Origin of the sequence: Stenotrophomonas sp. CFBP 13725, assembly GCF_014841935.1 — a bacterium.
Taxonomy (GTDB): Bacteria; Pseudomonadota; Gammaproteobacteria; order Xanthomonadales; family Xanthomonadaceae; genus Stenotrophomonas.
In genome coordinates this window covers 1-230,686 of the sequence record NZ_JACYUV010000004.1, presented here as the reverse complement: position 1 = coordinate 230,686, position 230,686 = coordinate 1, and the positions used below count along the sequence as shown (strand labels likewise).

At 66.1% G+C, this 230,686-nt stretch carries 192 protein-coding genes, 1 other RNA gene, 1 pseudogene and 3 riboswitches (1 of these 197 cut by a window edge); of the genes and pseudogenes, 75 read left to right on the top strand and 119 right to left on the bottom strand.

The genetic code is table 11. The features are described 5' to 3' along the window. Both ppc and IFT65_RS09160 read right to left on the bottom strand, forming a co-directional pair. Positions 1 to 306: the 5' portion of a phosphoenolpyruvate carboxylase gene (gene ppc / locus IFT65_RS09165; RefSeq protein WP_192081204.1), read on the bottom strand. The gene continues 2,406 nt to the left of window position 1, outside the view; 306 of the gene's 2,712 nt are visible here — the first part of the coding sequence; the start codon lies at positions 304 to 306; its stop codon lies off the left edge, out of view. A gap of 159 nt (positions 307 to 465) precedes the next feature. Beyond that, a complete protein-coding gene (locus IFT65_RS09160; RefSeq protein ID WP_192081203.1) occupies positions 466 to 2,970 on the bottom strand; it encodes a prolyl oligopeptidase family serine peptidase in 2,505 nt (834 codons plus the stop codon). A gap of 109 nt (positions 2,971 to 3,079) precedes the next feature. Continuing rightward, a riboswitch (S-adenosyl-L-homocysteine riboswitch) is annotated at positions 3,080 to 3,154 on the top strand. 35 nt (positions 3,155 to 3,189) lie between these two features. Here IFT65_RS09160 and ahcY point away from each other — a divergent pair. After that, entirely contained in the window at positions 3,190 to 4,635 is a 1,446-nt protein-coding gene (gene ahcY / locus IFT65_RS09155) for an adenosylhomocysteinase (protein WP_188326091.1), read from the top strand. A gap of 138 nt (positions 4,636 to 4,773) precedes the next feature. On the opposite strand, the gene ybaK is transcribed toward ahcY, so the two are convergent. From ybaK to IFT65_RS09140, 3 genes are all read right to left on the bottom strand, one after another. Further along, positions 4,774 to 5,241, bottom strand: coding sequence for a Cys-tRNA(Pro) deacylase (gene ybaK / locus IFT65_RS09150; protein ID WP_192081202.1), 468 nt, complete (start codon positions 5,239 to 5,241; stop codon positions 4,774 to 4,776). A 247-nt stretch (positions 5,242 to 5,488) separates the two neighbouring features. Beyond that, the gene (locus tag IFT65_RS09145; protein ID WP_192081201.1) at positions 5,489 to 6,046 is read right to left on the bottom strand and encodes a DUF3228 family protein; all 558 of its coding nucleotides are present in this window, start codon (positions 6,044 to 6,046) and stop codon (positions 5,489 to 5,491) included. A 30-nt stretch (positions 6,047 to 6,076) separates the two neighbouring features. Beyond that, positions 6,077 to 6,499, bottom strand: a complete 423-nt coding sequence (locus tag IFT65_RS09140) for a hypothetical protein (protein ID WP_192081200.1) — start codon at positions 6,497 to 6,499, stop codon at positions 6,077 to 6,079. A 382-nt stretch (positions 6,500 to 6,881) separates the two neighbouring features. On the opposite strand from IFT65_RS09140, the gene metF reads away from it, so the two are divergent. Both metF and IFT65_RS09130 read left to right on the top strand, forming a co-directional pair. Continuing rightward, positions 6,882 to 7,709, top strand: a complete 828-nt coding sequence (gene metF / locus IFT65_RS09135) for a methylenetetrahydrofolate reductase [NAD(P)H] (protein WP_192081199.1) — start codon at positions 6,882 to 6,884, stop codon at positions 7,707 to 7,709. A 46-nt stretch (positions 7,710 to 7,755) separates the two neighbouring features. Continuing rightward, a complete protein-coding gene (locus IFT65_RS09130) occupies positions 7,756 to 8,331 on the top strand; it encodes a DUF4124 domain-containing protein (RefSeq protein ID WP_192081198.1) in 576 nt (191 codons plus the stop codon). 152 nt (positions 8,332 to 8,483) lie between these two features. On the opposite strand, the gene IFT65_RS09125 is transcribed toward IFT65_RS09130, so the two are convergent. The 4 genes from IFT65_RS09125 to IFT65_RS09110 all read right to left on the bottom strand — a co-directional run bounded on the left by IFT65_RS09125 (position 8,484) and on the right by IFT65_RS09110 (position 18,164). Then, on the bottom strand, positions 8,484 to 9,440 hold the full coding sequence (locus IFT65_RS09125) for a Nudix family hydrolase (protein WP_192081197.1): 957 nt from the start codon (positions 9,438 to 9,440) through the stop codon (positions 8,484 to 8,486). A 117-nt stretch (positions 9,441 to 9,557) separates the two neighbouring features. After that, positions 9,558 to 13,232, bottom strand: coding sequence for an autotransporter outer membrane beta-barrel domain-containing protein (locus IFT65_RS09120; RefSeq protein WP_192081196.1), 3,675 nt, complete (start codon positions 13,230 to 13,232; stop codon positions 9,558 to 9,560). Positions 13,233 to 14,219: 987 nt separating this feature from the next. Continuing rightward, on the bottom strand, positions 14,220 to 16,946 hold the full coding sequence (secA, locus tag IFT65_RS09115; protein WP_192081195.1) for a preprotein translocase subunit SecA: 2,727 nt from the start codon (positions 16,944 to 16,946) through the stop codon (positions 14,220 to 14,222). A gap of 264 nt (positions 16,947 to 17,210) precedes the next feature. Next, complete coding sequence (locus IFT65_RS09110; RefSeq protein WP_188326082.1) at positions 17,211 to 18,164, bottom strand: M23 family metallopeptidase; 954 nt, start codon at positions 18,162 to 18,164, stop codon at positions 17,211 to 17,213. Between the two features lie 12 nt (positions 18,165 to 18,176). Between IFT65_RS09110 and IFT65_RS09105 the strand changes: the two genes are divergently transcribed. Next, positions 18,177 to 18,617, top strand: coding sequence for a DUF721 domain-containing protein (locus IFT65_RS09105; RefSeq protein WP_192081194.1), 441 nt, complete (start codon positions 18,177 to 18,179; stop codon positions 18,615 to 18,617). Positions 18,618 to 18,890: 273 nt separating this feature from the next. Here IFT65_RS09105 and lpxC read toward each other — a convergent pair whose 3' ends face one another. The 15 genes from lpxC to mraZ all read right to left on the bottom strand — a co-directional run bounded on the left by lpxC (position 18,891) and on the right by mraZ (position 35,805). After that, the gene (gene lpxC, locus IFT65_RS09100) at positions 18,891 to 19,802 is read right to left on the bottom strand and encodes a UDP-3-O-acyl-N-acetylglucosamine deacetylase (protein ID WP_192081193.1); all 912 of its coding nucleotides are present in this window, start codon (positions 19,800 to 19,802) and stop codon (positions 18,891 to 18,893) included. Between the two features lie 220 nt (positions 19,803 to 20,022). Then, complete coding sequence (gene ftsZ / locus IFT65_RS09095; RefSeq protein WP_188326079.1) at positions 20,023 to 21,288, bottom strand: cell division protein FtsZ; 1,266 nt, start codon at positions 21,286 to 21,288, stop codon at positions 20,023 to 20,025. 164 nt (positions 21,289 to 21,452) lie between these two features. Next, complete coding sequence (gene ftsA / locus IFT65_RS09090) at positions 21,453 to 22,688, bottom strand: cell division protein FtsA (protein WP_042613652.1); 1,236 nt, start codon at positions 22,686 to 22,688, stop codon at positions 21,453 to 21,455. Continuing rightward, a complete protein-coding gene (locus tag IFT65_RS09085) occupies positions 22,685 to 23,416 on the bottom strand; it encodes a cell division protein FtsQ/DivIB (protein ID WP_188326078.1) in 732 nt (243 codons plus the stop codon). Before IFT65_RS09085 ends, ftsA begins: the two co-directional genes overlap by 4 nt. Next, positions 23,413 to 24,390 carry a D-alanine--D-alanine ligase gene (locus IFT65_RS09080; RefSeq protein ID WP_192081192.1) on the bottom strand — a complete coding sequence of 326 codons (978 nt, stop codon included), beginning with the start codon at positions 24,388 to 24,390 and terminating at the stop codon, positions 23,413 to 23,415. The genes IFT65_RS09085 and IFT65_RS09080 overlap by 4 nt, the downstream gene beginning before the upstream one ends. Further along, complete coding sequence (murC, locus tag IFT65_RS09075) at positions 24,387 to 25,823, bottom strand: UDP-N-acetylmuramate--L-alanine ligase (RefSeq protein WP_188326076.1); 1,437 nt, start codon at positions 25,821 to 25,823, stop codon at positions 24,387 to 24,389. The genes IFT65_RS09080 and murC overlap by 4 nt, the downstream gene beginning before the upstream one ends. A 43-nt stretch (positions 25,824 to 25,866) precedes the next feature. Further along, on the bottom strand, positions 25,867 to 26,958 hold the full coding sequence (murG, locus tag IFT65_RS09070; protein WP_192081191.1) for an undecaprenyldiphospho-muramoylpentapeptide beta-N-acetylglucosaminyltransferase: 1,092 nt from the start codon (positions 26,956 to 26,958) through the stop codon (positions 25,867 to 25,869). Next, positions 26,955 to 28,316 carry a putative lipid II flippase FtsW gene (gene ftsW / locus IFT65_RS09065; RefSeq protein WP_188326074.1) on the bottom strand — a complete coding sequence of 454 codons (1,362 nt, stop codon included), beginning with the start codon at positions 28,314 to 28,316 and terminating at the stop codon, positions 26,955 to 26,957. The genes murG and ftsW overlap by 4 nt, the downstream gene beginning before the upstream one ends. Continuing rightward, a complete protein-coding gene (gene mraY / locus IFT65_RS09060; protein ID WP_188326073.1) occupies positions 28,316 to 29,401 on the bottom strand; it encodes a phospho-N-acetylmuramoyl-pentapeptide-transferase in 1,086 nt (361 codons plus the stop codon). Before mraY ends, ftsW begins: the two co-directional genes overlap by 1 nt. Beyond that, positions 29,391 to 30,785, bottom strand: a complete 1,395-nt coding sequence (murF, locus tag IFT65_RS09055; protein WP_192081190.1) for a UDP-N-acetylmuramoyl-tripeptide--D-alanyl-D-alanine ligase — start codon at positions 30,783 to 30,785, stop codon at positions 29,391 to 29,393. The genes mraY and murF overlap by 11 nt, the downstream gene beginning before the upstream one ends. Next, a complete protein-coding gene (locus tag IFT65_RS09050; protein ID WP_192081189.1) occupies positions 30,782 to 32,269 on the bottom strand; it encodes a UDP-N-acetylmuramoyl-L-alanyl-D-glutamate--2,6-diaminopimelate ligase in 1,488 nt (495 codons plus the stop codon). Before IFT65_RS09050 ends, murF begins: the two co-directional genes overlap by 4 nt. Continuing rightward, complete coding sequence (locus tag IFT65_RS09045) at positions 32,266 to 34,119, bottom strand: penicillin-binding protein 2 (RefSeq protein ID WP_192081188.1); 1,854 nt, start codon at positions 34,117 to 34,119, stop codon at positions 32,266 to 32,268. The genes IFT65_RS09050 and IFT65_RS09045 overlap by 4 nt, the downstream gene beginning before the upstream one ends. Continuing rightward, positions 34,116 to 34,379: a cell division protein FtsL gene (gene ftsL / locus IFT65_RS09040; RefSeq protein WP_188326069.1), complete on the bottom strand. Its 264-nt coding sequence runs from the start codon at positions 34,377 to 34,379 to the stop codon at positions 34,116 to 34,118. Before ftsL ends, IFT65_RS09045 begins: the two co-directional genes overlap by 4 nt. Then, positions 34,376 to 35,344: a 16S rRNA (cytosine(1402)-N(4))-methyltransferase RsmH gene (gene rsmH, locus IFT65_RS09035; protein WP_192081350.1), complete on the bottom strand. Its 969-nt coding sequence runs from the start codon at positions 35,342 to 35,344 to the stop codon at positions 34,376 to 34,378. The genes ftsL and rsmH overlap by 4 nt, the downstream gene beginning before the upstream one ends. A gap of 14 nt (positions 35,345 to 35,358) precedes the next feature. Further along, positions 35,359 to 35,805, bottom strand: coding sequence for a division/cell wall cluster transcriptional repressor MraZ (gene mraZ, locus IFT65_RS09030; RefSeq protein ID WP_042613641.1), 447 nt, complete (start codon positions 35,803 to 35,805; stop codon positions 35,359 to 35,361). Between the two features lie 324 nt (positions 35,806 to 36,129). On the opposite strand from mraZ, the gene IFT65_RS09025 reads away from it, so the two are divergent. Together IFT65_RS09025 and IFT65_RS09020 are read left to right on the top strand one after the other, a co-directional pair. Beyond that, on the top strand, positions 36,130 to 36,882 hold the full coding sequence (locus tag IFT65_RS09025) for an NRDE family protein (protein ID WP_192081187.1): 753 nt from the start codon (positions 36,130 to 36,132) through the stop codon (positions 36,880 to 36,882). 145 nt (positions 36,883 to 37,027) lie between these two features. Next, positions 37,028 to 37,513, top strand: a complete 486-nt coding sequence (locus tag IFT65_RS09020; protein WP_192081186.1) for a DM13 domain-containing protein — start codon at positions 37,028 to 37,030, stop codon at positions 37,511 to 37,513. A gap of 74 nt (positions 37,514 to 37,587) precedes the next feature. Here IFT65_RS09020 and rnpB read toward each other — a convergent pair. After that, positions 37,588 to 37,938: RNase P RNA component class A (rnpB, locus tag IFT65_RS09015), an RNA gene on the bottom strand. A gap of 150 nt (positions 37,939 to 38,088) precedes the next feature. Between rnpB and IFT65_RS09010 the strand changes: the two genes are divergently transcribed. From IFT65_RS09010 to IFT65_RS09000, 3 genes are read left to right on the top strand one after another with little or no spacing between them, the layout of a single operon-like run. Continuing rightward, positions 38,089 to 39,813, top strand: a complete 1,725-nt coding sequence (locus IFT65_RS09010) for a penicillin-binding protein activator (protein ID WP_192081185.1) — start codon at positions 38,089 to 38,091, stop codon at positions 39,811 to 39,813. After that, complete coding sequence (locus tag IFT65_RS09005) at positions 39,803 to 40,168, top strand: YraN family protein (RefSeq protein ID WP_192081184.1); 366 nt, start codon at positions 39,803 to 39,805, stop codon at positions 40,166 to 40,168. The genes IFT65_RS09010 and IFT65_RS09005 overlap by 11 nt, the downstream gene beginning before the upstream one ends. A 33-nt stretch (positions 40,169 to 40,201) precedes the next feature. After that, a complete protein-coding gene (locus IFT65_RS09000; RefSeq protein WP_192081183.1) occupies positions 40,202 to 41,590 on the top strand; it encodes an FAD-linked oxidase C-terminal domain-containing protein in 1,389 nt (462 codons plus the stop codon). 23 nt (positions 41,591 to 41,613) lie between these two features. Here the strand turns inward: IFT65_RS09000 and IFT65_RS08995 are convergent, their stop codons facing one another. Both IFT65_RS08995 and IFT65_RS08990 read right to left on the bottom strand, forming a co-directional pair. After that, positions 41,614 to 42,198 carry a fimbrial protein gene (locus tag IFT65_RS08995; RefSeq protein ID WP_192081182.1) on the bottom strand — a complete coding sequence of 195 codons (585 nt, stop codon included), beginning with the start codon at positions 42,196 to 42,198 and terminating at the stop codon, positions 41,614 to 41,616. After that, entirely contained in the window at positions 42,195 to 44,777 is a 2,583-nt protein-coding gene (locus IFT65_RS08990; RefSeq protein WP_192081181.1) for a fimbria/pilus outer membrane usher protein, read from the bottom strand. Before IFT65_RS08990 ends, IFT65_RS08995 begins: the two co-directional genes overlap by 4 nt. Before the next feature lie 196 nt (positions 44,778 to 44,973). Between IFT65_RS08990 and IFT65_RS08985 the strand changes: the two genes are divergently transcribed. From IFT65_RS08985 to IFT65_RS08975, 3 genes are read left to right on the top strand one after another with little or no spacing between them, the layout of a single operon-like run. After that, positions 44,974 to 45,525, top strand: coding sequence for a fimbrial protein (locus IFT65_RS08985; protein WP_192081180.1), 552 nt, complete (start codon positions 44,974 to 44,976; stop codon positions 45,523 to 45,525). A gap of 36 nt (positions 45,526 to 45,561) precedes the next feature. Further along, the gene (locus IFT65_RS08980) at positions 45,562 to 46,326 is read left to right on the top strand and encodes a fimbria/pilus periplasmic chaperone (RefSeq protein ID WP_192081179.1); all 765 of its coding nucleotides are present in this window, start codon (positions 45,562 to 45,564) and stop codon (positions 46,324 to 46,326) included. A 43-nt stretch (positions 46,327 to 46,369) separates the two neighbouring features. Continuing rightward, entirely contained in the window at positions 46,370 to 47,374 is a 1,005-nt protein-coding gene (locus tag IFT65_RS08975; RefSeq protein ID WP_192081178.1) for a fimbrial protein, read from the top strand. A 25-nt stretch (positions 47,375 to 47,399) separates the two neighbouring features. On the opposite strand, the gene thiL is transcribed toward IFT65_RS08975, so the two are convergent. The 5 genes from thiL to IFT65_RS08950 form a co-directional block, all read right to left on the bottom strand. Continuing rightward, the gene (gene thiL / locus IFT65_RS08970) at positions 47,400 to 48,362 is read right to left on the bottom strand and encodes a thiamine-phosphate kinase (protein WP_192081177.1); all 963 of its coding nucleotides are present in this window, start codon (positions 48,360 to 48,362) and stop codon (positions 47,400 to 47,402) included. A 91-nt stretch (positions 48,363 to 48,453) separates the two neighbouring features. Beyond that, entirely contained in the window at positions 48,454 to 48,933 is a 480-nt protein-coding gene (gene nusB / locus IFT65_RS08965) for a transcription antitermination factor NusB (protein ID WP_188326059.1), read from the bottom strand. Continuing rightward, complete coding sequence (ribH, locus tag IFT65_RS08960; RefSeq protein WP_192081176.1) at positions 48,930 to 49,397, bottom strand: 6,7-dimethyl-8-ribityllumazine synthase; 468 nt, start codon at positions 49,395 to 49,397, stop codon at positions 48,930 to 48,932. Before ribH ends, nusB begins: the two co-directional genes overlap by 4 nt. A gap of 80 nt (positions 49,398 to 49,477) precedes the next feature. Beyond that, positions 49,478 to 50,578: a 3,4-dihydroxy-2-butanone-4-phosphate synthase gene (gene ribB / locus IFT65_RS08955; protein ID WP_188326057.1), complete on the bottom strand. Its 1,101-nt coding sequence runs from the start codon at positions 50,576 to 50,578 to the stop codon at positions 49,478 to 49,480. Then, positions 50,575 to 51,177 (bottom strand): riboflavin synthase, encoded by a 603-nt coding sequence (locus IFT65_RS08950; RefSeq protein ID WP_192081175.1) that lies wholly within the window; start codon positions 51,175 to 51,177, stop codon positions 50,575 to 50,577. Before IFT65_RS08950 ends, ribB begins: the two co-directional genes overlap by 4 nt. A 74-nt stretch (positions 51,178 to 51,251) precedes the next feature. Beyond that, positions 51,252 to 51,403: riboswitch (FMN riboswitch) on the bottom strand. A gap of 158 nt (positions 51,404 to 51,561) precedes the next feature. Here IFT65_RS08950 and IFT65_RS08945 point away from each other — a divergent pair. Beyond that, positions 51,562 to 52,185, top strand: a complete 624-nt coding sequence (locus tag IFT65_RS08945) for a hypothetical protein (protein WP_192081174.1) — start codon at positions 51,562 to 51,564, stop codon at positions 52,183 to 52,185. A gap of 106 nt (positions 52,186 to 52,291) precedes the next feature. On the opposite strand, the gene ribD is transcribed toward IFT65_RS08945, so the two are convergent. The 5 genes from ribD to IFT65_RS08920 all read right to left on the bottom strand — a co-directional run bounded on the left by ribD (position 52,292) and on the right by IFT65_RS08920 (position 57,145). Next, the gene (gene ribD / locus IFT65_RS08940; protein WP_192081173.1) at positions 52,292 to 53,380 is read right to left on the bottom strand and encodes a bifunctional diaminohydroxyphosphoribosylaminopyrimidine deaminase/5-amino-6-(5-phosphoribosylamino)uracil reductase RibD; all 1,089 of its coding nucleotides are present in this window, start codon (positions 53,378 to 53,380) and stop codon (positions 52,292 to 52,294) included. 16 nt (positions 53,381 to 53,396) lie between these two features. Then, the gene (nrdR, locus tag IFT65_RS08935) at positions 53,397 to 53,918 is read right to left on the bottom strand and encodes a transcriptional regulator NrdR (protein WP_188326053.1); all 522 of its coding nucleotides are present in this window, start codon (positions 53,916 to 53,918) and stop codon (positions 53,397 to 53,399) included. A gap of 142 nt (positions 53,919 to 54,060) precedes the next feature. Beyond that, positions 54,061 to 55,314 carry a serine hydroxymethyltransferase gene (gene glyA, locus IFT65_RS08930; protein ID WP_192081172.1) on the bottom strand — a complete coding sequence of 418 codons (1,254 nt, stop codon included), beginning with the start codon at positions 55,312 to 55,314 and terminating at the stop codon, positions 54,061 to 54,063. Positions 55,315 to 55,584: 270 nt separating this feature from the next. Further along, positions 55,585 to 56,148 (bottom strand): RcnB family protein, encoded by a 564-nt coding sequence (locus IFT65_RS08925; protein ID WP_192081171.1) that lies wholly within the window; start codon positions 56,146 to 56,148, stop codon positions 55,585 to 55,587. Between the two features lie 124 nt (positions 56,149 to 56,272). Beyond that, on the bottom strand, positions 56,273 to 57,145 hold the full coding sequence (locus IFT65_RS08920) for a hypothetical protein (protein ID WP_192081170.1): 873 nt from the start codon (positions 57,143 to 57,145) through the stop codon (positions 56,273 to 56,275). Positions 57,146 to 57,244: 99 nt separating this feature from the next. Between IFT65_RS08920 and ettA the strand changes: the two genes are divergently transcribed. Together ettA and IFT65_RS08910 are read left to right on the top strand one after the other, a co-directional pair. Beyond that, entirely contained in the window at positions 57,245 to 58,909 is a 1,665-nt protein-coding gene (ettA, locus tag IFT65_RS08915; RefSeq protein WP_188326049.1) for an energy-dependent translational throttle protein EttA, read from the top strand. An 88-nt stretch (positions 58,910 to 58,997) separates the two neighbouring features. Next, positions 58,998 to 60,314: an NCS2 family permease gene (locus IFT65_RS08910; RefSeq protein WP_188326048.1), complete on the top strand. Its 1,317-nt coding sequence runs from the start codon at positions 58,998 to 59,000 to the stop codon at positions 60,312 to 60,314. Positions 60,315 to 60,952: 638 nt separating this feature from the next. Here the strand turns inward: IFT65_RS08910 and pncB are convergent. The 17 genes from pncB to purL form a co-directional block, all read right to left on the bottom strand. Continuing rightward, on the bottom strand, positions 60,953 to 62,131 hold the full coding sequence (gene pncB / locus IFT65_RS08905) for a nicotinate phosphoribosyltransferase (protein ID WP_192081169.1): 1,179 nt from the start codon (positions 62,129 to 62,131) through the stop codon (positions 60,953 to 60,955). A 510-nt stretch (positions 62,132 to 62,641) separates the two neighbouring features. Then, positions 62,642 to 63,478: a glycosyltransferase family 2 protein gene (locus tag IFT65_RS08900; protein WP_192081168.1), complete on the bottom strand. Its 837-nt coding sequence runs from the start codon at positions 63,476 to 63,478 to the stop codon at positions 62,642 to 62,644. Next, positions 63,475 to 64,332, bottom strand: coding sequence for a glycosyltransferase (locus tag IFT65_RS08895; RefSeq protein ID WP_192081167.1), 858 nt, complete (start codon positions 64,330 to 64,332; stop codon positions 63,475 to 63,477). The genes IFT65_RS08900 and IFT65_RS08895 overlap by 4 nt, the downstream gene beginning before the upstream one ends. Before the next feature lie 102 nt (positions 64,333 to 64,434). Continuing rightward, positions 64,435 to 66,630, bottom strand: a complete 2,196-nt coding sequence (gspD, locus tag IFT65_RS08890) for a type II secretion system secretin GspD (protein ID WP_192081166.1) — start codon at positions 66,628 to 66,630, stop codon at positions 64,435 to 64,437. A 9-nt stretch (positions 66,631 to 66,639) separates the two neighbouring features. Then, complete coding sequence (locus IFT65_RS08885; RefSeq protein ID WP_192081165.1) at positions 66,640 to 67,425, bottom strand: general secretion pathway protein GspN; 786 nt, start codon at positions 67,423 to 67,425, stop codon at positions 66,640 to 66,642. Further along, complete coding sequence (gspM, locus tag IFT65_RS08880; protein WP_192081164.1) at positions 67,415 to 68,182, bottom strand: type II secretion system protein GspM; 768 nt, start codon at positions 68,180 to 68,182, stop codon at positions 67,415 to 67,417. Before gspM ends, IFT65_RS08885 begins: the two co-directional genes overlap by 11 nt. After that, on the bottom strand, positions 68,157 to 69,308 hold the full coding sequence (locus tag IFT65_RS08875) for a PilN domain-containing protein (protein ID WP_192081163.1): 1,152 nt from the start codon (positions 69,306 to 69,308) through the stop codon (positions 68,157 to 68,159). The genes gspM and IFT65_RS08875 overlap by 26 nt, the downstream gene beginning before the upstream one ends. After that, positions 69,305 to 70,168 carry a type II secretion system protein GspK gene (locus IFT65_RS08870; RefSeq protein WP_192081162.1) on the bottom strand — a complete coding sequence of 288 codons (864 nt, stop codon included), beginning with the start codon at positions 70,166 to 70,168 and terminating at the stop codon, positions 69,305 to 69,307. Before IFT65_RS08870 ends, IFT65_RS08875 begins: the two co-directional genes overlap by 4 nt. Further along, on the bottom strand, positions 70,165 to 70,797 hold the full coding sequence (locus IFT65_RS08865; protein ID WP_192081161.1) for a prepilin-type N-terminal cleavage/methylation domain-containing protein: 633 nt from the start codon (positions 70,795 to 70,797) through the stop codon (positions 70,165 to 70,167). Before IFT65_RS08865 ends, IFT65_RS08870 begins: the two co-directional genes overlap by 4 nt. Continuing rightward, positions 70,794 to 71,237 (bottom strand): prepilin-type N-terminal cleavage/methylation domain-containing protein, encoded by a 444-nt coding sequence (locus tag IFT65_RS08860; protein WP_192081160.1) that lies wholly within the window; start codon positions 71,235 to 71,237, stop codon positions 70,794 to 70,796. Before IFT65_RS08860 ends, IFT65_RS08865 begins: the two co-directional genes overlap by 4 nt. After that, the gene (locus tag IFT65_RS08855) at positions 71,234 to 71,719 is read right to left on the bottom strand and encodes a GspH/FimT family pseudopilin (protein WP_192081349.1); all 486 of its coding nucleotides are present in this window, start codon (positions 71,717 to 71,719) and stop codon (positions 71,234 to 71,236) included. The genes IFT65_RS08860 and IFT65_RS08855 overlap by 4 nt, the downstream gene beginning before the upstream one ends. Positions 71,720 to 71,748: 29 nt before the next feature. After that, positions 71,749 to 72,183 (bottom strand): type II secretion system major pseudopilin GspG, encoded by a 435-nt coding sequence (gspG, locus tag IFT65_RS08850; protein WP_188326036.1) that lies wholly within the window; start codon positions 72,181 to 72,183, stop codon positions 71,749 to 71,751. 48 nt (positions 72,184 to 72,231) lie between these two features. Beyond that, positions 72,232 to 73,452 carry a type II secretion system F family protein gene (locus IFT65_RS08845; RefSeq protein ID WP_192081159.1) on the bottom strand — a complete coding sequence of 407 codons (1,221 nt, stop codon included), beginning with the start codon at positions 73,450 to 73,452 and terminating at the stop codon, positions 72,232 to 72,234. A gap of 2 nt (positions 73,453 to 73,454) precedes the next feature. Further along, positions 73,455 to 75,179, bottom strand: a complete 1,725-nt coding sequence (gene gspE, locus IFT65_RS08840) for a type II secretion system ATPase GspE (RefSeq protein WP_192081348.1) — start codon at positions 75,177 to 75,179, stop codon at positions 73,455 to 73,457. A 138-nt stretch (positions 75,180 to 75,317) separates the two neighbouring features. Then, entirely contained in the window at positions 75,318 to 77,216 is a 1,899-nt protein-coding gene (locus IFT65_RS08835) for a S8 family serine peptidase (protein WP_192081158.1), read from the bottom strand. A 159-nt stretch (positions 77,217 to 77,375) separates the two neighbouring features. Beyond that, positions 77,376 to 85,019, bottom strand: coding sequence for an ESPR-type extended signal peptide-containing protein (locus IFT65_RS08830; protein WP_192081157.1), 7,644 nt, complete (start codon positions 85,017 to 85,019; stop codon positions 77,376 to 77,378). 450 nt (positions 85,020 to 85,469) lie between these two features. After that, entirely contained in the window at positions 85,470 to 89,354 is a 3,885-nt protein-coding gene (gene purL / locus IFT65_RS08825) for a phosphoribosylformylglycinamidine synthase (protein ID WP_192081156.1), read from the bottom strand. 147 nt (positions 89,355 to 89,501) lie between these two features. On the opposite strand from purL, the gene IFT65_RS08820 reads away from it, so the two are divergent. From IFT65_RS08820 to IFT65_RS18695, 4 genes are all read left to right on the top strand, one after another. Next, the gene (locus IFT65_RS08820; RefSeq protein WP_192081155.1) at positions 89,502 to 90,314 is read left to right on the top strand and encodes a hypothetical protein; all 813 of its coding nucleotides are present in this window, start codon (positions 89,502 to 89,504) and stop codon (positions 90,312 to 90,314) included. Between the two features lie 81 nt (positions 90,315 to 90,395). Further along, the gene (locus tag IFT65_RS08815) at positions 90,396 to 91,019 is read left to right on the top strand and encodes a hypothetical protein (RefSeq protein WP_192081154.1); all 624 of its coding nucleotides are present in this window, start codon (positions 90,396 to 90,398) and stop codon (positions 91,017 to 91,019) included. Positions 91,020 to 91,181: 162 nt separating this feature from the next. Next, complete coding sequence (locus IFT65_RS08810; protein WP_192081153.1) at positions 91,182 to 92,660, top strand: hypothetical protein; 1,479 nt, start codon at positions 91,182 to 91,184, stop codon at positions 92,658 to 92,660. 237 nt (positions 92,661 to 92,897) lie between these two features. Continuing rightward, the gene (locus IFT65_RS18695; RefSeq protein WP_249405107.1) at positions 92,898 to 94,991 is read left to right on the top strand and encodes a glycosyl hydrolase family 18 protein; all 2,094 of its coding nucleotides are present in this window, start codon (positions 92,898 to 92,900) and stop codon (positions 94,989 to 94,991) included. A gap of 244 nt (positions 94,992 to 95,235) precedes the next feature. Here IFT65_RS18695 and IFT65_RS08795 read toward each other — a convergent pair whose 3' ends face one another. Beyond that, positions 95,236 to 96,009, bottom strand: coding sequence for a thioredoxin fold domain-containing protein (locus IFT65_RS08795; RefSeq protein WP_192081152.1), 774 nt, complete (start codon positions 96,007 to 96,009; stop codon positions 95,236 to 95,238). 177 nt (positions 96,010 to 96,186) lie between these two features. Between IFT65_RS08795 and IFT65_RS08790 the strand changes: the two genes are divergently transcribed. After that, positions 96,187 to 97,422: a hypothetical protein gene (locus IFT65_RS08790; RefSeq protein ID WP_192081151.1), complete on the top strand. Its 1,236-nt coding sequence runs from the start codon at positions 96,187 to 96,189 to the stop codon at positions 97,420 to 97,422. Here IFT65_RS08790 and xerD read toward each other — a convergent pair. After that, a complete protein-coding gene (gene xerD / locus IFT65_RS08785) occupies positions 97,419 to 98,396 on the bottom strand; it encodes a site-specific tyrosine recombinase XerD (RefSeq protein WP_188326026.1) in 978 nt (325 codons plus the stop codon). The two genes, IFT65_RS08790 and xerD, sit on opposite strands and share 4 nt — an antisense overlap. A gap of 57 nt (positions 98,397 to 98,453) precedes the next feature. Here xerD and IFT65_RS08780 point away from each other — a divergent pair, with 57 nt between their 5' ends. Together IFT65_RS08780 and IFT65_RS08775 are read left to right on the top strand one after the other, a co-directional pair. Continuing rightward, entirely contained in the window at positions 98,454 to 98,942 is a 489-nt protein-coding gene (locus tag IFT65_RS08780) for an RDD family protein (RefSeq protein ID WP_192081150.1), read from the top strand. Positions 98,943 to 99,066: 124 nt separating this feature from the next. Further along, entirely contained in the window at positions 99,067 to 100,191 is a 1,125-nt protein-coding gene (locus tag IFT65_RS08775) for an alpha/beta fold hydrolase (protein ID WP_192081347.1), read from the top strand. A 494-nt stretch (positions 100,192 to 100,685) separates the two neighbouring features. On the opposite strand, the gene lptG is transcribed toward IFT65_RS08775, so the two are convergent. Next, on the bottom strand, positions 100,686 to 101,792 hold the full coding sequence (gene lptG, locus IFT65_RS08770) for an LPS export ABC transporter permease LptG (protein WP_192081149.1): 1,107 nt from the start codon (positions 101,790 to 101,792) through the stop codon (positions 100,686 to 100,688). After that, positions 101,789 to 102,871, bottom strand: a complete 1,083-nt coding sequence (gene lptF / locus IFT65_RS08765) for an LPS export ABC transporter permease LptF (protein WP_192081148.1) — start codon at positions 102,869 to 102,871, stop codon at positions 101,789 to 101,791. The genes lptG and lptF overlap by 4 nt, the downstream gene beginning before the upstream one ends. 103 nt (positions 102,872 to 102,974) lie before the next feature. On the opposite strand from lptF, the gene IFT65_RS08760 reads away from it, so the two are divergent. The 3 genes from IFT65_RS08760 to IFT65_RS08750 all read left to right on the top strand — a co-directional run bounded on the left by IFT65_RS08760 (position 102,975) and on the right by IFT65_RS08750 (position 107,873). Next, positions 102,975 to 104,453, top strand: coding sequence for a leucyl aminopeptidase (locus IFT65_RS08760; protein WP_192081147.1), 1,479 nt, complete (start codon positions 102,975 to 102,977; stop codon positions 104,451 to 104,453). Positions 104,454 to 104,540: 87 nt separating this feature from the next. After that, positions 104,541 to 104,966 carry a DNA polymerase III subunit chi gene (locus IFT65_RS08755; RefSeq protein ID WP_188326020.1) on the top strand — a complete coding sequence of 142 codons (426 nt, stop codon included), beginning with the start codon at positions 104,541 to 104,543 and terminating at the stop codon, positions 104,964 to 104,966. Between the two features lie 81 nt (positions 104,967 to 105,047). Next, positions 105,048 to 107,873 (top strand): valine--tRNA ligase, encoded by a 2,826-nt coding sequence (locus IFT65_RS08750; RefSeq protein WP_192081146.1) that lies wholly within the window; start codon positions 105,048 to 105,050, stop codon positions 107,871 to 107,873. Positions 107,874 to 108,063: 190 nt separating this feature from the next. On the opposite strand, the gene rimI is transcribed toward IFT65_RS08750, so the two are convergent. Genes rimI through pssA form a run of 3 tightly spaced genes read right to left on the bottom strand, consistent with a single transcriptional unit; the run spans position 108,064 to position 109,864 of the window. Then, a complete protein-coding gene (gene rimI / locus IFT65_RS08745; RefSeq protein WP_192081145.1) occupies positions 108,064 to 108,561 on the bottom strand; it encodes a ribosomal protein S18-alanine N-acetyltransferase in 498 nt (165 codons plus the stop codon). Then, positions 108,558 to 109,034, bottom strand: coding sequence for a hypothetical protein (locus IFT65_RS08740; RefSeq protein ID WP_192081346.1), 477 nt, complete (start codon positions 109,032 to 109,034; stop codon positions 108,558 to 108,560). Before IFT65_RS08740 ends, rimI begins: the two co-directional genes overlap by 4 nt. A 53-nt stretch (positions 109,035 to 109,087) precedes the next feature. Further along, complete coding sequence (gene pssA, locus IFT65_RS08735) at positions 109,088 to 109,864, bottom strand: CDP-diacylglycerol--serine O-phosphatidyltransferase (RefSeq protein WP_188326016.1); 777 nt, start codon at positions 109,862 to 109,864, stop codon at positions 109,088 to 109,090. 80 nt (positions 109,865 to 109,944) lie between these two features. On the opposite strand from pssA, the gene IFT65_RS08730 reads away from it, so the two are divergent. The 3 genes and pseudogenes from IFT65_RS08730 to IFT65_RS08720 form a co-directional block, all read left to right on the top strand. After that, complete coding sequence (locus IFT65_RS08730) at positions 109,945 to 110,322, top strand: DUF4124 domain-containing protein (protein WP_188326015.1); 378 nt, start codon at positions 109,945 to 109,947, stop codon at positions 110,320 to 110,322. A gap of 71 nt (positions 110,323 to 110,393) precedes the next feature. Then, the gene (locus IFT65_RS08725; protein ID WP_192081144.1) at positions 110,394 to 112,085 is read left to right on the top strand and encodes a proline--tRNA ligase; all 1,692 of its coding nucleotides are present in this window, start codon (positions 110,394 to 110,396) and stop codon (positions 112,083 to 112,085) included. Positions 112,086 to 112,232: 147 nt separating this feature from the next. Beyond that, positions 112,233 to 112,601: pseudogene (locus IFT65_RS08720) on the top strand (H-NS histone family protein); the annotation flags it as partial. 270 nt (positions 112,602 to 112,871) lie between these two features. On the opposite strand, the gene IFT65_RS08715 reads toward IFT65_RS08720, so the two are convergent. Continuing rightward, positions 112,872 to 114,131, bottom strand: a complete 1,260-nt coding sequence (locus IFT65_RS08715) for a threonine/serine exporter family protein (RefSeq protein ID WP_188326012.1) — start codon at positions 114,129 to 114,131, stop codon at positions 112,872 to 112,874. Between the two features lie 94 nt (positions 114,132 to 114,225). Between IFT65_RS08715 and IFT65_RS08710 the strand changes: the two genes are divergently transcribed. The 4 genes from IFT65_RS08710 to IFT65_RS08695 are packed head-to-tail and all read left to right on the top strand — an operon-like array spanning position 114,226 to position 117,787. Beyond that, entirely contained in the window at positions 114,226 to 115,347 is a 1,122-nt protein-coding gene (locus IFT65_RS08710) for an MlaE family lipid ABC transporter permease subunit (protein WP_188326011.1), read from the top strand. A gap of 11 nt (positions 115,348 to 115,358) precedes the next feature. Beyond that, positions 115,359 to 116,183: an ABC transporter ATP-binding protein gene (locus tag IFT65_RS08705; protein ID WP_192081345.1), complete on the top strand. Its 825-nt coding sequence runs from the start codon at positions 115,359 to 115,361 to the stop codon at positions 116,181 to 116,183. A 3-nt stretch (positions 116,184 to 116,186) separates the two neighbouring features. Continuing rightward, positions 116,187 to 117,113, top strand: a complete 927-nt coding sequence (locus tag IFT65_RS08700; RefSeq protein ID WP_188326010.1) for an MlaD family protein — start codon at positions 116,187 to 116,189, stop codon at positions 117,111 to 117,113. Positions 117,114 to 117,118: 5 nt separating this feature from the next. Continuing rightward, entirely contained in the window at positions 117,119 to 117,787 is a 669-nt protein-coding gene (locus IFT65_RS08695) for an ABC-type transport auxiliary lipoprotein family protein (protein WP_192081143.1), read from the top strand. On the opposite strand, the gene IFT65_RS08690 is transcribed toward IFT65_RS08695, so the two are convergent. Genes IFT65_RS08690 through IFT65_RS08680 form a run of 3 tightly spaced genes read right to left on the bottom strand, consistent with a single transcriptional unit; the run spans position 117,756 to position 119,732 of the window. Then, positions 117,756 to 118,361, bottom strand: a complete 606-nt coding sequence (locus IFT65_RS08690; protein ID WP_192081142.1) for an alpha-ketoglutarate-dependent dioxygenase AlkB — start codon at positions 118,359 to 118,361, stop codon at positions 117,756 to 117,758. The two genes, IFT65_RS08695 and IFT65_RS08690, sit on opposite strands and share 32 nt — an antisense overlap. A gap of 5 nt (positions 118,362 to 118,366) precedes the next feature. Next, positions 118,367 to 118,999 (bottom strand): CoA transferase subunit B, encoded by a 633-nt coding sequence (locus tag IFT65_RS08685; protein WP_192081141.1) that lies wholly within the window; start codon positions 118,997 to 118,999, stop codon positions 118,367 to 118,369. A gap of 1 nt (position 119,000) precedes the next feature. Continuing rightward, positions 119,001 to 119,732 (bottom strand): CoA transferase subunit A, encoded by a 732-nt coding sequence (locus tag IFT65_RS08680; RefSeq protein ID WP_192081140.1) that lies wholly within the window; start codon positions 119,730 to 119,732, stop codon positions 119,001 to 119,003. Here IFT65_RS08680 and IFT65_RS08675 point away from each other — a divergent pair. The 5 genes from IFT65_RS08675 (at position 119,731) to IFT65_RS08660 (ending at position 125,563) form a co-directional block, all read left to right on the top strand. Beyond that, complete coding sequence (locus IFT65_RS08675) at positions 119,731 to 119,922, top strand: hypothetical protein (RefSeq protein WP_192081139.1); 192 nt, start codon at positions 119,731 to 119,733, stop codon at positions 119,920 to 119,922. The genes IFT65_RS08680 and IFT65_RS08675 overlap by 2 nt on opposite strands. After that, a complete protein-coding gene (locus tag IFT65_RS18690; protein WP_249405106.1) occupies positions 119,903 to 120,382 on the top strand; it encodes an SWIM zinc finger family protein in 480 nt (159 codons plus the stop codon). The genes IFT65_RS08675 and IFT65_RS18690 overlap by 20 nt, the downstream gene beginning before the upstream one ends. 28 nt (positions 120,383 to 120,410) lie before the next feature. Further along, a complete protein-coding gene (locus tag IFT65_RS08670) occupies positions 120,411 to 122,696 on the top strand; it encodes a DEAD/DEAH box helicase (protein WP_249405105.1) in 2,286 nt (761 codons plus the stop codon). 95 nt (positions 122,697 to 122,791) lie between these two features. After that, a complete protein-coding gene (locus IFT65_RS08665) occupies positions 122,792 to 124,138 on the top strand; it encodes a phosphomannomutase (protein WP_192081138.1) in 1,347 nt (448 codons plus the stop codon). Between the two features lie 21 nt (positions 124,139 to 124,159). Further along, the gene (locus IFT65_RS08660) at positions 124,160 to 125,563 is read left to right on the top strand and encodes a mannose-1-phosphate guanylyltransferase/mannose-6-phosphate isomerase (protein WP_192081137.1); all 1,404 of its coding nucleotides are present in this window, start codon (positions 124,160 to 124,162) and stop codon (positions 125,561 to 125,563) included. Between the two features lie 56 nt (positions 125,564 to 125,619). Here the strand turns inward: IFT65_RS08660 and rfbD are convergent, their stop codons facing one another. Genes rfbD through rfbB form a run of 4 tightly spaced genes read right to left on the bottom strand, consistent with a single transcriptional unit; the run spans position 125,620 to position 129,034 of the window. Continuing rightward, a complete protein-coding gene (gene rfbD / locus IFT65_RS08655; protein WP_192081136.1) occupies positions 125,620 to 126,513 on the bottom strand; it encodes a dTDP-4-dehydrorhamnose reductase in 894 nt (297 codons plus the stop codon). Further along, entirely contained in the window at positions 126,510 to 127,067 is a 558-nt protein-coding gene (rfbC, locus tag IFT65_RS08650; protein WP_192081135.1) for a dTDP-4-dehydrorhamnose 3,5-epimerase, read from the bottom strand. Before rfbC ends, rfbD begins: the two co-directional genes overlap by 4 nt. Beyond that, positions 127,064 to 127,957, bottom strand: a complete 894-nt coding sequence (rfbA, locus tag IFT65_RS08645; RefSeq protein ID WP_192081134.1) for a glucose-1-phosphate thymidylyltransferase RfbA — start codon at positions 127,955 to 127,957, stop codon at positions 127,064 to 127,066. The genes rfbC and rfbA overlap by 4 nt, the downstream gene beginning before the upstream one ends. 21 nt (positions 127,958 to 127,978) lie before the next feature. Continuing rightward, positions 127,979 to 129,034, bottom strand: coding sequence for a dTDP-glucose 4,6-dehydratase (gene rfbB, locus IFT65_RS08640; RefSeq protein ID WP_192081133.1), 1,056 nt, complete (start codon positions 129,032 to 129,034; stop codon positions 127,979 to 127,981). A gap of 292 nt (positions 129,035 to 129,326) precedes the next feature. On the opposite strand from rfbB, the gene IFT65_RS08635 reads away from it, so the two are divergent. The 4 genes from IFT65_RS08635 to IFT65_RS08620 all read left to right on the top strand — a co-directional run bounded on the left by IFT65_RS08635 (position 129,327) and on the right by IFT65_RS08620 (position 132,834). Continuing rightward, entirely contained in the window at positions 129,327 to 130,073 is a 747-nt protein-coding gene (locus IFT65_RS08635) for an electron transfer flavoprotein subunit beta/FixA family protein (RefSeq protein ID WP_192081132.1), read from the top strand. Then, entirely contained in the window at positions 130,073 to 131,014 is a 942-nt protein-coding gene (locus IFT65_RS08630) for an electron transfer flavoprotein subunit alpha/FixB family protein (RefSeq protein WP_192081131.1), read from the top strand. Before IFT65_RS08635 ends, IFT65_RS08630 begins: the two co-directional genes overlap by 1 nt. A 172-nt stretch (positions 131,015 to 131,186) precedes the next feature. Further along, positions 131,187 to 131,879, top strand: a complete 693-nt coding sequence (locus IFT65_RS08625) for an NAD(P)-dependent oxidoreductase (RefSeq protein ID WP_192081130.1) — start codon at positions 131,187 to 131,189, stop codon at positions 131,877 to 131,879. Beyond that, positions 131,869 to 132,834 (top strand): glycosyltransferase family 2 protein, encoded by a 966-nt coding sequence (locus IFT65_RS08620; RefSeq protein WP_192081129.1) that lies wholly within the window; start codon positions 131,869 to 131,871, stop codon positions 132,832 to 132,834. Before IFT65_RS08625 ends, IFT65_RS08620 begins: the two co-directional genes overlap by 11 nt. A gap of 21 nt (positions 132,835 to 132,855) precedes the next feature. Here the strand turns inward: IFT65_RS08620 and IFT65_RS08615 are convergent, their stop codons facing one another. The 11 genes from IFT65_RS08615 to IFT65_RS08565 all read right to left on the bottom strand — a co-directional run bounded on the left by IFT65_RS08615 (position 132,856) and on the right by IFT65_RS08565 (position 146,437). Next, entirely contained in the window at positions 132,856 to 133,695 is an 840-nt protein-coding gene (locus IFT65_RS08615; protein ID WP_192081128.1) for a glycosyltransferase family A protein, read from the bottom strand. After that, on the bottom strand, positions 133,692 to 134,168 hold the full coding sequence (locus tag IFT65_RS08610; protein ID WP_197974059.1) for a GtrA family protein: 477 nt from the start codon (positions 134,166 to 134,168) through the stop codon (positions 133,692 to 133,694). The genes IFT65_RS08615 and IFT65_RS08610 overlap by 4 nt, the downstream gene beginning before the upstream one ends. Before the next feature lie 2 nt (positions 134,169 to 134,170). Then, entirely contained in the window at positions 134,171 to 135,955 is a 1,785-nt protein-coding gene (locus tag IFT65_RS08605; protein WP_192081126.1) for a hypothetical protein, read from the bottom strand. 8 nt (positions 135,956 to 135,963) lie between these two features. Further along, positions 135,964 to 139,596, bottom strand: coding sequence for a glycosyltransferase (locus tag IFT65_RS08600; RefSeq protein ID WP_192081125.1), 3,633 nt, complete (start codon positions 139,594 to 139,596; stop codon positions 135,964 to 135,966). After that, a complete protein-coding gene (locus tag IFT65_RS08595; protein WP_192081344.1) occupies positions 139,596 to 140,951 on the bottom strand; it encodes an ABC transporter ATP-binding protein in 1,356 nt (451 codons plus the stop codon). The genes IFT65_RS08600 and IFT65_RS08595 overlap by 1 nt, the downstream gene beginning before the upstream one ends. After that, a complete protein-coding gene (locus tag IFT65_RS08590) occupies positions 140,941 to 141,735 on the bottom strand; it encodes an ABC transporter permease (RefSeq protein ID WP_192081124.1) in 795 nt (264 codons plus the stop codon). The genes IFT65_RS08595 and IFT65_RS08590 overlap by 11 nt, the downstream gene beginning before the upstream one ends. Then, positions 141,735 to 142,925, bottom strand: a complete 1,191-nt coding sequence (locus IFT65_RS08585) for a cystathionine gamma-synthase (RefSeq protein ID WP_192081123.1) — start codon at positions 142,923 to 142,925, stop codon at positions 141,735 to 141,737. Before IFT65_RS08585 ends, IFT65_RS08590 begins: the two co-directional genes overlap by 1 nt. Before the next feature lie 126 nt (positions 142,926 to 143,051). Beyond that, positions 143,052 to 144,422 carry a pyridoxal-phosphate dependent enzyme gene (locus tag IFT65_RS08580; RefSeq protein ID WP_188325979.1) on the bottom strand — a complete coding sequence of 457 codons (1,371 nt, stop codon included), beginning with the start codon at positions 144,420 to 144,422 and terminating at the stop codon, positions 143,052 to 143,054. Between the two features lie 199 nt (positions 144,423 to 144,621). Next, positions 144,622 to 144,861 (bottom strand): YdcH family protein, encoded by a 240-nt coding sequence (locus IFT65_RS08575; protein ID WP_188325978.1) that lies wholly within the window; start codon positions 144,859 to 144,861, stop codon positions 144,622 to 144,624. Positions 144,862 to 145,184: 323 nt separating this feature from the next. After that, complete coding sequence (locus IFT65_RS08570) at positions 145,185 to 146,069, bottom strand: OmpA family protein (RefSeq protein WP_192081122.1); 885 nt, start codon at positions 146,067 to 146,069, stop codon at positions 145,185 to 145,187. After that, positions 146,069 to 146,437 carry a DUF4398 domain-containing protein gene (locus IFT65_RS08565; RefSeq protein WP_192081121.1) on the bottom strand — a complete coding sequence of 123 codons (369 nt, stop codon included), beginning with the start codon at positions 146,435 to 146,437 and terminating at the stop codon, positions 146,069 to 146,071. Before IFT65_RS08565 ends, IFT65_RS08570 begins: the two co-directional genes overlap by 1 nt. A gap of 126 nt (positions 146,438 to 146,563) precedes the next feature. On the opposite strand from IFT65_RS08565, the gene IFT65_RS08560 reads away from it, so the two are divergent. Continuing rightward, the gene (locus IFT65_RS08560; protein ID WP_188325975.1) at positions 146,564 to 147,691 is read left to right on the top strand and encodes a PilT/PilU family type 4a pilus ATPase; all 1,128 of its coding nucleotides are present in this window, start codon (positions 146,564 to 146,566) and stop codon (positions 147,689 to 147,691) included. A 78-nt stretch (positions 147,692 to 147,769) separates the two neighbouring features. Here the strand turns inward: IFT65_RS08560 and maiA are convergent, their stop codons facing one another. After that, positions 147,770 to 148,456, bottom strand: coding sequence for a maleylacetoacetate isomerase (maiA, locus tag IFT65_RS08555; protein WP_342365876.1), 687 nt, complete (start codon positions 148,454 to 148,456; stop codon positions 147,770 to 147,772). Then, on the bottom strand, positions 148,453 to 149,442 hold the full coding sequence (locus IFT65_RS08550; protein WP_192081120.1) for a fumarylacetoacetate hydrolase family protein: 990 nt from the start codon (positions 149,440 to 149,442) through the stop codon (positions 148,453 to 148,455). The genes maiA and IFT65_RS08550 overlap by 4 nt, the downstream gene beginning before the upstream one ends. 641 nt (positions 149,443 to 150,083) lie before the next feature. Here IFT65_RS08550 and IFT65_RS08545 point away from each other — a divergent pair. Next, positions 150,084 to 151,517, top strand: a complete 1,434-nt coding sequence (locus IFT65_RS08545) for a DEAD/DEAH box helicase (RefSeq protein ID WP_192081119.1) — start codon at positions 150,084 to 150,086, stop codon at positions 151,515 to 151,517. A gap of 151 nt (positions 151,518 to 151,668) precedes the next feature. On the opposite strand, the gene IFT65_RS08540 is transcribed toward IFT65_RS08545, so the two are convergent. The 5 genes from IFT65_RS08540 to IFT65_RS08520 all read right to left on the bottom strand — a co-directional run bounded on the left by IFT65_RS08540 (position 151,669) and on the right by IFT65_RS08520 (position 161,633). Continuing rightward, positions 151,669 to 153,978, bottom strand: a complete 2,310-nt coding sequence (locus tag IFT65_RS08540) for a TonB-dependent hemoglobin/transferrin/lactoferrin family receptor (RefSeq protein ID WP_192081118.1) — start codon at positions 153,976 to 153,978, stop codon at positions 151,669 to 151,671. Between the two features lie 133 nt (positions 153,979 to 154,111). After that, complete coding sequence (locus IFT65_RS08535; RefSeq protein WP_192081117.1) at positions 154,112 to 154,939, bottom strand: EF-hand domain-containing protein; 828 nt, start codon at positions 154,937 to 154,939, stop codon at positions 154,112 to 154,114. A gap of 26 nt (positions 154,940 to 154,965) precedes the next feature. Next, positions 154,966 to 155,760, bottom strand: coding sequence for a DUF4198 domain-containing protein (locus IFT65_RS08530; protein WP_192081116.1), 795 nt, complete (start codon positions 155,758 to 155,760; stop codon positions 154,966 to 154,968). Positions 155,761 to 156,296: 536 nt separating this feature from the next. Beyond that, a complete protein-coding gene (locus tag IFT65_RS08525) occupies positions 156,297 to 158,888 on the bottom strand; it encodes a M14 family zinc carboxypeptidase (protein WP_192081115.1) in 2,592 nt (863 codons plus the stop codon). Positions 158,889 to 158,987: 99 nt separating this feature from the next. After that, positions 158,988 to 161,633: a TonB-dependent receptor gene (locus IFT65_RS08520; RefSeq protein WP_192081114.1), complete on the bottom strand. Its 2,646-nt coding sequence runs from the start codon at positions 161,631 to 161,633 to the stop codon at positions 158,988 to 158,990. Positions 161,634 to 161,808: 175 nt separating this feature from the next. Between IFT65_RS08520 and queD the strand changes: the two genes are divergently transcribed. Continuing rightward, complete coding sequence (queD, locus tag IFT65_RS08515) at positions 161,809 to 162,174, top strand: 6-carboxytetrahydropterin synthase QueD (protein WP_188325967.1); 366 nt, start codon at positions 161,809 to 161,811, stop codon at positions 162,172 to 162,174. Between the two features lie 475 nt (positions 162,175 to 162,649). Continuing rightward, a complete protein-coding gene (locus tag IFT65_RS08510; protein WP_192081113.1) occupies positions 162,650 to 163,093 on the top strand; it encodes a calmodulin-binding protein in 444 nt (147 codons plus the stop codon). A gap of 128 nt (positions 163,094 to 163,221) precedes the next feature. Here IFT65_RS08510 and IFT65_RS08505 read toward each other — a convergent pair whose 3' ends face one another. Both IFT65_RS08505 and IFT65_RS08500 read right to left on the bottom strand, forming a co-directional pair. Further along, positions 163,222 to 164,694: an ATP-binding protein gene (locus IFT65_RS08505; protein ID WP_342365875.1), complete on the bottom strand. Its 1,473-nt coding sequence runs from the start codon at positions 164,692 to 164,694 to the stop codon at positions 163,222 to 163,224. After that, the gene (locus tag IFT65_RS08500; RefSeq protein WP_192081112.1) at positions 164,691 to 165,413 is read right to left on the bottom strand and encodes a response regulator transcription factor; all 723 of its coding nucleotides are present in this window, start codon (positions 165,411 to 165,413) and stop codon (positions 164,691 to 164,693) included. Before IFT65_RS08500 ends, IFT65_RS08505 begins: the two co-directional genes overlap by 4 nt. Positions 165,414 to 165,558: 145 nt before the next feature. Between IFT65_RS08500 and msrB (IFT65_RS08495) the strand changes: the two genes are divergently transcribed. From msrB (IFT65_RS08495) to IFT65_RS08470, 6 genes are all read left to right on the top strand, one after another. Then, positions 165,559 to 166,116 (top strand): peptide-methionine (R)-S-oxide reductase MsrB, encoded by a 558-nt coding sequence (gene msrB / locus IFT65_RS08495; RefSeq protein WP_188325965.1) that lies wholly within the window; start codon positions 165,559 to 165,561, stop codon positions 166,114 to 166,116. A gap of 37 nt (positions 166,117 to 166,153) precedes the next feature. Next, positions 166,154 to 167,923 (top strand): cytochrome c biogenesis protein DipZ, encoded by a 1,770-nt coding sequence (locus tag IFT65_RS08490; protein WP_192081111.1) that lies wholly within the window; start codon positions 166,154 to 166,156, stop codon positions 167,921 to 167,923. A gap of 9 nt (positions 167,924 to 167,932) precedes the next feature. Beyond that, complete coding sequence (gene msrA, locus IFT65_RS08485; RefSeq protein ID WP_188325963.1) at positions 167,933 to 168,670, top strand: peptide-methionine (S)-S-oxide reductase MsrA; 738 nt, start codon at positions 167,933 to 167,935, stop codon at positions 168,668 to 168,670. A gap of 146 nt (positions 168,671 to 168,816) precedes the next feature. After that, positions 168,817 to 170,262 (top strand): PLP-dependent aminotransferase family protein, encoded by a 1,446-nt coding sequence (locus IFT65_RS08480; RefSeq protein ID WP_192081110.1) that lies wholly within the window; start codon positions 168,817 to 168,819, stop codon positions 170,260 to 170,262. A 9-nt stretch (positions 170,263 to 170,271) separates the two neighbouring features. Beyond that, positions 170,272 to 170,754: a GAF domain-containing protein gene (locus IFT65_RS08475; protein WP_192081109.1), complete on the top strand. Its 483-nt coding sequence runs from the start codon at positions 170,272 to 170,274 to the stop codon at positions 170,752 to 170,754. Continuing rightward, on the top strand, positions 170,751 to 171,083 hold the full coding sequence (locus tag IFT65_RS08470) for a TfoX/Sxy family protein (RefSeq protein WP_192081108.1): 333 nt from the start codon (positions 170,751 to 170,753) through the stop codon (positions 171,081 to 171,083). The genes IFT65_RS08475 and IFT65_RS08470 overlap by 4 nt, the downstream gene beginning before the upstream one ends. A 178-nt stretch (positions 171,084 to 171,261) precedes the next feature. Here IFT65_RS08470 and IFT65_RS08465 read toward each other — a convergent pair whose 3' ends face one another. Continuing rightward, on the bottom strand, positions 171,262 to 171,849 hold the full coding sequence (locus tag IFT65_RS08465; protein WP_192081107.1) for a histidine phosphatase family protein: 588 nt from the start codon (positions 171,847 to 171,849) through the stop codon (positions 171,262 to 171,264). Between the two features lie 165 nt (positions 171,850 to 172,014). Continuing rightward, a riboswitch (cobalamin riboswitch) is annotated at positions 172,015 to 172,231 on the top strand. Positions 172,232 to 172,347: 116 nt separating this feature from the next. On the opposite strand from IFT65_RS08465, the gene btuB reads away from it, so the two are divergent. Further along, positions 172,348 to 174,186 carry a TonB-dependent vitamin B12 receptor gene (gene btuB / locus IFT65_RS08460; RefSeq protein ID WP_192081106.1) on the top strand — a complete coding sequence of 613 codons (1,839 nt, stop codon included), beginning with the start codon at positions 172,348 to 172,350 and terminating at the stop codon, positions 174,184 to 174,186. A gap of 438 nt (positions 174,187 to 174,624) precedes the next feature. Here the strand turns inward: btuB and gph are convergent, their stop codons facing one another. Further along, on the bottom strand, positions 174,625 to 175,299 hold the full coding sequence (gene gph, locus IFT65_RS08455) for a phosphoglycolate phosphatase (protein WP_192081105.1): 675 nt from the start codon (positions 175,297 to 175,299) through the stop codon (positions 174,625 to 174,627). Positions 175,300 to 175,397: 98 nt separating this feature from the next. Continuing rightward, complete coding sequence (locus IFT65_RS08450) at positions 175,398 to 176,300, bottom strand: LysR substrate-binding domain-containing protein (protein WP_192081104.1); 903 nt, start codon at positions 176,298 to 176,300, stop codon at positions 175,398 to 175,400. A 98-nt stretch (positions 176,301 to 176,398) separates the two neighbouring features. Here IFT65_RS08450 and IFT65_RS08445 point away from each other — a divergent pair, with 98 nt between their 5' ends. Then, positions 176,399 to 177,037: an NAD(P)H-binding protein gene (locus IFT65_RS08445; RefSeq protein WP_192081103.1), complete on the top strand. Its 639-nt coding sequence runs from the start codon at positions 176,399 to 176,401 to the stop codon at positions 177,035 to 177,037. Positions 177,038 to 177,068: 31 nt separating this feature from the next. Here the strand turns inward: IFT65_RS08445 and dinB are convergent, their stop codons facing one another. Beyond that, entirely contained in the window at positions 177,069 to 178,154 is a 1,086-nt protein-coding gene (dinB, locus tag IFT65_RS08440; protein WP_188325955.1) for a DNA polymerase IV, read from the bottom strand. Positions 178,155 to 178,347: 193 nt separating this feature from the next. Between dinB and fabA the strand changes: the two genes are divergently transcribed. Together fabA and fabB are read left to right on the top strand one after the other, a co-directional pair. After that, positions 178,348 to 178,863 (top strand): 3-hydroxyacyl-[acyl-carrier-protein] dehydratase FabA, encoded by a 516-nt coding sequence (gene fabA / locus IFT65_RS08435; RefSeq protein WP_188325954.1) that lies wholly within the window; start codon positions 178,348 to 178,350, stop codon positions 178,861 to 178,863. After that, on the top strand, positions 178,863 to 180,071 hold the full coding sequence (gene fabB / locus IFT65_RS08430) for a beta-ketoacyl-ACP synthase I (RefSeq protein WP_192081102.1): 1,209 nt from the start codon (positions 178,863 to 178,865) through the stop codon (positions 180,069 to 180,071). The genes fabA and fabB overlap by 1 nt, the downstream gene beginning before the upstream one ends. 96 nt (positions 180,072 to 180,167) lie before the next feature. Here fabB and IFT65_RS08425 read toward each other — a convergent pair whose 3' ends face one another. Genes IFT65_RS08425 through IFT65_RS08415 form a run of 3 tightly spaced genes read right to left on the bottom strand, consistent with a single transcriptional unit; the run spans position 180,168 to position 182,607 of the window. Further along, on the bottom strand, positions 180,168 to 180,854 hold the full coding sequence (locus tag IFT65_RS08425) for an HAD-IA family hydrolase (protein ID WP_192081101.1): 687 nt from the start codon (positions 180,852 to 180,854) through the stop codon (positions 180,168 to 180,170). After that, positions 180,851 to 181,552, bottom strand: a complete 702-nt coding sequence (locus tag IFT65_RS08420; protein ID WP_192081100.1) for a pseudouridine synthase — start codon at positions 181,550 to 181,552, stop codon at positions 180,851 to 180,853. The genes IFT65_RS08425 and IFT65_RS08420 overlap by 4 nt, the downstream gene beginning before the upstream one ends. Next, positions 181,549 to 182,607: a class I SAM-dependent methyltransferase gene (locus IFT65_RS08415; RefSeq protein ID WP_192081099.1), complete on the bottom strand. Its 1,059-nt coding sequence runs from the start codon at positions 182,605 to 182,607 to the stop codon at positions 181,549 to 181,551. Before IFT65_RS08415 ends, IFT65_RS08420 begins: the two co-directional genes overlap by 4 nt. Positions 182,608 to 182,770: 163 nt before the next feature. On the opposite strand from IFT65_RS08415, the gene IFT65_RS08410 reads away from it, so the two are divergent. After that, the gene (locus tag IFT65_RS08410) at positions 182,771 to 183,034 is read left to right on the top strand and encodes a hypothetical protein (protein WP_188325949.1); all 264 of its coding nucleotides are present in this window, start codon (positions 182,771 to 182,773) and stop codon (positions 183,032 to 183,034) included. A gap of 48 nt (positions 183,035 to 183,082) precedes the next feature. Here IFT65_RS08410 and IFT65_RS08405 read toward each other — a convergent pair whose 3' ends face one another. Together IFT65_RS08405 and IFT65_RS08400 are read right to left on the bottom strand one after the other, a co-directional pair. Then, positions 183,083 to 183,379 (bottom strand): DUF3247 family protein, encoded by a 297-nt coding sequence (locus IFT65_RS08405; RefSeq protein ID WP_188325948.1) that lies wholly within the window; start codon positions 183,377 to 183,379, stop codon positions 183,083 to 183,085. A gap of 46 nt (positions 183,380 to 183,425) precedes the next feature. Further along, a complete protein-coding gene (locus IFT65_RS08400; RefSeq protein WP_249405117.1) occupies positions 183,426 to 185,363 on the bottom strand; it encodes an ATP-binding protein in 1,938 nt (645 codons plus the stop codon). Positions 185,364 to 185,653: 290 nt separating this feature from the next. Between IFT65_RS08400 and IFT65_RS08395 the strand changes: the two genes are divergently transcribed. Beyond that, entirely contained in the window at positions 185,654 to 186,226 is a 573-nt protein-coding gene (locus IFT65_RS08395) for a DUF3016 domain-containing protein (protein ID WP_188325946.1), read from the top strand. A 60-nt stretch (positions 186,227 to 186,286) separates the two neighbouring features. Here the strand turns inward: IFT65_RS08395 and alr are convergent, their stop codons facing one another. Continuing rightward, positions 186,287 to 187,357 (bottom strand): alanine racemase, encoded by a 1,071-nt coding sequence (alr, locus tag IFT65_RS08390; RefSeq protein ID WP_192081097.1) that lies wholly within the window; start codon positions 187,355 to 187,357, stop codon positions 186,287 to 186,289. Further along, positions 187,336 to 188,643 (bottom strand): D-amino acid dehydrogenase, encoded by a 1,308-nt coding sequence (locus tag IFT65_RS08385; RefSeq protein ID WP_192081096.1) that lies wholly within the window; start codon positions 188,641 to 188,643, stop codon positions 187,336 to 187,338. The genes alr and IFT65_RS08385 overlap by 22 nt, the downstream gene beginning before the upstream one ends. Before the next feature lie 148 nt (positions 188,644 to 188,791). On the opposite strand from IFT65_RS08385, the gene IFT65_RS08380 reads away from it, so the two are divergent. Continuing rightward, positions 188,792 to 189,271 carry an Lrp/AsnC ligand binding domain-containing protein gene (locus tag IFT65_RS08380; protein ID WP_188325943.1) on the top strand — a complete coding sequence of 160 codons (480 nt, stop codon included), beginning with the start codon at positions 188,792 to 188,794 and terminating at the stop codon, positions 189,269 to 189,271. Positions 189,272 to 189,330: 59 nt separating this feature from the next. On the opposite strand, the gene IFT65_RS08375 is transcribed toward IFT65_RS08380, so the two are convergent. Next, positions 189,331 to 189,474, bottom strand: a complete 144-nt coding sequence (locus IFT65_RS08375; protein WP_192081095.1) for a lana protein — start codon at positions 189,472 to 189,474, stop codon at positions 189,331 to 189,333. A 620-nt stretch (positions 189,475 to 190,094) separates the two neighbouring features. Next, positions 190,095 to 190,508, bottom strand: coding sequence for a classical arabinogalactan protein 4 (locus IFT65_RS08370; protein ID WP_192081094.1), 414 nt, complete (start codon positions 190,506 to 190,508; stop codon positions 190,095 to 190,097). Positions 190,509 to 190,651: 143 nt separating this feature from the next. Between IFT65_RS08370 and msrB (IFT65_RS08365) the strand changes: the two genes are divergently transcribed. The 5 genes from msrB (IFT65_RS08365) to IFT65_RS08345 all read left to right on the top strand — a co-directional run bounded on the left by msrB (IFT65_RS08365) (position 190,652) and on the right by IFT65_RS08345 (position 193,928). Next, on the top strand, positions 190,652 to 191,119 hold the full coding sequence (msrB, locus tag IFT65_RS08365; protein WP_192081093.1) for a peptide-methionine (R)-S-oxide reductase MsrB: 468 nt from the start codon (positions 190,652 to 190,654) through the stop codon (positions 191,117 to 191,119). Between the two features lie 102 nt (positions 191,120 to 191,221). Continuing rightward, the gene (gene motA / locus IFT65_RS08360) at positions 191,222 to 192,076 is read left to right on the top strand and encodes a flagellar motor stator protein MotA (protein ID WP_192081092.1); all 855 of its coding nucleotides are present in this window, start codon (positions 191,222 to 191,224) and stop codon (positions 192,074 to 192,076) included. 3 nt (positions 192,077 to 192,079) lie between these two features. Beyond that, the gene (gene motB, locus IFT65_RS08355; protein WP_188325938.1) at positions 192,080 to 193,036 is read left to right on the top strand and encodes a flagellar motor protein MotB; all 957 of its coding nucleotides are present in this window, start codon (positions 192,080 to 192,082) and stop codon (positions 193,034 to 193,036) included. 77 nt (positions 193,037 to 193,113) lie between these two features. Further along, complete coding sequence (locus tag IFT65_RS08350; protein WP_192081091.1) at positions 193,114 to 193,632, top strand: hypothetical protein; 519 nt, start codon at positions 193,114 to 193,116, stop codon at positions 193,630 to 193,632. A gap of 17 nt (positions 193,633 to 193,649) precedes the next feature. Beyond that, positions 193,650 to 193,928 (top strand): DUF4031 domain-containing protein, encoded by a 279-nt coding sequence (locus IFT65_RS08345; protein WP_192081090.1) that lies wholly within the window; start codon positions 193,650 to 193,652, stop codon positions 193,926 to 193,928. 6 nt (positions 193,929 to 193,934) lie between these two features. Here the strand turns inward: IFT65_RS08345 and IFT65_RS08340 are convergent, their stop codons facing one another. Further along, on the bottom strand, positions 193,935 to 194,477 hold the full coding sequence (locus IFT65_RS08340) for a hypothetical protein (protein WP_188325935.1): 543 nt from the start codon (positions 194,475 to 194,477) through the stop codon (positions 193,935 to 193,937). Between the two features lie 148 nt (positions 194,478 to 194,625). Here IFT65_RS08340 and IFT65_RS08335 point away from each other — a divergent pair, with 148 nt between their 5' ends. Next, positions 194,626 to 194,877 (top strand): DUF3297 family protein, encoded by a 252-nt coding sequence (locus IFT65_RS08335; RefSeq protein ID WP_188325934.1) that lies wholly within the window; start codon positions 194,626 to 194,628, stop codon positions 194,875 to 194,877. A 335-nt stretch (positions 194,878 to 195,212) separates the two neighbouring features. On the opposite strand, the gene IFT65_RS08330 is transcribed toward IFT65_RS08335, so the two are convergent. The 3 genes from IFT65_RS08330 to IFT65_RS08320 form a co-directional block, all read right to left on the bottom strand. Next, on the bottom strand, positions 195,213 to 196,859 hold the full coding sequence (locus IFT65_RS08330; protein ID WP_192081089.1) for a Na+/H+ antiporter: 1,647 nt from the start codon (positions 196,857 to 196,859) through the stop codon (positions 195,213 to 195,215). A 152-nt stretch (positions 196,860 to 197,011) separates the two neighbouring features. Further along, a complete protein-coding gene (locus IFT65_RS08325; protein WP_192081088.1) occupies positions 197,012 to 197,806 on the bottom strand; it encodes a class III extradiol ring-cleavage dioxygenase in 795 nt (264 codons plus the stop codon). A gap of 243 nt (positions 197,807 to 198,049) precedes the next feature. After that, entirely contained in the window at positions 198,050 to 201,001 is a 2,952-nt protein-coding gene (locus tag IFT65_RS08320; RefSeq protein WP_192081087.1) for an EAL domain-containing protein, read from the bottom strand. A gap of 304 nt (positions 201,002 to 201,305) precedes the next feature. Between IFT65_RS08320 and IFT65_RS08315 the strand changes: the two genes are divergently transcribed. Continuing rightward, positions 201,306 to 203,423, top strand: coding sequence for a M13 family metallopeptidase (locus IFT65_RS08315; protein ID WP_192081086.1), 2,118 nt, complete (start codon positions 201,306 to 201,308; stop codon positions 203,421 to 203,423). Between the two features lie 46 nt (positions 203,424 to 203,469). Here the strand turns inward: IFT65_RS08315 and IFT65_RS08310 are convergent, their stop codons facing one another. Further along, positions 203,470 to 204,381, bottom strand: a complete 912-nt coding sequence (locus tag IFT65_RS08310; protein ID WP_192081085.1) for an oxygenase MpaB family protein — start codon at positions 204,379 to 204,381, stop codon at positions 203,470 to 203,472. 317 nt (positions 204,382 to 204,698) lie between these two features. Between IFT65_RS08310 and IFT65_RS08305 the strand changes: the two genes are divergently transcribed. Then, positions 204,699 to 205,313 (top strand): hypothetical protein, encoded by a 615-nt coding sequence (locus tag IFT65_RS08305; RefSeq protein WP_188325928.1) that lies wholly within the window; start codon positions 204,699 to 204,701, stop codon positions 205,311 to 205,313. Between the two features lie 88 nt (positions 205,314 to 205,401). Here the strand turns inward: IFT65_RS08305 and IFT65_RS08300 are convergent, their stop codons facing one another. The 7 genes from IFT65_RS08300 to IFT65_RS08270 form a co-directional block, all read right to left on the bottom strand. Then, complete coding sequence (locus IFT65_RS08300) at positions 205,402 to 205,746, bottom strand: hypothetical protein (protein ID WP_192081084.1); 345 nt, start codon at positions 205,744 to 205,746, stop codon at positions 205,402 to 205,404. A 32-nt stretch (positions 205,747 to 205,778) separates the two neighbouring features. Continuing rightward, on the bottom strand, positions 205,779 to 206,549 hold the full coding sequence (locus IFT65_RS08295; protein ID WP_192081083.1) for a LytTR family DNA-binding domain-containing protein: 771 nt from the start codon (positions 206,547 to 206,549) through the stop codon (positions 205,779 to 205,781). Next, positions 206,539 to 207,798, bottom strand: a complete 1,260-nt coding sequence (locus tag IFT65_RS08290; RefSeq protein WP_192081082.1) for a histidine kinase — start codon at positions 207,796 to 207,798, stop codon at positions 206,539 to 206,541. Before IFT65_RS08290 ends, IFT65_RS08295 begins: the two co-directional genes overlap by 11 nt. A 185-nt stretch (positions 207,799 to 207,983) precedes the next feature. Then, positions 207,984 to 209,633 carry a M28 family metallopeptidase gene (locus IFT65_RS08285; RefSeq protein WP_192081081.1) on the bottom strand — a complete coding sequence of 550 codons (1,650 nt, stop codon included), beginning with the start codon at positions 209,631 to 209,633 and terminating at the stop codon, positions 207,984 to 207,986. 212 nt (positions 209,634 to 209,845) lie between these two features. Beyond that, positions 209,846 to 211,099, bottom strand: coding sequence for a sigma-70 family RNA polymerase sigma factor (locus IFT65_RS08280; RefSeq protein WP_192081341.1), 1,254 nt, complete (start codon positions 211,097 to 211,099; stop codon positions 209,846 to 209,848). After that, positions 211,096 to 211,524 carry a VOC family protein gene (locus tag IFT65_RS08275; protein ID WP_192081080.1) on the bottom strand — a complete coding sequence of 143 codons (429 nt, stop codon included), beginning with the start codon at positions 211,522 to 211,524 and terminating at the stop codon, positions 211,096 to 211,098. Before IFT65_RS08275 ends, IFT65_RS08280 begins: the two co-directional genes overlap by 4 nt. Positions 211,525 to 211,541: 17 nt before the next feature. Next, on the bottom strand, positions 211,542 to 211,958 hold the full coding sequence (locus tag IFT65_RS08270; RefSeq protein WP_192081079.1) for a YciI family protein: 417 nt from the start codon (positions 211,956 to 211,958) through the stop codon (positions 211,542 to 211,544). 184 nt (positions 211,959 to 212,142) lie between these two features. Between IFT65_RS08270 and IFT65_RS08265 the strand changes: the two genes are divergently transcribed. Continuing rightward, positions 212,143 to 212,523, top strand: coding sequence for a YciI family protein (locus tag IFT65_RS08265; RefSeq protein ID WP_192081078.1), 381 nt, complete (start codon positions 212,143 to 212,145; stop codon positions 212,521 to 212,523). Positions 212,524 to 212,695: 172 nt separating this feature from the next. On the opposite strand, the gene IFT65_RS08260 is transcribed toward IFT65_RS08265, so the two are convergent. After that, positions 212,696 to 214,768, bottom strand: a complete 2,073-nt coding sequence (locus tag IFT65_RS08260; RefSeq protein ID WP_192081077.1) for a gluconolaconase — start codon at positions 214,766 to 214,768, stop codon at positions 212,696 to 212,698. Positions 214,769 to 214,840: 72 nt separating this feature from the next. Beyond that, positions 214,841 to 215,611: a lytic transglycosylase domain-containing protein gene (locus IFT65_RS08255; protein WP_192081076.1), complete on the bottom strand. Its 771-nt coding sequence runs from the start codon at positions 215,609 to 215,611 to the stop codon at positions 214,841 to 214,843. Between the two features lie 239 nt (positions 215,612 to 215,850). Between IFT65_RS08255 and IFT65_RS08250 the strand changes: the two genes are divergently transcribed. The 6 genes from IFT65_RS08250 (at position 215,851) to IFT65_RS08225 (ending at position 222,086) form a co-directional block, all read left to right on the top strand. After that, positions 215,851 to 217,440: an EAL domain-containing protein gene (locus IFT65_RS08250; protein WP_192081075.1), complete on the top strand. Its 1,590-nt coding sequence runs from the start codon at positions 215,851 to 215,853 to the stop codon at positions 217,438 to 217,440. Between the two features lie 191 nt (positions 217,441 to 217,631). After that, a complete protein-coding gene (locus tag IFT65_RS08245) occupies positions 217,632 to 219,275 on the top strand; it encodes an ATP-binding cassette domain-containing protein (RefSeq protein ID WP_192081074.1) in 1,644 nt (547 codons plus the stop codon). 27 nt (positions 219,276 to 219,302) lie between these two features. Next, positions 219,303 to 219,677 (top strand): MerC domain-containing protein, encoded by a 375-nt coding sequence (locus IFT65_RS08240; protein WP_188325917.1) that lies wholly within the window; start codon positions 219,303 to 219,305, stop codon positions 219,675 to 219,677. Positions 219,678 to 219,770: 93 nt separating this feature from the next. Beyond that, a complete protein-coding gene (locus IFT65_RS08235; RefSeq protein WP_192081362.1) occupies positions 219,771 to 220,058 on the top strand; it encodes a hypothetical protein in 288 nt (95 codons plus the stop codon). A 77-nt stretch (positions 220,059 to 220,135) separates the two neighbouring features. Next, positions 220,136 to 220,981, top strand: coding sequence for an MnmC family methyltransferase (locus tag IFT65_RS08230; protein ID WP_192081073.1), 846 nt, complete (start codon positions 220,136 to 220,138; stop codon positions 220,979 to 220,981). Positions 220,982 to 221,144: 163 nt separating this feature from the next. Then, a complete protein-coding gene (locus IFT65_RS08225; RefSeq protein ID WP_192081072.1) occupies positions 221,145 to 222,086 on the top strand; it encodes a GAF domain-containing protein in 942 nt (313 codons plus the stop codon). A gap of 281 nt (positions 222,087 to 222,367) precedes the next feature. Here IFT65_RS08225 and IFT65_RS08220 read toward each other — a convergent pair whose 3' ends face one another. From IFT65_RS08220 to IFT65_RS08210, 3 genes are all read right to left on the bottom strand, one after another. Then, positions 222,368 to 223,336: a polysaccharide deacetylase family protein gene (locus IFT65_RS08220; RefSeq protein WP_192081071.1), complete on the bottom strand. Its 969-nt coding sequence runs from the start codon at positions 223,334 to 223,336 to the stop codon at positions 222,368 to 222,370. A 43-nt stretch (positions 223,337 to 223,379) separates the two neighbouring features. Further along, on the bottom strand, positions 223,380 to 223,544 hold the full coding sequence (locus IFT65_RS08215) for a hypothetical protein (protein ID WP_188325913.1): 165 nt from the start codon (positions 223,542 to 223,544) through the stop codon (positions 223,380 to 223,382). Between the two features lie 80 nt (positions 223,545 to 223,624). Next, on the bottom strand, positions 223,625 to 224,437 hold the full coding sequence (locus tag IFT65_RS08210) for an alpha/beta hydrolase (protein ID WP_192081070.1): 813 nt from the start codon (positions 224,435 to 224,437) through the stop codon (positions 223,625 to 223,627). A 564-nt stretch (positions 224,438 to 225,001) separates the two neighbouring features. Here IFT65_RS08210 and IFT65_RS08205 point away from each other — a divergent pair. Together IFT65_RS08205 and IFT65_RS08200 are read left to right on the top strand one after the other, a co-directional pair. Then, positions 225,002 to 227,716, top strand: a complete 2,715-nt coding sequence (locus IFT65_RS08205) for a UvrD-helicase domain-containing protein (protein WP_192081069.1) — start codon at positions 225,002 to 225,004, stop codon at positions 227,714 to 227,716. 339 nt (positions 227,717 to 228,055) lie between these two features. Next, positions 228,056 to 230,686, top strand: a 2,631-nt coding sequence (locus tag IFT65_RS08200) for a DUF6531 domain-containing protein (RefSeq protein WP_192081068.1), incomplete at its 3' end; no start/stop codon positions are given.

Below are 230,686 nucleotides of genomic sequence, written 5' to 3'. Positions count from 1 at the left end.
GCGTCGGCGGATGCGATGCACACGCTCGGCGATGTTGACCACCTGGAAGTACGTGCTGAAGGCCCGGACCATCGCCTCGGCCTGCTGCGGCGAGCGGCCCGCCAGGCCGTCGGCCAGGTCGGACAGCGGCGACGCGTTCTCGCGGCGGGCAATGGCCCGCGTGCGCACACTTTCCACGTCGTCGAAGAACGCCTCTGATACCTGCTCCACCAGCAGGTCGCCCACAAGGGCGCCAAGCCGGCGCACATCGTCGCGAAGCGGGATATCGGGGGTGGCGAACATGATGCTGCTGCGGAACTCGTTCATCGGCGACGCACGAACCTCAAGCCAGGAGCCTGTACCAAGCGTAGCGCAGTTCAATTGCGTGCCGACGGTTGGTTTCAACGGTGACGGCCGCGGCCTCGATACAGACGGCCGCCGCGTCGGTAGTGACGGCCGCTGGCCGTCGGATGCATCCCGCTCCTGTCACCGGCCGATGCGCTCGCCCTTGCCGATGGTCTGTTCCAGCCAGCGCTCACTCTCGGCCAGCATGGTCATGATCGACTCGCGTGCGCGGTACGCGTGCGATTCGTTGGGCAGCATCACCAGCCGCGAGGTCCCACCCAGCCCCTTCACTGCCGCGAACATGCGCTCGCTCTGCATCGGGAAGGTGCCGGAGTTGTTGTCGTCCACGCCGTGGATGAAGAGGATCGGGTCCTTGATGTTGCCCGCGTAGTTGAAGGGCGACATCTTCAGATAGGTGTCCTGCGCCTGCCAGTAATTGCGCTCCTCGGCCTGGAAGCCGAAAGGTGTCAGCGTACGGTTGTAGGCACCGCTACGAGCGATGCCGGCTTTGAACAGGCGGCTGTGGGCCAACAGGTTGGCGGTCATGAAGGCACCATAGGAGTGCCCGCCGATGGCGATGTGGTCGCGGTCGGTAACGCCGCGCCGTACCACTTCATCCACCGCGGCCTGTGCGTTGGAAACCAGCTGCTCCAGATACGTATCGTTGGGCTCCTTGTCGCCCTCGCCGATGATCGGCATGGTCGGGCTGGCCAGCACCACGTAGCCCTTCGCAAGGAACGCCTGCGGACCCCAGTAGCTGATGGCGTTGAACAGATAGGGCGAGCCGGTGACCTGACTTGCGGCTGCCGCACTCTTGTACTCGCCCGGGTAGGCCCACATCAGCAGCGGCCGCGGGCCATCGCGCTTGGGGTCATACCCCGGTGGCAGTAGCAACGTTGCAGTGAGGTCAACGCCATCCTTCCGCTTGTAGCGGATCTGTTCCTTGCTGACAGCCCGCAGTGCCGGCAAGGGATGGGCGAAGGTGGTCAGCGCGCGCGGTGCCACGCCAACGGCAGCGTCACCCAGCGGCTGCACGTAGAAATTCGCGGGCTGCTCCGGGCTCTCGCGGGTGAACAACAGCGACGATGCATCAGCACCCAGCAGGGCGATGGGCACCGAGTACGTCGGCGCCTGCGAATGGAAGAGCCGCGTGGTCTTGCCGCTGGCCAGCTCATAGCGGTCAAGGAACGGCCGGTCGCCTTCCGGCGATGCACCGGCTCCGTAGAAGTAAATACTGTTGCCATCGGCGCTGGTCTGCAGCAGCGCGCGGCCGTTGTCATCACGCAGCGTGCCCGGCTTGCCCGGATCGCTGTAACGGTCCTGTGCATCGCGGTCGAACAGCAGCCTCGGATCCGTCGCTGCCTCATCCGGGGCGATCAGCCAGGTCTTGCTGCGGCGCGTCTTCCACCACGCTTCGTTGAGCAGGGCCAGGTCACCGCGCGCCCAGGTGATGCCGGCATAGCGGCTACCCAGTTGCGCCAGCGTCACCGGCGGTTTGTCGAACGGTGCGGCCTGCATCAGCACCGCATCGCGGATCGCCGCCTCGCGGTTCGGGTCGCCGCCGTCCTGCGCCTCGGCCCATACCAGGGTTGCCGGCACATCCGCGCGCCAGCTGATGTCCCGCACGCCGGTCACCTCCGCGTCGTTGCCGGTCGGCAGGCCTTCCACCAGCGGCCGCACGGCGACGGTGTGGACCAGCTTGCCGCCGCGGTCGAGCACCTCGATGCGGCGCGGGAAGCTGCTCACCGGCACCACGTAGGAATAGGGCCGCTGCGCACGTTGGCTGAGCAGGTAGCTGCCATCAGGCGACAGGCTCAGGCCGAGGTATACACCGGCCATCCCCACCGCCTTGGCCTGTCCGTCCAGACCGATCTCGGTCGGTTGGCTGGTGGCGTAGTAATCGAACAACCGGGCGTCGGCCTCGTTCTTCAGCAGGTCCTGATAGGTGCGGATGGACACCACACCGGCGCCCGCACTGGTCTGCTGCACGGCCGGGCCGGTGGGGGCGACATCGCTGGACGGTGGCGCCCCTGCGTTTGCAAGGCGGCTCATCACCAGCAGGCCGCGACTGTCCGGCAGCCATTGGTAGCCATCGCCGAGCACGGTATTCAGGTCACCGCGCAGGCGTCGTGCACTGGCATTGGCCACGTCCACCAGCCACAGCTCATTGGCGCCACTCGCCGGATCGACCTGGTTGAAGGCCAGCCACTTCTGATCCGGTGACCACGCCAGGCTGGCAACAGACAGCACGGGCGGCAGCCCGCTGATCTGCCGGTCCTTGCCGTCCCCGATGCCCATCAGCCACAGTTTCGCACCGTAACTGAAGCGGCTGTCAGAGAACGTGCGCGGATTGATGCGGCGGCCGGCGAGCTTCAGTTCGGGCTGCGCCACCACGCCAATGGAGGGCAGCGGCGGCATCTGCAGCATGGCGGCCAGATCACGCTGCGGCGACAGGAACAAGCCGGGTGCGCGCGGCTGGTCGACGACCGCCTGCAACGCGGCGGAGGGAAGCTGGTAGCCGGCGACCTCGGTACTCGCCGTTGTCACCTGCGGGGTCGCGGCCCACGCGGTCGGCACGACCGCCAGCAACGCCATCGACAGCACCGCCCCCTTCCATCGGCCCGTACGCCGCACACGCTTGCTCATGTCCACCCCTTCAGTTGCTTGTTGAACCCCGACCTTAACAGCCGCCGCGCCGTTCACACCCTGCCGATGGTTGGGGGCCCCCCGGGCCGCGATATAATGGGCCTCTTCCCCTGCCGAGGGGCGCTGCGACCGGACAACCCGGCCAGGCTCGGAGGGTGGCAATGTAAAACGGCGCCCGGCTAGATACGAGCAACCGCTCGTCCACAACCGGAGCAATGAATGAACGCTGTTGCCAAGACCTTCTCCACCGAAGGTGATTACAAGATTGCCGATATCTCGCTGGCCGACTGGGGCCGCAAGGAACTGGACATCGCCGAGCACGAGATGCCGGGCCTGATGTCGATCCGCCGCAAGCACCAAGCCGACCTGCCGCTGAAGGGCGTGCGCGTGACCGGCTCGCTGCATATGACCATCCAGACCGCCGTGCTGATCGAAACGCTGAAGGACATCGGCGCGGACGTGCGTTGGGCGTCGTGCAACATCTTCTCCACCCAGGACCATGCTGCCGCTGCGATCGCCGCGACCGGCACCCCGGTGTTCGCCTGGAAGGGCGAGACGCTGGAAGAGTATTGGGACTGCACCCTGGACGCGCTGACCTTCACCCTGGCCGATGGCACGCTGACCGGTCCGGAACTGGTGGTCGATGACGGCGGCGACGTCACCCTGCTGATCCACAAGGGTTACGAGCTGGAAAACGGCAGCACGTGGGTGAACGAGCCGGCCGCATCGCACGAAGAACAGGTCATCAAGAACCTGCTCAAGCGCGTGGCCACCGAGCGCCCGGGTTACTGGGGCCGCGTCGTCCAGGATTGGAAGGGTGTCTCTGAAGAGACCACCACCGGCGTGCACCGCCTGTACCAGCTGGCCCAGGCCGGCACGCTGCTGATCCCGGCGATCAACGTCAACGACTCGGTCACCAAGAGCAAGTTCGACAACCTGTACGGTTGCCGCGAGTCGCTGGCCGACGGCCTGAAGCGCGCGATGGACGTGATGCTGGCCGGCAAGGTCGCCGTGGTCTGCGGCTACGGTGACGTGGGCAAGGGCTGCGCGGCCTCGCTGCGTGCCTACGGCGCGCGCGTGGTGGTTACCGAAATCGACCCGATCTGCGCCCTGCAGGCGGCGATGGAAGGCTTCGAGGTCAACACCCTTGAGTCCACCTTGGGCCGTGGCGACATCTATGTCACCACCACCGGCAACAAGGACATCATCCGCATCGAGCACCTGAGCAAGATGAAGGACCAGGCCATCGTCTGCAACATCGGCCACTTCGACAACGAGATCCAGGTCGATGCCCTGAACGCCCTTGCCGGCGTGCAGAAGATCAACATCAAGCCGCAGGTCGACAAGTACGTGTTCGACAACGGCAACGCGATCTTCCTGCTGGCCGACGGCCGCCTGGTGAATCTGGGCTGCGCCACCGGCCACCCGAGCTTCGTGATGTCCAACTCGTTCGCCAACCAGACGCTCGCGCAGATCGACCTGTGGGCGAACAAGGACAGCTACGAGAAGAAGGTGTACCTGCTGCCGAAGAAGCTGGACGAGGAAGTGGCGCGTCTGCACCTGGAAAAGATCGGCGTGAAGCTGACCACGCTGAGCAAGGAACAGGCCGATTACATCGGCGTGCCGGTGGAAGGTCCGTTCAAGCCGGATCACTACCGCTACTGATCCAGCGGTTCACCGCGATGATCCATGGACGGGCGCCTTCGGGCGCCCGTTTCTGTTTGAGCATTGCCGTTGTACCTGTCGAACACGCTAGCGCCGAAGGCAGCGGCAGGAGCCGCTGCCAACGTGCACCGCTCGGCATTACCGTCCGATCGCGCAGAACACCGCACGGGTGAGCCGCGCCAGATCACCCGGCGCCAGCTCCACTTCCAGGCCGCGCCGTCCCGCACTGACATTCAGTGTTGCCAGCGACTCGGCGCTGATATCGATGAACGTGCGCAGCCGCTTCTTCTGCGCCAGCGGACTGATGCCACCGACCAGATACCCTGTCGCGCGCTGCGCGGCGTCGACATGGGCGAGCTCGCACTTACGGCAACCTGCGCTGTGCGCCAATGCTTTCAGATCAAGCTGCCCGGACACGGGCACGAGGGCGACCAGCAGCTCGTTGCCGTCGGTAGTGACCACCAACGTCTTGAACACCTGTTCCGGCATCAGTCCCAGCTTTTCCACCGCCTCGTGACCGAAGGAATCCGCGTGCGTGTCATGGACGTAGCTGCGCACGGTGTGATCGATCTTTTCGCGCTTGAGCAGGTTGATGGCGGGCGTCATCGCGCCATGGTAGCGCCGAGCCGTGCTCGGCGAGCGCAGCGGCGGCTCCTACACGGCCAGCCGGCAGGGCGCAGAGCACCGCGCGGGGCGCTCGCCGAGCGTGGCTCGGCGCTACCAGGGCCGCTGATCGGCCGACACGTATCCCGCCTGCGCGCATCGTTGGTGGCGCCGCTGATCGGCACGCACGCATACCGCCTGCGCGCATTGTTGGTAGCGCCGAGCCGTGCTCGGCGAGCGCAGCGGCGGGTTATGGGCGCCAGTTGGCGTTGCTGTCCCAGAACGCGACCGCTCGCGCGTAGGCATCGCGGTCCAGCGGCACGCCGGATCCGCCCTCTTCCACGCCCAAGGCGTTGCGCATCATGGTGATCGGTGCCATCGGGACTTCTTCCGGCTCGGCGGTGTAGATGCAGCCGACGATGCCCCACTCCGCATCGATCGGTGAGCCTTCCTTTGCCAGCTGCTCGGCGCTGTACAGAATCACCACCAGATAGTTCGCCACCGGCGACTCCACGCCTTCGAACCAGCGGACCAGCACCGGCAACTCGTCACGATTGCGCGCTTCATAGCCGCTGCGCAGCAGGTGCTGGTTCTGCGCGGTGATGGGCACGGTCAGGCAGCGGGTGCTTGTCCAGTTTTCATACACGAAGAGTTTGCAGAACGGCGCGTAGCCCTCGAGCACCGTCAAGGGTGCGTGGCCGTTGAGGTGCTGCACGAACTGCTCGGCCGTGCAGTCCTGGATGGTGTTGGCGCGGGGCTTGCGCGGGAACAGGCGGGGACGGGCGAACTCGGTCAGGACGATGGACATGGCAGGCACGGCGGGGCGGGAAACGTAGGCCTAGGGTACAGGCGCGCCGACGCTGACGCGCAGCTCCACACCCAGCGCGCGCAGGGCGCCCAGCACCGTGCTGAAGGTCAGCGTGCGGCGGCCGGACAGCTGCCGCTGCAGCACATCGAAGGAGAGCCCACAGGCCTGTGCGATGCGGCGCAGGTCGCCGGGATCGGTCACATCCCGCAAAGCCTCGGCCAAGGTTCCGGGATCACCGCCGCTTTCAAAGATGCAGGCATCCAGATGATTGGCGATGTCCAAGGGGGTGCGCGGCCTTTCCTGCTCTACAGCGGCGCGCAGGCCCGTGGGATCGCGCATGCCGTTGCGTTCCAGAAGGCGTTCAAGGTGCTGGGCCACCTCGGTGGCAAGTTCGCGCACGTCATCACCGATCAGCGAACGCAGGCGCGCAACAGGGAGAGCGGGATCCGTCATGGGGTTGAGCCTCGCTAACGTGGAGGCCGCCTGCGCCAAGGCGCGAGGCGGCGGACGATGCGGGTTGGAGTACCGGACCTAACGAAAAAACCGGCGGATATGATCCCCACGCATCGCCCGCCAGAGAGCTGGCGCGGTGATGCATTCTCCGCCGTGCCCAAGGGGCAAAACAGAGCCAATTTCGAAAGGTAACAGGACTCCAATCCCGGCCGGTGCTTCTACGTCACCGGCCTGCACATCCTGCCCATTACGCCCCGAGCCGGTCCATCAGGAAACCTGCAATGCCTCGAGACGGCTGCCACGCGCTGCCCCGACCCTGATGACTTGCATATCCATCGCGATGGAGAGATATAATGAGCTCAAGCCCGCTGCCGCTACCGCCATGACCTCTCTCAGCTTCGAGTTCTATCCTCCCAAGACCGACGAACAGCGCGGCCAGCTGGACCGTACGGCGGCCAAACTGCGCAGCTTCGCGCCCGAGTACGTGTCGTGTACGTTCGGTGCAGGCGGGTCCACCTTGAGCTATACCTCCGAGACCGTACGCCACCTCAAGCAGCACCACCGTTTCGAGTCCGCACCGCATCTGTCCTGCGTGGGCGGCAGCCGGCAGGAAATACGCGAGCTGCTCAAGCTGTACCGCGCCATCGGCTGCACCCGCATCGTCGCCCTGCGCGGCGACCTTCCCTCCGGCATGGGCCATCCCGGCGACCTGCGCTATGCGGCCGAGCTGATCGATTTCATCCGCGCCGAGCACGGCGACGCTTTCCGCATCGAAGTGGGCGCCTATCCGGAAACGCATCCACAGGCGGCCGACGCGCTGACCGACCTGAAGCACTTCAAGGCGAAGGTGGATGCGGGCGCCGATGCGGCCATCACCCAGTATTTCTACAACGCCGACGCCTACTTCCACTTCGTCGATGCCGTACGCCGTCTTGGCGTCACGGTACCGATCGTGCCCGGCATCATGCCGATCTCCAACTTCAGCCAGCTGCGCCGCTTCTCTGAGCAGTGCGGTGCGGAGATCCCGCGCTGGATCAGCCGCAAGATGCAGGCTTACGGTGACGACAGCACGGCCGTTCGGGCGTTCGGTTCGGAGGTGGTGGCCCAGTTGTGCCAGCGCCTGCTGGACGGCGGCGCGCCGGGCCTGCATTTCTACACGTTGAACCTGGCCAAGCCCACAACGTCGGTGTTGAAGCTGCTGCGCAGCTGAGGCGGCACACCACCACGGCAGGCTGTGACCCGCTACTCTGCAGGCAATGAACATCTTCGCCGCCAGCCTGCCCCTGCTACTGTTGGTTTGCGCCGTGCCGTCGGCCCATGCGCAACCGCAGCGCCTCAACCGCTGCACCGACGCAGGCGGGCAGAGCGTTTACACCGACCGCCCGTGTGAGGCCGTGGGTGCCCGTGCACGCTTACCCGAAGCCACCGCGCCGGCAGCAGGGAACACGCAGGAGCGCAATACGCTGGGCGCAAGCTGTCCGCGTCGGCTGAGCGAGCTGGTTGGTGCGTTGCGCGGTGCAGTCGCTGCCAACGACGTCAATCGACTCTCGACGCTGTACTTGTGGAGCGCGGTGTCCGACGTCGGTGCACAACGCATCCTCGGCCAGCTGGAATCCATTGCGCGGCGCCCGCTGGTCGATATCGTGCCGGTGTATCCGACGGACGAGCCCGATCCGGGCACGCCGCTGGCCGAGTCGACCGGCGATGTAGCGCTGCCGCGCGCGAACCCGATCGGCCTGCGTCTGCACCAGGTGTTGCCGGGTACGGCAACGCCCTCGAGCACCGTGCTGGGCCTGCGGCGGCAGTACGGGTGTTTCTGGATCACGCTGTGAGGTAACGTCGCGCCGGGCTCGGCGGGGGCCGGACGCGCCGCCGCGCTCGCCGAGCGTGGCTATGCCGGTCGTCCTGACCGGCACCCTACGGGCCGTCGCAAGCGACGTTGGCAGCGGCTCCTGCCGCTGCCTTCGGCGCTACCACGGCACGGTCAGTCGGTCGGCCAGAGGCCGCGGATCGCGGCGATGCCCTGTGCGCCATGTCGGCGCGCGGTGGTGATGTCCTGCACGCCCAGGCCACCCAGCGCATAGATCGGCAGGGCGACCTGTGCGCGCAGCGCGGCGAAGCGCTCCCAGCCCATCGGTGCGGCGTCGGGGTGGCTGGCGGTAGGCTGCACCGGCCCCAGTACTACGAAATCGCAGCCCAGGGACTGCGCTGCCTGCAGCTGCTGCAGGTCATGGCAGGATGCCGCGACGGGCTGTTCGGCAGGCAGGGGGCGCTCGCGTAATGCCGTCAACTGCTCTGCGCCAAGGTGCACCCCGGTCCCAAGATGACGGGCCAGTTCGATGTCCCGGTTGACCAGCCATTGGCTGACGCCCCGGTGACGCCGCACGGCGGACTCGCACAGCTGCGCACGCTGTGGATGATCGGCTGGCAACCGCAACTGGATGCGCTGATGACCTGCGTCGACAGCGCGCCACAGTTGCTCGTGCCAGCGCTCGTTGTCGATGTCGTCCTCGAGGGGCGCGGGCGTGATCAGATAGCGATCCGGCTCGCGCAGCGCAGCCACTACCGGCAAGTCGGCCGGGGGCATGGAGTAGCGGCCCAGTTTGTCCGGCGCGACCCAAGTGATGGCCTGGCCTTCACGACCGCGCGGTGTGCCCTTCCAGCTGCGTACATGGCGCACTTCCAGCACCAGGTCTTTGTCCGGGTAGCACTGGGGTACGTCCATCAGCCAGTCACCGATGTCCGCTTCGATGCCCAGCTCTTCGTGCAGTTCGCGGGCAAGCGCCTGTTCGGAGGTTTCGCCGGGCTCGCGCTTCCCGCCGGGGAACTCCCACAGACCGGCCAGATCGCTGTGTTCAGTACGCCGGTTGAGCAGCACGCGGCCGCGGGCGTCGGTGATGACGCCGGCCACCACGTGTATCGATCGTTTGGGGGAGGACATGGAAGCAGCATGCCCAAAACGAGTGAGGTGACGCAAGATGCCTGTACGCCGTAAGCGACCAGACGACAACGGGCCCCCGAAGGAGCCCGTTGCCGTGTCCACATGCTCAGCCGTGACTCAGAACGCGACGTTCCAGTTCAGCTGCGCACCCACTTCCCGCTGACCTTCACCTGCACGGCCCTGGGCGGCCAGCGACAGGCGGCTGCGGCTGGAGGTGTTGACCGACACGCCCAGCTCGGCGATGCCCACGTTGCGGGCCAGCGGCAGGCCGACGACGGTGAACGGGCTGCTGCCGGCCACGAACTGGTGGCGGGAATCCGCGCGCAGTTCGCCGGCCGCATTCTGCCACGCCAGCCCAGCTTCCAGCCGTGCGCCGTCCTGCTGACCGCCGCTGATGTCCCATGCGGCCCGCACGCCGGCGGTGGTCGTCCACACCTCGTCCTTGCTGGAGGCGATCGCCAAGGCGGCATTGCCACCGGATTCGACGCCGCCCTCGGTGGACAGGCGCGTGTAAGCCAGTGCCACGTACGGGGTCAGCGTCAACGCATCGTCGACCTGGAAATCCCAACCGCCTTCCACGAAGCCCGATATCGCGTGCGCGTCACGGCGGCTGGACAGCGACTGTCCCCATGCCGTGCCCGCGCCCACGGTGCGACGCGTATCCAGCGTGTAGTCCGCATAGCTGGCGCCCCCGTTGACGTACAGCGCATCGCCACGGAATCCGCCATACAGACCGCCGTGCACGGCATCGACTTCCGTCGTTGCGTTGCGCGCATCGACCTGCTGGCGCAGCGACTCGGGGCCACCGGCCACACCGACCGTCCAGCGCTCGCCGATGCTCCAGTCCGCACCGGCCATCAGGCCTTCACGGTGGTCGCGGGTGCGGGCTGCCGTGCCATCGCCATCGCGGCGGCTGGACGCGCCACTGCCCCCGATCCAGGCGGACGGGCCACCCTCACTGGCCGGCATGCCGCTACGCAGGCGCTGGCCGATGCCATCGCGCAGGAAACGGTCTTCCAGCAACAACGCACGACTGCTGGCGTGAATTTCGCCGGACAGGTCATCGAACGCCAGGCGTGCGCTGTCCGCATCCAGCATCAGCAGGCGGTTGTACAGCGCCAGGGCGTCACCGGACTGCTGCAGCGTATCCAGCGCAGCGGCCGTGGCGAGCTGGTTGCCGGTGGCGGCGACGGTGACAAACACGCGCGGCGGTGGCGGCGGGGTAACCGGATCCACCGGCGGGGTGATCGGGTCCACCGGCGGATCGACCGGCGGGTCCACCGGCGGATCAACAGGGGGATCCACCGGGCCGGTGTCCTTCACCGCGATGTTCAGCCGCACGTCGTTGGCGGTATAGCTCAGCGATGTATCCAGGAAGGCCGAGCGGGAGATCACGTCGTCGAAGGTGCCGACGACCCCGCCTGCTGCGGTCAGGATGGTGTAGGTCTGTCCGTCCTGGTAGCTGGTCGCAGGATCCAGTGCGGTGACGCGCACGCCGGTGTCGCCGGAGTTGGCGAGGTTCGCGCCGCGGCCGATGTTCGCCTTGCCGGTCACCGTCAGCAGGTCGGCCTGCCCGTTGCCCAGCACGTCCACGTCAAAGAACGCCTTGTTGGCGACCTGTTCGGGGAGTACTGCGCTGGTGTTGAAGAACAGATCACCATCGATGGTCATCGTGCCGACACCGGCGTTGCCTGGCGACAGCGTGCCGCCATTGAACACGTAGGTGCTGCCCAGCGTCGCATTGCCTGCCAGCACGCCGGATCCGCTTACTTCGGCCAGCGAACTGCGGCGCACTTCGCTGCCCAGGCCGGCACCGAAGTCGATGTCCTGCTGGAAGCCGGATGCACCGTTCAGCACCAGCGTGCCGCCCTGCACATTGATCTGCTGCTGCAGGGCCTGGCTGGGGCCCGCATAGCCCGCGCCGGCGTACATGTCCGAGTTGATGACGAGCGTGCCGCCGGTGACGGTGACATCGCCGCCGAAGGCACTCAGGTCGCCATTGAGCGTGGTGGTGCCCGCCACCTGGGTGAGCGCGCCGCCGTGCAGGTGGGCGTTGGACGTTCCCGACGAGACGGTCTGGATGGTGTTGCCCAGTGCGATGTCGCCGGTGTGGTTGAACACCAGCCCGCCCGCGCTGCCGTTCATCGAGATCGCCGCGCCGTCCAGTGTTCCGGCTTCTTCCGCGGCCAGCCACTGCGGACCGCCGTCGGCCACGGACCACGTCGCCATGCCGCCGCCCAGCACCAGATAACCGCTCTGACCCATTAGGATGCCGCTGCCACCGGCAACCCGCCCGCCGTTGCTCACGCTCAGCATGCCGTACGGCCCTTTCAGCAGCACCGCGCCCACGGTCAGCCCGTTCGCCGCTTCGATGGCCGAGCCGGCACCGCTCACACGGGTCTGTTCGTCCACCGCCACGGGCGCCATGCTGGCGTCGTTGAGACCGCCACTGATGTTCACCGCATCACTGCGGATGACCGCCCCATCCAGCACATCGAGGTTGGTGCTGATGTCCATCGCGCCGGTGTTGGTCCACGTGGTATCCGCGCCGGTGATGAGCGCCGTGGCGGTAGTCGGGCCGAAGCTGTCCTTGATCGCCGCACGGTCGGATTCGATGGCGCCACCGGCTTCCAGCAGCAGGTGGTTGGTGACATCCACGCGTGCGGCGCGGATCGCCGAGCCTGCGCCGGTGACCACGATGCTGCCGGTCTGGCCGAAATCGCCACTGCCCAAGGCGTCGTACTTTTCGGCATTTACTTCATCGGCAGTGACCACGCCGCCGTCCTGCACGCGCAGTGTGCCGTCGCCGTTCTGTCCGACGCGCACCGTAGTGGCATCAACCACCGAACCGGCGCCGCTGACGGTCAGCGTGCCGGTGGCGTTGTTGGACGCACCGAGCACGAGATCCTGTGACACCAGCTGGCCACCGCCACTGACAGTGATCTCACCGCGGCCGCCCTGGGTGGCACCGGACTGTGTGCCCGCGCCGACATAGATGCCGCGATCTGCCGTGACCCGGCCGCCATTGATCGTCAGGGTGCCCTGTCCGACCTGTCCCACCAACAGGTTGTTGTCAGTGACAAGCAGTTCGCCACCGTTGCTGACGTTGATCGCACCGCTGCCTGCAGTGTCAGAGCCGACGCTGAGGCCGAAGTTGTTGACCACGCTGTAGGCCATCGTGGTGGCGACACGCCCGCCATCGATGTCCAGCGTGCCGGTGCCCTGGCGACCGACCAACAGCTGGCGCGCGGTGAGGCTGGAGTCGGCACCGCGCACGACGGCGTTGCCCGTGCCGCCTGCGCCGTAGCCCAACGACACCGTGTTGTTGGAGGTGGCCTTGCCACCATCCAGCAGCTGCAGGCTGCCGGTTCCCGCTTCACCCACGCGCAATGCAGCGCCGGTCATCTGCAGGTAGGCCGTGGGCCCGATCACGCGCAGCGTGCCGTTGGCGCCGGCGACCGTGCCCAGCGACACCAGGCCGTTGGCGGTCAGGTTGCCGCTGCCGACCAGATCGATGGCCACGGCGCCGGTGTTGCCGATGAAGAAGCCGTCGGCGTAGACGCGGGAATCGCCCACCACTTCGTCGGACGTAAAGTCGTAGGGCACGGCGAAGGCCGACGGCACGGAGGCGGCGCTGAGGCCGAGCGCCGCCAGCACCGCAACGCCCAGCGGCGAGCGACGGCGCGTCGCAACGGCAGCGCGGGCCGGTGCGGAAAGTGTAGAGGCCAGTTCAGAGGCCACCTGCATGACGCCGGTAGCCCGGTTGAAGACCAAGCGGTAAATCCTGTTCATGAAGCTCCTTGGGATAGCGATCTGGACGCGGAGGGGACCGCGTCCCGCACACGGGGGATGTGCAGTGGACCCTGCGAGTTGAAGAACGCGCGGGGCCTGTGACCCTACGGGTGATGTCAGAAAATACCGAGGGCGTGATCCGACTTCCGTGTGGGGATCTGACCAATATGTCCGTAAGGGTTTTCTGATCTACGCTGATTGGTGACACGCATCACCCGAGGCATAGCGAGCGTGATGCATTTGTAGTCGCGTGTTTTGCGATCGGCCTACACGTTGTGGAGACGCAGATGAAACCGATGCGTTGGATTTAGTGCAGGAAACGTCATCGTTCGCGATGGTCCTGCGACCACTCGTGCGATCTTCCTGCGGTGGTTTGCCGTCGTCTTGCAATGGTCGCTGGATGGTCGTGGTTTGGACGCGGCTTGGTCGTGGCTTGGACGTGGCTTGGTCGTGGCTTGGACGTGGCTTGGTCGTGGCTTGGACGTGGCTTGGACGCGGTTTGGTGGCGTCTTGGTCGCGGTCTGGTGGCGGTTTGGTCGCGGTCTGGTGGCGTCTTGGTCGCGGTTTGGACGTCGCGTGGTCGCGGGATGGCCGCGGCTTGGTAGAGCCGACTTCAGTCGGCTGGCTATGTGCGGAAAAAGCAGCCGACTGAAGTCGGCTCTACCGGCGGCTGGCTGTGTGCGGAAAAAGCAGCCGACTAAAGTCGGCTCTACCGTCGGCTGGCTCTGTGCGGAAAAGGCAGCCGACTGAAGTCGGCTCTACCGTCGGCTGACTCTGTGCGGAAAAAGCAGCCGACTGAAGTCGGCTCTACCGTCGGCTGGCTGTGTGCGGAAAAAGCAGCCGACTGAAGTCGGCTCTACCGTCGGCTGGCTGTGTGCGGAAAAAGCAGCCGACTGAAGTCGGCTCTACCGCCGGCTCTACCGGCGGCTCTACCGGCGGGTTGCGCGAGATAAAAAAAACCCCGCTTGCGCGGGGTTTTTTCTGGAGTCAGCTCAGCTGCCCGTGGCAGTGCTTGTACTTCTTGCCGCTGCCACAGGGGCAGGGGTCATTGCGGCCGATCTTCGGCTCGCCGCCCTGGCCCTGCGCGACCTGCGCGGCTTCCACCTGCGCGGCTTCTTCGTCGGCGCTGTAGCCGCCGGCATCCTGATGCTGGAACTGCGACTGGCTGAGGCGCGCCTGTACCTGCTGACGCTCCGCGGCTTCCAGTGCCGCCACTTCTTCATCGCTGCGGATGCGCACGCGCGACAACATCGTCACCACTTCGCGCTTCACGTCTTCCAACATGTTGGAGAACAGCTCGAACGCTTCCTTCTTGTACTCCTGCTTCGGCTGCTTCTGCGCATAGCCGCGCAGGTAAATGCCCTGGCGCAGGTAATCCATGCGAGCCAGATGCTCCTTCCAGCTCTGGTCGAGCACGGTCAGCATCACGTGCTTCTCCAGCGCGCGCATGGTGTCTGCACCGACGCCACTTTCCTTTGCATCGAAATGCGCGTTGACGCGCTCCTGCACCTTCTGCGCGATGCCTTCGGCGTCCAGCTCTTCGTGGCTCTTGACCAGGTCGGTGACCGACATGTCGAGGCCGAACTCGGACTGCAGCGTGGCTTCCAGGCCCGGCAGGTCCCACTGTTCATCGATCGAGTTCGGCGGCACGAAGCGGGCGACGATGTCGAACACCACGTCGTCGCGGATGCCATCGACGTTGTCCTTGACCGAATCGGCATCCAGCAGTTCATCGCGCTGCGAATAGATCACCTTGCGCTGGTCGTTGTTGACGTCGTCGAAATCCAGCAGGTTCTTGCGGATATCGAAGTTGTGCGCTTCGACCTTGCGCTGGGCCTTTTCGATCTGCCGGCTGACCAGGCGGTCTTCGATGACGTCGTCTTCCTTCATGCCCATCATGCGCATGGCCTTCTGCACCCAGTCGGAGGCGAAGATGCGCATCAGGTTGTCTTCCAGCGACAGGTAGAAACGGGACGAACCCGGATCACCCTGGCGGCCGGAACGACCACGCAGCTGGTTGTCGATACGACGCGATTCATGGCGCTCGGTGCCGACGATGTGCAGGCCACCGGCGGCCTTGACGGCGTCATGCCGGACCTGCCACTCGGCCTTGGCCGCGGCGCGCTGGGCGTCGCTGGCCTCCTCGCCCATCTCGTGCAGTTCGGTTTCCAGCGAGCCGCCCAGCACGATATCGGTACCGCGACCGGCCATGTTGGTGGCGATGGTCACCGCACCCGGACGACCGGCGTTGGCGACGATGGTCGCTTCGCGGTCATGCTGCTTGGCGTTCAGCACTTCATGCTGCACACCGGCCTTGGCCAGGTGTTCGGACAGCATCTCCGAGGTTTCAATCGAGGTCGTACCCACCAGCACCGGCTGGCCCCGCTTGTTGCATTCCTGGATGTCGGCCAGCACCGCGTTGAACTTGCCCTGGCGATTGAGGAACACCTGGTCCGGCGAGTCCTTGCGGATGGTCGGGCGGTTGGTCGGGATGACCACCACTTCCAGGTTGTAGATGCTCTGGAACTCGAAGGCTTCGGTATCGGCCGTACCGGTCATGCCGGACAGCTTCTTGTACATGCGGAACAGATTCTGGAACGTGATGCTGGCCAGCGTCTGGTTCTCGCGCTGTACCGGCACGCCTTCCTTCGCTTCCACCGCCTGGTGCAGACCGTCCGACCAGCGACGGCCGGCCAGGGTGCGGCCGGTGAACTCATCGACGATGACGACTTCACCATCGCGCACGATGTAATCCACGTCACGCTGGTAGATGGCATGCGCACGCAGCGCGGCATTGAGGTGATGCACGACGGTCAGGTTCTGCGCCGCGTACAGGCCTTCGGTCTCCGCGTCGAGGATGCCGGCTTCGACCAGCAGACGCTCGGCGTGCTCCATGCCCGCTTCGGACAGGTGCACCTGCTTGCCCTTCTCGTCGATCCAGAAGTCGCCCTCGGCTTCTTCGTTTTCCTGCTTCACCAGGCTCGGTACGATGCGGTTTACGCGGATGTACAGCTCCGGGGAATCATCGGCCGGACCCGAAATGATCAGCGGGGTACGCGCTTCGTCGATCAGGATGGAGTCGACTTCATCGACGATGGCGTAGTGCAGGCCGCGCTGATAGCGGTCGGCCTTGGACAGCGCCATGTTGTCGCGCAGGTAATCGAAACCGAATTCGTTGTTGGTGCCGTACGTGATGTCGCTGCCATAGGCCTCGCGCTTGTCACCGTGCGGCATGCCCGGATACACGACGCCCACGCTCAGGCCCAGCCAGTTGTACAGCTTGCCCATCTGCGCGGAGTCGCGGCGCGCCAGGTAGTCGTTCACGGTGACCACGTGCACGCCCTTGCCTTCGAGCGAGTTCAGATAGACCGGCAGCGTAGCGACCAGGGTCTTGCCTTCACCGGTGCGCATCTCGGCGATCTTGCCCAGGTGCAGCACCATGCCACCGATAAGCTGCACGTCGTAATGACGCATGCCGAGAACACGGCGGCTGGCTTCGCGACAGACGGCGAACGCTTCCGGCAGCACCTTGTCCAACGCCTCGCCATCGGCGATGCGCTGCTTGAATTCCGGCGTCTTGGCCTGGAGCTGCTCATCGCTGAACGCTTCCATCTCCGGCTCCAGCGCATTGACCTTGGCGACGATGCGATTGAGCTGGCGCAGCTGTCGTTCATTACGACTGCCGAATACGCGGGTAAGCAGGCTGTTGATCATTGAGGGAACCGGTTGTCAGGTGAACGCCGGCACGGCTCCATCGGGAATCCGTCCGCCGCAAACGAAACGAGGCGCCCTGCGCCCCGTCTATGGCATCACCCATTGTAACTTGGGATGGACGTGGGAGGATTCAAGCGCTTTGGCGGTTCGCTGGCCGGACCATAGCGCCGAGCGATGCCCGGCGGCGTGCCCGCCACATTCGGCACACCCCGGGTGGGGCTGTCGCTGCGCTCGCCGAGCATGGCTCGGCGCTACCGGAACCCGTCAGCCGCGCGAAACGCGACCGACCGGGGTGTTGCCGCCGTCACCCAGGAACTTGCGCGGATTGACCACGCGCCCGCTCTCCCAGACTTCGAAGTGCACATGGGCACCGGTGGAACGACCCGTGGAACCGGCCTTGGCCACTTCCTGTCCGGCACGGACCAGGTCACCCACCTTCACCACCAGGCGCGAATTGTGCGCGTAGCGGGTCACGTAACCATTGCCGTGATCCACATCGACGACGTTGCCGTAGCCGCCCTTCACACCGGAGAAGCTGACCACGCCTTCGGCGACAGACATCACCGGATCGCCGACCTTGGCATGGAAATCAATGCCCTTGTGACTGCGTGCACCGCGACCGAACGGATCAGCACGGGTGCCGAAGCTGGACGTGACATAGCTGTTGCGGATCGGCATGCGCGAGGGCACGGCGTTCTGCTGCAGCTGATGGTCGAACATCAGCGATTCCATCACCGAGAGCTGGCTGCCTGAAGCAGCGAATCGCTGCTCCAGCACCTGTAAGTCGGCGTTGATGTCCTTGACCGGGATATCCACGGTCGGACCGCCGGCGTCGCCTTCACCCAGGCCGGGGGTTTCCTGGAAGTCGAACTCGCCGTCTTCCAGTTTGCCCATCTGGGTCAGGCGCTCACCCAGCGCATTGAGGCGGGTGGCTTGTGCCTGAAGTTCCCCCAGGCGCGCCGCGAGGGCGTTCACCTCGGTCTGCGACTGCAGGCGGACCTGGGCGAGTTCCCGCTCCTGGCGGTCTACCTTGGCCTGCAGGCGGGAATCGCCCAGCAGGTTGGCCCCCATTCCACCGGCGAAGCCGATAATGCAGCCCATGCCCAGCACGCTGCCCAGCAGGGCGCGGGGACGATCCTCGAAGTAGAAGCGAAGACGCGCAAGGGGCGTTTTTGCCTTTCCATCACGCGTTTTGATTACGATCTTTTTGAATGCCATCAGTGAGTTTTCATGTCTGAGCCGAAATCCAGTGGTCGTCCCGCACCTACGCCTAAGCCGGCGCTGGATGCGGTCATGGGTGACAAAACCGGGAACCCGCTGCGTCGTGCCTTATGGCTCGATGCGTTGGACCAACAATTACGCCCCCACTTGCCGCTCACCCTGCGCAACCATTGCAGGCTGGCGAACGTGAACGACGAACACCTCGTTTTTCTCGTCGAATCCCCTGTCTGGCATGCCAAATTGCGGCTTGCCGAAGCACAGTTGATCGACGCGGCCCGGTCCATCGGGCTGAAGGCCACCAAAGTGACCATCAAGACTGCGTCCCCCGCTCCACCACGCTCCCCAGCGATCGACAACCGGAATGGACCCCACGCAGTTTCAGCCGCCACGCACAAAGGACTACGCGACGCCTTGGCCAGCCTCCAGGACACGAAACCGTCCAGGTCCTGATGACCGCGAAGCATCCGGCTCCGCTTCCCCGCTCTGCCAACATGCCGTGGAAATGGCGTGAAGCTTTTGCGAGGACCGTGGGGCATCCTAACGGCGTCGGGCCGTCCAGTCGTTAGAGTTTTGTTATTTAAACGTTAAGTTCAGGCTTCTGACGTAACAGGTTCACAAACTGTGACGCCGTACTGGCCCCTTCCTGCTGGCCGTGAAGACCAGGGCCCTGAACGCGAAACGCCGCCCGAGGGCGGCGTCAACTAGCTGATATCGCAGTGTTTTTCAGGCGTAGGCCGGAGCGCCGTAGGCGACCGGCTCGGCAGCGGCGGGCGATTCGTAGCTCACCCACTCCCATGCGCTGGCATCGGCCATCAAGGCACGCACCAGCTTGTTGTTCAGCGCATGACCGGACTTGAACCCTTCATAGGCCCCCAGCACCTGGCCGCCGGCAAGGTACAGATCGCCGATGGCGTCCAGGATCTTGTGTCGCACGAATTCGTCGGCATAGCGCAGGCCGTCTTCGTTCAGCACGCGGAACTCGTCCAGCACGATGGCGTTGTCCATCGAACCGCCCAGGCCCAGGTTGCGCTCGCGCATGTACTCCAGGTCACGCATGAAACCGAAGGTCCGGGCGCGGGAGATTTCCTTGGTATAGGCCATCGTGGAGAACTCGATTTCCTGCCGCGACTGCTTGGCGGGGATCATCGGGTGATCGAACTGGATGGTGAAACCGAGCTTGTAGCCCTCGTAGGGATCAAAGCGCGCGACCTTGTCACCTTCAGTGACTTCCACGGTCTTCAGTACACGGATGAAGCGCTTGGCGGCGTCCTGTTCGATGATGCCCGCCGACTGCAGCAGGAACACGAACGGGCCGGACGAACCGTCCATGATCGGCAGCTCGGCCGAGGACAGTTCGACAATGATGTTGTCCACACCCAGGCCGGCCAACGCTGACATCAGGTGTTCGACGGTCTGGATCTTGGCGTCGTTGCAGGTCAGCCCGGTGCACAGGGTCACTTCGGTCACCAGCTCGGCCTTGGCCGGAACATCGACGACCGGGTCCAGATCCACGCGGCGGAACACGATGCCATGGTTGACCGGTGCCGGGCGCAGGGTCATGTAGACCTTGTCGCCGCTGTGCAGGCCAACGCCGGTGGCGCGGATCGTGTTCTTGAGGGTGCGTTGCGGAATCATGGGGGGTGACCAGAAGCGTGCGGCGGGCCGCGATGGCCTGCCCCAGGGGGTGCAACAGATTAACACGCGGTCGCCCCTACTCCGGCTGAAGCCAGGCAGGTGGTGGCGCCACGCGGGTGCGGCGGGTGCGATCACAAGGCGGCCGGGCCCATCCTGGCCCGGCGCCTGCAATGCAGGACATGGTGCGTGATGCCGGGGAGGACAACCCCGGCAGCATGGATCAGTCGGCCTGGCGGCGCAGGAACGCCGGGATGTCCAGGTAATCGTTGGGCAGTTCGGCGGTCGGCGTGCTGCCCGCGCTGGCGCTCGAGCTGCTGGACGACGAAGACGACGCGCTGGACGAAGAGGACGCCGCTACGCTGTCGCTGCTCGCGCGACGCAGGCCCAGGCCGACACCGCCAACGGCCTTGGACACCGCGTCACCGCCGTTGTCGAAGTCGGAGAACTCCGGCTGGCCGGTGGTGGCGTTGCGGACCAGCTTGATCGGCGCACGCTCGCCCGGACGCTGGCTCTTGCCGGCGGCCACGCGGTTGAGGCCGGTCGCGACCACGGTGACGCGCACTTCGTCCTGCATGTCCGGATCGAGCACGGTGCCGACCACCACGGTGGCGTCTTCCGAAGCGAAGCCGTCGATGGTGCGGCCGATCTCGTCGAACTCGGCCATGGTGAAGTCGGCACCGGCGGTGATGTTGACCAGGATGCCGTTGGCACCGGCCAGGTTCACATCGTCCAGCAGCGGGTTCTGGATGGCCGACTCGGCAGCGGCCTGCGCACGGTCATCACCGCGGGCGGTACCGGTACCCATCATCGCCAGGCCCATTTCGGACATCACGGTGCGCACGTCGGCGAAATCGACGTTGATCAGGCCCGGACGCACGATCAGATCGGCGATGCCCTGCACGGCGCCCTGCAGCACGTCGTTGGCGGCACGGAACGCCTGGATCATGGTGGCGTTTCGGCCCAGGACAGTGATCAGCTTTTCGTTGGGGATGGTGATCAGCGAATCGCAGTGCTGGCTCAGTTCTTCGATGCCCTTCAGCGCAACCTGCATGCGGCGACGGCCTTCGAACGGGAACGGCTTGGTGACCACGGCAACGGTCAGGATGCCCATCTCCTTGGCCAACTGCGCCACCACCGGTGCAGCGCCCGTGCCGGTGCCACCGCCCATGCCGGCGGTGATGAAGACCATGTCCGCGCCCTGCAGCGCGTCGATGATGCGCTCGCGATCTTCCAGCGCAGCCTGGCGACCCACTTCCGGGTTCGCACCTGCGCCCAGGCCCTTGGTGACGTTGGTGCCCAGCTGCAGCTGCAGCTTCGCACCGCAATTCTTGATGGCCTGCGAGTCGGTGTTGGCGGTGATGAACTCCACGCCATCCACCGCTGAGTTGACCATGTGCGCTACAGCGTTTCCGCCGCCACCGCCCACGCCAACGACCTTGATCACCGCATTGGGTGCCATCTTTTCGATCAGTTCAAAATGCGCCATGTCCATGTCCTCGGTTGTATCCGCTTCCTTTGGCATGTTGCGGGAGAGGCATCCTGCCCTCCGCTGCATGCCGCCGTTGCGGCTGTAGTGGTTTGTGTATCCGTCTGTTGCGTGTTGCGGTGTTGCGTTTTCTTTCAGCCGACTGAAGTCGGCTCTACCCGCGATCAGAATTCGCCGCGGAACCAGGTTTTCAGTTTCTTGAACATGCTGCCCGCACGGCCTGCCGGCAGCGACGGCCGACGCGGGTGTTCGATCTGGCTACCCATCAGCAACAGGCCGACGCCGGTTGCATGCACGGGGTTGCCCACCACTTCGCCCAGGCCGGTGACATGCTGCGGGATGCCCACACGTACCGGCATCTGCAGCATCTCTTCGGCCAGTTCGACCACACCTTCCATCTTCGATGCACCGCCGGTCAGCACCATGCCGGCGCGGACCAGTTCTTCGAAACCGGAGCGACGCAGTTCGGCCTGCACCATCTCGAAGATTTCCTCGTAACGCCCCTGCACCGCCTGCGCCAGCGCGTGGCGCGGCATGCGACGTGGCGGCCGGTCGCCGACGCTCGGCACCTGGATGCTTTCTTCGGCGGTCGCCAGCTGCGCCAGCGCGCAGGCGTAACGCACCTTGATCTGCTCCGCTTCCGGGGTCGGTGTGCGCAGCATGTGGGCAATGTCATTGGTGACATGGTCACCGGCGATCGGCAACGACGCGGTGTGGCAGATCGCGCCCTGCACGAACACGGCGATGTCGGTGGTGCCGGCGCCCATGTCGACCAGCACCACGCCGAGCTCGCGCTCGTCGGCGGTCAGCACGGCGACGCTGGAGGCCAGCGATGACAGCACCAGATCGTCCACCTGCAGGCCACAGCGCTGCACGCACTTGCTGATGTTGGCGGCAGCCGACTGCGCGCACACCACCAGGTGGGCATGCACTTCCAGGCGGACGCCGGTCATGCCGACAGGGTTGCGGATGCCTTCCTGCGAATCGTCCAGCACATACTCGCGCGGGATCGCATGCAGGATCTTCTGGTCGGCCGGGATGGCCACGGCCTTGGCGGCGTCGAGCACCCGGTCCAGGTCGCCCCAGGTCACTTCGCCGTCGCGGATCGGGACGATCCCGGGCGAGTTCTTGCACTGCACGTGGTTGCCGGAGATCGACGCGTACACCGAACGGATCTCGCAACCGGCCATCAGCTCGGCCTCTTCCACCGCACGCTGGATCGACTGCACCGTGGACTCGATGTCCACCACCACGCCGCGCTTGAGCCCGCGCGATTCGTGCGACCCGATGCCGATCACCTCGATGGGGTTGCCCGGCGAGTACTCACCCACCAGCGCCACCACCTTGGAGGTGCCGATGTCGAGCCCGACGATCAACGATTTATCACCCTTGCGATTCATGTCCTGTCCTGCGTTTTTTTCGGCTCTGGCGCCGGTGCTTCACCCCAGCTGAGGGTGAAGCCATTGGTGTATCGGAGGTCGGCGCGCTCGATCGGCGCGGCCTGGCTGGCGAGCTGGGGCAGCACGCGTACGTATCGCTGCAGGCGTGAGCGCGCATCGTCGCGGCCCACCACGACTTCGGTGCCGTTGCTGAGCAGCAGTGACCAGCTGCCGCGTGCATCCATCGTCAGGCGGCTGACGTCCAGCCCGGACGGCGCGAACAACGCCCGCGCATCGTTGTACAGCGACACCACTTCTTCGGTCTGGCTGTCTGGACCGTCCAGCTGCGGCAGCTGCAGGTCGGCCAGTTTCTTCGGCGTGGGGAACAGCTTGCCCTGCTCGGAAAGCAGGCGATCGCCGCCCCATCGCGCGAACGGCTTGTGCTCGACCAGGGTGACTTCCAGCACATCCGGCCACTGCTTGCGCACGCGTGCGCTTTCCACCCACGGCAGGCGCTCGATGCTGTCCTGTGCATCCTGCAGCTTCACCGCGAAGAAGCCGGCGTGCGCGTAAGGCAACAGCACCTTCTGCAACTGCTCCGCCGGCACGCGCTTGAACTCACCGTGCACGCGCAGCTTCGCCAACGGCCAGCGCTCGGCGCCGACCCAGCCGTTGAGCACGGCCACGACGGGCAGGGCCACCACCGACAGGGCCAACAGCCAGACGAAGATGCGCAGCACCGCGTTCATGCGTGACCGTTCTCCTGCACTGTAGTGGCGAGGGTCTGTTCGAGCACACGCCAGACCAGGTCTTCAAAGCTGATCCCGGCCTGGCCTGCGGCTTTGGGCACCAGCGAATGGCTGGTCATGCCCGGCGCGGTGTTCACTTCCAGCAGGTACAGGCGGCCGCTGGTGCGGTCGCGCATCACATCCACCCGGCCCCATCCACGGCAGCCTGCAGCGCGGAACGCAGCCAGGGCGAGACGACGGATCTCCTCTTCGTCGGCATCCTGCAGGCCAGGACACAGATACTCGGTGTCATCGGCCTTGTACTTGGCGTCGTAGTCGTACCACTGGCCCTTGGGCACGATACGGATCGACGGCAGCGCAACATCGCCGAGGATGCCGACGGTCAGCTCGTCGCCGACCACCATCTGCTCCATCAGCAGCTGGCCGTCGTAGCGCGTGGCCAGGGCCACCGCCTCGTCCAGGCCGGCATCGTCGAAGACCCGGCTGATGCCCACGCTGGACCCTTCATTGGCCGGCTTCACCACCACCGGCAAGCCGAGTTCGGCGGCCTGCGCGTGCACGTTTTCCGCGGTGACCTTGCGGTACTGCGGAGTGGGCAGGCCGACCGACAGCCACACCTGCTTGGTCCGGATCTTGTCCATGCTCAGGGCCGACCCCAACACGTCCGAGCCGGTGTACGGCACGCCGAACGCTTCCATCAGACCCTGCACGATGCCGTCCTCCCCCCCGCCATTGTGGCCGTGGAGGATGTTGAACACGCGGTCCACTTCGCCCGCGGCCAGCGCGTTGGCCAGTGCCGGGATGCCATCGATGGCGAATGCGTTGATGCCGCGCGCCTGCAGCGCTTCGAGCACGTTGCGACCGGAATCCAGCGACACCTCGCGTTCGCTGGACGTGCCACCCAGCAACACACCGACACGACCGAACACGGCCGGGTCGGTCGTGCGGGGTGCGGGGAAGTTGAAAGCGGTCATGCCTGGGCCTCCACGCTGAAGCCTTCCGTTGCGATCTGCTGGGCCACGGCGCCGATGTCGCCGGCCCCCATCATCAACAGAAGATCGCCGTCCTGCAGCACGTCGGGCAGCACGTGCGCGAGTTCGGCCGCCTTGCCGACCACCACCGGCTCACTGCGCCCGCGCGCACGGATGGCGCGTGCCAGCGCTTCGGAATCCGCACCGGCGATCGGCTCTTCGCCGGCCGGGTAGACCTCGCTCAGCACCAGCGCGTCCACGCTGGACAGCACGGCGGCAAACTTGTCGAACTGGTCGCGGGTCCGGCTGTAGCGGTGCGGCTGGAACGCGACGACCAGGCGCTTGTCGGACCACCCACCGCGTGCAGCAGCGAATACCGCCTCCAGCTCGCTGGGATGGTGGCCGTAATCATCGATCACCTGCACCCGGGCGCCGCTGGCGGTGGTGACCTCGCCGAGGTCATTGAAGCGACGGCCGACGCCGGCGAAGCTTTCCAGCGCACGTGCGATCGCATCCGGTGCAACACCCAGCTGCCAACCCACGGCGGCGGCGGCCAGCGCGTTGAGGACGTTGTGCTTGCCGGGCAGCGCCAGGACCACTTCCTGGCTGGTGCCCTGCGGCAGCCGCAGGGTGAAGCGCATACGCGCTCCTTCCTGCACCACGTTTTCGGCGCGCACGTCGGCGTTGTCGCTCAGGCCGTAGCTCATCACATGGCGCGGGGTCTTCGCCGCCAGCGCAGCGACTTCGGGATCGTCGATGCACAGCACGGCCAAGCCATAGAAAGGCAGGCGCTGCAGGAATTCGGCGAAGGCCGCCTGCACGCGGGCAAAGTCGTTGCCGTAGTTTTCCAGATGATCGGCATCAATATTGGTGATGATCGACATCAACGGATTCAGGCGCAGGAAGCTGCCATCGCTTTCATCGGCCTCGGCGACCAGCCACTGACCGCCGCCCAGCTTGGCGTTGGCACCGGCGGCCAACAGTTGGCCCCCGATCACGAAGGTCGGATCCAGTCCGCCCTCGCTCAGTACCGCCGCCGTCAGGCTGGTGGTGGTCGTCTTGCCGTGCGTGCCGGCCACCGCGATGCCGCGGCGGAAACGCATCAGCTCGGCCAGCATCGCGGCGCGCGGCATGATCGGGATACGCTGGCTGCGCGCTTCCATCAGTTCCGGGTTGTCTTCGCGGATCGCGCTGGAGACCACCACACAATCGGTGCCGAGCACGTTGGCGGCGGAATGTCCCCGCATGATGCGTGCGCCGAGGCTGCCGAGGCGACGCGTCGCGGTGTTGTCCGCGTTGTCCGAGCCGGACACTTCATAGCCCAGCGTCAACATCACTTCCGCGATGCCGCTCATGCCGGTGCCACCGATGCCAACGAAATGCACGCGCGGGAAGGCGCGCACCAGGTCGTTGGTGTCGTGCAGGCGGCGGATCATGCGCAGCTCCGCGTCGTGTCGGCGCGCTGGCGCGGCACAGTGTTCATACAGCTTCCTCGAGGATGATATCGGCGATGCGCTCTGCGGCATCGACCTTGGCCAGCGCACGTGCGGCTTTCGCCATCTGCATGCGGCGGGCGGGATTTTCGGATAGTTCACGCAACAGTGACGTGATGCCGGTGACCAGCGCATCGCCCTGCTTCAGCAGCACGGCGGCATCGCGCTCGACCAGGTATTCCGCATTGCGCGTCTGGTGATCATCGACCGCGGCCGGGAACGGCACCAGCACGCTGCCGACGCCCACGGCACACAGCTCGGCGAGAGTGGACGCGCCGGACCGGCACACCACGACGTCAGCCCACGCGAAGGCATCGGCCATGTCGGCGATGAACGGCGTGATCTCGGCGGTGACCCCGGCCTTGGCATAGGCCTCCACCGCCTCGGCGTGCATTTTCTCGCCGCTCTGGTGGCGCACCTGCACCGGATGGGAAGCACCCAATGCGGCGATCGCCTGCGGGACGCCCATGTTCAAGGCGCGCGCGCCCTGGCTTCCGCCCACCACCAGCACACGCAATGGACCAGTGCGACCGGCAAAGCGCTGCTCGGGCGGTGCAATCGCAGCGATCTCGGCGCGCACCGGGTTGCCGACGGCTTCTTCGCGTGCGGCGAAGCTGCCGGGGAAACCGGTCAGCACGCGCTGCGCAAAGCGGGAGAGGAAGCGGTTGGTCATGCCGGGTGCGCGGTTCTGCTCATGCACCAGCAGGGGCAGCCCATGCAGACGCGCAGCCAGCCCGCCCGGTCCGGAGGCGTAACCGCCGAACGCGATCACCGCACGCGGATGACGGTCGCGCAGGATGAAGCCTGCCTGGCGGATCGCACGCAGCAGACGCCACGGCGCGCCCAGCAGGGCCAGCTTGCCCTTGCCGCGCAGCCCGGCGATATCCAGCGTATCGATCGGCACGTCATGCTGCGGCACCAGGCGGGTTTCCATCTGTCCGACAGCGCCCAGCCAAGTGACCGGGATACCGCGCGCGCGTAGCACCTTGGCCACTGCCAGACCGGGGAAGATGTGCCCGCCGGTACCACCGGCAAGAATCATCACGGGGCGCGGGGCCGCGTCACGCATGGCGCTCATGACAGCCTCCCGAAGGTCGGCTCGACGCGCGTCTGCAGGCGGCTGGTGCCACGCGTGGTGCTGCCCGGCGCCGAGGTGGTCGGCGTCGCGCTCGTACTGGCAGTGGCCGGTGCGCCCGCATTGGCGACGCGGGACGGCTTCGGCGTCGCGGCCGGCCCCGCTGGCGGAGCGGTCACGATCTCGTCGGCCACCTCATCGCCCCCGCCCATGCGAACGGCATGGCGGCGCTCGGCGCGATCCAGCTCGTACGACACGCGCAGCAGCAACCCCATCGCGACGCAGGTCATCAGCACGCTGGAACCGCCCGACGAGATCAACGGCAAGGTCAGCCCCTTGGTCGGCAGGATGCCCAGGTTGACCCCGATCGAGACGAAGCTCTGCATGCTGATCCACAGCCCGATGCCGAAGGCCACGTAGCCGGAGAAGTGGCGCTTCATCTCCACGCAGCGCATGCCCAGCCACAGCGTGCGACCCACCAGCAGCGCGTACAGCGCGATCACCAGGCAGGTGCCGAGGAAACCCAGCTCTTCGGCCGTGACCGAGAAGATGAAGTCGGTATGTGCCTCGGGCAGGTAATAGAGCTTCTGCACCGAGTTGCCCAGGCCCACGCCGGTCCATTCGCCGCGGCCGACGGCCATCAGCGCGTTGGACAGCTGGTAGCCGTCGCCCTGCTGGTCGGCCCACGGGTCCAGGAAGGAGGTGATGCGGCGCATGCGGTACGGTTCGATGATCGCCAGCGCGCTCATGCCGACCATGCCGATGATCACCGGCATCGACATGCGCGGCATGTTGACCCCGCCCAACACCAGCATGCCGGCGGTGATCGCCAGCAGCAGCGTGGACGAGCCGAAGTCGGGCTGCAGCAGCATCAGCACCACCAGCGCCCCGGCCACGCCCAGCGGCTTCAGCATGGCCGGCCACGTCGCGTTCACCTCGTCCCGGAAGCGCACCAGGTAGCTGGACAGCCACACGATGTAGAGCACCTTGACCGCTTCGACCGTCTGGAACTTGGACACGCCGAGATTGATCCAGCGACGTGCCCCGTTGACGCTGCTGCCGAGGCCCGGCACGAATACCACCACCAGCAAGGCGAAGCAGCCCAGCAGCAGCAGCTGGTTGTACTGCTCGATGGTCTTCAGTTCAGTGCGCATGGCCAGCCCGGCCAGCACGATGCCCACCGCCAGGAAGATCAGATGGCGATTGAGGTAATAGAACGGGCTGCTCATCAGCGCGATCGAGCTCGACGCGACCATCACCACGCCCAGCCCGGTCAGCGCGATGATCGCGCCGAGCAGCCACTTGTCGAAGTGGCCTCCGATGGCTTCAAGGCGTGTTGCCTGGCGCGAGAGATCATTCATCAGCGCACCTTCAACGTGGCCAGACCGACCAGCACCAGCACCACCGAAATAATCCAGAAGCGCACGATCACGCGCGGCTCCGGCCAGCCCTTCAGCTCGAAGTGGTGATGGATCGGCGCCATGCGGAACACGCGCTTGCCGGTCAGCTTGAACGAGGCGACCTGGATCATCACCGACAAGGTTTCAACCACGAAGACGCCGCCCATGATCACCAGCACCAGCTCCTGGCGCACGATCACCGCGATGGTCCCCAGCACGGCGCCCAGCGCCAGCGCACCGATGTCGCCCATGAAGACCATGGCCGGGTAGGTGTTGAACCACAGGAAGCCCAGGCCCGCGCCGGCGATGGCGGCGCAGATGATGACCAGCTCACCCGCTCCGGGGATCTGCGGAATCTGCAGGTAGTTGGAGAACACCACGTTGCCGGACGCGTAGGCGAACACGCCCAGCGCGCAGGCGACCAGCACGGTCGGCATGATCGCCAGGCCGTCCAGGCCATCGGTCAGGTTGACCGCATTCGAAAAGCCCACGATCCAGAAGTACGCGATGGCCACGAAGCTGATGCCCGCCAGCGGCAGCGCCACCGACTTGAACATCGGAATGTAGAACGTCAGCGCGGAGGGCACGTCGGCGGTGAAGTAAAGGAACAGGCCAGCGGCCAGGCCGAAGATCGACTGCAGCAGGTACTTCCAGCGCGACTTCAGGCCATTCGGGTCACGGCGGACGATCTTGATCCAGTCGTCGTACCAGCCGATCGCACCGAAGCAGATCATCACCGCCAGCACCAGCCACACGTAGCGGTTGCTCAGGTCGGCCCAGGCCAGCACCGCGAGGGTGACCGTCAGCAGGATCAACGAACCGCCCATGGTCGGCGTGCCGGCCTTGGCGAAATGGGTCTGCGGGCCATCCTTGCGGATCGGCTGCCCGCCCTTGAACTGGGCGAGCCTGCGGATCACGGCCGGGCCCATCCACAGCGACAGGAACAGCGCCGTCAGTGCCGCCAGGATGGCGCGGAACGTCTGGTAGTTGAAGAGCGCAAACGAGCTCTCGAACTGCTGCAGCCAGCGGGCCAGTTCATACAACATGAGGCGATTCCTCTCCTTGCGCGAGCAGCGCTTTCACAATCTTGTCCATGGCGCTGCCACGGGAGCCCTTGACCAGGCAGCGCACGCCCGCATGCAGTTCCTGCTGCAGGGCCTGCGCAAGCGCGTCATGGGTTTCAAAAGAACGACCGCCTTCACCGAAGGCAGCAGAAGCCGAGGCGCTGAGCGGCCCCAGCGTGTACAGCCGCTTGAGCCCGGCCTGACGTGCACGCAGGCCTGCCTGCGCGTGCAGCGCGGCTGCATCGGGGCCGAGTTCGCGCATGTCACCCAGTACCAGCCAGCCGTCGTCACCGCTGCCGGCCAACGCCTCGATGGCAGCCACCAGCGAACCCGGATTGGCGTTGTAGCTGTCGTCCACCAGAACGGCCCCGCTGTGCAACCGATGGGCGATCTGGCGTCCCGGCACCGGTTCGGTGACGGCCAGCGCCGCCACGACATGCGCCAACGGGATGCCGGCGGCCAGTGCGAGTGCGGTGGCCGCAAGCGCGTTGCCGATGTTGTGGCGACCCGGCAACGGCAGCGACACCGCAGCCTGCCCGACCGGCGTGTGCAGCTCGAAATGACTGCCCGCCGCATCGAAGCGGATTGCCGAGGCGAACACGTCGGCACTGTGCTCCAGGCCGAAACGCAACACTGCGCAGCGCGGCGGGGTGCCGATGAAATGCTGCTCGAACCAAGGCGCAAAGGCGTCGTCGGCATTGATCACCGCCACGCCGTCCGCCGGCAGGGCCGCGTAGATCGCGCCCTTGGTGTTGGCCACACCCTGCAGGCTGCCCATCCGCTCCAGATGGGCGGCCGCGATGTTGTTCACCAGCGACCAGCGCGGACGGACGATGTCGGTCAGGTACGCGATGTCACCCGGCTTGCCGGCGCCCATCTCGTACACGGCGAAATCCGCGTCTTCCGGCGCGTCGATCACGGCCAATGGCAGGCCGATCTCATTGTTGCGGTTGCCCGGATTGGCATAGACCACCTTGCCGGCGATCTGCGCGTGCTGCTGCAGGATGCCCAGCAGCAGCGCCTTGACGCTGGTCTTGCCGTTGCTGCCGGTGATGGCGAACACACCAGTGGCGCGGTCGCGCTGCATGCCGGCGGCGATGCGCGCCAGGGCCAGCTCGCTGTCGGCCACCAGCACCTGCGGCAGGGTCAAGGGCAGCAGGCGTTCGACCAGCAGTGCACTGGCGCCGCGCGCAAGCGCATCTGCACCGAAATCATGTCCATCGAAGCGCTCGCCACGCAGCGCCACGTACAGGCTGCCGGCCGCCATCTGACGGGTATCGTTGCTGATCGCGTCGATGGCCGCATCGTCACCGTGGATCTCTCCACCGGCCCAATGGGCGATCAACGACAGCAGGGTGCGCCTCATGGCGTCACCTCCTGCACCGCAGCGACCAGCGCGGCAGCGGCGACGTCGGTGTCATCGAAGGCATGGCGTACTCCGGCGACTTCCTGGTAGGGCTCGTGGCCCTTGCCGGCGATCAGCACGATGTCACCCGGTCCCGCCCCGCCGATCGCCAAGGCGATGGCACGCGCGCGGTCACGCTGGACCACCACCTTGTCGGCACTGTCGAAGCCGGCAAGGATATCGGCCACGATGCGGTCACCGTCTTCGCTGCGCGGATTGTCGTCGGTGACGATCACCTGGTCAGCCAGCCGTTCGGCAATGGCCGCCATCTGGGGCCGCTTGCCGGTATCCCGTTCGCCGCCACAGCCGAACACGCAGACCAGGCGGCCGTCGACATGCCCACGCAGGCTGTCCAGTGCCTGTTCCAGGGCATCCGGCGTATGCGCGTAATCGATCACGACCGTCGGCTGCCCCGCTTCGCCGCCGAGGCGGTTCATCCGCCCGCGGATCGGTTGCAACTGCGCCAGCACCTCGACGATGACATCCAGCGGCTGCCCCAGCGCATGGAGCACACCGGCCACCGTCAACAGGTTGTCTACATTGAAGCGGCCAAGCAGCGGCGAGCGCACACCGCGCGACTGCCCGTCGAGTGTCAACGTGAACGCTACACCCAGGCCGTCCAGCACGATCCCGCTCGCCCGCACGCTGGCCTGCGGCGCACCGCGCGAGCTGACGCCCACCGCCTTCTGGCTGGCCGGCACGCGCGCATGCAACGTGGCACCGAATGCGTCATCGAGATTGACCACCGACGCACGCAGTCCGGCGCGATGGAACAGCCGCTCTTTGGCTGCACCGTAGGTATGCATGTCGCCGTGGTAGTCGAGATGGTCACGGGTGAGGTTGGTGAACACGGCCACGTCGTAATGCACGGCATCCACACGGCCCTGGTCCAGCGCATGCGAGCTGACTTCCATCGCGATGGCCTGCGCACCGGCGTCGCGCAGGTCGGCCAGCAGCGCATGCATCTGCAGCACCAGCGGCGTGGTGAACCCCGTCGGCTGCACGTCGCCGAACAGGCCGGCGCCCAAGGTACCGATGCTGCCGCTGCGGGTGCCCAGCAGCTGCCAGGCCTGGGCCAGCAGTTGCACGGTGGACGTCTTGCCGTTGGTGCCGGTGACACCCACCATGGTCATCGCGCGCGACGGCGCGCCGTGGAACTGGTCGGCCATCGCGCCCATGCGCGCGCGCAGGCCCGGCACGGCAATGGCATCCGATGGTGCAGGCAGCTCCGCAGGGGCCGGCGCTTCGAACAGGATGGCGACTGCACCATTGGCACGCGCCTGCTCGACGAAGCCCAGGCCATGTGCGCCGAACCCGGCGATCGCCACGAAGGCATCACCCGGTTGCACGGCGCGGCTGTCCATCACCAGGCCGCGGATATCCACATCCCGACCGGCCAGGGCCACGTCAGGCAGCAGGCGGGAAAGCGCCATCGTGCGGCTCATTGCGTGCCCCCGGTCGGTGCGGACACCGGCGTCGCAGGTGCCTGCGCGGTCGGCAGGGCCGCATCGAATTCGGCGGCGGCATCGGGAGGCAGCACGGCGTCGGCCGGGGGCGTCGGCAACACCGAGGCGGAATGCCCGGTCTTGCCGGACTGCTGCGCGGCCAGCCACGATTGGATATCGTCCGGCGGCACGTCCATCAGGCGCAGCGCACCGTCCATCACATTGTGGAAGACCGGTGCCGCCACTAGGCCGCCGTAGTATTTGCCGGCCTGCGGATCATTGATCACGATCACCGTGGCAAAGCGCGGGTTGCTGGCCGGCACCACGCCGGCGAACAGCGCGTTGTAATGCCCGCGCTCGTAACCGCCGGGGCCTGCCTTGCGCGCCGTACCGGTCTTGCCGGCCACGTGATACCCCAGCACGGCCGCCTGCTTGGCGCCGCCCTGGGTCACCACGGTTTCCATCATCGCCACCACTTCTTTGGCGATCTGCGGGTCCAGGATCTGACGCGCTTCGTTGTGCTGGCCTTTGACGAAGGTCGGCGGAATCAATTTGCCGCCGTTGCCCAGCGCCGAGTATGCCGTGGCGATCTGGAGGGGCGTGACCGACAGTCCGTAGCCATACGACATGGTGGTCTTGGAGGGGCCACTCCAGCGCGCGGGACGCGGCAGCACGCCGGCGGATTCGCCGGGAAAACCGCTGCCCGGACGCGAGCCATAGCCGAAACTGTGGATCGAATCGTAGAACACCTGGTCGGGCAGCTTGGCCGCGATCTTGGCTGCGCCCACGTTCGAGCTGCGGGTGATCACGCCGGTCACGTTGAGCACGCCGTTGTTCCGCGGCACGTCGCGGATGGTGTAGCGCCCCAGTGACATGTAACCGGGGTTGGTATCGATGATGGTGTCCTTGGTCACCACGCCGGCCTGCAGTGCAGACGCGATGGTGATCGGCTTCATCGTCGAACCGGGCTCGACCAGGTCGGTCACCGCGCGGTTGCGACGGGTGTCCGGGATCGCGCCCTGAAGCGAGTTCGGGTTATAGGTCGGCAGGTTGACCATCGCCAGCACTTCACCGGTAGCCACGTCCATGATCACCATCGAACCGCCGGCGGCCTTGTTGGCGACCAGCGCGTTGCGCAGCTCCTTGTACGCCAGGTACTGGATGCGCCGATCGATGCTCAGGGTCAGGTCCTTGCCCGGCGTGGCGGCACGCAGCAGATCACTTTCAACCGTCTCGCCCTTGCGGTTGCGGATGATCCGCTTGGCACCGGGCTCACCGCGCAGCCACTCGTCGAAGGCCAGCTCCAGCCCTTCCTGGCCGCGATCATCGATGTTGGTGAAACCCAGCACGTGGGCCATCGCCTCACCCTGCGGGTAGAAGCGGCGGAACTCACGCTGTGCAGCCACGCCTGGAATCTTCAGGGCGACCACTTTCTCTGCGTCGTCCGGGTTGATCCGGCGACGCAGGTACATGAATTCCTTGTCCGACTTCTGGCTCAGCCGGCTGCTCAGGTCGTCCACCGCCAACCCCAGCGCGCTGGCCAGTTCAGGAATGCGGTCCGGCGAGCGCAGCAGTTCCTGCGGGTTCACCCAGATAGAGGCCACCGGCGTGGACACCGCCACCGGCTCGCCATTGCGGTCGGTGATCATGCCGCGCGAGGTCTTGATCGGCAGTTCGCGCAGGTAGCGTGCTTCGCCCTGGCGTTGATAGAAGTCGCTGTTGATCAGCTGCACATACGCGGCACGGCCCACCAGCGATACCGAGCACAGGCCAAGCGCCAGCGCGACCCAGCGCAGCCGTTGGCGCAGGTTGAAGGCATTGCGGGGGCGGTTGCGGCCGGTCCGGCTCATGGGCGGATCACCACCACGTCGGCGGCTTCGGGAAACTTCATGCCCAGTTTCTCGCGGGCCACCTGGTCCACGCGATTGGCTTCTGCCAACGTGGCCTGCTCCAGCTGCAGCCGGCCGAATTCGATGTTCAGCTCATCGCGCACGCGCTCGGCGCGCGCCAGTTCGATGAACGTCTGGCGGTGGCGGTGGCGCACGAAGACCACCCCGATCGCCGAGGCGATCGTGCAGGCCAGCAGCACGATGAGGATGAGCCGGCTCACCCGGCCACCTCACGCTTCTGGGCCACGCGCAATACCGCGCTGCGGGCGCGCGGATTGACGGCCAGCTCGTCGTCATTGGCCTTGATCGCACCGCCGATCAGGTCCAGCGTTGGCACGAAGGCCTGCTGCTCCGGCAGACGGCGATTACTCGGAGGCGCCTTGGCCAACCGGTTGAAGTACTGCTTGACGATGCGGTCTTCCAGCGAATGGAAGCTGATGACGGCCAATCGGCCACCCGGCTTCAGCCGTTCCACGGCGGCGACCAGGCCGGCTTCGAGGTCGGCCAGTTCACGGTTGATGTGGATGCGGATCGCCTGGAAGCTGCGCGTGGCCGGATGGATCTTGTCCTTGCCACGCGGCATCGCCGACGCGATCAGGTCAGCCAGTTCCCCCGTACGGGTGAACGCCTGCTTCTGCCGCTGCGCCACGATGGCCCGCGCGATACGGCGGCTCATACGCTCCTCACCGTAGGTCCACAGCACGTCGGCGATCTCGGTGTCGTCGGCGCGTGCCAGCCACTGGGCCGCGCTCTCGCCGCTGTCCGGGTCCATGCGCATGTCCAGCGGGCCGTCCTTGCCGAAGCTGAAGCCCCGCTCGGCCACGTCCAGCTGCGGCGAGGAAACGCCGAGGTCGAACAGCACGCCATCCAGGCCGTCGGCCGTCTGCTCCCACTGCAGCAACTGGGCAAAGCTGCCACGGAAGATCGACACGCGCGGGTCGGGCGCGAAGTCGCGCTCGGCGGCCGCGATGGCTTCCGGATCCTTGTCCATCAACAGCAGGCGGCCTGCGCCACCAAGCTGGGCCAGTACGCCACGCGCATGCCCGCCACGGCCGAACGTGCCGTCGAGGTACACACCGTCTTCGATCACCCTCAGGCCTTCAAGGACCTGGGTGTACAGGACCGGCAGATGACCCGCCGGCGACTGCGACACCGGGAGGTGACCGGCCTGCGCTGTTCCGCGCACCCGGGCACCCCGGCTCACAATTTCAGATCGAGAAGCCCATCGCCCAGATCCTCGTCAGACAATGTCTGCTGGATCAATGCGCGGTGCGCCTGCTCGCTCCAAAGTTCGAATTTGTCACCCATGCCGAGCAATACCGCCTTTTTTTCGATGCCCACCGCGCCGCGGTGGCTGGCGGGGATGCTGATGCGGCCGTTGCCGTCCAGTTCCAGGTGTGCGGCCGAACCGACCAGCTTCTGCTGCAGCAGCCGAACGACCCGCTGGGTGTTCGGCTTGGCCATCACGTCGTCCCGCACGCGCTCCCACTCCGATTCCGCGTACAGCCAGAGGCAGCCGGATTCAAAGGGGTTGTAGGTCAGGACCAGCCGGTTGTTGCTCACACGCGCAACGAGGTCGCGATGAACGGTTGGAACCGCCATGCGCCCTTTATCGTCAACCGTGATGGCCGTCTCGCCCTGAAACACGACGCGTGCACCTTTCCTTCAGATGGATGAAACATTGAACCACGAAAAACCACAAAAGACCCGGTTTTCCCTCTGATGCCCACCTTATCAGCGGTCAAAGGGTTGTCAACAACTTTTGCAGGGGGAAATCACCTGTGCCATCAATGGCTTGCAGCAATCTTTAGAGACTTGTTCAAGGCTTATCCACAAGTTGCTGTTTCGTCTCAAATTTTGAGATTGGGGCGAAGTTCAGGGGTGTGTAGAGGGCGTGAAACATGTGATGCGCATTCATTGACTGTGCCGATCCCGTAGCGAGGTGTTGCGCAAAACAGCACAATGCGACGCATGTGCCTACTTGCTCTGGCTTGGCTCCACCACCCGCGCTGGCGTCTGGTGATGGCCGGCAATCGCGACGAGTTCCACGCCCGCCCAACGGCTCCGCTGTCCCGCTGGAACGACGCACCCCGCGTGATCGGCGGGCGCGACCTGCGCTCCGGCGGCGCCTGGGCCGGTGTCGCCGCCGATGGACGCATGGCGGTGGTGACCAATGTGCGGGATCCGCACGCTGCTCAGGCAGGGGAATCCCGCGGCGCGCTGGTGGCCGACTATCTGCGTGGCACGGTGCCGGCCCACGTATGCGCTGATGGGTTGGCAGGCAGTGCCAGGGCCTACCCGCCGTTCAACCTGCTGTTGGCGGATGCGGACAGCGTGGAGTACGTTGGCAACCATCCGGGCGGTCGGCAGCGGCTCGCCCCTGGCGTGCACGGCATGTCCAATGGCGCACTCGACACCCCTTGGCCGAAGACGCGGCGATTGATGGACGCGATTGCCGACTGGTGTGCGACCGACACCCCCGCGCTTGATCGGCTGTGGGCCGCCCTTGCGGACGAGCATCGGCCTGATCCCACCGACCTGCCGGATACCGGCATCGGCCCCGAACGCGAGCAGTGGCTTGGCACGGCGTTCATCCGCGGCGTCGAGTACGGCACCCGTGCCAGCACGATCATCCTGGTCGACCATGCAGGGGAAGGCGCCATCCACGAGCGACGATTCGGCCCGGGCGGCGCTGCCGAAGGCAAGGGACTGCTGTATTTCTGAACGGACAGCGCGCACCCCAGAGACTCAGGGCTGCCACCGCCATGCCCGTTCGCGGATGCCACTGACAACGGCGCGCTGTCGCGGTGAAGATGAGCATGCCCTGTACCCAGCAGGCTTGTCTTCAACACTGCCGTGGAGTCACCACATGAGCCGACGCTTGTCCTTCCTCGCCGCCAGTCACTTTCTCGTGGCCTGCCTGGGCTTCGGCCTGGGCGTGTACCTGCTCCCCATCCTGACCGCGCCTGCGGATCCGCCGGCGGACGCTGTCATGACGGCGATCAACGATGCGACCTACCACGCCGCGTTCAAGCGCGACCTTCCCGGCAGCGACCGGCTGCACTGGGCTGAAGGCAGCGTCGGTGTCGGCCAGAAGACGATCGCGTTTTCCGGCGAAATGGCGCCAGGGCCGGATTACAAGGTGTATCTCACCCGCGACTACGTGGACACCATCGATGGCTTCCTGAAGGTAAAGGCCCAGGCGCGCCGCGTCGGCGAAGCACGATCCTTCAAACGCCTTCTGATCGACGTCCCGCCGGACGTCAACGTGAAGGACTACACGACGGTGGTGGTGTGGTGTGAAACGTTCTCTAAGTTCATTTCAGCAGCCCAGTATCGCGATCCGGAGCGCTGAGCCATCGCCATGCAGCTCGCCGCCACGCGGCGAGCCCGGCGGGTAAATGCTGCGGCCGGACGTTTTGAAGGAAGTGGCGGAGCCGGCCGATAAGCCGGGTTTTGTCGTGGACAGTCATTCCTCTAGGCGCCGCGTCACCACGGCGCTCAAGCAACCTACCCGGACCCGACGCGGGCCGCGCCATGAGGTCCCTATTTGGTCTTGCTCCAGGTGGGGTTTGCCGTACCGGTCTGTTGCCAGACTCGCGGTGCGCTCTTACCGCACCATTTCACCCTTACCGGCCTTCCGAAGAAGACGTAGGCGGTATCTTTCTGTTGCACTTTCCGTCGGCTCGCGCCGCCCAGGGGTTACCTGGCACCTTGCCCTATGGAGCCCGGACTTTCCTCGGCATCCGCAAGGGATGACGCGACTGTCTGGCCGACTCCGCCGCGCGCATTGTCCCACAGATGCGGCATGGGTAGCGCGGGCGTGGCCAGCGAGCGGTCAACGACGAGTTCAGCGGCGCTGCGAGCTCAAGGGTAGAATCCACCGGTGTACTTGGCCACGGCCGCCGACCTCCCTGCATGGACTCGATCATGAACAAGCCTGTCGTCCGGATCTCCGCCCTGTCACTGTCGTTGCTGCTGCTGGCCGGTTGCGCCACCACCAGCCTGACCAGTGCGCCGGAGTCGCCCGCCCAGAGCCAGGCCCTGCTGCTGATCGAGCAAGGTCGCCCGCGTGATGCCGCCCTGCAGCTGGAAAGCCTGGCCGGCACGCTGCGCGGCACCGCGCGCAGCAATGCACTGGCGGACGCCGCGTTCGCCTGGCACGAAGCAGGCGATGCGACGCGCGCGCGCAGCCTGCTGGCACAGGTGCAGCCGCGCCAGCTGGCCTCGCCCAGCCGCCAGCGCTACCTGCTGGTGACCGCGGAACTGGCCTTGGCCGACAAGCAACCGGCCGCCGCCCTCGCTGCGCTGTCCGAGCCCGGCACGGAGGTACTGCCTGCCCTGGCAGCGCGCTGGCAGTTGGCACGCGCCGCCGCACTGCAGGCCAGCGGCGACAGCTTTGGTGCCGCACAGGAACGTGCACGTGCGAACGCCGGCTTGACCGGGCAGCCCCGCAGTGACAACCAGGCCGCCATTACCGCGCTGCTGGGCAGTCTGGATGACGCGACGCTGCGCTCACGTGCCGGCGCGCTGCCGGCCAATGAGCCGCTGTACAACTTCGCCGGTCGCGCCCTGCTGGCACGTGGCCTGCCGTTGCCACGCCCGTTTGATCGGGATGCGGCCGCGGTGCAGTTCGATACCAGCAAGCGGCCGCCAGCGATGAGCGATGGCTACCGGCCGCCGGTGAAGCTGGCGGTGCTGCTGCCGTTGACCGGGCGCTTGGCCACTGCCGCACAACCTGTGCGTGATGGCCTGCTGACCGGGTACTACGGTGAGAGCCGACGCAAGCCGGAAATAGATTTCATCGACACCGCAGGCACGCCCGCCGGCGCGCTGTCTGCCTACGACAAGGCGGTGAGCAGCGGCGCTGATTTCATCGTCGGCCCGCTGGGGCGCGACGAAGTGGACGCCGTGTACGGCCGCGCGCAACTGCCGGTGCCAGTGCTCGCGTTGAATCGCGGAAAGGGTGCACCGCCGGCCGGCAGCGCGGGTTTCTCGCTGGCACCGGAAGACGATGGCGTCATGGCCGCCGAGTACCTGCGCGGGCGCGAGCGCTCCAAAGTGATCGTCGTGCACAGCAGTGACGACACCGGTCGCCGTACCGCCGCCGCCTTCGCCGAGCGCTTCACCCAGCGCGGCGGCCAGGTACTGGCGACGGTCGCCGTGGCCGATACGGTGGGCGACATCAGCGCGCGCCTGCGTACGGCAGAGCCGGCCGATGGCGTGCTGCTGGCGGTGCGTGCACCGCAGGCGCGGCAGTTGGCTCCGCAACTGGCACTGGCCGGTGTGGGCGGCGGCACGCGCGTGGGCACTTCGCAGCTGACCGTCGGCAGTGGCAAGCCGGAAGAGGATGTTGCCCTGGACGGCATCATCTATCCCAACGAGGCGTGGAACGTGCGGGGCGTGGCAGGACTGCCCAGCGCCAGCAGTGCCGGTCAGCTGTTGCCCAGCGCGCGCGGTGCCGCCGGGCGTCTGTTCGCCTTCGGCTTTGACGCCTGGAAGATCAGCGCCTACATGGAATCGCTGGCAGCCCAGGGCGGCTTGGCCGGCGCAACAGGCACGCTGTACCTGGACGGCGGTGGCAACATCCTGCGCGTTCCTGCCTGGTCCACGTTCAATGGCGGGCGGCCCATGCCGATCGCCAATGCCAACTGACAGAGCCCGTCGCGGGGCCGCGGTCGAGGCGGCCGCCGAGCGCCTGCTGTGTGACGCGGGCTTGCAGGTGTTGGACCGCAATGTGGGCTACCGCGGCGGCGAGCTGGATCGGGTGATGGACCACGACGGCACTGTGGTGTTCGTCGAAGTCCGCTACCGCGCGCGCTCGGATTTCGGCGGCGCAGCGGGGTCGGTCGATGGCCGCAAGCAGCAGCGCTTGATCCTCGCCGCACAGCTCTACCTGCAGTCCCACCCGACGCTCTGCGAGCGACCGTGCCGCTTCGATGTCGTGCAGGCAAGCGGCGAACCACCGCGACTGCACTGGCTGCGCGATGCGTTCCGGCTGGACGGCTGAGCACATCATTCCTTTGCCTCTGCTGGAATCGCGATGAACACCGAACTGCCCGCCACCCTGGTTGCCGAAATGTCCCTGCTGCTCGGCGCCGACGGCTGGCGTACCGACACGGCCGCGCTGGATGCGAACGCGCAGGACAATTCCTGGCGTCGCCAGTTGCCCTTGGCGGTCGCGCTGCCGTCCACCCCAGAGCAGGTGCAGGCCATCGTCAGGGCCTGCCGCGCGCATCGGGTGGCAGTGGTGGCGCGCGGTGCGGGCACCGGCACAACCGGTGCCGCCGTCCCGCTGCAGGGCAGCATCGTGCTGTCGTTCGCGCGCATGGCGCAGATCCTGGCGGTGCGCCCTGGCGACCGCTGCGCCATCGTGCAGCCGGGCGTGCTCAACGGCGATCTGCAGCACGCACTGGCACCCCACGGACTGTTCTGGGCACCGGACCCGTCCAGCGCAGACATCTGCAGTATCGGCGGCAACCTGGCCTGCAACGCGGGCGGACCGCGCGCGGTGAAGTACGGCAGCAGCCGCGACAACGTGCTGGGCGTGGTCGCGGTGACCGGCACTGGCGATCTCATCCGCTGCGGCGGTGCCTACACCAAGGACGCCACGGGCTACGACCTGACGCATCTGCTGATCGGCAGCGAGGGCACGCTGGCCTTGATCGTGGAAGCCACGCTGAAACTCACGCCACTGCCGGTGGCGCAGGCCGGGTTGCGCGTGCTGTACCGCGATGCCGACGCGGCAGCGCAGGCGGTGTCACGGGTGATGGCACAACCGGTCACGCCCACGCGCCTGGAGTTCATGGACGCGCGCAGCCTGCAGTTGTTGCGCGGAAATGGCGCGGACGTGCCCGAGGCCGGTGCCATGCTGCTGATCGAGGCGGACGGCGACCACGACACCCTGCCCTATCTGCTGCAGGCCCTGGCCAGCGCAGCCGAAGGCGATGGCATGCTGTCGCTGGACGTTGCGATGGAAGGTGCCGCGCGCGAAAAGCTGTGGGCTGCACGCAAGGCGCTGTCACCTGCGTTGCGCAGCATCGCACCGGGCAAGATCAACGAGGACGTGGTGGTGCCCGTGTCACGCATCCCGGCCCTGGTCGCCGGCGTGCAGGCCTTGGCACGCGAGTTCGACCTGACCATCGTGACGTTCGGCCATGCGGGCAATGGCAACCTGCACGTCAACATCCTGTATCACCCGGACGACGCCGACGAAAACGCCCGTGCGCACGCGGCCCTGCCGCGTATCTTCGCCTTGACGCTGGCATTGGAAGGGACGCTGTCCGGCGAACACGGGATTGGCTTGGCGAAGCGTGACTTCATGGCGCAGGCCTTCACCGCGGAAACCTTGACCGCGATGCACGCGATCAAGGCCGCCTTGGATCCGGACGGCATACTGAATCCCGGCAAGGTGTTGCCGTCTCCCCAATGAATGGTTCGACGGCAAGCAGGGAATCATTCGTAGGTGGCAGTCACGGTGATATCCGCTTTGACATCGCCCGTGGTGAAGGGTGCCTTGTCAACGTGGTGATAGCCCACTTTGAACGGATAACTTGCCGTGGCAGTGGCGACGGTCAAGGTACGCGTATCGGTGGGTTTCAGAAGGACATCGAACTTTTCACCATCCTTCAGAACCAGTGAGATACCGGTCGCGCCCATGGGGCCAGCCTGATTCTTCCAGTAGTCCGTCCCATCGGCCATACCGGCGAAGGCCAGCTGCGCCTTGGTGACACCGACGCAATCGTCGAATTTCAACGCGCCGTCGGCCATGCCCAGGTCGCCGCCTTTAACGTCCCCGGCCTTGAGGGGTTTCAGAGTCACTGGATTAATGGTGAGCTTGCACGTGCCCGGGAGGATCTTGCCCGTCACGGTAAGTGTGGCTGTATCAGCCCGTGCAGGCACGGGATTGGCGATTATCGCGGCCAGCACGGACAGACAAGCAGTCCACTTGATGGAAGTACGTGAGTAAATCATAGGTATCTCTTCGGGTTGGGGTGAACGATCGGGATGGAACAGGCGGTGATGATTGAAGGCGCTCACCGCGTCGCCGTATCAGGCGCAGGAACACAGGTGCCCTGGCTCCAGGACAGGCCATAGATATCCGCAGCCTGGGGAAGCTGGTACTCAAGGCGGCAGCGCCGCGCCCCTTGCGCATCGACGATCAAGGCACCGCTTTCAGCAGCGCCCTGCAGTCGGATGACACTGCCTTGGCCGACGACCCCAATCGAGCGGCCGCTCTCGTCCTGCACCGTGGCGGCAAATGGCAGTGGCTGACCTTGGGCATCAACTGCATCGATGAAGAGGGTTCGCTGCCTGCGGACAAGGAACGGCACACGCACGATGCTGCCGGCCGTCGGGGCGACACGCTGCGAAGTCTGCAGCAGCTGCACATCCAGCGGCAGACCGGCAGGATCCAGCTCTATCTGGTTCCACCGATAGGGGCTGGCAGAGGGCATCACGGCATACCCATTGCGCCCAATCCGCAGCTCATGACCGCTGCGAACGTGTGCACCTGTGGCACCCACTGCCTGAACCAGGACGACGGTATCGCCCAGACTCTGGCCAAACGTCAGGCCATCGGCATGCAACACGATGCTGCCCGCAGCCGATACCTGCCACGTCTCGCGGCGGCCTTCCCGACCATACCCCGCCGACAAGGAACCTTGGCCGCCGTGATAGCTCGCATGGGTATCCAGTAACCGGGACGATCCGACACTGCCCGCCGAGGCGTCGTAGTTCAGCTCGTTACGCGCCCCGGATGCGCCTGACAGGCGTATCTGCGAACGCGCATTTGAGCCGGGACTGAAATGTCCGGAAACGTGATGCCTGCTGGCAGGGGTCCCTAGCGGCATGCTGATGAAAAACGAACAGCGCGTGTCCACCTCACCTTCGCCATGGTGGTAGCGCAGCGCGGTGATCGAGTAGTTCACGCTTCCGATGCGCCCGCTGAAACCTGCCTGCAGATCGGTACGGGCGGCCTCCCGTCCATAGCTGACGAACAGCGAGCTGTGATCTGCAAGGCGTTGCGACAGGTTCACCTGAAGCCGCTGCAGTCCCGCCTCATGCCGTTCCGGTGCAGGCAGCGCAGTGGACGGCGACAGCGGGGCCGGCCAGAGATCGATCAGGCCACGCGAGGCCGCCCCACTGGAATGCCACGCGGTCACGCCCACGCCCGTTCCTGGACCGGGAAACAGGCGCTGGTAGTTGATACGGTAGCTTTGCCCTCGTTCTACGCCACCACGACGCCGCACGTGTGTATCCCGGGCGTCCAGGCCGATAGCGCCCAGCGCGGTGTTGAACGCGGTGCCAACGAGAAACGTCTTCTGCCGGGATGAGAGCTGGAATCCAGACAACAGCGTCAACCGGTTATCCAGGCCACGGCCGAAGGTGGCTTCGATGAATTCCGTTGGCAGAGTGCCGATGCTGGAATAGGGATCGAGCCGTCCCGCAACGACGCTGAATTCCTGTACGCCAGGACGCAATGCCTGTGGAACCGCCGAAAATGGCACCCGGAAGCTGTGGGTCTGCCCGCCCGCCTCGGTGACACTGACATCAAGATCACCGGCACCGCCTCCCGCAACCAGATCCTCAATGATGAAAGGGCCAGGGGGCACCACCAACTCACGGATCAACCTGCCGTTCTGACGGATGCTGACCGTGGCAGTGCTCTGCGCTACGCCTTTGACCACGGGTGCATAGCCCTCCAGCGAATCTGCCAGCATCCTTCTGTCACTGGCGATACGGAGACCCGTGTACGCAACGCTGTCGAAGAGGTACCCGGGCGTGAACTCCTGCCCAACTTGGAGGCGAGTGCCGCTGTTTGGCAGGTCGCGCTGCAGCGACGTCCGGCCGTCCCGCCAGCGTGAACCGCCGGCCGCATGGGTGAACCAGCCATCGTGGCGCAGGCGCCACGACCCCATGTTGAAGCCCATTCGCGTGCCTATGGAGAGCACGGACTCTCTTTGCACCCCCCTCTGCTGTAACTGGTAATCGATGAAGCCCGCCGTGATGCCCTGTTCCCGCGATGCCAGAGGAACTTGGCCGCCAGGCAACGATGCCATGGCCGCCTGCGGAATGCTGATGACCAGCTGCAGTTCGGCTTCGTCGTACTGTACAGAGGCCCCATCGATCCACCGGGGAAGATCCACGCACTGCACATCTTCGGGCAGATCCTGCAGGAACTTCGCTTTCACCCCCATCCCGCGGACCAGCGATGCGCTCACGCAGGGCATGGCCGCGCTGTCTGGAGAATCCGCAACAAAGGTGACGCTTTCCTGGCGCAGTAACTGGCCATTGACCATCACATCCAGCACATAGATCCCGGGCTTGACGGAACCGCTTTCGAAATGGCCCAGAGCATCCGCTGCATCGCCGACCAGAAATCCGGGGCTGAAACGCGGAGATGCGGCCGTTGCCGCCGCCATGCAGAATGCATTTGACGATAGATAAGCAGCAGCCACGATGTGACGCCAGTGAGGTCTGCCCTTTGGCAGGAAATGGGAAATTGAAACCATATCGCGCATGACGTCCGCAGGAGGAAGGCGAAGGTGTACGCACCAGGGCGCCAATGAACGCTTCGACGAGGCGACATGGTGCGTGGCGGCGAATCCGTCATACATGGGGAAATCTGCACAAAATCAGCGGCATTACCTATCGCTGATTACATTTATATAGGCAGTTGCCTGCCGCACTACGGCTGGGACACTTTCAATCTACTGTCACGAACATCGTGTGGCGTTCAATAAAGTCTTCCTATGTAAATACACATATCTCCTGATACTCGGCACAGAGGGGCATAAATGAAACTGGCATTTCGTGATCGCCCCTTCCCCGCAGGACACCCTGAAGCCGATGAAAATCCGAGCGTCTCTCACGCTGCCAGCTCTGCTATGCACGGGGCTCGCCTTTCCGTGCGCGGCAACACCTCTTGAGATCACCGGCGAAGTGACCGCAAGCACCTGCCTCGTCAACGACTCCAACGGCCCCATCCACATCAATCTCGGGCGCACCTCACTCTCCAGAATCAACTCCCTCACCCGGCGCGACGACACGGCGTTCGCCATAACGGTCAGTTGCCCGGGTTCGACAGGCGCGCAGCAGATCGGTCTGCAGCTGACTGGCCCTGCCGACCCGGTGACGGGGGCCATCGCGCTGGATGGCCCTTCATCGGCGACCCGGATTGGGGTCGCCATCCTCACCGGCCAAGGTGAAAAACTGCGCATGGACGAGCAGCCGATCACTCTGGTGAACGTGCCCGCCGGCGGTCAGCGGCAGCTGGATTTCATCGCCGCGCTCGTCCCTCTAGGTAATGGCGCCACTGCAGGCTCGGTGCACGCTCGCGCTGAGCTCACGCTGATCTATCGCTGAAACCCATCCCCTTCCCTGTTTCTGGAGACTCTCTCCATGCACTACCTCTCCCGCTCCGCGTTGGCAGCTCCCCTGTTGATGCTGGCAACTGCTGCGCCTCCCGCATCGGCCGCGGTCACCATCGAGGGCACCCGCATCGTCGTTGACGGCAGTCTTCATCGCGATACGACGGTAAGGATCAGCAACGATGGCAGCGCGCCCGCAATGACCCAGGCCTGGATCGACACCGGCGACAGCAGCGCCGCTCCTGAACGATTGAAAGTGCCTTTCCGCATCACGCCCGCAGGGCCTCGCGTGATACAGCCCAGCGCGTCGCACATGTTTCGCATCACTTACGCACCACGCCCCTCCGAAGCACTGCCGACAGATCGCGAATCGGTGCTTTACTTCAATCTCCTGGATATTCCTCCCGAACAGGAGGACACCACCGAGCAGAACCTCTTGCGGTTCGCTGTCCGCTCGCGCATCAAACTGTTCTACCGGCCCCCTGGCCTGCCGGGCACCGCCGCCGCCGCTGCGGGTTCCCTGCGCTGGCAGATTCAGAACGAGGGAGGCACCCGCTGGCTGACCGCTACCAACCCGGGGCCTTTCCACGTGACAGTGACAAAGATCTCCGTGAACGACACCACTGAACTGGAGGCCAGCATGATTCCACCGCACGGCCAGCACCGCACGGCGCTCCCCCCCGGATCGGCGGCCTCTGACCGGGTGAGCTTCTCCTGGCTGGACGACTATGGCGCGCTGCGGGATCAACAATCTCCGGTGCAGGTGCAGCGCGTTTCCGCTGAAGACTCACGGTAACGAAAGCCCCCTCCGCCGCCCCGACCACTAAATGATTACGTCTATGTCCCGCCTCGAAACAGCGTCGAAACCCCGATTATTTCTGGCCCTGGCGTCCGTCAGCATGTTGGCCTCCACGAGCGCGCTCGCCTGCAGCGTGCACGGCGCCGACACCTTCGACAGTTCCATCACAGTCCAGAACGAACTTGCCCGTGATGTTGCACTGACCGAGTGGCGGGGCCTCGTGGAAATGGGGCCAGACATAAGTCCCTGTGCGCGCACTGACAGCCTGGGATTGATTACGGTTACGAAGATGAAACAGCTGTCTCTCGTCCGTTACATCACTGTGGATGGTCAGCGATACCCGGCCTACGGCTGGAATTCTGCAAGTCCACTGATCGTATTCCGAGCCTACAAGAGCGCTGCTGCGTCCTCGAATACCCCCACGCCGCTTACCGCCAATGAAACCAACCGTTACACCGCTACAACCAGCAAGATCAGTGTGGGTGGCGGCGAGTATGTAACCATCAGGATGCACTACAAACTGTTCTCGCGCGGCGGCCCAATGAACGGCGTCGAGTCCAACATACTCAAAGCGTATACCTATCGTGCGGGAGGTACAGATAAAGGGAACATCGAACATACGTTATCACTCGCGATATCCATACCTCGATTGACCTGTCGCCTGGACAATGTCACGGTCGCGTTGCCAGACATGCGTGCCAGCGAACTTCCGGTCGTTCACAGCGACGCCGGGACACGACAATTCCAGGTGATGATGGACTGCCCGTCAGACCGCGTTCCCGTCCAGCTGACCCTGAACGATGCGGGCGCCGCCACCAATACCGGTAGTGAGCTGACGCCAAGCGCAGGATCTACTTCCAAGGGCGTCGCCGTGCAGTTGCTTCGTGACGGCAAGCCGGTGACCTTCGGCGAAACGTGGAAACATTCGAACGTTCGTGCGGGTGCCAACGCCATACCCTTTGCCGCTCGTTATCTGCGGACCGGAGATGACCTGTCAGCGGGCACCTTGGAGGGAAAGGCGATACTGAGAGCCGACTATCAGTGATCGCATGCGTCGCCGGACGGCCCGCCTATGAGAAATGTTCATACCCACGCGGACCCGAGTAACCCTCGCAGTGCACGCCTGTCCCGGTGGATACCGCGCCAATAAGAGTCAGGGGGGGTGACACCCCCCGGGAAAGGCTGCCCAGGGTGGTTCGTAGCGAGCGCGGTGCCGTAAAGCAGAGCTCATAGTCATCGCCACCGTGCAAAGCACAGCGCAGCGCGCCGTCATCTCCAAGGGCACGACGCAAGGGCACAGACAACGGGATTTGTGTGACATCCACCCTCACCGCTACGTCGCTGCTTTCCGCAATATGCCCGAGGTCGGCCAGCAGGCCGTCGGAAACATCCACGGCAGCGCTCGCTGACCCCCGCAGCGCCAGTCCCAGCGCTATCCGCGGCGTCGGCCGCAACAGACGCTGGCGCAGGAACTCGATGGTCGGATCGGGTGTGATACGGGTGACATCGAGCTCGCCGCGTTTCCATAGCTGCAACGCACCCGCCGCGTCGCCCAGCGTGCCGCTGACCCAGACATCGTCGCCCGCCTGCGCGCCGTCGCGGCGCAGTGCCTGGCCGTGCGGCACCTGACCGAACGCAGTGACCGAGAGCGACAGTGGGCCGCGCGTGGTATCGCCGCCGATCAGCCGCCAATCGTGCGCGTCCGCCAGCGCGAAGAAGCCGTCGGCGAACGCGTCGATCCACTCCGCTTCCGCACTTGGCAGCGATAACGCCAACGTGCCCCATGCCGGTGTTGCGCCCATGGCGGCCAGATCGGAAAGATTGACCGCCAGCGTCTTCCAACCGATATCGGCCGGCCGGGTTTCGGCGGGAAAGTGCACGCCACTGTTGAGCGTATCGGCGGTTACCGCCAGCCAGTGACCCGCCAGCGGCTGCAGCAGCGCCGCATCGTCGCCGATGCCGAGCACGATGTCATCGCGCCCCTTGCTGCGGGCGCGGATACGTTCGATCAGGGCAAATTCGGCGAGTGACATGGGGCTCCGAGGGTGCGGCCCCATGACCGGCTGGGCTGGCGAGCCGCGCTGTAGGGTTGCCGCCGAGCGTGGCTCGGCGCTACCACATCGGTCAGTGACCGCTTTCGGTCTTGCGCCACTCGATCGCGGCGCGATCCAGCACACCGTTGACGAAGGTGTGGCCGTGTTCGGAACCGAAGCGCTTGGCCGACTCGATGGCTTCGTTGATCACCACACGGTACGGAATGTCGGCGCGGAAACGCAGCTCGTACGCCGACAGGCGCAGCACCGCGCGTTCGATCGCATCCACTTCCTCGACACTACGATCCAGGAACAGGGACAACGCCTCATCCAGATCCCGACGGTTGTCCAGCACGCCGTGCACCAGCGCCTCGAAGTAAGCCAGATCGGCCACCTCGCGCGCCTGTTCGTGGGCGAACTGGGCGACCAGCGACTGGCCATTGCCGCCGGAAATCTGCCACGCATAGATGGCCTGTACCGCACGGCGGCGCGCGCGCGAGCGCAGCACCGGATCCACGCCATCACGGCGTACGGGTCTGCCGGACGGCCTGCCCTGGGTGGTCTTGTTCATGGCAGTTGCTCCAGAAGATTGGTCATTTCCAATGCCGCCAAGGCGGCTTCCTCGCCCTTGTTGCCGTGGCTGCCACCGGCACGCGCTTCGGCATCCTCGGCACGCTCCACCGCCAGCACGCCATTGAGCACCGGCACGCCGAAATCCAGCTGCACGCGCATCAGGCCTTCGGCACAACGGTCGGCCACGTGTTCGTAATGACGCGTGTCACCGCGGATCACGCAGCCCAGGGTCAGGATGGCCGCGTGCTGATGTGCAGCGGCCAGACGTGCGGCGACCAAGGGGATTTCCCAGGCGCCCGGAACGCGGATCACATCCACTTCGCTTTCTGCGACGCCGTTGCCGGCCAATGCCTGACGGGCACCGGTGACCAGCGCGTCGGTGATGCGGGCATTCCAGCGGCTGGCCACGATGGCGAAGCGCGCCGATCCGGGAGAGCGAAGATCGCCTTCGAAATGGCTCATGGGGAGTTGGGGGACCTGAGTGGGGGGTAAGTTTACCGTGTACGGGCTGCCGCCGTGCGTGGCGGCAGCCGCGGGTTACCTCAACAGCCGACGGTTTCCACTACCTCCAGCCCATAACCTGCCAGACCGATCTGCCGGCGCGGCGTGCCCAGCACCCGCAGCTTGCCCAACCCGAGGTCGGACAGGATCTGCGCGCCAGCTCCGTTACGCCGCCACTGGCTTACATCTTTGTCCTTGCCCGGCGTGACCGGCTGCGGCTGCTGGCGCAGGCGATACAGCAGCGTCTCGCTGTCACGCGGGGCCGACAGCACCACCATCACCCCGCTGTCGGCGGCCGCGATCGCGCGCAGCGCGTCGGTGGCGGCGACACCGAAATCATCGCGTCGCCAGTGCAGCAGGTCGGCCAGTGGGTTTTCCACCTGCACCCGCACCAGCGTCGGCGTCTGCGCGTCGGGGGTGCCCCGTACGAGTGCGAAATGCAGGTCGTGGGCGATCCGGTCGCGGTACGTCACCAGCGTGAAGCCGCCGAACTCGGTCTCGATCTCACGCTCGTCAACGCGCTCTACCGTCTTCTCCGTCGCCAGGCGATAGGCGATCAGGTCGGCGATGGAGCCCATCTTCAAGCCATGTTCGCGGGCGAAGACTTCCAGTTCAGGGCGACGCGCCATGCTGCCATCGGGGTTGAGGATTTCCACCAGCACACCGGCCGGCTCCAGCCCTGCCAGCATCGCCAGGTCCACGCCCGCTTCGGTATGACCGGCGCGGGTGAGCACGCCGCCGGGCTGGGCAATCAACGGGAAGATATGGCCCGGCTGATGCAGGTCCGATGCTTTGGCATCGGGCTTCACCGCCGTGCGGATGGTATGGGCACGGTCATAGGCCGAGATACCGGTGGTAACTCCCTCCGCCGCCTCGATGCTGACCGTGAAATTGGTCTGGAACTGGGCGGTGTTCGCCTGCACCATCGGCGCCAGGCCCAGATCAGCGGCACGCTCACGGGTGAGCGGCAGGCACACCAGGCCACGGCCATGGGTGACCATGAAATTGATGTCGCTCGGCTTGACCAGCTCGGCGGCCATGATCAGGTCGCCTTCGTTTTCGCGGTCTTCGTCATCCACGATGACCACCATGCGGCCCAGACGGATGTCTTCCAGGATCTCGGGAATGGGGGCGAAGTTCATGCGCGTGCTCCTTCACCCAGCAGACGCTCGACATAGCGCGCGACCAGGTCGATTTCCAGGTTTACCGCGCTGCCGACGGTGCTGGCGGCGAAGGCGGTGTGCGAAACGGTGTGCGGGATCAACGCGACCTCGAAGCCCTCGTCATCCACCTCGTTCACCGTCAGACTCACGCCGTCGACGCAGATCGATCCCTTCTTGGCGATATACCGCCGCAGCGCCTTCGGTGCGGCAAAGCGCCAACGCTGGGCGCGCGCGTCTTCATGGATGGACAGCACCTGCCCCAGCCCGTCAACGTGGCCGCTGACCAGATGCCCGCCGAGGCGATCGGTCGGACGCATCGCGCGCTCCAGATTGATGACCGCCCCTTCCGCCAGGCTGCCCAGCGTCGTCAGCCCAAGGGTTTCAGTCGACGCATCGGCCTGGAAGGTCTGCGCATCGAATGCGATGACCGTCAGGCATACCCCGTTGATGGCGATGCTCTCGCCCAGCTGCACGCTGTCGAAGGGCAGGCTGCCGACGTGGAAAGTGAAGCGGACATCGCCGCCGAGGGTTTCGCGCGCGGCCAGACGGCCGACGCCTTCAATGATTCCAGTAAACAAGAACGTTCTCCGCGGGTAGTGAGCGAAAAACGCCGCAAGGCAAACAGGTACGCACGGAGCATCACGCCCCGTGGCACCGTCTTCTTTCATCCGGACTATCACCGTCGGCTCCGGCATCGAACCGGATCTGCTGACCTCCTGCCCAAGGTGGACCGGAGCGCTCGCGGGCTCATGCCCGAAGGCACCTACCGCCGGTGGGGAATCGCACCCCGCCCTGAAGACGTTTGTATACCGGCGAACCGGCGCAGGCATTCTAACAGGCCTGCCTGAAGGCTCGCTTTTTGTAAAAGATTCATTAAAATGCCGCCGAGCGCGACAACGACGTCGCCCCGGGTAGCTGTACCGGCTGCCTGCAATGGAACGCTGACTCAAGGATTCACACGCATGCGCAAGATGCTGCTGGCCGCCTCCCTGCTCGCCCTGTCGCCGTTGTCGGCCCTCGCCGCCGATGGCCTGAGCTACACCTACGCCGAAGCCGGCTGGACCCAGTTCAAGGTCAACGACGACCTGCTGGACGATCCCAAGGTGGACGGTGGCTACGTCCGCGGCTCCTTCGCCATTGCACCGCAGGTCTATCTGTTCGGTGCCTGGTCGCAGGTGTCCAAGTCCTACGGCTTCACCGGCGGCAGCATCAAGCTGGAGCTGGACCAGCCGGAACTGGGCATCGGCTACAACATGGGCATGAGCGACCGCGTCGACTTCACCGCGGACATCGCCTGGGTCCGCCAGAACGCCAAGGTGACGCTGAAGCAGACCGGCTTCGCCACCGTCAGCGACAAGGACCACACCAATGCAGCCCGCGGCATGTTCGGCGTGCGCGGCAAGCCGTCGGCACGCACCGAAGCGTGGCTGAAGGGTGGCTACATGGATGGCAGCGACATGGACGGCACCTGGGTCGGCAACGTCGGTGGCCAGATCAACCTCACCCCGATGTGGGGCGTGGTGGGTGAAGTGCAGGTCATCGAAGACGTGACCCAGTACTCGGCCGGTATCCGCGCCAGCTTCTGATCCGCGCGATCATCAGGCGTTTCTGACGGCTTCCTTCGGGAAGCCGTTTTTGTTTCTGTCGCGCGCGCAGAACCTGCGTTGCGGGTGCCGTGGTGCCAAAGGGCGATCAGCCCGCAGGGCGCAACCGCAGCCGCAGATCGGTCCCCACCTGGCATTGATCGATCAGCTGCAGGCGGTGCTGCTGTTGCATGGCGTGCACGCCAAGGCCTGCAAACAACGGCAGGCCATGCTCGCCGAGCAGGGTCGGCGCCTGGTAAAGCAGCAATTCGTCCACCCAGCCGCCTGCCATCAAAGCACCTGACAGGGTCGCGCCGGCTTCCGTATGCAGTTCGTTGATGCCACGCGCGCCGAGCAGCGCCAGCACCGCCGCCAGGTTCAGGCGGCCGCCGACGCACGGCACGCTGGCAAACTGCGCATCGGCCGCATCGGGTGCGCTGATGGCGGGGTCATGCAGGTACAGCGTCGGCGCCGGGCCTTCGCGCACGCGCGCGCATTCCAGCGAGCGGAGTTGGGCATCCAGCACCACGCGCAACGGCGGCAGCACCTCGGTGTCGGCCAGACGCACCGTCAGCTGCGGGTCGTCGGCGAGCACCGTGGAGGCGCCGGTCAGGATCGCGCCAGCCCGTGCACGCCAATGCTGCACGTCTTCACGTGCGGCAGCGCCGGTTATCCATTTGGACGTGCCGTCCGCCATCGCCGTGCGACCATCCAGGCTGGCCGCGAGCTTGACCCGCACCCACGGGCGGCCGCGTTCCACACGCGACAGGAAGCCACGGTTCAATTCACGTGACTGCGCGCCCATCAGCCCCTCGCTGACCACGATGCCCGCCGCACGCAGCAGATCGAATCCACCGCCATCGACCTGCGGGAAGGGGTCACGCATGGCCGCCACGACATGCGTGATGCCCGCTTCGATCAGCGCGAGCGCACACGGCGGCGTGCGACCGTAGTGGGCGCACGGCTCCAAGGTGACATAGGCCGTGGCGCCGCGTGCCTGTTCGCCCGCTTCGCGCAGGGCGAATACCTCGGCATGTGGTCCGCCAGCGCGCTGGTGCCAGCCCTGCCCGACCACCCGCTCGCCATGGGCGATCACGCAGCCCACCATCGGGTTGGGTCGGGCGGTGTAGGCAGCGCGCTCCGCCAACCGCAAGGCGGTCGCCATGTGCAGATGATCGAGGGCAGAGAAACCGGTCATGCAGCGCCGGTCCCGCTCAGCTCTTCTTTTTCTTGGTCAGGGCGATCACATCACCCAGCAACTGCAACTGCTCGGTGCTGGCGGGCAGTTCACGCTCCAGCTTTTCGATTTCCTCGCGGAAATCGGCCACATCGCCGAAGCTGCGGTACACCGACGCGAAACGGACATAGCCAACATGGTCCAGCTTGCGCAGCTCGTTCATCACGAACTCGCCGACGCGGATGGAGGGCACTTCGCGCTCGCCGCAGATCCGTAGCTGGTGCACCACCGCACGTACCGCTGATTCGATCTTTTCTTCCGGCACCGGTCGCTTCTGCAGCGCGCGGTCAAAGCCGGCGCGGACCTTGCGCGCCTCGAATGCCTCGCGGCTGCCGTCACCCTTGATGATGGTCGGCAGCTTGAGCTCGATGGTTTCCAGGGTGCTGAAGCGCTCGTTGCAGGCCTCGCACTCACGCCGGCGGCGGATCGTCGCACCGTCTTCAGAGACGCGCGAATCAATCACCCGGGTATCGGCATGTTGGCAGAACGGACAATGCATGGAGCGCCTTGCGTAGTGGAAACGTCATGCCGTGGTCATGGCAGCGTCGCCACGGTACTGGAGATGGCCATGCGCGGCAAACCGCGAGGCCCTGCAACGCCGGGAAGGGCGCGGCAGGGCATGCAGTCACCGATGCACGGGCTCAGCCGTAGACCGGGTACCTGCGGCACTGCGCACTCACCGCATCGCGCACCCGCGCGATCACCGCATCGTCGGCCGGTGCGTCGAGCACGTCGGCGATCCAGTTGGCCAGGTCGACGCAATCCTGTTCGACGTACCCGCGGGTGGTCACCGCCGGCGTACCCAGGCGCAGGCCCGAGGTCACGAACGGTGAACGCGGATCGTTCGGCACCGAGTTCTTGTTCACCGTGATATGCGCCTTGCCCAGCGCCGCCTCGGCGTCCTTGCCGGACACCTCTTTGCCGATCATGTCCACCAGCATCAGGTGGTTCCGGGTACCGCCGGACACGATCTTGTAGCCACGGGCGATCAGCGTATCGGCCATCGCCTGGGCGTTCTTCACCACCTGCTGCTGATAGGTGGTGAACGAGGGCTCAAGCGCTTCCTTGAACGCAACGGCCTTGGCCGCGATCACGTGCATCAGCGGGCCACCCTGAATGCCCGGGAAGACGATCGACTGCAGCTTCTTGACCAGTTCCTCACTGGCACCCTTGGCGATGATGATGCCGCCACGCGGCCCACGCAGCGTCTTGTGGGTGGTGGAGGTGACCACATGCGCGTGCGCCAGTGGGCTGGGATAGACGCCCGCAGCGACCAGACCGGCCACATGGGCCATGTCCACGAAGAGGTAGGCGCCCACCTTGTCGGCGATGGCGCGGAAACGCGCCCAGTCCACGATCTGCGAATAGGCCGAGAACCCGGCGACCACCATCTTCGGCTTGTGTTCGACGGCCAGTCGCTCGACTTCGTCGTAATCGATCAGGCCCTGATCGTTCACACCGTACTGCACCGCATTGAACAGCTTGCCGGAGGCATTCACCTTGGCACCGTGGGTCAGGTGACCGCCGTGGGCCAGGCTCATGCCCAGGATGGTGTCGCCCGGCTGCAGCAGCGCGAAGTAGACCGCCTGGTTGGCCTGCGAGCCGCTGTGCGGCTGCACGTTGGCGTAATCCGCGCCGTACAGTTGCTTCAGGCGGTCGATGGCCAGCTGTTCGGCGATGTCCACATACTCGCAGCCACCGTAGTAGCGCTTGCCCGGATACCCTTCGGCGTACTTGTTGGTCAGCTGGCTGCCTTGGGCTTCCATCACCAGGGGGCTGGCGTAGTTCTCGCTGGCGATCAGCTCGACGTGATCTTCCTGGCGCTGGGCCTCGTCGGCGATGGCCTTGGCCAACTCGGGATCGTAGCTTTCGATTCGGGCATCGCGCGGGAACATCGGTTTCTCCGGGGGCAGGCAGGAAAGGAACGGCAAGACCGCAATTGTAGTCCGTGCGCTGCGGGTCTCAAAACGGACCACGGATGCGCACGACGCCGTTCCTGATCCAGGGTCACCGCGGAATGCGCGTCTCGAGCGTGGCGAGGCGTTGGAGCCGCAGCGCGAGCCTGCTCGTGCCCGCCCACTCGTCGCATGGCGCTGTACGCAGAACGGCGCCCCCAAGAGGCGCCGTTCTGCAGGCTGCAGCCCTCAGCCCGTCAGGCCATCAGCTCAGCGGTTGTTGATGACGAAGTCCGCCAGGATCCCCGTTGCGATGGCAACCAGCAGCAGGTTGCCGCGGTCATCGCGCACCCAGTGGTGTCCACGCGGCGGGCGACGGACGTGGTAGCTGTTGTAGTCATTCACCACGTAGATCGGGCCACGGTAGTAATCCCGATACCGGTGGCCGACCTGCCAACCGTAACCCGGACCGTGCCCATAAGCGGGGCGGTACGCGGGGCGGTACGCAGGGCCGTAAGCGGGGCGGTATGCCGGGCGATACACCACGCGCGGCGGGGGCGCCGGACGGTAGTAACCCGCGTGACGTCGATCATCCCGCCACTCACGGCGATCATGGCGATCATGGCGATCATGGCGACGATCATCGCGCCAGTCCCGGCGCGTTTCACGGCGGTCGTTGCGGTGGTCACGGCGGTCATCGCGACGATCGTCCCGCCATTCACGGCGATCGCGATCATGGCCGCGGTGGCGGTCATTGTCGGCGAAGGCGGGCGCGACAGCGCCCAAGGCCAGCAGGGAGGCCACGGCACCGGCCACAAGTCGATTGATGCGCATGCGTGGACTCCTACCTGCTGGGTGATGTTTCCCATAATGCGCATCGCATATGAACCGTTTCCCGCTGGAAACGGTTCCCCTTCATCGTGACCCATGCCTGTTCAGCTATGGGCCAGAGACGTCACTACGGCAGCGCTTTCCAGCGCCCCATCAACTGCACCGGATTGCCTTCTCCGGCGACCGTGATGGAGTACAGGCCGGGTGCAAGCCCGTCCAGATTGCATTGCCGCCACGCATCGCCCTTGTCATCGCAGATCAACGGCGGGAACCCGGTGCCCACGGGCCCATACACTTTGAGCGCTACTTCCGCATCGCCTCCCCAAGTGAACACTTGCATATTCGATGGCTTGGCCAGTCGCACGCGGCGCGCCGCCTCGTACGTCGTTCCACCGGCGAGCTGAGCAAACACACCCGTCGCCTGCCCCTGCTTCAGGTCCGCTGCCGGTCCGGGCAGGGTCAGGTTGATCCGCATGTCCTGCGCTCCTCCCAGCAGCCGAAGCTGCAGCACGCGCGCACCGGCCGAGCCCGACAGGTCGACGTAGCCGCCAACGGTGTCCAGGCCGTCAAGTTCGAACCTGCGCAGCACTACGCCGTCGACCCATGCAAATTCGATGCCCCCGGACAGCTTCATACCCGCATCAGCGGACGATATTCCAAAGCCGATCCCTTTATCGGTGGACGCCACCGCGACGTTGAATACACGCTGCGTTCCGGCGGGTACGGTGAGATCGCTCACCGACAGCGGCGACGGCAGCAAGGGCGCAACATCGGCGGCCATGGCCGATGAGGGCACGGCAGGAGCAAGCAGAAGGCACAGCAGGGCAGGCAACAATGAGCGGTTCATCAACGCGTCTCCGATTGAGTGGTGCGTGACCATCGTGGTCCGCCCGCCCATCCCGGACCATCCGCCCGCGCCGCGCGCACCTGTGGGGGAAACGCGCCGCAGCCCGTCTGTGACCCGCACCTGTCCCGCCTTTGGGCCCCGCACGGCCGCCATGGCAGTGAAACCGGCGATCAGCGATAATGACCAGTCAAATATTCCGTTTTCCGCCGGCCCTGCCTCTCGGCCCGGTGGATCGACCCTTTGGGAGACTCCATGTCCTCGCAATACATCTACACCATGAACCGCGTGTCCAAGGTGGTCCCGCCCAAGCGGCAGATCATCAAGGACATCTCGCTGTCGTTCTTCCCGGGCGCGAAGATCGGCCTGCTGGGTCTGAACGGTTCCGGCAAGTCCACCGTGCTGAAGATCATGGCCGGCGTGGACACCGATTTCGAGGGCGAAGCGCGTCCGCAGGCCGGCATCAAGGTCGGCTACCTGGCGCAGGAACCCGAGCTGGATCCGACCAAGACCGTGCGTGAAGCGGTTGAAGAAGGCGTCGGCGAAGTACTGCAGGCCCAGGCCCAGCTCGATGCGGTCTACCTGGCTTATGCCGAGGAAGGCGCTGATTTCGACAAACTGGCCAAGGAACAGGAGCGCCTGGAGGCGATCCTGGCCGCCGGTGACGCGCATACTCTGGAAAACCAGCTGGACGTGGCGGCCGATGCCCTGCGCCTGCCACCGTGGGAAGCCATCGTGGGCAAGCTCTCCGGTGGTGAGAAGCGCCGCGTTGCGTTGTGCCGCCTGCTGCTGCAGAAGCCGGACATGTTGCTGCTCGATGAGCCGACCAACCATCTCGACGCCGAGTCGGTGGAATGGCTGGAGCAGTTCCTGGCGCGCTACACCGGCACCGTCGTGGCGGTCACCCATGACCGCTACTTCCTCGACAACGCCGCCGAGTGGATCCTGGAACTGGATCGTGGCCGCGGTATTCCGTGGAAGGGCAACTACACCGACTGGCTGACCCAGAAGGATGAGCGCCTGAAGCAGGAAGACAACCAGGAAAAGTCCCGCCAGAAAGCCATCCAGAAGGAGCTGGAGTGGTCGCGCCAGAATGCCAAGGGTGGCCGCACCAAGGGCAAGGCCCGTCTGGCCCGCCTGGAAGAGCTGCAGTCGGTTGATTACCAGAAGCGCAACGAGACCAACGAGCTGTTCATCCCGCCGGGTGAGCGCCTGGGCAATGCGGTGATGGAGTTCAAGAACGTCTCCAAGAAGTTTGGCGACCGCCTGCTGTTCGACAACCTGAACTTCCTGGTGCCCGGTGGCGCCATCGTCGGCATCATCGGCCCCAACGGCGCCGGCAAGTCGACCCTGTTCAAGATGATCACCGGCCAGGAAAAGCCCGACACCGGCGAGATCGTGGTCGGCCCGACGGTGCAGCTGTCCTACGTGGACCAGAGCCGCGATGCGCTGGAAGGCAACCACAACGTCTTCCAGGAAATCGCCGGCGGATTGGACATCCTGAACATCAATGGCGTGGAGATCCAGTCGCGCGCCTACATCGGCCGCTTCAACTTCAAGGGCCAGGATCAGCAGAAGCTGGTCGGTTCGCTGTCCGGTGGTGAGCGTGGCCGCCTGCACATGGCCAAGACCCTGCTGCAGGGTGGCAATGTGCTGCTGCTCGATGAACCGTCCAACGATCTGGATATCGAAACCCTGCGTTCGCTGGAAGATGCGCTGCTGGAGTTCCCGGGCAATACCTTCGTCATTTCGCATGACCGCTGGTTCCTGGATCGCATCGCGACCCACATCCTGGCGTTCGAAGGTGATTCGCACGTGGAGTTCTTCCAGGGCAACTACCGCGAGTACGAAGCCGACAAGCGCCGCCGCATGGGCGACGATGCCGCACCCAAGCGCCTGCGTTTCAAGGCGCTGAAGTAAGAAGCCCCGAGGACGGCCGCCCAGTGCGGCCGTCCTCTTTTTTGTACTGTCGACGTGTCGTTTCCGTCCCGATCCTGCGAGATCCACCATGCGCCTGCTTGAGCGCCTGTTCCAACTGCAGCAGCACGGCACCACCGTGCGCACCGAACTGCTGGCTGGCCTGACGACCTTCCTGACGATGTCCTACATCGTCTTCGTCAATCCGGACATCCTGTCCACCACGGGCATGGATGCGGGCGCGGTGTTCGTCGCGACCTGCCTGGCCGCAGCACTCGGCTCCCTGGTGATGGCCTTGGCCGCGAACTTCCCCGTCGGCATGGCGCCGGGCATGGGCCTGAACGCCTTCTTCGCCTTCACCGTGGTCGGTGCCTCCGGCCTGCCCTGGCAGCAGGCACTCGCGGCGGTGTTCATTTCCGGGCTCGTGTTCCTGGTGCTGTCACTTACCGGCGTGCGCGCGTGGCTGGTATCGGGCATTCCTTCATCGCTGCGTTCGGCCATCGTGGCCGGCATCGGGTTGTTCCTGGCCATCATCGCGCTGCAGAAATCCGGCGTGATCATCGGCAATGAAGACACGCTGGTCGCACTGGGCCCGCTCAACACGGCACCACCGCTGCTGGCGCTGGCCGGTTTCCTGTTGATCGCCATCCTGGAAGCGCGCCGGGTGCGTGGCGCGATCCTGATCGGCATCCTTGCGGTCACGGCAGCGGGTTGGCTGCTGGGCAACGTGCAGTACCACGGCCTGATGTCGCTGCCACCGAGCCTGGCCCCGACCTTCCTGCAACTGGACCTGCCCGGCCTGCTGCACCACGACGGCGGCGCGCCGCTGGCGGTGCTGCTGCAGGTGGTGCTGGTGTTCGTGCTGGTGGAAGTCTTCGATGCCACCGGCACGCTGTACGGCGTCGTCGGGCGCGCGGGCCTGCTGAAACTGCCAGGCGCGCAGAAGCGGTTCGGGCGGGCCTTGTTCGCCGACAGCACGGCGATTGTCGCGGGCTCGCTGTTGGGCACCAGCAGCACCACCGCCTTTGCCGAGAGCGCATCCGGCGTGCAGGCCGGCGGCCGCACCGGGCTGACCGCGCTGGTGGTGGCGGCGCTGTTCCTGGCGGCACTACTGTTCTCGCCGCTGGCGGCGATGGTGCCCGGGTATGCCACCGCGCCGGCCCTGCTGTTCGTGGCCGGCTTGATGCTGCGCGAACTGGTGGAGGTGGACTGGAGTGACCTGACCGAATCGGTCCCGGCCGCGCTGTGTGCGCTGGCGATGCCGTTCACTTACTCCATCGCCAATGGCCTGGCCTTTGGCTTCATCGCCTATGCCGCGCTGAAGGCCGGCACCGGACGCTGGCGCGAAGTGCACGCCGCCGTGTGGTTGGTCGCCGGACTGTTCGTGCTGCGCTACGCGCTGGAATGAAACACGTCCCGGCCAGGAGCAGGTAGCGCCGAGCCGTGCTCGGCGAGCGCAGCGGCGCTCTGGTTCAGCACACTGCTGACAGCGCCGCTTCGCTCGCCGAGCGTGGCTCGGCGCTACCGGGACGGTTCGCGCTGGAATGAAACACGCCTCGGCCGGGAGCAGGTAGCGCCGAGCCGTGCTCGGCGAGCGCAGCGGCCGCTCTGGCTCTGCGCGCTGATGACAAACGCCGCTTCGCTCGCCGAGCGTGGCTCGGCGCTACCGGGACGGTTCGCGCTGGAATGAAACGCACCTCGGCCGGGAGCAGGTAGCGCCGAGCCGTGCTCGGCGCTACCGGGACGGTTCGCGCTGGAATGAAACGCACCTCAACCGGGAGCAGGTAGCGCCGAGCCGTGCTCGGCGAGCGCAGCGGCGCTCTGGTTCTGCGCGCTGCTGACAGCGCCGCTTCGCTCGCCGAGCGTGGCTCGGCGCTACCGGGACGGTTCGCGCTGGAATGAAACGCACCTCAGCCGGGAGCAGGTAGCGCCGAGCCGTGCTCGGCGAGCGCAGCGGCCGCTCTGGTTCAGCACACTGCTGACAGCGCCGCTTCGCTCGCCGAGCGTGGCTCGGCGCTACCGGAGCCCTGGGATCCGGAGCGCGGGTCAGACGCCCGGCGGCAATTCGAATACCTGGCGCAGGTAGGCCAGGTAGCCCGGGTCATCGCACATGCTCTTGCCCGGCGAATCACTCAACTTGGCCACCGGCTGCCCGTTGCAGCGGACCATCTTGATGACGATGTTGAGTGGTGTGGGACCGAGATCGTTGGTCAGGTGCGTTCCCACACCGAAGGCGACCTGGCAACGACCACGGAAGTAGTCGAACAGGCGCATGACCTTCTCGATATCCAGGCCATCGCTGAACACCAGGACCTTGCTGCGCGGATCCACGCGACGGTGCTGGAAATGGGCCAGCATGCGGTCGCCCCAGTCGAACGGGTCGCCGGAATCGTGGCGCACCCCGTCGAACAGCTTGCAGAAATACATGTCGAAATCGCGCAGGAAGGCATCCAGTCCGACCACGTCGGACAGCGCGATGCCCAGGTCGCCGCGATACTCGCGTGCCCACGATTCCAGCGCAGCCACCTGCGAATCGCGCAGGCGCGGACCGATGGCCTGGAACGCCTGCAGGTACTCATGCGCCATCGTGCCGTGCGGTGTCATGCCATACACACGGGCGAAATGCACATTGCTGGTGCCAACGAGCTGCGGGCCAAGCGCATCGCGCAGCAACGGCAACAACCGTGCATGCCAGTCACGTGAGTAGCGGCGGCGGCTGCCGTAATCGGCGATGCGGCACTGTTCGAACCCCGGTGTATCGCGCAGCAACGCGGCCTTGGCCTGCAGGCGGCGTTCGCCTTCGACGAAATCCGCGGTCGTGGTGTTGCGGAACCACACCTCGTTGATGATCGCCAGCAGCGGCACCTCGAACATGATGGTGTGCAGCCAAGGGCCGGTGATGTCCAGCTCGATCTCACCCGGCACTTTGTCCGAGGCACGCAGGGTGATGTACTTGCGATCCAGGTGGAACAGGCCAAGGAAATCAGCGAAATCAGGCTTCACGAAGCGCAGGCCGCGCATGTAGTCCAGCTCGGCGCTGGTGAAGCGCAACGTGCAGAGGTGGTCGATCTCTTCACTGATCTGATCGAGGAACTGCGCCAGGTCGATGCCCGGCGTACGGCACTTGAACCGGTACTGCACGATGGCGCCGGGATGCTGGTGCAGCACCGCCTGCATCATGGTGAATTTGTACAGGTCGGTGTCGAGCAGGGAGTGGATGATCATGCCGCCATTATGCGCCGCGTGCGGGCTTGTTGCCGGGCCTGCGGCGCGGCGGCCGCGGAGGCAACGTCAAGCGCAACGGCAAGGGCTGCAGGGCTGATGCGTTGGTGGGGCGGGATGGGTTGGCGGGGGACAGCAAAAACTGCGTCCATGCGGGCCTCGTTTCGCGCCATCCATGGCGCTCAACGCCCCCGCCAACCCACCCCGCCCCACCTTCGACAGGTCCATGGGGGCCATGGAACCTTTGCCGACCTGTGATCGGCGGATGTTGGCGCGAGGGGGGTGATGCTTTCCGCCGACCATGGGTCGGCGCTACCGCTTTTCTCTTTTTTTATACGTGGCTGGCGGCCACGGAACCTGTCAGAGGGCCGGGCGGTGGGGCTGGGCGGGGGCGTTGAGTGCCATGGATGGCGCGAAACGAGCGCTACATGGACGTACTTGTGCGCGTCCCCCGCGCAGCCCCACCGCCCGGCCCAACCGCAGACGCAACTGAAGGCAGCCAGCCACGAGGGGCTACGCCGCTCGCAGCAGCCTTGGCACCTGCAGCACCGCATGCGCCCAGATCGCCCCCCACACGGCCACCCGCACCGGCACGCTGCGCTGGTGCGCTTCAAAGCGCTTGAAGTAGCGCCACAACCCGCGATGTTTGTGCCACTCCACGAAGAAGGGACGCGAGCGGCTGGAGACGCCCCGCACATGCACAACCTGCAGGTCGTTGGCGATGGCCACGACCCCGCCCGCATCGCGCACGCGGCGGCACAGGTCCAGGTCTTCGGCATGCAGGCGGTAGCCGGCATCCCAGCCACCGATCCGGTCGAACAAGGCGCGTGGCATCAGCATCACAGCACCGGACAGGGCCGGCACCGGTTGCATCGCCAGCGACGCGTCGCGCGCGATGGCCAGCTTCGAGCCACGCCCGGGGGACCGCAGCATCATCAGGAAATCAGGGTCGCGACGACGCACGGCTTCATCCGGTTGACCCTGCTCGTCCACCTGCTCCACGCCAAGCAGGCAGTCACCCAGCGCGCTGCCGCGCTCACACAGCCGGGCCAGCGTATCCGGCTCGACCAGCACGTCCGGGTTGATGAAGGCCAGCCACGGGCTGCACGAATCGGCCACCCCTTGGTTGTTGGCTGCCGCAAAGCCGGGGTTGTCCGGGTTGGCGATGAAGCGCACACGGGCGTCGACGCTGGCGTGGCGCTGCAGGATCTCGACGGTATCGTCCTGCGACGCGTTGTCGATCACACGGATCTCGGCGATGCCGTGCGCGTCGCGCAGGCGCTGCACGCAGGCATCGATGGTGCTGCTGCTCTGGTAAGTGACGACGACGGCAACAATGGCCTGGTTCAAGCGGCTGACTCCGGCGGGGACGATGCGGCACCGAACAGATCGCCCTGCGCCTCGGGCATTATCGCGCGCTGGTAGCGGGCCTGCAGGTCATCACGTGCATCACGCAGCGGATCGTGCATCAGGAAGTCCGCCAGCCGTGGCGTCCACGCCGGCCACCGGCTCGATAACGCATCCAGATCACCGGGGTGGTTGCTGCCCTCGCTGCCGCGTGCGACGAACGCGGTCTCGCACAGCACATTGCGCCAGCCCAGGCCGGCCATGCGCAGGCCCAGATCGATCAGCGCCGCACTCCAGCCACCGTAGCTGTCGATATCCAGTCCGCCGGCACGCTGGCGTGCGCTGCCGCGCACCAGCACCGCGTGGGTCACCGCCGAGGGCAGCTCCGGATGCTGCGGCGGCATCGCCGCGCAGGCCACCGACAACGCCGCCGGGAAGGCCGGCAGCGGATTGATCTCGCCCAGCCGTGGCCAGGCCACCGTGCCGCCCGCGTTGCACCAGGGCGTTGCAGTCGCGATCGCAGCATCACGGGCGAAGCAGGCCTGCAACTGGTCCAACCACCCTGGCACCGGGACACTGTCCGGTGCCAGTACCGCAACATCCATGCCCGCGCACGCGCGCAGCATTTCATCCAAGTGGGCGACTTCGCCCAAGGGCCGTGCGCGCCGGGTGTACTCGGCCTGCAATGGGGTATGCGCCAACCAATGCGCGATGACTGCCTGCGCACGCGGTCCGGCCTGCGCGTCGTCGGCCAGCCAGATCGCAGTGCCCGCAGTGGTGCCCGCGTCCAGCGCGGCCAGGCAATGGTCCAGCGCCGCGTCGTCCACGCCCAACGGCAACAACACGATCGCCCCCATCCCGCCTCCGCTGGTGGATGCACGGCGGGCGGTTGCCCTGGCCGTGTGCCGCCAGCGTAGCAAGCAACACGGTCGCATGGCGACTGTCGATGACGCAGAGTGCTACTTGCCGCGCGGCGCGCTGATCGGCTCCATCGCACGGAAGCGACGGCTGTACTCATCAGTGAGAATGCGCGCTTCCTGACCATTGCGGACAATGGTGGGGGTGAGCAGCACGATCACTTCCGAGCGGCGGCTGTTGCGGGTTTTCTGTCCGAACAGGGCGCCCACGACCGGGATCCGGCTGAGGCCGGGAATGCCGTTGTGGCCGTCGGTCCCGCTGTCGGTGATCAGGCCGGCCAGCATGATGGTGTCACCGCTCTGGATGGCCGCTTCGGTGGCCATCTTGCGGGTGGATATGCGCGGGTTGCAGCTGCGCTCCTGCGGGTTGCAGTTGGCGGGGATATCAGCAGCGCTGCTGACTTCCTGCACGATGTCCATGAACACGGTGCCGTCGCGGGTGATACGCGGGCGCACCTTCAGAATCACGCCGGTGTCGATGTACTGCACCTGGCCGACGGTACTGGCGCCGATCCCGGTATTGACCGTGGTGGTCACGATCGGGATACGGTCACCGACATTGAGCGTGGCCTGGGCATTGTTGCGCACGAAGATGGAGGGCGTCTGCAGCAGGCGCAGGTCGGTCACCTTGTCCAGCGCGCTGACCACCGCGGCGGCATTGCGGCCAAGGAAGGTCCAGCCCAGTCCGCTGCTGCCGGTGATGGCACCGGCATAGCTTCCCCATATGTCGCGCCCTGCGGCATTGGGCAGCGTCGCCCCGCCCACGGCCCCGGTGAAGCTGGCGCCCTGCACGGCATTTTCGAAGTACCAGTTGACCCCGTAACTCAGTTCACCGGTCAGGCTGACTTCGGCCACCTGCGCTTCGATGTGGACCTGCATGGGCATCACGTCCAGCTTTTCGATCACCTCGCGGATGGAGCGCCATGCCTGCGGCGTGGCGCGCACCAGCAACGTGTTGGTTTCTTCCACCGCCGACACGCCGACACGGTCGGCGCCGATTTCCAGCGTCACGCTGGCGTTGCCGGCCTGTCGCTGCGGCAGGTTCATGCCGCCATTGCCGGTGCCCCCGCTGCCGCCCGTACCGCTGCTGTCGCTGCCGAGCGAGGGGGTGTCCGTCCCGCCATCCTGGCCACCACCGCCGCCATCGATGCGCGAACTGCTGGCGCCCGGTGCCAGCGATGCACCGCTGTCGCCGCCACGGCTGCCGCTGCTGCCGAAGGTTTCCGCCAGGCGCTCGGCCAGGTCACGTGCCTTGATGTAGCGCAATTCATGCGAAAACAGCCGGGGCGCGCCGCCCGCGGTATCGATGCGGTCCAGCCACTCCTGGATCTGGTCGAGGTAGCGCACCTGCGGGGTGATCACCAACACCGCGTTGGCATTCTCCAGCGGCAGGAAACGAAGCATGCCGGCGCTGGGCGTCTTGCTGTCCTCGCCGAAAATCTTTTCCAGATCCGCAGCAACCTGCTCGGCCTTGCCGGACGTGATCGGGAACACGCCCACCGACATGCCAGCCAACCAGTCGACGTCGAATATCTGCACCGTGTGCAGGTAGTTCTCCAGCTCGGCGCGCGTTCCGCCCAGCGTGATGACGTTGCGTCCACTGTCGACATTCACGATGGCATTCGGCCGCGCGTAAGGCTCAAGCACCTTCTTCATTTCCGCAGCCGAGATGAACTGCAGCGGCACCACCCGCACCTCGAACCCACGGGCGCTGGCGGCGGGCGCGGTGCTCGGCGCCACGGTTCCGGCGAGCGCCTGGTCGGCGGCAACGATGTTGTAGCGTCCGCCGCTGTAGACCATGCGCGCGTTGTTCCACCCCAGCACCATCTCCAGCAGGTTCAGTGCCTGCGCGCCGGACACCGGCTTGGGCGTTGCCAGGGTGACCGTGCCCTGCACGCCGGGCGCGATGACGTAGTTCTGCCCCAGCAGGTCGCCGAGGATCGCCTTGACCACGGCGTGCAGCGATTCGCCCTCGAAGTTGAAGGTGGCATCGCCGCTGCTGGCCTGTGCCAACGCCGGCGACGCCGACGAGGCGGCACTGCGGTTGATCATCGTGCCGGTGCCCCGCCGGATGACGGCCTTCGGCGCACCCTGCACGTCATCGCCATCGGCGTCAGCGGCAGGTACGGCCACGCCGGTGTCGAACCGGGCATTGCGCTGCACGTCCGGGATCGGCGCTGTCGTGCAGCCGACCAGCAGGGCCAGGGCGAAAGAGCAGGAAAGGAAACGCAGGTTCATGCTTGCACTCTATCGGTTGGCAGCGCCGCCGGCAGGCGACGTTGGCTGGCGTTGTTGTTGCTGTTGCTGCAGTTGCTCACGTCGGGCGCGGATGCGCTCGCGGATCGCCCGCATCTGTTCTTCACTTGGCCCTTGGCTGGCAGCGTCTGCAGGTGCCGGAGCCGTTGCGGGCGATGCAGCGGGCGATGCCGCAGGTGCGGCGGGCGAACTGCGTGACGGCTGTGGCGGTGGTGGTGGCACGGCTTGTCGCGCCGTGCCCGTCGTGCCTGCCGCGGCGGTGTCGCGCAGCACCGTGGGGGGCTCGCCTCCCTGACCGTCGAACACCGCAAGTTCCAGCACCTGCGCGCCGTCGGGACCGAGGACGGTGGCCCGCCGCGGCTCCAGTGCGAGCAGTTGCCAGCCTTCCACCGCGTCGCTGTTCAGGCGCAGGCGCAGCGAGCGACCCTGCTCGCCCGACAGCGTCGCCATGCCGAAATTTCCGCTGAGCAGCACGCCGGTCAAACGCAGCGCACCGCCGCTGGCAGCCGCTTCCGGGCCGCCGAGGCGGAACGGGTGCGGGCGGCGATCTTCAGCGAAGACCGGCCGCTCGACGACAGCGGTGAAGCTGGCAGATGTAACCAGAGGCTCGGCCCGTTGCGCAGGCAGGTTCGGCAACACCGGTACCGGTACGCTGGTGGCGTCTGCAGCGTCGATGCCGCCGCCGACGCCCAGGCGTGTGGCCAGCCACGCGGCGCCGGCCAGCACTGCGATGCCGAGCAGGATCGACGTGCGCAGGTTGAAACGATCAATCCGCATCCGGCGCCTCCACGACATCCACGACGTCATCAACGGGCGGGCTGGCATCGGGGCTGCCTGCATCTGCAGGCACGGCCTCGACATCGGACGCGGGCGCCGCGTTGGCTGACAGGCCACTGTCGGCAGGCATCGCAACACCCGTTGGCGGCGTGGCCTGCAGGGTGTCCAGGCCCCCCGGCTGCAGGTAGCCGACCAGTTCGAACGACACATCCAGTCCGGTTCCCGACTCCACCGGCGACTGCTGGAAACGCTGGGCCAGCATGTTGAGGTTTTCCACGAACAGGCGCGGCGTGCCGGTTTCCAACGATTGCAGCACGGTGGCCATTTCATCCACGCCGCAGCGCAGCCGGACCTGCATGGCCACGCGCGTGTACGTGGCGTCGCCGCGGCTGTCCGGCATCGGGGTGCGGTTGCTGACCACGCAGGCGCGGTTTCCCGGGCTGGCGGATGCGACGACCTCCTGCACCCGCGCCGAAAGCGCGGCCGCGGCCCCTTCAGCCGTCGCTTCGGTCAGGAAGCCGGGGCGCTGGCGCAGGGCGTCCTGCACCTGCTGCAGCCGTTGGGCCACCTGGGGACGCTGGTCCAGCTGGACCTGCACGCGCTGTTGGCGTTCCTGCAATGCCACGATCTCCTGGTCCATCGCACGCCAAGGCACGGTAAACAGGGGATGCACGAGCACCAGGTAGACCAGCGTCAGCACCGCCAACAGCAGTCCAAGCGCCAGCCAGCGGTCACGGCGTGTCGGTGCGGACGGCATGGGCCGGCTCCTTTTTTGCTGCCGGCAGCGGCGTTGCCAGCGGCCGCAGTTCCGCGGTGAGGGTGAAACGATCACGCCCGCCTGCCGTGCCATCGGCCTGCAGCACGCCGGTCAGGTTCACCCGCTGCCACAACGGCGATCCCTGCAGCAGGGGCACCAGCTGGTTGGCTTCGCGGCTCAGTCCGATCAGCTGCACCTGCTGGCTTTCCACGCCGATCTTTTCCAGGTAGGTGCCATCGGGCAGCAAGCTGCTCAATTCATTCCACAGCGCCAGCATGGTCGGTCGCTTGACGTGCTCACTGTCCAGGAACGCGGCGCCGTCGACCAGGGTCTGCAGGCAGGCTCGCTCGTTGGCCACGCCACGCGCATTGCGCGCGCTGCGCTCCACGTCGGTGCGCAGCTCGTCCACGGCCCGTTCGCGGTTGTGCAGCAGTTGGTTGCCCGCCAGCGTCAGCATCACCGCAGCGGCCGCGGCCAACAGCAACTCAAGCCGCAGCTGCGGGTTGCGGATGCGCTGGCGCTGCCCGGGCGGCAGCAGGTTCACGTGCAACGGAGCGCCCGCGGCGTCGACCACGTCGATGCCACTGACCGCGTCGGCCCAGTTTCCGACGGCCTGCTGCCACTGCTCCAGGCGCTGCCGTGGCAGTACCACCAGCTCGGCCTGGAGGTGGTCCCCGCTCGGCGGGCCCAGCACCCTCACGTCGTAGGTGACCTGATCGACAGCGAACGGCGTCTGCCGGTCGATCTCGTACCCCATCACATCGCGCAGCCGACCGGTCGCCGCAGCGGGAACCCGCAGGGTCCGCCGCAGCACCTGATCCGCATAGAGCACCCAGTAACGGGGCAAGCGTTGCAGCCGCGGCTCCAGTGCCGCAGCCAGGGCGGTGGGTTGGCACGGCCAGGGCAGCGTGCCGACCAGCGTGGTTTCGCCCGCGATGTCGCGCTCCATGTGCAGCGTGTCGCCGCACTGGCGCAGCAGCAGGCGGGCCGGCGCCCAGCCCAGCGCCCATTGCCAGCGTGCCGGCAGCCAGGCCAGCAGCGCATCCCGCCACCAGCGCAGGAATGCGCTGGCACGCGGCATCAGCTGCGCCCCCACCTGCCTGAATCCATCCTGCCATGCGGTCATTGCGAGGCCATTCCCTGTTCCCATCCAAGCACTGTATAAGCCCGGCCCATCGCCGTGCTCGGGGTGTTGCGCACTACCGCGCGGCTGACGGCGGCACGGCCGCGCTCATCCACCACGCTGCACTCGATACTATAGGTGCCACTGCCGCTGGCAACAGCAGGCGCCGACATCGTGTCGTTGCTGGCTGCCCACTCCTGCTCGCGCTGTGCCTGCACCAGCGCGGCATCCATGCCCAGCGCCGTCAGCACGGGGCCCTGCGCGAAGCGCGCATCCGGCCGTGCCAGACGGCTGTGCAGGGTCAGCATCGGGCGCATGCGTGCATACAGCGACGGGGTCATGCCCAGCACCCGCTGCAGCTCACCCAAGGTCTCGAAACGTGCGTTGCGCGGGCCGTACGGCAGGCCTGCGGCGACATAGTCGGGACCCTCTGCGCCGCCCCCGACCGGACTCAGGTCGTCGGCGTCGCGCCAATCCACGATCGCGCCGGCCAGGCGCGTGGCAGCGGCAGGTTCGACCTGCAGGGCCTGCAGGAAGCCCTGCAACAAGGGGATGTCGGCCAGGTTGAGGTTGATCTTGCCGCTCTCGTCTTCAATGCGGATATCGACCTGCGCACCGTCGAAGCGCCAGCGATAGAGGCGACCATCCGGCTGCCACGCAGGCCGCTGCGGGTCCGCACGCAGCCGCGACATGGCGTAGGCCACACCGGCACGGCCGATTTCCTGTGCGCGCCCACTGTCACCCTGCACGCGCTGCTGCAGGTGTTCAATCCTGGCCGACATGGCAAACGCGCCGACCAGCGCAGTCAGCAGCGCGATCAGCCACAGCACCAGCACCAGCGCAGCACCGCGTGGGGCCCTCATCGCGCACCCGCCTGCGCCGCATTCTCCAGCACCACCTGCAGGTCCGGCCACGCCGGTCCCCGCAGGGGCTGCACCTGGATCGACACCAGCAGCGGCGGGCGACGTGTATCCGGCCATTCCGTCATCCAGTCACCCATCTGTCCACTGGCCGCATCGATGCCGCGGTAGCGCAGGGTGACCCGCCGCAGCTCATCCACCAGCACCTCTGGCGCACGCGGCGGACGCTCGGGGATCTGCACGCCGCCCTGCACCATCACCAGGCCGAGCTGCAGGCGCACGCCTTGGCCGCTGCGTACTGCCTGCAGATCGTGCACATAGGATCCGCCCCGTCCCAGATACGCAGGCACATCGGCGACAAAGCGCAACCGCTGGGCTTGGCCGATGAAGAACTGCGGCTCACGTGCTGGGTCGAGTGGCTCGATCGGGCTGCGTAGTGCTTGGGTAAGCTGGCGCCGCAGCAGCCCCTGCACCGCGCGCATGCGCTCGTTGTCGGCCGCGATGGCCTCGCCCCGCTGGCTGATGGTCATCGCCGAACGCACGGTCACAAAGGCGAGCGCCAGCCCGGCAGCGAGCAGCGCGGTGGCCAGCAGCACTTCGATCAGGGTGAATCCGCGCACACGGATGCTCACGGCGTCGCCTCCAGCGCGGGCGGCACCAGGCGCAGGCTGCGCCAGGCCAACTGTCCTGCTCGCGGCTGGTCCCAGCGCACCTGCAGGTCCAGTTCGAGCAGCCGTGGCGCCGCAGGTCCGGCCGCGACGACGCTGCCGGATGCGCGCGGTTCCACGAACGGGCGCACCTGCAGGGTCCACCGGTAGCGGCCCTGTTCCCATTGGCCCTGCTGCTGGCCTTCCTGCAACGGCGCTTCAACGCCCGCGACAGCCAGCAGCGACTGTGCGTGCAGCACCGCGCGCGAGCGCACGTCGGCCTGGCCGACCTGGCGTGCGGCACCGGACAGCGTGCCCAGCAGCAGGGTCAGCGCCATGGCCAGCAACGCGAAGGCCACCAGCACTTCCAGCAGGGTGAAACCGCGTACCGCGCGCTTACCGACAAGGGCGCTGCGTGACCTCATCGGTCCCGCTCCGGGCCGGAGGTGACTTCACCGGTCAGCCAGCCCACGTTGATCCGCCAGCGTGCGTCGCCCCGACGCAGCACGATACGGCCGCCGCTGGCGCCCCCATCTGGATGGAACTCGATGACCCCCTGCCCTGCGGCAGGTTGCAGCTGCGCTGCGCCCTCGAAGTCGACCTGCACCTGCTCGGGCCATGTGCCACTGCGACCGGCCGCCGCTTCCCAGCGCCGTTGACGGGGCTCGATCAGGAAGCGCTGCACGCTGCCACGGGTAATCGCTTCGGCACGCGTGGCGCGCAGTTGGTTGGCGATTTCTTTGCCGGCACTGCGCAGCTGCATGCCGGCCATGCCACGCGAGAACATGCCCGCAGTAACCAGCCCGACCATCGCGATCAGGGCGATCACCAGCAGCATCTCCAGCAGCGACATGCCCTGTGCCTGCGCACCGGTGCTACTGCGGCAAAAACGGCGCGGCATGGCCATGCCGGAGCGGACGGCCCCTGTTTTCAATGTCACTGCTCGTAGCGGATGTCCGCATCGAAGCTGCTGCCGCCGGGCTTGCCATCCTTGCCCAGGCTGATCAGGTCGTAATCCTGGCTTTCACCGGGTGCGCGGTAATCCAGCGGGCGGCCCCACGGATCGTCCAGATCCGATGCCTTCGCATAGGGTCCCATCCAGCCATTCACACCGGCCGGCTGAGTGACCAGTTCGTCCAACTTGGCCGGCAGGCGGTTGGTATCCAGACGGTAGTTGTCGATCTTGCTGGCGACGGTCTGCACCTGCGCCTTGGCGATGTTGGCCTTGCCACGATCGGCACCGCCGAGCACACGGCTGGCGACCAGGGTGAGCACCGCGCCGATCAGCACGATGACGATGATGATCTCCAGCAGGCTCATGCCCGACTGGTTGCGCGGCGAAGAAAAGCGGGGAGTGGCACGTCGTTTCATCAGCAGGTTCCTTGTTGCGGGAGTGCACGTCATTGCAGTGGGACGGATTCAGCCAATCGCGTTGGTGAGGTCATACATCGGCACCAGCACGGCCATGATGACAAGCCCCACCACCGAGGCCAGTAAGAGGGTGATCGCCGGCACCATCGCCGACAGCAGGCGGTCGATGCTGCGTGCGGTTTCCTGTTCGAAGGTGTCGGCCGTCTTCAGCAGCATGGCATCCAGCGCGCCGGATTCCTCACCGACCTGGATCATCTGCAGGGCCAAACGGGGAAAGCGCTTGCCGCGTGCCAGTGCCGCAGACAGGCCGTTGCCACTCTTCACTTCGTCGCTGGCGATGTCGATGTCGGCAGCCAGCGCGCGGTTGCCCAGCACGTTGCGCGCGATGCCCAGTGCGGCCAGCAGCGGCACCCCGTTGCGCAGCAAGGTGCCCAGCGTGCGCGCCAGCCGGGCGGTTTCGAGCTTGCCCAGCAGTGCGCCGATACCCTTGCGTCGCAGCAGCCAGCCATCCAGTGCGAGGCGGAACGCCGGCTGCCGTGCCTTGCGCTCCAGCAGCCAGGCGATCGCGGCGGGAATGACGATGATCCAGATCCAGCCATCACGCACCACCAGGCCCACCTGCAGCACCAGTTGGGTGAACCATGGCAGCTCCACGTCCAGGCTTTCATACATCTGCGCGAACTGCGGCACCACGTAGCCCAGCAGGAAGAGCAGCGCACCGCCCACCACCACCAGCAGGATGGCGGGATAGATCAGCGCGTTGACGACCCTGCCCTGCAGCGCGCGGCTGCGTTCCAGGTAGTCGGCCAGGCGCTGCAGCGTGTCGTGCAGGCTGCCACCGGCCTCACCGGCGCGCACCATGTTGATGTACAGCCGCGAGAACAACCCGTGCTGGCGTTCCAGTGCGCTGGACAGCGACGCACCGCCCCGCACGGTGTCGCGGATTTCGCTGATGACCCGACGTGAGCGCTCGTCTTCGGGCAGGCTGAGCAGGATGGTCAGCGCGCGGTCGAGCGGTTGGCCCGCGCCCAGCAGCGTCGACAATTGCTGGGTGAACTGCAGCAGCGCAGCGCCCTGCATCGGCCGGCTCTTGAACAGGGAGCGCAACTGGCCACCGTCCATGCCGCCTTCACTGGCCAAGCGGGTTTCCATCGGCAGGTGGCCCTGCTCCTGCAGGCGCACGACCAGCTCGGCCTGGCTGACCGCCTCCATCTGGCCGTCCACCATGTCGCCCTGTGCATCCAGCGCCTTGTAGCGGTACAGCGGCATGCTCAGCTTTCCTCGGTGGTACGCAGGACTTCTTCCAGCGTCGTCTGCCCGGCCAACGCCTTCAGCAGACCGTCTTCGTACATCGTGCGCATGCCGCCATTGCGTGCGATGCGCTCGATCTCACCCATGCCTTCGCGACGCATCACCGCGCGGCGCAGCTCGTCGTTCATCACCAGGAACTCGACGATGGTGGTGCGCCCGAGGTAACCGGTGGGCGCGATCACCGAGGGTCGCGGGCGGAACAGGTGGATCGTGCCGTGCGGCTGCAGACGGCGCAGGTCGAAGCGCTCGATCTCTTCCGGCGATGCTTCATAGCGCTCGGCATGGGTCGGCTCCAGGCGGCGCACCAGGCGCTGGGCCAGGATCCCGTTGATGGTGGAGGTCAGCAGATAATCCTCCACGCCCATGTCGAGCAGACGGGTGATGCCACCTGCGGCATTGTTGGTATGCAGCGTGGACAGCACCAGGTGGCCGGTCAGCGCGGACTGGATCGCGATGCGCGCGGTTTCCAGGTCGCGCATCTCGCCGATCATGATGATGTCCGGATCCTGGCGCACGATGCTGCGCAGCGCATTGGCGAAGTCCAGGCCGATCTGCGGCTTGGCCTGGATCTGGTTGATGCCTTCGATCTGATACTCCACCGGGTCTTCGACGGTGATGATTTTCACGTCGGCGGTGTTGAGCTGGCTCAGCGCGGTGTACAGCGTGGTGGTCTTGCCCGAGCCGGTGGGGCCGGTCACCAGCAGGATGCCGTGCGGTTGCTCCAGCACCTTGCGGAACGCCGGCAGGAACTCCTCGGTGAAGCCCAGCCGTTGGAAATCGAACACGACGGTTTCACGATCCAGCAGACGCATGACCACGCTTTCGCCATGCGCGGTCGGCACGGTGCTGACGCGCAGGTCCAGCTCTTTGCCCTGCACTCGCAGCATGATGCGGCCATCCTGCGGCAGGCGACGTTCGGCGATGTTGAGCCGCGCCATGATCTTGATGCGGCTGATCACCGCAGCGGTCAGGTTGGACGGAGGGCTCTCGCCTTCGATCAGCACGCCATCCACGCGATAGCGCACCTTCAGCCGCGTCTCGAACGGCTCGACGTGGATGTCCGAGGCACGCAGTTCCACCGCACGCTGGATCACCAGGTTCACCAGACGGATCACCGGTGCTTCAGAGGCAAGGTCACGCAGGTGCTCGATGTCATCGACCGCGGCGCCCTCGCCATCTGCGGTTTCCACGATCGCCCCCATGGCGCTGCGACCCTGCCCATACCAGCGCTCGATCTGGTCGTCGATCTCGGCACGCTGGCCGATACGCGGATGCACCGGCACGCCCATCGCCAGCGAGATTGCCTGGCACGGATAGGGATCGTGGGCGTCGGCCTGCCACAGCAGCAGGCCGCTTTCGTCCAGCGAAATCGGGCAGACGTGGAACTGCTTCAGGAAGCGCAGCGTCACCGGCAGGGCATCGGCCAGCGAGGGCGGCGGTGCATCCGGCATCTGCCGTGCATCCAGCAGTTCGATCCCGAGCAAGTCGGCGGTGGTCTGCGCCTGGTCCCGTTCGGACACCAGGCCTAGGCGGACCAGCAGCGACAGCAGGCTGCCGCCCGATTCGGCATGCAGGGTGCGCGCGCGGGCGAGATCGGCTTCCTTCAACCGACCGCGCGCGATCAGCGCATCGATCAACGGCGCTTCAGCAGTATTCACGTTGGCAGGGTCGACAACCGCGTTCACAGAAAGCCTCACGTGCAATCGTCCAGACTGTAGCAGCATGCCGTCGGCTGCTACCGTTCAGATCGGAAAAAAGCACGACTGCATCAATAAAAAGGCCCGCCAGGTTCACTGGCGGGCCGGGTACGTCAGAGACGCAACTTACTGCGTGGCAAGCAGGGTCACGCCGGAGAACGCTGCGTCACCCACCACCTTCACGTAGTACGTGCCGGCGACCGGCGCCGTGATGCGTACGGTTTCCGCATTGCCGGTGCGCGAGGACTTGGCGGTCCACGCCACGGTGGAGGTACCGTTGTCCGCGCCCACGTGCAGCGAGATGTTGCCAGTGCCGCCGTAGGTGACGAAGCTGACCGGCTTGCCGGCTGTCGCCACGAAGCTGTACAGCTTCTCGCTGCCGCTGGCACCGCTGATGCCGGCCACGGCGACCTTGTTGGTCAGCGGGGTGGCAGGCGGTGCGCAGTTCTCGGTGCACGGCTCCTTCAGCGCCTCATCCAGCGCGGCCTTGGCATCGACGATGCCGGTGCCGATCGGCGTGCCGGCCGGGATGGTCACCGGGAACGCACGCGCGGTCTGCTTGAGCAGCGTTTCCATCTCTGCCGGGGTCAACGGGTCACGGTCGGCATCGGCCAGTGCGCCCTGCACCAGCGCCGCCACACCGGCGACATGCGGCGAGGCCATCGAGGTGCCGGCCATGCCCATGTAGGTGAGCGTGCCGGAGGTGGGCGTGGTGGCACCGTTGTAACCGGCCTGCCACACATAGCCACCCGGATTGCCATCGACACCGCCGCCGCCGCCCGGTCCGGACAGATCGACGACCGGACCGAAGTTGGAGTAGGACGCAATGCCACCGGTGATCCGGTTGGCGCCGACGGCGATGACGTTGTTGCAGCTGGCCGGGCGGAAGTTGGCCGCGTTGGACGCCGAGTTGCCCGCCGCGACCACCACGATGGTGCCGCGCGACACTGCGCCGTTGATCGCGTCCTGGTATACCGCGTCGCAGGCCGAACCGCCGCCCAGGCTCATGTTGATGATGTCGGCCGGGGTGGTGTTGGCCGGCACGCCGGTGACCGTGCCACCGGACGCCCAGGTGATCGCATCGGCGATGTCGGACAGGTAGCCGCCACACTTGCCGAGCACGCGCACCGGCAGCACGCTGGCCTTGTGGGCCACGCCGGCCATGCCGACGCCGTTGTTGGTGGCTTCGGCGATGGTGCCCGCGACGTGCGTACCGTGCCACGAGCTGTCTTCGGCCAGCGAGCCGGCATAGCACTCGTTGTCGTTCTCGACCCAGTCACCCATGTCCAGTGCACCCGGTACGCGCTCATCGGTTGGACGGCGCGAGGTCTCCGCATCGCTGATGAAGTCGTAGCCCGGCAGCAGCGCACCGCTGACGAAGTCGGGATGCTGCGGCAGGATGCCGGTGTCGAGCACCGCTACCACCACGCCTTCGCCTGCGGCGATATCCCACGCCGCCGGTGCGTTGACACCGCCGGTGGCGCTGCTCAGGTGCCACTGGTACTGCGCGTAGAGCGGATCGTTCGGCACCAGGGACGGCGTTGCATCTGCCTGCACCACGGCGCGGGCGCGTGCCGGCGTACCGGCATCGATGGCGTACATGCGTGCATCGGGCACGGCGTACTGCACGGCCGGGTCGGCGCGCAGTTCAGCCAGCACCTTGTCCAGGTCGGCAGTGCCAAGGCGGGTCTTCAGGCGGATCAGGTCCGCGCCGACGCCGAGCCTGCGCACGACCTGTGGGCTGAACGCAGCAGCGCGCGCGGTGGCGGTCGCCTTGTTGCCGGACAGCGTGGCACGCGACAGCGCACCGTTGACGACGCCGACCTTGGCTGCGCTGCTGCCCGCAGCGACGCTGCCGGCCTTGTACTTCACGATGATGCCGTTCACGGCCTGCTGCTGCGCGGCGGGGGAATGCAGGGGCGCGCTGACCTTGAGGTCGGCGGCCTGTGCCATGCCCGCACCCGCCGTCAGGGACAGCACAGCAGCGGCGAGAACGTTGGTGCGGAGGTTGTGCTTCTTGATCACGTCGAAATCCTCTTCTGGGTCGTTGGTGGTACCAAACCTGCGGCCTTACTTCCTTGCGACTACCCCGGGCGGGCCACGCCCGGGTTGCCGTGACCCGCCCCCTCAGGCTTCACTGGCGGGCGGCGACCGGCGGCCGCCGCCGTTTCTGTTGCCGCGTCCTTACCAGCCGAAGCCAGCACCGACGCCTACGGAACTGTCATCACTGCTGAACGCGCCGCCGAACGTCACCGTGGCGCGATCACTGACCGCACGCTGGTAGCCCAGCGACAGGGCCGATTCGCCGCCCTGGAAGCCGACGCCGACGCCGACGCGGTTCTGGGTGCGCACGCCGGCGGCACTGGTTGCCATGTTCAACATCGCCGCGCTCATCGCGCCCTGCTGGTCGATGCGGCGGTCCATGTTGCGCAGCTTGCCGTCCACTTCGCCCTTGAACACATCGACGCTGTCGGCGACCGTTTTGAAGCGGGTGTCGGTGTAGCTGTTGGCCGAGGCTACGCCGCTGTCCAGCTGGCCTTTGTTGACCGCGTCGGTCGCCTGCGTGCCGGCCGCCACGTTGGTGACCTGGCGCTCACCGCCGACGCTGCCGACGGACACCGAGTTCGCACGATCCGCGACCGAGCCCTGGCCCAGCGCGACCGAGTTGTCGGCCGATGCCGTCGCACCCAGGCCGATCGCGGTCGCCCCGGCGCCGCTGGCGACGGCTCCCTGGCCGACAACGGCCTGCGCACTGACGTCAGCCGTCGGTGCGGCCACCGGACGCGAACCACCCGCCGCCGTTGCCGGTCCGGTTCCACCGGCTGCCGGTGCAGGCGACGCACTGATCGGCGCCCCCGATGCCAGGCTCTGGCCCATCGAAGAAACCCGAGAGTCCAGCGCAGTCAGCGCGTCACCCACGTTGTTGTAGGTGTTGCCCTGGATGACGTAGTTCGGCGCGACGAACACACCCTGCAGGCCCACGCTGGCGCCGCCGCCGAGCATGCTGGCCGCGTTGCTGAGCGACTGGAACAGCTGGCCCCCGTTGACGGCCTGGCGGCTGTCACCGCTGATGCTGCCCGCGGCGACGTTGTCCACCACCGTGCCCTGCTCACCGTTGAAGGTGATCTTGCCGTGCTGCGAATCGTCGTAGGCCAGCGTATTGGCCTGGGTGGTCTGGATACCGCCGATGCGGCTGTCGATATCGTCGACCTTGGTTTCCACCGCGCCGACGCGCTGGTTGGTGCGGTTGAGCTGCGAACCGGTGACGGCATCGCTGCTGTCGGCGGTCAGTCGACCTTCGGTCACGTTGACGATGCGGCGGGTGGCCGGAGAACTGGTCCCGTTACCGCCACCGACCGACACCACGTTGGCTTCCAGCGCTTGGGATCCCGCACCCAAGGCGACACTGCGCGCACCGCTGGCGAGTGCGTCACCACCGAGAGCCAGCGAAGCCGAGCCGGAAGCGACTGCCGAGTTGCCGATCGCGGTGGCGTTGAACGCCGTGGCCTGCGATAGACCACCGATGGCCGTGCTGAAGTCACCGCTGGCATCGGCACGGAAGCCCAGTGCGGCCGCAACGCTGCCACTGGCCGAGCTTTCCGAACCCACGGCGGTCGCCGCATCGCCTGCCGCCGTACTGACGTAGCCCACGGCCACCGATTGCACACCGGAGGCGGCCGAGGACGCGCCGGTCGCCGTGCTGCCGTCGGCACTGGCCACGCTGCCCGCACCGAAGGCGGCACTGACTTCTCCTGACGCCACGCTCCCCGCGCCGTTGGCGGTCGCGTACTCCGCCGACGCCAGCGCGTTGCCGCCGCTGGCGCTGGCATTGGCGCCCACCGCCTGCGCATTGAAGCCGCTGGCCGTTGCGTTTTCGCCGTTTGCCAGTGCGTTGAAGCCGACCGCCGTTGCATTGTTGCCGGCCGCCGTGGCGCCGCTGCCCAGGGCAACGGTACCGTCACCCAATGCATTGGCGGCTTCACCTGCCGCCAGTGCGTTGTCACCTGTCACCAGGGCACCGGCGTCGCTGTCTTCGCTGCCGCTGACGGCGAAGTACTTGCTGCCGGTCCCGCTGGCGTCGGCGACGGCCTGCAGCTGCGCCAGATTCACCGCATCGGTGGCTTCACTGCCTGCCGCCACGTTGGTGATCTGCCGCGTCGCGCCGCTGGAGCCGACCGACACGCTGTCGTCGCGGTCGGCGATGGAGTCCGCACCCAGCGCCACGCTGTTCAGGCCTCGCGATTCCGCTGCATTGCCCAGCGCCGTACTGTTGACGCCCGGCGACCAGGCACCACCACCGACGGCGGTGGAGTAGTTGCCGGATGCCTCGGTGGCGAACAATCCACCCAATGCGCCACCGACGGCCACGCTGTTGGTACCGCTGGCGATGCTGGCCTGGCCGGCGGCCGTGCTGTAGGCACCGCTGGCCACCGAATCGCCACCCAGGGCGACCGAGTTGGAACCGGACGCGTTGGCGAAGCTGCCCAGTGCCGTGGCGTTGAACGCCGTGGCCTGCGCGTAGCCGCCCACCGCCGTGGTGTAACCCGCCGTGGCTTCTGCTGCGAAGCCGAAGCTGGCGGCCGTGGTGCCGATGGCCACCGCTTCGGAGCCCACCGCCGTCGCACCGCTGCCATCAGCCGTGGTGAAGTAACCCACCGCAACCGCTTCTTCGCCGCTGGCTTCAGAGAGCACGCCAGCGGCTGTGCTGCCGTCGCCGCTGGCGACGCTGGCGGCACCGTAGGCGGCGCTCTGTTCACCCGAGGCCAGGCTTTCAGCGCCGCTTGCAGTGGCGTACTCGGCCGATGCGACCGCGTTGGCACCGCTGGCGCTGGCGTTGGCCGCAAGGGCCTGCGCATTGAAGCCGCTGGCGAGCGCGTTCTCACCTTCTGCCAGCGCATTGAAGCCGACGGCTGCCGCGTTGGGCCCGTTGGAGGTCGCACCGCTGCCCAACGCGATGGCGCCATCGCCGATCGCGTTGCTGGCCTCACCGGCGGCAAGTGCGTTGTCGCCGCTTACCAGTGCGCCGGCATCGCTGTCGTCGCTGCCGCTGGCCTGGAAGTACTTGCTGGTGGCTTCACCCACCGAGGCCACGGCATTGAGCTGGTCCAGATTCACCGCATCGGTGCCCTGCGTACCGGCGGCCACGTTGGTCACCTGTCGCTCGTTGCCGGCGCTGCCCACCGATACGGTGTTGTCACGGCTGGCCACCGAGTCGGCACCCAACGCGACCGAGTTGATCGCCGATGCGCTGGAGAAGTAGCCGATCGCCGTGCTCTGGTCACCGGTGGCAAAGGCCAGGGTGCCCGCCGCCGTGGAATTGTCACCACTGGCCTGCGCACCTGCACCTACAGCCGTGGCGGCTTCGCCGCTGGCTTCGGTGGAGATGAACAAGCCCAAGCCGGGCAGCAGATCGACCGGGCCACCGATCGCGGTGCTGCTGGTGCCGGTCGCGACCGTCTGCGTGCCGATAGCGGTGGAGTAATCGCCGATGGCGTTGGATACCGCACCGAAGGCCGCGGACTGTGCGCCGGAGGCATAAGCCCCCAAGCCGTAGGACGCCGCACCGAAGCCGCTGGCGACGGCGCTGGCACCGACGGCGGTGCCACCGAGCCCGGCGCTGGTGGCGCCGGTATCAACCGGTACACCGCCGTTGGTGATCAACGGATTGCCGTCTTCATCGACCGCCACGCCGCCGACCGCGACGCTGCCCGGACCGGTGGCCTGTGCGTTGTTGCCGAAGGCGGCACTGTTCTGCCCGGCTGCCAGCGCGTTGAAGCCGACCGCTGTCGCGTTCTGGCCTGCAGCGGTTGCGCCGCTGCCGAGTGCCGACGCACCGTCTGCCAGTGCGTTGGACGCCTCGCCGATGGCCGTTGCGTTGGCACCGGACGCCAGTGCGCCGGCGTCGCTGTCTGCGCTGCCGGTGGCCTGGAAGTACTTGCTGGTGGCCTCGCCTGCGGCCGCGACCGCATCCAGCTGGTCCAGGTTCACCGCGTCGGTGCCTTCGGTACCTGCCGCTACGTTCGTGAGCTGGCGTTCGTTGCCGGCGCTGCCGATGGCGACGCTGCGATCACGCGCTGCCACCGAACCGGCACCCAGCGCGACACTGTTGTCACCGGCCGCACTGCTGCCCGCCCCCAGGGCGATGGCGCTTTCGCCCAAAGCCTCGGAATTGGTGCCGATGGAAATGCTGTTGACGGTGTTGCCCAGAGCCTGGAAACCCATCGCGATGCTGTAATCGCCATAACCGAAGGCCCCGCGACCCACCGCGGTGGAGCTGAGGCCATCGGCCCAGCTGTTGTAGCCGATGGACGTGGAGCCACTGCCGCTGGCCCACGACGCCAGACCGAAGGCCGATGCATTGGTGGCCGTCGCCCATGCGCTGGAACCGAACGCGGTGGCGCCGTTTGCGGTGGCGAAGCTGTAGCCGCCTACGGCCGTGGTTTCGTCGCTGCTGGCCCAGGCACTGTCACCCAGCGCCACGCTGTAGCTGCCGACCGCACGCGCCTTGTTGCCGCCCGCAAAACTGTTGTCACCGGTCGCCTGCGCGCCCGAGCCGAACGCATTGCTGACCAGCCCGGTGGCCTGTGCCGCGTTGCCTACCGCCGTCGATCCCGCGCTGGCACTGGTGCCGGCCAGCACGGCGGTGCCGTCCGGGTTGGTGAGCGGCGAGTTGTACTGGTCATACGCTTGGCCGAGGCCACCGATGGCCACGGCCCCTTCCCCGCCGGCACTGGTATTGCGCCCCAGCGCAACGCTGTCGTTGCCGACTGCGGACGCACCTGCGCCCTGCGCTACCGCGCCGTCACCGATCGCATTGCTGGCGGATCCGACCGCAACAGCGCCTTCGCCTTCGGCCCACGCACCGGTGTCGGTGCCGGTTTCCGGCTGCGCCTGGAAATACTTGCTGGTGTTTTCCGCACCCGCCGCGACGGTGTTCAGCTGGTCCAGGTTCACCGCATCGGTGCCTTCGGTGCCGGCCGCCACGTTGGTGATCTGGCGCTGCGCATCGGCACTGCCAACCGACACGCTGTCGTCGCGGTCGGCGATCGAATCCGCACCCAGCGCCACGCTGTTGGCGCCCTGCGAGGTGGCTGCATTGCCCAGCGCGGTGCTGTTCACCCCGGGCGACCATGCACCACCGCCGACGGCGGTGGAATAGTTGCCTGATGCTTCAGTGGCCAGGATGCCGAACAGCGCGCCACCTACCGCGACGCTGTTGGTGCCGCTGGCGATGCTGGCCTGGCCGGTCGCCGTGCTGTAGCCACCGCTGGCCACCGAGTCCGCGCCCAGCGCCACCGAGTTGTCACCGGTGGAGGCACTGTTGGTACCCACCGCCGTCGAGTAGTCACCGGTGGCGTTGGCCACCGCGCCGAAGGCGGACGCCTGCGCGCCGCTGGCATACGCGCCCAGGCCGAACGAGGACGCCGCAAAACCGCTCGCATCGGCGCTGGCACCGACCGCGGTACCACCCACGCTGGCGCTGGTGGCGCCGGTATCAACTGGGACGCCACCGTTAGTGATCAAGGGGTTGCCGTCTTCGTCCACCGCCGCCCCGCCCACTGCCACGCTGCCGGGGCCACTGGCCTGGGCGTTGTTGCCGAAGGCGGCACTGTTCTGGCCGCTGGCCAGTGCATTGAAGCCGACGGCAGTGGCGTTGCTGGCGACCGCCGTAGCGCCGCTGCCAAGGGCCGTGCTGCCATCGGCCAGCGCGTTGGACGCCTCACCGATGGCCGTTGCATTGGCGCCGGCGGCAAGTGCACCGGCGTCGCTGTCCGCGCTGCCGGTGGCCTGGAAGTACTTCGCCGTGGTGTCAGCCACGCTGGCAACCGCGTCCAGCTGGTCCAGGTTCACCGCATCGGTGCCCTCGGTACCTGCCGCGACATCGGTGATCTGGCGCTCGTTGCCGACGCTGCCGACGGCGACCGAGTTGGCCCGCACGGCTTCGGAATTGGCGCCCAGGGCCACGCTGTTGGCGCCCCGTGCGGTGCTGTAGAAACCGACGGCGGTGCTGTCTTCACCACTGGCCCAGCTCTGCGCGCCAAGCGCGCTGGCGCGGTCCCCCGGTGCATACGCGAAATAACCCACTGCAGTAGCCTGCTCGCCGGACGCTTCCGTCAGCGTGCCGCTGGCCAGGCTGAGATCACCGCTGGCGATGGCGCCGGCGCCGACGGCCGTGGCCGATTCGCCGCTGGCCTGGGTCTGCACGAAGATTCCCAGGCCCGGAATCAGGTCGGCAGGTCCGCCGATGGCGGTGCTGCTGGTGCCGGTGGCGACCGACTGGGTGCCGATGGCCGTGGAGTAATCCCCGATGGCATTGGACACCGCACCGAAGGCGGACGACTGTGCGCCGCCGGCATACGCCCCGAGACCATACGACGAGGCAGCGAATCCACTGGCTTCGGCGCTGGCACCGACGGCCGTGCCACCTACGCTGGCACTGGTCGCGCCGGTATCCACCGGCACCCCGCCATTGGTGATCAGCGGGTTGCCGTCTTCATCCACGGCCACACCGCCTACTGCCACGCTGCCCGGGCCACTGGCCTGCGCGTTGTTGCCGAAGGCCGCGCTGTTCTGGCCACTGGCCAGTGCATTGAAGCCGACAGCGGTTGCATTGCTGGCTACCGCTGTAGCGCCACTGCCGAGCGCCGTACTGCCATCGGCCAACGCGTTGGATGCCTCACCGATGGCGGTCGCATTGGCGCCTGCGGCCAACGCACCGGCATCGCTGTCCGCGCTGCCGGTGGCCTGGAAATATTTGGCCGTGGTGTCGGCGACCGCAGCCACCTCGTCCAGCTGGTCCAGGTTCACCGCATCGGTGCCTTCGGTACCGGCCGCCACGTTGGTGACCTGGCGTTCCAGCCCGGCCGAGCCAACGGACACGCTGTCCACGCGGTCGGCATACGAGCCTGCGCCCAGCGCCACGCTGCCCGCGCTTTCGGCCACTGCACCGGCGCCCAGCGCCGTGCTTCCGCTACCCACGGAAAACGAGCCACTGCCGACGGCAGTGGAATAACGGCCTGCTGCTTCGGTCGCGTACTGACCGTCCAGGGTACCGCCGACGGCTACTGAGCCTTCGGCAGTGGCCAAGGCGGCATCACCCAGCGCCACGGCGTTGTTGCCGGAGGCCACGCTGCCGGCGCCCGCGGCCGTAGCCGACGCACCCGATGCGGTGGCAGTGCCGGTGCCGCTGGCCTGGAAATAGTTCGCGGTGTTTTCGGCGATGTCAGCGACCGCGTCGAGCTGGGCGACATTCACCGCATCGGTATCTGTCTCTCCGGCCTTGACGTTGGTGATCTGGCGCTCGCTGCCGACGCTGCCGACCGACACGCTGTCTGCCCGGATCGCGGTCGAATCCGCGCCCAGCGCCACGCTGTTGCTGGCCGATGCGACGCTACCCGCGCCGAGTGCGGTGCTGCTGGTGGATGTGGCCTGCGCGCCCCCACCGAAAGCGGAGGAGAGTGATTTGCTGGCGACGGTGTCGGCGCCGATGGCCACGGCGTAGAGGCCGTTGGCTGCGCTGTTGTCACCCACGGCCACCGCATTCGGACCGGAAACAACAGCGCTGCCGGTCACCACGCATTGCGCCAGCGTTCCGTCCTCCAGCCTGCACTCTTCGGTACCGCCTACAGCCAGTGACTGGGCATGGGCTTGCGGTGTGAGCGCGCCCCATCCCAAGGCCATGGCCAGTGATGCCCCAACCAGGACCGGTCCAGTGCCTCGGCGGCGCTTGTCGATGACGTTGCCGGGCTGATCGGACGAGGCCAGTTCAGAGGCCACGACCAGCTGTCCGAGTGCTTTGTTCCAGACCTTGCGATAAATCCGATTCATCTGAGTACGACTCCTGGTTGGACTGGTTTTCGGGCAAAGCAACGCCAGCGCCGGGTGCAATGACCCAACGTCCCCTGAGGGCGCTTGATTCGCGTGATTTACTGCAGTTGCCGGGCCGCTGGCAGTAGAACGTGGTGCGCTGCCTACGGACCGACGGAAGAGGTTGACTGAATGTTTCCAGAACGAGATAGAGGTTTAACGTGAACGTTTCCTGACGTCAATAGCTTGACGCAGAAAAAGAAAACGACGTGATGCCCGTCTCGAATACGGCCATTCATGAGTCGATTGCGTCAGGCTGTAACGACCATGTAACGCACGTGGTCGACGCGTATTCACCCACACATCGGCGGGCATCGTCTTCGATTTGAGTCGGGCAAGAAAAAACCCGCCGGTTGCCCGGCGGGTTCTCAATACGGGAGCGGATTGGCGCTACGCATCACTGAACTGCGTTCATCCGCACCATGCGCGTGCGTTGCGGAACATCCGCATCCACGGCGAGTCCCCCTGCCACTCGGGCGGAGCCCAGCTCAGGTTGAGTGCGCGCGCGGTGCGCTCCGGGTGCGGCATCATGATCGTGACCCGGCCGTCGGTGGTCGTCAGCCCGGTCATGCCGTCCGGCGAGCCGTTGGGATTGAGCGGATACTGGCTGGCCACCTTGCCATCGCCGTCGATGAACCGCAGCGCCACCCGCGCCGCCGCCTGATCCACGGCATTGTCGAACACCGCGCGTCCTTCGCCATGCGCCACCGCCACCGGCAGGCGTGAACCGGCCATGTCGCGCAGCAGGATGGACGGCGACTCCACGACCTCCAGCAGCGACGTCCGTGCCTCGAACTGCTCGCTGGCATTGCGACGGAACTGCGGCCAGTGCTCGGCACCGGGGATGATCGCCTTCAGCTGGCTGATCATCTGGCAGCCATTGCACACACCCAGCGAGAAGCTGTCCTCGCGCGCGAAGAAGGCGGCGAACGCATCGCGCAGCGCATCACGCTCCAGGATCGAGGTCGCCCAGCCACGACCCGCACCCAGTACGTCGCCATAACTGAAGCCACCGCATGCCACCAGCCCGCGGAAGTCCTGCAGCGCGACCCGACCCTCGATCAGGTCGCTCATGTGCACATCGAACGCGCGGAAACCGGCCCGTTCGAACGCGTTCGCCATTTCAATCTGGCCGTTGACGCCCTGCTCGCGCAGGATCGCCACGGTCGGCCGGGCACCGGTCTGCACGTACGGGGCACCGATATCTTCGTTGAGGTCGAACGACAGTTTCGGCTTCAGGCCGGGGGCGCTGAAGGCCCGCGCCACCTGATGTTCCTGATCGGCGTTTTCCGGGTTGTCGCGCAGCTTCTGCATGGCATGGGTCACCGACCACCAGGCATCGAACAGCGCTTCCCAGCGCCACTCGACCAGGCTTTCACCGTGCAGGGTCACCCGCACCACCGGTGCCGTGGTCGGGCGGGCGATGCGCTGCGCGCATTCGGTCAGCGCATGGCGCTCGACCAGGTCAGCGAAGGCGGCGCGGTCCTCGCGTGCCACCTGCACCACCGCGCCCAGCTCTTCGTTGAACAGGCTGCGGAACGGATCATCGCCCCAGGCATCGAGCAGGATGTCCAGCCCCAGGCGCGAAGCGAACGCCATCTCGCACAAAGCGGCAAATGCGCCGCCATCGCTGCGATCGTGGTACGCCAGCAGCACGCCGGCCTGGCGTGCATCGCGGATCAGTTCGAAGAACGCGCGCAGGCGCTGCGGGTCATCCAGATCCGGCGCCGTGCCACCGAAGGCAGGCAGGCCACTGTGGTCGGCATGCACCTGGGCCAGGATCGAACCGCCCATGCGCTGCTTACCGGCCCCCAGGCCGATCAACCACAGCTCGCTGTCCACGTCGCGCTGCAGCAGCGGAGTGAGCTGCTGGCGCACGTCGGCCACCGGGGCAAACGCGGTGATCACCAGCGACACCGGCGATACGCTCTTGTGTGCCTGGCCGCCATCGTGCCACTGCGCCTGCATCGACAGCGAATCCTTGCCCACCGGGATGCTGATATCCAGCTGCGGGCACAGTTCCATGCCCACGGCCTTGACCGCGTCGTACAGCAGGGCGTCTTCACCGGCGTGGCCGGCAGCCGCCATCCAGTTCGCCGACAGCTTCACTTCGTCCAGCGCATCCACCGGCGCAGCGCACAGGTTGGTGATCGCCTCGCCGACCGCCATGCGCGCCGAAGCGGCCGCATCAAGCAGGGCCAGCGGCGTGCGCTCGCCCAGCGACATCGCCTCGCCGACCACACCGTCGAAATCGCCCAGGGTGATGGCCACGTCCGCAACCGGCACCTGCCATGGGCCGATCATCTGCTCGCGCGCGGTGAGGCCACCGACGCTGCGGTCACCGATGGTGATCAGGAAGTTCTTCGAGGCGACGGTCGGGTGTGCCAGTACGCGAAGGCCAGCTGCGTGCAGGTCCAACCCGCCGGTCTTCAGCGCGGGCCAGCGCGGTGCAGGCGGGTGGCTCGCGTCACGGTGCATCTTCGGCGGCTTGCCGAACAGCACGTCCATCGGCAGGTCGATCGGGGAATCGGCCGGAATGCGGCCCGGCACGGCGCCGTACGCCACCACCAGGTGTTCTTCCGTCGTCGCAATGCCCACCGCAGCGAACGGGCAGCGCTCACGCGCACACAGCGCGGCGAACGCATCCAGACGTTCCGGTGCGACACCCAGCACGTAACGCTCCTGCGACTCGTTGCACCACAACTGCATCGGCGACAGCGACGGGTCATCGGTCGGCACTTTGCCGAGGTCGATCACCCCGCCCACGCCGGAATCGTGCAGCAGCTCCGGAATCGCGTTGGACAGGCCGCCCGCACCGACGTCGTGGAAGAACTTGATCGGGTTGTCGAGCCCCATGCCGACGCAGCGGTCGATCACTTCCTGGCAACGGCGCTCCATCTCCGGGTTCTCGCGCTGCACGCTGGCGAAATCCAGGTCTTCCGCGCTTTCGCCCGATGCCACCGACGAAGCGGCACCACCGCCCAGGCCGATCAGCATCGCCGGGCCGCCGAGCACGATCACCACGTCACCGGCCTGCAGCGGCAGCTTGTCCACCTGTACGCGGTCGATGGCACCGAGCCCACCGGCCAGCATGATCGGCTTGTCATAAGCGCGGGTCAGCGCGCCGCCTTCGGGAAGCTCGAAGCTGCGGAAGTAGCCCAGCAGGTTCGGACGGCCGAATTCGTTGTTGAAGGCCGCACCGCCCAGTGGGCCGTCCAGCATGATGTCCAGTGCCGGCGACATGCGCGGATTCAGCGCGCGCGGCGCTTCCCAGGGCTGCGGCAGCGTCGGGATGCGCAGGTGCGAGACCGAGAAACCGGTGAGGCCTGCCTTGGGCTTGCCACCGCGTCCCGTCGCCCCCTCGTCGCGGATCTCGCCGCCGGCACCGGTTGCCGCACCGGGGAACGGCGCGATGGCGGTGGGATGGTTGTGGGTTTCCACCTTGATCTGGAACGCACTCGGCAGCACCGCTTCGCTGCGGTACTCGCCCGTGGACGGGTCCGGGCGATAGCGTGCCGCCGGGTGCCCTTCGATCACCGCCGCATTGTCGCTGTAGGCGCTGAGCGTGTGCTGCGGGGTCTGCTGGTGGGTGTTCTTGATCATCTTGAACAACGACCGGTCCTGGTCCTGCCCATCGATGGTCCAGCTGGCATTGAAGATCTTGTGCCGACAATGCTCGGAGTTCGCCTGCGCGAACATCATCAGTTCCACGTCCGAGGGCTTGCGTCCCAGCTGGGCGAAGCGCTCCCGCAGATAGTCGATTTCGTCCTGCGCCATCGCCAGGCCGAGGCGCTGGTTGGCACCGTCCAGATCCTCCAGCGCGATCCGCTCCAGCTCGCCACGCGGCAGCGCGTTGAACAACGCCTGCCCCTGCTCGACGGTCTCAAGCACCGACTGGGTCATGGGATCGTGCAGCGCCTTTACCAGCGCCTGCTGGACCTGCGGGTCGGCAGGCCAGCCCAGCAGGTCCAGGCGCAGGCCACGTTCGACCCGGCTGACCGGCTGGCCCGCTCCGCGCACCAGTTCGGTCGCCTTGCTCGACCACGGCGACAGCGTGCCCAGGCGCGGCACCACGAAGCGCTGCGTCGCACCGGCGGCCAAGGGCTCAGCGTGGTCGCCAGCCTCCAGGATCCGCCGCAGGGTGGCGGCATCGGCCTGCTGCTGGCCTTCGGGCTGCACGAAATACACATGCCAGGCACCGCTGATGCGCAGATCGGCGGCAATGGACTGCAGGCGGGATTCGAGACGTTCGCGGCGGAACGCCGACAGGGCAGGCGCGCCCTCGAGGACCATCATGTCCGGGGAACCGTGGTTGGAAACGGGCCCGATAGTGTACCGGAAGCGGGCCGCCGGCCCGGACTCGCAAGGTATGCGCGAAAACTGGCGGTCGCCCGTCGCAGACCCGGCGACCCTGCGGCCTGTCTTTTGTCCCAGGCCGTCTCCATGCCACCCAACCACGTCAGTGCGCCTGCCCTCTCACTGGCCAACCTCGCCTCCGTCGTCGTTGCCGCCCAGCAGAAACGCCTCGTCCCCCAGCTCACGTCACCGCTGCTGCCCGCCCGTGTCGTCAACGGCGCTCGTCCCTTCCCCGCCGAAGCGCTGGCCCGTCCCCACGGCACCCTGACGGGCACGCTGACCGTGCTGCCCCCGCTGCGGATGGGTCTGGCGCAGATGGCCGCTCCCGGCCGACCGACCCCTGCGGCGTTGATCGCGATGCCGGTGGTACCGCATATGCAGCACCCTCCCCACGCGGCAGCGCAGGCGCCAGCTCCCTCGAAGGCGGCCCCGCACAACGCGGCTGCCTGCCAGCAGGTATGGGAACGCATCCGGGCGGTACGTGCCGACTGGATGCTGCGCGACACAGGCCAGCATCCCGCGCAGCAGGGGCTGAACGCGAAGGACAACGGTGCAGCGCGTCAAAGCAGCACCGAGGCGCTGGAGGCGGCGGACAGGGTGCGCGCCGTGCGCAAGCTCTGGCACGGGCGCGAGGCGGAGCAACTGACGGCGGCCTCGCCGCCCAGCCAGCAACGGCCAACGGTGTCGATGCCGCAACCGTCGGCGGTATTGCTGCAGACGATGGCCCTCCATCGCAGCAGGTCGCCCGATCCCGCACGCCTGGAGGATCTTCTGCGCGGCCTCATCCCCAAGCCGTCCGAGATGATTCCCCATCCCCCGCATAAGTATCCGACGTTGCCGCAACGCAGTGAGTTCCATCTGTTCGGTATCAAGCGCGCACTGGATCGCCTGCGCGGATAGGACGGCTGCGCCATTTATGGCGGCCGCCGTCAGACGCAGCAGGCACGCTGCACCCCCTCATCCTTCCCGTGAGACATCTCGATGCTGATCCATCCCTCCCCGTCCTTCACCGCACGCGCCGTTTCACTCGCCGCGCAGACCGTGCAGCGGTCGACCCACCTGACGCCTTCCCAGGTACGAAATGCCGCCACCGGCAGATCGGGCTACCAACCGCTTACGCAGGCCGTGATGAACCGCCTGTCCGGCGCGGCAGACCGCTTGCCGAAACCCGTTTTTACCGTGGCACCCCGTGCCGCGACCCGTGCGCTGGCAGGTGCATCGATGCGCCCGCCCGCCAGCGTGAGCGCAACGCGCTGCGCCTTCACCGGACTGGCGTTGCGCAATGGACGGTTCAGTGCTGCTGCCGCACTGGCATCGCTCTCCAACGCGTCGCGCGCTGCACGCACGACCGCCGCACCGCCGCCGGCCGCCAACTTCAGTCGCAGCGTGGTTGCGGTTGCGGTTGCGGCTGCCGCAGCCGTTGCCGCACCCGTCCCGCCCAAGCAGGAGGCCGCCCCGCCCACGGCACCGCTGCCATCACCTTCACGGCCCACAGCGGGCGCAGGCGAGGCTGCCTTGAAACGCATTGCCCATATCCGCCAGCAGTGGCAGAGCGGTTTCCATGACGTTCCCTACGCTTCCAGAGCGGTCAGCCGCACGCTCTGATCGGGCGATCGACGCCTGCCCGGCCCGCCTCCATCCCACCCGGCCGCAGAGGGCGGAACTGCATCTGTACGCGATCAAGCGCGCCCTTGACGGTCTGCGCGGCCGCAGCTGAGCGCCCACGCCCGCATCCCACCCTTGCCCTCCATCCCTGCTGGAACTCTCATGCCTGCCACTGCCGCCTCTCTTTCCCCAATCGGGCACGCCACACGAGCCGCCAGCAAGCGGGTTAACTGGGTGGATCCGCCGCGCCGACCGCAGAGCCTGCCGCTCAAGGGCGTCGGCAACACGGTGCCGCACCGTCACGCGCATGGTCTCCTCCCGACGCTACCGCAGATGCTGCCGTCGACGGTACCGGTGTCGGCACAAGCGCGGTTCCAGCATCTGCTGGACCAGTTGAAGCTCACACTGACCGACACATCCAGCGATGTATTGAGGGCATTGCGGGATGAAGCATGGGCCGGCACGCTGCAGGGGCAAGTGCTCAGCGAGAGCGACCAGTCCTGCCTGGCAGCGGGCCTGACGCTGCACCTGCTTGAGCAATCGGGCGTGTGGAACGAGGGCATCGGGGATCTGCTGCCGTTGATCGTCAATGTGCCGAGCTGGCCCGCTGGGCGCGCGCTGCGCATCGTGGATTCAGACCACGATGCCATCCACCTGTACCGCCCGGGCGAGCCTGAGCTGTGCCACCGCAACGGCGGCGCCGAGTTGCCCGCGCCGGCCGAAGACGAAATCGTCCTGCTGCGGCACGAACGTCACTTCAGCCTGATCCGGCGTGACCAGGAACAGGCCATCGAGCAGGTGGCGGATGATGGCGACTGCTTCTTCAGCTGCATATCACGAGCGCTGAAGGCCAGCGACGTAGCCGGATCCAACCATGGGATGCGCCTGGCCCTGGCCGACCACATCTGGAACACGCCCGAGCTGCTGCAGGTTGCAGGTGCACAGGAAGGCAGGTTGCCAGACACAGGGCCACCGCGCGATCCCCAGGTCTCAGACATCCCGCCACCGCCCCGTGAAGCATCCTCGGCGTCGACCGAGTCCACCCTGTCTGCGAACGTGCTGCCGGTGGATCCCTCCGCGGATTTTATCGCCTGGTGCACTCCCTTGGCACTGGATGCCTACCACAAGACCATGGACCGGCTGATCAGTGAGGACGTCTACGGGCCTGCTGCCCTTGAGGAGCTGCATCACCATCACAGCGCCCGGATCCTATCCAACCTGCGCGTTGGGCCGGACGGTCTGTGGCCTGGGTCTGCGCGGGCCGAAAAAGTGCGGCAGGAGCTCGATACCGCGTTCGCTGGCTATCAAGCGACGAACACAAACGCCCTTAATCCGCGGCAAGAGAAGATCAAAGCACTACATGAAACGGCCATTACGACCTACATCGCACAGATTGACGAGGCACTGGAAACGCCAAAGGAAGGCGAAAGCCTGCCTGAAGCACAAGCGCGGATACGCGCTGCGGTCGAGGACGATTTCTGCACGGCGATCGTGGACACAGTCCACTCCGACGAGCCGTTTGAAGGGCATCTGGCGGCAATCCGCGCTGAGATCGAAGCGTACTGGACCGACAGCGTCATTCCCCGGGCGGTGAAATCCGAGCGCGCACCCGAGGCAGGGCGCGCCATTCCCCGCGCCTGAGACACAGCCAGGCGCTGCTATGTGACCGGTTCATCACCGGTCACATAGCTGACGCAAATAGCGCACTGGCTCACAGTTTATTGCTGCGATCGATGACAACGTTGTCTCCACCGCGCGCCAACTGACTGTGTCGCGGTGCGTCCGCCCCTCCGCTGCCTGTCCGGTGGCGTCCGGACCTGCGTTACGCGCGGCGCCATCGGGGCCCGCGCGACACCCTGATTCGATCGGAGACCCATCATGCATGACCCGATTGCACGCAGTGCCGCTCGTCCCGCCCGCCCGTTCCATCACCGTCCTGCCTGGCTGCTGGCGTTGGCCATCGGCGGCAGCCTGCCTGCCTTGGCACAGGCCGCCAACTGCACCGGCGTCGGCCAATGGGACCAGGCGAAGATCTACCGCACCGGTGACACCCTGCAGAAGAACGGCGTGCTGTACCAGGCCAGACAGGACATCTGGAACGCACCGCCCGATCATCCGGCTGGCGCGCCGTACTACACCAACCTGGGCACCTGTACCGGCAGTGGCAGCAACCAGCCCCCGGTGGTCACCCTGACCTCGCCGTCCAACGGCGCCCTCTTCAGCGCTGGCAGCACGGTGTCGGTCACGGCCAACGCCAGCGATGCCGACGGCAGCATCAGCAAGGTCGAGTTCTTCCGCGGCGGTACCTCGCTGGGTATCGACACCAGCGCGCCCTACAGCGCCAGTTGGACCAACGCCAGCGCCGGCAGCCACACCCTGCGCGCGGTGGCCACCGACAACGGCAACGCCACGGCCAGCACCGCCACGATCACCATCACCGTCAATGCCGCCAGTGGTGACACCACCGCACCCAGCGTGCCGGGCGGGCTGTCGGTAGGCACCCGCACCGCCAACAGCGTGGCCCTGAGCTGGACCGCCGCCAGCGACAACAGCGGCGGCAGTGGCTTGGCGGGCTACGACGTGTATCGCAATGGCGCCCTGGTGGGCTCGCCCTCCAGCCCATCCTATGTCGACGGCGGCCTGCTGCCTTCCACCGCCTACAGCTATCGCGTGCGGGCGCGCGACAACGCCGGCAATGCGTCGTCCCAGGGCAGTACCGTCAGCGCCACCACCCTTGCCGGCAGCGGCGGCGGTGCAGGCAAGCGGGTCATCGGCTACTTCACCCAGTGGGGTATCTATGGCCGCAATTATCGGGTCAAGAACATCGATGCCAGTGGATCGGCCGCGGGCCTGACCCATATCAACTATGCGTTCGGCAATGTGCGCAACAACCGCTGCGAAGTCGGTGTCACCCAGCCGTCCGATGCCAACACGGGTGCCGGGGGTGACGCCTTCGCCGATTACAGCAAGGCCTTCGGGGCCGGTGAGAGTGTCAGTGGCAGTGCCGACGCGTGGGACCAGCCGCTGCGCGGCAACTGGAACCAGCTCAAGCAGCTCAAAGCCAAGCATCCCGGCCTGAAAGCGCTGATCTCGCTGGGCGGCTGGACGTGGTCACGCGGCTTCTCCAGCGCCGCGCGCCCGGAAAACCGCCAAGCCTTCGTGGCCTCGTGCATCGATGCCTACATCCGCGGCAACCTGCCCGTTACCGACGGGGCGGGCGGTGCCGGCGCCGCGTTGGGGGTGTTCGATGGCATCGACATCGACTGGGAATACCCCGTGGCCTGTGGCATCGCCTGCGGCACGCCGGAGGACAACGCCAACTTCACCGCACTGCTGGCCGAATTCCGCCGCCAGCTGGATGCGGTGCGTCCTGGCCTGCTGTTGACGGTGGCGGTCGGCGCCGGCATCGACAAGATCCGCGTCACCAATCCAGCGGCGTACCACCCGTATCTCGACTACATCAACGTGATGACCTACGACTTCCACGGCGCGTGGGACCCGCGGACCAATCATCACTCCGCGCTGTTCAATGCCGCTGCCGATCCGTCCACCGGTGACCAGTTGCAGTACAACAGCAATGACGCCATCGAAGCGTTCCTGGCCCGCGGTGTGCCCGCCTCCAAGCTCAACCTGGGCATCGGCTTCTACGGCCGCGGCTGGAACGGCGTAGTGGGCGGTAACAACGGCATGTACCAGACCGCATCCGGGGCAGCGGCGGGCACCTACGAGGCCGGCATCGAAGACTGGAAGGTGCTCAAGAACCTCGGCTGGCCGACCTACACCGACACCGCGGCAGGCGCCACCTGGGCATACAACGGCAGCACCTTGTGGAGCTATGACACCCCTGCCAACGTGACCCGCAAGATGACCTACGTCAAAGCCCAGGGACTGGGCGGCGCATTCTTCTGGGAGTTCAGCGGCGACGATGCACAGGGCACCTTGTCGCGCAGCATCAGTGATGGCCTGAAGTAACGAGCATCAACGCCCCCCGGCCAATGCCGGGGAGCGTTCTCGTCGGTCGGGTCGCTTCGGGTTGCTTCGGGGGTAGAGCCGACTTCAGTCGGCTGCCTTATGTACCGCGCGCCGCAAACATTCCGCCGAGCACGGCTCGGCGCTACCACCGCACCCGCATCCCCGGTAGAGCCGACGGTAGAGCCGACTTCAGTCGGCTGGACTGATGATCGATTCCCGGCGGCGCGCCCGCGTACGCGCGAAGTCAGCGCGCGCGGCGATCCAGCGCAGCCTTCAGCTGCGCCGGGGGCAGGTAGCCACCCAGCTGCGAACCATCGGCGGCAAAGATCGCCGGCGTGCCGTTGACGCCCAGTTGCTGACCCAGCGCGTACTGCATCGCCACCGGATTGGTGCAGTTCTTCGCCGTCACCGGCTTGCCCTGTTTGGCGTCGGTCAACGCCTTGCGGCGATCGCTCGCGCACCAGACCGAGATCATGTCGGTGTAATCCTTGCTGCCCAGCCCCATCCGCGGGAAGGCAAGGTATTCCACGGTGATGCCGTTGCGGTTGAGCTCGGCGATATCCTGGTGCAGCTTGCGGCAGTAACCGCATTCGATATCCGTAAAGACGGTGATGGTGTGCTTGGCATTGGGCGCAGCAAACACGATCCGGTCACCGTGGTTGGCCTTCTCCAGCAAGCCACGGCGATAGGCCAGCAAACCTTCACTGTTGACCAACGCCTTGGCCTGGATGTCATACGGCTGCGACTGCATCAGATACTTGCCGTCATCGGACACATACATCACCTGGCCCGACACCACGACTTCGCGGAAGCCGGGGAAGGGTGCGGCGCCGACATAATCGGGCTTGAAGTTGGGGTCCAGCTGGGCCAACGCAGCGCGCACGTTCTGCTCCGCGCCTCCCCGCGCCGGCGCGGCGGTGGATGTCGCAACAGGCTTGCCGGCGGCGGGTGCGGCAGGCTGCGCACAGGCAGACAGGCTGAGCGTGCCGAGCAGGACGGCAGTAAGGACTCGGAACATCGAAAGGCCCGCAGGATAAGTAGGAGCCCGATTCTCGCACAGGCGCCCTGAGCGGGCGTATCAGGGAATCACCACGGTGATAAACGACAGCCTGCTGGCGTTGAGCGATTGATGGAAGCAATCATGCACCCGTAACCGCAACGTCCAGTTGAACGCGCAACGTGGGGGGAGCCCGGCATGCACATCGTTTCCCAGCTCGGCCTGATGTTCCGGGCAAATGTCCTCAACCAGCTCAGTGCGAAAGTACGACTTGTCCGCAAGGAGTATTCAGATGCCCGCCTCACTGCAGCATTGCGCAGTATCAATAATCGCGAGACGCGCTTGGCCGACCGCGTCAGATCGGGTCGCATGACGCTTGACCAGTTCGAGAACAAAGCCCGGAAGCTGGCTCCCTACAAAGTGATGCTCGATGAGGCAACCCATCCCGATCCCGCTGCCCATCGCGGCGCGTCGATCGCATCCCAGCCCGTGGAGACCGTCACGGCCTTCCGCGGCGTACTGATCCGCACCCAGTGCACGCTGCAGGCCGATGCATTCGTCGACCCCGCAGTCAAACAACAGCTGACCGCCATGCTGGATCCGACCAATCTGCGCAGAGAGGCGCGCCAACAGTTGGCGAATGCCTTCTGGGCAGGCCATCTCGATGAGACGGCGCTACGCAGGCAAGTGAACGCACAGGCGCGGAACGAGGCCAGCGAGGTGAATGCCGAACAAGACATACGCGAGCAGAGAGCGCGAGAGGCGACGAAGGACATCCTCGCGCACATTGCCGGACGCCAGCCCGCGTCGGCCGATGCACAGACCGCTGCGTTGTCCATCATCCTGAGCCGCTTCGTACCCCCGCCCGCGGATGATGCGAGAGCCCCGACACCGACACCGACACCGACACCGAGCATCAATGGGTCGATGGGGGAGCGGGAAGGCAGTGACCACATCGTCCCAGCCTCATGGACGTGGATCGCCACCGCGTTCTGGCAGCGAGCATGGCCGAACTTCGCCGAGTTCCGGGCCGCATTCCTCAGCGCGCGGGACGAGGCGATCGATCCAGGTACGGCGGACCCCTCCCCTGCGCAGACCCGCTGCCTGCGCACCTTCGAGCTGGTCGAGTTCATCCGCGCCCACCCCCACAAATCACCCCATTCCGGTTGGCAGGCAACGCCCTCTGTGCTGGACACCTTCGCGGACAGCCTGGAAAGCGAAGCGATAGACAGCGTGCTCGTCGAGCGCGGCGTCGCCCCTGCGGCTCTGGCGGCTGCCGGGTCGCAGGCCCTGCTGCTACGCTCCGAAGATTCCGGATACGGATCGCCGGCCGCCGATCATCTCCATCGGAGCGTCGAGTCCTTGAACCCGGATAACGACGATTCAGAGCAGTGGTCCGATGGCGAAGACGATGGTCTCTCCGCCCGCTTCTAACCGCGTGGATGGTGCTTCGCATGCAGCTTCTGCAGGTGCTCGCGTGCCACCAGCGTGTAGATCTGCGTGGTCGACAGCGAGCTGTGGCCAAGCAGCATCTGCAGCGCGCGCAGGTCAGCGCCATGGTTGAGCAGATGGGTGGCGAAGCTGTGCCGCAGGCCATGCGGGCTGATGCGTGCCGTATCGATACCGGCCACCGCCGCGTACCGCTTAACCAGATGCCAGAAGGCCTGACGGCTCAGCGGCCGCAGGCTGGGCTCGATGAACAACGGGACCTGGCCGCTGTCGTCGGCCGGCACCGCACGCGTGTTGGCCAACTGGGGACGCGCCTCTTTGAGATAACGTTCCAGCCAATGCTGCGACTCTTCGCCCAGTGGCACCAGACGCTCTTTGCTGCCCTTGCCGGTGACACGCAGCACGCCCTGGCGCAGGTTCACCGCCACCGCCGGCAGGCCCACCAGTTCGCTCACGCGCAGGCCGGCGGCATACATCAGTTCCAGCATGGCGCGGTCACGCAGACCGCGCGTGTCCTCCACGTCCGGCGCGGCCAGCAGCGCCTCGATCTGGCTCTCCGCCAGCGCCTTGGGCAGCAGGCGCGGCAGCTTCGGCGGATCCAGCAGTGCGGTGGGATCGTCACTGCGCAACCCCCGGCGCACCGCATCGGCAAAGAAGGCACGCAGTGCGGAAAGCAGGCGCGCGTTGCTGCGTGGTGACCAGCCATGACGCGTACGCCAAGCCAGATAGTCGAACAGTCCAGCGCGATCAGCGGTCGCCAGGCTGCCTGCACGACCGACCCGCCATCGCGCCAGCCCCTCGAGGTCACGCCGGTAGCTGTCGACGCTGGCGCGCGCCAAGCCGTGTTCGGCCCATGCGGCATCCAGGAAGCGGGTGATCGCCGCGGCATCGGCGGCATCGAGTTCGGGCAGTGCCTGTACCAGTTGGCGGCGTTCTGCGGGCGTGGTGGCGACGGACATGCGGCGAGCATACGCGGCACGCAGCATGCGCCACTAGCATTGCGTATGCTTCGGCGCATGCCTGGACTGCATGATGCACCCGCCGCCGTATCGCCCCGACCCGCCTCGCTGCTGGGTTGGCGCCTGCTGTCGTTGCTGTACGACCTGTTTCCCGCATTGGCGCTGTGGATGCTGGCGGGTTCGGTGTTCGTGATCGCTTACACCGTGATGGGCCACACCGCGCGCGATAACATCGCACCGTTCAGCAGTTGGCAGTGGGCGTTGTGGGCGTGCTGCTGGGTCCTGACCGGCCTGTATGCCAGCGGCAGCTGGCGCAGGGGCGGGCAGACGCTGGGGATGCGTCCGTGGCGGCTCACGGTGCTGATGGCCGACGGCAGTCGCCCCACCCGGCGTGCCGCTTGGCTGCGCTACAGCGTGGGCACGCTGTCTCTGCTGGCCGCCGGTCTGGGCTTCTGGTGGGCGCTGGTCGACCGTGACCGCCTGGCGTGGCACGACCGCGCCAGCGGCACCCGTCTTGCCCGCCTTCCCCGCCCCGATCGCCGCTGACGCCTCCCCGAACGCGCGTGCCTGAACCGATGCCGCACTGTCATCAACACGTCATCGAACCACGGTAGATCGAGCGCGCCCTGCGCCGGTAGCCTGCGCGGCCAACTTCCTGATGAACCCGACCATGATGCGGCTGCTGCTGGCCTGCGCGTGCCTGTGGCTGGCCGCCTGCTCCCCCTCCTCTTCCACCTCGCTCAGCGAGCGCCTGGTATCGCCGGGCGGCGCCTCGCCGCTGCTTGACCAGGCCCACATCGCCGCCACCATCGCCACCCTGCCCAACCGCAGCGGCAAGGTCACCAGCCGCGCCGGCGTGCCGATCTTCTGGCGCGCCTTCGATGCGGGCGATTACGGGCTGCACTACCGGTATGCACGCCCCCGCCACGAAGGCGGCCAGCCGATGGATATGGACCTGCGCCTTGCGCCCACGGGCCGCTTCCATGCACAGCCGCCGCGCGGCACCGTCGTGCTGCTGCATGGCTGGATGATGAGCGGCGATGCCATGCTGCCGTGGTCGTTGCAGCTGGCGCAGTCCGGCTATCGGGTGGTGACCATCGACCTGCGCAACCACGGTCACTCGGGCAATGGACCGGCGGGCTACGGGACCGTGGAATCAGACGAAGTGGTCGATGTGATCCACGCCCTGCGCGCCAGCGGCGAGGTGCAGGGCCCGCTGTACCTCTTCGGCGTGTCCTACGGCGCGGCGACCGCGCTGTTTACCGCAGAAAAGCTCGGCTCGCAGGTGCAGGGCGTGGTGGCCATGGAGTCCTTCGCCAATGCCGGGGATGCCATCCGCAGCATGATCCCGCACCTGCTGGCGAGCCAGCCGACGGGGTGGCAGGCACAGGCGGTGGCCGCCTACGCACGCTGGCGCTATGCCGACCAGAACATGGACGAGGTGATCGCTGCCGCCAACCGCCGATTGGGTGTGAACCTGGACCGCGTGGATGTCAGCCGCGCGGTAGCACGCAGCCAAGCGTGTGTATTGCTGCTGCACGGTGACGACGACCAGCACATCCCGGTCAGCCAGGGCCGTCGCTTGGCGCAGGCCAGTCCACGGGCGCATTACATCGAGATGCGCGGCGAAGACCACATCACCCTGCCGATGCGCATCGACCTGCTGGGTGGCATCGTGAACGACTGGATGGCCCGCGATGCGGGTGGCCCGGCGGGACTGTGCCCCGCCCCGCGTCTGCCGATGGAGGCGAATTTCATGGCGCTGGCGCAGGGCGGAAGTGGGTCGAACGGGTAGAACCCCCCCGCGGCTGGCGCTGACAGCAGGCTGCTTGCTTGGGGTCGGGCGGTGGGGCTGGGCGGGGGACGGCAACGACCGCATCCATGCGGGCCTCGTTTCGCGCCATCCATGGCACTCAACGCCCCCGCCCAGCCCCACCAGCCCGGCCCCTGACAGGTTCCGTGGCCGCCCGCCGCGTATGAAAAAAAGAAGAAAAGCGGTGGCCCCGACCCATGGTCGGCGAGCGCAGCGGGCCGTTGGCGGAAACATTCCGCCGACCATGGGTCGGCGCTACCCCCATGGCCCCCATGGACCTGTCGAAGGTGGGGCGGGGTGGGTTTGCGGGGGCGTTGAGCGCCATGGATGGCGCGAAACGAGGCCCGCATGGATGCGGCTGTTGCCGTCCCCCGCAAACCCACCCCGCCCCACCCACAAGCAGTCCTGCAGCCGTTGCCGTTGCAGTTGCCGTTGCTTCGGCAGGTGCCGGGCGCAGCCCGGCAAGCAACCCAACCTCAGCCCGACTTGCGCCGGAACAGCATCGCGGAAATACCCAGCATCAGGATCGGTGGCAACGCGTAGGCCACCCGGTAATCAAACTTCAGCGCGCCGGCCATGCGGCCGAAGAACAGCTGCAGCAGCCAGAAACCCAAAGCGAACAGGATCCCGAGGAACAACCGCTTGCCCATGCCACCGCTGCGCAGCGAACCGAACGCAAACGGTACAGCCGCCAGGCACAGCGCCAGCACGTTCACCGGATAGAACCAGCGGCTCCAGTACACATCCTCGTAATCGCGCGCATCCAGCCCGTTGCGTTCCCGGTATTCGATGCTGGTACGCAGGTCGGCCGCGCGCAGGTTGCGCGGACGCGAAATGCCGGTCGCCAGTGCGGCGGCATCCAACTGCGAATCCCATTTCTCCCGCGGTACTTCTTCGCGCTGCAACGACCGATCACCGAAGACGTCGCGGCGTACCTGGGTCAGCACCCAACCGGAGGCATCATGCTCGGCGGTGGCCGCATGGGTCAGCGACACGATCTCGCCTTCCGGACCGATGCGGTACATGCGGACATCGTGCAGCACCAACCGCGTGCCACCCCCCTCGATCAGCTGCTCCTCGCCGCCCTGCGCGTTGAGGAACGTGTCGCCCTCCCGCGCCCAGACGCCGGCGTAGCGGGCGACCGACATGTCACCGCCACGCTTGGCACTCATGCGGATGTTGTCCGCACGCTCCTGCGCCCACGGCGCCAGCGTCTCGCCACTGAGCACCATCGCACCGGTGAGCAGCGACAAGGCCACCGCGACCGACAGGCTGAGACGACGACGCGACAGGCCGAGCGCCCGCAGAGCGGTCAACTCGGACGTGGCGGCCAGTTGGCCCAGCCCCATCAGCGAGCCGATCACCGCCGCGGTCGGGAAGAACGTATAGGCGCGCCGCGGCACGGTATACAGCACCCACGCGGCGGCATGGCCCAGGGTGTAGCCGTTCTTGCCGACGTCCTTGAACTCGCCGGAGAACGCCATCACCACGTCCAGCCCTATCAGCACCGCCCAGGTGAGCAGCACGGTGCCGAACACCGCACGCCCCAGGTAATAATCGAAACGCATCGGGCGCGGGATCATGCGGACACTCTCTTCGGGCGTGACAGGCGTCCGTCACGCAGGTACATCCAGATCGCCAGCGCCAGCAGCGGCAGGGTCAGCCACCACAGGCCAAGCCCATTGGGAATCTTGCCATCGGCTATCCAACCGGTGCCGATGAACATCAGGTTCATGCCCACCATGTAGGCCAGGAACGCCAGCATCATCCGGCCGTAGCGCTGCTGCCGCGGTGAGCTGCGGGCCAGCGGTACGGTCATCAGCGCGAACGCCAGCGCGATCAGCGGCGGGGCGATGCGCGAGTGCAGCTGGGCCCTGGCGGCCGGCCGCTCATCGCCGATCAGCTGGCTGGTCGGCAACAGTTCGGGATCATTCGACTGGCGGGTCTGCGCCCCATCCGGCATCGCCACGTCGTTGCGGGCGAACGTGGCCAGCCGGTATCCCTTTCCTCCGTCGGCCGGCCCCTCGATCTGGTGACCATCGTTCAGCTGCAGGTAGCGCCGTTCCTTGCCTTCGAAGTACAGCCGACCACTCGCGGCGGACACCACTTCAACCCGACCCTCCCGGGCGCGGTTGATGAACACCCGCCCCAGCGTGGTGCCGTCGGGCGAGATCGAGGACAGGTACACCACCCCGCCGTTGGACAGGTTGGTGAAACGGCCCGCCTCCAGCCCGGCCATCAGCACGCTGCGGTTGGCGTCATCGATCATCTGCTCGCCGGTACGGTCGGCCCAGGGGCCCAGCCACAACGAACACGCGCCGATGATGCCCACCACCGGCAGCACCAGCATCAGCAGGGGCTTGAGCAGCCGCTGCGGACCGACGCCGATGGCGGTGATGACGGCCATCTCCGAATCGCGGTACAGCCGGGCCACCGCCAGCAGCAGGCCCAGCATCAGCGCCAGTGGCAGGATCAGCGGCATGTAGACGATGAACTGCAGGCCCAGCTGGGAAAACAGCAGGCGGGCCGGCAGGCGGCCATCGGCGATGTTGCCGAGGATATCCACCAGTACACCGCCCACGCTGACAACCAGCAGGACGATCAGGGTGGCCAGGAAACTCTGGACGAAATCGCCCAATAGGTATCGGTCGAGCTTCAACATGGGCCGTGGTTTAAACTCTCAGGTTCGTTCGCGGGTCCGCCCAGTCTAACGGCTGGACGTAAACGGTCCGCGATTGTACGGATTTGCCTACGGAATCTGATCAATGGCCCTCGAATTCACCCTGAACCACTCCTCGCCCACCTCCGCTGCGGTGGACTGCGTGGTCATCGGCGCCTATGCCGACCATACCCTGTCGCCCGCCGCACAGGCGCTTGACGCTGCCAGTGGCGGTCGCCTGGCAGCCCTTGCCCAGCGCGGCGACCTGTCCGGCAAGACCGGCGCCACCACCCTGCTGCACGACCTGCCGGGCGTCACTGCGCCGCGCGTGCTGGTGGTCGGCCTCGGCGAGGCGGCCCGCTTCGGCGTGCCGCAGTACCTGAAGGCCATCGGCGACGCGGTGCGCGCGCTGAAGACCGGCGCCAGCCGCAGTGCGCTGTTCACCCTGGTCGATCTGCCGGTGAAAGACCGCGACGCCGCCTGGGCGATCCGCCAGGCCATCATCGCGGCTGATCACGCCAGCTACCGCTATACCGCCACCTTCGGCAAGAAGAAGGCCGAAGAGGCCGGCCTGCAGCAGCTGGCCATCGCCGGCAGCGACGAAACGGCCCTGCTGCAGGGCCGTGCCATCGCCAGCGGCGTGGAGTTCGCCCGTGAGCTGGGCAACCTGCCGCCGAACTTCTGCAACCCGGCCCATCTGGCTGACGTGGCCGTGAAGTTCGCGGGTGAGCACGACGGTGCCGAGGCCGAGATCCTGGACGAGACGCAGATGGAAGCGCTCGGCATGGGCTCACTGCTGGCCGTGGCCCGCGGCTCGGCCAACCGGCCCAGGCTGGTGGTGCTGAAGTGGAGCAACGGCGGCGATGCCAAGCCCTACGTGCTGGTCGGCAAGGGCATCACCTTCGATACCGGTGGTGTCAACCTGAAGACCCAGGGCGGCATCGAAGAAATGAAGTTCGACATGTGCGGTGGCGCCAACGTCATCGGCACCTTCGTGGCCACGGTGAAGGCGCAGCTGCCGCTGAACCTGGTAGTGGTGGTGCCGGCGGTCGAAAACGCCATCGACGGCAACGCCTACCGCCCGTCCGACGTCATCACCTCGATGTCGGGCAAGACCATTGAAGTCGGCAACACCGACGCCGAAGGTCGCCTGATCCTGTGCGACGCGCTGACCTACGCGCAGCGCTTCGAGCCGCAGGCCCTGGTCGATGTGGCCACCCTGACCGGCGCCTGCCTGGTTGCCCTGGGCCATCAGACCGCTGGCCTGATGACCAAGCACGACGACCTGGCCAACGAGCTGCTGGCCGCCGGTGAGCATGTATTCGACCGCGCCTGGCGCCTGCCGTTGTGGGATGAATACCAGCCGATGCTGGATTCCAGCTTTGCCGACGTCTACAACATTGGCGGACGCTGGGCCGGTGCGATCACCGCTGGCTGCTTCCTGGCGCGCTTTACCGAAGGCCAGCGCTGGGCCCACCTGGACATCGCCGGCGTCGCCAGCGATGAAGGCAAGCGCGGCATGGCCACCGGCCGCCCGGTCGGCCTGCTGAGCCAGTGGCTGCTGGACCAGGCGGCCCGCGCCTGATCCACTGTTGTCTCCGTGGCCGGCCCTGTGCCGGCCATGACATCGCCCGGCCCGTGCCGGGCCTTCGCCTGCCACCCGGATGCCGCCATGCCCCGCGCTGATTTCTACCTGATCGCCAAGCCCCGCTTCCTGACCGAGCCCCTGCGCCTGGTCTGCGAGCTGGCGCGCAAGGCCAACGACGCCGGGCTGTTCACCCTGGTACTGGCGCGTGACCAGGCCCAGGCCGAAGAACTGGACGAGCTGCTGTGGTCCTTCGATGCCGAGGCCTACATCCCGCACCAGATCGCCGGCGAAGACATGGACGAAGAAGAAGCGCTGGTGCTGATCGCCGTGCCCGGTGGCGAAGAGCCGGTGCGCCCGCTGGTGATCAACCTGCGCGATACGCCGTGGATGGGCGAATGCGACCGGGTGCTGGAAGTGGTTCCGGCCGATCCGGACGCACGTGAGCCCCTGCGCGAGCGGTGGCGGCAGTACAAGGACGCCGGTTACGAGCTGTCCAAGCACGATATGTAAACCGGGCACCGGCCCGGCGCTGCCCTTGATGCGCCGGCCGCTCGCCCTGATCCTCCCCCGAACATCTTCTGGTTGCCCCGCATGACCCGACTCGACTCCAGCTACGACCCGACGTCCTTTGAAAAGGACACCTACGATGCCTGGGAAAAGGCTGGCCACTTCAAGCCGTCGGGCAAGGGCGAGCCGTACACCATCCTGTTGCCGCCGCCGAACGTCACCGGCACGCTGCACATGGGCCACGCCTTCCAGCAGACCCTGATGGATGCCCTGGTGCGCTACCACCGCATGCGCGGCTACGACACGCTGTGGCAGGTGGGTACCGACCATGCGGGCATCGCCACCGAGATGGTGGTCAGCCGCAACCTGGCGCAGGAAGGCAAGGGCGAAACCCGTGATTCGCTCGGCCGCGAGGGCTTCATCGGCAAGGTGTGGGAGTGGAAGCAGCAGTCCGGTGACACCATCGAACGGCAGATGCGCCGCCTGGGCACGTCCGCCGACTGGTCACGCAGCACCTTCACCATGGACCCGCAGCCGTCGCAGGCGGTGATCGAAGCCTTCGTGCGCTGGCACGAACAGGGACTGATCTACCGCGGACAGCGTCTGGTCAACTGGGATCCGGTGCTGAAGACCGCCATCTCCGATCTTGAAGTGGAGAGCGCCGAGGAAGACGGTTTCCTCTGGTCGATCGCCTACAAGCTCGACGACGGGCTGACCTACGAGCACGTCGAACGCGACGCCGATGGCGTCGAAACCCTGCGCGAAACCCGCGATTACCTGGTGGTCGCCACCACGCGTCCGGAAACGCTGCTGGGCGACACCGCGGTGATGGTGCACCCCGAAGACGCGCGTTACCTGCACCTGATCGGTCGCAGCGTCACCCTGCCGCTGACCGGCCGCAGCGTGCCGGTGATCGGCGATGACTACGTGGACCGCGCGTTCGGTACCGGCGTGGTCAAGGTCACGCCGGCGCACGATTTCAACGATTACCAGGTCGGCCTGCGCCACAACCTGCCGATGATCAATCTGTTCACCCCGGTGGCCGCGATCAACGAGAACGCACCGGAACGCTTCCGCGGACTGGATCGCTACGACGCGCGCAAGGCCGTGCTGGGCGAACTGGAAGACCTGGCGATCCTGGTCGAGACCAAGGCGCACAAACTGCAGGTACCGCGTGGCGACCGCACCAACCAGGTGATCGAGCCGTACCTGACCGACCAGTGGTTCGTGAAGATGGACGAACTGGCGCGGCGTGGCCTGGAGCTTGTGGAGAGCGGTGCGATCGGCTTCGTGCCGCCGAACTGGATCAACACCTACCGCCACTGGATGACCAACATCCAGGACTGGTGCATCAGCCGCCAGCTCTGGTGGGGCCACCGCATCCCGGCGTGGTTCGACGACGCCGGCGCCTGCTACGTGGGCCGCGATGAAGCAGAAGTGCGTGCGGCGAATGGGCTGGGCGCCGACGTGGCACTGCACCAGGAAAGCGATGTGCTGGAGACCTGGTTCTCCTCGCAGCTGTGGCCATTCTCCACGCTGGGCTGGCCGAACGAACAGGCGATGGCCGAGCGCGGCTTTGACCGCTACCTGCCGTCGTCGGTGCTGGTCACCGGCTTCGACATCATCTTCTTCTGGGTGGCCCGCATGATCATGGCCACCGACAACCTGACCGGCAAGGTGCCGTTCAAGGACGTCTACTTCACCGGCCTGATCCGCGACGGCCAGGGCCAGAAGATGTCCAAGTCCAAGGGCAACGTGCTGGACCCGCTGGACATCATCGACGGCATTTCCATCGACGACCTGGTAGCCAAGCGTACCGGTGGCCTGATGCAGCCGAAGATGATCGAGAAGATCGGCAAGGCCACGCGCAAGGAATTCCCGGAGGGTATCGCCGCCCACGGCGCCGATGCACTGCGCTTCACCATCGCCGCGTTGGCGACCCACGGCCGCGACATCAAGTTCGACATGAACCGTGCCGAGGGCTACAAGAACTTCTGCAACAAGCTGTGGAACGCCAGCCGCTTCGCCCTGATGAACACCGAAGGCGCCTCGTTCTCCGGTGCGCCCAAGCCGCGCACCGATGCCGAGCGCTGGATCCTCGCACGCCTGGCTGCCACCACCGCAGAAGCGCATGGCCACTTCGCGGCCTACCGTTTCGATCTGCTGGCGCAGTGCCTGTACGAGTTCGCCTGGAATGAATTCTGCGATTGGTTCCTGGAGCTGAGCAAGCCGGCATTGAACGGTGCCGACATCGCGGATGCAGACAGCACCCGCCACACCGTGCTGTACGTACTCGAAGCGCTGCTGCGCTTGCTGCACCCGTTGACGCCGTTCATCACCGAACAACTGTGGCAGCAGGTCGCGCCGCGCCTGGGCATCGCCGGGGATTCGTTGTCCCTGCGCCCCTACCCCACGGCGGATGAGTTCGCGGGTGATTTCGCCCAGGCCGAGGCCGATGTGGAATGGCTGAAGGCCGTCATCAGCGCCGTGCGCCGCGTGCGCAGCGAGCTCAACGTCGCACCGTCGAAGCTGGTGCCGCTGCGGCTGCAGGCCGGGCTGGAACAGGACCGTGTGCGCATCGAACGTTTCGCCGCGTCGTTGTCCTTCCTGCTGAAACTGGAGACCATCCAGTGGCTGGCTGCCGATGAATCGGCCCCGCCTGCAGCGGCGGCCATCGTCGGCGAGCTGAAGCTGCTGGTGCCGTTGGAAGGTCTGGTGGACCTGGATGCGGAGCGCGCGCGCCTGGACAAGGAACTTGTGCGCGTGCAGGCCGAGAAGGAAAAGAGCGAAGTGAAGCTGTCGAAATTCACCGACAAGGTGCCCGCTGCGGTGGTCGAACAGGAGCGTGTGCGCCTGGTCGAATGGGCCACGCAGCTGGCCGGGCTGCAGGAGCAGCGCGCCAAGCTGTAAGGCGCTGGCGGCGTGACGGCCGCTGGCCGTCACGCGCTTCGGGTAGGCCGCTGCGCTCGCCGTGCATGGTTCGGCGCGGCGATTGACCGTGGTAGAGCCGAATTCAGTCGGCTGGTAGTCAACGTCAGCCGACTGAAGTCGGCTCTACCGGTCGGCTCTACCGACCGGCTCCATTCTCCGACCCTGCCTGTTACAGCGGCGGCATCGTGTCGATGTCATCGGCCACTATCTCGATGGCCATCACCAGCGCGTCTTCGCGCCCCTCTGCGGCGGGGTAATAACGCGGGCGCCGACCGATCTCGTTGAAGCCTTCGCTGTGGTACAGCGCCAGCGCCGGTGCGTTGGACGGCCGCACTTCCAGAAACACGCGGCGCACGCCGCGGTCGCGCGCCAGGCCGACGATGGCCCGCAGCAGCAAGCGCCCACGGCCACCGGTCTGGCTCAATGGATCCACACAGATGTTCAGCAGGTGCGCCTCGTCGGCGGCGATGCTCAACAGCGCATAGCCCATCAGCAACCCATCCTCCTCCAACGCCAGCCCCGGATAGCCGGCGCGCAGGCAGTCCAGGAAGATGCCGCGCGTCCACGGGTAGGGGTAGCCCCGCACCTCGATCGCCATGACCGCATTGAGATCACTCTCGCGCAGCGCACGCAGGCTGGCGCGTCCGGGGTTGAGCAACGCGCTCATGCGACCGGCTTCCGGCGCAGAGCGCGCAACTGCGGCCACAGCGCGCGCTTGGCCGCCGCATTGCCGCGCAGGGTGTCCAGCGGCCAGCTTTCCATCAAGGCCTGCGTCGCCGGGTCGTTGGGATTGCAGCCGGAGGCGCGCAGCAGCGCCATCTGCAGGCGGTCAGGCAGGCGGACGGCCGGCTGGCGGGGCGTGCCGGTCACGCTCCCGGGCGTGATGGGTTCTTGCGCTACCTGGGCAACCGGAGCAGCCGGGCGGGGCCGCGGCGGTGGGCGTGGCTTGCCATCGGCAGATTCGTCCGCTGGCGCGGGCGGTGCACGCCGGGGCGGCGCCGCCATGGGCGCCACGCTGATGCGGACGGCATCGTCGGACAGCTGCGGCGGCCGTGGACCGTCGCTGACGTCGGCATGGGTAGCGGCAACAGCCTCCAATGCCACGGCCAGCGCACTGTCGTGCAGCACGGTGTAGCCCATCGCCTGCAGCCAGGCTTGCTGGGCAGGCGTCCACACGGCCGACGCGCCCCCGCTCACGCTGCGTCCGAACGCTTGCGCAGGCGCTGCAGGGCCCACATCACCGGACCTGACAGCGCGTAAATGATGCCGACCGCGAACAATACGCGGGGCAGGTCGATCACCGCGATTGCGATGCCGATCGGCAACAGCGCAAGTACCAGGAACGGCACACGGTCAGCACGGGGGCCCTTCGCGCCACCGCCCTTGAAGCTCCAGAAGCGGATGCGGCTGACCATCAGCAGAGCCGCGACCAGCGTCACGCCCAAGGCAACGTAACGCAGCTGATCGCCACTCCAGCCGAGCTGCCCATCGGCAAATGCCCAGACAAACGACATCATCAGGCCCGCCGCAGCCGGGCTGGCGAGGCCGACGAACCAGCGCTTGTCGACCACGGCCACCTGGGTATTGAAGCGTGCCAGCCGCAGCGCTGCGCATGCGGCGTACAGGAAGGCGACCGCCCAGCCGACCCGCCCCAGCAGTTCCCCGTCGAACTTCAACGACGACAGCGACCAGTGGTACATCACCAGCGCCGGTGCCATGCCGAAACTTACAAGGTCGGCCAGCGAATCGTATTGGACGCCGAACTCACTGCTGGTACCGGTGAGCCGGGCGACCCGGCCATCCAGCCCATCCATGATCGCCGCGACGAACACCGCGATGCTGGCGTAGACGAAATCACCGTTGGCGGCGGCGATGATGGCGTAGAAGCCAGCAAACAGGCCCGCCGTGGTGAACAGATTGGGCAGCAGGTAGATGCTGCGCGAGCGGGGCGGGGGGGTAATGGGATCCATGCCCCGAGTTTAATCGACTTGCCAGCCGACGGCGGCAGTGCTGCAATCACGCTTTCCCGCCAGCCCGGCCCGGAGTCGTCATGCGTACCCTGATCTGCTTGAGTTTCCTGCTGCTGGCCACGTCCCCCGCCCTGGCTGGCCAGGTCTATAAATGGAAGGATGCCAACGGGGTAACCCAGTATTCGGAGAATCCGCCGCCGGGCAAGAAGTTTGAAACCCGTCAGATCACCGGCGATCCCGGAAGCCGTGTGCCCGCCAGCGCTGCACCGGCGGAAACCCCGGTTGCCCCGCAGTGCGCCACGGCGCGCGCGAACCTGGCCCTGCTCGATGGCAGCGGCGCGGTCATGCAGGACACCGACGGCGATGGCAAGGCGGACAGCCCGCTGGACGATACCCAGCGCCAGAACCAACGCGCCCTCGCCGAAGCCGCCGCAAAGGCCTACTGTCCGCAGGCCTGAGCACGGGCCGATCCCCACGGCAGGCGCCGGGCTGGCAGAATAACGGCTTCCGCCGTTAGATGATGCCGACGATGCGCCTGTCCCAGTTCCACCTGCACACCACCAAGGAAACCCCCAGCGACGCCGAGCTGACCAGCCACCGGCTGATGCTGCGCGCGGGGATGATCCGCAAGCTCGCCTCCGGCCTGTACACCTGGTCGCCGCTGGGCCTGCGCGTGCTGCGCAAGGTCGAGCGCATCGTGCGCGAGGAAATGGATCGTGCCGGTGCGGTCGAACTGCAGATCCCCACCATCCAGCCGCGCGAGCTGTGGGAGGCCACCGGCCGCTGGGAAAAGTTCGGCCCGCAGCTGCTGAAGATCAAGGACCGCAAGGAGCAGGAGTTCTGCTACAGCCCCACCGCCGAGGAAGCGATCACCGATTTCGCGCGGCAGGAGCTGGCCAGCTACAAACAGCTGCCGGTCAATTTCTATCAGGTGCAGACCAAGTTCCGCGATGAGATCCGCCCGCGTTTCGGCGTGATGCGCGCGCGCGAGTTTCTGATGAAGGATGCCTATTCCTTCCATCTGCATGACGCCGACCTGGTGCGCGAGTACGAGAACATGAAGGCGGCCTACACCCGCATCTTCACCCGCCTCGGACTGGATTTCCGCATGGTGCAGGCCGACTCCGGCGCCATCGGGGGCGACGCGTCGCAGGAGTTCCACGTCATCGCCGATTCCGGCGAGGACGCGCTGGTGTTCTCCACCGGCTCGGACTACGCCGCCAACATGGAAGCCGCCATCGCGGCCGAACCTGCTGCACGCGCAGCGGCCAGCGAGTCCCTGCGCAAAGTGGAAACGCCCACGCAGAAAACCTGCGAAGACGTGGCTGCGCTGCTGGGCCTCCCCTTGCAGCGCACGGTGAAGTCGGTGGCGTTGATGACCGCCGAAGGCTTCGTGCTGGCCCTGGTCCGTGGCGACCATGAGGTCAATGAAATCAAACTGTCCAAGGTCGCCGGGCTGGCCGACCAGCGGTTCGCCAGCGAAGCGGAGATCGCCGATTACCTCGGCAGCATTCCCGGTTTCCTGGGGCCGGTGGCGCCGAGCAAAGGCATCCGCGTCATCGCCGATCCGGAAGTCGCTGCACTGGCCGATTTCGTCGTCGGGGCCAACGAGGCCGGCTTCCATCTGGCCGGCGTCAACTGGGGACGTGACCTGCCGGAGCCGGAGATCGCCGATATCCGCAATGTGCGCGCCGGTGACCGCGCACGCGACGGCGGCGAGCTGAAAATCGCCCGCGGCATCGAAGTGGGCCATGTATTCCAGCTGGGTCGCCAGTACGCCCAGGCATTGAATGCCACGGTGCTGGATGAGAATGGCAAGGCCGCGGCGATGACGATGGGCTGCTACGGCATTGGTATCTCGCGGATCGTCGCTGCGGCGATCGAGCAGAATCACGACGACGCCGGCATCATCTGGTCCGACGCGATGGCGCCGTGGCAGGTAGTGGTCTGCGTGATCAATCCGAAGGGCGACGAGACCGTCGCGGCGGCGGCAGGCGAACTGCTGGAAAGCCTGCGCGGGGCCGGCTTGGACGCGGCGCTCGATGACCGCGGCCTGCGTCCCGGCGCGATGTTCGCGGACATGGAACTGATCGGCGTGCCGCATCGCATCGTCGTATCCGAACGCGGCCTGGCTGCCGGCACTTACGAATATCGCGCGCGCCGCGCGAGCGAGGCCGAGAGCCTGGATCGCGACAGCCTGATGCGCAAACTGCTGGGTTAATGATGAAAGGCCGGGATTATCCCGGCCTTTTCATTTTCCCATCGCCCCCGCCGATTCACGATTTTGTTTGTGCTTGCCGGAAATGCGCATTACTCTTGGGCCCGAGCCACGGACTGGCAGACCCTTCCCTATTATCTGGAGCACTGCATGAGTATTGATCTGACCGGTCTGTCGGCACGCGAACTTGGCGCACTGATCCGCACCGCCAAGAAGCAGCAGACCATCGTCGCCAAGCGCCGCCCGATCACCAAGGTGCGCGCACAGCTGGAAAAGCTGGCGAAGGTTGAGGGCTACAGCATCGAAGAACTGTTCGGTGGCGCTCCCGCCCCGCGCGCCCGCAAGGCCGCGACCAAGGCCCCGTCGAAAACCGCCGGCCGCAAGCTGGGCAAGGTGGCACCGAAGTACCGCAACCCGGCCAACACCAAGGAAACCTGGACCGGCCGTGGCAAGCAGCCGCGCTGGTTGGCCGAGCTGACGAGCAAGGGCAAGAAGGTCGAGGAATACCTGATCAAGAAAGCCTGAAAAGGCCCAGCGATCTGAAAAAACGCCGGCTGCGAAGCCGGCGTTTTTTTATGCCCCTTCTCTCTTTCATACGCGGCCTGGCAGTCACCGGATCGTGTCCGAGGGCCGGGCGGGGAGGCTGTGCGGGGCCTTGAGCGGCAGGAGCCGCGAAGAGCTACATGGACGTACTTGCGCGTGCCCCGCATAGCCTCCCCGCCCGGCCCTGCCCCGGACAGCTAACGAACAAGCTGCCAGCCGCGAGGGGGCCCAGCCCGTTCGCCACCGTTACAACGTCTTGCGCGCCGGTATCAGCAGATTGCCGAACAACAGGCCCGCCACCAGCGCCATCACCACGTTGAGCACCGTCAGGAACACCCCCTGCCCCGCCCCCACGTCCTGCTGCTGCACCAAGGTCAGCACCCCGCGCAGACTGGTACTGCCGGGCACCATCATGATGATGCCCGGCAGGCGGATGATCGCCCCCGGCCGCTGTACCACGCGACCAAACAGATTGCCCGCCGCAGTGAGCAGCATCGCCGACAGAAAGATGCCCGCAGGCGCACCCCACGCATGACCGGCGAACTTGGAAATCGCATAACCCGCCACACAGGCCGCCAGCACCCACGGGAAGTCCCGACGGCTGGCCTTGAACAGCATGGCGAAGGCGATCGCAGCGATAAGCAGCGCACTCCATTCCACCCACGCCCCCTGCGGACGCGACGCGCGCACCACCGGATCCAGGCCGATCACGTCAGCCAGCGTCACCGCGATCATCGCGCCGACGGTGAGCTTCATGATCGTGGTCAGCGCACCGGCCACCCGCGCCGTACCGGACACCCAATGTTGGCTGGCCAGTTCATTGACCGCGTTGGTCAGCGACATACCCGGCAACAGGATCACCAACGACGCGATTACCACCGTGTTGAGGTTCAACGCACCCACGTAAGTCGCCACAAGCGTCGCCACCAGGCCCGCCAGCAGCGCCGCCAACGCTTCACTGGCTTCCTTGGTTGCCGCGCGCTGGCTGGTCCAGCGCCCCAACAGGCCGATCAGCAGGCCGATCACGCCAGCGGTCGCGATATCCAGCCAAGGCAGCTTCCACAGGCCCGCCACGCCGGCCGCGCCCAGGCTGTAGGACAGCACTTCCTTGATCTTGCCGCGCATGCCGGGGTCGGCATCGAGCTGGCGCAGCGCGGTATGCCCTTGCGCCAGACTCATGCGCCCATTGGCGACATCCTCGGCGATCCGGTCGGCGACGCTGAGTTTATGCAGATCGTTCTCGCCCGGTGCCAGGCGGATCACCCGGGTGATGTCACTGGAGCCGATGGCCTTGGCCGGGTCGCTGAAACTGAGGATGATGCCGGTCGGGTTAGACCACGGCTCACAATCCAGCCCCAGCTGCTGCGCCAACGCCACCACGGCCGCCTCCAGGCGCTGCGCCGTCGTTCCATAGCTGTGCAGGCGTCCGGCGATTTCGCAGACGAAGGCCACCCGCTGCGCATAGGTGGCCGGGGGCGAGGTGATGGGAGAGGCGTCGACAGGCATGCGCGGTAGTATCACCCAGCCCCGCCCCGTGCAGAAGGACATTCGGACAGGACCTACGCTGCATGCGACATGCACACGCTATGCTGCATCCTTGATGCCCACCATGACCACCGACACCGCACCCCAGATCGAAATCGACGCCGACCAGCCCGGCAGCATCCGCTTGTCCGGACGCTGGACGCTGCATACGGCGCTGCAGTCGGCCGAGGTCCTGCGCGACCTGCCCCAACCGCTGACCCGTATCGATGCCACCGGCATCGACCAGTTGGACTCGGCCGGCGTGCTGCAACTGCTGCGGGTCGCGCACCGCGCTGACCTGCAGCCCGATGCCGTGCAGTTCCGCGAGGACCATCAAGCCCTGGTCAGCACCATCGAAGAGGTGGCCGACGACCGGCCCAAGAAGAAGCGCGATCTCGGCGTACTGGCCGCACTTGAACGTCTGGGCCGCAGCATGCACGCTACCGGACAGAACATCGTCGCGCTGGCCAGCTTCCTCGGTGAAAGCCTGGTCAAGGGCGCCCGGCTGGTCAAGGAACCGCGTCGATTCCGGCTGACGGCTACCGTGCACCAGATGGAACAGGTCGGCCTGGACGCCGTCCCGCTGGTGGCGCTGCTCTCCTATCTGGTCGGTGCGGTGATCGCCTTCCTCGGCTCGACGATCCTGCGTGACTTCGGCGCGGAGATCTACGTGGTGGAGCTGGTCAGCATCGCCTTCCTGCGTGAGTTCGCGGTACTGCTGACCGCCATCGTCCTCGCCGGCCGCACCGCCAGCGCGTTCACCGCGCAGATCGGCGCGATGAAGGCACGCGAGGAAATCGATGCGATGCGCACGCTCGGCCTGGACCCGATGGACCTGCTGGTGCTGCCGCGCATCGTGGCCCTGCTCATTACACTGCCGCTGCTGACCTTCATCGCGATGATCGCTGGCTTGGCGGGCGGTATCACCGTGGGTGCCTTCGACCTGGATATCCCGCCGCAGATGTACATCGCGCGCATGTACGACACGATGGAAGTACGCAACATGCTGGTCGGCCTGTCCAAGGCCCCCGTGTTCGCCTTGGTGATCGGCCTGATCGGCTGCCTGGAAGGCCTGAAAGTCGAAGGCACCGCGCAGTCCGTCGGGGAGCGCACGACATCCAGCGTGGTCCAGGCCATTTCGCTGGTGATCATCCTCGACGCCTTTGCGGCGCTGTGGTTCATGCAGGTGGGCTGGTGACCGTGGACGAATTGAACGCTACTCCCGCTCCCGCTGGCGACGAACGCAGCGGCGATGAGGGCAACCTTGCGATACGCGTGCGCGGGCTGGTGAATCGCTTCGGCACGCAGACTGTGCACGAAGACCTGGACCTCGACGTGCGTCGCGGCGAGATCCTGGGCGTGGTCGGCGGCTCGGGCACGGGTAAATCCGTGCTGATGCGCTCGATCCTGGGCCTGCGTACACCGGACGAAGGGCAGATCGAAGTATTGGGACGGGATGCGCGCGGCGGTGATGCCGAAAGCCGCCTGCACATCCAGCGCAACACCGGTGTGCTGTTCCAGGATGGCGCGTTGTTCTCGTCGCTGACCGTGGGCGAGAACGTGCAGGTGCCGCTTAAAGAGCACCACCGCGAATTGCCGGAGCGCTGGCACTACGAGCTGGCCCTGCTGAAAGTGAAACTGGCCGGCCTGCCGGCGGATGCGATCAACAAGCTGCCATCGCAGTTGTCCGGTGGCATGCGCAAACGTGCCGGCCTGGCACGTGCGCTGGCACTGGACCCGCCGCTGCTGTTCCTGGACGAACCCACCGCCGGACTCGACCCGATCGGCGCGGCCGCGTTTGACCGCCTGATCAAGACCCTGCAGGAAGCGCTGGGCCTGACCGTATTCCTGATCACACACGATCTGGACACGTTGTATGCCATCTGTGACCGGGTGGCGGTGCTGGCGGACCGCAAGGTCGTGGCCAACGCACCGCTGGCCGAGATCGAAAAACTGGACCATCCGTGGATCCAGGAATATTTCCACGGACCTCGTGCGCGTGCCGCGCGCGGCGAACAGACCGAGAGTGCCTGAGTCATGGAAACAAAAGCCAACTACGTGCTGATCGGCGCGTTCACCCTGATCACCGGCCTGGCCCTGCTGGCCTTCGGCCTATGGGCAGCCAAGTATTCGTCGGACCGGACCTGGCAGGAGTACCGCGTGGTCTTCCGTGAAGCGGTGACCGGCCTGACCGTCGGCAGCCCGGTGCAGTACAACGGCATCGCGGTGGGCTCGATCACCGAGCTCAGCCTGGTGCCGGATGATCCGCGCCAGGTGGTCGCCAAGATCCGCCTGAACTCCACCACCCCGGTAAAGACCGACACCCGCGCCAAGCTGGCCATCACCAGTCTGACCGGCCCGTCGATCATCCAGCTCAGTGGCGGCACTCCGCAGTCGCCGGCGCTGACCTCGGTGAACAAGGATCCGTACCCGATCATCCCGACCACGCCGTCGGCGCTGCAGAACATCACCGACGTGGCCAACCGGATCGTCGAGCGCATGGACCAGGTGCTCAGTGACCGCAACGTGGCCGCGATCAATGCCACGCTGGCCAACATCGAAACCATCAGCGGCGGCCTCGCCGACCGCGACCAGGGTACCCAGGCCCTGCTGCTCAGCGCGCGCAATGCCGCACGCAGCCTGGATGAAACCCTGAAGACCACCAACGGCACCATGAAGCGTCTGGACCAGAATCTGGTGCAGCAGCTGCCGGGCATCATCGACAAGCTGGACGCCACGATGACCAAGATGGATTCGGCGGCCGGCAATGCTGATTCGATCCTTGGCGAGAACCGCGCAGCGATCAACAGCTTTGCCAGCGATGGCTTGGGCCAGCTGGGCCCGACCCTGACCGAACTGCGCGGGCTGATCCGCGATCTGCGCCGGGTCAGCGACCGTCTTGAGAACAATCCCGCGCGCTACCTGCTCGGCCGCGACGCACCGAAGGAGTTCGAACCCGAATGAACCGCATGCCATCCCTGTCCCTGACGCGCCTGCTGCTGCCGGCCGCCCTGCTGGCCAGCCTGGCCGGTTGTTCGATCCTGGCGGGCGGCGATCGCAACGCCGTGACCATCTATGCGCCTGCCCTGCAGGTCAAGGTCGACCCGTCCTGGCCGACCGTGGCCTGGCAGCTGGTGCTGTCCAAGCCAAGCGCGACGCGCATGGTCGACAGCCCGCGCATCAACGTGCGGCCTACGCCGGCCGAGCTGGAAATCTACAGCGGTGCCACGTGGGCACAGCCGGCCACCGACATGATGGAAGACGCGCTGCTGCGCGGCTTTGAGGATTCCGGCCGCATTGCCGGCGTAGCCCGATCCGCCGCCGGCATCCGTGCCGATTACCGCCTCGCCACGGATATCCGCCGGTTTGAATCGGACTACCGGGGCCAGCCGACGCCGACGGTGCTGATCGAGATCAACACCAAGCTGATCCACGTCGTGGACCAGCGCGTGGTGGCCGACCGTACGTTCCGCCAGGAACAGCCGGTGGGCAGCACCGACGTGCCGGCCGTCGCGGCCGCATTCGAGCGCGGCATGAACGCGCTGACGGCGGAGGTGGTGGGCTGGGCGTTGACGACGGGGAAGCAGGATACGGACGCGGGCTTGCTCAGCCGGCCGGCTGGGCCTGTCGTGAGGTAATCAGGCGGAATGTCAGGTTTACCCGCTCCTCCTGCGAGCGGGTCGTCAGCGGTACGGCATGCTGGTAATACCGCTGGGTATCTCCTCCCATTACCAGCAGATCGCCGTGACCGAGCAGATACTCCGCCTTTCGCGCATGCTCTTCGCGTCGCCGCAGCAGGAAGCGTCGTGATGCACCCAGGCTCAGCGATGCGATCACCGGTGCATGCCCCAACTCCGGCTCATCATCACTGTGCCAGCCCATGCTGTCTGCGCCGTTGCGGTACCGGTTCAGCAGCACGCTGTTGAAACGCGCATCCAGTGCATCCTGCAGCCGATCGCGCACCGGCCGCAGCAGGGCACTCCACGGGTGGGGCTGGAAGTCCGCGCCCGAATAGCGATAGCGGGCATCCGGATCGCCCATCCAGCAGCTCAACCGGGGCGAATCGACCCAGCGACCGAACATGCGGATGCGATGGACTTCCCACGGTATGTCGTGCAGCAGTGCGACCAGCAGTTCATGCGCCTGTGCCGACGGCAGCCACCCCGGAAGGTGGCGGACATCGGCATCGGGCAGGTCCTGTGGGAACAGCAAGGTCGTCAGGCGCGCTTGAACGGCGCGCCGGTCTTTTCAAGCAACTCGGCTTCTTCCACACCCGGCGCGGTTTCCACCAGCACCAGTCCGGCGTCGGTGACATCGAAGACTGCCAGGTCGGTGATGATGCGGTCGACCACGCCCACCCCGGTCAAAGGCAGCGAGCACGCCTTCAGGATCTTGTGATCGCCGTTCTTCGCGGTGTGCTCCATCAGCACCACCACCCGCTGCACGCCAGCCACCAGGTCCATCGCGCCGCCCATGCCCTTGACCATCTTGCCGGGCACCATCCAGTTGGCCAGGTCGCCACTATCGGTCACCTGCATGGCGCCCAGGATGGCCAGGTTCACGTGCCCGCCGCGGATCATCGCGAAGCTGTCGTCACTGCCGAAATAGCTGGCACCGGCGCGCGCGGTCACGGTCTGCTTGCCGGCATTGATCAGGTCCGGATCGATCTCGGCTTCTGTGGGAAACGGGCCGATCCCGAGCAGGCCATTCTCGGACTGCAGCCAGACATCGACGCCCTCCGGAATATGATTGGCGACCAGGGTCGGCAGGCCGATTCCCAGGTTCACGTACGCACCGTCGGTCAGTTCGCGCGCCGCGCGGGCCGCCATTTCATCACGGGTCCAGGCCATGTCAGGTGTTCTCCGTACGGACGGTGCGCTGTTCGATGCGCTTTTCAGGATGCGCGTTGTGCACGATGCGATGCACGTAGATGCCGGGCAGGTGCACCTGGTCCGGGTCGATGCTGCCGACCGGCACCACCTCCTCCACCTCGGCGATGCAGACCTTGCCGGCCATCGCGCACGCCGGATTGAAATTGCGCGCGGTGCGGCGGAACACCAGATTGCCGGCTTCGTCCGCCTTCCACGCCTTGATCAACGCCACGTCCGCACGCAGTGCGGTTTCCATCACGTAGTGGCGGCCATCAAACTCGCGGGTTTCCTTGCCCTCGGCTACCACCGTGCCGTAGCCGGTGGCGGTAAAGAACGCCGGGATGCCCGCGCCACCGGCGCGCAGGCGCTCGGCCAGCGTGCCCTGCGGGTTGAACTCCAGCTCCAGCTCACCGGCCAGGAACTGCCGCTCGAACTCTTTGTTCTCGCCCACGTAGGACGAAATCATCTTGCGGATCTGCCGGGTGGCCAGCAGTTGCCCAAGGCCGAAACCGTCCACGCCGGCGTTGTTGGAGATCACTGTCAGGCCGGTGACGCCACTGTCCCTCAATGCGGCGATCAGGGCCTCGGGGATGCCGCACAGGCCGAAGCCGCCCACCGCAAGGGTCTGGCCGTCGGCGACCACGCCCTGCAGCGCAAGCGCCGCGCTGGCATGTCGTTTGTCACGCTTGCTGCCGGTACCGGGAGTATCCATGGCATTACTGTTCCGCACGGTAAGGATGACGGCATTCTACCGGCACCCCGGTGCACGGCTGGGGTGCGACGCAGCATTTGCCGCGATGGACACAGTTCGTAAACTGATGATCCCTGGCACGGCCTGCACATTGATGTGCGGCAAGGCGCCGACCTGCTGGAACCTTGCTGATGTCCGCCCTGTTCAATGAAGTTGATCTGTATCGCTGGCTCGACGACCGCACCATCACCAAGGCGGTGGCCTATCTGGATCGGGTGCATGACCTGCGCACGGAAGGGGACATGCTGCGTGCTGAAGTAGAGGGAACGGAGACCCGGCCCTATCGCGTTGCCATCGACCTGCGGACCAGCCTGCGTCACCCACTCAGTCGCCTGCACGGTCGCTGCAGCTGTCCGGTGGGCGACAACTGCAAGCATGTGGCCGCGGTCATGATGCGGGCCCTGCACGGGCCCGAAGAAGAAAGCGAGGCGGCGTTGCCACAGGACGCGCAACCGGTGCGCGCCGAGCTGCTCACCCGCCTGTCGGAATGGCATGACCAGCACGCCGCGCGCACGGGATCTGCCGCCCCTGCTGCCCGACGAACATACGCTAACCGCGCAGCTGCTGCAGCAGCTGTACGCTGCCCTGCCCCTCCCGCCGGCTACAGCTGATGCGCTACCCATCGCCCAAGTGGACGGCATGATTCCGCACCTGATGCTGCATACCGAAGAACAGCAGCATGCGTGGGGTGCGCGCAGAGGGCAGGCGCAGCGCCTGGAGTTCGCCACCGTCTCCTTCGCCTACGGTGACCACTTCAAGCACCTGGATGATTCTTCGCGCTTCGTGCGCGGTACGGATGGAGCGATGGAGCTGCTGCCGCGCGACACGGCCGAGGAAGCCTGCCGCGAGAGCGAGCTTCGTCGCAGCGGGCTGCATCGCCATCCCCATTCCCCGGCCCTGCTCAGTGGGGCCGGCCCCCATTTCTTCCTGCGCTCCTACGACTGGGGCAGCTTCATGCTGCACGAGCTGCCCAAGCTGCAGGCGCTGGGATGGGTGATCACCGTACCGGAGGATTTCCGCCATCGGATCACCGTGGTGGACAGCGTGCTCTGGGATGTAGAGCTCGACGGCACAGCCGCGGGTTGGATGACGGTCGCACTGGACATCGAGGTAGATGGCCAGACGGTGGCACTCGCCCCGATGCTGGCGCAGCTGCTGCAGAGCGATCCGCGCTGGACGCGTGGGCCACTGGATGCGATCGACGATGACGAACGCATCCTGATTGCGTCCACCGACGCCGGTGCGCTGTCCTTCCAGGCCAAGCGGCTGAAGCCCGTCGTTGCGCTGCTCGGCGACCTGCTCGGCAAGGGGGCGGGACCGCTGCGGATTTCCGCGCGCGACAGGGGGCGTCTGCAGGCCCTGCAACAGTCCGGAAGCCTGCAGCTGCGCGGTGCCGTCGATACCCGCGCGATGGTGCAGCGGCTGCTGCAGGAACCCACGCCGCAGGCCGTTACGGCACCGGTCGGTCTGGCAGCCGCGTTGCGCCCCTATCAGCTGGACGGCCTGGCTTGGCTGCAGTACCTGCGCCAGCAGGAACTGGGCGGCATCCTGGCCGATGACATGGGCCTGGGCAAGACCCTGCAGACCCTCGCGCACGTGCTGCTGGAGAAAGAGAGCGGGCGGCTGGACCGGCCTGCACTGGTGGTCATGCCGACCTCGCTGCTGTTCAACTGGCAGGAAGAGGCCGCGCGCTTTGCACCCGGTCTGCGCGTGCTGGTCCTGCATGGCCCCGCGCGTGAGGCGCTGTTCGAACAGATTCCCGCCCATGACCTGGTGCTGACCACCTACCCGCTTGTCTGGCGGGATGAGGCCGCGCTGCAGGCGCATCCTTACCACCTGCTGATCCTCGACGAAGCCCAGCAGGTGAAGAATGCCAAGGCACGCGCGGCGATCACCCTGCGCACGCTGCAGAGCCGGCATCGGCTGTGTCTGACCGGTACGCCCTTGGAAAACCACCTGGGCGAACTCTGGACCCACATCGACTTCGTCCTGCCTGGCCTGCTCGGTGGCGAGAAACTGTTCAACCAGCACTGGCGCCATCCGATCGAGCGCAGCGCTGACGCCCAGCGCGCCCAGTTGCTGGCGCAGCGGGTGCGTCCGTTCATCCTGCGCCGACGCAAGGACCAGGTCGCGACCGAACTGCCACCCAAGACCGTGATCACACGCCACGTGGCACTGGAAGGCAGCCAGCGTGACCTGTACGAGACCGTGCGCTCCGCCATGCAGGAAAAGGTGCGGGAGGCCGTCGCCGGCAAGGGCTTGGCGAAAAGCCACATCGTCGTGCTCGACGCACTGCTGAAGCTGCGTCAGGTCTGCTGCGATCCGCGCCTGCTGCCCGGTGACGCCGCGCCACGGACGCAGGGGTCAGCCAAACTCGACCTGCTGATGACGCTGCTGCCGGAGATGGTGGAGGAAGGCCGACGCATTCTGGTGTTCTCGCAGTTCACGCGCATGCTGGAGCTGATCGCGCAGGCTCTGGAGAAGAGTGACCTGGCATTTGTCACCCTGACCGGCGACACCCGTGACCGCGCCACTCCGGTGCGCCGGTTCATGCAGGGAGAGGTGCCGATCTTCCTGATCAGCCTCAAGGCAGGTGGTGTCGGCCTGAACCTGACCGCAGCCGATACGGTCATCCATTTCGACCCGTGGTGGAACCCGGCCGCCGAGAACCAGGCCAGCGACCGCGCCCATCGGATCGGCCAGGACAAGCCCGTCTTCGTCTACCGCCTGATCGCCGCTGGCAGCATCGAGGAACGGATCACCGAACTGCAGCAGCGCAAAGCGTCGCTGGCGGATTCGATCCTCGAAAACGGCAGCGCGTCGGGGCCCGGTTTCAGCGAGAGTGACCTGAATGCGTTGCTGGAGCCCTTACCGGGGGCACCGGCGAAAAAGGGCAAGGGGGCGCGGAAGGCCGCTCATGAATGACCCGCCTCCGAGCCGGTGCCGGGTGCCCATGACAACGGTTCGCCTACACATCGGCGTATAAACTACAGGGCTGGCCCCCCAAAGGAACTGACTCCATGCCCCTTCCCGCTTTCAAAGCCTATGACATCCGCGGCCGCGTGCCGGACGAACTCAACGAAGACCTCGCCCGCCGCATCGGCGTGGCGCTTGCGGACCAGCTGGACGCCGGGGCCGTGGTTGTCGGCCACGACGTGCGCCTGACCAGTGGTGCCCTGCAGGATGCACTGGTGGTGGGCCTGCGCGGCGCGGGTCGCGAGGTCATCGATATCGGGCTGTGCGGCACCGAAGAGGTGTACTTCCAGACCGACCACCTGCAGGCCGCCGGTGGCGTCATGGTCACCGCCAGCCATAATCCGATGGACTACAACGGCATGAAGCTGGTGCGCGAACACGCCCGTCCGATCAGCTCGGACACCGGCCTGTTTGCCATCTCCGACGCCGTGGCGGCCGACACCGCAGGCGCACTGCCGCCGGTCGGTGGACAGAGCGAGCAGCACGACAAGAGCGCCTACATCCAGCACCTGCTGTCGTATGTGGATGTCGCCGCAATGAAACCACTGAAGCTGGTGGTCAACGCCGGCAATGGCGGCGCAGGCGCCATCGTCGACCTGCTGGCCCCGCACCTGCCGCTGGAGTTCATCCGCATCAACCATGAGCCGGATGGCAACTTCCCCAACGGCATTCCCAATCCGCTGCTGACGGAGAACCGCGCCGCCACCGCAGAAGCGGTGCGTGAACATGGCGCGGACTTCGGCATCGCGTGGGATGGCGATTTCGACCGCTGCTTCTTCTTCGACCATACCGGCCGTTTCATCGAAGGCTATTACCTGGTCGGCCTGCTGGCACAGGCGGCATTGAAGCGCCATCCGGGCGGCAAGGTCGTGCACGATCCGCGCCTGACCTGGAATACCGTCGAGATGGTCGAACAGGCCGGCGGCATTCCGGTCCTGTGCAAAAGCGGCCATGCCTTCATCAAGGAAAAGATGCGCGCCGAAGATGCGGTGTACGGCGGCGAAATGAGTGCGCACCATTATTTCCGCGAGTTCGCCTATGCCGACTCCGGCATGATCCCGTGGCTGCTGATTGCCGCACTCGTGTCGGAAAGCGGCAAGTCGCTGGCCGACTGGGTGGAGGACCGCATGGCCGCCTATCCCTGCAGCGGCGAGATCAACTTCAAGGTCGCTGATGCCAAGGTCGCGGTGGGCCGCGTGATGGAACACTTCGCTTCGCACGCGCCTGCGCTGGACCACACCGACGGCATCAGCGCCGATTTCGGCGAATGGCGCTTCAACCTGCGCAGCTCCAATACCGAGCCGCTGCTGCGTCTGAACGTGGAGACGCGGGGCGATGCGGCGCTGCTCAAGGCACGCACCGATGAGATCGCTACGCTGCTGCAGCAGTAATCACCACTCAATGGAACTGAAATGAACACTATCCAGGCTGTCATCCTTTCCGGTGGATCCGGAACTCGCCTCTGGCCGCTGTCGCGCGAGGCCTACCCAAAGCAGTTCCTGCCGTTGGCCAGCGAGTTGACGATGCTGCAGGCGACGTGGAAGCGCGTCGCGGCAATCTCCACACGTGGTCCACTGATTGTTGCCAATGAGGAACATCGCTTCGTTGCCGCCGAGCAGTTGCAGCAGGTGGGTGCGCAACCTGCCGCGATCATCCTGGAGCCGCTGGGGCGCAATACCGCTCCCGCCATTGCGGTGGCGGCACTGGAGGCTACCCGCGATGGCGCCGATGCGCTGCTGCTCGTGCTGCCTTCGGATCACGTGATCAGTGATGAGGCCGCCTTCCTGCGCGCGGTCGAACATGCCGCCAGCGCAGCCGAGGCCGGCAAGCTGGTGACCTTCGGCATCGTGCCAACCGGGCCCGAGACCGGCTATGGCTACATCAAGGCGGCCGCCGGCGAAGGCGCCCGCGCGGTCGAGCGTTTCGTCGAGAAACCGGACCTCGCTACTGCGACCGACTATGTGGCCAGTGGCCAGTACTACTGGAACAGCGGCATGTTCCTGTTCAAGGCGTCGCGTTACCTGCAGGAGCTTGAACGTTTCCAGCCGGCAATGCTGGCCGGCAGTCGTGACGCGTGGGAGAAGTCGCGGCGCGAAGCAGACTTCACCCGGCTGGACAAAGAGGCCTTCGCGGCAGTGCCGTCAGATTCCATCGATTATGCGGTGATGGAAAAGACCGCCGACGCCGTGGTGGTGCCGCTGGACGCTGGCTGGAACGACGTCGGGTCATGGACCGCACTGCGCGATGTATCGCAGCAGGACGGCGACGGCAACGCGCACCAGGGCGATGTCATCGCGATCGACTGCCGCAACACGTACGCCTACGGCCAGCGCCTGGTGGCGATGGTCGGGCTGGACGATGTGATCGTGGTGGAGACCGACGATGCGGTACTGGTCGGCAAGGGCGACCGCATGCAGGAGGTCAAGGCGGTGGTTGCCCGACTGAAGGCCGAAGGACGCAGCGAAGCCACCTGGCACCGCAAGGTGTATCGGCCGTGGGGCGCTTACGATTCGATCGACAACGGCGCACGTTTCCAGGTCAAGCGCATCACGGTCAAGCCCGGTGGCACGCTCAGCCTGCAGATGCACCATCACCGCGCAGAGCATTGGATCGTTGTGAGTGGCACCGCCGAAGTCACGCGTGGCGAAGAAGTGCTGTTGCTGAGCGAGAACCAGAGCACCTACATCCCGCTGGGCGTGACGCACCGCCTGCGCAACCCGGGACGCCTGCCGCTGGAGTTGATCGAAGTGCAGTCCGGCAGCTACCTTGGCGAAGACGATATCGTGCGCTTCGAAGATACGTACGGTCGGCAGTAGTGTCTGCTCGACACTCCTTTGAATGAAAACAGCGGGGCAATGCCCCGCTTTCTCTTTCAGGCGATTTCGCCAATCACTCGCTTCAGCCCGACCTGCCACGACGGCAGCACGATCTCGAAATCCTGCTGCAGCTTGCGGTTGTCCAGCACCGACCACGACGGCCGCTTGGCTGGCGTGGGGTATTCCGAACTGGCAATTGCTTCAACGCTCGGTACCTTTGCCAATACGCCACGCGCGAGCGCTTCGGCAAAGATCGCCTCGGCAAAACCATGCCAACTGGTCTGGCCGGAAGCAGTCAGGTGCCACGTGCCGGACAGGGCACCGGAATGCTGTAGTGCCTGCGTCGTGACATCGGCGATCAGCGCGGCGGGGGTCGGCGTACCGATCTGGTCCGCTACGACACGCAGCGCGTCGCGCTCTGCCCCCACGCGCAGCATGGTGCGCAGGAAATTGGCACCGTGCGAGGCGTATACCCACGCGGTGCGGAAGATCAGGTGCCGGCCGCCTGCAGCACGCACGGCCTCTTCGCCATCGCGCTTGCTGGTGCCATAGACACCCAGTGGCGCCGTCCGCTGATCTTCCCGATAGGGCGCCGTGCCTTCACCATCGAATACATAGTCGGTGGAGTAATGCACGAACGGCACGCCCGCATGGGCACACCAGCGTGCGATGACGCCAGGGGCTTCTGCGTTCGCGCGGAATGCCGCATCAACGTCCTGTTCTGCCTTGTCCACCGCCGTGTAGGCGGCGGCATTGACCACGGTGGATGGCTGCAGGCGATCAAGCAACGCGACCAGCGAATCAGGCTGGTTGAAATCTGCGACCCCGCACGCACTGCCATCCGGCAACACGCCGCTACGCGTTGTGGCCACCACGTCACCCAACGGTGCCAGCGAACGCAGCAGCTCCTGGCCTACCTGGCCGTTGCCGCCGAACACCAGGATCGTCATGCCTGGAACACCGGCAGGCGCTCTTCGGCGATGTCCTTCAGGAACGGGGCGGCTTCATCCTTTGCCGACAACGTCGGGTCGGAGATCGGCCAGTCGACCGCCACGTCGGCATCGTTCCAACGCACGCCGGCGTCGGCTTCCTTTACATACACGTCGGTGCACAGGTAGCTGAAGACCGCCCGCTCGGACAGCACGGCAAACCCATGAGCAAATCCTTCCGGGATCCAGAACTGCTTCTTGTTCTCCGCGCTCAGCACGACGGCTTCCCACTGGCCGAAAGTCGGCGAGCCGCGGCGGATATCCAGCGCGACGTCGTACACCTCGCCCTCCAGCACGCTGACCAGCTTGCCCTGCGGCCGTGGCCACTGGTAGTGCAGGCCACGCAGCACGCCCTTCGCCGAGGTGGATACATTGCTCTGCACAAATTTCGTCGGCAGGCCGTGCTGGCCGAACCGCTCGGCATTCCAGGTTTCGAAGAAGTAGCCACGTTCATCGCCGAATACGGCCGGCTCGATGACCACGCAGCCCGGCAGTTTGGTCTCGATGATCTTCATACAACACTTCCTCGGACGGCGAGCGCATGCAGGTACTGGCCGTAGCCATTCTTGATCAGCGGCGCGGCAAGTGCTTCCAGCTGCTCGGCATTTATCCACCCGTTACCGAAGGCAATTTCCTCCGGACAGCACACCTGCAGGCCCTGCCGGGTCTGGATGGTTTCGATGAAGTTGGAGGCTTCCAGCAGCGATTGGTGGGTACCGGTATCCAGCCACGCGTAGCCGCGGCCCAACGGCTCCAGGTGCAGTGCACCCTCGTCCAGATAACGCTGGTTGAGATCGGTGATTTCCAGCTCACCGCGGGGTGAGGGCTTCAGTTCAGCAGCGTACTCACTGGCCTTGCCGTCGTAGAAGTACAGACCGGTCACCGCGTAGTTGGAACGCGGCTTGATCGGCTTCTCGACCAGGCCGATCACCTTGCCATTGTCGTCGAACTCGGCCACGCCGTAACGTTCGGGATCGTTGACCCAATAACCGAACACGGTGGCACCATCGGCACGCGCATCGGCACGCTTCAGCACCTCTGTCAGGCCGTGACCGTGGAACACGTTGTCACCGAGCACCAGGCAGCTGGGCTTGCCGTCCAGGAAGTCACGGCCGATCAGGTAGGCCTGCGCCAAGCCATCCGGGCTTGGCTGGGCGGCGTACTGGATGTCCATGCCCCACTGCGAGCCGTCGCCCAGCATGTGCTGGAACAGCGCCTGCTCGTGAGGCGTGTTGATGATCAATACTTCGCGGATTCCGGCCAGCATCAACACGCTGAGCGGGTAATAGATCATCGGCTTGTCATAGACCGGCAGCAACTGCTTGCTGACGCCCTTGGTGATCGGGTACAGCCGGGTGCCGGAGCCGCCAGCCAGGATGATGCCTTTACGCTGCGTCTGCGTCATGGGTACGAGGTCCTTGTAGGCTCAGGCGGTGGTGCCGATGCGCTGCAGGCGATAACTGCCATCCAGCACGCCGTTCACCCATTCCTGGTTGTCCAGGTACCAGTCGACGGTGAAGCCGATGCCCTGCTCGAAGGTGTACGCCGGCTCCCAGCCAAGCTCGTCCTTCAACTTGGAGGCGTCGATCGCATAGCGTCGGTCGTGGCCGGGACGGTCGGTGACGTAGGTGATCTGGCTGCTGCGCGGCTGGCCGTCATCACGCGGACGACGTGCGTCCAACAGCGCACAGATGGCCTGCACCACTTCAATATTCTGTTTCTCGGAGTTGCCGCCCACGTTGTAGGTCTCGCCGACGCGTCCCTTGGCCAGCACGGTACGGATCGCTTCGCAGTGATCGGACACGAACAACCAGTCGCGCACCTGCTTGCCATCACCGTATACCGGCAGCGGCTCACCGGCCAGCGCCTTGGCGATCACCAGCGGGATCAGCTTCTCGGGGAAGTGGTACGGCCCGTAATTGTTCGAACAGTTGGTGGTCAGCACCGGCAAGCCGTACGTATGGTGGAAGGCGCGCACCAGGTGATCCGACGCGGCTTTGGACGCCGAATACGGCGAATTCGGCGCGTAGGGGGTCGTTTCGCTGAACTTGCCGGTCTCACCAAGCGTGCCATACACCTCATCGGTGGACACATGCAGGAAGCGGAACGCCTCACCCTTGTCGGCCGGCAATGCCTTCCAGTAATCGCGCACCGCTTCCAGCAGGCCGAGCGTACCCACCACATTGGTCTGGATGAAGGCGCCTGGGCCGTCGATCGAACGATCGACGTGGCTTTCGGCAGCAAAGTTCAGCACGGCATCGGGCTGATGCTCTGCAAGCAGGCGGGTGACCAGGGCGCTGTCGCCGATATCACCTTCCACGAACACGTGATCGGGATTACCGTCGAGTGTGGACAGGGTCTTCAGGTTGCCCGCATAGGTCAGGGCATCGAGATTGATGACCTTGACGCCGCGTGCGGCTGCCTCGAGGACGAAATTACCGCCAATGAATCCGGCACCGCCGGTGACAAGCCATGTGGGCACTACCTGTTCTCCTATTGAGGGGTTGCGTGTCCGGGCCTCCATGGCCCGACCAACTCATCCTCAAAGGATACAACGCCACTTACCGTAAGACGTGCTCGGAGGATGAATACGCCGGTCATGCCGCAATGCAATATCGGGCGCCTCACCATACGCATTCGCATGGTAGCCAATCGCCAGTTAGAATCGGGACCCAACCTCCGAACCGGTTGCTGCTTCCAGGACCGGAAGCCGACCGGAAGTTCCCTTGACTGCAAGCCGGCCAGCGACCGGCACTATAAGGATCCTGTAGCAGATGAAAATCCTCGTCGCATACAAGCGCGTGGTGGACTACAACGTCCGCATTCAGGTCAAGCCGGATGGGTCCGGCGTGGTGACTGACGGGGTCAAGCTGTCCCCGAATCCCTTCGATGAAATCGCACTGGAAGAAGCCCTGCGCCTGCGCGACAAGGGCATCGCCAGCGAAGTCATCGTTGCCACCATCGCCCCGGCCGATGCCCAGCCGCATCTGCGCAACGGCTTGGCCATGGGTGCCAATCGCGCCATCCACATCGTCACCGACCAGGCGATCCAGCCGCTGACGGCGGCGCGCGCCCTGCTCAAGCTGATCGAGAAGGAGCAACCCGAGCTGGTCATCCTCGGCAAGCAGGCCATCGATGATGACGCCAACCAGACCGGCCAGATGCTCGCCACGATCTGGGGCCGACCGCAGGCGACCTTCGCCAGCAAGCTGGAGATCGCTGATGGCAAGGCCACGGTGACCCGCGAAGTCGACGCCGGCCTGGAAACGCTGGAAGTGGATCTGCCGGCCGTTATAACCACCGACCTGCGCCTGAACGAGCCGCGCTTCATCAAGCTGCCCGACATCATGAAGGCCAAGGCCAAGCCGCTGGAAACCCTGCAGCTGGCCGACCTCGGCGTTGAAGCCGTCGATACGCTGAAGACCACCACCTATGCCGCACCTGGCAAGCGCAGCAAGGGCGTAATGGTCAAGGATGCCGCCGAACTGGTGGCCGCACTCAAGCAGAAGGGGTTGCTGTAATGAGCAGGATTCTCGTCATCGCCGAGCACCACGACGGCAAGCTCAACGCCGCCACCGCCAAGACCGTCAGCGCTGCTTCGGCCGTGGCTGGTGCTGAGGTTCATGTGCTGGTGCTGGCCGCCGATCCAGCGGCCGTTGCCGCAGACGCGGCCAGGATCAGCGGTGTGTCCAAGGTGCTGACCGTGGCCAACGCTGCCAATGCCAACCCGATCGCGCAGGTGCTGGCGCCGCAGATCGCCAAGGCAGCAGATGGTTACAGCCATGTCTTCGGTCCGTCCACCACCTTCGGCAAGGATCTCATGCCCTGCGTGGCCGCCCTGCTGGGCGTCGCCCAGGTCTCCGATCTGATGTCGGTGGAAGGGAGCCATACCTTCAAGCGCCCGATCTACGCCGGCAATGCGATCATTACCGTCGAGGCGCCGGCCGACCAGACGGTGGTCGCGACCGTGCGCAGCGCCTCCTGGCCGGAAGCCGCTAGCGGCGGCAGCGCCAGCGTGGAAGCGCTGGCTGTCGAGGCGACCCTGCCGACCCATACCCGTTTCGTGGGCCTGGCCGCGGCCAGCAGCGACCGTCCTGACCTGCAGAGCGCCAAGCGTGTGGTGTCTGGTGGCCGCGGCGTCGGTTCGGAAGAGAACTTCAAGGTGATCTACCAGCTGGCTGACAAGCTGGGTGCTGCAGTGGGTGCCTCGCGCGCCGCCGTGGATGCGGGCTATGTGCCCAATGAACTGCAGGTTGGCCAGACGGGCAAAATCATTGCGCCGGAGCTGTATGTGGCAATTGGCATCAGTGGTGCGATCCAGCATCTGACCGGTATCAAGGATGCTGGTACCATCGTCGCGATCAACAAGGATCCAGATTCGCCGATCTTCGAGATTGCGGATATCGGACTCGTTGGCGACCTGTTCACGCTGCTGCCGGAGCTGGAAGCCGCCTTGGGTTGAAGGCCGGATGATACGATCGGGCGCGGCCTCGCCGCCCCCGATCGATCATGCCCACAGGCAGTACGCCAGCTGGCGTCTGTTTTCTTGTCACCGGCCCCATGGGCCTGAACCTCATGGATGGCCCTAAAATGCAGATGACCTCCACCACCCGCTGGCCCGAGGCCCTCACCAGATGATCGTCGGTTCGGGACTGGTGGCCCGCGCGTTCGCACAGCGCTACGCAGAGGACGATTCGACGGTCATTTTCGCCTCCGGCGTCTCCAACTCGAATGAGAAAGACCCAGCGGCATTTGCGCGCGAGCACGACATGCTGGGCGGCTACCTGGCCGATGGCCAGCGGCGGCTGGTCTACTTCGGCAGCTGCAACGTGGTCAACGCCAAAGAGCACTCAGTCTACTTCCAGCACAAGCGGGAAATGGAAGCGCTGGTCATCGGTTCCGGCCGCGGCACCGTACTGCGCCTGCCGCAGGTCGTAGGCCGTACGCTCAACCCGAATACCCTCACCAATTTCCTCAGGGACTGTATCCTGCAGGAACGGCAGCTGACGCTGTGGGCAGGCGCGCAACGCAATCTGATCGACATCGACGATGTCGCCGCCATCGCCACCCATATCCTCGATGGCGGTGCCCCGCCGCCGGTGGTCGCCATCGCTTCACCGTGGTCACTCCCGATGCCCCGCATCGTCGACCTGTTCGAGCAGGTGCTGGGTCGCAGCGCGCGCCGCGTGCTGGTGGACCGTGGCGAAGCAATGGCGATCGACAGCACGCTGTCCGAGCAGGTTGCTCGAGACATCGGAGTCGATTTTGGGCCAGACTATCCACTCCGCGTGATCCAGAAATATTACGGCGCCTGCCATGAAGCCTGAACTCTCCATCGTCATTCCTGTCTATGGCAGTGCCTCGATCCTGCCGAGCCTCGTGGCCCGCTTGGAGGAAGTGCTGGTACCTGTGCTGGGCGTAGACGGCTTCGAAGTAGTACTCGTACACGACGCCGGCCCCGACAATGCCTGGCATGTCATCCGCGACGAAGCCCGCACGCGTCCGTGGCTGATCGGCGTGGACCTGCGTCGCAATGCCGGCCAGCACAATGCGATCATGGCCGGCCTCGGCTTCGCACGAGGCCGCTACATCGTCACGATGGACGATGATCTGCAGCACGATCCGGCCGACGTTCCACGCATCCTGCAAACCCTGCGCGATGGCGCCGACCTCTGTTACGTACAGTTCGAAGGCCGCAAACATGCATTGTGGAAACGCGCAGGCAGCCGGTTCAACGACATGGTCGCCGCACGCTTGCTGAAGAAGCCGGAGGGCTTGTATCTGTCGCCTTTCCGGGGTTTCGTGCGTGAACTGGCTGAAGAAGCCCGGCGCTACGAGGGGCCCTTTGTCTATCTCGACGGACTGTTGGTGCAGAGCACCAGCCCCAAACGCATCGCAACCCTTCTCGGCCAGCACCATGCGCGAAGCGATGGCCACTCTGGTTATAGCCTGAGCAAGTCGATTTCGCTCTGGCTGCAGATGGCGACCAGCTTTTCCATCGTACCGTTGCGCTTTGTCTCGCTGGCCGGCGTGCTGGCTTCGTGCGTGGCATTCCTGCTGGCCGTGGTAGTGCTCTGGCAGAAGCTGCACAGTCCGCAGATGCCGGTGGGCTGGCCGTCGCTGATCATCACCATCCTGTTCATGGGCGGCCTGCAGTTGCTGGCACTCGGCGTCATCGGCGAGTACACAGGCCGCGTGCTGCTGAACATCAACAACCGCCCGCAGTACATCATCGGACGCACGACCAACGTGGAAGGCCGGGACGAAGACGATCGCCCCTGAACCGACGGCATGGCCGTAACCTCAGGCCGTGCCCATCCGGCGTCCCAGCCACAGGTAGGTCAGGCGCCTTGCGTGCGCCATCAGCCGCGCTTTCAGGTTCCCCACGCGCAGCGTCATGGGCGACAGCAGCTCCGGATCAGCCGCAGCAAGCGCGTTGTGGAATTCAATTGCCTGCTGCGCCTGATCATTCATCAGTCTCACGCTCCACTGTCCTGCATTGATGCGGAAACTGGCCAGGCTTTCGCGCAATGCCACCATATCGCCCTGCAGCATGATCGCCGAATAGCTCGCCTGGTCGATCAGGTAAGGATGTGCGTTGTCCCAGCCTCCGGCCTGGACAAGCAGTTCCCGCCGAAACATCACGCAGCCGGGCTCACCGAAGAGGTTGGTGCCGGCAAGCACCGACGCGCGCACCGCGTCACGCCCACGCACCAGTCCGTGAAGTGAACCGAGGCCACGCGCGGCGATCACTATCCTGCCTTGCGCGTCCACAAGGTCGCGCTTGCTGGCGACCAGCACCGCTGACGGGTACGCATCAAGCGCCGCGACTTGGCGGCTGAGGGCATTGGGAGCAATCAGGTCGTCGCCGCAGACCAGCTTCATCAGCTCGCCGCGCGCCGCCATGCTGACCCGGTCCCAGTTGGCTTTGGCACCGCCGCCGGTGGGTGTGGGCGTCAGAATGCGAACCTTTGGATGATCGGCATAGCGTTCCAGCAACGTGTCGGTACCGTCGTTGGAGGAATGATCAGCCACGACAAGCTCGAAATTGTCATAGTCCTGCGCAAGGATCGAGTCCAGCGTCTGCGCCAGGTATTCGACGTTCCGGTATGCCGGCACGACGACAGAAACACGTGGGTTCATTCCTTTTTCTCCGCAGTGGGTGGTTCGGATCGTCGCCGGAACGAGAAATGCTTGTGGCCGATATAGTTGAAGACCACCACCAATACCGTGATCCCGATCTGGGTGGGGATGGCCGGCAACCCGAGAACATCGGCAAGCAAAGCCAATGCTCCGATGTTCAGCAGCAGGCTGCCGACATTGACGCTGCTGAAGCGCAGGAAGTCACCCCAGCCATTGCCGGTGACCCGGAAGACCAGCCGCCGGTACACGAAGAACACCAGCACCAGGGACACCACCCAGGCAATGCCCAAGCTGACCACTGACGGCACGTCCGGCCCCAGAAGGAGCACCAAGCAGGCAAACAGCGCCGTGCTGAACGCGGTGTTGCCACCTCCCACCAGAAGAAACAACACCCGCTGGTCCTTGATCAGACGCTGCAGCGGCCCCGGCGCGCCCGTTGCGAACGGTAACGCACCCTTCTTTTTCCCGGCCACGGTCACGGCACCTCGCAGCTGACCGAGAACCCGGTCAGAAGCACGCCCAACTCGCGACTGTCGCTGCTTCCCGGCTGATCGCGGATGGGAATGATGACCGGGTCGACCGCAAGCTGGGCACGCTCATTGCCCACGCGAGCGCGCGCCGCCTGGCCTGGCTGTATGGTCAGAACATCTTCGCTGCCCGCTGCCGTGCTGATACGCACACGACGTTCGGATTGACCCTCGGGCACATACAGTTCCGCGAAATAGGCGCAGCCGCAGGGCGGAAGCGCAAGCGACGCGTTCGCGCCACTCCAGCGCGCGGCGCCTTCAGCCGCGTGCCAGCCTTGCGTGTACTCGATCTTGCGCGTGGAGCACTCGGTCACAGCGCCGTCGGCGTAAAGCGCCAGATGACGCTCACGCATGACGTTGGCGCCCTTTCGCCCGTACTCCAGCTGCGCCTGCAGCAGGCTGGCGGCGGCATCGTCGGGAACGCCCCGCAACAACGCCTTGTTCATGGCCGCGAAGATGCTTTCGCGGAAGGGACTGGCTTTCCACTCCTGGGCATAGGTGAGCATCTGGGTTACCAGGACGCCCGACAACAAGGCCCCCACCAGCACGTTCCATCCGACTGCGCGCCGGGGTGCAGCCTGCAGTTCGCGTGCGGCGAGCCAGATTACCCCCACGAGGCCCAGCACCAGGTCCATGTAGTAACGCGACGCCATCACCCCGAACGGGCCTTCAACACCACGCGCCAATGTCAGCGAAGCGGCAATCAGCACACCGTAAAGGACCAGCAGCAGCGGCAATCGCGATCCCGGCGCACCCCGGCGCAGCCAGGAAACGGCTGCGACCGTGCCGACCACCAGCAGGATGCCGCCCAGCACGGCGATGGTCACTAAAGGCAGCTTTCCTCCCAGCAGGACCGCTTCGCGGTATCCCAGCGTGGAGCCCATCGCATACAGAAGCAGCACCGGCGTATCCATGCCGACGTTGAGACCATTACGGGTGGACGCATCGGTGACCGATCCGCTGAGCAGGTAAACCACCATCGAGATCACCACCGCCGCGCTCGGAAGAACCCCGGTCCAGCGTCCTTCAGCCCTCCACGCTGGCAGGAACGAGAACACCTGAACGATCAGCACGGCCCCTACGAAGGCATAGTTCCAGCCCATGCCACACACCAGGACGATCACTGGTGCAGCCAGCACGAGAGCCACCAACCACACCGCTGGACGGCGCGAGCGCCCGGAAAGCAGGTGGGCGTGGCCACAGAAGAATCCAACGAACGCAAGATTTTTCGTCCATAGCGGCAGGCCGAGATCGAGGGTCAGCAATTCGTAGCCGGCCCAGCTGAAGCACAGCGCCGCCACGATCACCATCACGATCACATTCAGCGCCGGACGCTGCGGGCCGGGCTGGTGTCGCATGTCAGCCATCCAAGACATGCACAGGCACGCCGCGACGGCAGAGATCACAACGCCGGTCAAGCGATTGGCAAGCAGTACGTCCAGATCAAAAAGGCTGACGTTCGCCCATAGGAACAATTGGTTCACGAATCCGCGGTGCGAGGACCCTCCCCAGAAGTCGAATGTCGAAAGCCGTCCCGCCTGCCATTGGTCAAGCTGGAACAGCAGACGCAGCGAGTCCATGTAAAGCGCATCGGGATGCGCCCGGTTGAGGATGACCTGATGGATGGCCGCGAACACGGCCACCACGGCCATCACCAAGGCGACGCTACGCCACTGTCGTCCCCGGGTATCGCCTGCCCCCGGTTGCATGCGCTGCGCGGAGGTTCCGCTCATCGAAGGCCTCACTCTGCCAGCCCGTCGCGTTGCATCGATGATGACAGCACCCGCCACAACGCCTCACGCGAGTATTCCTTCTCGATGAATGCCTGTTCCGCTGTCGAAACCCGCTGCCAGAGTCCGTCATCGCGCAGCAGCGCGACGATATGTGCGGCCATCGCCGCCGGCTCGTCCGCGACCGGCATGAAGGCCCCGGCGCCGGCGAGGCCCTGCATGCCCACCGACGTGGTTACGCAGGGCACGCCATGGCGCAATGCCTCCAACACTTTGCCTTTCACGCCACCGCCGAATCGGAGCGGAGCAACGGCCACGCGCGCGTTGGCATAGAAAGTTTCCAGACGGGCATCACTGACATAGCCGGTGACCTCGATCTGCTCGGAGGCCAACGCCTGCACTTCAGGGCGTGGATTGGAACCCACCAGGCTTACTCTCACTGCCGGAATCTCGCGCACGACCAACGGCAGGACGTCGTTGACGAACCACAGCGCGGCATCGACATTGGGCGCATGTGCAAAGCCGGCTACCAGCAGGACGTCCTGCCGGCCCTGCGGTGATGGCACCACACCGGAATGTTCAAAGGCATACAGAGGAATGGTTTCAGCACGGCTGGTCGAAGCCGGCGCCTGCTCGGCCAGCCATTGGCGCACGTGACGTGTTTCATCATCCGACGGATAAAGAACGACGTCGGCCTGCTGCCAGAGTGCATGCTCGAAACCGCGATAGCGCTCGGTTTCCCGTTCCAGTTCCTCGTCGGGTTTCAACCGCAGGTGCTGCTGCATGCGCAGGTGATGGATGTCGTGCCCGTAGTAAACCAACGTGGCCGTGCTGCGCCGCCGGACACTCTCCACCAGTTCAATGGAAATGTGCGGACGGTTGAGGATCACTACATCCAGATAGTGCCCATTGGCCTCCATCCAGGCATCGAACCCGGCCACGCCCACACACTCGGCACCATGCATTACTTCGATACCCAAACGCTGCAACGGCAAGGCGTACTCGGCATCGTGGTAAGCGTTCGCTGGCCAGAAAGTGACCTGGCATCCTTCCTGCACCAGTGTGTGCAGCACCTGGCAGGTCGCGCGTGATCCGGCATCGCGGTCCGGCTGCGGAATGTAATGATCGACCACCAATACATGTCGCTTGGTGCGCGAACGATCACGGGCAAGGAAGACGTTCTCGGCATTCGGGAACTGCGTCTCCTGCAGCGTCGGACCCCAGCGCTCAAGGAACTTGTCGCGGTTGATCGCCTGCCAAGCCTTGACACCGCTGGCCTCGTCGGTGCCGCTGGAGACGCCCTCGTAATGCACCACCACCGAGTCCGGCTGCATGTAAACCTTCAGGCCGTGTGCACGCACACGGAATGCAATGTCGGTGTCTTCGTAGTACGCAGGCGCGAAATGCTCATCGAAACCACCAAGTTCGCGGAACAGATCCAGTGGCAGCATTATCGATGCACCGGACACATAGTCGGCTTCCTTGAGGTAGCTGTACGCCGGGCGCGAGGGATCCTCGAGGCGCCCGAAGTTCCAGGCACTGCCATCGGCCCACACGATGCCCCCCGCTTCCTGCAACCGGCCATCGGGGTAGACCAGCTTCGAGCCGACAAGGCCGGCATCAGGGTGCGACTGGAACACATCGACGAGAGAATCGAGCCAGCCCGGAAGGACTTCGGTGTCATTATTGAGAAAATAGACGTAGCGCCCCTTGGCCAACGTCAATGCCTGATTGCAGGACCGCAGGAAGCCGAGGTTCTTTGGGTTGGCGTGATAGCGCAGCCCCGGGATTGTCCCCAGTCCGGCGATCCGCGTATCGCCCGACGCGTCCTCCAGCACAAGGACTTCGAACGACACGCGCGCGCCAGCCTTGGCAATGGATGCCACGCAGGCAAGACTCTGCTCAAAATTGCCGTAGGTCGGTATGACGATGCTGACCAGCGGATCGGCCACATCGGCGAAGCTTATGCTCTCCAGGACGTCCTGAGGGTCATGCTTGATATCCTCCAGCAACAGGCCTTCAATCGGTGTGGGGCCAGTTTCGCTTTGCTTGAGAAGCATGCGCTTTGCCATCGGCACCAGCGGCTTCAGCAACGGATGCTGCGCCAATCCGGATTCACGCAATGATTGCAGCACCATGCCCCACTCGCCGCGCAGCACGCGCCCGCTGAAGCGCAGGGGCTTGGTGATACGCCAGGAACGCGAGCTGAGCAGCGAACCGGTGAGATCCTGGAGTGCCTGCAGCTCCTCGCGATACGACGACAGCAGACTCGACACATCTGTACCACCACTTTCATCGACCTGGCGCCGCCCCGCGAGGTTGACGCCTGACTGCTGGAGCAGCTGATCGATGTGATTGTAGCGTTGCCGCAGTTCAGCACGCGCCGCATTGGTCAGGCCGGAAACAGCCGTCATCTGTGCCTGCAGATGGTTGCGAACGTCCCAGACTTCAGCCATGGCCGACTCCAGGCGTGCGGCCCGCGCCTTCTCATTGTCCAGCCGCTGTTGTAGTCCTGCGATGACGGCCCGCTGCTCCCGCTCATGCTGCTGCAGTCCTGCGATGACGGCCTGCTGCTCCCGCTCATGCTGCTGCAGTCCTGCGATGACAGCCTGCTGCTCCCGCTCATGCTGCTGCAGTCCTGCGATGACAGCCTGCTGCTCCTGCTCCTGGTGCTGCAGTCGTGCGACAGCGGCGCGTTGCTCATGCTCCTGCTGCTGCAACCGCGTTACGACGTCATGCTGCTCGCGCTCCTGCTGTTGCAGCCGCTCGGTAGCGGCCAATCCAGCCTGCTCCAGCTGGTGATGCAGTTCAGCCACCATGCCCTGTTCGCGCACGACATGGCCACGTAACGAGTCGATCTCGGCATTCTGGGCCTGGGCCCAGCGTGCGACTTCATGATGGTGCGCATAGAGGTCTTCCTCTTCGGCATACAGCACCGACGCCGCCAGCTGCGGCAGCAGCGAAGCATCGGCCGCAGCCACCACCACGAAATAGACGGCATCGGGGATCTGCGCAGTGCGCTCCTGGATCCCTTCCCCGGTATCGGTGAGCGCCTGGTAGACGGCCTGCGGCGGGCCCGCCTCCAGTTCAGTGATCGTGGAACAGACCGACATTCGGTGGCCGCACATGCGCAGTGCCGGGAAATGCCGCCCGACCAGTGAATGGAACTCCTCCAGATAGAGTTCCTTTACGTGGTACTCGTTGTGGTAACCCGCACGATCGGAATAGACCTCCTTGTTGGGCGAGGACATGACCATCACGCCATCCGGCCGCAGAACGCGGCGGATCTCGGACATCATTTCTTCCTGCTCGTAAAGGTGTTCGATCGTCTCGAACGACACCACCACATCAACGCTGTCATTGGGAAGCGGAATAGCGGCTGCAGACCCCTGCAGGTATTCGAGGTTCGCTACGTCGGCATAGCGCTCGCTGGCATGGGCAACCGCATCATGCGAGATATCGACGCCGCGCACCGACCGTGCGCGGCTGGCAAGCATGGCGCTGCCGTAGCCCTCGCCACTGGCCACATCCAGCACGTCCTTCCCTTCCACCAGTGGCAGGCACCAGGCATACCGGTGCAGGTGCTCCTGGCGGATGACACCATGTTCTGTAGGGACGAATCGTTCGCCGGTGAACTCGATCATCAGGGTTCCTTTTTGACATCGATGGCAAGCATGGGAAGCCCCACGAGGCCGAAACGCATGGTCTCGTCGATCGCGCGGAACTCCAGCGCGTCATGAATCCAGTGCTGTTGGGTATGGTCGTGCTGGTCGCCGGAAGCCACCGCTGCATCGATCATGTAAGAGCCGGAGGGCATTACCGGCATGCGGAAGAGGAAAGATGCAACGACCGACTCGCCGGCGCGCCCGCCCACCGGCGCGCCCTTGCAGGCGAAATAGCTGTTGTCCCCGAACAGCCGTTGGCCGAGCCGGTCCTTTACGTAGAAACCGACGATGACGCTGTCCAGCGACTGCACGAGCTCAACCCGGATGCGCAGGCGCACCAGCTCGCCGCCCTCGGCCATCCCCAGCGGGGCGCCCTGCTCGTCGGTGAGCGATACATCGACGATGCGCGCCCCCTGCGCACCGAATTCCTGCCCCACGTTCTCCGGGTCGAATTCGAAAAGTGCGATCCGGTTGCTGACGCCCGCTTCGCGCAGCGCGTCATGGCGGAAATCAGGAAGGTCCACTGCCAGCCTGCGCACCTTCTTTTCGATCTTCACGTCCTCGGCACCGGCTTCGCGGCGGCCGACGACGTGTTGTTCGGTCATGTACGCCTCGATCACTTCCTGCGACGTACCGGACAGGCGCATCTGGCCATTCTGCAGCCATATCGCGCACTCGCAGAGGTTGGTGACCGCCGCCGCGTCATGGCTGACGAACAGGAGCGTGCCGTTCTTCTGGAACTCGCGCAGGAAACGCATGCACTTCTGCGAGAAAAAGGCATCGCCGACGGCGAGGGCTTCATCGATGATCAGGATATCGGCATCGACGTGGGCGATCACCGCGAACGCCAGGCGCACCGACATGCCGCTGGAGTAGCTGCGCACGGGCTGGTCAATGAATTCGCCGATGTCGGCGAAAGCAAGGATGCTGTCCATGCGCGCTTCGATCTGGGACCGGGTCAGGCCCAGGATCGTGGCGTTGAGGTACACATTTTCACGCCCGGTGAACTCCGGGTTGAAGCCACTGCCAAGCTCCAGCAGTGCGGCCACACGGCCCTTGACCGTGATGTGGCCTTCGGTCGGATTGAGGGTTCCAGCGATCATCTGCAGCAACGTGGACTTGCCCGAGCCGTTGCGGCCGACGATGCCCACGGTCTGCCCCCGACGAATCGAGAAGCTGACCCCGCGTAACGCCCAGAAATCCTTGTAATAGGATTTACGCTTGCCGGCCAAGGCTTGCAGCAGGCGATGCGAAGGACGTTCGTACATATGATACGACTTGCCAACGCCCTCCACGTCTATGACGACGTCGGTGTCGATTTGCTCAGAGGACATCGGCAAAACCCACCCGCAGTTTGTTGAACAGACGATGGCCCAGCAGGGCGACAACGCACGCAATGACCGAGTAGATGCCGAGTCCAGCCCAATTGGGCATCCGGCCCCAGATCACTACCTCGCGAACCTGATCGATGATGAATGTCAGCGGGTTGAGTTCGAACACGATGCGGTAACTCTCAGGCACGGATTCGACCGGCACGATGGCGGATGACAGGAACAGCATGGCTGCTGCTATCACGCCGGCAATCTGGCCGATGTCACGCAGGTACACACCCAACGACGAGACGATCCAGCCGACGCCGACCGTCAGGATCACCAGCGGCATCACCACCAGCGGAAGCAGTGCCGCAGTGGCTGGGACACTGCCCTTGATGAAAAGGTGCAGCAGGAGCAGCACCACCATGTTCATCAGCAGGTGGAACAACGCCGAGAAAGTCATGCTCCAGACGAGGATGTCCAACGGGAACACCACCCGCTTCACATAGCCGGTATTGGAAATGATCAGCTGCGGCGCGCGGGTGAAGCACTCCGCGAAGAAACCGTGCACCGTCAGACCCGCGAACAGAATCAACGCGAAATCGGTGGTCGAGCCGCTGGAACCCGGCCAACGCCCTTTCATGACGAAGCCGAATGCCAAGGTATAGACCAGCAACATCAGGAAGGGGCTGATCAGCGACCACAGCAGGCCAAAGCTGGCGCCGCGGTAGCGGCCCAGGACTTCACGCTGGCTCAGTTCAAAGGTCAGCAAGCGGTGCTTGCCGAATACAGAGAAAATCCCCATCAACCAACCTTCTGCGTCAGCGCCTGCTCCAGATCTACCATCAGATCCCCCAGATCCTCAACACCAACACTCAGCCGCACCAGCCCCGCACTGATTCCCAGCGTTTCCCGCCGTTCAACCGGAATCGAGGCATGCGTCATCACCGCAGGATGGTTCACCAGGCTCTCCACACCCCCCAGCGACTCGGCCAGCGTAAACAGCTCGGTGCGCTCGCAGAACCGCTTCGCCGCGTCGAACCCGCCCTTCAGCACGATCGATACGATGCCGCCGTAACCGTTCATCTGTGCAGTAGCCAGTTCGTGCTGCGGATGACTCTTCAGCCCCGGATAGATCACTTTCTCCACCGCCGGCTGGGTTTCCAGCCACTGCGCCAGAGCCATCGCGTTTGCGCAATGCGCCTTCATACGCAGCGGCAGGGTCTTCAGGCCACGCAGGGCCAGGAAGCTGTCGAACGGCCCCTGCACCGCGCCAATGGAGTTCTGCAGGAAGGCCATCTGCTCGGCCAGCTCGGTGTTGTCACCGACCACCACCATGCCGCCCACCATGTCCGAATGGCCATTGAGGTACTTGGTGGCCGAGTGCAGCACCAGGTCCGCGCCGAGTTCCAGCGGGCGCTGCAGCATCGGCGAGGCGAAGGTGTTGTCGACCACCACGATCAGCCCGTGCTTTTTCGCCACGGCGGCAACCGCCGCGATGTCGACGATCTTCAGCATCGGGTTGGTGGGGGTCTCGATCCACACCATCTTCGTGGCCGGCGTGATCGCTGCCTCGAAGGCCGCCACGTCGGTCAGGTCGACGAAGCTGAAATCCAGCCCGGCGGTGCGACGACGCACGCGTTCGAACAGGCGGAACGTGCCGCCATAGATGTCATCCATCGCCACGACATGGCTGTTGGCATCCAGCAGTTCCATCACCGTGGACGTGGCCGCCATGCCCGACGCAAACGCGAAACCACGCGAGCCGCCTTCCAGCGAGGCTACGCACCGCTCGTACGCAAAGCGCGTCGGGTTGTGGGTGCGCGAGTACTCGAAACCCTGGTGCTCGCCGGGGCTGCTCTGCGCATAGGTGGACGTCGCATAGATCGGCGGCATCACCGCGCCCGTGCTGGGGTCCGGCGACTGGCCGCCATGGATGGCCAGCGTGGCCAGTGACAACGCACGCGCGTGGGCGGGCTTGGACGAATCGGACATTAAGTTGATTCCTGCAGGGCGCCCAACACGGTCGCCATCAAGGGGTCGGGAGTCTACCAGCGTGGGCTTAACGCCCATTGACACGGATAAACGCGGATTCAGAGGCCAATTCCAGCAAACGTCGCGTTACTGAACGCGACGGCGCAGGTAATTCAGCAGATCGATGCGGGTGATCAGGCCAAGGAAGCTGTCACCGTCCATGATGATCGCCACCTGGCCGCGGTCGAATACCGGCAGCAGGGCCTCGATAGGCGACTTCACATCCAGCCGGTCCAGCTTGCTGACCATCGCGGTGGAAACGGTATCGCGGAAGCGCGCTTCGTCACCGTACACATGCAGCAGGACATCACTTTCATCGACGATGCCCACCAGCGTGTCACCGTCGACGACCGGCAGCTGCGACACGTCATACAACTTCATGCGCTGGTAGGCGGTGGTCAGCAGATCATTCGGACCGATCACTACGGTATCGCGCTGGCCATACGGGCGCAGGATCAGGTCGCGCAGGTCGCCATGCTGCGGGCGCTCGAGGAAGCCGTTGTCCAGCATCCAATAGTCGTTGTACATCTTCGACAGATATTTGTTGCCGGTGTCGCAGACCAGCACGAGAACCCGCTTCGGCGTGGTCTGCTCCTGGCAGTACTTCAGCGCTGCCGCCAGCAGAGTGCCGGTGGACGAGCCGCCCAGGATGCCCTCCTTGCCCAGCAGCTCGCGTGCGGTGTGGAAGCTTTCCGCATCGGTGATGGCATAGGCCTTGGTGACGCGGCTGAAATCAGCGATCGACGGCAGGAAGTCCTCGCCGATACCTTCGACAAGCCAGCTGCCGGACTTGTCGTTGAGCACGCCATCATTGATGTATTCCGCCAGGATCGAGCCGACCGGGTCGGCGAGCACCAGCTCGGTCTTCGGCGACAGCGTGGAAAACGCGCGCGACAGACCGGTCATGGTGCCCGAGCTGCCACAGCCGAACACGATCGCGTCCAGGTCGCCGTCCATCTGCTCGAGGATTTCCGGGCCGGTACCGAACTCATGGGCCGCCGGGTTGTCGGGATTTCCGAACTGATTGATGAAGTACGCGCCCGGAATCTGGTCAGCGATGGTCTTGGCCAGGTCCTGGTAGTACTCCGGATGGCCCTTGGCCACGTCCGAACGGGTCAGGCGCACTTCAGCGCCCATGGCCTTCAGGTTGAAGATCTTTTCCCGGCTCATCTTGTCCGGCACCACCAGCACCAGCTTGTAGCCCTTCTGCTGCGCCACCAGCGCCAAGCCCAGGCCGGTATTGCCCGCCGTGCCCTCCACCAGCGTCGCGCCCGGCTTCAGGTCACCGCGCTGTTCAGCCGCCTCGATCATCGACAGGCCGATGCGGTCCTTGATCGAGCCGCCCGGGTTGGCGCTTTCGAGCTTCAGGAACAGCTCGCAGACACCGGTATCCAGGCGCTGGGCCTTGACGATGGGGGTATGGCCGATGAGATCGAGGACGGAAGCATGGATGGGCATTCGGGGGACTTCAGTTCGCGCCGCGCAGGGCCGGATACTGGATTATCCGCTGGTTGACCGCGAATGTCAGGGGGAATGCACCAAGCCCTAAGTGACGCGGACGACATGGGCCGACGAGGAGGCCCAGGCCGCCCGCGACAGGGAACGGCGATGTTCTTACATGGCGGGCCCGTGGCCTGCCTGCTTGCTGTGGGTCAACTCAATGCGCGGGGGAGGTCTGTGATTGCACGGGGGTCTCCAGCATGCGCTGCAGACGTTGCTTGGCCAGCAGCTTTTCCCGCTTCATCCGGCCCAGGGTGATATCACTGACTGCCATAACGCCGAGCTCGGCATCCATGCATTGGCGATTCAACTTCCGGTGTTCGTCATGCAGGGTCCGAAACTCCGGATCGCGCGCGCGGCGGGCTTCGATCTCGCTCTGGGACTGATCTTCAAACATGATGTACCTCCTTCAGCTGGAACACGAACGCCCCGGCCTTTCGGCACAGGGCGTCGATTGAGGGAAGGAAGGCGGGCGCGTGCAAGGCCACGTCCTGCAAGGCGTTCCACACTGGCCCGTGGATGTCTGCCTGCGCTGGTTCGTGCCACGATTGCATCGGCCCGGCCCTCCTTTCTGTCCGGTCCGCCGAATGCGTCCCGGACAATTGACCCTACGCTTGCCGAAGGGGGCCTTCAAGCCCCTCGCGACAAATAGCCGGGTCGGGGCGACGAGCGGTTCAGGATGTAGTGAAGCCACTCGCATTTATTAACGAAAACAATACTTTAAGGTGAAACAATCACCTCGACGGAACGCGCTCGCGTGGAGGCAGCCTTCTTGCCGACGGACTGGATGCGATTGCCAGCGACGCCTGCGGCAACCAGTGCGTCGCGCACCGCGTCGGCACGTCGCTGGCCAACGCCGTTGGCACTGTCGTAGGCCTCGATGCGCACGCGGCCCTTCTTGCCGATGTTCAGGTACTCGGCGAGTGCCTTGGCCTGGTTCTTCGCTCCGTTGGACAGACTGGCCTGGCCGCTGGCAAACGCGTCGCCGGTCAGCGTGAAGATCTCACCCCGGCTGTCGAACTTGCTGCCCGGCAGCTTCTGGCCGGACACCAGCTCAGCTTCCTCGCGTGCCAGCTTGGCCGCGTTCTGCTGCGCCGCGCTGAGGCGCTGCTGCTGCTTGCCGGCCACGCTGGTCAGCGCGTTCTCCGCATCCTGCCGGGCCAGCACCTCACTCTCCGCAGCGAGTCGCAGCCGTTCGGCCTCCTCCGCTTGGATCTGCGCCTGCACACGCAGACGCTCGGCTTCCTGCCGCGCACGTGCCGCTTCCCGGCGGCTCGCTTCGATCAGCATGTCGCTGCGGGTGCGTTCCAGCCGATCCACTTCGCGCTGGGCCAAGGCCGCACGCACCGAAGTCTCGGCGATCTCTACCCGCCGCTCGGCCAGATATCGGGCAAGCTCCTGGTCGCGGCGCTTGGCGGTATCGAGGGTGCTGATCGCCTGTTGCGCCTGCATGCGCTCGAACGCGCCCAGGTTGGCCGTATCCGGATTGGCCGAGATCGCCATCAGGCGCTGGTTGAGCTGCAGTACCGCCGGATCGTCGGCAGCAACAGCCAGCAGGGGCAGGGTCAACAGCCCCGCAGCCAAGTACATCGAACGTGCGCGCATCAGCGGTCATCCCCGGTTTCCAGCTGGCGTTGCAGCTGGGTGACTTCATTGCGGCGCAACTGCAGCTGCGCGGTGGCGGTGGCTTCCTCGCTGCGGACGCGGGCCAGGTCGGCATCCGCGGCCACACGCAGGGCCATGGCGGGCGCGTTCTTGCGCTCCCGACGGTCGCCTGCCGCACGTTGGGCCTGCTCCAGGCCCTGTCTCGCCAGGTTGATCAGATCGGGGGCGTATTGGTCGGCGTCAGCCTGGGTGGCCTTTTCCACCGCTTGCCGTGCCTGCGCCAGTTCCAGCGCGCCGTCCTGCGCCAGCGCAATGGCCGGGGCAGAGAGTGCGAATGCCAACGCCGTCACATACAGGGCGTGGCGCATTTGTGCGAAGCTACGTCGATTCATTTGGGGAGGCCGTGCCGATGATTGTGCACGGCCATTGTCGTCAAGCCGACGGCATGCTTGCAACTTAGGCCGTCGGCGACTCGTTTTTGGGGAAAAACGCGTATGGATATCGGCTACTTCCTGAAGCTGATGACCGAAAAGAATGCTTCGGACATGTTCTTGACTACCGGTGCGCCGGTCTACATCAAGATCGAGGGCAAGCTGTACCCGCTCGGCAACACCGGCCTGCCGCCCGGCATGGTCAAGAAAATCGCCTACTCGCTGATGGACGAAGGCCAGGTGCCTCAGTTCGAACGCGAGCTGGAACTCAACATGGCGATTGCCCTGGCGGACACCGGGCGCTTCCGCGTGAACGTGTTCAAGCAGCGCGGCGAAGTCGGCATGGTCATCCGCGCCATCCGTAGCCGGATACCCAGCATCGAAGAGCTGAACCTGCCGCAGGTGCTGAAGGACGTCATCATGACCCCGCGCGGCCTGGTCCTGGTGGTGGGGTCCACCGGGTCGGGCAAGTCCACCTCGCTGGCCTCGATGATCGACCACCGCAACAGCACGACCACCGGGCACATCCTCACCATCGAGGACCCGATCGAGTACCTGCACAAGCACAAGATGTCGATCGTCAACCAGCGCGAGGTGGGGCTGGACACGCATGCCTTCAACAGCGCCTTGAAGAACGCCATGCGTGAAGCACCCGACGTGATCCTGATCGGCGAAATCCTGGATTCGGAAACGATGGAGGCGGCCATTGCCTTCGCCGAGACCGGCCACCTGTGCCTGGCCACCCTGCACTCCAACAATGCCGACCAGACGATCGAGCGCATCCTGAACTTCTTCCCGGAAAGCGCCCACCGCAACGTGCTGATGAACCTGTCGCTGAACCTGCGCGGCGTCATCAGCCAACGTCTGGTGAAGGGCAAGGACGGCCGCCGCCTGCCCGCTACCGAGGTCCTGATCAACACGCCGATGATCCGCGACCTCCTGCGCCGCGGCCAGGTGCACGAGATCAAGGCCGCGATGGAAGCGTCGCTGGAAGAAGGCATGGAGAGCTTCGACCAGTGCCTGTTCCGCATGGCGAAGGACGGCACCATCGAGATCGAGGAAGCACTGCGCGCCGCCGACTCCCGCGACGGCCTGGCCTTGAAGTTCCGCCTGTCCGAAGGCAGCGACGGCGAACACGACCCCTACGCCGACTTCTCCGAAGGCCAACCCAGCATCACCCACGGCTTCTGAAAAAGGGGACGGAGGGGATTAAGTCGTTTTCGGCCATGAAGCCGAAAACGACTTAATCCCCTCCTTCCCCTTTTTTGTTCACGCGGCGTCGGTTTGATTCTCTGGCCGCGCAGCGTCGAACGCCTCCAGGTCCAGACACGCCGCCTCGATCCGCCGCAAGGTCGGATAAGGGGTCAGCTCCAGGCCGAAGCGATGGGCGTTGTAGAGCTGCGGAATCAGGCAGGCGTCGGCCAGGCCGGGGTGGTCGCCGTGGCAGAACGTGCCGGTCGCGGTGCTGGCCGCCAGCAGGGACTCCATCGCTGCCAGGCCTTCGGCCATCCAGTGCAGGGTCCACTGCGTGCGCGCATCGACCGGCACCTGCAGCTGGCGCTCCAGATACTGCATCACCCGCAGGTTGTTCAGCGGGTGGATATCGCAGGACACCAGCTGGGCCAAGCCGCGCACCCGCGCACGCCCGGCCGGGTCTGCCGGCATCAGCGGCTTGGCCGGGAACAGCTCATCCAGGTACTCCAGGATGGCCATGGACTGCGTCAGCACCTGCCCGCGGTGCAGCAGCGTCGGTACCAGTTGCTGTGGGTTGAGCGCACGGTAACCGTCATGGTGCTGTTCGCCGCCATCGCGCACCAGATGGACCGGCTGCGGCTCCCACGACAGACCCTTCAGGTGCAACCCGATACGCACGCGGTAGGCGGCACTGGAGCGCCAATAGGTGTGCAGGACGATACGTCCCTGCCCGCCCGGCCCCTGCGCCGCCTCGTCATTCACGGCGCGGAGGCCTGTTCGATGCGCTGCTCGATGGCGCCGAAAATACTGTTGCCGGCGGCATCCAGCATTTCAATGCGCACCACGTCACCGAAGGACATGAACGGCGTGCTGGGCTTGCCGTCGCGCAGGGTTTCCACGGTGCGCTGCTCGGCAAAGCAGGATGCGCCCTTGCTGGTGTCTTCGTTGGCGATGGTGCCCGAACCGACGATGGTTGCCGCACCCAACGGGCGGGTCTTGGCCGCATGGGCCACCAACTGGGCGAAATTGAACTGCATGTCGACGCCGGCTTCCGGCGCGCCGAACCAGGCGCCATTGATATGCGTAAGCAGCGGCAGGTGCAGCGTGCTGTCCTGCCAGGCAGCGCCCAGTTCGTCCGGGGTGACGAACACCGGCGACAGCGCGGAACGCGGCTTGGACTGCAGGAACCCGAACCCCTTCGCCAGCTCGCCCGGGATCAGGTTGCGCAGCGACACGTCATTGACCAACCCGATCAACTGAATGTGGCCCGCTGCCTGCTCCGGGGTGACCGCCATCGGCACATCGTCGGTGATCACCACGATCTCCGCCTCCAGGTCGATGCCATAGTCCTCGCTGACCACCTTCACCGGATCGCGCGGACCATGGAAACCGGCACTGGTGGCCTGGTACATGAGCGGATCGGTATAGAAGCTCTCCGGCACCTCGGCACCGCGCGCACGGCGCACCCGCGCCACGTGCGGCAGGTACGCGCTGCCGTCCAGGAATTCGTAGGCGCGCGGCAGCGGGGCTGCCAGCGCCTGCATGTCCATGTCGAAGACACCATCGGCATCGCCGGCATTGAGCGACTGATAGAGCGCATCCAGCCGCGGCGCCACGCGCGCCCAGTCTTCCAGCGCCACCTGCAGCGTCGCCGCGATACCGGTGGCACGCACCCCGCGCGCAAGATCACGCGAGACCACGATCAAGGTGCCGTCGCGGCCCCCTTCCTTCAACGAACCAAGCTTCATGGGGATATCCGGCAGAGGTGGACAACAAGTTTCAAGTGTAATCAAAGCCCCGCAACCACGGAAAGCTGCGCCGCCGCATCGCCGAGTGTATGCCGGTCCCGCGGATGATCGGAGGCGTCCCTGCCGCCGAGCACGGCTCGGCGCTACCGCTCTTCTTCCTTTACATGCGCGGCTGGCGAGCAAGGAATCTGTCAGGACGCCGCGCGGGTGGGGTTGTGGGGGACTGTTGGAGCCCATGGATGGGCGGAAACAAGGCTACATGGACGTCCTTGCGCCGGGTCCCCCACAGCCCCACCCGCGCGGCGTTCCACCCTGATACCCCGCCACCCGCGAGGGGGTTTCACCCGTTCGACGCCCAACCTGAACACGCCCCTTTGCGCCAAGTCTCAAACTTCGGGTAGACTTCGCCGGTCTGCAACGGCCGTCCGTTTCCCTCCGGGACCGCCGGCGAGTCAGGTCATAGACCCCTCGCCCGCCCCAACTCCGACGCCGTACGTCACGCATTCCAGCCTGTGCTTCGCGCCGGTTGCCCCCAATTCTCGCAGCGCGGTTCACGGGAACGCTCCGAGTCAGCCGATCTCATCGATCTGCCCCCGCTTGGCCATTCGGTCAGGCGTTCTCTGTTTTTGGAGCTTTCTCGAATGTCCTTTGAATCCCTGGGCCTTGCGCCCTTCCTGCTGCGTGCGCTTTCCGAGCAGGGCTATGAAACCCCGACCCCGATCCAGGAGCAGGCGATCCCGCTCGCCCTGGCCGGCCGTGACCTGCTGGCCGGCGCACAGACCGGCACCGGTAAGACCGCCGCCTTCGGCCTGCCGCTGCTGCAGCACCTGGCCACCAGTTCGCAGGAAGTGTCCAACGGCGGCCCGCGCAAGCCGCGCGCGCTGATCCTGACCCCGACCCGCGAACTCGCCACCCAGGTGCACGACAGCCTGCGCGGCTACAGCAAGTACCTGCGCATTCCGAGCGCCTGCATCTACGGCGGCGTCGGCATGGGCAACCAGCTGGACATCCTGCGCCGTGGCGTAGACCTGCTGGTGGCCTGCCCGGGCCGCCTGATCGACCATATCGAGCGTCGCAGCATCGACCTGTCCGGCATTGAAGTGCTGGTGCTGGACGAAGCCGACCGCATGCTCGACATGGGCTTCCTGCCGTCGATCAAGCGCATCCTGGCCAAGCTGCCCAAGCAGAACCGCCAGACCCTGCTGTTCTCGGCGACCTTCGAAGAGAGCATCAAGCAGCTGGCCATGGAGTTCATGCGCAACCCGGAGCAGATCCAGGTCACGCCGAAGAACACCGTCGCCGAGCTGATCACCCACCGCGTCCACCCGGTCGACGGCAGTCGCAAGCGCGACCTGCTGCTGCACCTGCTGGCGCAGGACAGCCGCGAGCAGACCCTGGTCTTCGCCCGCACCAAGCACGGCAGCGACAAGCTGGCCGCGTTCCTGGACAAGTCCGGCATCAAGACCGCCGCGATCCACGGCAACAAGAGCCAGGGCCAGCGCCTGCGCGCACTGGCGGACTTCAAGGCTGGCCGTGTCACCGTGCTGGTCGCGACCGACATCGCGGCACGCGGTATCGACATCAACGAGCTGCCGAAGGTGATCAACTTTGATCTGCCGATGGTGGCCGAAGACTACGTGCACCGCATCGGCCGTACCGGCCGTAATGGCGCCACCGGTGAAGCGATTTCGCTGGTCGCCCAGGATGAGGTGAAGCTGCTGCGCCAGATCGTGCGCCTGCTGGGCCGCGACATGGATATCCGCGACGTACCGGGCTTCGAGCTGCAGGTGCCGATCCGCTGGGGCAACAGTGCACCGGGCAAGGCTGACAGCGATATGGGTGACCGTGCCGTGCGCAAGACCTCGCATGCCCGTCGTCCGCACGGCGATGCGCCGCGTCACGCGCATGCCGGTCCGAAGAAGCCGGGTGGCGGTCGTCGCGAAGGCGGCGGCAACGGTGCGGGCCAGGCGCGTGCCGCGCAGGGCCAGGGCCAGCGTCGTGGTGGCGGTGGTGCCGCCGGCGCCGGCGCCGGTGCCGGTCGTGGCCGCAGCGCGAGCACCAGCCGCGCGGTCTAAGGGAGATAGCGCCGGGCCCTGCTCGGCGGCTGTAACCCCGCAATGACAAAAGGGACGGAGCGCGAGCTCCGTCCCTTTTTCGTTGTTGATGGCACAAGGCGGCCGCGCTGCGCGCTCGCCGATCATGCCTCGGCGCTGGCGGATCTGCCCCTCAGAAGGTGTACGCCACGGTCACCCGTGCATTGCGGCCCGGTTCGCTGTAACGGCCGATGCCCTCTTCGTTGACGTAGCCATACAACGTGGTCGAGCCCTCGAACACGCCGCGCACCCGCTGCCACAGGTAGTACTCGCGGTTGGTCAGGTTGTACACCCCGGCACTCAGCCGCAACTGGTCGGTGATGTTCCAGCTGCCCACCAGGTCCAGCACCGTGTAGCCATCGGCCTTGCCGACCCAATCCGGGGTCTCGCGGGTGCCGTTGGCCAACGTGGTGTAAGCATCGTCGGCGTTCTTTCCCCAGGCATGGGTCACGTTGGCCGTGACATTCCACACGGGCGATGGCGCATAGCGCAGCCCGACCACCACGCTGGCCGGGACGATGCTCTCCAGCGGATCACCGTTGGCCTTCTCGCCTTCGCTGTAGGCGGCCGCGATGCGCGACGACCACGCATCGTTGAACTGCCAGCGACCTTCCAGCTCGGCACCCTTGACGATTACCTTGCCGGCGTTCATCGGCATCGTTGCGTTGTAGCGGTACAACACGGGCGACGTCGCGGTGGTGCGGTAGCCGTTGGCGTAAGCCTGCGCCGTGGTCACCGTCTCGATGAAGTTGCTGTAGCGGTCGCGGAACAGCGAGACGCCCAGCAGTCCACGGTCCGTCGTCCAGCGGTAACCCAGCTCTACATTCAAGCTCTTTTCGGCATCCAGGTCTGGATTCGATGATGAGGTATCGAACTGCACCTGCGCGCCGGTCAGCGCATCAAAGGCGACAGTGGATCCCGTCGGCGAATACAGGTCGGCCACGCTGGGTGCACGGAACCCTCGTCCCAGCTGCGCCCATAGCGCGTGGTCGGGCAGGAAGCGGAACTCGGCACCCGCCTGCCAGCTCGGCGCGGAGAACTGCAGGTCACGCACGCTGCCCGTCGGGTCAGCGAAAGTGTCATCCACCGTGGGCGAATAGTCATAACGGTCATAGCGAGCACCGCCGCTCAGGATCAGTCGGTCGTCCAGCAACGACACGCTGTCACGCAGATACAGGTTCCAGTTGCGCGCGTCGGTCCTGGGGACCTGGCGCGGATCCTGATCGACGCTGGCGACGGTGCCCGCCGCCGTCCATCGCGTATCCACGGCGGTGAAGTCCACGTCGCGGGTCTGCCAGGCCAGTCCGTACGCAATGTCGTGGCGCGCGCCGGACGCTTCCAGCACCTTGCTGAAATCCAGCGCCGCGCGATCCAGCGTCTGTTCGGTCGCACGGTTCTCGCTGCGCAGGCACGGCACGGTGCGCCCCGGGCAGCCGCTACCGGCGAGGATGGTGGTCAGGCCCCGGCTCTCGGTGACCTGGCGATCCAGTTGCGCTTCCACGCTGTCGAACAGCGCATTCTGCGGGCGGTACTGCCAGCGCACGCCATAGCGATCCCGATCATTGCGGTCATCCCCGCGCCGCTCCAGATAGCCGGGCGCGTACACGCGCGACAGGTTGTCCACTTCGTTGCGCGCACGGCCACGCTCGATCATGAAACCGAGTGTGTTGCGTTCATCCAGCTGCAGGTCCAGCTTGCCCAACAGATTGTCACGCGTGCTGTCCACCGGATCGGGGGTGCGCCGGCCGATGCCGATGCGGTCCACGGTCGTGTCGTACCAGCTCTCTGATTCATGGCCTTCGCGGCGCGTATAGACCAGCATCGATTCGGCGATGCCGGTGCGGTTGGCGAAAGTGAGCGTACCCATGGTCTCGTCGTTGGCACCGCTGTAGCCGAACTTGACCCCCACGTGCGTGTCGTTGCCGACGGCCTTCAGGTAGTCGGCCGGGTCCTTGGTGGTGAACACCACCGCACCACCGAGCGCACCACTGCCAGCGGTGATGGAGTCCGCCCCCTTGATCACCTGCAGGCTCTTCAGCGTGTCGATGTCCACGTCGCCGCGGCCGCCCCGGAAGAACTCATACGAACGCGCCGTTTCCACGGACTCGCCGAGGCTGAGTCCATCGACGGTGATCGCCACGCGGTCACTTTCCAGGCCGCGGATGTTGAAGCCGTTGTCACCGAAGCGACCCATGTCCACCACGCTGACACCGGGGATGTAGCGGATGGCCTCTTCCATGGTGTTGGCCATGTCCGCGTCCAGGTCGGCAGCGGTAAGCACGGTGACGTTCTGGTTGCGCGACGTGCTCTTCTTGGCGCGCTCGGCTTCCACCCGCACGGTATCGAGGGTACCGGCATCGGCCGGTGCGTCCGCATGCGCGGCGGGTATCGCGGACAGGCTGGTGAGCACCGCCAGTGAAAGCAGGGAGAGGGACAGGTTCATCGGGAAAGCTCCGCAGGGAGAAAGGCTGGGCTAACGCCATTCCTGGCTGCCGACGCGCGTGGCGGCGGTGCGGGCTGGGAGGTCGTGGGAGATCGGGTGATGGGGCGCCGACGGCATGCCGGCACCCGATGTGTCACGGCGTAGCGGTCGGTTCCGGATCACGCGCATCGACGATGCGATCACTGTTGGTATCAGCGCGATCAAACAGGCGCTTGCCCGACACCTGGTACTCGGCGAAGGTCATCCGACCATCCTTGTCGGTGTCCAGTGCCCCGAAGCGCACCGCCGCCTGACGCCCGCCCGCGTCACGCACCTTCGTGCGCTGCGCATCCAGGCGACCGGCAAATTCGGCGGTGTACTCGGCCAGGTCCAGCTGACCATCGGCATTGGTGTCGGTCGCGGCGAACGTGGCGGCGCGTGCAGCATCGAACTCGGCGCGATCGACCACCCCGTCACCGTTGCGGTCGTACAGGTCCAGCATGCCGTTGGCGGTATGCGAGGTCGGCATCTTCAGCGGATCGCGGTTGGTCGCCGCCGCGCTTTCCCGCGTCGCGTCCTGGCTCTTCTCGTAGCCGTCCCAGGTGCGCTCGCCCGCTGCGTCGAATTCGTCGCGGCTGATGCGCCCGTCCTTGTCCTGGTCCAGTGCCTTGAAGCGTGTGCCGGTCTGCCGCAGGTGCCCTTCGCGGGCCTTGGCCAGGCGTTCGTCGAAACGCTGCAGGTACTCGTCGATGTACTCCTGCTTGTCCACGCTGCCATCGCCGTTGCGGTCGGTCGCGGCGTAGCGTGCGCGACGGAAGGTCTCGAACTGTGCCCAGCTGACCGCGCCGGTGTCCTGCGGATCGAACTGCTCCAGGAAATCGGCTGCGGCAGAAGACAGGGCAGGTGCAGCGGCCTGTTGCGCGGATGCCGTGGGGGCGGATGTAGCCGCAAGCAGCGCCAGCGCGATCATGATCTTGGTCATACGAGGAAATCCTTCAGGGGAGTGGCTTACGGTTCCAGCACGCGGAAGCTGAGCGTGTAGTTGTTGCCGTACTGCGGTGCGGCGGCACCTGCCGGGGCGACGCCGCGATAGCGGATCAGCGCCAGGTAGCTGCCTGCCTGCTGCAACGGCAAGGTGGCTTTGCCTGCGGCGTCAGTGGTGAGTTCCAGGGCGGCCGGCTGGCTGTGGCCATCGCCGAGCGCGCGGTTGATCTCCACCTTCTGCGCCGGCAGCGGCTTGCCGTCGTAGCGCACTTCGAAGACGAAAGACTCGCCCACGTACAGATCACTCGGATGGGTGACGGGGACCAGCTCAAGGCCCTTGCCGTAAGGCTTCAGGGCGTCGGTAGTCGGTTCCCCAGCCGTCAGATAGACCTCCGACCGCGACAGGCTCTGGTAGTGCGACACGATCTTCGCCCCGGCCGGCAGCGGCGTGGACGGGTCACGGCTGCTTTCAGTCTTGCCGTTGACCTCGAACGTACGGAACACCGCACCAAGGCGATTACCGGTGCTGAAGCGGTAGGTACCCTTCTTGCCCGGCAGCCGCTGCTCGACCACGGCCCGGGTCTTCAACAGATGCACGGTATCGGGTGCATGGGTCACACCATCGGGATCGGTCACCACGAAGGTGCTGTTGTCGAACACCACTTCGGGAACGAAGAAGGTTTCAGCGAAGCTGGCATCGAGCGTGACCAGGCTGGTCGGCTGGATCTGGAACGTTGCCGGCGCCAGATACGGCGTATGCGCACGGGCAGGCAACACGACGGCGGCCAGCATCAGGCCAGCCAGCAAGCAGGTTTTCATCGGCATATCTCGTGGAAGGCACCGGCCCCAGTCCGGCGGCGCACACTCTATGCCTATTGCGAATGATTCGCAATACGATTTTGATGCGGCGAGCGGCTGAGCCCCTCGCGGCTGACTCTTACAGCAGGCTGCGTGCTTGGGGCTGGGCGGTGGGGCTGGGCGGGGGCCGGCAAAAACTGCGTCCATGCGTGCCTCGTTTCGCGCCATCCATGGCGCTCAACGCCCCCGCCCAGCCCCACCGCCCAGCCCTCTGACAGGTTCCTTGCGCCGCCATCCGCGTAAGAAAAAAGAAAAAAGCGGTAGCGCCGACCCATGGTCGGCGAGCGCAGCGGGCCGTTGGCGGGGACATTCCGCCGAGCACGGCTCGGCGCTACAGATGGCGATAATCCGTCGGGTGGAGGGAGCCCCTGAGTCAGGGGCGGCCGGGAGGCGGCGGGGTGTGGGTGCTGGTGAGACGGGGCCCGCGGTTTGCGAAGCAAAGCGTGGGAGCGGCAGCGCGAATGCGATGACGTGGACCCGCAGCCCGGCAACCCCACCTAGCCCCTCGGCTTCGCCGGGTTCAACAGATTGCCGAAGAACACCGCATTGACCAGCAACCGGTCCGTCCCGTGCCAGTACTTCCGGTGCGCCGGGTCATCGGCGAACAACACCACGTTGCCCTGCCCCTGCGGCGACACCAGCAACCACGCCGAGCCCTTCACCCGCGCCCGGTTGCGCTCGGACAGATAGCCGTTGACGCGCGGCTGCTCGTCCACCCGCACCACCGTGGAGAACGGATTGGCGCTCGGCTGCAGCACCACCGCGTTTTCCTTGTTCACCGCCAGCGCGCGACCCGGTGCGCCGAAGCCCAACGGATGGCTCGTGTCGATATCCGCACTGAGGATGTTGCCGCTCACCCGCTCGATCGCCGCGATATCGCGCTGATCGCCAAACGCCTTGCGTTCGCCCGCAGCGGTCTCTTCGTCCTGGCCGAGCTTCTCACCGTCGGCCAACTTCTTGTCGATTGCCCAGCGCGAGGCGGTGCCATACGTCACCAGCGAACCGCCTGCCTGGATCCAGCGCTTCAGCGCGCCCACGGCGACGTCGTCCACTGCCTCGTACTTGCCACCGGACAACACGATCGTGGTGTAGCGGTCCAACGCCACCTTGCCCAGCTGGGTCGGGTCGATCTTGCTGGCGGGCAGCTGCAGCTGCTGGTCCAGCAGGAACCAGGCCGAGCCGATCTCGGTGGCGTTCACGCCCTCGCCCATCACCAGCGCGACGGTGGGCTTGCGCAATGCTTTCACCCCATCGCTGCCCAGATCGACACCGCCCCGGCTCTGGCCGCTGGCCAGTGCATGGGCCTGCACGCCTGCATCCGTTGCGGCCGCCTGCACGGCATCCAGCAGCGCCGCGCCCTGCAGGGGCTGTCCTGCCACCGGCACCACGATGCTGCCGGGCGCGAACGACACATCGCCACCTACCGTGCTGGCGGTGAAAGACTGGAATGCCGCGCGCGTGGACAGACCCTTGGACTGCAGTGCGTACAGCGCACGGCCCGCGTTGTAGTCGCGCCAATCGATCACATACGCGTAGCCAGCCTGGCCACCCTGTACCCCCGCCTGCACCGGCGGCAACGCGGTTACCTGCGTGCCCTCCGCGATGCGCCCCTTGCTGGCGGCGAAAGCAACCCCGTAGGCCGGTGCGATAGCGTAAGACGTGCTGCCGTAGAACACATCGCCCTTGATCGGTGGGGTGTCGGCGAATATCGAATGCACCAGCCGGAACTGCGACTGCGCAGCGGGCACCACGTAGGCACTGCCAGGTTCAAAGCGGCGCCCCTCCACGGTGACGGTCGATGCCAGCGCATGCACCTCGATCCGGTGCAGCAGCAACAACTCAAGCAGTTTGCGGGTGAGCGCAGGATCGTGCGCATCGCCGAACACGAAGCTCTTCAAGGGCTGCTGCCCCGCCTGCTTGAGCGCGGACTGGAAGAACGTTTTCTGCAGGGTGAACAGGCCTTCCCGCTCAGCCACCGCACCGCGCACGGTGCCCAGCCCGGTCGCGACCTGGTTGCGGATGGTGAACGGGAAGGTCAACGGACCATTGACCGACTCCTGCACGCGTCCCCGCGAGCTGGCCTGTTCGACGGTGACACCCACGGCACCGTGGAAATCCGGGTAGGTGGAGCCATACACCGGGGAGAAGTTGTCGTAGTTTTCGCCGGTGTAGTACAGCGAGCCCAACGCATCCAGCGAGGCGGCGTGGTACTTCGCCAGGGTCTTGTTGAATTCGTACGACGAGGCCGGCAGCAACGGACTGTGCATGCTCTTCGGTGACGGCTCGAAGTAGTACGTGCTGTCCTTGCCCATTTCGTGGAAGTCGATCTGCACGTTCGGGTACCACTGGTGGAAGACCTCGATCTTCGGTCGACTTTCCTGTTGCGTCAGGGCCAGCCAGTCGCGGTTGAGGTCGGTGAAGTAGTGGTTGGTGCGACCCTGCGGGAACGGCTCAACGTGCTCCTTGTCGGCCGGGTCGGCCGATGCCGGACTGGATGCGTAGGCGTTGTGCCAGTTCGCCGCTCGGTCACGACCGTCCGGGTTCTGCGCCGGATCGAACAGCACCACGGCGTTCTGCAACCACTGCTGTGTCTCGGCGCTGCGGTTGGCCACCAGGTAGTACGCCGTCAGCATCGCCGCCTCGCCGCTGGAGGTCTCGTTGCCGTGCACGCTGTAGCCCAGCCACACCACCACAGGGCTGTCGCCGGCAGCGGTGCGCGGCTGCGCGGGATCGGCCAGAGTGGCATGCTGCTGACGCAGCGTGTCCAGCCGCACGTGGTTCGGTGCCGCGGTCACCGTGGCGATCAGCAGCGGACGCCCTTCGTAGCTGCGGCCGATTTCCTGCACCGTGATCTTGTCGGAATGCTTGGCCAGTTCGTTGAAGTAGCCCACCAGTTGGTCATGCCGTGTGTAGCGGCTGCCGACTTCGTAGCCGAGGAACTGCTGCGGCGTCGGCACGGCCGGATCGAAATCGGCGGATTGGCCCTGCGGGAAGAAGTAAGCACTCTGGGCCTGCGCCGGGAGAACCGGAGCGGCTACCGCGACGGCGGCAACGAACAAGGACAACAACACACTGCGATGGAAGGACACAACGATTCCCCATGAAGGTTGGCGCTGGAGCGCCGAGGGCAGCCACCTGGCCGCACGCGGCGACCAGGCGGATAGTGCGGTGCAACGAAGCAGGCTCGGTCAGAACCGGTAGTCGAACCCGACCGTGAAGTAGCGTCCGCGCAGGTCGTACTGGCTGAAATCGTAGGGCGCGCGGATGCCCGGGAACGACGCGTCGTACGGCGGTGCCTCATCGCCCAGGTTCTGGATCTTCGCGTACAGGGTCAGCTGCTCGAATCCGGTGTACCCGACGTACAGATCGAACTGGCTGTACGAGTCGACCCGGTCCTGCACGGCTTGCGCCGTCGTGCTGGCCTTCTGGTCATAACCACTGGTGTAGTACCAAGTGAGCGCCGTGCGTACATCACCGTACGCCCAGTCCAACGACGTCGTCGCTTTGTTCTTCGGCAAGGTCGCACCGAGGTTGCTGCCGGCGTAGTCCACCAGCGGACCGCCGATAACCGTGGGCCGGCGGTAGTCGCGCACATGGGTGTACGCCGAGCTCAGGTTGAAGGTGCCGAAGCGATCGGTGGGCACCCGCTGGCGCAGCTCGACATCAATGCCGGAGGTCTTCAGGTCACTCAGGTTCTGGTAGCGGTTGTACACGGCCTGGATCTTGCCGCGCTCATCGCGCTGCACCGCGCCGGGCACATCGTTGGTGACCAGGGTCTGGGTGTTGTTGGTGCCGACCAGGTTTTCCAGCTCGATCTTGTAGTAGTCGACACTCAGGTTGGTGTTCGCCCACGGCGACAGCACCACGCCGAAGTTGTAGCTGCGCGTGCGTTCCGGCTTCAGGTCGGTATTGCCGACGGTGAAGAACGTGGGGTTCTGCCGCGATCCGGGCAGGTCCGGGTCACGCGGGTCGACCACGCTGCCGTAGGAAATGCTGGTGCTGTCCGAGTTCTCCGAAAGCGACGGTGCACGGAAGCCCTTCGACGCGGCCGCGCGCACCAGCAGGAAGTCCAGCGGCTGCCAGCGCAGGCCCAGCTTGGGCGAGAACGCATCGCCGAAGTCGTCGTAATGATCCGCACGCGCGGCGACCGAAAGCTCCAGCCTGGAGGCCAGCGGCACGATCGCTTCGGCATACGCTGCGGTCACGGTCCGCTCGCCGTGCACTTCGGCGATGGCGGGGCGCACCTGCAGGCCGGCATCGATCTGCCAGGGATTGTTGGAGTCCAGTTTCTCGCGGCGCCACTCCAGCCCCGAGGCGAAGCCGATGTCGCCGGCCCAGGTACGGCCCAGCGTGCCAGACACTTTCGCATCGATGCCCTGCAGCTTGGATTCGGCCGGGCGCAAGGTGGCGATGTTGATGCCATCAAGCACCGACTGAGGCGTGGCCGACGGATCCAACAGGTTGTAGCTGCCGGTGGCCAACGCGTCGGCCAGCGCCCAGCGGTTCGCGAAACCACCGGACACGGTCTCACGCTCGCTGCTGCGGGCACCGAACGCGCCCACCTCCCAATCCCAGCGCTCGCTGCTGCCACGCAGGCCGACCAGTCCGCGGTAGGACTGCGAGCGGTTGGTCTTCACCGTGCCGCCGAGGTTGAAGAACGTGTATTCGATCGGCACCGCGCGCCCGTACGGGTTGTAGGGGTTGTTGGCGGGCAGGTTCGAAGACACCGGCTCGGCCAGTCCGGTATCCGCGTTCAGCGCGAAGCGACCACTCTCCAGGGTGAAGAAGGGGCTGCTGCCGAACCACGAAACGCCTTTTACCTCGCTGTACAGGACTTCGCCGAAGGCTTCGACGTTGTCACTGACGCGGAACGTGCCGTTCGCATAGGCCTGCCAGCGTTTGGTAGACGGAATCAACGTGGTGAACGGTGCCTGGTTGAAGCCGCAGGTGTTGCCGGCCAGTCCATCGATCGGCGCGCTGGCGACCAGGGTGGTGCCGTCCGGGCACTGGCCATTGCCATCGAGCATGGGCACCGACGCCCCATTGATCAGGTACCGCGCGCCTTTCGCCGACCAGCCGTTCCAGCGGCCACCGGGCTTGTCGCTGTAGATGCCGCTCTGGGTCAGGTCGCGCTCGTCCTGGTCCAGGCGATCGCGGTTGTAAGCTTCCAGGCTGAAGAGGATGTTGTAGCCGTCACTCTCCAGGTCACCCAGCCCGCCGACGAACTTCAGCTTGGTTTCGTCCAGCCCACCTTGGTCCGCCGTGCCGACGCTGCCGCCGATCTCCGCGCCCTGGTAGTTCTGTCGGGTGATGATGTTGACCACGCCGGCCACGGCATCCGAGCCATACACCGCCGACGCGCCGTCCTTGAGCACTTCGATCCGTTCCACGGCGACCAGCGGCAGCGCATTGAGGTTGACGAAGGTGTCGGACAGGCCATTGGCCGGGAAACCATAGTTGGCCAAGCGCCGGCCGTTGAGCAGCACCAGCGTGTTTTTCTGCGACAGGCCACGCAGGCCGATACCTGCCGAGCCAGAGGCCCAGCCACTGTTGGAGGTCTCGTTCGCTGCATTGCCGGTGTTGGCCGAGATCGAGCGCAGTACATCGGCGACCGACGCCTTGCCGGTGGCCTCCAGCTGTTCGCGGCCGATCACCTGGACCGGGTTGGCGGTCTCCGTGTCAGTGCGTTTGATGTTGGACCCGGTGACCCGCACGGCGGCCAGTGTGCTGGCATCGCCAGTGGCGGAGGTGTCGGCAGAGGTTTCGGCTGCGGCAGGCAAAGGCGCGGCCAAGGCAGCGGCCAAGGCCGCCACGAGCAAGGTGTGCTGGGGCATGTGGTCTTCGTGGGGTGGTGGTGGCAGTTCCGCAGTAGCACATGAAGGGCTGCTGTGCAGCCAATAACATCTCTTCATACGGATATAAGAGAAGCTAACATCTCTTCATCGCGATGAAAAGGATTCAGTTGCCGTTGTAACGGGCCTGGCACTGCGGACCGGTACAATCCGCATCATGGAAATCTTCAAAATCTTCATGATCGAAGCAGCGCATCGGCTGCCCAACGTGCCGCCGGGCCACAAGTGTTCGCGCCTGCACGGCCATTCGTTCCGGGTGGAACTGAAAGTCGAGGGCGAACCCGGTGCACAGACGGGCTGGATCATGGATTTCGGCGACGTCAAAGCCGCATTCCAGCCGATCTACGACCGCCTGGACCACCACTACCTCAATGACATCCCGGGGCTGGAAAACCCGACCAGCGAGAATCTGGCGGTCTGGATCTGGCAGGAGCTCAAGCCGGTGCTGCCTGCCCTCAGCGAGATCACCGTGCATGAGACCTGCACGTCCGGATGCCGCTATCGTGGGCCCGCGACCCGCTGAGCAAGTGGTTGATACTGAACGACATTCAGCCTCGTTCAGGACACAGTAGACGATCCTGTTGCAATGCAGCACGAAAGGCGTATGCTGCATTGCAACAGGTCGCGAATCTTCCCGGTTCCGCAGACCACCAGAACACTGCATGGGTCCCTCCCCCCGTGCAGTCGCAGGACCCGACAGATCCCTCCCTCTGTCGGGTCCTTTTTTTTGGCTCATCCTCTCCCAATGGATGTCGTGTCCGTCATACGGGCGGCTTGGGCAACACGCGTCGATCTGTACGTTGCTGACACCTCCGGGCGCGTTGATCACCTGAAGTGATAGACATCCGGCATGGAGCTCGAGCGTGGGCGAAATTCTGCAAACAGCATCGTCGATAATCCCATGCGCTGAAGCGCCTCATGTTGAATGAGTCTGCCAGTTCCGGCCGGACATCTTCCTGTCAGCGCTGGCACTCTTCAAATGACTCAAGGGTGCTTCCATGAAACGTGCAACGCTGCTGCTGGTCTTGATTGCCACAGGTCCGTTTTCTGCATTGGCCCAATCGCAGCCTCAAAGCATCGTCTACTTCGCAATGATTGATCGAAGTCGTGCGATTTCGCAGCAGGAATTCATTTTCGGGGTCACAGATCCCGCGGTCATACAGCGCATCAGGACCGAAGGACTGGGAAATGGCGGCCAAGGGGCCGATGTGATTGGCGGGATCATAAAACGCGGTCGGAAGTCCTATAACCCGTCCTGGAATTTTCATTTCGTCCCGGAAACAGTGAACGCCAGCATTGAAGGACCGCTTGAATGCGATGCGACGGCCATGGCCGTGGAAGACCACATCGATCACATCGGAACCCCCCCGCTGCTACCAGGCTTCGCGTGGTGCCCATGGAACATGAAGGTGATCCGTGAGGTGAAACCGATCCTGGACTGATCTCGCCTCAGCGCGGCCCCTTCTGGATGCTCCCGGGCATCCAGAAAGGGTTCCAGCAATGGCCTGCCGCAGATCATCCCCGCGGCAATGCAACAATGCTCGCGGATCGATCGCCCGCCGATCAAGCATTACGCTGCAGGCTTCGCCCGCGGCAACGCAAACTCGAAGGTCGCGCCCTGCTCGGTGTCCAGCAGCCGGATGTCGTGGCCATGCAGTTGCACCACGCGCTGCACGATCAGCAGCCCGAGCCCGCCATTCTCGCCGCGACGCGGACCGAGCGCGGCCGGCGCATGGAACAGCGTCGCGCGCAGGGCCGGATCCACGCCCGGGCCGTTGTCGCCTACCTGCACGCGCACGTGGTCCGACGCTGCGAAGAGCCGAACCTGCACGTGACCGCCCTCCGGCGTATGCCGCAGCGCATTGTCGATCAGGTTGGTCAGTACCCGTTCCACCAGCCCCACGTCGGCACGCACCAGCGGCAGCCCCTGAGGGAACGATGCATCCAGCCGCTGTTGCTTGGCTTCAGCGGACAATTCGAACTTCTGCAGCACATCCTGCAGCAGTTCCGGCAGCGCGAACACTTCCCACTGCAGTTGCACCTGGCCGTGCTCCAGCCGTGCCAGCTCGAACAGCGCGCGCGCCAGTCCGCCGACCTTGGCACTCTGCGAAAGCGCGATCGCCAGATAACGACGGCGTTCTTCAACGCTCAACGTCGCTTCCTTCATCGCCAGCGTTTCCAGATAGCCATGCAGCGACGCCAGCGGCGTGCGCAGGTCATGGGAAATGTTGGCAACCATCTCGCGTCGCTGCAGGTCCTGCTGACGCAGTTGCTGCCACTGCTCACCCAGTCGGTGGGCCATCTGTGCGTGTGCGTGCTCCAGAATCAGCAGTTCGTCGCGCTCGTCATCGCGCAGCGCGGGCAGCGCAGGCAGCTCCGTGGGGGCATCGATGTCGAATGATTGAATGCGCCGGGTCAACTCACGCAGCGGCCGCGTCACCCAATAAAACGCCACCAGTCCGGCCAGCATGCCCAGCACCGCGACCAGCACCACTGACCACAGCGTGGTGCGCCACTGGCTGCTGCTGGCCAGGTCATCCGCCAGCATCTGCCGCTGCTCACCCACCAGCACCACGTAGACATAGCCTGCTGGTTTGCCCTGCACCACCAGCGGCGCCACGCTGAAGACCTTGCGTCCGCTGGCACTGCGCGGGTCGTCGCCGAGGATCGGCAGTGCCCCACCGGCCAGCAGCGCCTTCAGCGGCGCCAGGTCCACCTTGTCGCGATGCAGATGGCCACTCGGTGCGTCATGGCCCAGCACGCGGCCCTGCTCGTCCAGCAGATACACCTCGACGCTGGGATTGACCGCCATCAGCTGGCCGAACAGCGCGCGCACTTCCGGTTCGCGCATGCCCGCCTGATCCATCAGCTCGCTGCGCTGGGCGATGTGAGCGGCCAGTCCCAGCGACAGGCGCTGCACCACTTCCTGCTCATGCCGCAGCGCCATGCGCATCTGCATGCCCAGCAGCGCCAGGCTGCACAGCACCAGCAGCGCGGCGAACACCGCCGCCAGTTTCTGCCATAGGCGCAGCCGAAGCGTCACGCGTCACCTCCGGTGGTGCCCACCAGCTTGTAGCCGCGGCCCCATACCGTAAGGATCTGCTTCGGATTGGCCGGGTCCACTTCGATCTTGTTGCGCAGGCGGTTGATGTGCGTGTTGACGGTGTGCTCGTAGCCATCGTGGCCGTAACCCCAGACCTGGTCCAGCAGCTCGGCGCGGGTGAATACCTGCCCCGGATGGCGGGCAAAGAACAGCAGCAGGTCGAACTCACGCGGCGTCAGCTCCAGCTCCTTGCCGGAATGGGCAGCCACCCGCGCCAGCGGGTCAAGGCGCAGCGGGCCCAGTTCGATCGCCCCCGCATCCAGCCGCGCGTTCTGTGCCATCGCGTCTGCACGGCGCAGCAGCGCGCGTACTCGCGCCACCAGTTCCGGCATCGAAAACGGCTTGGCAAGGTAGTCATCCGCGCCGAGTTCCAGCCCGACGATCCGTTGGGTCTCGCTGCCACGGGCGCTGATGATGATGATCGGGACATAGCGCGCCATCGCCCTCGCGCGCCGGCATATCTGCAGGCCATCCACGCCGGGCAACATCACATCCAGCACCAGCGCATCCCAGGGCCCCTCCTGCTCCAGCAGCCGCATGCCGACGTCACCGTCGGCCGCATGCACCACCGTGTAGCCTTCATCGGCCAGATGCAGGCGCAGCAGGTCGGCGATGTGGACATCGTCTTCGACGATCAGGACGCGCTGGGCAGCAGTCATGGAGGCAGGGTGGCGGCAGGAAGACGTGCCGTCATTGTCCGTCGGCCGGTCCGTGGATGTATCACGGAAAATTTAACTCTCCGTGAGGATTCGTTGATGCGCGTGGGCGCAGCATGGCCACATCGACCTTCGCTGGAGATCGCCCATGTCGCTTACCCGTCGTCACCTGCTTGGCCTGGGCGGCATGGCAGCCGCCGCCAGCGTGCTGGGCGTGGGGGCCTGCAGCCGCGCCGCCCCTGCAGCCGCCGAGGCCGCGCCGGCCCGCCGCTTCGACATCATGCGCAGCGATGCCGAATGGAAGCAGCGCCTGACCCCTGCGCAGTACGCCGTGCTGCGTCAGCAGGCCACCGAGCGCGCGGGCAGCAGTCCGCTGGACCGGGAAAAGCGCCGGGGCACGTTCCATTGCGCGGGCTGCGCGCTGCCGCTGTTTTCGTCGGCCACCAAGTTCGAGAGTGGCACCGGCTGGCCGAGCTTCTGGCAGCCGCTGAAGGACGCGGTGGGCGAGCAGCGCGATACGCTGTTCGGCATGGTACGGGTGGAAATCCACTGCCGCCGCTGTGGTGGCCATCTGGGCCATGTGTTCAACGACGGTCCCCGCCCGACGGGCCTGCGCTATTGCATGAACGGTGCAGCGATGACGTTTGAGCCGTCTGCCGCCGCCGATGCCAACGACAGCGGCGAACGCTGGCGCGTGCCGGTGTGATGTCCTTCTTCCTGCTGATCCCCTTGATGGAGCGTCGATGATGCTGTTGCTGCTGGCCTACCTGGGGGGTGTGTTGACCCTGCTCAGTCCCTGCATCCTGCCGGTGCTGCCGTTCGTGTTTGCACGCGCAGGCCGCTCCTTCCTGCGCAGCACCCTGCCGCTGCTGCTGGGCATGGCGATCACCTTCACCGTGGTGGCCAGCCTGGCGGCCGTGGGCAGCGCCTGGGTGGCGCAGGCCAACCAGATCGGTCGCTGGATCGCGCTGGTCGTGATGGCGGTTTTCGCTCTGGCGTTGTTGTGGCCACGCTTTTCCGACCGCTTGCTGGCACCGTTCCAGCGGGCCGGCGCACGACTCAGTGCGCGGGCCGATGCGGCCGATGAAGCCGGACGGGGCGGAGCGGGCACCTCCCTGCTCGTGGGTATCGCCACCGGCCTGCTGTGGGCGCCATGTGCTGGCCCGATCCTCGGTCTGGTACTGACCGGCGCGGCATTGAATGGCGCCAGTGCCAGCACCAGCAGCCTGCTGCTGGCTTACGCTCTGGGCGCAGTGACGGCCCTCGCGCTGGCGGTATGGATCGGCGGGCGCGTCTTCAATGCCTTGAAGGCACGGCTGGGCATGGGCAATACGCTGCGCCGCCTGTTGGGCGTTGCTGCGCTGCTGGCGGTGGTTGCCATCGCCATGGGCTGGGACACCGGTGTGTTGACGCGCCTCTCCGCGGTGAGCACGGCGCGACTGGAGCAGGGGCTGCTCAACGCGGTTCCTGGCGTGCAGCCCGCCGCCTCCACGCTGTCCAGCACGGGCGCAGCCGGGGCGGCCGATACGCCGTTGCCGGTCGAAGGCGAACTGCCGGCCCTCGACGGCAGCACCGGCTGGCTCAACAGCCCACCGCTGACCCGCGAGCAGCTGCGCGGCAAGGTTGTGTTGATCGATTTCTGGACCTATTCCTGCATCAACTGCCTGCGCGCGATGCCCTTCGTGCACGAATGGCAGGAGCGCTATCGCGATCATGGCCTGGTGGTGATCGGCGTACATACACCCGAGTTCGCCTTCGAGCGAAATCCGCGCAATGTGATGCGCGCCGTTGAACAACTGAAGGTCGACTACCCGGTCGCGCTGGACAACAACTATGCCATCTGGCGCGCATTCGAAAACCGCTATTGGCCGGCCCACTACTTCGTCGATGCGAAAGGGCGCATCCGCGCGCACCAGTTCGGCGAGGGCAACTATGCGCACTCCGAGCAGGTGATCCGTCGGCTGCTGCAGGAGGCGGGCCAGACCGACCTGCCCCCGCCTGCCGACCCTGCGGCCGCCACCAGCCTGCAGGGCGTTGCCGAGCAGGCCGACATGGGCAACCTGCGCTCGCCGGAGACCTATCTGGGCCATGCCCGCGCGGAGAACTTCGCGTCTCCCGGTGGCATCCGCAACGGGCAACGCGCCGACTACACGCTGCCGGATCGCTTCACGCTGAACCAGTGGGCATTGCGGGGACCCTGGACCGTGAGCGAAGAGGCTGCGGAACTGCAGCAGGCCGGTGGCCGCATCGCCTTCCGTTTCCATGCCCGCGACCTGCACCTGGTGTTGGCACCGGCAGAGAACGGCACGCCGGTTCGTTTCCGCGTGTTGATGGATGGCAAGCCGCTTCCGTCTGCCGATGCAGGCGGCGACGTCCATCCCGATGGCACCGGCGTGGTCGATGAGCACCGTCTTTACCAGTTGGTACGCCAGCGCGACACCATCGGCGAGCACCTGTTCGAAATCGAATTCCTGGACCCCGGTGTCCAGGCCTACGCATTTACGTTTGGTTGAGGAGGTCGTATGAAACTCTCACTGGAACAGGGTATTGCCGCCGCCGTCGCGACGCTGGTCGTGGGCTCGCTTGTCGCCTTTGCGGTGGATGCGGGGCCGGCCCTCGGCGCTGCTGCCGGGGCGGCTCGCATCAGCGAAGAAAGCCGTGCGCTGCCCGCTCCCACCGGAACCGCTGCCTTCAAGGATGACCGCACGCAGGCCAGCGTGGTGTTCGCCGGCGGCTGCTTCTGGGGCGTGCAGGGCGTGTTCCAGCACGTCAAGGGCGTCAGCAACGCGGTGTCCGGCTACATCGGGGGCGAAGCATCGACCGCGCGCTATGAAACCATCAGCGGCGGTCGCACCGGCCACGCCGAGGCGGTGCGGGTGGACTACGATCCGCGCCAGGTCAGCTATGGCCAGCTGCTGCAGGTGTTCTTTTCGGTTGCGCATGATCCGACCCAGCTCAATCGGCAGGGCCCGGATCGCGGCACGCAGTATCGCTCCGCCATCTTCAGCGACGACGCGCGCCAACAGGCAGCCAACCGCGCCTACGTAGGACAGATCGGCGCCTCGTTCACCTCGCCGGTGGTGACCGAGCTGGGCACGGGCAAGCGCTTCTATCCCGCCGAGGCGTATCACCAGAATTACCTGGAGCGGAATCCGCAGGCCGCCTATATCCGCTACTACGATGCGCCCAAGCTGGTCGCGTTGCAGCAGCGCTTTCCGCAGTTGTACCGCAAGGATCCGATGCTGGTGCCGATGCGGTGACGCCGCACGGCTGAGTGGGTGCGCTGGACCGCGCTCGCAGGCACAAAAACGCGCTGACCCGCTACGAAGCGGCGCGCAGCAGGCCCATGCTAGGCTGGCCATCCCACGGTTACAGGCACGGCGGATGGTCAGCGGGATGGGTACAGATGGATGAGCTCACCACATCCCCTCGCTACCAGCGCCTTGCTGATGAACTGGCGGCGGCGATCCACGCCGGACGCCTGCCCAGCGGGGCGCGTCTGCCTTCGCTGCGGCAGATGGCCGACCAGCGCAAGGTCAGCCTGAACACCGTGATCGGGGCCTACCGGCAACTCGAAGATGCCGGTCTGGTGATTCCGCTGCCGCGTTCGGGGTTCGAAGTCGCGCAGCGCCTGCAGGTGCCGCAGCGCTCGTTGCGCGATGTCCCGTCGGCCCCCACCGCCCCCGGCCAGCAGGCGATGATGGCACGCGTCCTTGCCGCGCAGCAGCGCCCGCAGGTGCTGGACCTTGCCTTCGCCGGGCCGCGGGGCGCGGCCTTCTATCCCGGCCCCCACCTGCAGCGCGCGACGGCGCAGGTGCTGCGCCGGGGCATGGCCACTGTGGAAACCTACGCGCGACAGAATGGTTCGCAGGCGCTGATCCGGCAGATCGTGCAGCGCGGCCCGCGCATGGGGCTGCACACCGTGCCGGAACGCATCGTGCTGACCCATGGGGCGATGGAGGCCTTGCAGCTTGCGCTGCGCGCGGTCACCCAGCCCGGCGACGCCGTGGGGCTGGAGGCCCCGTCCTACTTCAACCTGTATCCGCTGCTTGCCAGCCTCGGGTTGCAGGCGATCGAACTGCCCACCCACCCGCAACACGGGCTGGACGTGGACGCGTTGGCCACCCTGCTCGATACCACGACGTTGGCCGCGCTGGTGGTGATGCCCACCGTGCACAATCCATTGGGCTGCACCATGCCGGTCGCCGCCAAGCACCGCCTGGCCGCGCTGGCCAGCGCCCGGCGGCTGCCGGTGATCGAAGACATCGTGTACGCCGAGCTGCAGCACACCGAACCGCTGGAACCCTTGCTCAAGGCATTCGACCGCGAGGGCTGGGTCATGGTCTGCGCCGGCTTCTCCAAGACACTGGCACCGGATTACCGCATCGGCTGGCTCGAGGGCGGCCGCTTCAGCGAGCGCATCGCATTGCTCAAGTTCCACTCCAGCGGTGCCGAGTCGCGGTTGCTCGGTGATGCGGTCGCGGCGTTCCTCGAGGCGGGCAACTACGAGCACCATCTCCGGCGCATGCGCCGGCTGTACCGCGAACAGACCGGACGCGTCCGACAACTGGTCGCCCAGCACTTTCCGCCCGGCACGCTGGCGACCGAGCCGACCGGCGGTTTCCTGCTGTGGCTGGAAATACCGGGCGTGGACACCGGCCAGCTGTTCGAGCAGGCGCTGGCAGAGGACATCGTGTTCATGCCCGGCCAGGTGTATTCGCGGGGCGCACGCTACCGGCACTGCCTGCGGCTTTCCTGCTGCCAGGCGCTGGATGAGCACTACGTGGCCGGCATAGCGCGGATCGGCGCGCTGGCGCGCGGCCTTGCCGCCCGCGACGCCGTGCCTTGCTAGACTGACGCCATGTTCGCCACCTCTTCGCTGACCGGCAGCAAGCCGGAACAATACGCCCAGCTGCTGGAACAGGCCCGTGCCCTGGTCCATGGCGAGAGCGACCGCATCGCCAATGCGGCCAACCTCTCCGCGCTGATCTACCACGCCGTGCCGCAGCTCAACTGGGCCGGCTTCTACCTGTTCGACGGTACCGAGCTGGTTGTCGGCCCGTTCCAGGGCCTGCCTGCGTGCGTACGCATCCCCCTGCACAAGGGCGTCTGTGGTGCTGCCGCCACCCAGCGCGTGACCCAGCGCATCGACGATGTGGACGCCTTCCCGGGCCATATCGCCTGCGATTCCGCCTCCCGTTCCGAGCTGGTAGTGCCGCTGGTGAAGGGCGATACGCTGATCGGCGTGCTCGACCTGGACAGCCCGGAGCCGGCGCGCTTCGATGCCGATGACCAGGCCGGCCTGGAAGCCATCGCTGCGGTATTCGTCGACGCCCTGCAATGAGCACCCTGCAGCTGCGAAACATCGGTCCGAAGAGCGCTGCCTGGCTGCGCCAGGTGGGGCTGCGCAGCCGCGAAGAACTGCTCGCGATCGGCTCGGTCGGCGCCTTCGTCAAGATCAGGCGCGCAGGCTTCAAGCCCAGCCTCAACCTGCTTTATTCACTGGAAGGCGCGTTGCTGGACTGCCACTGGCAGGACCTGTCCGAAGCACAACGCGGTGCGTTGGTGCAGGACTACGAAGCCCGCATCGCCCTGCAGCCGTTGAAAGCGCCGGGACCGGCCTCCGGCCCCGTGCACGAACGACGTTTCGACGACACCGACACGCAGGACTGACGGTAGCGCCGACCCATGGTCGGCGAGCGCAGCGGGCCGTCCGCGGACACATTCCGCCGAGCACGGCTCGGCGCTACAACAATCGCAGCATCCGACATCCGTAGCGCCGACCCATGGTCGGCGAGCGCAGCGGCGCGTCAGCCCCGGCCGAGCATGGCGTGCCGCCACAACGGCGGCATCACGGCTGTTGCAGCTCCAGCAGCTCGCCCCACAGCCCACCGTCGCCCCGCTCTACCCGCAGCCGCAGCCGCGTGCCGTGATCGATGCGCAACGCCCAGCACAGGGCCACCGGCAGCCCGCATACCTGCGACAGCACCATCCGCAGCGGACCGCCGTGGCTGACGATCAGCGTTGGCGCCGCATCGTCGGCTTCCTCTGCATCGAACAAGCGATCCAGCGCGCGCGCGATCCGTCGTTCGAAGTGTCCCCAGCTTTCGCCGTTCGGCGGTGGAAAGGCGTGCGGATCACGATGAAAGCCCAGCAGTGCCTGCTCGGGCAGCGTGTCGATGGCCACACCATCCCAGTCGCCGAAGTCCAGCTCTTCCCACTCCGCGTCGGGCTGCACGTCCAACCCTCGCGGCACGGCCAGCGCCACGGCGGTGTGTAGTGCACGCAGGCGGGGCGAGCAGATCACACGCTCCCATTCGTGCAGGTCATAGGCGGCACACAGACCGTCATGCGCACCAGCCAACAACGGTGGATCGGTGCGTCCGTCCAGGTGGGTATCGCGTCCGGTACTGGCATGGCGCACCAGGTCCAGGATCATCGCCCGCCCCCGGTGTGCCTGTCGTGCATCAGCGGGCGCACGCCCGGGCGTTCGAACAGGGGAACAACACAACACGGCATGGACGTCATCGGCAGATCTGGAACGAAACAGAGTCCATTCTAGTGCACCGGCCGCATCGCCCTGCATTGCCGCGTGTGATCGCTTAGACTGCGCGCACTTCAAGGTGACCTGCGGCGCAAGCTGGCAGGTTGAAACGGGAAGCCGGTGACACATCGTGAGATGCCACTCCGGCGCTGCCCCCGCAACGGTAAGCGCGTCACAAGCGGACATCACGCCACTGTGCCCAGCATGGGAAGGCGTCCGCCCGGTGGGTTCCCACCGACGGCAAGCCCGGAGACCGGCCAGGAAGCACAAGGTTGCGATGCGGAGGGCATCGGCGACGGCCATCGCGAGCATTCGCGGTGCGCATCGCCCTGCCCCACGTGCCGCAGCTCCCTTTATGTCCGCGCGGGCGTGCGCGGCAGCCGGAGTTCCCTCATGTCAGTGCAGTCCCGAATCCTTTCCTTGGCCGTGCTTGCCGCACTGCCGGGCGTTGCCCACGCGCAGAACGCAGCGACCGCGCTCGACGAAGTGCTGGTCACCGCCACGCGCACCCCGATCGCGCTGACCGACAGCCTCAGCCCGGCGCAGGTGATCGACCGCGCCGCAATCGAATCCAGCCAGGCGACCTCGCTGCAGGACCTGCTGCGTGGCCGCGCCGGCATCAACCTGACCAACACCGGCGGACTCGGCAAGCAGACCTCGCTGTTCCTGCGCGGCACCAACTCATCGCACACCGTGGTGCTGGTGGACGGCGTGCGTATCAATACCGCCGACTTCGGCCTGGCCATGCTGCAGGACCTGCCGCTGGCGCAGATCGAGCGCGTGGAGATCGTGCGCGGGCCACAGTCCAGCCTGTATGGCGCGGATGCCATTGGCGGCGTCGTGCAGATATTCACCCGCCGCAACACAGGCGGATTCGCACCGCACCTGGAGCTGGGCGGCGGCAGCAACGGACTTCGCCAGGCCAGCGGCGGTATCGGCGGGGGCACGGAACGGGGCTGGTTCGGCATCGATATCGCCTACCAGCACAGCGATGGGATCGATGCCTGCCGCGGCTCGGCGGCCACCTTCCAAGGCTGCGGCGCGGATGAGCCAGACCGCGACGGCTACCGCAACCTGTCCAAGAGCGCGCGCGGCGGCTACCACGTCAACGACCAGTGGACCGTAGAGGGCAGCGCGTTGCGCGCCGAAGCGGAGAACCACTACGACGGCTATTACAACTATTCCGAGACCCTGCAGCAGGTACTGGCTGGCAAGGTCCGCTATGCCCCCTCTGAGCGGTTGACCGTGACCGCCAACATCGGCCGCAGCGACAACGAGTCCGACAACAGCGGCCCGTTCGGTGCGTTCGGCCGTGCGCAGACACAGCGTGACAGTGCCTCGGCGCAGGCTGACATCGGCCTTGCCGACGGCCAGCTGCTGAGCGGCGGCGTGGACTGGAGCGATGACAGCCTGGACGGCAGCAGCGCTGGCTATCTGGTCGACAGCCGTGACAACACCGGCGTGTTCCTGCAGTACCAGGGACGCTTCGGTCAGCACCAACTGCAGGCCAGCGTGCGCAACGATGACAACGAGCAGTTCGGTAACCACACCACCGGTTCGCTGGCGTGGGGCATGGAACTGGGCAGCGGCTGGAAGCTGACCGCCAGCCATGGCACCGCGTTCAAGGCACCTACTTTCAGCGATCTGTACGATCCGTGGAGCGGTGTTGCCGCCCTTGATCCGGAGAAGGCGCGCAGCACCAATGTCGGCGTCGCTCAGCAGGGCCAAGACTGGCGCTGGGGTCTGGATGTTTACGAGACGCGCGTGGACGATCTGATCACGTATGACGCGGCAACCTTCCGCATGACGCAGGTGGAAAAGGCCCGCATCCGCGGAGCCGAGCTGACCGGCACCACCCGCGTGGCCGGTATCGACGTCAACGCGCAGCTGAGCTACACCGATCCGCGCAACCACACCGTCGGCACCCAGTACGACAACTGGCTGGCGCGTCGCGCGCAGCAGACCGCGCGCATCGACCTGGACCGCCGCTTTGGTGACGTGCGTGTGGGCGTCACCGGCTTCGGTGCCGGCAAGCGTTATGACGATGCCGCCAACACCGTGAAGCTGGGCGGCTACGGCACGCTGGACGTGCGCCTTGAGTACGCGCTGGGTCCAGACTGGTCGTTGCTGGCGCGTGCGGCGAACGTATTCGATCGCCGCTACGAAACCGTCGCCTGGTACAACCAGCCCGGCCGCGAGTACCAGCTCAGCGTGCGCTACCAGCCGCAGTAACGCAGCGGTAGCGGTAGCGCCGACCCATGGTCGGCGAGCGCAGCGGGCCGTGCACGGAGACATTCCGCCGAGCACGGCTCGGCGCTACCACAGCGTCCGAGATCGGTAGCACCGAAGGCAGCGGCAGGAGCCGCGGCCAACGTCGCGTGCGACGGCCCGCAGGGTGCCGGTCAGGACGACCGGCATACCCATGGTCGGCGAGCGCAGCGGGCCGTGTGCGGAAGCATTCCGCCGAGCACGGCTCGGCGCTACCACAGCGTCCGACAGCGGTAGCGCCGACCCATGGTCGGCGAGCGCAGCGGGCTGTGTGCGGAAACATTCCGCCGAGCACGGCTCGGCCCTACCACAGCGTCCGACAGCGGTAGCGCCGACCCATGGTCGGCGAGCGCAGCGGGCCGTGCACGGAGACATTCCGCCGAGCACGGCTCGGCGCTACCGTTACGCCCCGGCGCGCAACCCAGGCAGATCACGCAGGTCATCGATCACGGTGACCGCTTCGTTGTGCTGCAGATCCAGGCCCCGCGGATAGCCATAGCGCACCAAGGCAACCGGCATGCCCGCTTCCAATGCGGCACGGTAATCCGTCAAGGAATCGCCCACCATCAGGCACGCGGCCGGGTCTTCGCCGAACTGCGCCGCGATGTGTCGCAAGGGCTCACCACTCGGCTTGCGCTGCGGCAGCGAATCGCCTCCCAGTACCAACGCGAACACAGTGCCGATACCCAGGTGATCCAGCAGCGGCTGCACCAGCGCCGACGGCTTGTTGGTGCAGATGGCCATGGGCACATCACGCGCCTGCAGCACCTGCAGCGCCTCAGCCACGCCATCGAACAGCCGCGGACTGCGCAGCAGGCATTCGCGGTAATGCACCATGAAACCCGGCATCACCGTGTCCAGATCGATCGTGCTGCCGGCCGCGGTGAAGGCCTGCTCCACGAGCCGGCGCACGCCATCGCCGATCCACGTCAACACGGTGGCCTCCGGCACGCGCGGCAGCTGCCAGTCCACCAAGGTGCGGTTGAGCGCCTCTGCGATATCAGCGGCACTGTCGACGAGCGTGCCATCAAGGTCGAACACGACCAACGGATAGGGATACGTTGTTGCTTCGCTCACGGGGCGGCTGCGCAATGCGGGGGGATGCACAGTGTAGGGACCTGCGCCGTAACACCGCGTGGTGTCTGCGGCCTGGTCTTGGCTGCGTCCGCACGGGCTCAGCAATAAGGCGCGAACGCAGGGCCTGAAAAGCGCTCCACCAGGAAGTCGACGAAACTGCGCAGCAATGTCGATTGCTGTCGACGCGAGGCATACACGGCATGCAGCCCCATCACGTCCAGCGTGTAGTCCGGCAACAGCGCCACCAGTTCGCCGCTGGCCAACAGCGGATTCACCTGGTAAGCGGGCAGCATGGCGATACCCGTCCCGCTGCGCACCGCCTCCAGCAGCAACGACGAATCGTTGGCACTGATGTTGCCCGATACACTCACCGCCACCTCGCGCCCGTCCCGCCGCAGCCGCCATACCCCCTTGCCGACGTAGTGATGGGTCAGGCAGTTGTGCGATGCCAGCTCTTCCGCGCTCTGCGGCGTGCCGTGCTGCCGCAGGTAAGCCGGGGCCACGCACAGCACCGACCGGCAGTCCGCCAACCGCCGCGCTATCAGCGCCGGATCGATCTGCCGTGAAATGCGCACCGCCAGATCGATGCGCTCTTCCACCAGATTGACGATGCGGTCCACCATCAGCAGTTCGATCCGTGCCTGCGCGTGGCGCTTCACGTAGTCCGCAACGGCGGGCGCCAAATGCAGCTGCCCGAACGACACGCTGGCCGTTACGCGCAACACACCGTGCGGCTCGGGATCCTGGCTGGCCAGCTCATCTTCCAGCGCCTGACGCACGCTACGCATCTGCTGGAAATGCGACAGCGCAACGTCGCCCGGCCCCGTCAGCCCCACCCGGCGGGTCGTCCGGTGCAGCAGGCGCGCGCCGAGCCACTGCTCCAGCTCCGCTAGATAACGGGTCACCATGGGCCGTGACATGTCCAGGGCCTCCGCCGCAGCCGTCAGACTGCCGCGCTCGGCGACCTCGATGAACACGTCGATAGCAGTAAGTCGGTCCACTTGTTCGATCCATGCAACAAACACGGTCGTTATACGCTGTTTTTCGAACCAGTGGCGACGCCTACAGTGATCGCTCCCAACCGCTACGGAGCTCCCCCATGAAGATCGCCCTCGTCGGTGCCACCGGCAACATCGGTCGCCAGATCGCCCGCCACGCCTTGGCCAAGGGCCATCAGGTAACGGCCATCGTGCGCAGTGAAAAAGCGCTCCCCGCCGAGCTGGCAGGCGCTTCCCTGGCCATCGCCCCGTTGGACGATGCCGCCGCACTGGCCGCCGTCATCCGTGGACACGATGTGCTGGCCAGCGCCTACGGCCCGCGCCCCGGCGATGACATCGGCCAGATCCCCGTCGTGGCCGCGCAACTGGTGGCAGCTGCGCGCGAAGCCAATGTGCCGCGGCTGGTGGTGGTAGGGGGTGCGGGCAGCCTGGAGGTCGCCCCGGGCCTGCAACTGGTCGACACACCGGATTTCCCGGCCGCTTACAAACCCTTCGCACTCGCCGCACGCGATGCACTGACCCAGCTGCGCCCGGTACAGGACATCGACTGGACGTTCTTCTCGCCCGCCGCAGAAATCGGCCCCGGTGAAGAACGCGGAACCTACCGCGTACAGGCCAGGACCTTCCTCACCGACGCTGACGGCCACAGCCGCATCAGCTACGCCGACTATGGCGCCGCCTTTGTCGAAGAACTCGAAACCAACGCCCACCCGCGCGAAATCATCACCGCCGCCTACTGACGAAAACGGGGACGGAGGGAATTAATTTCGATTAATTCCCTCCGTCCCCGTTCTGGAAGAGGTCACCCTGCAGGACGGGCTCGCGCTCGCGGAAGCCGCCCAGGCCGACGCCGACCAGCCGGTAACGGGTGTCTTCTGGCAGGTCCACGCGGGCCCGCAGGGCCAGTGCGATGTCACGCAGCGCTTCCATTGATTCCGGCGCGCGCTCCGGCGTGTAGCTGCGGGTCAGGATGCGGAACTGCGCGGTCTTCAGCTTCAATACCACGGTATGCCCGATGCGGTCAGTCTTGCGCGTGGCTGTCCAGGTCTTCTCGGCCAACTGCACGATGGCCGGCTCCAGTGCATCCAGCGGCAGGTCTTCGGCGAAGGTGTCCTCCGACGATATCGACTGCACCTGCTGGTCGGGCTCCACCGGACGTTCGTCGATGCCGCGCGCGCGGTTGTACAGGCTGCGGCCGAAGCTGCCGAAGGCTTCCTCCAGCGACGCCGCCGACCAGGCGCGCAGGTCGCCGCAGGTGATGATGCCCAACGCCGCCAGCTTGCCCTCCATCACCGCGCCGACGCCCGGGACCTTCTTCACCGGTAGCGGCAGCAGAAACGCATCCACCCGCTGCGGCGTCACCACGAACTGCCCATCCGGCTTGCGCCAGTCCGACGCGATCTTCGCCAGGAACTTGTTCGGCGCAATGCCGGCAGAGGCGGTCAGCGCGGTCTCATCGCGGATCTGCGTGCGTATCTCGCGGGCGATGTCGGTTGCCAGCGCGATGCCGGATTTCGGCACCGTCACATCCAAGTACGCCTCGTCCAGCGACAGCGGCTCCACCAGGTCGGTGTGGCGCAGAAAGATCTCGCGTACCTGCCGCGAAACCGCCTTGTAGCGGGCGAAGTCCGGCGGCACGAACACGGCATCCGGGCACAGCCGTTCAGCCCGCAGTGCCGGCATGGCCGAGCGGATGCCGAACACCCGGGCCTCGTAGGAGGCCGCGCACACCACCGAACGCGCCCCACGCCACGCCACCACCACCGGCCTTCCGCGCAGTGACGGGTCATCGCGCTGCTCCACCGACGCGTAGAACGCGTCCATGTCAACGTGGATGATCTTGCGCATAGTGCTCATGATGAAGGGAAAGGGGGCATTCGACCTTGGTGGGCCACACGCCGAAGTATGGTCGTTGCACATCAACAGGATGCGCGTTTTCAGCTGTACACACTACGCGTGCGTACGGTGGAAATGTTTGATTGAAACCATTCCCGTCATGCATCCTCGGGCGCTTGATTACCCGTTCTTCGCTTCCAGGATCGTGCTTTCCATGACTCGTCTCCACGCGTTCGACCGCGACCAGCTGCTGGCCAGCGCCCGCGGTGAACTGTTCGGCGCCAGCGCCGGGCGCCTGCCCAACGACCCGATGCTGATGTTCGACCGCATCACCGACATCCGCGATGACCGCGGCCCGCACGGCAAGGGCATGGTACGCGCAGAACTGGATATCCGTCCGGACCTCTGGTTCTTCAAGTGCCACTTCGCCGGCGACCCGGTCATGCCCGGCTGCCTGGGGTTGGATGCCATGTGGCAGCTCACCGGCTTCTTCCTCACTTGGATCGGCGCCCCCGGCCGCGGCCGTGCGCTTGGCTGTGGTGACGTGAAGTTCACCGGCCAGGTCCTGCCCGACGCCAAGCTGGTCAGCTATGAAGTCGACATCACCCGGGTCATCAACCGCAAGCTGGTGATGGCCCAGGCCGACGCCCGCATGCTGGTGGATGGCCGCGAAATCTACGTCGCCAAGGATCTGCGCGTGGGCCTCTTCACTTCCACCGAGAACTTCTGATGCGTCGCGTCGTCATTACTGGAATGGGCATCACCTCGTGCCTGGGCAACGACCTGGACACCGTATCGGCGAACCTGCGTGCCAGCCGCCCCGGCATCACCGCCCTGCCTGACCATGCCGAAGCCGGCCTGCGCAGCCAGGTCGGTGGTCGCGTGGACCTGGACCTGGATGCGTTGATCGACCGCAAGCTCAAGCGCTTCATGAGCGATGCCTCGGCGTTCGCCTACATCGCCGCACGCGATGCCATCGCCGATGCTGGCCTGACCACCGAACAGGTGAGCAACCCGCGTACCGGCCTGATCGCCGGTTCCGGCGGTGGCTCCAGCGAGTGGCAGGTGGAAGCGGCCGATATCCTGCGCAGCCGCGGCGTGCGCAAGGTCGGCCCGTACATGGTGCCGCGCACGATGTGCAGCACGGTGTCGGCCTGCCTGGCCACCGCGTTCCAGATCAAGGGCCTCAGTTATTCGTTGTCGGCCGCCTGCGCCACCTCGGCACACTGCATCGGCGCGGCCGCCGACCTGATCCGCCACGGCGCGCAGGACATCATGCTCGCCGGTGGCGGTGAAGACCTGCACTGGTCGATGAGCGTGATGTTCGATGCGATGGGCGCGCTGTCCACCGGCTTCAACGAGACCCCGGCCACGGCCTCGCGGCCGTATGACAAGGCCCGCGACGGCTTCGTCATCGCCGGCGGCGGTGGCATGCTGGTGCTGGAAGACTACGACCACGCCATTGCGCGCGGTGCCACCATCCATGCCGAGCTGATCGGCTATGGCGTGACCTCCGACGGCGCCGACATGGTCGCTCCGTCTGGCGAAGGTGCGGTGCGCTGCATGAAGATGGCCATGGAACACGTGGACCGTCCGCTGGATTACCTCAATACGCACGGCACGTCAACGCCGCTCGGCGACGTCACCGAGCTGGGTGCGATCCGCGAAGTATTCGGCGAGGCCATTCCGCCGCTGTCGTCGACGAAGGCGCTGTCCGGCCATTCGCTGGGTGCGGCAAGCGTGCACGAGGCGATCTACTGCCTGCTGATGATGCGCGATGGGTTCATTGCCGGTTCGGCGAACATCACCGAGCTTGATCCGAAGGTGGAAGGATTCCCGATCGTGCGCGAGAGCCGCGAGCAGCAGCTGGATACGGTGATGTCCAACAGCTTCGGCTTCGGCGGCACCAACGCTGCGTTGGTGTTCGGCCGGGTCTGAGCCGATCCGCTGGGCGCAACCAGATAACGGTCGTGACGGGAGCGCCAGGTAGCGCCGAGCCAGGCTCGGCGTCACCCCACACCGCGCGAGGGTGCCTCAGCGTGCAGCCGCCAACCAGGGCACCAGCAGGGCCCGCACGTCATGCAGTGAGTCCACGATGCGGTGGCCCAGCGCACGCAGGCTGTCATCCGGATGCACCAGATCGGGCACCTGGATGGCGGTCATGCCCGCGGCCACGGCGGCCCGCGTGCCGGCGGGCGAATCCTCCAGCGCCAGGCAGCGCGCCGGGTCCTTGCCCAGCCGCTGCGCGGCCAACAGGTAGATATCCGGCGCCGGCTTGGGGTGCTGCACATCGCTGCTGGTCACCACCGCGTCGAAGTACGGCAGCAGGCCACTGGCCCCCAGCTTGCGGTTGGCGCGGGGTTGCCGGGTAGAGGTCGCCACCGCACGCGGCACGCCGTGCGTCTTCAGCAGATCGAGCAGTTCCAGGATGCCCGGGCGCAGCGGCAGGCCGGCCTGGGTGCGTGCCTCGTACAGATCGTGGCAGTTCGAAAACAGGGAGGCGATCCGCGCCTCGTCGACGTGCTGCAGCAGAAGCCGCTCGCAGTCACGATCACCCAGCCCCACCATCTGCAGGAAGAATCCATCGGGCAGCGCGATGCCCATTGCCGCCGATGCCTCGCTCCAGCAGGCAATCGACACCCGCTCGCTGTCGATCATCAGACCGTCCATGTCGAAGATGACGGCGTCGGGGCGGCACGGCAAAGCGGCAATCTCGCTCACGGCGCGAACAGGGTGTCCAGATCAGTCGCATCCAACGGACGCCACTGCCCCTCTTCCAGCCCTTGCAGTCCCAGCCCACCCACACGGCTGCGGTGCAGCGCGTCGACGTGGTTGCCGACCGCAGCGAACATCCGCCGCACCTGGTGGTAGCGGCCCTCATGCAGCACCAGCGTCGCGCTGCGCGGGGCATGCACGGTCAGCTCGGCCGGCAGCAGCGGGGTCTTCTCCGCTTCCAGCATCAGCGCGCCGCTGGCGAACTGTCCTGCCTCGTCACCGCGCAGGTCCTCGGCCAGCTCCACCTCATACACCTTCGGCAGCTTGGCCTTCGGCGAGATGATCCGGTGAAGCAGCCCACCGTCGTCGGTCAGCAGCAGCAGGCCACTGGTATCGCGGTCCAGTCGACCCACCGTGGACAACACCGGGTCACGATCGCGGTAGCGCGGCGGCAGCAGGTCATACACCAGCCGGCCCTTGTCCTTGGTCGAACAGGTGACACCGCGCGGCTTGTGCAGGGCGATGGTCAACCCGACCGGGGCGTCCAGCGGCTCGCCGTCCACGCGGATGGCCTCGTGCGCCACTTGATCGTCGGCGTACAGGACCTCGCCCTCCGCATCGGTGACGCGGCCCTCGCGAAACAGCCACTGCACCTGCTTGCGGCTGCCGTAGCCCAGGTTTGCGATCAGCTTGACCAGCTTCACCGGCTGCCTCCGCGCACCGCCTCGATCAGCTTGAACCCATCACGCTCGGCCACGACCCGCACGGTGCCGAAGCTGTCGTTGAGCACGTTTTCGTAGGGCAGGTGACGGTTGGCGACCACGAACAACCGGCCGCCCCGCTTCAACGCCTGCGCGGCCACGGCGATGAACCGCTGGCCGATGTCCGGCCGGTTCTCGCGCGAGGGCGTGTGGAAGGGCGGATTGCTGATGATCACGTCGTAGCCCGGCTCGATGCCGGCGGTGACGTCGCGCCACAGGAACTGCACCGGCAGCGCACGCGGCGGCTCGGCCAGGTTGAACCGCGCCAGGTCCAGCGCGCGACCTTCCGCTTCATAGAGGTCCAGCGCACTGATGGCGGGGCAGCGCTCCAGCAGTTCGCGCGACAGGTAGCCGTAGCCGGCGCCCAGGTCGGCCGCACGCCCGGCCAGATCGGCGGGCAGATGCTCGGCCAGCAACACCGACGCAGGGTCCGTACGGTCCCACGCGAACACCCCGGGGCGGCTGATGAAGCGCCCGCCCAGGATGGGGCGCGGGGTATCCAGTGCCGCCCAGCGCTTGGCCAGCGCCTCGTCGTGCTGTCCCGCTGCAGGGGCGCTCCAGTACACGCGGCAATGGTGCTTGGTCAGGCTGCCGCCCAGCCCGGTCAACTGCTTGAAGTCGCCCTCGCCCGAGCGTGCGCCTTCATCGTTGTGCTGGCAGGCGACGATCACCCCGCCCGGTGCCAGCAGGGTCAGCGCACGGGCGAACAGCGCACGCGCTTCGTCGCGCTGGCGCGGCGGCAGGACCAGCACCAACGCATAGCGGCCCGCCTGCTCGGCACCCAGTTCGGCGGCAACCTCGAAGCCACCGGCCTCCAGGGCCTGTGCGAAGGGGGCGAAGCTCTGCTCGCAGATGACCTCCCGACCCTGCGCCTGCTCGCGCAATGGCCAGCCATCGCGCGCGCGCAGGAAGGCCGCCGGCCCCTGCGGCCAGCGCAGCAGGCCTTGGGACAAGGGCAGGAACAAGGTCTGCAGCGGGGCGTCGTCGCGGGCGGCCATCGGGCACGTAAGCCTTGGAATCTTCAGGGGGCGACCATTGTAGCGGCTCCACGCCACCGGCTTGCTGACCGTCCGCTTTGCGAAAACCCAACATCCCCTTGATGCAACGCGAACACCCCAGCGGTCAGGGTAGGGGCACCCCCGCAATCCTTGGAGATACCGCATGCGTGCCTTGTTCGTCGGTGGCGTGGTCGACAACAGTGAGATGGACCTGGAGGGCAGTCAGCCGCCCGTGCACTATCCCGAAGATACCGGCGGTGGACATGCCCGCTACCGCCTCCATCAGGTCGGCAAGACCGGCGATGGCAGCGTTGCCTATGCGGTTTATGGGGCACCGGACCTGGCCGATGAGGAGATCAGCCGCGTCGCAGACGAGCGTGCCTACGAGCGCCGCTTCGAAGCAACCGCGACACCGTTCGAACACTGATCCCCAGCGGGAGCGGGCCGTCCAACGGCCCGTCCCTGTGTGGTTGCGCTAGCGCCCCGTCACCGGGGGCAGGTCGCGGATCTCGACGATCTCGTCCAACCACACGTTGTGCTGCTGGGCGGGCGTATCGAGATCATCCAGCCGCAGCTGGCCGTTGCTGCCTTCATCGCCGGCTTCATCGCGATACTGCTGGATCGTCGGGCGTACCGCGACGGTACCCAGCACACGGCGGCCGTCATCGAGGATCAGCTGCACACGTGAGTCGCCATCGAGGCGGGGAATCAAGGCTTCCAGCGCAGCAATGCGCGCCGGGTCGGTATGGATACGTGGGGCGGTTCTGGACATGGGTAGGTACCTCCTGCCTGCAGCGTCGCTGATGGGTCGTGAAAACTCAGTGCAACGCGGCCTGCGTGGCGGGAAGCTGCACGTGCCGCACGGCGGCCACCAACTGCGCCACCGAATACGGCTTTGCGACATGCTCCTGGAACCCGGACGCCAACGCACGGCGACGATCATCCGCGCGTGCCAGTGCGGTCACCGCCACGGCCGGCAACGCCGCCGCATCCACGGCCATGTCCTCGCGCAGCGTACGGATCAAGCCGTAGCCGTCCATCCCTGGCATGCCGATATCGGTCAGTAATACATCAAAGCGTTCGTGGCGGTTCTCGTCCAGCAATGCCAGCGCCTCGCCGGCGGACGCCGCAGCGGTTACCGCTGCACCCTGCTCTTCCAGCATGCGGCGCAGGTATTCCAGCACTTCCACCTGGTCTTCCACGGCCAGCACGTGCAGTCCGCGCAGTGGATAGGGCTCCACCACGCGCTCGATGATGGGGCCGCCACTGATCACCTCGCGCAGCGGGCGTGAGCCCTGGTCCTGCACATAGCGCGGCAGCCGCACGGTAAAGGTCGCGCCATGGCCGTGGCCTTCGCTGGCAGCGGACACCGTACCGCCATGCAGCTCCACCAGCTGCTGCACGATGGCCAGGCCGAGGCCAAGTCCACCATGGCGTCGCGTGGTGGTTCCGTCGGCTTGGCGGAAGCGTCCGAACAGATGGCCTATGAATTCCGGTGCGATGCCATCGCCGCTGTCCTGCACGGTCACCTGCCAGCCGTCGGGCAGGTCTTCCAGCCGCAGCTTCAGGAAGCCCTCGGCCGGGGTGAACTTGATCGCGTTCGACAGCAGGTTCCACAACACCTGCTGCATGCGTGTCGCATCGCCCAGCACCAGGCAGGGACCATCGGGCAGCTCGATGCTGACGTCCAGCGCCTTGCCCTCTGCCACCAGTTCCTGCGCACCCAGCGCCTCGTTCAGCTGGTCGCGCAGATCCAGCACTTCCACTTCCAGCTGCACCTTGCCCAGCAGCATGCTGCTCAGGTCCAGCATGTCCGAGATCAGGCGCTTCTGCGCATTGGCACTGCTGGCGATCACGCCCAGGCCCTTGCGCAGCGGACTGTCCGCCTCGACGCGCTGCAGCAACAGCTCGCTCCAGCCTAGGATGGTGGTCAACGGCGTACGCAGCTCGTGCGACAACGTGGCCAGGAACTCGTCCTTCAGCCGCGCCGTGTTCTCTGCCGCGCTGCGTGCTGCGCGCTCGGACTGCAGCAGCTCTTCGCGCGCCAGTTCGATCTCCCGGCGTTCGGTGACATCCGGGCTGCTGCCCGCGAGGCCGACGAAGTGACCCTGACGGGAGAACCGCGGACGTGCGTTCATCTCCAGCCAGCGCCATTCGCCATCGGCGCGGCGCGCCCGTACCAGCGTCTGCATCGAGCGCTGCGCCGACAGCGCTTCGCGCAGTTCGTACTCAAACACCGACGCATCGTCGGGATGCACCAGCCCACGCCACACGTCTTCCGGGAGGCGGCTTTCGTCGCCGCCGAAGAACTCGGTGAACGCACTGTTGACGAACCGCGAATGGCCGAGCTCGTCCAGCACCCACACCGGCATCGGCAATCCATCCGCCAGTGCACTGAAGCGCGCTTCGCTCTCGCCCAGCTCGCCCTCGATCTGCTTGCGTGCGCTGACGTCGAAGAACAACACCGCGACCGTATCATCGCCCGCTGCCCCGACCTGCACCGCATCGACCGAGTACGAGCGGCCCAGCGCCCGCGCCTCCATCTCGAACTGGGCGGGCTGGCCCGTGCGGGCGACACGGCCGTAGATGCGGAACCAGTCCGCTTCATGACCAGGCTCCAGCTCGGACATGCGCTTGCCCACCGGATCGATCAGACCGGTGTGGCGGGCGAAGGAATCGTTTACTTCAAGGAACAGGTAATCCACAGGCCGCTCGTTCTCGAACAGCACCTTGATCACGCAGAACCCCGCATACATGCGTTCCAGCACATGCCGGTGGTGGTCCGCAGCACTGGGCACAGCCGGGCGGGACGGGGTTTCCACGGTCGTATCGAGAGAGGACAAGGGCATGGTCAGCCTGAGAACAGTCAGCACAGCATGGTCCAGACTGCGTATTCGCAGCGTCAAGCGCCAACGGTCACGTATCAGGCGATGAATTGCCCATGAGCGCGGACCGCCTGCGACCGCCGGGCCCTTGTCCGGCCCCGACGACAGGCCCACACTGGATCGCACACCCACTGCGCCGCCTGCGGCGCTGGAGCCAGGTCATGACCCGCCTCTCGACACCCCGGCTGCTGCTGGCCACCTTGCTTGCTACTGCGGCGATCACCGCCACGGCGGCGCCGCGTACCGTTACCGATCCCCAGGCGCCGCGCGCACTGGAAGCCGACGGCCCGGTCAGTGTGAAGTGGAACGACCCCAGCGGGTTCACCGAACTGCGCAACAGCACCAACCGGTTCGAGGCCGAGCGCGGCAACTGGGTACAGCAACTGGCCGAGTACACGCGCAAGACCGCCAGCAAGAGCCTGCAGCCCGGCCAGCTGCTGGATGTCACCTTCGTTGACATCAAGCGTGCCGGTGATTTCGAGCCGTGGCAGGGGCCGCGGGCCAGCGACATCCGTATCATGCGCGACATCTATCCACCCCGGATCACCCTGGCCTACACCCTGACGGGTGCGGACGGCACCGTGATCGACCAGGGCGAAGCCGCGCTGCGTGACAGCGGCTACCTGCACGGCAGCGTGGGCCTGCACAGCAGCAGCGACCCGTTGCGCTACGAAAAGAAGCTCATCGACGATTGGGTGCGCCGCGACCTGGCCAAGCGGATCGCCGCCAACTGAGCGGATCCCGGGGCCCGGGCCTTCCACGCCAGGCGTGGAAGGAGCCGAGCCCATCGCGGCTCAGCAGTACTCGCGCCTTACCCGCTTGACCGCACACGGCAGCTGGTACGCGCTCACCCCGCACCGCGGCGCCAGCTCGGACAGTGACAACGCCTGCCCACCCCACAGCTGCACATCGCTACCCACGCCCGCCGCCGCGTGCCGGGTCAGGTCCACGGTCAGCATGTCCATCGATACCCGGCCGATGACTTCACCGGGCTGCCCGTCGATCACCACCGGCGTGCCATTCGGAGCGAACTGGGGATAGCCGTCGGCGTATCCCATCGCCACCACCCCGACCCGGGTGCGCTGGGGGGCAACGAAGCGCGCCCCGTAGCCCACCGGCTCGCCAGCCTCGATCCACCGCTCCGCGATGACCTTGGAGCACATGGTCATCACCGGCCGCAGCCGTGCGGTGACGTCCGAACCGACGGCAAGGGGATTGGCGCCGTACAGCATGAGGCCCGGCCTTACCCAGTCACTGCGCACATCCGGCCAGCCCAGCAGGGCCGGCGAATTGCACACGCTGGTCTGGCCCGCCAGGCCGTCGATCGCTACGGCGAACAGCGCCGCCTGCTCATGCGTGCGTTCACTGTCGAGTTCGTCGGCGCGCGCCAAGTGCGTCATCAGCACGATCTCGCCCACCTGCGGCAAGGCGGACAGACGCGCGTGCGCGGCGCGGAACGTCGGTACGTCCAGGCCGAGCCGGTGCATGCCGCTGTCCAGCTTCAACCACACCGTCAACGGCACCGGCGATGCGAACGCAGCCAGCGCCTCGACCTGCCAGGGCGCGCCCACGGCCGTCCACAGGCCATGCTCGGCGATCAACGGCAGCTCGCTGGCCTCGAAGAACCCTTCCAGCAGCAGGATGGGCGCGCGGATACCTGCCCCGCGCAGCTCCAGCGCTTCTTCGATGGTGGCGACCGCAAAGCCATCGGCCTCGCTTTCCAGTGCCTGCGCGCAGCGCACCGCACCGTGTCCGTAGGCATCGGCCTTCACCACGGCCAACGCCTTGCCACCGCCCAGCTCCCGCGCCAGCCGATAGTTGCTGCGCAGCGCTTCCAGGTAGATCAACGCACGTGCGGGGCGCATTGCAGGCTCTCCCTGTGCGATGCCGGAACGGCCTTGCCGCCATAGCGGAAAATATCCAACCCTTCCGTGCTGATCTGCGGCTGGCGCGCGCTCATCAGGTCGGCCAGGTAGCGTCCCGAGCCGCAGGCCATGGTCCAGCCCAACGTGCCATGGCCGGTGTTGAGGAACAGATTGCGGAACGGCGTGGCGCCCACCACCGGCGTGCCATCCGGCGTGGCCGGGCGCAGCCCGGTCCAGAACTCGGCGCGCGACAGGTCACCGCCCTTCGGATACAGATCGCGCACCACCAATTCCAGCGTCTCGCGGCGGCGCGGCGACAGGGACAGGTCAAAACCCGCGACCTCGGCCATGCCGCCTACGCGGATGCGGTTGTCGAAACGGGTGACCGCCACCTTGTAGCTCTCATCCAGGATCGTCGACGTCGGCGCCATGGCCGGGTCGGTGATCGGCAGGGTCAGCGAATAGCCCTTCAACGGGTACACCGGCAGGTCCAGCCCGAGGGGGGCGACCAAGGCCGGCGAGTAGCTGCCCAGCGCCACCACGTAGTGATCGGCGGTTTCCAGTTTGCCGTCCACGCGCACGCCGGTGATGCGGTCGCCGTCATGCTGCACGCCGGCGATATCCACGTCGTAGCGGAACTCCACGCCCGCCTCGGCGGCCATCGCCGCCAGCCGACGGGTGAACAGCTGGCAGTCACCGGTCTGGTCGCGCGGCAGCCGCAGTGCCCCCACCAGCCCGTCCACGTGCGCCAGCGCGGGCTCGGCCGCGATGATGCCGGCACGGTCCAGCACCTCATACGGCACGCCGTACTGCGCCAGCACCTCGATGTCCTGTGCGGACGCGTCCAGCTGCTGCTGGGTGCGGAACAGCTGCGTGGTGCCCAGCTCGCGCCCTTCGTAGTCGATGCCGGTTTCCGCGCGCAACTGGTTCAAGCAGTCGCGGCTGTACTCGGACATGCGCACCATGCGCGCTTTGTTGATCGCGTAGCGCTCGTGCGTGCAGTTGCGCAGCATCTGCCACAACCAGCGGTACTGGGCCAGGTCCATGCCGGGGCGGATCGCCAACGGCGCGTGTTTTTCAAACAGCCAACCGATCGCCTTGCGCGGCACACCCGGCGCCGCCCACGGTGAGGTGTAGCCGAACGAGAGCTGGCCGGCATTGGCGAAGCTGGTCTCCAGCGCCGGTCCCGGCTGACGGTCGAGCACGGTGACGTCGAAACCGGCCTGGCGCAGGTACCAGGCACTGGTGGTGCCGATGACGCCGCTGCCAAGGATGAGAACGCGCATGAAACTTCTCCAACCCGATCATTCCCTGCGCACAGGCACGCTGGGACCCTATTCGGAGAAGTATAGTCAGCACAAACCAGTGAATTTGCGCGTTTTTTGAAAGCAGATCAGGATATTCACCTGAAATCCATACTCCGCAGGTGACCCGATGGCCACGCGCATCCGCGACCTCGACAAAATTGACCGAAAAATACTGCGCATCCTGCAGGCGGAGGGCCGTATTTCCTTCACTGAACTGGGCGAACGCGTCGGGCTGTCGACGACGCCGTGTACGGACCGGGTGCGCAGGCTGGAACGCGAGGCGGTCATCACCGGGTACCACGCCCATCTGGACCCCGCGGCGGTGAAGGCAAGCCTGCTGGTCTTCGTGGAAATCAGCCTGGCGTACAAGTCCGGCGACATCTTCGAGGAGTTCCGCCGCGCGGCGCTGAAGCTGCCCAACGTGTTGGAATGCCATCTGGTGTCGGGGGATTTCGACTATCTGCTGAAGGCACGCATCAGCGAGATGGCGTCGTACCGCAAGCTGCTGGGCAGCACCTTGCTGACCCTGCCGCATGTGCGCGAATCGAAGAGCTACATCGTGATGGAAGAGGTCAAGGAGACGTGGAGCCTTCCGATTCCTGATTGACCGGATGCGGCAGTGCCGGCCCTTGGCCGGCACCCTTTCCTCGCTCCCACGGTGTGGCGTCAGCGTTGCTGCTTGGATCCCTGCTGCGGCTTGTCCTGCGGCTGCTTGGTTTTCTGCGCATCCGGCTGCTGTTGCTGCTGCTGCGGCTGACGACCCTGCTGCGATTTGTCCTGCGACTTATCGTCTTTGTTCTGCGTACCCATGATGGCGCTCACTTGAGGGATGGCGCCTTGGTCGGCGCAGGCCCACCTTCTGCCTGCCTGGGTTACTGGCGGGCGAATGTCGCGTGAGCTGGCGTCTTGATTGTGCTGACTGTGGGGCGGGGCGTGTCGAGCGGGTGGGACCCCCTCGCGGCTGGGTGCCTGCTGCTGCATCGGGGGTGGGCCGGGCGGGGGGGCTGTGCGGGGGCCGGCAAGGGCCGCATCCATGCGGGCCTCGTTTCGCGCCATCCATGTCACTCAACGCCCCCGCCCAGCCCCACCGCCCGGCCCCCTGACAGGTTCCGTGGCCGCCCGCCGCGTATGAAAAAAGAGAAAAGCGGTAGCGCCGACCCATGGTCGGCGGGCGCAGCGGGCCGTTGGCGGAAACATTCCGCCGAGCACGGCTCGGCGCTACCGATGGCCGCCAGCCAGCCGCGTAATGAATAAGAAAGAAAAGCGGTAGCGCCGAAGGCAGCGGGCAGGAGCCGCGGCCAACGTCGCTTGCGACGGCCCGTAGGGTGCCGGTCAGGACGACCGGCATACCCGTGGTCGGCGAGCGCAGCGGGCCGTTGGCGGGAAGATTCCGCCGAGCACGGCTCGGCGCTACCGATGGCCGTGGTGCGTTACGGCTTGATCTTGGAATCCGTGCCCTGCGGCACGCTGTCGTGGTATCGACCGGTGCGCGAGTCAAATACGCGGTTCTGGCCGGCCGGCCGCACGCCTGGGATGATCCGCCCATCGCGGTCATACACCTTGGCCGGGGCGGTGCTGGTGGGGGGCGGCGCTATCTGCGCCGGTCCCGTGCTGCGGATGGGTCCGGCCGCCGGCGGTGGATTCATCAGGGGGCGCGGCGCTTGCACCGGGGACGGGGGCGATGGCTGCACCGGTCGCGGTGGCTGGGCAGGCACGGGCTGCGCCGCAGGCGGCGTCACCGTGGTCGCCCCGCGGGTGGAGGTCGGGCTGGACGGCGAGGCGATCTGCGCCAAGGCCAGGGTGGGCAGCAGCAGCGCGCCCAGCAACAACAATGATCGTTTCATGCCACGGCTCCCACACGGTGTGATCCCAGCCTGCACCCGGCCTTGTGTGCTGCCCATGAATGGTGCTGCCCATGAAGGGTGCCCGCGCTTGCATGCCGTCGGCGCCGGCCCCATCTGCAGACAGTCCCCCATGGAGATCCCGCATGAGCGCCTTCGACCTCACGCCCCCCAGCGACGCCCAACGCCAAGCGCTGGAAGCCAGCCTCAGCCCCGACGAGGCGCGCGTGCTGCTCCAGCACGGCACCGAAGCGCCCTTCTGCGGCGTGTTCCTGGACAACAAGCGGGACGGTGTCTACTGCTGCCGCCTGTGCGCCCTGCCGCTGTTCCGCTCCAACACCAAGTTCGACTCCGGTACGGGCTGGCCCAGCTTCTTTGCGCCCTTCGCTGCCGAGCACGTGCATGAAATCCGCGACATCAGCCACGGCATGATCCGCACGGAGATCACCTGTGCCCGCTGCGGCAGCCACTTGGGCCATGTGTTCCCGGATGGGCCGCCGCCCACGTTCGAGCGGCACTGCCTGAACTCCGTCTCACTTTCATTCACCGAGAATGGCGCGCCCTACGCCGATCCGCTCAAGCGCGGCGGTGCTGAGGCCCAGCCGGCCGGCTGATCACCTGACGGCACCAGAGCGGATGGATTTCACACATCCGCTCTTCAGAAAACCCGTGAACGCGCCGTAAAGGGAGATACCCCTGCTTCCTGCGTCGCGTCCATGCTCATCCTCATCGGCTTCCTCGTTGTCATCGCCAGCGTGCTTGGCGGCTATCTCGGCGCCCACGGTCGGCTGGGTGCCCTGTGGCAACCGTATGAGCTGGTCATCATCGGCGGTGCCGCCGTGGGCGCGTTCCTGGTGGGTACGCCGGCAAAGACGGTGAAGCAGACCCTGCTGGCCAGCGTGGCCGTGTTCAAGGGGCCGCGTTACAAGCGGCAGGATTACCTGGATGTGCTCAGCCTGGTCTACGAACTGCTCAACAAGGCGCGTCGCGAAGGCTTCATGTCGTTGGAAGACCACGTAGAGAAGCCCGGCGAAAGCCCGATCTTCGCGAACTACCCGAAGGTGCAGGCCGACCACCATCTGGTGGACTTCATCACCGACTGCCTGCGCCTGATGATCGGCAGCAACATCGAACCGCATGAACTGGAACCGCTGCTGGAGCTGGAGCTGGAGAAGCACCACGCCGAAGCCTTGGCGCCTTCGCAGGTCGTGACCAAGGTGGCCGACGGCCTGCCCGGCTTCGGCATCGTGGCCGCCGTGCTGGGCATCGTCATCACCATGGGCTCCATTGGTGGCCCGATCGAAGAAGTCGGCGCACACGTGGCCGGCGCGCTGGTCGGCACCTTCCTCGGCATCCTGCTGGGCTATGGTTTCGTCGGCCCGATGGCAGCGGCCATGGAAGCGCGCGCCGAGCAGGACAGCCGCATCTATGAATCAGTGAAGACCGCCCTGCTGGCCTGCCTGCGCGGCTACAACCCGAAGATCGCCCTGGAGTTCGCCCGCAAGACCCTGCCCTCCGACGTGCGCCCGGCCTTCTCGGAGTTCGAGCAGCACCTGAAGACGGTCAAATAAGCCATGTCGGACACCAAGCCCACCGTCATCGTTCGCCGGGTCAAGAAGCACGGCCACGCCGCGCATCATGGCGGCTCGTGGAAAGTGGCGTACGCCGACTTCGTGACCGCAATGATGGCGTTCTTCCTCGTGCTGTGGCTGGTGGCGTCCACCAGCAAGCCCGAGCGCGGTGCCATTTCCGAGTACTTCCGCAACCCCAGTCCGTTGTCGGGCAAGAGCACCACGCCGGCTCCGGGCATGGCCGGGCCCGGCGGTGCCAGCACGTCGATGATCAAGCTGGGCGGCGCGGCCGACGTCAGCCGCGGCAACAGCAGCGACCCGTTCCAGAACCAGCGCGAAGCCATCCCGCAGGCCATCGATCGCCGCGAGCGTGAGAAACAGCAGCTGGAATCGCTGATGAAGGAACTGCAGGAGGCTATCAGCAAGAGCCAGGCCCTGGAACCCTTCAAGGACCAGTTGCTGCTCGACCTCACCCCGGAAGGGCTGCGCGTGCAGATCGTGGACAAGCAGAACCGACCGATGTTCGACTTGGGTGGCTCGTCCCTGAAGGCGTACACCCGCACGATCCTGCATGAGCTGGCGACCTACCTGAACCACGTACCGAACCGGATCAGCCTGACCGGCCACACCGACACCACGGCGTACAGCAGCGTCCATGGCTATGGCAACTGGGAACTCAGCGCGGACCGCGCGAATGCCGCCCGTCGTGCACTGGTGGACGGTGGTCTGGATGACAGCAAGGTCACCCGGGTGGTCGGCCTGGCCTCCTCGGTGTTGTTTGACAAGACCAACCCGCAGAATCCGATCAACCGCCGCATCAGCATCGTGGTGATGACCAAGGATGCGGAAGCCGCCGCGCTGTCCGGTGCCGGCACGCCGGTTGCGATGTCCGCCGCCGTGGCAGACCCCGATGTACAGGCCGCGCAGGCGCCCATCGAGGTCGGCGACGCCGCTCCCTGACCGCGCAGGGCATGCCCCTGCGCTCGCTGCCCCGGGCCCTTACAATGGGGGCCTCCTTTTTTGCAGGTAGCCGCATCATGTCCAAGCTGTCCAAGTCCAAGCGCGACAAGCGCAAGAAGCAGCAGCCCAAGCGCCCGTTTGCCCGCCTGAGCGATCAGCAGCAGGTGCAGAACCACGCCGTGCTGACCAATGAAGAAGGCCAGGTCGTGGCCGCGATTGGCCTGCAGGGCCGCCAGTGGCTGCTGTCGATCGGTGGCCAGACGATGGGCAACGCGGACGACCCGATGCCGATGCTGGCCATGCTCAAGCATCTGGCGAACGTGCAGGGCAAGGAAGGCCGCAAGGTCGACCTGCAGTACTCCGATGGCCTGGGCGAGCTGATCAAGGTGATGGCGGCCGAGAAGGACCTGGACGCTGACGCTTACCTGGATGAGCTGGCTGCCGAGTTCGATACCATCGACGCGGAAGACGCAGCGACCGAAGCCACCGCTGACACCGATGCGGACGCAGCTGCAGCCGACGCATCGACCGATGCCGTCGACGTCGAGGCTGACGCCGCTGCCGACGCCGACGCCGACGACAAGCCGAAGGCCTGAGGCCTGGCGGAATCACGGTGACGGTCTACGTCGACGACGCAGTACAGGCCTGGCGCGGACAGCGCTGGGCACACCTGATGGCCGACACCTTGCCCGAGCTGCACGCCATGGCGGCGCAGCTCGGCATGCCCCGCCGCGCGTTCCAGAACAAAGCCAGTGGGGCGCATTACGATGTCAGCGCGCCGATGCGCGTGCAGGCCATCGCCCTCGGGGCGATGCCGATCTCCCGGCACACCGATCGTGCGCGGATGAAGGCGGTGATCGCCAACGCCCGCGCGCAGTACCAGCCCGACTGACCCGCGTCAGAACGGGTCGCTGCCCAACCGCACTTCCACGTTCATCAGCGAGCACAGCGCCAGCATCGCGTCGTCATCGCGGGTCAGCGCCATCCAGCCGGTGAAGCCTTCGCTGCCGGCATCCACGCTCCACAGCGTGTAGTTGCGTTCGCGTAGCCGATCGAACGCGGTGGACATCAGCTGCGCGCCGTCCAGGTCCGCCGTGAAATCCTCATCGTCCAGGTCGCCGCCCCACTCCACCTGCAGGTTGAACCGTGCAGACAGCTCGTTGACGGCCGACATCAGCGATTCCAGATCGTCGCGCTCCACTTCGAAGCCACTCTGCCAGCCGATCGCCCCGAACAGCGGCGGCAGCCAGTCGCTGTCGGCCTCCATTGGCTCGCCCTGCTCGGCCAGCAGCTCGCGGAAGCGGTTGAACTGCTGCAGCGCAAGCTCTTCGTCGCCCGGGTTGATCAGCACCAGCAGGTTCCACGCACGTGCCTCGAAGTCGGCCTCGTCGAAGTCGTGCTCTTCTTCCTGGAAGTCGAAATAATCGCTGTTGTCGGGCATGGGCGTGTTCCTGGGATGCGTGGTGCGTGGCCTGCATTCTGAGGCCTGGCGGCTCGAGCCGGAAGCACCGGGATTGGGCCACGCCGCCGGGCCGGGTATCCTTTACCGCATGAAGCCGGCCGTGTTGGCCGCCACAGTGAATCCTGCAATGAGCGATACGCCTCCCGACCACCTGGCCATCAACCCGGCCAGCCCCCATCACGACGCCCAGGCGCTGGAGCGCGGCGTCGGCGTGCGTTTCAACGATGTCGAGCGCACCGACGTTGAAGAGTATTCGGTCAGCGAAGGCTGGATCCGCGTGCAGGCCGGCAAGGCCCGTGACCGCCGCGGCAACCCGATGACCCTGAAGATCAAAGGCAACGTCGACGTGCGCTTCCTGGACCTGAAGCCGCAGGGCTGAGCATCGCGGTCATGGGGGGGGCGACGGGGTAGAGCCGACTGGGTAGAGCCGACTTCAGTCGGCTGTTCTACCGCAGGCAATCGGCAACACCAGCCGGCTGAAGCCGGCTCTACCAAAGGCGCGGCGATCAGCGCAACAGCAGCCGGCTGAAGCCGGCTCTACCAAAGGCAACGGCGATCAGCGCAACAGCAGCCGGCTGAAGCCGGCTCTACCAGGGCAACGGCGATCAGCGCAACAGCAGCCGGCTGAAGCCGGCTCTACCAGGGCAACGGCGACCAGCGCAACGGCAGCCGGCTGAAGCCGGCTCTACCAAAGGCAGCGGCGGCCGGGGCCGATCATTCCCGCTGCCGGGATTCCAGCAGGTCCAGGTTGCGGATCAGCTTGCGTGAGATCTCGTCGGAGATCACCCCGCGCCGGGTCAGCCGGAACAGTTCTTCGCGCTCGGCGACCAAGCCGGCACTACGCAGCTGGCGGTAGCCGCGCTCCATGCGCCGCACCTTCTCCGGATCGACATCGGGGCCGTTCTCTTTTTCCAGATTGCGCTGGTACAGCAGGCTCACCCGCGATGCGGCGTCGTTGTACAGCTGCACGTTCTCGGTGGTCTGCTTCAGCACCAGCTGCTGCCGCATCCGCTCCACCCCGGCCAGCGCCGCCTTCGAAGCCAGCTTGCGGGCCACGTCCTCTTCCTTTCGCTCACCCGAATCGGCCGGCAACTGCAGCCCTTTCAACAGCTGCGGCAGCGCCACGCTGGCTCCGATCAGCGAGAACAGGATCACCGCGGCGGCCAGGAAGATCACCAGGTCACGTGCCGGGAACGGATCACCGCTGGGCAGGAACAAGGGCAGGGTCAGCACGCCGGCCAGGGTGATCGCGCCGCGCACGCCGGCCACCGAGGTCGCCACCACGATGCGCCAGCCGGGCGCTTCGCCCTGCTTCTGCCCGCGACGACGCGCGCGCAGCAGGTTCCAGCGCAGCGACAGCCATACCCACAACAGACGCAGCAGGATCAGCGCAAGGTTGATCACCAGTACATACACCGCCAGCCACCACGGATTCTGGTGGCCGCTCTCGCCCATCGTCTCGATGGCGCGCTCCACGATGCCCGGCAGCTGCTCGCCCAGCAGCACGAACATGATGCCGTTGAAGGTGAACTGCAGCATGTTCCACACCGCCGAGCGCTGCACCCGCATGCTGCCCGATACGCGGCCCGTCAGCTCTACGTAGCTCATGGTGATGCCGGCGGCCACCGCAGCGAGGATGCCCGAGGCGTTGATCTCTTCGGCCAGCAGGTAGGCCGCGAACGGGATCAGCAGGTTGACCAGCATCGCCGCGCCCGGCTCTTCGCCGAAGCGCCGCCACAACCAGCGCTGGAAGGTGGATACCCCGAAGGTCACTGCGACACCCACGGCCAGGCCGGCCACGGCCACCCACAGGAAGGTCAGCGACGCGGTCGCCAGCGAGAAGCTGCCGGTCATCACCGCGGCCACGGCAAAGCGGAAGCAGACCAGGCCCGAGGCATCGTTGAGCAGCGATTCGCCCTCCAGGATGTGCATCAGCCGCTTGGGAATGGGTGCCTTCGAGGCGATCGCACCGACCGCCACCGGGTCGGTCGGCGAGATGATCGCCGCCAATGCGAAACACACGGCCAGCGGCATCACCGGGATCATCCAGTGGATCAGCAGGCCGGCCCCGAGCACGGTGAACACCACCAGGCCGAAGGCCAACTCCAGGATCGCGCCCTTGTCGCGGAACAAGCCCTGCTTGGGAATGCGCCAGCCGTCGAGGAACAGCAACGGCGGCAGGAACAGCAGGAAGAACATGTCCGGGTCGAGGTCATGGCCGCGGTTGAACACCCCGGCAATCACCGCGCCCAGCGCGATCTGCACCAGCGGCAACGGCAGCGAAAACGGCAGGACCCGGACGAGGTAGCCGCTGGCGACTACCGCGACCAGCATCGCCAGTACGACTTCAATGGTATGCATGCATCATCCAGATGACGGCGCGGGGGGAGGGATGGCCGACAGGCCAAGCGCCACTAACGCGAAAAAACTAGCACACCCATTTGATATCGCCCATAAGCGGAGCGTGTGCGGGTCGGCAGATACGGAGCGAGCGCGAGGGAGTGCGCGGGTCGTCAGCTGCGCTCGCCGTCGAAGCGGTAGAGGTCCATCGCCAGCATGCCCGCGTCGATCCCGGCATCGATGCGCTGCGCGCCCAACGCGCCCGTCCCTGCCGCCCCCATGGCGAAATGCAGCGGCTGCAGGTGCTCGTCCGTCGGATGTGCGCGCGCCGCGTAGGGGGCCTGGCGCCGGTAGTCGAGCAAGGCATCGACATCGCTGGCGGCCAGGCGCTGCTCTACCCAGTTGATGAAAGGACGCACGTAGGGCGCCTCCTTGCCATCCTGATACGTACCGAAATCGTGCAGGTTGTGGGTGATGCTGCCCGAGCCGATGAGCAGCACCCCTTCGTCGCGCAGCGGCGCCAAGGCACGGCCCAGTGCAAGCTGGTGCATAGGACCGCGCTGCGGTTGCAGCGAGATCGGCACGACCGGGATCGACGCGTCCGGGAACAGCAGGCGCAGCGGCACCCACGCCCCGTGGTCCAGCCCGCGACTCACGTCCAGCTGTGCGTCCAGGTGTGCATCCTGCAGCCTCTGCAGGACCTGCGCAGCCAGCACGGGGTCGCCGGGGGCCGGGTAGCGGATCCGGTACAACGCCTCGGGGAAGCCACCGAAATCATGGATCGTCGGGGGCTGCGGATGCGCGCCGACGCGCGGCAGGTCACTCAACCAGTGCGCACTGGCGATGACGATGGCGCGGGGCCGTGGCAGGTCGGCCGCCAGCTCCGCCAAGCGAAGGCCGACCTGGCCCGGCTGCAGCGCCGTCATCGGCGAACCGTGGGAGATGTACAGACTGGGCAGACGGCGCATGGTGCGGGCCTCAGGAAACCTGCGACCAGCGTAGGCCTGGCCGCCGACGCGATAAACAGGACCGACGAGCCGGTCCGTCCCAGCAGTGACCGCAATACTGCCCCATGGTCGGCGAGCGCAGCGGGCCGGTGGCGGAAAGATTCCGCCGAGCGTGGCTCGGCGCTACCAGAGGGGCCAGCATCCGTAGCGCCGACCCATGGTCGGCGAGCGCAGCGGGCCCTTCGCGCCCCCTCCTGCGCGCTCTCAGGCCTCCACCGCATCCAGCTGCGCGATCACCGTCGCCAGCGGCGCCGGGCGCCCCAGCAGGTAGCCCTGCACCTGATCACAGCCGTGCGCGCCCAGCCACTGCAGCTGGCCCGGGGTTTCCACGCCCTCCGCAATGATCGTCAGGCCCATGCTGTGCCCCAGCGACAACAGCGCCCGACAGATCGACGCATTGCGCGGATTGGTTTCCACATCCGCCACGAAGCTGCGGTCGATCTTCAAAATATCCAGCGGCAGGTGCTGCAGGTAGGACATGCTCGAATACCCCGTACCGAAGTCATCCAGCGATACGCAGATGCCCTGCTCGTGCAGCCGCTGCATCGTCTGCATCGCCTGTGCAGGCTTGCGCATCAGGCTGCTCTCGGTGAGCTCCACCTGCAGCGCACCGCGACGCAGGCCGAACTCCTGCATGGCGCGCGCGAACTCACCCACCAGATCACTGTTGAAGAACTGCACCGCCGACACATTGACCGCAATCGGCAAGTCACCCCAGCCGGCATCCACCAGCTGCCGCTGCGCCTGCGCCGCCGCGCGGATCACCCAGCGCCCCAGCGCCAGGATCAGGCCGGTGTCTTCGCACAGCTGGATGAAGTCGCCCGGCGGGATGAAGCTGCCATCGGCCTGCGGCCAGCGGAGCAAGGCCTCCAGCGCGGCCGGCGTGCCATCGGCGGCATGACAGATCGGCTGGAAATAGAGCTCGAATTCGGCGTCGATCGCGTTGTGGATCCGCCCGGCCAAACGCAGCCGCTCGGCCAATCGCGCGGTCACGCTGGGGTCGAACCATGCCAGCGCGTCGCCCTCGGCGCGCGCACTGTGTGCCGCCTGCGCGGCCATGCCGATCACCTGCGTGGCCTGCAGCCCATCGCCCGCGATATGCACCGCCACACCTACGCTCGGCTCGAACTGATGCAGCGACTCCTTGCCACGCACGGGCTCCGATACGATCTGCACCAACGCGTCCAGCGCGCTCTGTGTTTCCTGCCCATCGCGGAAGGCGAACACGAAGTCCTCGCCCGGCTGGAAGGCCAGCCAGCCGTAACGCGCGCCCAGCCCACCCAGTCGCGTGGCCATCGCCTGCAACACCGCATCCCCGATATCACCCCCCAGCGCATCGGACACCAGCTGCAGTCCGCGCAGCTGGATGAAGGCGACGGTGTAGCCGCTGCCGCAGTCGTCCAGTGCAGCCGCCAGTGCGCGCGGATTGAGCAGACCGGTCTGCGGATGGTGGCTGGCGTGGTAGGCAAGCTCGCGCTCGTAGGCCAGCCGCTCGCTCACGTCCTCGGCCAACACCAGGCACGCCGAACGGCCATCGAAATCCAGCCGCGACAGATGCGCGCGCACTTCGAAGACGCTGCCATCCTTGCGCTGGTGCAGCCGGATCTTGGCATCCTGTACTTCGCCGACGCGGGCATCGGCGATCGCGCCGCGGATCTCGTCCCAGCCCTCGCGCGGGCGGATGTCGAGGATGCTCATCCCGAGGAACTCTTCGCGGGTATAGCCATACTGGCTGATCGCCGCGCGGTTGACCTCCATGAAGCGCAGCGTGTCCGGGTCGAACACCCAGAACGGCGCGGGATTGCGGTCAAACAGCAGGCGGAACTGACGCTCCGCCTGTACCAGTCGCTCACGGGCCTGGTACCGCTCGCTGATGTCGGTCACCGCGCCGATCACGCGCCGCTGCCGGTCGGACATCGCCACGCGGCGTCCGCGCGCGCTCACCCAGCGTATCTCGCCGCCGGGCAGCACCAGGCGGAACACTTCATCCAATACCGCATCACCGGCAAACGCGCTGTCGAAGGCGGCCTGCAGGCGACCCGCATCCTCGCGATGCACGCGGGCGAAGAAATCCGAAACCGGCAGGGTGTCCACCGGCACGCCGAACAGCTCACGCGCCAGCGGCGACCAGTGCAGCTGGCAGGCATCCTCATCGACATACCAGGTGCATACGCGACCCACCTGATGCGCCAGCAGCAGCTCGGCATGGCCAGTGCGCAGCTCTTCGGCCAGCACCAGCTGGCGTCGGCTGGTACGACGCACCACCCACACCAAGGCACCCAGCAGCACCCAGTACAGCAGGAACATGGCCGATGCCGCGTACAGGTACGGCCACCAGGCAGACAGCACGTCGCGCCGTCCCAATCCCGCATACACCGCCAGCGGATACTGGTGCAGCGTGCTCATCGCCGAGATGCGGGTTGTCCCGTCGATGGCGCTGGTTTCCACGCCAAGCGAGTGCACCGCATCGGTGCCCAACGCGGACCGGTGCGGCAGGTCGAAGCGCTGCCCCACGATGTCGCCGCTCGCCGGCGCGCGGGCCAGTACGTGTCCTTCCACGTCGGTGATCGATACGACGCCTTGGCTACCGATATCCAGGCCGCTGATGATCCGTTGCAGTTCGCTGGTGTGCAGCCGCACCAGCAACCAGCGATCCTGCTCAAGCTGCAGCGCCAGCGGCAGCACCCAGTTCAGTCCATCGCGACGCTGCGGCGGACCCAGGTACAGATCGCTGCCGGAACCACGGCGCTGGCCGTCCACCCACAACGGCAGCTGCAGGTCACCGACTCCGCTGGTGATCGCGCGCCCGTGCTGGTCCACCACCACGATGCTGTCGAGCTCGGCATGGCGGTGCAGCACGCCGGCGATGTTCTGGTCCAGCAACTGAGGGGCCTGCGCCGGCACGCTGCGGAACAGCTGCGCCGCATCGGCCCCGATGCCATGCATCGCCCGTTCCAGATTGCGCATCTCCAGCCATAACAGGCGCTGGCTGCCCACCGCCAAGGTGCGGCTCTGGCGCTGCGCCACGTCTGTGCGACGCTGGAAATCGCTGGCCAGCATCGTGGCCAGGCCAGCGCCGAACAAAACGCCCAGCAGCGCGCCGCCCCACAGGAAGGCGCGCTGCGGGCGCAGCAAGGCGCGACTCAGTGCGGACATCGGTGCGAACGTTGCCAATGGTGGGCAGTTGCTCTCATGCGCAAAACGCTTCCTGTGATCCTGACCAGAGCGGCCGCGGATGCACTTTCTTGACCGCCCTGGTTGTTTCCCGGTGATGTCGCGCGCAGCGCGCCCAGCCCGGCCCCGGTTTGCAGCATGCATCAGGCAGATGACGACAGGAAGAGGACCATCCCCCGTTCAGCCACATCCGGCACAGGCGCCGCCCTGCTGCGGCACGGTTGCCACTGCAACCAGCCCCGGTAGCAGGCAGTAGACTGGTATTTTTCCGCCGTTCGAGAATTCCATGCCCAGGTTGCGCCGCTCTCCCCTGCTGCTGGCCATCGCCGCCAGCCTGTCCCTGACCCTGTCGGCCTGCGGTGGCGATACCCCGGCCGATGCGCCACAGCCCCAGCAGCAAGCCGCCGCCGAGGCTCCCGCCAAGGCACAGCTGGGCAGCTTCGGTTTCGATGCATCGGGCATGGACCGCAGCGTGGCCGCGGGCGACAACTTCTTCGACTTCGCCAACGGCAGCTGGGTCAAGAACACCGAGATCCCGGCCGACCGCTCGCGGTTCGGCAGCTTCAACGTGATCGCTGAAAAAACCCAGGCCGATACGCGCGCCATCCTGGAAGGCGCGGCGAACAATGCGCAGGCCACCGGCGAAGACAAGCTGATCGGTGATTACTACGCGGCCTACATGGACGAGGCCGGCATCGAACAGCGCGGACTGGCCCCGGTGCAGCCGCAGTTGCAGGCGATCGAGGCGCTCGCCGACAAGGCCGCGTTGGCCCGCGCACTCGGTGCCGATGTGCGCGCCGACGTGGACCTGCTCAACGCCACGAACTTCTACACCGACCGCTTGTTCGGGTTGTGGGTGTCGGTCGACCTGCTGCAGCCGGAGCGCACCGCGCCTTACCTCGTGCAGGGTGGGCTGGGCATGCCGGACCGTGATTTCTACCTGGGCGATGGCCGCATGGCGGCGTTGCGCAAGCAGTACCAGGACTACGTAGGCCAGGTGCTGAAGCTGGCCGGCGTCGCCGACCCCGCCGCGAAGGCGCAGCGCATCGTGGCGCTGGAAACCAGGATCGCCCAGGCCCACGTGAGCCAGGAAGAAACCAACGACGTCGCCAAGGGGGCCAACCCCTGGACCCGCGAAGACTTCAGCGCGAAGGCACCGGGCATGGACTGGGCCGCGTTCCTGGAGGCCTCCGGGCTGGGCCAGCAGCAGGATTTCATCGTCTGGCAGCCCAAGGCCGTCGCCGGCCTGTCGCGACTGGTCGCCACCGAACCCCTTGAAGACTGGAAGGACTACCTGACCTTCCACGCCCTGGACCGGGCCGCGCCCTACCTGCCGAAGACGTTCGCCGATGCGCGCTTCGCCTTCCACGGCACTGCACTCAGTGGCACCCCGCAGCAGAGCGATCGCTGGAAACGGGCGGTGGACGATGCCAACCACGCCGTGGGCGAAGCCATCGGCAAGCGCTACGTGGAAAAGCACTTCGACGCCAAGACCAAAGAACGCGCCGACGCGATGGCGAAGAACATCATCGCCGCCTTCGCCAAGCGCATCGATGGCCTGGAGTGGATGTCACCGCAGACCAAGGCCAGTGCCAAGGCCAAGGTTGCCGGACTCACCGTGGGCATGGGCTATCCGGAGACGTGGCGTGACTACAGCGGCCTGGAGGTGAAGCGGGATGATCCGTTGGGCAATGCGCAGCGCGCCGAACAGTTCGAGTACCAGCGCAATCTTTCCAAGCTGGGCAAGGCACCGGACCACGGCGAGTGGGCGATGCTGCCGCAGACCATCAACGCGATGAACGTGCCGCTTGAGAACCGCCTGGTGTTCCCGGCGGCGATCCTGCAGCCGCCCTTCTTCGATGGCGCCGCCGACGATGCCGTGAACTACGGCGCCATCGGTGCGGTGATCGGCCACGAGATCAGCCACGGGTTCGACAACGCGGGCGCGCTGTTCGATGACACCGGCCGCCTGCACAACTGGTGGACGCCGCAGGACCTGCAGAAATTCAACGCAGCGGGCGACGCGCTGGCCGCGCAGTTCAGCAGCTACGAGCCCTTCCCCGGCGTGCACGTCAATGGCCGCCTGTCGCTGGGCGAGAACATCGCCGACGTGGCCGGTCTGGGCACCGCCTACGATGCCTACCAGCTCTCGCTGCAGGGCAAGCCGGGACAGACGCTGGAAGGCTTCACGCCCGATCAGCGCTTCTTCCTCGGCTTCGCCCAGGCGTGGCGCAGCAAGAGCCGCGAGCAGGCCCTGCGCAATTCGTTGTTGACCGACGTGCATGCACCGGGCCAGTTCCGCGCACTGACCGTACGCAACATCGACGCCTGGTATCCCGCATTCGACGTAAAGGAAGGCCAGAAGCTCTACCTGGCGCCCGACAAGCGCGTCAAAGTCTGGTAAGACCTGGTAATGCCGAGCCATGCTCGGCGAGCGCACCGGTGGGCCGTTACAGGCCCGCCGGCCACCGCCGCAACTGCGCCACTTCAACACCCACCCGCGCGCACGCCCGACTCGCCAATCCGTCCGGAAGCGCACGCCGGAACAGCGGCGCCGCCCCCTGCAACAGCCGCATCGATGCCTGTGCCTGGACCCGCTGCCGCGTGCCGTGCTCCAGCAGCTCGCTTGCCCACTCCGGCAACAACGCCACCCCCGCGCCCATGAACACATCCCGCGACAGTCCTGCCACCGGCACGGGCAACTTCACCGCAGACAGCACCTGCAACACCTCGCGCGCCCGTGCATCCAGGCGCAACTGCGGCCGCTGCATCGCAAAGAACGCATCCACTTCCGCTGCACTACGCGGCACATCCCTCGCCCCCAATGCTTCGGCGACACGCCGGAACTCATCGTAGTAGCGATCAACCATTGCGTCGGGCATCGCCCGTCCATAGCGACGAAAGCCCTGCAGGAAGCCATAGGCCTCGGTCACATGCACCCAGGTGAGCAACTGCGGGTCATCGGCGGCGTAGGGCACACCCTCCACGCTGCCGCGCACGCTTGAATGGATCCGGCGCACCCGGGCCACGAGCGTGTCGACTTCCGCCGTGGGGGCATAGGTCGTGCCCGCGACGAACGCCGTGGTCCGGCGCAGGCGCCCGACCAGGTCTTCGCGGAAGTTGGAGTGGTCGTACACCCCCGCCAGCGCACGCGGATGCAGCGCCTGCAGCATCAGGGCACAGAGCCCGCCGGCGAGCATCGACGGCAGTTCGGCATGGACCCGCCAAGTGACGCTGTCCGGCCCGAACCAGCCTGGGTCCCCGATCGGATGGTCGTAGTCGATCCCGCTCTGTCCCCGGGGAAAGGCATCCATCACCCAGCGGCGGATAGGCGCGGTCAGTGGCGAAAACAAAGAGGGCATGGCGCGATCGGGGGACCTGGCAGTGGCGCGGCTTGCGCGATTTGGCCCCATTGTCGGCCAGTCGACGCCCCATGCCCTGTGAAAGTCGGACGCGGCCATGACCATGTGCGCGCGCAGCACGATTTGCAGTGCGACATCTTGTCGCAGGCCGTCAGATCGATGCTGCGGCGCACCAAGGGGTGTGTGCCTTTCCGTATTCATCCGCGTATGCGTCCGCGCCTTCGCATTCCCTTTATTGCGCGCCTCGCTGGAAGTGCTAGAACTGAACCCGCCTCACCGGTCAATGCATCGCCGCACGTTCCAACAGGGAGCCCGCCATGATTGCTTTGTTCAAAGGTCTAGGATTGTTGTTGCGCGACAACGAGCTGTACCACAGCCCGTTCGAAAAACAGGTTGCCCACTGGCGTGGTCTCAGCGAGCAGCAGATCCGCCAGGAGGTGGCCGTGCTGGCCCAGGCGAAAAGCCAATGGCTGATCGCCTCCATCGTCGGCTGGCAGGCCGCATCGTTGCTGATCCTCGGGCTGATCGCCAATTACCTCTGGCGGGATGATTTCCATATCACCTTCACCCGCGTCGTGATCATCATCGGCTCCTGGGTATCGATCCTGTTCGTGATCTGGTTCATGGCGAACATGTTCGACCAGCAAGCCGGGTTCGAACGCTGGATGAAAGCCTTCAACAGCCGCGCCCGCATCACCTCCAGCGCCGACAGCGTGGAATGCGTGGCCGACGCACTCGGAATGGCCGAACACTACCCGGAAGTGCTGGATTACAAGCAGTCCGTAACCGAGAAACGCGAACTGCGCCACGAGGACATCCGCATCATGTCCGAGATCGGCCGCATGAAACAGCACACCGAACTGGTTGGCCGCCTGAACCACGTCGGCCAGACCACCAGCCACCGCGACCTCACCCTGCAACCCGCCTTCTGAACCCAAAAAAAGGGGACGGAGGGGATTAAGTCGTTTCTGGCCCCTACGGGTTGAAATCGACTTAATCCCCTCCGTCCCTTTTTTGTCGTCATTGGCAGCGGGCGGCGGGGGTGGTGGCTACGCAGCTCTTGAATCCCGGCGGTAGGCTGGCGTGCTTCTGCCGTTGGCCGGCGCGGACGTCGAACTGCTGAAGGGCGCTGCGTTCGCAATGCTGTTGTTGCCCATCGCAGGCCTCCTGGAATACCTGGTAGTAGCAGCGGCCGCTGTCACTGCTCACGCACTCGAACCACGCGCCGTCCGTACGCACGGACGTGCGACTGAACAGCTGGTCCATGCCGTGCGCGCTGATGCGGGTGATCGAGGTCGTGGTCACCTTGTCATGGCAGCCGAACAAGGACAGCAGGCAACTCATTATCGTAGTGAGAAAACGCATGGCATGGCCCTTCCCTAGTGGCCTGCCGCGGCTTACATGCCGCGGAACAGGCTCATGAACGGTTGACTGACGGTGAGTGTTTCGGAGCGTTCGCGCAGGCGCAGTACGCCCCGCCCGGTATCGTCGCGGCTCACCGCGGCAACGGCTTTCATGTTGACGATGGTGGACCGGTGCACCTGGCGGAACTGCTGTGGATCCAACGCCGCCACCAGCTCCCGCAATGGGGTGCGCAGCAGGCTCTCGCCGTCGGCGGTCACCACCGTGGTGTATTTGTTGTCTGCGCGGAAATACACCACGTCCTCCAGCATGATCAGCACCGTGTCACGTCCATTGCTTGCGGTAATCCATGCCAGTGGCGGTACGTCTGCACGCTCCGCTGGGGCGCCCAATCGCTGCAGCAGCCGCTCCAGCACGGCATCGTCGTGGCGTGCCGACGGCAGCCGCGCCAGGATGCGCTCGCGCGTCGCCAGCAGGCGCTCATCGCTTACCGGCTTGAGCAGATAATCCATCGCGCCCTGTTCGAACGCATCGATGGCGTACTGGTCGTAGGCCGTAACGAACACCACCTGCGTGCGCGGGCTCAGTTCGGCCAGCGCGCGTGCCACCTGGATGCCGCTGATACCCGGCATGCGGATGTCCAGGAACGCGATGTCCGGTTGGCGTTCGGCCAGTTGTTCCAGTGCCGTGGCGCCATCCTCGCACTCGGCGACGATGCGCAGCTCCGGCCACAACCGCTGCAGTTGCTCCACCAAGGCGGCGCGCAGCAGCTCTTCGTCTTCGGCAATCAACGCGTCAAGCGGCATGAGCGGCGTCCTTCGGGGCCTGCGGCAACATCATGGTGGCGGCGACGCCGCTGGGGAAATTGGTGACGATCGCTACACCGGCCTGCTCGCCGCAGGTCAGGCGCAGGCGCTCGCGCAGGTTCTTCAGCCCGATGCCGGTGCCGCTGGTGCCATGGCCGAAGCCAAGCCCATCGTCGGCCACGGTCACCGTGACATGGTCATCGAAGGCGCGCGCGATGATCCAGATCGTGCCACCGCCCGGCTTGGGTTCCAGGCCGTGCTTGATCGCGTTCTCCACCAGCGTCTGCAGCGCCATCGCCGGCAGCCGGACGCCCTGCAACGCATCGGGCACCTGCACTTCAACGCCCAGCCGTGCGCCCATCCGGATACGCAGGATCTCCAGGTACGCACGGGTGCGCTCCAGCTCCACGCCCAAGGTGGACACCGACTCTTCCATGCTCGGCAGCGAGCTGCGCAGGTACTGGATCAGGTGGCCGATCATCTGGTCGGCACGCGCTGGATCGGTGCGGGTGAGCACCTGCGCATTGGCCAGCGAGTTGTACAGAAAGTGCGGTTCCACCTGCGCATGCAGCAGGTTCAAGCGCGCGACCGACAGTTCTTTCTCCACGTGGGTCTGCTCGGCTGCCGCTTGTTCGTCGCGCCGCTGGTCGGCCACGCGGCCGCTGACGGCGCGGGTCAGCGCTTCGGCGTTCTCGAAGTTGCTGCCTTCGTCCAGCGCCAGCAGATCGGCCCACCAGCCCGCGTCGGGCTCGAACAAAAGCGTGACCGTGCTCGTTCCCTGCCCCGGCGTCACCGTGGCCAGCACGCTGTTGCGCTTGATCGCCAGACGCGCGGGCAGGTTCCAGCGAGAGGGCTGGCGACCATTCCACGGATCGACGCGCCGTACATAGGCACGCACCTGCAGGCTACCGGCAGAACTTTCGATGTCCTCGACACGCGGCAACTCGGCGATGGCGCGCTCGAGCAGCAGGAAGGCCGGTCCGGCATCCAGGGGCAGTTCGATCTGCCGCCGCTGGCGGTTGGATAGCGTGCTCCCATCCAGCTTGCCGGTGATCAGCCACACCCGGCGCACGTGGGTGATCGCGCTGCCCAGTGCGGACAGCATCAGGAACATCGCAAGCAGGCCGAACACCCAGCCCGGGCCGTCTTCCATGCCGCTGAAGATGCCACTCCACACCATGCCCGCCACGACCAGCGCAGCGGCCCAGGCCAGCAGATGTCGGAAGATCAGGGAAACGCTGGCGAACACGGGAGTGCCTTTGGCGATGGGATGGGCCGAGCATAGTGCGCCGGCCCGCCACGGCAAGCACCCGGCGACGAACGCCGGGAATCAGGCGACGAATCCCGCCTTGGCAGCGACGGCCGCTGGCCGTCAGCCGGCGGCGCCGTTGGTCAACCACGCCGAGCATGGCCCGGCGCTACCCAGCCGCTGCCTCAGCGGCGCTGCGCGGCACTCTGGTCACGGACCGTGCGGAACGCTTCGGCAGCGTCCCAATTCGGCCAGTCGCGTGAGTTGGCCAGTTCGTTCCCCAGCGTGTACAGCACCTCCAGGTCACGTGCGGCGCCGGCGAACTTCCAGTCCGGCTGCCACTCGTCACCCTGCTGGTGGTAGCGCTTGGCGGTGTAATCGTCAGACGCCTTCTTGCCCGCCGCGACGCCACCGTCCACCCAGTCCTGCCCCGCCGACCACGAAAGCGCCGGCACGCCGCGCTTGGCGAAGGGGAAGTGATCCGAGCGGAAGAACAGGCCGGCTTCCGGCTTCGGGTCCGGGGTGTAGCGGATGTCCCAGCGCTGGGCCACGCCCTTCAACTGGTCCAGCAGCTCGAAGCGCGCCGAACCGTAAATGCCGAAGTCACGCGACGGACTGAAGGGCGCCATGCCATCCATGTTGATCACCGCCACGGTCTTTTCCAGCGGATACAGCGGATGCGTGGCGTAGTACTCCGAGCCCAGCAACCCCTTCTCTTCGGCGGTCACCGCCAGGAACAAGACCGAACGTTTCGGCTTGGGGGCCTTGGCGTAGCCACGCGCCAGCTCGATCAAGGCGGCGGTGCCGCTGGCGTTGTCCAGTGCGCCGTTGAAGATCCGGTCACCGCGGGCATCGGGCTCGCCCACGCCGATATGGTCCCAGTGCGCGCTGTACACCACGGTTTCATCCGGGTGCTTGCTGCCTTCCAGGCGCGCGGCCACGTTGTGCGAGGTGATCACTTCGGTCTTCACCTCGTAATTCGCATCCAGGCTGGCACCGGTCAGCGGCACCGCGGTGAAGTCACGCTGCTGCGCCTGCTTCTTCAACGCCTCGAAATCCAGTCCCGCCGAGCGGAACAGGTCCACCGCAAGATCACGCTGGATCCAGCCTTCCAGCAGCGGATGGCTGCCGGCCGGATCGTCACGCACCACGTCGAACATGGTGTTGGTGTTGGAGCCAGCCACGGTGGCCCAGCCGTACGACGCCGGTGCGGTCTCGTGCACGATCAGCACGCCGAGCGCACCCTGTCGGGCAGCCTCTTCGTACTTGTAGGTCCAGCGACCGTAGTACGTCATGCCCTTGCCATCGAAGTCACCCTGGCCGGTCTCGAAGTCCGGGTCGTTGATCAGTACGACGGCGATCTTGCCCTTCAGGTCCACGCCCTTGAAATCGTCCCAGTTCTTCTCCGGCGCCTTCACGCCGTAGCCCAGGAACACCAGCGGCGCCTTGCTGATGGCGACCTTGTCGGCACCATTCATGGCCGCGCGCACCGCGATCTGCTTGCCCTGCTCCAGCGGAAGCGTCTTCTGGCCCTGATGCAACGCCAACTGCGGCGTGCCCACGATGTCTCCCTTCAGCAGCGGCACCGCCTGGGTCCACAAGCGCTTGCCGTCCTGCAGGTCACCGCCCGGCTGCAAGCCCGCCGCAGCGAACTGCTTGCTGAGGAACTCAATCGTCTTGGTTTCCCCGGCAGTGGCCGGCGAACGACCCTCGTAGGCATCCGATGCCAGCTCGCGGACATCAGCAGAGATCCGCGCGCCATCGAATTTGGGCGTCGCCGCCATCAACGCACCTGATACCGACAGGGCCAGCACAGTCATCACTACACGCTTCATTGCTCTCTCCAGCAGGGATTGCGACAAGCCCCCGAGTGTAGCCGCTTAAAAAACGGGGAGGAGGGGAAGCGGGGGTGGTAGAGCCGACTTCAGTCGGCTGCTTTGCCGACGCAGCCGACTGAAGTCGTCTCTACCCCACTCCGCCAGTAGTGCAGCCGACTGAAGTCGGCTCTACCTCACTCCGCCCGCGTTGCAGCCGACTGAAGTCGGCTCTACCCCCCCGCCCCCGCTTTTCCAAGCAGCAGGATCCGTTCGCGCTCGTTGCCGGTCAGCGAAGCGGCGTGGGTGAAGGCTGCGCGTGCGTCGTCGTTCCTGCCCAGTCGAGACAACACTTCCCCGCGCACCACCCACAACGGCGCGTACTGCTGCAGGCGAGGTTCGTCCAGAAGGGGGTGCAGCAGACCCCACGCAGCCAAGGGACCGTCTGCGCGCAAAATCGCGACCACCCGGTTCAGGGCGATCACCGGCGACGGTTGGACCTGCAGCAGCCGGGTGTACAGCGTGGCGATCCCGGCCCAATCGGTGTCCTCCGGCGCCAGCGCGCGGGCATGGCACGCCGCGATTCCCGCCTGCAGCACGTACGGGTCTTCCTGGCCCCTCAGCGAATGCGCCTGCTGCAGCGACGCCAGGCCCCGCGCGATCTGCAGCCGATCCCAGCGCGACCTGTCCTGCTGCTCGAGCAGGACCGGCGCGCCAGCGCCATCGGAACGTGCCGCGCTGCGCGATGCCTGCAGTTCCATCAACGCCAGCAACCCATGGATCGACGCATGGCCAGGCATCCGCTGCGCCAGGATCCGCGCCAGCCGCAGGGCTTCCTCGCACAGGGCCGGGCGCATCCAATCCTCGCCGTAACTGGCAGCGTAGCCTTCATTGAACACCAGGTAGATCACCTCCAGCACCGCCCCCACCCGCGCAGGCAGGTCGGCCGCGCGCGGCACGTCGAAGGGCACCTGGTGCTGCGCGAGTGTGCGCTTCGCCCGCACGATGCGCTGCGCAATCGTCGGTTCGGGCAGCAGGAACGCACGCGCGATTTCCTGCGTGGTCAGTCCACCCAGCAGGCGCAGCGTCAAGGCGATCCGCGCGTCCGCGGGCAACTGCGGGTGGCAGGCGACAAACATCAGCCGCAGCAGGTCATCGCCGATGTCATCGACCAGGGCCTCGCTGTCATCCGGCGCCACCGGGCTCGCCGGATGCAGCACCTCCCCCCAGCGCGCGTGCTGCTCGGCCACGCGTTGATGCTGACGCAGCACATCGATGGCACGGTTGCGCGTCGCGGTCATCAGCCAGGCTCCAGGGTTGTCCGGCATGCCCTCCACTGGCCAGCGCTCAAAGGCCACCAGCCAGACGTCCTGCACCAGCTCCTCGGCACGGCCGATGTCACCGCCGAGCAGCCGCGCGCAGCGGGCGATCAGCAGGGGCGATTCCATGCGCCACAGGGTCTCCAGCCGTTGCTGCATCCCCGTCATGCCGCGTGCGGTGTCTTCATGCAATTGACCATCCACGGTTTGCCGTAGCGGTCGTGCAGCATGCCCCAGCGGTGCGCCCAGAATGTCTCCGCCAAGGGCATGTGGACGGTGCCGCCTGCGGCCAGTGCAGCGAAGACCCGCTCGGCTTCCTCGATGGAGGTCACCTCCACGTTGATGGTGGTGCCTCCCGCATTTCCCGCGCTGGGTCCGTCCGCCGCCATCAGGGTCGCGCCGCCGACGTCGAGTTGCGCGTGGGCGACGCGGTCCAGGGTGTCCACCGGCATCTCGTTGCAGCCCGGGCCGTCGGAGGGCGGCATATCGCGGTAGGTCATCTCGGACGTCACCACACCACCCAGCGCGTGCGCATAGAACGCCATCGCGTCGTGTGCCTGGCCGTTGAAATCAAGGAACGGAATCAGTTTCATGTGGATTCTCCGGCGTTTCAACGGTCGGCAGACACGTCGCGCAGATGCTGCTCCTGCGCGCGCAGCTCGGGGGTGAAGGCTTCACCGAAGTCCTCTTCGCTCATCACCGGGCGCAGCTCCAGTTCATCCCCTTCGACGAAGGGCGCACGCCGCGCCCACTCGAGCGCTTCGTCCATCGACCGCACCTGCCACAGCCAGAAGCCCGCGACCAGGCCATGCGGGTCGGCAAACGGCCCCGCCTGCACCTGCGGCGCCGCCCCGTTGAAGCGCAGCCGGTGTCCCCGCGCACTGGCATGCAGCCCCTCGCCCGCCAGCAGTACGCCGGCCTTGACCAGCGCATCGTTGAACGTCCCCATCGCTTCCAGTGCATCGTGGCTGGGCATCTCGCCCGCCTCGATCCGGGGGTTGGATTTCACCAGGACCATCACCTTCATGACCGTGCTCCGCGCGTGGCACCGGTTCTGCCGGGCCTTCATCATGACGACGAACCAGAGCGCGTGGAATCGACACGCCGGGCGCAGATTCCTACAGCCAACGCATCGGCACCCTGCGGCGTCGCAACATGGGAAGGCCCGGATCGGGTCCATCATGGGCGCCTGGCCGCCCTGGACTTCGCCCATGCCGCAGTACGCGCTTCTGATCTACATCGACCCCGTCCTGCTGCAGGCACTGCCCAGCGTCGAGTTCGACGCATTGATGCGCGACTGCCTGCAGCACGCGGACGCGCTGCAGGCACAGGGCACCTTGTTGGCCTCGCAGAAACTGCAACCGGTGGAAGAAGCCAGAACACTGCGCATCCGCGGCACGCAGCAGCGCATCGTCGATGGACCGTTCGCCGAAACCCACGAATTGCTGGCGGGCTTCAACCTGATCCAGGCCCCCGACGCGGATGCCGCGATGCGCATCGCACAGGGGTTTCCGTGGGCACGGTTCGGCAGCATCGAAGTACGCCCGCTGCAGGATCTTGACGTCGAGCGCGAGCGCGTCGGCGCGAGGTAGAGCCGAGAGGTAGAGCCGACTTCAGTCGGCTGCATTTCGGGCGCAACGAGGTAGAGCCGACTTCAGTCGGCTGCATTTGAGGTGCAGCCGACTGAAGTCGGCTCTACCTCACTCTGCCAGCAGCGCAGCCGACTAAAGTCGGCTCTACCCCCCCCCCCGCCGCGCGCCGTTTCTACAGCACCACCACGCGCAGGTCGCTTGGGCCCACTGCTGCGTTGTCGCTGTGGTCGCGGGCGTGCGCGCGGATCACGTACTCGCCCGGCGGCAGGCCATCGGGCCGCCAGCGTCCCTGCTGCATCAGCCCGTCGCGCACGGTGTTGCTGGCCAGGTAGCGGAAGCGGGTGACGGCGCTGCCGTGTACGGTGACGCCGCTGTCCGGTGCATACGCCACGCGAACCGCCGCCTGCTGCGGCGGCATGCGATTGAACACGATGTTCCAGCGCGGTTGCTCATACCCGGCCAGCGCTACGCCCGCAGCATCCAGCACCTGGTACCCCACCGCATACAACCCCAGACGACGGCGAGGCAGGTTGCCATCCACCTGGTCCCAGGCCTCCACCACGATCTGCACACCACGCCCACCGCGCGGTACCGGCACGCGTCCCTGCGCGTCGCGCTGCAGCGGCTGGTCCGCATCATCCAGCAGCGCCACATCGGTGATGCGCGGCGGCACGCGATCCACGAAGCCGGTAAAACCCAACAGGGCGGCGTTGCGCTCGAAGCCACTGCTGCCGACGCTCAGGTGCACGTGGGCCTGGCTGTTGATGCTGCCCAGCCGGTCACCGGCGTGGATGCGCGTGCCACGCCGCAGCCGTATCCGCTCCAGCGTGCCCTCGCTGTCGAACAGCTGCTGCCAGCGTTCGTCGAACGGCTGGCCGCGCGGATCGCGCCCCACCCGCATGTGCAGGTAACGCAGCGTGCCCACGGCCAGTCCCTCCGCCTGCCCGCCCACCGACCAGCTCGCCAGCGGCGTATCGATCTTGCCATCGGCGATCGCCAGCACGGTCTGGCCGACGTCACCGCGCACGTCGAATCCATCATGCAGGTGGTGCCGGCTCTCGCCGCGGAAGTTGCCGCGTACCTCGCCCAGCGTGCCCACCACTTCATGCCAGCCGTCCTGCGGCGCCAGCGGCCAGCGCCCTTCGCTGCGCGGCAGCGGCGCATCCACCGCCGGGCCGACCAACGCCGGCGCAAGCGCTTCACCGGGGGCCAGCGGCACGATGCGGTGCAGCCGCCCGGCAGCCGCATCGGCCACGCGCAGGCTGCCGTCGGCGGCGACCGCCACGCCACTGGGCCGGGCCAGCCGCGTTACCGCCCCGGTCCCCACCAATGCGATCTGGTGGCCCGCAGGCGATACCTGGACGATGCGGCCGGCACGGTCGCCGACATACAGCACATCATCATGCGTGCGTGCCAGGCCGAGCGGCCCGTTGATCACACTGCCGGCGCCCACCACGGTGTCGACCTGCCCGTCCATGCGGACCCGACGGATCGCGTTGTTATAGAAATCAGCCACCAGCAAGGCACCGTGCCCGTCCCATTCAAGCGCCACCGGCGTGTCGAAGCGGGCCGCCCCCGCAAAACCGTCCACGTGCGCGGGGCCGGCATCGCCGGCCAGCGTGCGCACGTCACCGTCGACACCGATGACCCGGATGCGGTCGTTCCAGGTATCGGCGACATAGACATTGCCGGCGGCGTCCACGGCCACGCCCATCGGCGCATCGAAGCGCGCCTGTGCGGCCGGGCCATCGGCAAAGCCCCGGACACCGCCAGCCAACGTGCTGACCTGGCCGTCCAGACCGATCCTGCGGATCGCATGGTTGCCGGTGTCGGCGACATAGACCACGCCGGCCGCATCGCGTGCCAGCGCCGATGGGGTATGGAAGCGTGCCTGGTGTGCGGGCCCGTCGACGAAGCCCTCGCTGCTGCCGGCCACGGTTTCGACGACGCCGTCCGCACGCAGCCGCCGGATGCGATTGCTGTCACCGGCATCGGCCACCAGCACGCTGCCGTCATCCAGGGCCAGCAGCGCGTACGGGTCGGAAAACCGCGCCTGCGCCGCCGCGCCATCGCGGTCACCCGGCACCCCCTCACCGGCCAGCGTTTCTATCTGCGCCGTCCAGCCCAGCGGGGTGGCGGCCGGCCCGACCGGCACGGGCACCGCAGACTCGCGCGGCAGGAAGGTCGCGGCCACGGCGACGGCCGTCAACGCGGCCATGCCCAACATCCATCGCATCCGTGCCATCGGCGTCCTTCGTCATGTGCAACGGGCGACGATACCGGCTGCCCACGCACACGCCAAGACGACCGCGCAGTATCAGCGCGCGGGCACCTCGGTCCGGATGCCCATCGCCTCGCGATAGCGCGCGTACAACGCCATCACCTTGTCCACGTAGGCCAATGTCTCGGCGTACGGCGGCACACCCTTGTAGCGCGTCACCGCCCCGATGCCCGCGTTGTAGGCCGCCGCGGCCAGCACCCGGTCACCGTTGTAGCGGCGCAGCAGCGCGCGCATGTGGCGGGCACCGCCGTCGATGGACTGCGCCGCCGACAGCGGATCCACCACGCCGTAGTCGCGCGCCGTCTCGGGCATCAGCTGCATCACCCCTTGGGCGCCCTTCGGCGACACCGCCGCTGCATCGAAATTGCTCTCCGCGTGGGCGATGGCGCGCAACCACGCATCGTCCACGCCGGTCGCCTTCGCGGCAGCCTTGAACTGGCGCGCATGCGGGGCCAACTGCGCGGCACCCACGCGCCCCAGTCCCTCGTGCGCCGGCTCGCCCGGCGGCGTGGCCACGGTGAATTTCAGATACACCGTCGATCCGGGCTGGTTGCGGGTGGAATACACCAGGCGCCCGTCCTGCTCGCGCTCGTACAACGTGCCACTGAACACCCCCATGTTGCCCCACAGGTTCGGTGCCTGGACGGCGCTGTCATCGATCTCTTTGGGCGTGCAGCGCGATCCCGGTTCGGGCGCGGTGGCCATGCTGACCGTGTTGCCCTGCACGCAGCGGTACACGGTGCGGGCCTGCACCGACCCACTGGCCAGGCAGAGCAGCACGATGCACAGCAGGAAAGGCAAGGGCATCGCGGGTCACAAGGCGGGGGGCGGGCCGCGATGGTCAGCCTGCCACCGCGAACCGGCAGTGAAAGTGGCGCATGTCGCCTTCAACCCCTTGCTGCTGCGGGGGCGGATGCGCCGCCTGCAGGGAAACGGACCTCGGTCTGCGCAGATCACCGGTGGCCCGTCCATTCCGTTACGCTTGCCGACAAGGCAGCCTGCGCGCGGGCCCGGCCGAGTTCTTCGACCTCCGTCACCGGCCTCCCATGACCCGCACCCGCACCCTGCTCATCATGACCGCAGTGGCCGCCCTGGCCGCCGTCGTGCCCATGGCCCTGATGACCTGGTTGAGCTGGCAGCAGGCGGTGACGCTGGCGCAGGATGACCTGCAGGAGACCGCACAGCGCACGCTGCAGCGTGCCGAGCGCTCCTATGCGCAGGCGTTGTCGGCATTGCAGTCGATGCAGGCCGATGACCTGGTCCCGTGCAGCCCTGCACACATTCATCGCATGCAATCCAAGGTGGTGACCACGTCATCGGTGGACCAGATCGGCTACTTCGTCGACGGGCGCATGCGCTGCACCTCCTGGGGGCCATCTGACGGCAGCATCGCCTGGGGCACGCCGGACCACACCACCGCCGATGGCGCCGCGCTGCAGCTGGACGTGCAGCCGCGTGCCGCCTACGGACGCCGGATGCTGTCACTGCGGCTGGGCCAGTACGACGCCCTGATGGATCCGGGTCACTTCGTCGACCTCGTCGCCGCGCAGGACCTGCGCCTGGCCATCGCCACCCCGGATGGCCGCTTGATCGCGCAGCAGTCACTGGCGCGCCACGACCTGCTGGAGTCGCTGCTGCGCGATCCCCGCAGCGGCATGGACGACCGTGATCTGTTCGCCACCGCGCGCAGCGAAGAATGGCTGGCGATCGTCGTGGCCCCACGCGGCCGCCTGCGCGACATTTTCGTCGGCCAGTTCTGGCGTTTCTTCCCGCTGGGGATCCTGCTCGCGGCGGGGTGTGCCGGGGGTGCCTTGTGGCTGTCTCGCCGCCGTCTTTCGCTGCATGGCGGGCTGGTGCAGGGGCTGCGCCGCAACGAACTCTACGTGGTGTATCAACCGATCATCGAACTGGAGACCGGCATCTGCGTGGGCGCCGAAGCCCTGATCCGCTGGCGCCGTGCCGACGGCACCGAGGTGCGCCCGGATCTGTTCATTCCGCTGGCCGAAGAAAGCGGACTGGTCGAAGCGATCACCGACATGGTGATCGAACGCGTGATCGCGGACATGCAGCACTTGCTGGTGGGCGATCGCAGCGCGCACATCGCCATCAACCTCGCACCGGAGGACATGATCAGCGGGCGCGCGTTGAAGGTGATCGCCAGCAAGCTGGCCGGCACCGGCATCGCCAACCAGCAGATCTGGCTGGAAGCCACCGAGCGCGGCTTCATGGACATCGAGCGGGCACGTGCAGTGATCACCGCCGCCCGCCATGCCGGCCATGCGGTGGCCATCGATGATTTCGGGGTGGGCTATTCCAACCTGCAGTACCTGCAGCAGTTGCCGCTGGATGCGTTGAAGATCGACAAGTCGTTCATCGATGCGATCGGCACCGAGAGCGCGACCAGTCCGGTCACCGGCCACATCATCGACATGGCCAAGACGCTCGGCCTGTTCGTGGTGGCCGAGGGCGTGGAAACCGAAGCGCAACTGGCCTACCTGCACAGCCGCAAGGTGGAATTCGGACAGGGGTGGCTGTTCTCCAAGGCGCTCAAACGCGATGATTTCATCGCCTTCCACGAGCACCGCCGCGCGTTGTACGGCGCAGCCCGCGAAAACATGCAGAACGCGCAGCGGTAATACCGCGATCGGGGTCAGCCATCCCGCACGCGCCACGCCGTTGCCTGTTCCATTCAGCCCGAGCCTTTATAATTCCAGCCTCACTCTGGAGTCCCACGCCGATGCGCCACTGATGCCCCCGTCTTTCTGACGGCCTGAATCTTCCCGCCCCTGCGCGCAGGGGGAGTCGATGGCATCTGCTGGAGGTCTGCATGACCACGTATCCGCTCACGCTTGATCGCGTGACCTGTCGCCTGTCGGATGGGCGCACAGTGTTTTCCGAACTGTCTTTTACCTTCGACCCCATCCGGACCGGCCTGGTGGGCGCCAATGGCGTGGGCAAATCCGTGCTCGCACGCATCCTCGCCGGGCAGCTTCAACCCAGCAGCGGGCGCTGCCACAGTGAGGGAAGGGTGACCCTGCTGCCGGCGCTGAGTGGCACGGTGCAGGGCAGCGTGGGCGAACTGGCGGGCATGGCAGAGGTGCTGGCCGCCCTGGCACGCATCAGCGCCGGCAGCGTCGACCCGGCGGATTTCAGCACCGTCGATGATCGCTGGGACCTGCCGGAGCGGCTGCAGCAGCAGTGGCGCCAACAGGGCCTGCCGGATGACCTGGATCCGGAGCAACCGGCGGCCCGCCTCAGCGGCGGCCAAGCAATGCAGGTCGCGCTGTCCGGCGCCTGGGCCAGCGGTGCCGACTGGTTGATCCTGGACGAGCCCAGCAATCATCTGGATGCGCGTCGGCGCAGCGAACTGGAGACCCAGCTGGCGCGCTGGCGGGGTGGACTGATCGTCATCAGTCACGACCGCGCACTGCTGGACCACATGGAATGCATCGTCGAACTGGATGGCGCTGGCCTGCATCGGTTCGGTGGCGGCTATGCGGACTTCGTGCAGGCCAAGGCGACCCAAGCGGCGGCGGCGCAGGCCCAGCTGGACCATGCCCGCAACGCGCATCGCCAACAGCAACGACAGGCACGCGAGCAACACGAACGCGCGCAGCAGCGGCATTCGCGGGGCGAGCGCAGCGCGCGCGATGCCAACCAGGCTCCCATCCTGCTGGGCCTGCAGAAACAACGGGCGCAGGCCAGCGCCGGGCGCAACGCGCAGCTGCAGCAGCAGCGTCTGGCCGGCAGTGCGGAGCGCCTGCGCACGGCAGCGGCGAGCGTGGGACGCGCGGCCGAGCTGATGGCCTTCGCGCCGGATGCGGGCCACGGCACCCAACGCGTCGCCCGGTTGGAAATGCTGGTGCTGCCAAACGGCTGCGCCGAGCCGTTGGATCTTGTCCTGCAGCGCGGCCAGCGCGTGGCCCTGGTCGGTGATAACGGCAGTGGCAAGTCGACCCTGCTGCGCGTGCTGGCCGGCCAGCTGTCGCCACGCAGCGGTGCCGTGGAGGTCGCGGTACCGTCCGCCCTGCTGGACCAGCACCTGCGTGCGCTGCCGTCATCAGGCAGCGCGCTGGATGCCCTGCAGCGGGCCAATCCGGGCGCGGCACTGCACGATCTGCGCACACGCCTTGCCTTGCTGGGCCTCGATGCCCAGCGGATCGAACGCACGACAGACACCCTCAGCGCAGGCGAACGCCTGAAGGCCGCGATGGCGTGCGCGCTGTATGCCGATCCGGCTCCCGGCCTGTTGCTGCTGGACGAGCCCGGCAATGCGCTGGACCTGCAGGCGCTGCAGGTACTGGAAGACCTGCTGCAGCAGTACACCGGCACCTTGGTGATGGCCAGCCACGATGCCCGCCTGCTGGCTGCCATGCGGCCCACCCATGTGCTGCAGGTGACCCCGCGTGGATGGACCCTGAACCCGTGGCCGGATGGCGCTGCGGACCATGAAGCAAATGTTACTATGTAACACCACGTCGCCTCCAAACCCTTCCCCATGAAAACCAACGCTGCCCTGCTCGACGCCGGTGCCGTCGCCCTGTCCAGCCTGTGCCTGTTGCACTGCCTCGCCCTGCCCCTGCTGGCCGCGGCCCTGCCCTTGTTCGGCGCCTGGGCCGAAGCCGAGTGGGTGCACTGGGTGTTCATCAGCATGGCGTTGCCGCTCACGGCGTTTGCGTTGTGGCGCGCGCATCGCCAGCACGCCCTGCCGGCCATGGCGTGGCTGGGGGCCGGGCTGGGGCTGGCCCTGCTGCTGGCCGGTGCCCTCGAATTCCCCAGCCATGACAGTGAAACCGCCGTCACCGTCACCGGCAGCCTGATGCTGGCCGCCACCCACGTGTGGAATGCCCGGCGCCGCCACCGCCAGTGCTGACCGCGCCGGATCATCGGCACGCGCGTCAAATACCCGACACCGGTTACTGTAGGGACCGGCCAGCCCGGCCAGACAAGCGAAGGAGAGCGTGCGATGGCAGCAAGGGGAAGCGCCCTACGGCGTAGCGTGGCGCCGTGGATGGGCCTGTGCAGTTGCCTGGGGCTGCTGGTCGGCGTGCTGGTGGAGCATGCGGCACGCCTGGTCGGCGCAACCGGCAACAGCCCGATGGCGGTGGGCGTGCTGGCGGCCGCCATGTGCGGCTTCGGCCTGATGCTGGCCTCGCGCGTGCGCGAAGAGCGCTGGCCGTGGCTCGGCCTGGCCGGTGCCGCGTTGTCATCGGCGCCGCTGCTGCTGTTCCTCGCCTCCATGCTGATGTTCTGAACCACGCGCGATATCACAGGGCGCAGCGCTGACTCCCGGCCTACACTAGGCGGCCTGCCTGTCGCCTGACCGATCCCGTGCCCCATTACACCGGCCCCCTGCTTACCCGTGATTCCGCCGCCCTGCTGCAACGCGCTGCCGATGGCGGTGCCGCCACGTGGCACGGCTCGTTGGATCTTGGGCGCAGCGAAGAAGATGTCGCTCTGGCGGCTGATGGCTTCACCTTCCGCGGGCACGTCTATGCGTGGCCGGGCAAACTCAAAGACCGCACGCTGTATTACTGGGACAACGATGCGTTCCTGCCGATCTCGCGTTTCAGCACGGGCCTGATCAAGCTGGTACCCACCGACTGGGGCGCACCCACCTTCGAGATCGATGGCATCAAGATGCTGCCGACGGCCAAGGTATCGCCCTTCGACGATGCACGCCGCAAGGTGGAACTGGTGGCACCGGCCGGCAAGGTCGTGCTCGATACCTGCGGCGGCCTGGGATACTTCGCGGCCTGCTGCCTGGAAGCAGGCGTCAGCCAGATCCGTTCATTCGAAAAGAACCCGGACGTGCTGTGGCTGCGCACGCTCAACTCCTGGTCGCCGGACCCGGATGCCGCCAGTGCCGGCGGCCGGCTGCACCTTGCGCAGGGCGACGTGTCGAAAGAAATCGAATCCATTCCCAGCGGCACCGTGGATGCGATCCTGCATGACCCGCCGCGGTTCGGCATCGCCGGCGAACTGTATTCGCAGGTGTTCTACGATCATCTGGCGCGCGTGATCCGCAGCGGCGGGCGCTTGTTCCATTACACCGGTGCGCCGAACAAGCTCACCAGTGGCCGCGACGTGCCACGCGAAGTGTCCAAGCGGTTGGAGAAAGCCGGTTTCAAGGTCGAACTGGCCCTGGATGGCGTGCTGGCGGTGAAGAGGCACTGAGCCACGAGGCAGGCGCCGACCCACGGCCCGCGCCTGCCGGCAGGCGATCCGGGTGTGCGCCGTTTCCACAGCGACGCGCGACAGGCACTGCTCACGCGGCAGTCAACCTGGCCGACGCAAGCTGCCGTAATCTGGACAGGCAATCACCAAATCAGAGGACGACATGGCCGATCCCCATTCTCATCTTCCTGGCGATGAAGCCGAGCGGCAACGTGCGCTGGATGCACTGCACATCGTCGGCAGCCTGCCGGAGCCGGCGTACGAAGACATCGTGCGGGTCGCCGCTGCGGTGTGCGGTACGCCGATGGCGCTGGTGACGCTGATCGATCGCGACCGCCAGTGGTTCAAGGCCCGTACTGGCGTGGAGGGCAGCCAGACCGATCGCAACGTCGCCGTCTGCGACCACGCCATCCGCCAGCCTGAAGACCTGATGGAGATCGGCGACCTGCAGCTGGACAGCCGCTTCGCGGAGAACCCGGTGTTGAAAGAAATGGGCGCGCGCTTCTACGCCGGCATGCCGCTGGTGACCGGTGACGGCGCCGCCGTCGGCAGCGTCTGCGTGGTAGACCTCAATCCACGCGAACTCAACGACACCCAGCGCGACGCCCTGAAGGCCCTTGCCCGCCTGACCATGGCCTTGATGGAAGCACGCAGCCGCGAACGCGAGCAGGCGGTGGCGGAAATCCTCAACCAAGGCCTGGAGCTGGAAGCGTCCAACGCACCGGAAAGTGCGGGCGAGTACAGCGTGGTGATCATGGAACTGCAGGACCTCGACGCGTTGTCCGCGCGACTGGGCGAACGCGGGCTGGCCAAGCAGCTGCAGGCGCTCGACCTGCGGCTGGAGCAGTGCCTGCAGCCCGCCCGGGGCGACAGCATCAACCGGGTCACCGGCAGCGGCGAGTTCATCGCGGTGCTCGGCACCGAACAAGCCGCCGACACGCTCACCGCCCTGCACGAAGTAGCCGAAGAGATCCGCCACACCCTCGGCACCCCGCTGCTGATGGGCAGCGCCGGCACCCGCACCGGCGAACCCACCTCCGCCGTGTTCCTGCGCGCCGACCAAGCCCTCAGCGCCGCAAAAGACACCCACCCCGCCGAGCGGTAGAGCCGATGGGTAGAGCCGACTTCAGTCGGCTGAAGCCTTCCCCATAAACCCACCGGTAGAGCCGACTTCAGTCGGCTGAGGCATTTCCCCATAACCCCACCGGTAGAGCCGACTTCAGTCGGCTGAGGCTTTCCCCATAACCCCACCGGTAGAGCCGACTTCAGTCGGCTGGGGCATTTCCCCATAACCCCTCCGGTAGAGCCGACTTCAGTCGGCTGGGGCGTTTTCCAGCAGCCGACTGAAGTCGGCTCTACCCCTCGCATCATCATCCCCTCAACCCGTCACTCGTAATCCACCTTCGCCAACACCTTCACCCACGCCGGCACCTCCGGCTCCCCGGCATAAAACTCCTTCGGCTTCTTCTCCGCCATCGCCCAGCGATGCAGCCAGCTCGGTCCGTACCGTCCGTCATACCCCTCCGCCGCATGCGCATACGCCGGGTCGCGCAGCGCCTCTTCCAGGCTGATGAAGCGATACCCACGCCGCTTCGTCGCCGCAACCAGCTCGGCAAACGTCGCCGCGTTGAGCTCGTTCGCATGCATCAGCCACACCTGCGGCAGCGCATAGCCCAGCAGCGACTGCGACTGCGCCTCGTAGTAATCCAGCTTGTTGAGCATGTACGGCACATAGCCGCGGCGCAGCTGACGCAGGGTCGCCTCGCGTGCAGGCGAATCAGGCTGCTCGTTGATCACATTCGCGTACGCGAACGCCCACACCCACTCGCCGTTATCCACGGTCACCGGCGCGACGCGGTAGCCGTGCTCGCTGAAGAACACGTCCATCTGCCGGCGGTCCTCCGCCGTGCGGCCCACACGCAGATACGGGTGGCGCATCCACGTCGGCGTCAGGCCCCGCTCGGCCAGCAGCGGCCGCAGCACCTGCTCCCCACGCAGGAAGTCACGCTGGAATGCCTGCACGCCTTCGGCATTCAGATCCATGTGCGAATACGTGTGGTTGCCCAGCGCATAGCCGGCATCCAACCAGTCCCGCAGCATCTGCACGCGCGCCGGCTGCACCGTGCCGTCCACTTCCAGCTTGTTTTCGTTGACGAAGCCCACGACCGGCACGTCGGCCTGACGCAGCTGCGCCATCAGCGCCTGGTGCCGCGCCTGCAGGTCCGGCGGACGGATCTCATCCAGTCGCGCCCAAGGCAGGTCATCGATGGTGACGGCGATGCGGCGGTCGACCTCGGCGGCCTGCGCGATGCCACAGACAGCCAGCAATAACCACACACACGAGCGATAGTTCATCCCACGGTCCTGCCCGGCACGGGCATGAAAAGCAGGCCTGAATTTACCGCTGTTTGGTGGCCCACATGTTGTCCACCAGGTTCGGATACGGCCGACCGTTCTCTTCAGCGCGCTGTTTCGCCGCTTCTTTCTGCGCGGCGGTAAGCGGCGTGGACTTCTGGCCCTTGGGATTGGGCTTCTTCCAGGGCGGCGTCGTGGATTTGCGCATGGCCAGGCGGCTCCAGCGAAGGAAAGAAACAGAATCGCCCGGCCATCCGACCGGGCGACTCGCAGCACATTACTGGCAACTTACTTCTTCAGGAAGTTCAGCAGGGCCAGGTTGAAATCATCGGCATGACTGACATTGCAGCCATGCGGTGCATCCTTCAGCACGACCAGCTCGCTGCCTGCGATGGCCTCGTGGGTACGCTTACCGGAGCCCTCGAACGGAACGGTGCCATCACTGTCGCCATGGATGACCAGCGTCGGCACAGTGACCTTCTTGATGTCGTCGCGGAAGTCCGTGGTGGCGAAGGCCTTCATGCAGCCCAGCGCCGCAGTCTGGTCGGACTGGTGGGCCAGCGCGATGGCTTCCTGACGCTGCGCCTCGGTGACCTTCAGCTTGCCATTGGCGCTGAAGAAGTCCTTGGTGAAGTTGTCGAAAAAGGCCTCGCGGTCCTTGCCGAGTTCCGCCGCCATACCATCGGCCGCTTCCTGCGTGAGCGGACCATCAGGATTGTCGCTGGTCTTCAGCAGGTACGGCGGCACCGCCGCGGCGAACACCACGCTGTGCAGCCGGCCTTCGCCGTGGTTGGCGATATAGCGCGCTACTTCGCCGCCACCCATCGAGAAACCGACCAGAGAGACGTCCTTCAGGTCCAGATCGTCGATCACGCCCGCCAAGTCAGCCGACAGCGTGTCGTACTCATAGCCATCCGAGGGCTTCTCCGACCGGCCGAAGCCGCGGCGGTCATAGGCAATGACGCGGTAACCGGCATCGCGCAGGATCGGCACCTGCGCCTTCCAGGAGTCGGCCGACAGCGGCCAGCCATGGATCAGCACCACCGGACGACCGGTGCCACCGGAATCTTCAACGTGAAGGCGAACGCGGGAAGCAGTCATGGACACTCCATGGAAGGGATTGGAGCGCCCACGCTAAACGGGATGGGCTATGTGGGCCGTGAAAGATTCCGCGCGGGCCGTGACACCGCCTGCACGGAGCAGAGGGGCGCAGAGATCTCGGTAGCGCCGAGCCGCGCTCGGCGAAATGCATGAAGCACCGCGCGGGGCGCTCGCCCCTGGCATCACGACCTCCCCTGCACGGAGCTGAGAGACACAGAAAATATCGGTAGCGCCGAGCCGCGCTCGGCGAAATGCATGAAGCACCGCGCGGGGCGCTCGCCGAGCATGGCTCGGCGCTACCACAGCCTCGCCCGTCCGGCCGCGATACGCCTGTACGGAGCTGAGGAGCATAGAGAAATCGGTAGCGCCGAGCCGCGCTCGGCGGAATGCCTGAAGCACCGCGCGGGGCGCTCGCCGAGCATGGCTCGGCGCTACCACTCCACCACCTTGCGGAACTGACGCGGACGATATCCACGCCCGGCGCGTCCCCCGCTATCATGACAACACCCGCGATCGCGCTTGCCGCGCGCGGCATGACACAGATTCCGCAGGACAGCAGCACGCATGACGCAACACTGGAAACCCTCACGCCTGGCGATGTCCCTGCCCCGCACGCAACCGTGGTCGCTGCAGCTGCAAGGCGACGTACTGGTCATCACGATCGGCGACACCACGCAACGGCTCCAACTCGGTATGGATGCACGCGTCCAGGTGAAGCCCGGCATGCTATGGGCCAGCGTCAACGTTCAACGTCGCGAGGGCCCTCCGCTGCTGCTGGAAGGCCTGTCCAACGCGGACGCCAAGGCGCTGTCGAACGCACTGACCCCCCATGACGACACACAGGATCGCGCTGCGCGTGGCCCTGCCTTGCAACGCATCCTGGACACCATGCGGCAGTGGAACGGCGATGCCGAAGACCTGCTAGCACAGCACCGTGCGCAGCGTCGCTGGATCAGCCACGACGACCAACAGGCCTTGCAGGACAGCCGCCCGTCGCTGGACGCCGACACCGCAACGCTGCACGCACTCTTCAACGACCCGGCCGCACATGCCGATGAAGATGAAGACGAACACGAAGCGGCGCTGATCGAACTGGACCTGTGGGAACAGGACTGGACCGGCGCCTGCGAAGCAGTGAATGCACAGATTCTGGCGATCGAGCGCAATGACGCACGGCCCCTGCTCGACCACGTCGAAAGCCGCCCACTCACCGACGAGCAGGCGCATGCGGTCATCTGCTTCGACAACCGCGTGCAGGTCGTCGCCGCAGCCGGGTCCGGCAAAACCTCCACCATGGTGGCCAAGGCCGCGTATGCCATCCACCGCGGCTACGCCGAACCGCGACAGATCGTCATGCTGGCATTCAACAAAGACGCCGCAAAGGAGTTGCAGCAGCGTGCCGACCGGTCGTTCGCGCGCATCGGCCTGGAAGACCACGGCGTCGAGGCCCGCACCTTCCACGCACTCGGCCTGCATATCATCGCCAGCGCCACCGGACGCCGGCCGGACGTGCCCGACTGGGCCGTCGATGCCACGCTGGGCTTCAACAAGCTGGCCGAACTGGTAGACCAGTTGAAGGACCGCTCGCATGCGTTCCGCACCCAGTGGGACATGTTCCGGCTGGTGTTCGGGCGTGACCTGCCCTTGCAGGGTGGCGCGATGGCGGCCGATGGCTGGGAGAAGGACGGCAGCGGCTACGTGCGCACCCTGCGAGGCGAGCGCGCGCGCAGCGTGGAAGAGTGCGTGCTGGCCGATTGGTCGTTCTACAACGGCGTGGACTACGTGCTTGGCCGCGCGCGATCCTTCGATGCCGAAACCGAGGTCTTCAAGGCGCAGCAACCGGACTTCCACTACCCCGATGCCGACCTGGACCACGAGCATCTGGCCGACGACGAAGCCCCTATACCCCGACGCGGCACGCCGCAGCCCGACGGCGCCCGGATGATCGAAACGACCTCGCACGACCTGCGCATGGGCTGGGCCTTCGATGACCTGGCTGAAGCACTGAGCGCAGGCGGCGTCGTGCCGGACCCCAACCCGGACCGCGACATCCCGGACGAGGGCCAGAAGCCCATGCCGGATACCGAACTGGTCGGCCTGATGCGCAGCTTCATCAGCCACGCCAAGAGCAACGCACTCAGCCTGGATGACATGGCCGCGCGCCTGCGCGACATGCCTGATGACCAGTACAAGGAACGCCACCGACGCTTCCTGCAGATTGCCGGGCCCGTGCTGCAAGCGTGGGACGACGCACTGGACGACGCGTGCGCCATCGACTTCGAAGACATGCTCAACCAAGCGGCCGAGCACCTGGAACAAGGCCGATTCGCATCACCGTATACCCTGGTGATGGCCGATGAATTCCAGGACGCCTCGCGCGCCCGCGCCCGGCTGTGCCGCGCCCTGGTGCAGGAACCCGGTACGTACTTCTTCGCCGTCGGCGACGACTGGCAGTCGATCAACCGGTTCGCCGGTGCGGACGTATCGGTGATGACCCAGTTCCGTGCATGGTTCGGCCATGGCCAGGTGCTGCGGCTGGAACAGACGTTCCGCTGCCCGCAGGCGCTGTGCGATGCGTCCAGCCACTTCATCAGCGCCAACCCGGCGCAGATCCGCAAGCGCGTGCGCTCCACCACCCCGTCGTATGGGCCCGTTCTGCAGGCGTTCCAGGTCGCCGCGCGCGAACAGTTGAACGATGCCATCGCCCAGTACCTGCAACACCTGCACACGCAGTGCCTCACGGGCGCACTACCCGCCGGCCGCGACGGCAAGTTGCGGGTGTTCGTGCTGGGCCGCTACAACGCCGACCGGGCCTTCGTGCCGAGCAACTGGCAGGCACGCTTCGGCACCACGATGGAGGTCAGCTTTCTGACGGCCCACCGCAGCAAGGGCATGGAAGCGGACTACGTGATCCTGCCTGCCCTGCTGGATCGCGCCTTCCCCAACCTGCGCGCGGACGACCCGGTGCTGTCGCTGGCCATGCCGAGCGGAGACACGTTCCCTCTGGGGGAAGAACGGCGCCTGTTCTACGTCGCGCTTACCCGCGCACGTCGATCAGTGGCGATGTTCACCGTCAGTGGCCGACGCTCCCCCTTCCTGGATGAGCTGGAACGCGATGGGGCCGTCAGCGTGACCACGGTGGATGGCCTGCCGATCAAGGAACAGCGATGCCCCGCGTGTGGCACCGGCGTGATCGTGAAGAAGACCGGCAAGTACGGGGACTTCCACTCGTGCTCGGGCTACCCGCGCTGTGAGCACAAGCCGCGGCTGACCGCATAGAAGCGAAGGCCGGGTAGAGCCGACTTCAGTCGGCTGGGGGTTTGCACGGAGACTCCTTCGCTTGGGACCGTGCGGACGTTGTCCGCCAGCCGGCATTTCATCGGGCGCGGATGCGGCACGCATACCCGGCAAAAAACACTAGATGACCAGTGATTCGCCGGAAGACTAAAACTCTCGTCAATTGCAGTGATGCGCGGCCCATGCCCGGTTGCCGAGTCGACCCTCGGCCTGACTTGCATCCGACCGAAAGATTTGTGAAAGTTAGCTGAATGACGGTTGGCTCATATGCCGCCGACGACCCAGTGGCAAGAGGCCCCCGGGACAACGAAGGGACGAACGATGAATTGGTTAGCGAAGGGAAAAATCCTTGGAGCGGTTGCCCTGCTTGCGCCCTCTGTGTGGCTGTACGATGCCCACGCTTTGGATCCTTCCAAGGAGAAGAAGGAGGAGGATCCAGCGAAGACCGCCCCTCCGCCGCCTCCGACCAATTTGCCGCGAATGACCGTAACCGCACCCTTGGTCAGGGATCCACCACCTTTCATCCCCGGAGTTCATCGCCAAGCAGGCATGGGCGGTCTCCCGTCAAGGTCGTTCCAAACCACCCGCACCGCGAAGGCCCAGGAAACAGACGATCGCCGAGATTGCAGTTCTGGTGACCAGACCGGAGGCAATCCCGTTGTCCTCTACACGGGCAATAAAGTCGAGAACGAACTCGACTTCTCCTCCAACGGTGAGATGGGATTGTTCCTGAGCCGTACGTACAACCATCACTGGAATGCGTCCGGCCTGTTCGGCAACCATTGGCTAAGCAATTTCGACGAGTCGTTGGCTGTATCCCAGAACGGCGACATCCTTTGGGTGCAACGACCAGATGGGCGCCGTGTCCGCTATCTACAGGACGTCACGACTGGCCGCTGGTTTGAGGATAAGGCTCAGCCCATCGGCTACATCGTCCGCAACACCGATGGAAGCTATCGCCTTTACGACGATGACCGCAGCATCGAAGACTACTCGAACGAAGGTTACATACTACGCAAGCAGAACGAGCAGGGCGTAGCATGGACATACACCTATACAGGCAAGTACCTGCAGCGCGTTACTCACTCATCAGGGCGTTTCATACAGTTCGGTTGGAACAATGGGCAGCTGACACAGGTCACGGATCCCGCTGGTGCAATCTATCGGTACACCTACGCCGCCAACGCGTTCGGCCAGGGCCGGCATCGCCTGTCCTCCGCCACCCTGCCAGGCGCTCCTGAAACTACTGTCACCTATCACTATGAAGACACACGTTATCCGGGCGGGCTGACCGGCAAATCTTTGAGTGGATCTCGCTACTCAACGTTTGCCTATGATAACGAGGCACGAGCAGTTCTCAGCGAGCATGCTGGCGCAACCGAACGGCATCAATTCAGCTACGTTGTACATACGCAGGAACCAGTAGGCGCCCCCCCGCCGCCCGCACGCCCTGGCGGCAACCTTCCTGGCGAGTCGAATGGCTGGTGCGTGCCAAGAGGTGCGAACGGGACAATTTGCTATCAGCCCGCCTCCCTTCCCGGGGGCTCTGTGCCTATGGCAAGCGCCAGTGGAAAAGCGGCCACGACGGCCGCGACTACGGCCTCAAGGACGCGCCCGGTAAAAATAAGCACCGTCACGACCAATCCCTACGGGCGTAAGACGACATCTGTTTTCGATGACGGCAAGCTTCTGGAGGTCGCCGGGGAAGCATCACCCCGCTGTGCGGCAAGCTTCAAGAGCAGCACGTACGACGCGAACGGCTACCCCGATCTCGTCCATGACTTCGAGAACAATCTCACAAACTATGATTACAGTCCGAAAGGGCTCTTGATCAAGGAAGTTGCGGCCGCAGGCAGCGCAGCCGAACGCACCAGCAACTGGCAGTGGGACCCCACGACCAATCGGTTGGTGAGCTTGACGGTACAGGGTCTCAGACGGCACTCCTACACATATGACAGCCGCGGCAATGTAGCGACGATCACTACTATGAACTTGAGCAGCAACGGTGTGCCGCAGCAAGCTCGTGTTCTACGTTACACCTATACGTATCACTCGAATGGTCTCAAAGCATCGGTGAAAACTGATGGACCATTGGCGCAGGATGATGTGACCGAAACATTCAACGCGCAAGGTGATCTGACCTCGTTCCGTAACGCACTGGGCCACCAGGTCAGCTACGCGAACTACAATGGCCTTGGAATGCCCCGCAAGATCACGGGCCCCAATGGCGATGTCACAGAGGTTACCTACGACGCCCGCGGCCGCATCACCTCTCAGAAGCAGAGCGTAGGAGCAGGCTGGGCAGTCTCCAGCACCACCTTTGATGCCGCAGGCAACGTGGCAAGCGTCACCCAGCCGAACGGCTCCACCACCCGTTTCACTTACGATGCTGCGCGTCGTCTGCTGCAGGAGTTCCGGCCAATCGGTGATGGGACGTTCGCATGGACCCACCACACGTATGACGTTGCGTCCAACGTTACACGGACCGAAGTGCGTCACACCGACTATCCCATGGGGAGCACGGTTACTGGCACCGTCGAGGGAATCAATCACGATGCCAACTGGAACTGGTCTGTTGGTGGTTGGGCATGCAGTACTGGATCCAACAGCTCCATTGATGTGCATGCCTACACTGATGACGGAACGCTCATCGGTGGATTCACTGCCAATCGGCCGAGTGAGACCCAAGTGGCCGCCGCATGCCAAGCTAACGGCAGTGCCTACCGATTCCAATTCCCCATTACCCTTGCACAGCGACATCAACTGGGGGGGAAGCGCATCAATGTCTACGGCATCTCGCCCATGGGTGGGGTGAACAACAAGCTGTTGCCGGGCTCCGGCACGGTCACTATTCCGGAAGCACCGGTTCTGGGCGCCATCCACGGGATCAATCGTGACGCCGCGTTCAACTACCGCGTCGATGGGTGGGCATGCGCGGTTGGCTACGGTTCC

Bases quoted from the DNA above. Each gene is read 5' to 3' on its own strand.
- IFT65_RS09160 (WP_192081203.1), bottom strand. From the start codon at position 2,970: ATGAGCAAGCGTGTGCGGCGTACGGGCCGATGGAAGGGGGCGGTGCTG.
- ahcY (WP_188326091.1), top strand. From the start codon at position 3,190: ATGAACGCTGTTGCCAAGACCTTCTCCACCGAAGGTGATTACAAGATT.
- ybaK (WP_192081202.1), bottom strand. From the start codon at position 5,241: ATGACGCCCGCCATCAACCTGCTCAAGCGCGAAAAGATCGATCACACC.
- IFT65_RS09145 (WP_192081201.1), bottom strand. From the start codon at position 6,046: ATGTCCATCGTCCTGACCGAGTTCGCCCGTCCCCGCCTGTTCCCGCGC.
- IFT65_RS09140 (WP_192081200.1), bottom strand. From the start codon at position 6,499: ATGACGGATCCCGCTCTCCCTGTTGCGCGCCTGCGTTCGCTGATCGGT.
- metF (WP_192081199.1), top strand. From the start codon at position 6,882: ATGACCTCTCTCAGCTTCGAGTTCTATCCTCCCAAGACCGACGAACAG.
- IFT65_RS09130 (WP_192081198.1), top strand. From the start codon at position 7,756: ATGAACATCTTCGCCGCCAGCCTGCCCCTGCTACTGTTGGTTTGCGCC.
- IFT65_RS09125 (WP_192081197.1), bottom strand. From the start codon at position 9,440: ATGTCCTCCCCCAAACGATCGATACACGTGGTGGCCGGCGTCATCACC.
- IFT65_RS09120 (WP_192081196.1), bottom strand. From the start codon at position 13,232: ATGAACAGGATTTACCGCTTGGTCTTCAACCGGGCTACCGGCGTCATG.
- secA (WP_192081195.1), bottom strand. From the start codon at position 16,946: ATGATCAACAGCCTGCTTACCCGCGTATTCGGCAGTCGTAATGAACGA.
- IFT65_RS09110 (WP_188326082.1), bottom strand. From the start codon at position 18,164: ATGGCATTCAAAAAGATCGTAATCAAAACGCGTGATGGAAAGGCAAAA.
- IFT65_RS09105 (WP_192081194.1), top strand. From the start codon at position 18,177: ATGTCTGAGCCGAAATCCAGTGGTCGTCCCGCACCTACGCCTAAGCCG.
- lpxC (WP_192081193.1), bottom strand. From the start codon at position 19,802: ATGATTCCGCAACGCACCCTCAAGAACACGATCCGCGCCACCGGCGTT.
- ftsZ (WP_188326079.1), bottom strand. From the start codon at position 21,288: ATGGCGCATTTTGAACTGATCGAAAAGATGGCACCCAATGCGGTGATC.
- ftsA (WP_042613652.1), bottom strand. From the start codon at position 22,688: ATGAATCGCAAGGGTGATAAATCGTTGATCGTCGGGCTCGACATCGGC.
- IFT65_RS09085 (WP_188326078.1), bottom strand. From the start codon at position 23,416: ATGAACGCGGTGCTGCGCATCTTCGTCTGGCTGTTGGCCCTGTCGGTG.
- IFT65_RS09080 (WP_192081192.1), bottom strand. From the start codon at position 24,390: ATGACCGCTTTCAACTTCCCCGCACCCCGCACGACCGACCCGGCCGTG.
- murC (WP_188326076.1), bottom strand. From the start codon at position 25,823: ATGATCCGCCGCCTGCACGACACCAACGACCTGGTGCGCGCCTTCCCG.
- murG (WP_192081191.1), bottom strand. From the start codon at position 26,958: ATGAGCGCCATGCGTGACGCGGCCCCGCGCCCCGTGATGATTCTTGCC.
- ftsW (WP_188326074.1), bottom strand. From the start codon at position 28,316: ATGAATGATCTCTCGCGCCAGGCAACACGCCTTGAAGCCATCGGAGGC.
- mraY (WP_188326073.1), bottom strand. From the start codon at position 29,401: ATGTTGTATGAACTGGCCCGCTGGCTGCAGCAGTTCGAGAGCTCGTTT.
- murF (WP_192081190.1), bottom strand. From the start codon at position 30,785: ATGAGGCGCACCCTGCTGTCGTTGATCGCCCATTGGGCCGGTGGAGAG.
- IFT65_RS09050 (WP_192081189.1), bottom strand. From the start codon at position 32,269: ATGAGCCGCACGATGGCGCTTTCCCGCCTGCTGCCTGACGTGGCCCTG.
- IFT65_RS09045 (WP_192081188.1), bottom strand. From the start codon at position 34,119: ATGAGCCGGACCGGCCGCAACCGCCCCCGCAATGCCTTCAACCTGCGC.
- IFT65_RS09025 (WP_192081187.1), top strand. From the start codon at position 36,130: ATGTGCCTACTTGCTCTGGCTTGGCTCCACCACCCGCGCTGGCGTCTG.
- IFT65_RS09020 (WP_192081186.1), top strand. From the start codon at position 37,028: ATGAGCCGACGCTTGTCCTTCCTCGCCGCCAGTCACTTTCTCGTGGCC.
- IFT65_RS09010 (WP_192081185.1), top strand. From the start codon at position 38,089: ATGAACAAGCCTGTCGTCCGGATCTCCGCCCTGTCACTGTCGTTGCTG.
- IFT65_RS09005 (WP_192081184.1), top strand. From the start codon at position 39,803: ATGCCAACTGACAGAGCCCGTCGCGGGGCCGCGGTCGAGGCGGCCGCC.
- IFT65_RS09000 (WP_192081183.1), top strand. From the start codon at position 40,202: ATGAACACCGAACTGCCCGCCACCCTGGTTGCCGAAATGTCCCTGCTG.
- IFT65_RS08990 (WP_192081181.1), bottom strand. From the start codon at position 44,777: ATGTATGACGGATTCGCCGCCACGCACCATGTCGCCTCGTCGAAGCGT.
- IFT65_RS08980 (WP_192081179.1), top strand. From the start codon at position 45,562: ATGCACTACCTCTCCCGCTCCGCGTTGGCAGCTCCCCTGTTGATGCTG.
- IFT65_RS08975 (WP_192081178.1), top strand. From the start codon at position 46,370: ATGTCCCGCCTCGAAACAGCGTCGAAACCCCGATTATTTCTGGCCCTG.
- thiL (WP_192081177.1), bottom strand. From the start codon at position 48,362: ATGTCACTCGCCGAATTTGCCCTGATCGAACGTATCCGCGCCCGCAGC.
- nusB (WP_188326059.1), bottom strand. From the start codon at position 48,933: ATGAACAAGACCACCCAGGGCAGGCCGTCCGGCAGACCCGTACGCCGT.
- ribH (WP_192081176.1), bottom strand. From the start codon at position 49,397: ATGAGCCATTTCGAAGGCGATCTTCGCTCTCCCGGATCGGCGCGCTTC.
- ribB (WP_188326057.1), bottom strand. From the start codon at position 50,578: ATGAACTTCGCCCCCATTCCCGAGATCCTGGAAGACATCCGTCTGGGC.
- IFT65_RS08945 (WP_192081174.1), top strand. From the start codon at position 51,562: ATGCGCAAGATGCTGCTGGCCGCCTCCCTGCTCGCCCTGTCGCCGTTG.
- ribD (WP_192081173.1), bottom strand. From the start codon at position 53,380: ATGACCGGTTTCTCTGCCCTCGATCATCTGCACATGGCGACCGCCTTG.
- nrdR (WP_188326053.1), bottom strand. From the start codon at position 53,918: ATGCATTGTCCGTTCTGCCAACATGCCGATACCCGGGTGATTGATTCG.
- glyA (WP_192081172.1), bottom strand. From the start codon at position 55,314: ATGTTCCCGCGCGATGCCCGAATCGAAAGCTACGATCCCGAGTTGGCC.
- IFT65_RS08925 (WP_192081171.1), bottom strand. From the start codon at position 56,148: ATGCGCATCAATCGACTTGTGGCCGGTGCCGTGGCCTCCCTGCTGGCC.
- IFT65_RS08920 (WP_192081170.1), bottom strand. From the start codon at position 57,145: ATGGCGGCCGTGCGGGGCCCAAAGGCGGGACAGGTGCGGGTCACAGAC.
- ettA (WP_188326049.1), top strand. From the start codon at position 57,245: ATGTCCTCGCAATACATCTACACCATGAACCGCGTGTCCAAGGTGGTC.
- IFT65_RS08910 (WP_188326048.1), top strand. From the start codon at position 58,998: ATGCGCCTGCTTGAGCGCCTGTTCCAACTGCAGCAGCACGGCACCACC.
- pncB (WP_192081169.1), bottom strand. From the start codon at position 62,131: ATGATCATCCACTCCCTGCTCGACACCGACCTGTACAAATTCACCATG.
- IFT65_RS08895 (WP_192081167.1), bottom strand. From the start codon at position 64,332: ATGGGGGCGATCGTGTTGTTGCCGTTGGGCGTGGACGACGCGGCGCTG.
- gspD (WP_192081166.1), bottom strand. From the start codon at position 66,630: ATGAACCTGCGTTTCCTTTCCTGCTCTTTCGCCCTGGCCCTGCTGGTC.
- IFT65_RS08885 (WP_192081165.1), bottom strand. From the start codon at position 67,425: ATGCGGATTGATCGTTTCAACCTGCGCACGTCGATCCTGCTCGGCATC.
- gspM (WP_192081164.1), bottom strand. From the start codon at position 68,182: ATGCCGTCCGCACCGACACGCCGTGACCGCTGGCTGGCGCTTGGACTG.
- IFT65_RS08875 (WP_192081163.1), bottom strand. From the start codon at position 69,308: ATGACCGCATGGCAGGATGGATTCAGGCAGGTGGGGGCGCAGCTGATG.
- IFT65_RS08870 (WP_192081162.1), bottom strand. From the start codon at position 70,168: ATGAGGGCCCCACGCGGTGCTGCGCTGGTGCTGGTGCTGTGGCTGATC.
- IFT65_RS08860 (WP_192081160.1), bottom strand. From the start codon at position 71,237: ATGAGGTCACGCAGCGCCCTTGTCGGTAAGCGCGCGGTACGCGGTTTC.
- IFT65_RS08855 (WP_192081349.1), bottom strand. From the start codon at position 71,719: ATGGCCATGCCGCGCCGTTTTTGCCGCAGTAGCACCGGTGCGCAGGCA.
- gspG (WP_188326036.1), bottom strand. From the start codon at position 72,183: ATGAAACGACGTGCCACTCCCCGCTTTTCTTCGCCGCGCAACCAGTCG.
- IFT65_RS08845 (WP_192081159.1), bottom strand. From the start codon at position 73,452: ATGCCGCTGTACCGCTACAAGGCGCTGGATGCACAGGGCGACATGGTG.
- IFT65_RS08830 (WP_192081157.1), bottom strand. From the start codon at position 85,019: ATGAATCGGATTTATCGCAAGGTCTGGAACAAAGCACTCGGACAGCTG.
- purL (WP_192081156.1), bottom strand. From the start codon at position 89,354: ATGATGGTCCTCGAGGGCGCGCCTGCCCTGTCGGCGTTCCGCCGCGAA.
- IFT65_RS08820 (WP_192081155.1), top strand. From the start codon at position 89,502: ATGCCACCCAACCACGTCAGTGCGCCTGCCCTCTCACTGGCCAACCTC.
- IFT65_RS08815 (WP_192081154.1), top strand. From the start codon at position 90,396: ATGCTGATCCATCCCTCCCCGTCCTTCACCGCACGCGCCGTTTCACTC.
- IFT65_RS08810 (WP_192081153.1), top strand. From the start codon at position 91,182: ATGCCTGCCACTGCCGCCTCTCTTTCCCCAATCGGGCACGCCACACGA.
- IFT65_RS18695 (WP_249405107.1), top strand. From the start codon at position 92,898: ATGCATGACCCGATTGCACGCAGTGCCGCTCGTCCCGCCCGCCCGTTC.
- IFT65_RS08795 (WP_192081152.1), bottom strand. From the start codon at position 96,009: ATGTTCCGAGTCCTTACTGCCGTCCTGCTCGGCACGCTCAGCCTGTCT.
- IFT65_RS08790 (WP_192081151.1), top strand. From the start codon at position 96,187: ATGCACATCGTTTCCCAGCTCGGCCTGATGTTCCGGGCAAATGTCCTC.
- xerD (WP_188326026.1), bottom strand. From the start codon at position 98,396: ATGTCCGTCGCCACCACGCCCGCAGAACGCCGCCAACTGGTACAGGCA.
- IFT65_RS08780 (WP_192081150.1), top strand. From the start codon at position 98,454: ATGCCTGGACTGCATGATGCACCCGCCGCCGTATCGCCCCGACCCGCC.
- IFT65_RS08775 (WP_192081347.1), top strand. From the start codon at position 99,067: ATGATGCGGCTGCTGCTGGCCTGCGCGTGCCTGTGGCTGGCCGCCTGC.
- lptG (WP_192081149.1), bottom strand. From the start codon at position 101,792: ATGATCCCGCGCCCGATGCGTTTCGATTATTACCTGGGGCGTGCGGTG.
- lptF (WP_192081148.1), bottom strand. From the start codon at position 102,871: ATGTTGAAGCTCGACCGATACCTATTGGGCGATTTCGTCCAGAGTTTC.
- IFT65_RS08760 (WP_192081147.1), top strand. From the start codon at position 102,975: ATGGCCCTCGAATTCACCCTGAACCACTCCTCGCCCACCTCCGCTGCG.
- IFT65_RS08755 (WP_188326020.1), top strand. From the start codon at position 104,541: ATGCCCCGCGCTGATTTCTACCTGATCGCCAAGCCCCGCTTCCTGACC.
- IFT65_RS08750 (WP_192081146.1), top strand. From the start codon at position 105,048: ATGACCCGACTCGACTCCAGCTACGACCCGACGTCCTTTGAAAAGGAC.
- rimI (WP_192081145.1), bottom strand. From the start codon at position 108,561: ATGAGCGCGTTGCTCAACCCCGGACGCGCCAGCCTGCGTGCGCTGCGC.
- IFT65_RS08740 (WP_192081346.1), bottom strand. From the start codon at position 109,034: ATGGGCTACACCGTGCTGCACGACAGTGCGCTGGCCGTGGCATTGGAG.
- pssA (WP_188326016.1), bottom strand. From the start codon at position 109,864: ATGGATCCCATTACCCCCCCGCCCCGCTCGCGCAGCATCTACCTGCTG.
- IFT65_RS08730 (WP_188326015.1), top strand. From the start codon at position 109,945: ATGCGTACCCTGATCTGCTTGAGTTTCCTGCTGCTGGCCACGTCCCCC.
- IFT65_RS08725 (WP_192081144.1), top strand. From the start codon at position 110,394: ATGCGCCTGTCCCAGTTCCACCTGCACACCACCAAGGAAACCCCCAGC.
- IFT65_RS08715 (WP_188326012.1), bottom strand. From the start codon at position 114,131: ATGCCTGTCGACGCCTCTCCCATCACCTCGCCCCCGGCCACCTATGCG.
- IFT65_RS08710 (WP_188326011.1), top strand. From the start codon at position 114,226: ATGCCCACCATGACCACCGACACCGCACCCCAGATCGAAATCGACGCC.
- IFT65_RS08700 (WP_188326010.1), top strand. From the start codon at position 116,187: ATGGAAACAAAAGCCAACTACGTGCTGATCGGCGCGTTCACCCTGATC.
- IFT65_RS08695 (WP_192081143.1), top strand. From the start codon at position 117,119: ATGCCATCCCTGTCCCTGACGCGCCTGCTGCTGCCGGCCGCCCTGCTG.
- IFT65_RS08685 (WP_192081141.1), bottom strand. From the start codon at position 118,999: ATGGCCTGGACCCGTGATGAAATGGCGGCCCGCGCGGCGCGCGAACTG.
- IFT65_RS08675 (WP_192081139.1), top strand. From the start codon at position 119,731: ATGGCATTACTGTTCCGCACGGTAAGGATGACGGCATTCTACCGGCAC.
- IFT65_RS08680 (WP_192081140.1), bottom strand. From the start codon at position 119,732: ATGGATACTCCCGGTACCGGCAGCAAGCGTGACAAACGACATGCCAGC.
- IFT65_RS18690 (WP_249405106.1), top strand. From the start codon at position 119,903: ATGTCCGCCCTGTTCAATGAAGTTGATCTGTATCGCTGGCTCGACGAC.
- IFT65_RS08670 (WP_249405105.1), top strand. From the start codon at position 120,411: ATGATTCCGCACCTGATGCTGCATACCGAAGAACAGCAGCATGCGTGG.
- IFT65_RS08665 (WP_192081138.1), top strand. From the start codon at position 122,792: ATGCCCCTTCCCGCTTTCAAAGCCTATGACATCCGCGGCCGCGTGCCG.
- IFT65_RS08660 (WP_192081137.1), top strand. From the start codon at position 124,160: ATGAACACTATCCAGGCTGTCATCCTTTCCGGTGGATCCGGAACTCGC.
- rfbD (WP_192081136.1), bottom strand. From the start codon at position 126,513: ATGACGATCCTGGTGTTCGGCGGCAACGGCCAGGTAGGCCAGGAGCTG.
- rfbC (WP_192081135.1), bottom strand. From the start codon at position 127,067: ATGAAGATCATCGAGACCAAACTGCCGGGCTGCGTGGTCATCGAGCCG.
- rfbA (WP_192081134.1), bottom strand. From the start codon at position 127,957: ATGACGCAGACGCAGCGTAAAGGCATCATCCTGGCTGGCGGCTCCGGC.
- IFT65_RS08635 (WP_192081132.1), top strand. From the start codon at position 129,327: ATGAAAATCCTCGTCGCATACAAGCGCGTGGTGGACTACAACGTCCGC.
- IFT65_RS08630 (WP_192081131.1), top strand. From the start codon at position 130,073: ATGAGCAGGATTCTCGTCATCGCCGAGCACCACGACGGCAAGCTCAAC.
- IFT65_RS08625 (WP_192081130.1), top strand. From the start codon at position 131,187: ATGATCGTCGGTTCGGGACTGGTGGCCCGCGCGTTCGCACAGCGCTAC.
- IFT65_RS08620 (WP_192081129.1), top strand. From the start codon at position 131,869: ATGAAGCCTGAACTCTCCATCGTCATTCCTGTCTATGGCAGTGCCTCG.
- IFT65_RS08615 (WP_192081128.1), bottom strand. From the start codon at position 133,695: ATGAACCCACGTGTTTCTGTCGTCGTGCCGGCATACCGGAACGTCGAA.
- IFT65_RS08605 (WP_192081126.1), bottom strand. From the start codon at position 135,955: ATGAGCGGAACCTCCGCGCAGCGCATGCAACCGGGGGCAGGCGATACC.
- IFT65_RS08600 (WP_192081125.1), bottom strand. From the start codon at position 139,596: ATGATCGAGTTCACCGGCGAACGATTCGTCCCTACAGAACATGGTGTC.
- IFT65_RS08595 (WP_192081344.1), bottom strand. From the start codon at position 140,951: ATGTCCTCTGAGCAAATCGACACCGACGTCGTCATAGACGTGGAGGGC.
- IFT65_RS08590 (WP_192081124.1), bottom strand. From the start codon at position 141,735: ATGGGGATTTTCTCTGTATTCGGCAAGCACCGCTTGCTGACCTTTGAA.
- IFT65_RS08585 (WP_192081123.1), bottom strand. From the start codon at position 142,925: ATGTCCGATTCGTCCAAGCCCGCCCACGCGCGTGCGTTGTCACTGGCC.
- IFT65_RS08580 (WP_188325979.1), bottom strand. From the start codon at position 144,422: ATGCCCATCCATGCTTCCGTCCTCGATCTCATCGGCCATACCCCCATC.
- IFT65_RS08575 (WP_188325978.1), bottom strand. From the start codon at position 144,861: ATGTTTGAAGATCAGTCCCAGAGCGAGATCGAAGCCCGCCGCGCGCGC.
- IFT65_RS08570 (WP_192081122.1), bottom strand. From the start codon at position 146,069: ATGCGCGCACGTTCGATGTACTTGGCTGCGGGGCTGTTGACCCTGCCC.
- IFT65_RS08565 (WP_192081121.1), bottom strand. From the start codon at position 146,437: ATGCGCCACGCCCTGTATGTGACGGCGTTGGCATTCGCACTCTCTGCC.
- IFT65_RS08560 (WP_188325975.1), top strand. From the start codon at position 146,564: ATGGATATCGGCTACTTCCTGAAGCTGATGACCGAAAAGAATGCTTCG.
- IFT65_RS08550 (WP_192081120.1), bottom strand. From the start codon at position 149,442: ATGAAGCTTGGTTCGTTGAAGGAAGGGGGCCGCGACGGCACCTTGATC.
- IFT65_RS08545 (WP_192081119.1), top strand. From the start codon at position 150,084: ATGTCCTTTGAATCCCTGGGCCTTGCGCCCTTCCTGCTGCGTGCGCTT.
- IFT65_RS08540 (WP_192081118.1), bottom strand. From the start codon at position 153,978: ATGAACCTGTCCCTCTCCCTGCTTTCACTGGCGGTGCTCACCAGCCTG.
- IFT65_RS08535 (WP_192081117.1), bottom strand. From the start codon at position 154,939: ATGACCAAGATCATGATCGCGCTGGCGCTGCTTGCGGCTACATCCGCC.
- IFT65_RS08530 (WP_192081116.1), bottom strand. From the start codon at position 155,760: ATGAAAACCTGCTTGCTGGCTGGCCTGATGCTGGCCGCCGTCGTGTTG.
- IFT65_RS08520 (WP_192081114.1), bottom strand. From the start codon at position 161,633: ATGCCCCAGCACACCTTGCTCGTGGCGGCCTTGGCCGCTGCCTTGGCC.
- queD (WP_188325967.1), top strand. From the start codon at position 161,809: ATGGAAATCTTCAAAATCTTCATGATCGAAGCAGCGCATCGGCTGCCC.
- IFT65_RS08510 (WP_192081113.1), top strand. From the start codon at position 162,650: ATGAAACGTGCAACGCTGCTGCTGGTCTTGATTGCCACAGGTCCGTTT.
- IFT65_RS08500 (WP_192081112.1), bottom strand. From the start codon at position 165,413: ATGACTGCTGCCCAGCGCGTCCTGATCGTCGAAGACGATGTCCACATC.
- msrB (WP_188325965.1), top strand. From the start codon at position 165,559: ATGTCGCTTACCCGTCGTCACCTGCTTGGCCTGGGCGGCATGGCAGCC.
- IFT65_RS08490 (WP_192081111.1), top strand. From the start codon at position 166,154: ATGATGCTGTTGCTGCTGGCCTACCTGGGGGGTGTGTTGACCCTGCTC.
- msrA (WP_188325963.1), top strand. From the start codon at position 167,933: ATGAAACTCTCACTGGAACAGGGTATTGCCGCCGCCGTCGCGACGCTG.
- IFT65_RS08480 (WP_192081110.1), top strand. From the start codon at position 168,817: ATGGATGAGCTCACCACATCCCCTCGCTACCAGCGCCTTGCTGATGAA.
- IFT65_RS08475 (WP_192081109.1), top strand. From the start codon at position 170,272: ATGTTCGCCACCTCTTCGCTGACCGGCAGCAAGCCGGAACAATACGCC.
- IFT65_RS08470 (WP_192081108.1), top strand. From the start codon at position 170,751: ATGAGCACCCTGCAGCTGCGAAACATCGGTCCGAAGAGCGCTGCCTGG.
- IFT65_RS08465 (WP_192081107.1), bottom strand. From the start codon at position 171,849: ATGATCCTGGACCTGGTGCGCCATGCCAGTACCGGACGCGATACCCAC.
- btuB (WP_192081106.1), top strand. From the start codon at position 172,348: ATGTCAGTGCAGTCCCGAATCCTTTCCTTGGCCGTGCTTGCCGCACTG.
- IFT65_RS08445 (WP_192081103.1), top strand. From the start codon at position 176,399: ATGAAGATCGCCCTCGTCGGTGCCACCGGCAACATCGGTCGCCAGATC.
- dinB (WP_188325955.1), bottom strand. From the start codon at position 178,154: ATGAGCACTATGCGCAAGATCATCCACGTTGACATGGACGCGTTCTAC.
- fabA (WP_188325954.1), top strand. From the start codon at position 178,348: ATGACTCGTCTCCACGCGTTCGACCGCGACCAGCTGCTGGCCAGCGCC.
- fabB (WP_192081102.1), top strand. From the start codon at position 178,863: ATGCGTCGCGTCGTCATTACTGGAATGGGCATCACCTCGTGCCTGGGC.
- IFT65_RS08415 (WP_192081099.1), bottom strand. From the start codon at position 182,607: ATGGCCGCCCGCGACGACGCCCCGCTGCAGACCTTGTTCCTGCCCTTG.
- IFT65_RS08410 (WP_188325949.1), top strand. From the start codon at position 182,771: ATGCGTGCCTTGTTCGTCGGTGGCGTGGTCGACAACAGTGAGATGGAC.
- IFT65_RS08405 (WP_188325948.1), bottom strand. From the start codon at position 183,379: ATGTCCAGAACCGCCCCACGTATCCATACCGACCCGGCGCGCATTGCT.
- IFT65_RS08400 (WP_249405117.1), bottom strand. From the start codon at position 185,363: ATGTATGCGGGGTTCTGCGTGATCAAGGTGCTGTTCGAGAACGAGCGG.
- IFT65_RS08395 (WP_188325946.1), top strand. From the start codon at position 185,654: ATGACCCGCCTCTCGACACCCCGGCTGCTGCTGGCCACCTTGCTTGCT.
- alr (WP_192081097.1), bottom strand. From the start codon at position 187,357: ATGCGCCCCGCACGTGCGTTGATCTACCTGGAAGCGCTGCGCAGCAAC.
- IFT65_RS08385 (WP_192081096.1), bottom strand. From the start codon at position 188,643: ATGCGCGTTCTCATCCTTGGCAGCGGCGTCATCGGCACCACCAGTGCC.
- IFT65_RS08380 (WP_188325943.1), top strand. From the start codon at position 188,792: ATGGCCACGCGCATCCGCGACCTCGACAAAATTGACCGAAAAATACTG.
- IFT65_RS08375 (WP_192081095.1), bottom strand. From the start codon at position 189,474: ATGGGTACGCAGAACAAAGACGATAAGTCGCAGGACAAATCGCAGCAG.
- IFT65_RS08370 (WP_192081094.1), bottom strand. From the start codon at position 190,508: ATGAAACGATCATTGTTGTTGCTGGGCGCGCTGCTGCTGCCCACCCTG.
- msrB (WP_192081093.1), top strand. From the start codon at position 190,652: ATGAGCGCCTTCGACCTCACGCCCCCCAGCGACGCCCAACGCCAAGCG.
- motA (WP_192081092.1), top strand. From the start codon at position 191,222: ATGCTCATCCTCATCGGCTTCCTCGTTGTCATCGCCAGCGTGCTTGGC.
- motB (WP_188325938.1), top strand. From the start codon at position 192,080: ATGTCGGACACCAAGCCCACCGTCATCGTTCGCCGGGTCAAGAAGCAC.
- IFT65_RS08350 (WP_192081091.1), top strand. From the start codon at position 193,114: ATGTCCAAGCTGTCCAAGTCCAAGCGCGACAAGCGCAAGAAGCAGCAG.
- IFT65_RS08340 (WP_188325935.1), bottom strand. From the start codon at position 194,477: ATGCCCGACAACAGCGATTATTTCGACTTCCAGGAAGAAGAGCACGAC.
- IFT65_RS08335 (WP_188325934.1), top strand. From the start codon at position 194,626: ATGAGCGATACGCCTCCCGACCACCTGGCCATCAACCCGGCCAGCCCC.
- IFT65_RS08330 (WP_192081089.1), bottom strand. From the start codon at position 196,859: ATGCATACCATTGAAGTCGTACTGGCGATGCTGGTCGCGGTAGTCGCC.
- IFT65_RS08325 (WP_192081088.1), bottom strand. From the start codon at position 197,806: ATGCGCCGTCTGCCCAGTCTGTACATCTCCCACGGTTCGCCGATGACG.
- IFT65_RS08320 (WP_192081087.1), bottom strand. From the start codon at position 201,001: ATGTCCGCACTGAGTCGCGCCTTGCTGCGCCCGCAGCGCGCCTTCCTG.
- IFT65_RS08315 (WP_192081086.1), top strand. From the start codon at position 201,306: ATGCCCAGGTTGCGCCGCTCTCCCCTGCTGCTGGCCATCGCCGCCAGC.
- IFT65_RS08310 (WP_192081085.1), bottom strand. From the start codon at position 204,381: ATGCCCTCTTTGTTTTCGCCACTGACCGCGCCTATCCGCCGCTGGGTG.
- IFT65_RS08305 (WP_188325928.1), top strand. From the start codon at position 204,699: ATGATTGCTTTGTTCAAAGGTCTAGGATTGTTGTTGCGCGACAACGAG.
- IFT65_RS08300 (WP_192081084.1), bottom strand. From the start codon at position 205,746: ATGCGTTTTCTCACTACGATAATGAGTTGCCTGCTGTCCTTGTTCGGC.
- IFT65_RS08295 (WP_192081083.1), bottom strand. From the start codon at position 206,549: ATGCCGCTTGACGCGTTGATTGCCGAAGACGAAGAGCTGCTGCGCGCC.
- IFT65_RS08285 (WP_192081081.1), bottom strand. From the start codon at position 209,633: ATGAAGCGTGTAGTGATGACTGTGCTGGCCCTGTCGGTATCAGGTGCG.
- IFT65_RS08280 (WP_192081341.1), bottom strand. From the start codon at position 211,099: ATGACGGGGATGCAGCAACGGCTGGAGACCCTGTGGCGCATGGAATCG.
- IFT65_RS08275 (WP_192081080.1), bottom strand. From the start codon at position 211,524: ATGAAACTGATTCCGTTCCTTGATTTCAACGGCCAGGCACACGACGCG.
- IFT65_RS08270 (WP_192081079.1), bottom strand. From the start codon at position 211,958: ATGAAGGTGATGGTCCTGGTGAAATCCAACCCCCGGATCGAGGCGGGC.
- IFT65_RS08265 (WP_192081078.1), top strand. From the start codon at position 212,143: ATGCCGCAGTACGCGCTTCTGATCTACATCGACCCCGTCCTGCTGCAG.
- IFT65_RS08260 (WP_192081077.1), bottom strand. From the start codon at position 214,768: ATGGCACGGATGCGATGGATGTTGGGCATGGCCGCGTTGACGGCCGTC.
- IFT65_RS08255 (WP_192081076.1), bottom strand. From the start codon at position 215,611: ATGCCCTTGCCTTTCCTGCTGTGCATCGTGCTGCTCTGCCTGGCCAGT.
- IFT65_RS08250 (WP_192081075.1), top strand. From the start codon at position 215,851: ATGACCCGCACCCGCACCCTGCTCATCATGACCGCAGTGGCCGCCCTG.
- IFT65_RS08245 (WP_192081074.1), top strand. From the start codon at position 217,632: ATGACCACGTATCCGCTCACGCTTGATCGCGTGACCTGTCGCCTGTCG.
- IFT65_RS08240 (WP_188325917.1), top strand. From the start codon at position 219,303: ATGAAAACCAACGCTGCCCTGCTCGACGCCGGTGCCGTCGCCCTGTCC.
- IFT65_RS08235 (WP_192081362.1), top strand. From the start codon at position 219,771: ATGGCAGCAAGGGGAAGCGCCCTACGGCGTAGCGTGGCGCCGTGGATG.
- IFT65_RS08225 (WP_192081072.1), top strand. From the start codon at position 221,145: ATGGCCGATCCCCATTCTCATCTTCCTGGCGATGAAGCCGAGCGGCAA.
- IFT65_RS08220 (WP_192081071.1), bottom strand. From the start codon at position 223,336: ATGAACTATCGCTCGTGTGTGTGGTTATTGCTGGCTGTCTGTGGCATC.
- IFT65_RS08215 (WP_188325913.1), bottom strand. From the start codon at position 223,544: ATGCGCAAATCCACGACGCCGCCCTGGAAGAAGCCCAATCCCAAGGGC.
- IFT65_RS08210 (WP_192081070.1), bottom strand. From the start codon at position 224,437: ATGACTGCTTCCCGCGTTCGCCTTCACGTTGAAGATTCCGGTGGCACC.
- IFT65_RS08205 (WP_192081069.1), top strand. From the start codon at position 225,002: ATGACGCAACACTGGAAACCCTCACGCCTGGCGATGTCCCTGCCCCGC.